This window comes from Hydrocarboniphaga sp. (genome assembly GCF_965279055.1).
Classification (GTDB): Bacteria; Pseudomonadota; Gammaproteobacteria; order Nevskiales; family Nevskiaceae; genus Hydrocarboniphaga.
In genome coordinates this window covers 1,589,843-1,820,528 of record NZ_OZ257125.1, presented here as the reverse complement: position 1 = coordinate 1,820,528, position 230,686 = coordinate 1,589,843, and the positions used below count along the sequence as shown (strand labels likewise).

Annotated in this window: 179 protein-coding genes, 1 tRNA gene and 2 pseudogenes (1 of these 182 only partly in view); 65 read left to right on the top strand and 117 right to left on the bottom strand. The window is 66.3% G+C overall.

Going from position 1 to position 230,686, the window contains the following annotated elements; translation table 11 throughout:
* Nucleotides 1–174: 174 nt before the first annotated feature.
* Complete coding sequence (locus ACQZF9_RS08225) at nt 175–2,226, bottom strand: phosphocholine-specific phospholipase C (RefSeq protein WP_428313394.1); 2,052 nt, start codon at nt 2,224–2,226, stop codon at nt 175–177.
* Nucleotides 2,227–2,228: 2 nt separating this feature from the next.
* On the bottom strand, nt 2,229–2,447 hold the full coding sequence (locus ACQZF9_RS08220) for a hypothetical protein (protein WP_428312753.1): 219 nt from the start codon (nt 2,445–2,447) through the stop codon (nt 2,229–2,231).
* Between the two features lie 170 nt (nt 2,448–2,617).
* On the opposite strand from ACQZF9_RS08220, the gene ACQZF9_RS08215 reads away from it, so the two are divergent.
* Together ACQZF9_RS08215 and ACQZF9_RS08210 are read left to right on the top strand one after the other, a co-directional pair.
* Nucleotides 2,618–4,084, top strand: a complete 1,467-nt coding sequence (locus tag ACQZF9_RS08215) for a metallophosphoesterase (RefSeq protein ID WP_428312752.1) — start codon at nt 2,618–2,620, stop codon at nt 4,082–4,084.
* 122 nt (nt 4,085–4,206) lie between these two features.
* Complete coding sequence (locus ACQZF9_RS08210) at nt 4,207–5,343, top strand: hypothetical protein (RefSeq protein WP_428312751.1); 1,137 nt, start codon at nt 4,207–4,209, stop codon at nt 5,341–5,343.
* A gap of 48 nt (nt 5,344–5,391) precedes the next feature.
* Here ACQZF9_RS08210 and ahpF read toward each other — a convergent pair whose 3' ends face one another.
* The 4 genes from ahpF to ACQZF9_RS08190 all read right to left on the bottom strand — a co-directional run bounded on the left by ahpF (nt 5,392) and on the right by ACQZF9_RS08190 (nt 8,834).
* Entirely contained in the window at nt 5,392–6,975 is a 1,584-nt protein-coding gene (ahpF, locus tag ACQZF9_RS08205) for an alkyl hydroperoxide reductase subunit F (protein ID WP_428312750.1), read from the bottom strand.
* Between the two features lie 193 nt (nt 6,976–7,168).
* The gene (gene ahpC, locus ACQZF9_RS08200) at nt 7,169–7,732 is read right to left on the bottom strand and encodes an alkyl hydroperoxide reductase subunit C (RefSeq protein WP_428312749.1); all 564 of its coding nucleotides are present in this window, start codon (nt 7,730–7,732) and stop codon (nt 7,169–7,171) included.
* Between the two features lie 216 nt (nt 7,733–7,948).
* Nucleotides 7,949–8,353, bottom strand: coding sequence for a response regulator (locus ACQZF9_RS08195; protein ID WP_428312748.1), 405 nt, complete (start codon nt 8,351–8,353; stop codon nt 7,949–7,951).
* Nucleotides 8,354–8,579: 226 nt separating this feature from the next.
* Nucleotides 8,580–8,834: a DUF1272 domain-containing protein gene (locus ACQZF9_RS08190; protein ID WP_428312747.1), complete on the bottom strand. Its 255-nt coding sequence runs from the start codon at nt 8,832–8,834 to the stop codon at nt 8,580–8,582.
* A gap of 70 nt (nt 8,835–8,904) precedes the next feature.
* Between ACQZF9_RS08190 and ACQZF9_RS08185 the strand changes: the two genes are divergently transcribed.
* The 10 genes and pseudogenes from ACQZF9_RS08185 (at nt 8,905) to arsH (ending at nt 15,973) form a co-directional block, all read left to right on the top strand.
* Entirely contained in the window at nt 8,905–9,825 is a 921-nt protein-coding gene (locus ACQZF9_RS08185) for a M14 family metallopeptidase (protein ID WP_428312746.1), read from the top strand.
* A 75-nt stretch (nt 9,826–9,900) separates the two neighbouring features.
* Nucleotides 9,901–11,688, top strand: coding sequence for a tetratricopeptide repeat protein (locus tag ACQZF9_RS08180; protein ID WP_428312745.1), 1,788 nt, complete (start codon nt 9,901–9,903; stop codon nt 11,686–11,688).
* Between the two features lie 177 nt (nt 11,689–11,865).
* Nucleotides 11,866–12,198, top strand: coding sequence for an ArsR/SmtB family transcription factor (locus tag ACQZF9_RS08175; protein WP_428312744.1), 333 nt, complete (start codon nt 11,866–11,868; stop codon nt 12,196–12,198).
* A gap of 1 nt (nt 12,199) precedes the next feature.
* Nucleotides 12,200–12,715 (top strand): ArsI/CadI family heavy metal resistance metalloenzyme, encoded by a 516-nt coding sequence (locus ACQZF9_RS08170; RefSeq protein WP_428312743.1) that lies wholly within the window; start codon nt 12,200–12,202, stop codon nt 12,713–12,715.
* A gap of 1 nt (nt 12,716) precedes the next feature.
* Nucleotides 12,717–13,079, top strand: a pseudogene (locus ACQZF9_RS08165) (GNAT family N-acetyltransferase); the annotation flags it as partial.
* Between the two features lie 63 nt (nt 13,080–13,142).
* Nucleotides 13,143–13,643 (top strand): arsenate reductase ArsC, encoded by a 501-nt coding sequence (locus tag ACQZF9_RS08160; RefSeq protein WP_428313393.1) that lies wholly within the window; start codon nt 13,143–13,145, stop codon nt 13,641–13,643.
* Nucleotides 13,640–14,353 carry an MIP/aquaporin family protein gene (locus ACQZF9_RS08155; protein ID WP_428312742.1) on the top strand — a complete coding sequence of 238 codons (714 nt, stop codon included), beginning with the start codon at nt 13,640–13,642 and terminating at the stop codon, nt 14,351–14,353. Before ACQZF9_RS08160 ends, ACQZF9_RS08155 begins: the two co-directional genes overlap by 4 nt.
* On the top strand, nt 14,350–14,799 hold the full coding sequence (locus tag ACQZF9_RS08150) for an arsenate reductase ArsC (RefSeq protein WP_428312741.1): 450 nt from the start codon (nt 14,350–14,352) through the stop codon (nt 14,797–14,799). The genes ACQZF9_RS08155 and ACQZF9_RS08150 overlap by 4 nt, the downstream gene beginning before the upstream one ends.
* Nucleotides 14,787–15,224, top strand: a complete 438-nt coding sequence (gene arsC, locus ACQZF9_RS08145) for an arsenate reductase (glutaredoxin) (RefSeq protein WP_428312740.1) — start codon at nt 14,787–14,789, stop codon at nt 15,222–15,224. The genes ACQZF9_RS08150 and arsC overlap by 13 nt, the downstream gene beginning before the upstream one ends.
* Complete coding sequence (gene arsH / locus ACQZF9_RS08140; protein WP_428312739.1) at nt 15,221–15,973, top strand: arsenical resistance protein ArsH; 753 nt, start codon at nt 15,221–15,223, stop codon at nt 15,971–15,973. The genes arsC and arsH overlap by 4 nt, the downstream gene beginning before the upstream one ends.
* Nucleotides 15,974–16,734: 761 nt before the next feature.
* Here the strand turns inward: arsH and ACQZF9_RS08135 are convergent.
* From ACQZF9_RS08135 to ACQZF9_RS08095, 9 genes are all read right to left on the bottom strand, one after another.
* Nucleotides 16,735–16,893: a hypothetical protein gene (locus ACQZF9_RS08135; RefSeq protein ID WP_428312738.1), complete on the bottom strand. Its 159-nt coding sequence runs from the start codon at nt 16,891–16,893 to the stop codon at nt 16,735–16,737.
* 38 nt (nt 16,894–16,931) lie between these two features.
* Nucleotides 16,932–17,405 carry a YbjN domain-containing protein gene (locus tag ACQZF9_RS08130; protein ID WP_428312737.1) on the bottom strand — a complete coding sequence of 158 codons (474 nt, stop codon included), beginning with the start codon at nt 17,403–17,405 and terminating at the stop codon, nt 16,932–16,934.
* Nucleotides 17,402–18,037, bottom strand: coding sequence for a hypothetical protein (locus tag ACQZF9_RS08125; RefSeq protein ID WP_428312736.1), 636 nt, complete (start codon nt 18,035–18,037; stop codon nt 17,402–17,404). The genes ACQZF9_RS08130 and ACQZF9_RS08125 overlap by 4 nt, the downstream gene beginning before the upstream one ends.
* A 157-nt stretch (nt 18,038–18,194) precedes the next feature.
* A complete protein-coding gene (locus tag ACQZF9_RS08120) occupies nt 18,195–19,943 on the bottom strand; it encodes a putative porin (RefSeq protein WP_428312735.1) in 1,749 nt (582 codons plus the stop codon).
* A 53-nt stretch (nt 19,944–19,996) separates the two neighbouring features.
* Complete coding sequence (locus tag ACQZF9_RS08115; protein WP_428312734.1) at nt 19,997–20,683, bottom strand: energy transducer TonB family protein; 687 nt, start codon at nt 20,681–20,683, stop codon at nt 19,997–19,999.
* Nucleotides 20,684–20,693: 10 nt separating this feature from the next.
* Entirely contained in the window at nt 20,694–21,095 is a 402-nt protein-coding gene (locus ACQZF9_RS08110) for an ExbD/TolR family protein (protein ID WP_428312733.1), read from the bottom strand.
* A 182-nt stretch (nt 21,096–21,277) separates the two neighbouring features.
* Nucleotides 21,278–23,134, bottom strand: a complete 1,857-nt coding sequence (locus ACQZF9_RS08105; protein ID WP_428312732.1) for a DUF2341 domain-containing protein — start codon at nt 23,132–23,134, stop codon at nt 21,278–21,280.
* A gap of 20 nt (nt 23,135–23,154) precedes the next feature.
* Entirely contained in the window at nt 23,155–24,750 is a 1,596-nt protein-coding gene (locus ACQZF9_RS08100) for a ShlB/FhaC/HecB family hemolysin secretion/activation protein (RefSeq protein ID WP_428312731.1), read from the bottom strand.
* 159 nt (nt 24,751–24,909) lie between these two features.
* A complete protein-coding gene (locus ACQZF9_RS08095; protein WP_428312730.1) occupies nt 24,910–25,065 on the bottom strand; it encodes a hypothetical protein in 156 nt (51 codons plus the stop codon).
* On the opposite strand from ACQZF9_RS08095, the gene ACQZF9_RS08090 reads away from it, so the two are divergent.
* On the top strand, nt 25,055–27,106 hold the full coding sequence (locus ACQZF9_RS08090; RefSeq protein ID WP_428312729.1) for a tetratricopeptide repeat protein: 2,052 nt from the start codon (nt 25,055–25,057) through the stop codon (nt 27,104–27,106). The genes ACQZF9_RS08095 and ACQZF9_RS08090 overlap by 11 nt on opposite strands.
* A gap of 149 nt (nt 27,107–27,255) precedes the next feature.
* The gene (locus tag ACQZF9_RS08085; protein WP_428312728.1) at nt 27,256–28,716 is read left to right on the top strand and encodes a substrate-binding domain-containing protein; all 1,461 of its coding nucleotides are present in this window, start codon (nt 27,256–27,258) and stop codon (nt 28,714–28,716) included.
* A 485-nt stretch (nt 28,717–29,201) separates the two neighbouring features.
* On the opposite strand, the gene ACQZF9_RS08080 is transcribed toward ACQZF9_RS08085, so the two are convergent.
* Nucleotides 29,202–33,980 carry a Calx-beta domain-containing protein gene (locus tag ACQZF9_RS08080; RefSeq protein WP_428312727.1) on the bottom strand — a complete coding sequence of 1,593 codons (4,779 nt, stop codon included), beginning with the start codon at nt 33,978–33,980 and terminating at the stop codon, nt 29,202–29,204.
* Between the two features lie 445 nt (nt 33,981–34,425).
* Nucleotides 34,426–34,593, bottom strand: a complete 168-nt coding sequence (locus ACQZF9_RS08075) for a hypothetical protein (RefSeq protein ID WP_428312726.1) — start codon at nt 34,591–34,593, stop codon at nt 34,426–34,428.
* A gap of 109 nt (nt 34,594–34,702) precedes the next feature.
* On the opposite strand from ACQZF9_RS08075, the gene ACQZF9_RS08070 reads away from it, so the two are divergent.
* The gene (locus ACQZF9_RS08070; RefSeq protein ID WP_428312725.1) at nt 34,703–36,217 is read left to right on the top strand and encodes a substrate-binding domain-containing protein; all 1,515 of its coding nucleotides are present in this window, start codon (nt 34,703–34,705) and stop codon (nt 36,215–36,217) included.
* Between the two features lie 283 nt (nt 36,218–36,500).
* Here ACQZF9_RS08070 and ACQZF9_RS08065 read toward each other — a convergent pair whose 3' ends face one another.
* From ACQZF9_RS08065 to ACQZF9_RS08055, 3 genes are all read right to left on the bottom strand, one after another.
* The gene (locus tag ACQZF9_RS08065; protein ID WP_428312724.1) at nt 36,501–37,946 is read right to left on the bottom strand and encodes a substrate-binding domain-containing protein; all 1,446 of its coding nucleotides are present in this window, start codon (nt 37,944–37,946) and stop codon (nt 36,501–36,503) included.
* Nucleotides 37,947–38,169: 223 nt separating this feature from the next.
* Nucleotides 38,170–42,957, bottom strand: a complete 4,788-nt coding sequence (locus ACQZF9_RS08060; RefSeq protein WP_428312723.1) for a Calx-beta domain-containing protein — start codon at nt 42,955–42,957, stop codon at nt 38,170–38,172.
* 44 nt (nt 42,958–43,001) lie between these two features.
* On the bottom strand, nt 43,002–54,899 hold the full coding sequence (locus ACQZF9_RS08055; RefSeq protein ID WP_428312722.1) for a filamentous haemagglutinin family protein: 11,898 nt from the start codon (nt 54,897–54,899) through the stop codon (nt 43,002–43,004).
* A gap of 375 nt (nt 54,900–55,274) precedes the next feature.
* Here ACQZF9_RS08055 and ACQZF9_RS08050 point away from each other — a divergent pair, with 375 nt between their 5' ends.
* From ACQZF9_RS08050 to ACQZF9_RS08040, 3 genes are all read left to right on the top strand, one after another.
* Complete coding sequence (locus ACQZF9_RS08050; protein ID WP_428312721.1) at nt 55,275–55,538, top strand: hypothetical protein; 264 nt, start codon at nt 55,275–55,277, stop codon at nt 55,536–55,538.
* 145 nt (nt 55,539–55,683) lie between these two features.
* Entirely contained in the window at nt 55,684–57,627 is a 1,944-nt protein-coding gene (locus ACQZF9_RS08045; protein WP_428312720.1) for a pyrroloquinoline quinone-dependent dehydrogenase, read from the top strand.
* Between the two features lie 71 nt (nt 57,628–57,698).
* Nucleotides 57,699–58,247 (top strand): glutathione peroxidase, encoded by a 549-nt coding sequence (locus tag ACQZF9_RS08040; RefSeq protein WP_428312719.1) that lies wholly within the window; start codon nt 57,699–57,701, stop codon nt 58,245–58,247.
* A 143-nt stretch (nt 58,248–58,390) separates the two neighbouring features.
* On the opposite strand, the gene ACQZF9_RS08035 is transcribed toward ACQZF9_RS08040, so the two are convergent.
* Nucleotides 58,391–59,299 (bottom strand): LysR family transcriptional regulator, encoded by a 909-nt coding sequence (locus ACQZF9_RS08035; protein ID WP_428312718.1) that lies wholly within the window; start codon nt 59,297–59,299, stop codon nt 58,391–58,393.
* A 109-nt stretch (nt 59,300–59,408) separates the two neighbouring features.
* Here ACQZF9_RS08035 and ilvD point away from each other — a divergent pair, with 109 nt between their 5' ends.
* Nucleotides 59,409–61,265 (top strand): dihydroxy-acid dehydratase, encoded by a 1,857-nt coding sequence (ilvD, locus tag ACQZF9_RS08030; RefSeq protein WP_428312717.1) that lies wholly within the window; start codon nt 59,409–59,411, stop codon nt 61,263–61,265.
* Nucleotides 61,266–61,283: 18 nt separating this feature from the next.
* On the opposite strand, the gene ACQZF9_RS08025 is transcribed toward ilvD, so the two are convergent.
* The 6 genes from ACQZF9_RS08025 to ACQZF9_RS08000 all read right to left on the bottom strand — a co-directional run bounded on the left by ACQZF9_RS08025 (nt 61,284) and on the right by ACQZF9_RS08000 (nt 66,250).
* Nucleotides 61,284–62,003, bottom strand: coding sequence for a dienelactone hydrolase family protein (locus ACQZF9_RS08025; protein ID WP_428312716.1), 720 nt, complete (start codon nt 62,001–62,003; stop codon nt 61,284–61,286).
* 14 nt (nt 62,004–62,017) lie between these two features.
* Nucleotides 62,018–62,143 (bottom strand): hypothetical protein, encoded by a 126-nt coding sequence (locus tag ACQZF9_RS08020; protein ID WP_428312715.1) that lies wholly within the window; start codon nt 62,141–62,143, stop codon nt 62,018–62,020.
* A 63-nt stretch (nt 62,144–62,206) separates the two neighbouring features.
* A complete protein-coding gene (locus ACQZF9_RS08015) occupies nt 62,207–62,881 on the bottom strand; it encodes an START domain-containing protein (protein WP_428312714.1) in 675 nt (224 codons plus the stop codon).
* Nucleotides 62,882–63,014: 133 nt separating this feature from the next.
* Nucleotides 63,015–63,635 carry a TetR/AcrR family transcriptional regulator gene (locus tag ACQZF9_RS08010; protein WP_428312713.1) on the bottom strand — a complete coding sequence of 207 codons (621 nt, stop codon included), beginning with the start codon at nt 63,633–63,635 and terminating at the stop codon, nt 63,015–63,017.
* A 7-nt stretch (nt 63,636–63,642) separates the two neighbouring features.
* Nucleotides 63,643–64,557: an SDR family NAD(P)-dependent oxidoreductase gene (locus tag ACQZF9_RS08005; protein ID WP_428312712.1), complete on the bottom strand. Its 915-nt coding sequence runs from the start codon at nt 64,555–64,557 to the stop codon at nt 63,643–63,645.
* A gap of 31 nt (nt 64,558–64,588) precedes the next feature.
* Nucleotides 64,589–66,250 (bottom strand): 3-(methylthio)propionyl-CoA ligase, encoded by a 1,662-nt coding sequence (locus ACQZF9_RS08000; protein ID WP_428313392.1) that lies wholly within the window; start codon nt 66,248–66,250, stop codon nt 64,589–64,591.
* Nucleotides 66,251–66,370: 120 nt separating this feature from the next.
* Here ACQZF9_RS08000 and ACQZF9_RS07995 point away from each other — a divergent pair, with 120 nt between their 5' ends.
* The 4 genes from ACQZF9_RS07995 (at nt 66,371) to ACQZF9_RS07980 (ending at nt 70,794) form a co-directional block, all read left to right on the top strand.
* Nucleotides 66,371–67,060 carry a DUF6134 family protein gene (locus ACQZF9_RS07995; RefSeq protein ID WP_428312711.1) on the top strand — a complete coding sequence of 230 codons (690 nt, stop codon included), beginning with the start codon at nt 66,371–66,373 and terminating at the stop codon, nt 67,058–67,060.
* 13 nt (nt 67,061–67,073) lie between these two features.
* Complete coding sequence (locus ACQZF9_RS07990; protein WP_428312710.1) at nt 67,074–67,829, top strand: Crp/Fnr family transcriptional regulator; 756 nt, start codon at nt 67,074–67,076, stop codon at nt 67,827–67,829.
* Nucleotides 67,830–68,043: 214 nt separating this feature from the next.
* Nucleotides 68,044–69,612 (top strand): carboxylesterase/lipase family protein, encoded by a 1,569-nt coding sequence (locus tag ACQZF9_RS07985; RefSeq protein WP_428312709.1) that lies wholly within the window; start codon nt 68,044–68,046, stop codon nt 69,610–69,612.
* Nucleotides 69,613–69,618: 6 nt separating this feature from the next.
* The gene (locus ACQZF9_RS07980) at nt 69,619–70,794 is read left to right on the top strand and encodes a family 1 glycosylhydrolase (protein ID WP_428312708.1); all 1,176 of its coding nucleotides are present in this window, start codon (nt 69,619–69,621) and stop codon (nt 70,792–70,794) included.
* Here the strand turns inward: ACQZF9_RS07980 and ACQZF9_RS07975 are convergent.
* Nucleotides 70,776–72,182 (bottom strand): MFS transporter, encoded by a 1,407-nt coding sequence (locus tag ACQZF9_RS07975; RefSeq protein WP_428312707.1) that lies wholly within the window; start codon nt 72,180–72,182, stop codon nt 70,776–70,778. The genes ACQZF9_RS07980 and ACQZF9_RS07975 overlap by 19 nt on opposite strands.
* 278 nt (nt 72,183–72,460) lie before the next feature.
* Between ACQZF9_RS07975 and ACQZF9_RS07970 the strand changes: the two genes are divergently transcribed.
* Together ACQZF9_RS07970 and ACQZF9_RS07965 are read left to right on the top strand one after the other, a co-directional pair.
* Nucleotides 72,461–74,893, top strand: coding sequence for a TonB-dependent receptor (locus ACQZF9_RS07970; protein ID WP_428312706.1), 2,433 nt, complete (start codon nt 72,461–72,463; stop codon nt 74,891–74,893).
* Nucleotides 74,894–74,905: 12 nt separating this feature from the next.
* Nucleotides 74,906–75,694: an alpha/beta fold hydrolase gene (locus ACQZF9_RS07965; RefSeq protein WP_428312705.1), complete on the top strand. Its 789-nt coding sequence runs from the start codon at nt 74,906–74,908 to the stop codon at nt 75,692–75,694.
* Nucleotides 75,695–75,698: 4 nt separating this feature from the next.
* Here the strand turns inward: ACQZF9_RS07965 and ACQZF9_RS07960 are convergent, their stop codons facing one another.
* From ACQZF9_RS07960 to ACQZF9_RS07925, 8 genes are all read right to left on the bottom strand, one after another.
* Complete coding sequence (locus tag ACQZF9_RS07960) at nt 75,699–76,382, bottom strand: SDR family oxidoreductase (RefSeq protein ID WP_428312704.1); 684 nt, start codon at nt 76,380–76,382, stop codon at nt 75,699–75,701.
* A gap of 117 nt (nt 76,383–76,499) precedes the next feature.
* Nucleotides 76,500–76,733, bottom strand: coding sequence for a hypothetical protein (locus ACQZF9_RS07955; protein WP_428312703.1), 234 nt, complete (start codon nt 76,731–76,733; stop codon nt 76,500–76,502).
* Between the two features lie 168 nt (nt 76,734–76,901).
* A complete protein-coding gene (locus tag ACQZF9_RS07950; RefSeq protein WP_428312702.1) occupies nt 76,902–78,131 on the bottom strand; it encodes a hypothetical protein in 1,230 nt (409 codons plus the stop codon).
* Nucleotides 78,132–78,148: 17 nt separating this feature from the next.
* A complete protein-coding gene (locus tag ACQZF9_RS07945) occupies nt 78,149–78,583 on the bottom strand; it encodes an ExbD/TolR family protein (RefSeq protein ID WP_428310398.1) in 435 nt (144 codons plus the stop codon).
* 127 nt (nt 78,584–78,710) lie between these two features.
* Nucleotides 78,711–79,142 (bottom strand): ExbD/TolR family protein, encoded by a 432-nt coding sequence (locus tag ACQZF9_RS07940; RefSeq protein ID WP_428310399.1) that lies wholly within the window; start codon nt 79,140–79,142, stop codon nt 78,711–78,713.
* A gap of 4 nt (nt 79,143–79,146) precedes the next feature.
* Nucleotides 79,147–79,989 carry a MotA/TolQ/ExbB proton channel family protein gene (locus tag ACQZF9_RS07935; protein ID WP_428313391.1) on the bottom strand — a complete coding sequence of 281 codons (843 nt, stop codon included), beginning with the start codon at nt 79,987–79,989 and terminating at the stop codon, nt 79,147–79,149.
* A 60-nt stretch (nt 79,990–80,049) separates the two neighbouring features.
* A complete protein-coding gene (locus ACQZF9_RS07930; protein WP_428312701.1) occupies nt 80,050–80,670 on the bottom strand; it encodes an energy transducer TonB in 621 nt (206 codons plus the stop codon).
* 561 nt (nt 80,671–81,231) lie between these two features.
* Nucleotides 81,232–81,930: an SDR family NAD(P)-dependent oxidoreductase gene (locus tag ACQZF9_RS07925; protein ID WP_428312700.1), complete on the bottom strand. Its 699-nt coding sequence runs from the start codon at nt 81,928–81,930 to the stop codon at nt 81,232–81,234.
* Between the two features lie 239 nt (nt 81,931–82,169).
* Between ACQZF9_RS07925 and ACQZF9_RS07920 the strand changes: the two genes are divergently transcribed.
* Nucleotides 82,170–83,084: a dialkylrecorsinol condensing enzyme gene (locus ACQZF9_RS07920; RefSeq protein WP_428312699.1), complete on the top strand. Its 915-nt coding sequence runs from the start codon at nt 82,170–82,172 to the stop codon at nt 83,082–83,084.
* A 106-nt stretch (nt 83,085–83,190) separates the two neighbouring features.
* Here ACQZF9_RS07920 and ACQZF9_RS07915 read toward each other — a convergent pair whose 3' ends face one another.
* Entirely contained in the window at nt 83,191–84,600 is a 1,410-nt protein-coding gene (locus ACQZF9_RS07915) for an FAD-binding oxidoreductase (protein WP_428312698.1), read from the bottom strand.
* On the bottom strand, nt 84,597–86,216 hold the full coding sequence (locus ACQZF9_RS07910) for a hypothetical protein (protein WP_428312697.1): 1,620 nt from the start codon (nt 86,214–86,216) through the stop codon (nt 84,597–84,599). The genes ACQZF9_RS07915 and ACQZF9_RS07910 overlap by 4 nt, the downstream gene beginning before the upstream one ends.
* A gap of 206 nt (nt 86,217–86,422) precedes the next feature.
* Here ACQZF9_RS07910 and ACQZF9_RS07905 point away from each other — a divergent pair, with 206 nt between their 5' ends.
* Nucleotides 86,423–87,064: a TetR/AcrR family transcriptional regulator gene (locus tag ACQZF9_RS07905; protein ID WP_428312696.1), complete on the top strand. Its 642-nt coding sequence runs from the start codon at nt 86,423–86,425 to the stop codon at nt 87,062–87,064.
* 4 nt (nt 87,065–87,068) lie between these two features.
* Here the strand turns inward: ACQZF9_RS07905 and ACQZF9_RS07900 are convergent, their stop codons facing one another.
* From ACQZF9_RS07900 to ACQZF9_RS07840, 13 genes are all read right to left on the bottom strand, one after another.
* A complete protein-coding gene (locus ACQZF9_RS07900; protein ID WP_428312695.1) occupies nt 87,069–87,932 on the bottom strand; it encodes a dihydrodipicolinate synthase family protein in 864 nt (287 codons plus the stop codon).
* 314 nt (nt 87,933–88,246) lie between these two features.
* Nucleotides 88,247–89,539, bottom strand: coding sequence for an adenylosuccinate synthase (locus ACQZF9_RS07895; protein WP_428312694.1), 1,293 nt, complete (start codon nt 89,537–89,539; stop codon nt 88,247–88,249).
* Between the two features lie 272 nt (nt 89,540–89,811).
* The gene (locus tag ACQZF9_RS07890; protein ID WP_428312693.1) at nt 89,812–90,789 is read right to left on the bottom strand and encodes an ATP phosphoribosyltransferase regulatory subunit; all 978 of its coding nucleotides are present in this window, start codon (nt 90,787–90,789) and stop codon (nt 89,812–89,814) included.
* Nucleotides 90,790–90,932: 143 nt separating this feature from the next.
* Nucleotides 90,933–91,127: a DUF2065 domain-containing protein gene (locus ACQZF9_RS07885; RefSeq protein ID WP_428312692.1), complete on the bottom strand. Its 195-nt coding sequence runs from the start codon at nt 91,125–91,127 to the stop codon at nt 90,933–90,935.
* Between the two features lie 26 nt (nt 91,128–91,153).
* Nucleotides 91,154–92,023, bottom strand: coding sequence for a protease modulator HflC (gene hflC, locus ACQZF9_RS07880; protein ID WP_428312691.1), 870 nt, complete (start codon nt 92,021–92,023; stop codon nt 91,154–91,156).
* Nucleotides 92,024–92,026: 3 nt separating this feature from the next.
* A complete protein-coding gene (gene hflK / locus ACQZF9_RS07875; RefSeq protein ID WP_428312690.1) occupies nt 92,027–93,178 on the bottom strand; it encodes an FtsH protease activity modulator HflK in 1,152 nt (383 codons plus the stop codon).
* 123 nt (nt 93,179–93,301) lie between these two features.
* On the bottom strand, nt 93,302–94,675 hold the full coding sequence (gene hflX, locus ACQZF9_RS07870) for a ribosome rescue GTPase HflX (RefSeq protein ID WP_428312689.1): 1,374 nt from the start codon (nt 94,673–94,675) through the stop codon (nt 93,302–93,304).
* 20 nt (nt 94,676–94,695) lie between these two features.
* Nucleotides 94,696–94,962, bottom strand: coding sequence for an RNA chaperone Hfq (gene hfq / locus ACQZF9_RS07865; RefSeq protein ID WP_428312688.1), 267 nt, complete (start codon nt 94,960–94,962; stop codon nt 94,696–94,698).
* Between the two features lie 104 nt (nt 94,963–95,066).
* Nucleotides 95,067–95,984 (bottom strand): tRNA (adenosine(37)-N6)-dimethylallyltransferase MiaA, encoded by a 918-nt coding sequence (gene miaA, locus ACQZF9_RS07860; RefSeq protein WP_428313390.1) that lies wholly within the window; start codon nt 95,982–95,984, stop codon nt 95,067–95,069.
* Nucleotides 95,985–96,141: 157 nt separating this feature from the next.
* Nucleotides 96,142–98,004, bottom strand: a complete 1,863-nt coding sequence (gene mutL / locus ACQZF9_RS07855) for a DNA mismatch repair endonuclease MutL (protein ID WP_428312687.1) — start codon at nt 98,002–98,004, stop codon at nt 96,142–96,144.
* Between the two features lie 84 nt (nt 98,005–98,088).
* Nucleotides 98,089–99,489 carry an N-acetylmuramoyl-L-alanine amidase gene (locus tag ACQZF9_RS07850; protein ID WP_428312686.1) on the bottom strand — a complete coding sequence of 467 codons (1,401 nt, stop codon included), beginning with the start codon at nt 99,487–99,489 and terminating at the stop codon, nt 98,089–98,091.
* A gap of 129 nt (nt 99,490–99,618) precedes the next feature.
* The gene (tsaE, locus tag ACQZF9_RS07845) at nt 99,619–100,062 is read right to left on the bottom strand and encodes a tRNA (adenosine(37)-N6)-threonylcarbamoyltransferase complex ATPase subunit type 1 TsaE (RefSeq protein WP_428312685.1); all 444 of its coding nucleotides are present in this window, start codon (nt 100,060–100,062) and stop codon (nt 99,619–99,621) included.
* Nucleotides 100,059–101,558, bottom strand: a complete 1,500-nt coding sequence (locus tag ACQZF9_RS07840; protein WP_428312684.1) for an NAD(P)H-hydrate dehydratase — start codon at nt 101,556–101,558, stop codon at nt 100,059–100,061. The genes tsaE and ACQZF9_RS07840 overlap by 4 nt, the downstream gene beginning before the upstream one ends.
* Before the next feature lie 43 nt (nt 101,559–101,601).
* Here ACQZF9_RS07840 and queG point away from each other — a divergent pair, with 43 nt between their 5' ends.
* Nucleotides 101,602–102,666 carry a tRNA epoxyqueuosine(34) reductase QueG gene (gene queG, locus ACQZF9_RS07835; protein WP_428312683.1) on the top strand — a complete coding sequence of 355 codons (1,065 nt, stop codon included), beginning with the start codon at nt 101,602–101,604 and terminating at the stop codon, nt 102,664–102,666.
* A gap of 79 nt (nt 102,667–102,745) precedes the next feature.
* Here queG and ACQZF9_RS07830 read toward each other — a convergent pair whose 3' ends face one another.
* The 10 genes from ACQZF9_RS07830 to pcnB all read right to left on the bottom strand — a co-directional run bounded on the left by ACQZF9_RS07830 (nt 102,746) and on the right by pcnB (nt 111,576).
* A complete protein-coding gene (locus tag ACQZF9_RS07830; protein ID WP_428312682.1) occupies nt 102,746–103,633 on the bottom strand; it encodes a PA2778 family cysteine peptidase in 888 nt (295 codons plus the stop codon).
* 101 nt (nt 103,634–103,734) lie between these two features.
* Nucleotides 103,735–104,130 (bottom strand): PA2779 family protein, encoded by a 396-nt coding sequence (locus tag ACQZF9_RS07825; RefSeq protein WP_428312681.1) that lies wholly within the window; start codon nt 104,128–104,130, stop codon nt 103,735–103,737.
* An 85-nt stretch (nt 104,131–104,215) separates the two neighbouring features.
* On the bottom strand, nt 104,216–105,838 hold the full coding sequence (gene pgi / locus ACQZF9_RS07820; protein WP_428312680.1) for a glucose-6-phosphate isomerase: 1,623 nt from the start codon (nt 105,836–105,838) through the stop codon (nt 104,216–104,218).
* Between the two features lie 133 nt (nt 105,839–105,971).
* Nucleotides 105,972–106,619 carry a TIGR02466 family protein gene (locus ACQZF9_RS07815; RefSeq protein ID WP_428312679.1) on the bottom strand — a complete coding sequence of 216 codons (648 nt, stop codon included), beginning with the start codon at nt 106,617–106,619 and terminating at the stop codon, nt 105,972–105,974.
* The gene (panD, locus tag ACQZF9_RS07810; RefSeq protein WP_299691201.1) at nt 106,616–106,996 is read right to left on the bottom strand and encodes an aspartate 1-decarboxylase; all 381 of its coding nucleotides are present in this window, start codon (nt 106,994–106,996) and stop codon (nt 106,616–106,618) included. The genes ACQZF9_RS07815 and panD overlap by 4 nt, the downstream gene beginning before the upstream one ends.
* 269 nt (nt 106,997–107,265) lie before the next feature.
* Nucleotides 107,266–108,114 carry a pantoate--beta-alanine ligase gene (gene panC / locus ACQZF9_RS07805; RefSeq protein WP_428312678.1) on the bottom strand — a complete coding sequence of 283 codons (849 nt, stop codon included), beginning with the start codon at nt 108,112–108,114 and terminating at the stop codon, nt 107,266–107,268.
* A gap of 31 nt (nt 108,115–108,145) precedes the next feature.
* On the bottom strand, nt 108,146–108,976 hold the full coding sequence (panB, locus tag ACQZF9_RS07800; protein WP_428312677.1) for a 3-methyl-2-oxobutanoate hydroxymethyltransferase: 831 nt from the start codon (nt 108,974–108,976) through the stop codon (nt 108,146–108,148).
* Nucleotides 108,977–109,019: 43 nt separating this feature from the next.
* On the bottom strand, nt 109,020–109,688 hold the full coding sequence (locus tag ACQZF9_RS07795) for a deoxynucleoside kinase (protein ID WP_428312676.1): 669 nt from the start codon (nt 109,686–109,688) through the stop codon (nt 109,020–109,022).
* Nucleotides 109,689–109,697: 9 nt separating this feature from the next.
* Complete coding sequence (folK, locus tag ACQZF9_RS07790; protein WP_428312675.1) at nt 109,698–110,201, bottom strand: 2-amino-4-hydroxy-6-hydroxymethyldihydropteridine diphosphokinase; 504 nt, start codon at nt 110,199–110,201, stop codon at nt 109,698–109,700.
* A gap of 40 nt (nt 110,202–110,241) precedes the next feature.
* Entirely contained in the window at nt 110,242–111,576 is a 1,335-nt protein-coding gene (pcnB, locus tag ACQZF9_RS07785; RefSeq protein WP_428312674.1) for a polynucleotide adenylyltransferase PcnB, read from the bottom strand.
* Between the two features lie 163 nt (nt 111,577–111,739).
* Between pcnB and ACQZF9_RS07780 the strand changes: the two genes are divergently transcribed.
* Nucleotides 111,740–111,815: transfer RNA gene (locus tag ACQZF9_RS07780), tRNA-Glu, on the top strand.
* Nucleotides 111,816–112,009: 194 nt separating this feature from the next.
* Here ACQZF9_RS07780 and ACQZF9_RS07775 read toward each other — a convergent pair.
* Together ACQZF9_RS07775 and ACQZF9_RS07770 are read right to left on the bottom strand one after the other, a co-directional pair.
* Complete coding sequence (locus ACQZF9_RS07775) at nt 112,010–112,792, bottom strand: alpha/beta hydrolase (protein ID WP_428312673.1); 783 nt, start codon at nt 112,790–112,792, stop codon at nt 112,010–112,012.
* Nucleotides 112,792–114,144, bottom strand: a complete 1,353-nt coding sequence (locus tag ACQZF9_RS07770; RefSeq protein WP_428312672.1) for a flavin-containing monooxygenase — start codon at nt 114,142–114,144, stop codon at nt 112,792–112,794. Before ACQZF9_RS07770 ends, ACQZF9_RS07775 begins: the two co-directional genes overlap by 1 nt.
* Before the next feature lie 83 nt (nt 114,145–114,227).
* On the opposite strand from ACQZF9_RS07770, the gene ACQZF9_RS07765 reads away from it, so the two are divergent.
* A complete protein-coding gene (locus tag ACQZF9_RS07765; protein WP_428312671.1) occupies nt 114,228–114,854 on the top strand; it encodes a TetR family transcriptional regulator in 627 nt (208 codons plus the stop codon).
* A 38-nt stretch (nt 114,855–114,892) separates the two neighbouring features.
* On the opposite strand, the gene recD is transcribed toward ACQZF9_RS07765, so the two are convergent.
* Genes recD through ACQZF9_RS07745 form a run of 4 tightly spaced genes read right to left on the bottom strand, consistent with a single transcriptional unit; the run spans nt 114,893 to nt 127,925 of the window.
* Complete coding sequence (gene recD, locus ACQZF9_RS07760) at nt 114,893–116,689, bottom strand: exodeoxyribonuclease V subunit alpha (protein WP_428312670.1); 1,797 nt, start codon at nt 116,687–116,689, stop codon at nt 114,893–114,895.
* On the bottom strand, nt 116,686–120,213 hold the full coding sequence (gene recB / locus ACQZF9_RS07755) for an exodeoxyribonuclease V subunit beta (protein ID WP_428312669.1): 3,528 nt from the start codon (nt 120,211–120,213) through the stop codon (nt 116,686–116,688). The genes recD and recB overlap by 4 nt, the downstream gene beginning before the upstream one ends.
* Nucleotides 120,210–123,449: an exodeoxyribonuclease V subunit gamma gene (gene recC / locus ACQZF9_RS07750; RefSeq protein WP_428312668.1), complete on the bottom strand. Its 3,240-nt coding sequence runs from the start codon at nt 123,447–123,449 to the stop codon at nt 120,210–120,212. Before recC ends, recB begins: the two co-directional genes overlap by 4 nt.
* Nucleotides 123,450–123,452: 3 nt before the next feature.
* Nucleotides 123,453–127,925 carry a DEAD/DEAH box helicase gene (locus ACQZF9_RS07745; RefSeq protein ID WP_428312667.1) on the bottom strand — a complete coding sequence of 1,491 codons (4,473 nt, stop codon included), beginning with the start codon at nt 127,923–127,925 and terminating at the stop codon, nt 123,453–123,455.
* Nucleotides 127,926–127,999: 74 nt separating this feature from the next.
* On the opposite strand from ACQZF9_RS07745, the gene ACQZF9_RS07740 reads away from it, so the two are divergent.
* The gene (locus ACQZF9_RS07740) at nt 128,000–128,491 is read left to right on the top strand and encodes a methylated-DNA--[protein]-cysteine S-methyltransferase (RefSeq protein ID WP_428312666.1); all 492 of its coding nucleotides are present in this window, start codon (nt 128,000–128,002) and stop codon (nt 128,489–128,491) included.
* A gap of 51 nt (nt 128,492–128,542) precedes the next feature.
* On the opposite strand, the gene prpR is transcribed toward ACQZF9_RS07740, so the two are convergent.
* The gene (gene prpR, locus ACQZF9_RS07735) at nt 128,543–130,156 is read right to left on the bottom strand and encodes a propionate catabolism operon regulatory protein PrpR (RefSeq protein ID WP_428312665.1); all 1,614 of its coding nucleotides are present in this window, start codon (nt 130,154–130,156) and stop codon (nt 128,543–128,545) included.
* A gap of 162 nt (nt 130,157–130,318) precedes the next feature.
* Here prpR and prpB point away from each other — a divergent pair, with 162 nt between their 5' ends.
* From prpB to prpF, 5 genes are all read left to right on the top strand, one after another.
* A complete protein-coding gene (prpB, locus tag ACQZF9_RS07730) occupies nt 130,319–131,203 on the top strand; it encodes a methylisocitrate lyase (RefSeq protein ID WP_428312664.1) in 885 nt (294 codons plus the stop codon).
* A 187-nt stretch (nt 131,204–131,390) separates the two neighbouring features.
* Entirely contained in the window at nt 131,391–132,554 is a 1,164-nt protein-coding gene (gene prpC / locus ACQZF9_RS07725; RefSeq protein ID WP_428312663.1) for a bifunctional 2-methylcitrate synthase/citrate synthase, read from the top strand.
* Between the two features lie 116 nt (nt 132,555–132,670).
* Nucleotides 132,671–135,280, top strand: coding sequence for a Fe/S-dependent 2-methylisocitrate dehydratase AcnD (gene acnD / locus ACQZF9_RS07720; RefSeq protein ID WP_428312662.1), 2,610 nt, complete (start codon nt 132,671–132,673; stop codon nt 135,278–135,280).
* A gap of 114 nt (nt 135,281–135,394) precedes the next feature.
* Nucleotides 135,395–135,682 carry a GIY-YIG nuclease family protein gene (locus ACQZF9_RS07715; RefSeq protein WP_428312661.1) on the top strand — a complete coding sequence of 96 codons (288 nt, stop codon included), beginning with the start codon at nt 135,395–135,397 and terminating at the stop codon, nt 135,680–135,682.
* A gap of 136 nt (nt 135,683–135,818) precedes the next feature.
* A complete protein-coding gene (gene prpF / locus ACQZF9_RS07710) occupies nt 135,819–137,006 on the top strand; it encodes a 2-methylaconitate cis-trans isomerase PrpF (RefSeq protein WP_428312660.1) in 1,188 nt (395 codons plus the stop codon).
* Between the two features lie 6 nt (nt 137,007–137,012).
* Here prpF and ACQZF9_RS07705 read toward each other — a convergent pair whose 3' ends face one another.
* From ACQZF9_RS07705 to ACQZF9_RS07655, 11 genes are all read right to left on the bottom strand, one after another.
* Entirely contained in the window at nt 137,013–139,088 is a 2,076-nt protein-coding gene (locus tag ACQZF9_RS07705) for a GEVED domain-containing protein (protein ID WP_428312659.1), read from the bottom strand.
* Between the two features lie 238 nt (nt 139,089–139,326).
* Nucleotides 139,327–142,215, bottom strand: a complete 2,889-nt coding sequence (locus ACQZF9_RS07700) for a M36 family metallopeptidase (RefSeq protein WP_428312658.1) — start codon at nt 142,213–142,215, stop codon at nt 139,327–139,329.
* Nucleotides 142,216–142,417: 202 nt separating this feature from the next.
* On the bottom strand, nt 142,418–142,819 hold the full coding sequence (vapC, locus tag ACQZF9_RS07695) for a type II toxin-antitoxin system tRNA(fMet)-specific endonuclease VapC (protein WP_428312657.1): 402 nt from the start codon (nt 142,817–142,819) through the stop codon (nt 142,418–142,420).
* Entirely contained in the window at nt 142,816–143,079 is a 264-nt protein-coding gene (locus ACQZF9_RS07690; RefSeq protein WP_428312656.1) for an antitoxin, read from the bottom strand. The genes vapC and ACQZF9_RS07690 overlap by 4 nt, the downstream gene beginning before the upstream one ends.
* A gap of 54 nt (nt 143,080–143,133) precedes the next feature.
* The gene (locus ACQZF9_RS07685) at nt 143,134–145,725 is read right to left on the bottom strand and encodes a neutral/alkaline non-lysosomal ceramidase N-terminal domain-containing protein (protein WP_428312655.1); all 2,592 of its coding nucleotides are present in this window, start codon (nt 145,723–145,725) and stop codon (nt 143,134–143,136) included.
* A 172-nt stretch (nt 145,726–145,897) separates the two neighbouring features.
* Nucleotides 145,898–147,043 carry a DUF1501 domain-containing protein gene (locus ACQZF9_RS07680; protein ID WP_428312654.1) on the bottom strand — a complete coding sequence of 382 codons (1,146 nt, stop codon included), beginning with the start codon at nt 147,041–147,043 and terminating at the stop codon, nt 145,898–145,900.
* Nucleotides 147,044–147,083: 40 nt separating this feature from the next.
* On the bottom strand, nt 147,084–148,496 hold the full coding sequence (locus ACQZF9_RS07675) for a DUF1800 domain-containing protein (RefSeq protein ID WP_428312653.1): 1,413 nt from the start codon (nt 148,494–148,496) through the stop codon (nt 147,084–147,086).
* A gap of 92 nt (nt 148,497–148,588) precedes the next feature.
* Nucleotides 148,589–149,233: a DsbA family oxidoreductase gene (locus tag ACQZF9_RS07670; RefSeq protein ID WP_428312652.1), complete on the bottom strand. Its 645-nt coding sequence runs from the start codon at nt 149,231–149,233 to the stop codon at nt 148,589–148,591.
* Between the two features lie 54 nt (nt 149,234–149,287).
* Complete coding sequence (locus tag ACQZF9_RS07665) at nt 149,288–150,532, bottom strand: DEAD/DEAH box helicase (RefSeq protein WP_428312651.1); 1,245 nt, start codon at nt 150,530–150,532, stop codon at nt 149,288–149,290.
* Between the two features lie 70 nt (nt 150,533–150,602).
* A complete protein-coding gene (locus tag ACQZF9_RS07660; protein ID WP_428312650.1) occupies nt 150,603–151,223 on the bottom strand; it encodes a class I SAM-dependent methyltransferase in 621 nt (206 codons plus the stop codon).
* 30 nt (nt 151,224–151,253) lie between these two features.
* Nucleotides 151,254–152,255, bottom strand: a complete 1,002-nt coding sequence (locus tag ACQZF9_RS07655) for a DedA family protein/thiosulfate sulfurtransferase GlpE (protein WP_428312649.1) — start codon at nt 152,253–152,255, stop codon at nt 151,254–151,256.
* 165 nt (nt 152,256–152,420) lie between these two features.
* On the opposite strand from ACQZF9_RS07655, the gene ACQZF9_RS07650 reads away from it, so the two are divergent.
* Complete coding sequence (locus ACQZF9_RS07650) at nt 152,421–153,227, top strand: SDR family NAD(P)-dependent oxidoreductase (protein ID WP_428312648.1); 807 nt, start codon at nt 152,421–152,423, stop codon at nt 153,225–153,227.
* 14 nt (nt 153,228–153,241) lie between these two features.
* Here ACQZF9_RS07650 and ACQZF9_RS07645 read toward each other — a convergent pair whose 3' ends face one another.
* The 3 genes from ACQZF9_RS07645 to ACQZF9_RS07635 form a co-directional block, all read right to left on the bottom strand.
* A complete protein-coding gene (locus ACQZF9_RS07645) occupies nt 153,242–154,540 on the bottom strand; it encodes an acetyl-CoA C-acetyltransferase (protein WP_428312647.1) in 1,299 nt (432 codons plus the stop codon).
* 158 nt (nt 154,541–154,698) lie between these two features.
* On the bottom strand, nt 154,699–156,474 hold the full coding sequence (locus ACQZF9_RS07640) for a DUF885 domain-containing protein (RefSeq protein ID WP_428312646.1): 1,776 nt from the start codon (nt 156,472–156,474) through the stop codon (nt 154,699–154,701).
* 65 nt (nt 156,475–156,539) lie between these two features.
* On the bottom strand, nt 156,540–156,731 hold the full coding sequence (locus ACQZF9_RS07635) for a hypothetical protein (protein WP_428312645.1): 192 nt from the start codon (nt 156,729–156,731) through the stop codon (nt 156,540–156,542).
* A 241-nt stretch (nt 156,732–156,972) separates the two neighbouring features.
* On the opposite strand from ACQZF9_RS07635, the gene ACQZF9_RS07630 reads away from it, so the two are divergent.
* Both ACQZF9_RS07630 and ACQZF9_RS07625 read left to right on the top strand, forming a co-directional pair.
* Nucleotides 156,973–157,932: a beta-ketoacyl-ACP synthase III gene (locus ACQZF9_RS07630; protein ID WP_428312644.1), complete on the top strand. Its 960-nt coding sequence runs from the start codon at nt 156,973–156,975 to the stop codon at nt 157,930–157,932.
* Nucleotides 157,933–158,155: 223 nt separating this feature from the next.
* Nucleotides 158,156–158,695 (top strand): RDD family protein, encoded by a 540-nt coding sequence (locus tag ACQZF9_RS07625; protein ID WP_428312643.1) that lies wholly within the window; start codon nt 158,156–158,158, stop codon nt 158,693–158,695.
* Between the two features lie 101 nt (nt 158,696–158,796).
* Here the strand turns inward: ACQZF9_RS07625 and lptG are convergent, their stop codons facing one another.
* Both lptG and lptF read right to left on the bottom strand, forming a co-directional pair.
* Complete coding sequence (gene lptG, locus ACQZF9_RS07620) at nt 158,797–159,858, bottom strand: LPS export ABC transporter permease LptG (protein WP_428312642.1); 1,062 nt, start codon at nt 159,856–159,858, stop codon at nt 158,797–158,799.
* On the bottom strand, nt 159,855–160,964 hold the full coding sequence (gene lptF / locus ACQZF9_RS07615; RefSeq protein ID WP_428312641.1) for an LPS export ABC transporter permease LptF: 1,110 nt from the start codon (nt 160,962–160,964) through the stop codon (nt 159,855–159,857). Before lptF ends, lptG begins: the two co-directional genes overlap by 4 nt.
* Before the next feature lie 278 nt (nt 160,965–161,242).
* Here lptF and ACQZF9_RS07610 point away from each other — a divergent pair, with 278 nt between their 5' ends.
* On the top strand, nt 161,243–162,751 hold the full coding sequence (locus tag ACQZF9_RS07610) for a leucyl aminopeptidase (RefSeq protein WP_428312640.1): 1,509 nt from the start codon (nt 161,243–161,245) through the stop codon (nt 162,749–162,751).
* A gap of 63 nt (nt 162,752–162,814) precedes the next feature.
* Nucleotides 162,815–163,252: a DNA polymerase III subunit chi gene (locus ACQZF9_RS07605; RefSeq protein ID WP_428312639.1), complete on the top strand. Its 438-nt coding sequence runs from the start codon at nt 162,815–162,817 to the stop codon at nt 163,250–163,252.
* Nucleotides 163,253–163,793: 541 nt separating this feature from the next.
* Here the strand turns inward: ACQZF9_RS07605 and ACQZF9_RS07600 are convergent.
* Nucleotides 163,794–164,543 (bottom strand): SDR family oxidoreductase, encoded by a 750-nt coding sequence (locus ACQZF9_RS07600; protein ID WP_428313389.1) that lies wholly within the window; start codon nt 164,541–164,543, stop codon nt 163,794–163,796.
* 114 nt (nt 164,544–164,657) lie between these two features.
* On the opposite strand from ACQZF9_RS07600, the gene ACQZF9_RS07595 reads away from it, so the two are divergent.
* A complete protein-coding gene (locus ACQZF9_RS07595) occupies nt 164,658–166,772 on the top strand; it encodes a putative bifunctional diguanylate cyclase/phosphodiesterase (RefSeq protein WP_428312638.1) in 2,115 nt (704 codons plus the stop codon).
* Nucleotides 166,773–166,799: 27 nt separating this feature from the next.
* On the opposite strand, the gene ACQZF9_RS07590 is transcribed toward ACQZF9_RS07595, so the two are convergent.
* From ACQZF9_RS07590 to ACQZF9_RS07580, 3 genes are all read right to left on the bottom strand, one after another.
* Nucleotides 166,800–167,684: a hypothetical protein gene (locus ACQZF9_RS07590; RefSeq protein WP_428312637.1), complete on the bottom strand. Its 885-nt coding sequence runs from the start codon at nt 167,682–167,684 to the stop codon at nt 166,800–166,802.
* 68 nt (nt 167,685–167,752) lie between these two features.
* Nucleotides 167,753–168,571, bottom strand: coding sequence for a HEAT repeat domain-containing protein (locus ACQZF9_RS07585; protein ID WP_428312636.1), 819 nt, complete (start codon nt 168,569–168,571; stop codon nt 167,753–167,755).
* A 90-nt stretch (nt 168,572–168,661) separates the two neighbouring features.
* Complete coding sequence (locus ACQZF9_RS07580) at nt 168,662–168,841, bottom strand: hypothetical protein (protein WP_428312635.1); 180 nt, start codon at nt 168,839–168,841, stop codon at nt 168,662–168,664.
* A gap of 218 nt (nt 168,842–169,059) precedes the next feature.
* On the opposite strand from ACQZF9_RS07580, the gene ACQZF9_RS07575 reads away from it, so the two are divergent.
* Nucleotides 169,060–171,984 carry a valine--tRNA ligase gene (locus ACQZF9_RS07575; protein ID WP_428312634.1) on the top strand — a complete coding sequence of 975 codons (2,925 nt, stop codon included), beginning with the start codon at nt 169,060–169,062 and terminating at the stop codon, nt 171,982–171,984.
* A gap of 255 nt (nt 171,985–172,239) precedes the next feature.
* Nucleotides 172,240–172,689, top strand: coding sequence for an FxsA family protein (locus ACQZF9_RS07570; RefSeq protein ID WP_428312633.1), 450 nt, complete (start codon nt 172,240–172,242; stop codon nt 172,687–172,689).
* Here ACQZF9_RS07570 and ACQZF9_RS07565 read toward each other — a convergent pair.
* Together ACQZF9_RS07565 and ACQZF9_RS07560 are read right to left on the bottom strand one after the other, a co-directional pair.
* A complete protein-coding gene (locus ACQZF9_RS07565; protein WP_428312632.1) occupies nt 172,666–173,895 on the bottom strand; it encodes a diguanylate cyclase in 1,230 nt (409 codons plus the stop codon). The genes ACQZF9_RS07570 and ACQZF9_RS07565 overlap by 24 nt on opposite strands.
* Nucleotides 173,896–174,013: 118 nt before the next feature.
* Nucleotides 174,014–175,525 (bottom strand): DUF3336 domain-containing protein, encoded by a 1,512-nt coding sequence (locus ACQZF9_RS07560; protein ID WP_428312631.1) that lies wholly within the window; start codon nt 175,523–175,525, stop codon nt 174,014–174,016.
* A 241-nt stretch (nt 175,526–175,766) separates the two neighbouring features.
* On the opposite strand from ACQZF9_RS07560, the gene ACQZF9_RS07555 reads away from it, so the two are divergent.
* The 3 genes from ACQZF9_RS07555 to ACQZF9_RS07545 are packed head-to-tail and all read left to right on the top strand — an operon-like array spanning nt 175,767 to nt 179,663.
* Nucleotides 175,767–176,678, top strand: coding sequence for an AAA family ATPase (locus ACQZF9_RS07555; RefSeq protein ID WP_428312630.1), 912 nt, complete (start codon nt 175,767–175,769; stop codon nt 176,676–176,678).
* Nucleotides 176,659–177,678: a DUF58 domain-containing protein gene (locus tag ACQZF9_RS07550; protein ID WP_428312629.1), complete on the top strand. Its 1,020-nt coding sequence runs from the start codon at nt 176,659–176,661 to the stop codon at nt 177,676–177,678. Before ACQZF9_RS07555 ends, ACQZF9_RS07550 begins: the two co-directional genes overlap by 20 nt.
* The gene (locus ACQZF9_RS07545) at nt 177,675–179,663 is read left to right on the top strand and encodes a transglutaminase TgpA family protein (RefSeq protein ID WP_428312628.1); all 1,989 of its coding nucleotides are present in this window, start codon (nt 177,675–177,677) and stop codon (nt 179,661–179,663) included. The genes ACQZF9_RS07550 and ACQZF9_RS07545 overlap by 4 nt, the downstream gene beginning before the upstream one ends.
* 86 nt (nt 179,664–179,749) lie before the next feature.
* Here ACQZF9_RS07545 and ACQZF9_RS07540 read toward each other — a convergent pair.
* The 7 genes and pseudogenes from ACQZF9_RS07540 to ilvN all read right to left on the bottom strand — a co-directional run.
* A pseudogene (locus ACQZF9_RS07540) lies at nt 179,750–181,048 on the bottom strand (MFS transporter); the annotation flags it as partial.
* A complete protein-coding gene (gene rimI, locus ACQZF9_RS07535; protein ID WP_428312627.1) occupies nt 180,994–181,503 on the bottom strand; it encodes a ribosomal protein S18-alanine N-acetyltransferase in 510 nt (169 codons plus the stop codon). The gene rimI and the pseudogene ACQZF9_RS07540, both read right to left, overlap by 55 nt.
* Before the next feature lie 7 nt (nt 181,504–181,510).
* Nucleotides 181,511–182,326, bottom strand: coding sequence for a uracil-DNA glycosylase family protein (locus ACQZF9_RS07530; protein ID WP_428312626.1), 816 nt, complete (start codon nt 182,324–182,326; stop codon nt 181,511–181,513).
* Nucleotides 182,327–182,432: 106 nt separating this feature from the next.
* Entirely contained in the window at nt 182,433–184,136 is a 1,704-nt protein-coding gene (gene leuA, locus ACQZF9_RS07525; RefSeq protein ID WP_428313388.1) for a 2-isopropylmalate synthase, read from the bottom strand.
* Between the two features lie 426 nt (nt 184,137–184,562).
* Entirely contained in the window at nt 184,563–185,375 is an 813-nt protein-coding gene (gene pssA / locus ACQZF9_RS07520) for a CDP-diacylglycerol--serine O-phosphatidyltransferase (protein WP_428312625.1), read from the bottom strand.
* 209 nt (nt 185,376–185,584) lie between these two features.
* The gene (ilvC, locus tag ACQZF9_RS07515; protein ID WP_428313387.1) at nt 185,585–186,601 is read right to left on the bottom strand and encodes a ketol-acid reductoisomerase; all 1,017 of its coding nucleotides are present in this window, start codon (nt 186,599–186,601) and stop codon (nt 185,585–185,587) included.
* 72 nt (nt 186,602–186,673) lie between these two features.
* Nucleotides 186,674–187,174, bottom strand: coding sequence for an acetolactate synthase small subunit (ilvN, locus tag ACQZF9_RS07510; protein WP_428312624.1), 501 nt, complete (start codon nt 187,172–187,174; stop codon nt 186,674–186,676).
* A gap of 140 nt (nt 187,175–187,314) precedes the next feature.
* Between ilvN and ilvB the strand changes: the two genes are divergently transcribed.
* Together ilvB and ACQZF9_RS07500 are read left to right on the top strand one after the other, a co-directional pair.
* Entirely contained in the window at nt 187,315–189,168 is a 1,854-nt protein-coding gene (gene ilvB / locus ACQZF9_RS07505; protein WP_428312623.1) for a biosynthetic-type acetolactate synthase large subunit, read from the top strand.
* Nucleotides 189,169–189,335: 167 nt separating this feature from the next.
* Nucleotides 189,336–190,115, top strand: coding sequence for an enoyl-CoA hydratase (locus ACQZF9_RS07500; protein WP_428312622.1), 780 nt, complete (start codon nt 189,336–189,338; stop codon nt 190,113–190,115).
* Between the two features lie 89 nt (nt 190,116–190,204).
* Here the strand turns inward: ACQZF9_RS07500 and ACQZF9_RS07495 are convergent, their stop codons facing one another.
* The 10 genes from ACQZF9_RS07495 to ACQZF9_RS07450 all read right to left on the bottom strand — a co-directional run bounded on the left by ACQZF9_RS07495 (nt 190,205) and on the right by ACQZF9_RS07450 (nt 201,926).
* Entirely contained in the window at nt 190,205–191,353 is a 1,149-nt protein-coding gene (locus ACQZF9_RS07495; protein ID WP_428312621.1) for an acyl-CoA dehydrogenase family protein, read from the bottom strand.
* A complete protein-coding gene (locus ACQZF9_RS07490; RefSeq protein WP_428312620.1) occupies nt 191,350–192,084 on the bottom strand; it encodes a methyltransferase family protein in 735 nt (244 codons plus the stop codon). Before ACQZF9_RS07490 ends, ACQZF9_RS07495 begins: the two co-directional genes overlap by 4 nt.
* Nucleotides 192,081–192,968 (bottom strand): SDR family oxidoreductase, encoded by an 888-nt coding sequence (locus ACQZF9_RS07485; RefSeq protein WP_428312619.1) that lies wholly within the window; start codon nt 192,966–192,968, stop codon nt 192,081–192,083. Before ACQZF9_RS07485 ends, ACQZF9_RS07490 begins: the two co-directional genes overlap by 4 nt.
* A gap of 8 nt (nt 192,969–192,976) precedes the next feature.
* Nucleotides 192,977–193,291 (bottom strand): SCP2 sterol-binding domain-containing protein, encoded by a 315-nt coding sequence (locus tag ACQZF9_RS07480; protein WP_428312618.1) that lies wholly within the window; start codon nt 193,289–193,291, stop codon nt 192,977–192,979.
* Nucleotides 193,292–193,453: 162 nt separating this feature from the next.
* Nucleotides 193,454–195,457 (bottom strand): acetyl/propionyl/methylcrotonyl-CoA carboxylase subunit alpha, encoded by a 2,004-nt coding sequence (locus tag ACQZF9_RS07475; protein WP_428312617.1) that lies wholly within the window; start codon nt 195,455–195,457, stop codon nt 193,454–193,456.
* A complete protein-coding gene (locus tag ACQZF9_RS07470) occupies nt 195,457–196,287 on the bottom strand; it encodes an enoyl-CoA hydratase/isomerase family protein (RefSeq protein ID WP_428312616.1) in 831 nt (276 codons plus the stop codon). The genes ACQZF9_RS07475 and ACQZF9_RS07470 overlap by 1 nt, the downstream gene beginning before the upstream one ends.
* Complete coding sequence (locus ACQZF9_RS07465) at nt 196,287–197,468, bottom strand: acyl-CoA dehydrogenase family protein (protein WP_428312615.1); 1,182 nt, start codon at nt 197,466–197,468, stop codon at nt 196,287–196,289. Before ACQZF9_RS07465 ends, ACQZF9_RS07470 begins: the two co-directional genes overlap by 1 nt.
* 174 nt (nt 197,469–197,642) lie before the next feature.
* Nucleotides 197,643–199,268, bottom strand: coding sequence for an acyl-CoA carboxylase subunit beta (locus tag ACQZF9_RS07460; RefSeq protein ID WP_428312614.1), 1,626 nt, complete (start codon nt 199,266–199,268; stop codon nt 197,643–197,645).
* A gap of 20 nt (nt 199,269–199,288) precedes the next feature.
* Entirely contained in the window at nt 199,289–201,121 is a 1,833-nt protein-coding gene (locus ACQZF9_RS07455; RefSeq protein WP_428312613.1) for an acyclic terpene utilization AtuA family protein, read from the bottom strand.
* Nucleotides 201,122–201,293: 172 nt separating this feature from the next.
* The gene (locus tag ACQZF9_RS07450) at nt 201,294–201,926 is read right to left on the bottom strand and encodes a TetR/AcrR family transcriptional regulator (RefSeq protein ID WP_428312612.1); all 633 of its coding nucleotides are present in this window, start codon (nt 201,924–201,926) and stop codon (nt 201,294–201,296) included.
* A 220-nt stretch (nt 201,927–202,146) separates the two neighbouring features.
* Between ACQZF9_RS07450 and ACQZF9_RS07445 the strand changes: the two genes are divergently transcribed.
* Complete coding sequence (locus ACQZF9_RS07445; protein WP_428312611.1) at nt 202,147–203,850, top strand: AMP-binding protein; 1,704 nt, start codon at nt 202,147–202,149, stop codon at nt 203,848–203,850.
* A 69-nt stretch (nt 203,851–203,919) separates the two neighbouring features.
* On the top strand, nt 203,920–206,442 hold the full coding sequence (locus ACQZF9_RS07440) for a DUF1302 family protein (protein WP_428312610.1): 2,523 nt from the start codon (nt 203,920–203,922) through the stop codon (nt 206,440–206,442).
* Here ACQZF9_RS07440 and ACQZF9_RS07435 read toward each other — a convergent pair.
* The 6 genes from ACQZF9_RS07435 to fadB form a co-directional block, all read right to left on the bottom strand.
* A complete protein-coding gene (locus ACQZF9_RS07435) occupies nt 206,439–207,392 on the bottom strand; it encodes a hypothetical protein (protein ID WP_428312609.1) in 954 nt (317 codons plus the stop codon). The genes ACQZF9_RS07440 and ACQZF9_RS07435 overlap by 4 nt on opposite strands.
* Nucleotides 207,313–208,509, bottom strand: a complete 1,197-nt coding sequence (locus tag ACQZF9_RS07430; RefSeq protein WP_428312608.1) for a hypothetical protein — start codon at nt 208,507–208,509, stop codon at nt 207,313–207,315. Before ACQZF9_RS07430 ends, ACQZF9_RS07435 begins: the two co-directional genes overlap by 80 nt.
* Nucleotides 208,506–209,690: a hypothetical protein gene (locus tag ACQZF9_RS07425; protein ID WP_428312607.1), complete on the bottom strand. Its 1,185-nt coding sequence runs from the start codon at nt 209,688–209,690 to the stop codon at nt 208,506–208,508. The genes ACQZF9_RS07430 and ACQZF9_RS07425 overlap by 4 nt, the downstream gene beginning before the upstream one ends.
* Nucleotides 209,691–209,763: 73 nt before the next feature.
* Nucleotides 209,764–210,447 carry a hypothetical protein gene (locus ACQZF9_RS07420; protein ID WP_428312606.1) on the bottom strand — a complete coding sequence of 228 codons (684 nt, stop codon included), beginning with the start codon at nt 210,445–210,447 and terminating at the stop codon, nt 209,764–209,766.
* Nucleotides 210,448–210,690: 243 nt separating this feature from the next.
* On the bottom strand, nt 210,691–211,851 hold the full coding sequence (gene fadA / locus ACQZF9_RS07415) for an acetyl-CoA C-acyltransferase FadA (RefSeq protein ID WP_428312605.1): 1,161 nt from the start codon (nt 211,849–211,851) through the stop codon (nt 210,691–210,693).
* Between the two features lie 70 nt (nt 211,852–211,921).
* A complete protein-coding gene (gene fadB, locus ACQZF9_RS07410) occupies nt 211,922–214,075 on the bottom strand; it encodes a fatty acid oxidation complex subunit alpha FadB (RefSeq protein WP_428312604.1) in 2,154 nt (717 codons plus the stop codon).
* A gap of 233 nt (nt 214,076–214,308) precedes the next feature.
* On the opposite strand from fadB, the gene ACQZF9_RS07405 reads away from it, so the two are divergent.
* Nucleotides 214,309–214,773, top strand: a complete 465-nt coding sequence (locus tag ACQZF9_RS07405; RefSeq protein ID WP_428312603.1) for a phasin family protein — start codon at nt 214,309–214,311, stop codon at nt 214,771–214,773.
* A gap of 103 nt (nt 214,774–214,876) precedes the next feature.
* Nucleotides 214,877–215,797 carry a metalloregulator ArsR/SmtB family transcription factor gene (locus ACQZF9_RS07400; RefSeq protein WP_428313386.1) on the top strand — a complete coding sequence of 307 codons (921 nt, stop codon included), beginning with the start codon at nt 214,877–214,879 and terminating at the stop codon, nt 215,795–215,797.
* A 91-nt stretch (nt 215,798–215,888) separates the two neighbouring features.
* Here the strand turns inward: ACQZF9_RS07400 and dnaQ are convergent, their stop codons facing one another.
* Nucleotides 215,889–216,608 carry a DNA polymerase III subunit epsilon gene (gene dnaQ, locus ACQZF9_RS07395; protein WP_428312602.1) on the bottom strand — a complete coding sequence of 240 codons (720 nt, stop codon included), beginning with the start codon at nt 216,606–216,608 and terminating at the stop codon, nt 215,889–215,891.
* A 10-nt stretch (nt 216,609–216,618) separates the two neighbouring features.
* On the bottom strand, nt 216,619–217,530 hold the full coding sequence (locus ACQZF9_RS07390; protein WP_428312601.1) for a LysR family transcriptional regulator: 912 nt from the start codon (nt 217,528–217,530) through the stop codon (nt 216,619–216,621).
* A gap of 95 nt (nt 217,531–217,625) precedes the next feature.
* On the opposite strand from ACQZF9_RS07390, the gene ACQZF9_RS07385 reads away from it, so the two are divergent.
* Nucleotides 217,626–218,801 carry an MFS transporter gene (locus tag ACQZF9_RS07385; protein ID WP_428312600.1) on the top strand — a complete coding sequence of 392 codons (1,176 nt, stop codon included), beginning with the start codon at nt 217,626–217,628 and terminating at the stop codon, nt 218,799–218,801.
* The gene (locus ACQZF9_RS07380) at nt 218,798–219,847 is read left to right on the top strand and encodes an SDR family oxidoreductase (RefSeq protein ID WP_428312599.1); all 1,050 of its coding nucleotides are present in this window, start codon (nt 218,798–218,800) and stop codon (nt 219,845–219,847) included. The genes ACQZF9_RS07385 and ACQZF9_RS07380 overlap by 4 nt, the downstream gene beginning before the upstream one ends.
* A 122-nt stretch (nt 219,848–219,969) precedes the next feature.
* Here ACQZF9_RS07380 and rnhA read toward each other — a convergent pair whose 3' ends face one another.
* Complete coding sequence (gene rnhA, locus ACQZF9_RS07375) at nt 219,970–220,407, bottom strand: ribonuclease HI (RefSeq protein WP_428312598.1); 438 nt, start codon at nt 220,405–220,407, stop codon at nt 219,970–219,972.
* A gap of 11 nt (nt 220,408–220,418) precedes the next feature.
* Nucleotides 220,419–221,222, bottom strand: a complete 804-nt coding sequence (locus ACQZF9_RS07370; RefSeq protein WP_428312597.1) for a class I SAM-dependent methyltransferase — start codon at nt 221,220–221,222, stop codon at nt 220,419–220,421.
* A 38-nt stretch (nt 221,223–221,260) separates the two neighbouring features.
* Here ACQZF9_RS07370 and gloB point away from each other — a divergent pair, with 38 nt between their 5' ends.
* The 10 genes from gloB to ACQZF9_RS07320 all read left to right on the top strand — a co-directional run.
* The gene (gloB, locus tag ACQZF9_RS07365; protein WP_428312596.1) at nt 221,261–222,085 is read left to right on the top strand and encodes a hydroxyacylglutathione hydrolase; all 825 of its coding nucleotides are present in this window, start codon (nt 221,261–221,263) and stop codon (nt 222,083–222,085) included.
* A 115-nt stretch (nt 222,086–222,200) separates the two neighbouring features.
* Nucleotides 222,201–222,752 (top strand): hypothetical protein, encoded by a 552-nt coding sequence (locus ACQZF9_RS07360; RefSeq protein ID WP_428312595.1) that lies wholly within the window; start codon nt 222,201–222,203, stop codon nt 222,750–222,752.
* Nucleotides 222,749–224,590: a tetratricopeptide repeat protein gene (locus ACQZF9_RS07355; RefSeq protein ID WP_428312594.1), complete on the top strand. Its 1,842-nt coding sequence runs from the start codon at nt 222,749–222,751 to the stop codon at nt 224,588–224,590. The genes ACQZF9_RS07360 and ACQZF9_RS07355 overlap by 4 nt, the downstream gene beginning before the upstream one ends.
* Nucleotides 224,587–227,454: a tetratricopeptide repeat protein gene (locus ACQZF9_RS07350; RefSeq protein WP_428312593.1), complete on the top strand. Its 2,868-nt coding sequence runs from the start codon at nt 224,587–224,589 to the stop codon at nt 227,452–227,454. The genes ACQZF9_RS07355 and ACQZF9_RS07350 overlap by 4 nt, the downstream gene beginning before the upstream one ends.
* The gene (locus tag ACQZF9_RS07345; RefSeq protein WP_428312592.1) at nt 227,438–228,151 is read left to right on the top strand and encodes a tetratricopeptide repeat protein; all 714 of its coding nucleotides are present in this window, start codon (nt 227,438–227,440) and stop codon (nt 228,149–228,151) included. The genes ACQZF9_RS07350 and ACQZF9_RS07345 overlap by 17 nt, the downstream gene beginning before the upstream one ends.
* On the top strand, nt 228,148–228,591 hold the full coding sequence (locus ACQZF9_RS07340) for a hypothetical protein (RefSeq protein WP_428312591.1): 444 nt from the start codon (nt 228,148–228,150) through the stop codon (nt 228,589–228,591). Before ACQZF9_RS07345 ends, ACQZF9_RS07340 begins: the two co-directional genes overlap by 4 nt.
* Before the next feature lie 134 nt (nt 228,592–228,725).
* Nucleotides 228,726–229,370, top strand: a complete 645-nt coding sequence (locus ACQZF9_RS07335) for a MotA/TolQ/ExbB proton channel family protein (protein WP_428309359.1) — start codon at nt 228,726–228,728, stop codon at nt 229,368–229,370.
* 1 nt (nt 229,371) lies between these two features.
* Nucleotides 229,372–229,941, top strand: coding sequence for an ExbD/TolR family protein (locus ACQZF9_RS07330; RefSeq protein WP_428312590.1), 570 nt, complete (start codon nt 229,372–229,374; stop codon nt 229,939–229,941).
* Complete coding sequence (locus ACQZF9_RS07325; RefSeq protein WP_428309361.1) at nt 229,938–230,438, top strand: ExbD/TolR family protein; 501 nt, start codon at nt 229,938–229,940, stop codon at nt 230,436–230,438. The genes ACQZF9_RS07330 and ACQZF9_RS07325 overlap by 4 nt, the downstream gene beginning before the upstream one ends.
* A gap of 190 nt (nt 230,439–230,628) precedes the next feature.
* Nucleotides 230,629–230,686, top strand: the 5' end (the start) of a protein-coding gene (locus ACQZF9_RS07320) for an AgmX/PglI C-terminal domain-containing protein (protein ID WP_428312589.1). It continues 962 nt past the right edge of the window; only the first 58 of its 1,020 coding nucleotides appear in the window; it begins with the start codon at nt 230,629–230,631; the stop codon falls past the right edge of the window.

Below are 230,686 nucleotides of genomic sequence, written 5' to 3'. Positions count from 1 at the left end.
CGCGGACGGCGCTCGGGAGCAAGGGTGATGCCAGTTGTCGATTCCAGCTGAAAACAGGCGGCTGGCGCGCTTTTACGGCGCTGGTATGCGCCAAATCCGGCAGCCGCAAAAAGAGGTCGTGTCAGATGCGCAACAGCCTGTATCGGCGGCCGCGCCGCAGTGGCGCAGCCTGGCTCAGCCGGTTGCCATCGCCGGATCGCTGACGCCGTGCCGGCCGGTTTCGATGCGGCCGGCAAAACGCCGCGTGAAAGCGGCGGCGTCCGCGGCGCTCACGCTGAAGTCGTACCAGCAGCCGGAATCCTGCAGCGCCCAGCTCTTTTCGAGCTGCTGCCCGGCCGGTACGTCGACGGTCCACGGGCCGTCGCTGCGATAGGCCAGCGCGGTGATCGTCATGCGCTGCGTCGTGCTGCCGCTGTTCTTCAATGTCAGTTGCAGCTCGCCCTGGCCGACTTCGTAGCAGGCCGCGACTTCGCTCGTGGCGCCCTGCGCGTTGCCGACGAAATGCCGATGGAAACCGTTCGGACCCAGCACCCACAGGTCGTAGGCGCCGTCGAGCAGATTGCCGCTCCAGTCGTCGGCCAGCATCTTGCCGGCCTCGACGGTGTAACGCCGCGGCAGTTGCGACAGTGCGCGGCGATCATAGACATGGAATACCGCGCCGGCCGCGCCGCTGTTGGCGAAGACCAGGCGCACGCGCCGCGTCGCCGCGTCGACCTTGCTGCCGACATGCAGCTCGTAAGGCAGGGCACGCGACGGCCGCGTGCCGCTTGCCTGCTGCGGCAGGCTGCCGGCGTCGCCGGTCGGCGCGACGATCTGCGCCAGCGCTTCCTGCGAGGCACGCAGCGCATCGGCCTGTTCGCGCGTCTGTGCGGGTAGTGCCGGCAGCGCTTCGTCGTTCGGACTATCGAAGTTGAAAGCCGAGGTCAGATCGCCACAGACCGCGCGACGCCAGGCGCTGATGTTGGGCTCGGCGACGCCGAAGCGGCGTTCCAGGAAACGAATGATCGAGGTGTGATCGAAAGCCTGCGAATTCACCCAGCCGCCGCGACTCCACGGCGAAATCACCAGCATCGGCACGCGCGGGCCAGGCCCGTAGACCAGGCCGCTGCCGTGACGCTCGCTGCTGTCGTCGACGGTGCTGGCGCCGGCCTTGCGGCCGAGCAGATCGACTGAAGGCGCACAGGGTGGCGGCAGATGATCGAAGAAGCCGTCGTTCTCGTCGAACATCAGCAGCAGCACGGTTTTCGAAAACACCTCCGGGCTCGCGGTCAGCGCCTCGATCACCTGCTGCGTGTACCAGGCGCCCTGCACCGGCGACGACGGCCCGGTGTGCTCGGAATACGCGGCCGGTGCGACCACATAGCTGACCTGCGGCAGCAGGCCGGCGAGCACGTCGTCGCGCAGGCCCTGCAGATCGTTGTTGCTCAAGCTGCTGCTCAAGCCGCGCGTGACCAGCGGCGAAGCCGGATCGCTCTCGTACGCGGCGCGGAAGGTCTTGAAGCCCTCCAGCGAGTTGTCGGTGAAATTGTCGGCCATGTCCTGATATACATTCCAGCTGATGCCGGCGGCCTGCAGGCGCTCGGCATAGGTGGTCCAGGTGTAGCCGTCGGCGGAAGGGCCGAGATCGTCGTTGGTATTGTCGATCGCCGGGCCACCGCCGTCGCCGCCCGGCCCATTGGTGCCGGTGAACATGAAAAGCCGGTTCGGATTGGTGCTGCTGTGGATCGCGCAGTGGTAGGCGTCGCAGATCGTGAACGCGTTCGCCAGCGCGAACTGGAACGGCAGCTCGGCCTCGCGGTAATAGCCCATGGACTGGCGCTCCTTGTACTGCGGCCAGTACCCGGTGCGGCCCTGGTTCCAGGCGCCGTGCGCGTCGAGCCAGCCGTGCGGCGTGCCGTCGACGCGCTGCGCGTTGCCGGCGCTGCCGTCGAGGTGATACGGCAGCACTTCGACGCCGAAGCTGTCGTGCTGCTGCCACACCGTGCGGTCTTCCGGCAACGGAATCGTGAAGCGATCGCCAAAGCCGCGCACGCCGCGCAGCGTGCCGAAGTAATGATCGAAAGCACGGTTCTCCTGCATCAGGATCACCACGTGCTGCACGTCGGCTATCGATTTGGTTTCAGAGCTCGCCGGGATCGCCAGCGCCTCACGTATGCAGGCCGGAATCATCGCGCCGGCAACGCTGCCGCCGGCGATGCCGAGAAAACCGCGACGATCGATACGCAGGCTCATGAGCGCTCGCCCGGCTGCTCGTTGCAGGCGACGTTCGCGATCACCGTCTGCGCATTGCTGGCGACGACGCTGGCGTCCGGCGCGCAATGCACTTCGCGCGCGGCCGGCGGCACGGATATGCCTTCGGGATGGCCCATGCTGTCGCTGCAGGCGCACAGCAGCAGGCTCGCGGCGAACGCGGCGAGATGGATCATCGATGGCGGCTTGGTCTTCATGTGCGGCTCCCCTGGCGAACCGGCGAGATTAGTAAGCGCATTTGAAGGCCTGATGAAATGCCGCCGCGTTCTCGCATGAGCTGATTTTTCCATCGCGGGCGACGCGCCCGGTAACGGCGCCGTCACGACATCGGCCAACACTGTGCGTTTGCCGACGCCGATCCGACCCGATGACTCAGCTTCATGACGCACAGCGCCGCCAGCTATTGCTGACCGGCATATCGCTGCTCGGCCTGCCCCTGCTCGATGCCTGCGGCGGTTCGGGTGGCAACGATGCGCCGATCGACGAACCCGGCGGCCCGGTCGATCCCACACCGGCAACGCATCCGCCGCGCGCTCTGCATGCGAGCTTCACCGACGACCCGACGACGACGCGTACCGTGTCCTGGTTCACCGACGGCCTCGACGATCCCGGCAGCGTGATTGAATACGGGCCGGTCGACGCGGGCATGAGCGCGGAGGAAATCGCCAACGCGCCCTTCCCTGCGCGCGCCGAAGGCGTCAGCAAGTCGGTCTACGGCGTCGACGCGCTGACCCACAGCGCGGTCGCCACCGCGGTGCCGGCGGACAGGGCGATGCGCTATCGCGTCGGCTCGACTAAGGGCTGGTCGGCGGTGCAGTTGCTGCAGCCGGCGCCAGCCAGCGGTTTTCGCTTCGTGCACTTCGGCGATCATGCGACCAATGCCGCGAGTCGTGCGGTGGTGCAAGCCGTTGCCGCACGCCAGCCGGATTTCGTGCTGATCGCGGGCGACCTGTCTTATGCCAACGGCGACCAGGCCGTCTGGGACCAGTATTTCGCGATGCTCGAACCACTGGCTTCCGGGTATCCGGTGATGACCGCGCCCGGCAATCACGAGGCCAAGGACGGCGGCGGCGAAGGCTATCGCAGCCGTCTCGCGCAGCCCGGCAACATTACCTGGTACGCCTTCGACTACCAGAACGTGCACTACTTTTTCAGCACCGGCGGCTCGCTGGTCGACGGCCTCGCCGGCGCCGGTGATCTGGCCGCGGAACTGCTGGCGATCGAGCTCGATCTGGCGCAGGCCGCGCTGCGCCGCGCGCGCGGCGAAATCGACTTCATCATCTTCGTACAGCACTATCCGATCTGGACCGACGAGGACGGGCGCGATCCTGCGGATTTCACGCTGGTATTGCTCGAAGAACAGTTTCTGCTGCGCTACGGCGTCGATCTGCTGCTGGTCGGTCACGACCACATCTACGAGCGCTCCAAGCCCATGGCCTACGGCCGGCCGCTGGACGGTGGCTATGTGCAGGTGACGCAGGGCGGCGGCGGTCAGGACCTTTATACGATCCTGCCGCAACTGGCGAGCTGGTCGGCGTTCGCGACCGTGCGCTATGGCTTCAGCGAGTATCAGGTACAGGGCCAGACCATCAGCATCAACAGCCATGCAATCGACGATGAAAAGAATCAGCTTCTCGCCGGCGGCGCGACGCAGATCATCGACCGCTTCGAAGTAGCTTCGCGCAACAGCGCCGCAAGGCTGGCCTATGCCAGACCGGCGCGTGCGAAGAACGAGTTGCTGAAAAATCTGGACGCGATCATCAGGCACACGCAGCGGCGCAATGCATTTCACGATGCGGTCGAAAGCGGCGCGGTGGTGGTGCCGGCGATTTGAGTGCGTCGACCGGCGCCGCGGTTCCGCGGCGGCAGGGATGACGGGCGACAGGCTCGCTTTCCGTTCCCGGACTCGCTACGTTGCAACCCGCTGACAGCGCCGATGCTCTAGCATGCCGCTCGATGACTCAACATCTGCCCGACGCACTCACTGTCGAAGCCGGCGCGATCGTCGCGCTGCGGCTGTTCGACATCGCCTACGCGATCGATCTCGCCGCCGCGCAAGCGGCCTGGGCGCGACACACCCAGGGCGCCAGCAGCGGCCGCCGCAGCCAGCTCAGCGGCACGCCGGCCAAGGCGATTGCCTTCGACGTGCCGCCGGTGCTGCTGCCGCTGGACAGCGTGACGCTGACGCTGCCCGGCGGCGACGTGCTGGCGCAGGCCAGCGCGCGACTCTACGACTTCGGCGTCGTCGCCCTGGCGGTTCGCATCACCATCGAGCAGCGCAGCTGGGCCGAGTTCAACGAACTCATCGAAGCCGTCAACCTGGCCATCGGTGGCGTCGCCACGACGTCGATCTGGGACGATCTGCTGGCCGGGCTCAAGCCCTTGATCGCCGGGGCGCTGACGCGGCCGACCACGTCGACGATCCAGGAAGATTATCTGCTGGGCATCGTCCATCGCTGGAACGAGACGCTGACGGCGGCCGAGCTGCAGGATCGCGTCGATCTGGTGCCGATGCTGTCCGGCGAGCGGCGCCCACTGTCGGAGGGCGCGCGCCGCGAACTGCTGCGGCAGCGGTATTCGTACTACGAGGACGACCTGGTCGTGCTGACCTGGGATCGCGCCTTCATCTACGAGCCGCGTGGCGACTCCGACGTCGCCGACGTGCTCGAAGTCGCCAACGCGCAGCTGCTGGAGCTGCGCTATTACGACGAGCTGCTCGACGACGAACTGCCGCGCATGAACGACCTGGTCGACGAGACGCGCGGCTCGATCGGCGTGCTGGCGCCGCGGCGTTTCGCCCACCTGGCGCGGCGGCTGTACACGCTGGTCGCCGACGTCACCGAAATCACCGAGAAAGTCGACAACGCGCTACAGGTGACCGAGGACGTGTATCTGGCGCGCATCTACAGCGCCGCGCTTGAGCTGTTCCGCGTGCCCAACGTCAGCTCCGCGGTGGATCGCAAGCTGTCGATCATCCGCGACACCTATACCGCGCTGTACGACGAAGCCTCCGGCGCGCGCGGCGAGCTGATGGAGCTGGCGATCGTGGTGCTGATCGTCGCGGAAATCGTGCTCGCCCTGCTGCGGCACTAAGAACCAAAGCGGCGGGGCCTGACCCGCCGCTTTCGTCCGCCCCGACGATTACGCCGCCTGCTTCTCGCTCTGCGGCGCGGAGTGGCGGATCAGGTGATCGAAGGCCGACAGCGCCGCCTTGGAGCCCTCGCCCATCGCGATGATGATCTGCTTGTACGGCACCGTGGTGACGTCGCCGGCAGCGAACACGCCGGGCAGCGAGGTCTGGCCGCGTTCGTCGACGACCACTTCGCCGCGCGGGCTCAGCTCCAGTGTGCCCTTGAGCCAGTCGCTGTTCGGCAGCAGGCCGATCTGCACGAAGATGCCTTCGAGCTCGACGTGGTGCAGCTCGTCGGTGCCACGATCCTTGTAGTTCAGGCCGTTGACGCGGGTACCGTCGCCGGTGACTTCGGTGCTCAGCGCCGAGACGATGATGCGCACGTTCGGCAGGCTGCGCAGCTTGCGCTGCAGCACTTCATCGGCACGCAGCCTGGAGTCGAACTCGATCAGCGTGACATGGCTGACGATACCGGCCAGATCGATCGCCGCCTCGACGCCGGAGTTGCCACCGCCGATCACCGCGACGCGCTTGCCCTTGAACAGCGGGCCGTCACAATGCGGGCAGTAGGCCACGCCCTTGTTGCGGTACTCGTTTTCGCCGGGCACGTTCATCTGCCTCCAGCGCGCGCCGGTGGACAGGATCACAGTCTTGGCCTTCAGCGCCGCGCCGTTGGCGAGCGTCACTTCGACCAAGCCATCGGCGCCGGCCGGGGTCAGCTTCTCGGCGCGCTGCAGGTTCATGATGTCGACGTCGTAGTGGCGCACGTGCTGTTCCAGCGCGGCGACCATCTTAGGGCCCTCGGTCTCGGTCACCGAAATGAAGTTCTCGATGCCCATCGTGTCCAGCACCTGGCCGCCGAAGCGCTCGGCCGCGATGCCGGTGCGAATGCCCTTGCGCGCCGAATAGATCGCCGCCGCCGCGCCGGCCGGGCCGCCGCCGACGATCAGCACGTCGTAAGGCGCCTTGGCGCTCAGCTTGCCGGCTTCGCGCGCGCCGGCACCGGTGTCGATCTTGGCCAGGATTTCCTCGGCGCCCATGCGGCCGGCACCGAAGTTCTCGCCGTTGAGGAACACCATCGGCACCGACATCACCTGACGCTTCTCGACCTCGGCCTGGAACAAGGCGCCGTCGATCGCGGTGTGGCGGATGCGCGGGTTCAGCACCGCCATCAGGTTCAGCGCCTGCACCACGTCCGGGCAGTTCTGGCAGGACAGCGAGAAATAGGTTTCGAAGTGGAACTCGCCTTCCAGATTTTTGATCTGCTCGATCACGTCGCTGGCGAGCTTGGATGGATAACCGCCGACCTGCAGCAGCGCCAGTACCAGCGAGGTGAACTCGTGGCCCAGCGGAATTCCGGCGAAACGCAGGCTGATGTCCTGGCCCGGCGAACTCAGCGCGAAGGACGGCGTGCGCTCGACGCCGCCGCGATGCTCGGTGACGGTGATCTTGTCGCTGACCGACACCAGGTCGGCGAGCAGGCCCATCATCTCGGTGGACGCGGCGCTGTCGTCGACCGCAGCCGCGATCGTGATCGGCCGCGTGGCACGTTCCAGATAGGTCTTGAGCTGGTCTTTCAGATCGGCGTCCAACATGGCGAGGCTCCAGGAATCGGTGAATCGAAAAGTCAGGTAAGGAATTGGGGGTGAATCAACCGCAAATCAACCAGAGATCGCGGGCAAAACAATCCCGTCATGCCCGCGCCAGCGGGCATCCAGTTGCGGCCGCGGTTGGCGCGGCGCCGGTGACTGGATTCCCGCTTGCGCGGGAATGACGGGAGCGTGCTGGCTAGATCTTGCCGACCAGATCCAGCGACGGCTTCAGCGTCTTTTCGCCTTCCTTCCACTTGGCCGGGCAGACCTGGCCCGGGTTGGCGGCGGTGAACTGCGCGGCCTTGAGCTTGCGCAGCGTCTCGGAGACGTCACGCGCGATTTCGTTGGAGTGGATTTCCAGCGTCTTGATCACGCCTTCCGGGTTGATGACGAAGGTGCCGCGCAGCGCCAGGCCTTCCTCTTCGATGTGCACGTCGAACGCGCGGGTCAGCTGGTGGGTCGGATCGCCGACCAGCGGGAACTGCGCCTTGCCGACGGCCGGCGAGGTCTCGTGCCAGACCTTGTGCGAGAAATGCGTGTCGGTGGTGACGATGTAGACCTCGGCGTTGGCCTTCTGGAACTCGGCGTAGTTCGCGGCCGCGTCCTCGACTTCGGTCGGGCAATTGAACGTGAAAGCTGCCGGCATGAAGATCACGACCGACCACTTGCCCTTGAGCGAGGCCTCGGTCAGTTCGATGAATTTGCCGTTGTGGAAGGCGTTGACCTTGAACGGCTTGACGGGGGTATTGATCAGAGACATGTCGTGTCCGCTTGTGTTGTAGGAGCCGCCATCCTAGTAGGCATGCCGCAATAGGTACAATGACTTTGTCTTTTGCTGTTGTTAGTTTTTCACAATGACCAACCGCGACGCCGCCCCGCCTCGGTACCGCGCCCCAAACAACGCCGGCCCATCGGGGCGAGCGGGACTCGGTGGTGGCCGCGTTCGTCTACCGCGTAGGCGCCGCGAGATCCGGGGTTACGTCGCCCGCCGCATCGCCGGATCGCTGATCGCGTCCCCGCCGTTGTCGACGCGGTCGAGCAGCGTCCTGGCGCGCGCCAGCAGCTCCTCGTACTGGAACGGCTTGGTCAGATAGTCGTCGGCGCCGGCTTCCAGGCCTTCGATCTTCGACGCCAGGTCATCGCGGCCGGTCAGGATCAGGATCGGGAAGCGATGCCCTGCCGCTCGCATCCGTCGGATGGTTTCGGTGCCGCTGATGCCGGGCAGGCCCAGATCGATGATGGTGATATCGAAAGGCAGCTCGCTGGCCATGCGCAATCCGGTCTCGCCATCGTGGGCGACCAGCGCGAAGCCATCGTCCTTGAAAGCTTCACCGACCATCGAGCGGAACCCGGAGTCGTCTTCTATAACCAGCGCTCGCATACGGTACCCGGCGTCAGGGAGTGGATGTCGGCGGTGCCGGTTTTTACCGGCCGCACGCGCAGCGCATCAGTCCCGCCGCGATACGAGCTAGCCTTGAGTACGCGCCCCGACCGCCGGCTGAATCGGCGCGCCCGCTCGGACCGCCATGCCGCGCTAGCCTGCGGCAATGGACACCGGCAAAACGGTCAACGAAGCAGACCGTGTCTCGTCGAATTCGGATCGCGTCTCAGAAAGCCGCTGGAGTACCGCAGCCCTGCGGCTTGAACACGCGCTCGGTCGAAGCGGGATACTTCGCCAGCGCCGCGGCGGGCCGGCGCGGACGCGTCACCAGCTCACCGCCGCAGTTCGGGCAGCGGCCCTGCAGCGCGCCTTCGGCGCAAGCGGTGCAGAAGGTGCACTCGAACGAGCAGATGAGCGCCTCGGCAGAATCCGCCGGCAAGTCGCGGTCGCAGCATTCGCAGCCCGGTCGCATCTGCAGCATCGTCCACTCCATTTTCGTTGAGGCGCGGTGATAGCTTATGCCGTCCTTCGCAGCCAGACGAGCCTACTTCATGAGCGTTTCACAACCCTATCCGATCGGCACTCCGGGCCAGCCCTGGGGCGCGACCGAAATACAGGCCTGGCGCTCCAGCCACGCGATCCGGCGCCGCTACAAGGACGACGTGCTGGCCGTCATCGACAGGCTGCGCGCGCGCTTCGACGTGCAGCAGTACGGCAGTCTGGACTTCGACCCCGAGCGTTTCCCGCTGTACTGCATTCGCAGCCGCGACTGGCACGACGAGCTGCCTTGCGTGCTGATCACCGGCGGTGTGCACGGCTACGAGACCAGCGGCGTGCACGGCGCGCTGCGCTTCGTCGAGCGCCACGCGGCGGACTACGCCGGACGCATCAACCTGCTGGTCGCGCCCTGCATCAGCCCCTGGGCTTACGAGACGATACAACGCTGGAATCCTTACGCGATCGACCCGAACCGCTCGTTCCGCGACGACAGCCCGGCGCAGGAATCGGCGGCGCTGCTGCGTCTGGTCGCGCCGCTGCGCGAGCGCCTGCTGCTGCATGTGGACCTGCATGAAACCACCGACACCGACGAGTCCGAATTCCGTCCGGCGCTGGCGGCGCGCGACGGCAAGGTCTACGAGCCGGGCGAGATTCCCGACGGCTTCTATCTGGTCGACGACAGCGAGCAGCCGCAGACCGCGTTCCAGCAGGCGGTGATCGCGGCGGTGGCCAGAGTCACGCACATCGCGCCGGCCGACGGTCGCGGCGAGATCATCGGCTCGCCGGTGATCGCACCGGGCGTCATCGAATACGCGCTGCGACCGCTGGGCCTTTGCGCCGGCATGACCAGCGCACGCTACCGCACCACCACCGAGGTCTACCCGGACAGCCCGCGTGCCAGCGACGAGCAGTGCATCCTTGCCCAGGTGACCGCGGTCTGTGCGGCGATCGATTACGCGCTGGCGCGGGCTTGACTGGGTCTGCTGCCCTGCCGTCTGCAACGATCGGCCAGGGAGACTCGGGGCACCATCTTTGAACGCAGCACCCACGTGATCAGTTTCCAGGAACTGCGGCGCCGCAACGTGCACCGCGCCGCGGTGTTCTATGCCGGCGCGGCCTGGCTGCTGGTGCAGGTCGCCACACAGGTGTTCCCGTTCTTCCATATCGAAGAATGGGTGGTGCGCTGGATCGTCGTTGCCGCCGTGATCGGCTTCCCGTTCGCGCTGCTGCTGTCATGGTTCTACGAGTGGACGCCGCAGGGCATCAAGCTGGAAAGCGAGATCGACCGCGACGACCGCGCCGCGCTGCAGACCGGCAACCGTGGTTTCGACCGCATCATCGTCGTCGTGCTGAGCCTGGCCGTGGTCGCGCTGCTGGCCGACCGGCTGGTGCTGCACCGGGACGGCGCGTCTTCGTCGAATGCAACGGCCACGGAGAAGTCCATCGCGGTGCTGCCGCTGGCCAATTCCACCGGCGACCCGGCCAACGATTATTTCTCCGACGGCGTGTCCGAGGAGCTGATCTCGTCGCTGTCGCGACTCAGCAGCCTCAAGGTCATCGGCCGCACCTCCTCGTTCCAGTTCCGCAACAGCGACGCCGACAGCAAGGCCATCGGCGAGAAGCTCGGCGTTGTGTATCTGCTGGAAGGCAGCGTGCGCCGGTCGTCGGACCGGGTGCGCATCGCGGTCGCGCTGATCAAGTCGGCCGACGGCGCCAACGTCTGGTCGCAGACCTACGATCGCGAGCTGAAAGACATCTTCGCGGTGCAGAGCGAGATCGCCGCCTCGGTCGCCGGGCAGCTGAAGATCGCGCTGCTCGGCAACAACGCGCAGGCGGTGCAGGCGCCGAGCGCGGCAACGCCGTCCAACGGCAATGTGGAGGCCTACAACGCGCTGCTGCAGGGCAATTACTACTTCGCGCGGCGCACGCGAGAGGATTTCGCCAAGGCCATCAGTTCTTTCCGCGACGCGATCCGGCTCGACCCGGACTACGCGCTGGCCTGGGCGCGGCTGTCGAGCACGTTGACCATCAGGGCGACGACCCTGGGCGGCGACGGCGGCGAAGTTCGCCGCGATCTGCTGCAGGCACGCGAGGCCGCCGACACCGCGCTACGGCTGGCACCCGGTCTGGGCCAGGCGCACTTCGCGCGCGGCATGCTGCTGCAGAACGACGATCTGGACTGGGCCGCGTCCGGCGCCGAATTCGAGCGCGCTGGCGCGCTGCTGCCGCAGGACGCGCTGATGCTGAATAACCAGGGCTTCCGTCAGGCCGGCGAAGGCCGCTTCGACGAAGCCATCGCGTCCGGACGCAAGGCGATCGCGGTCGATCCGCTATTCGGCTCCGCGCTGTACTACCTGTCGCGCGCGCAGACCGGCAAGGGCGCGTATGACGAAGCGGAAGCCTCGCTGCACAAGGCGATCGATCTGCAGCCCGAGGGCAGCCAGAGCTATATGCAGCTCGCAGTGCTGCAGATTCTGCGCGGCGATGCGGCGCAGGCCGTCGACCTGGCGAAGAGAGAGACCAATAATTTCTGGCGCAATTACGCGCTGTCGCTGGCCTACTTCGCGAACGGCGAACTCAAGCAAGCCGATGCGCAGCTCGAGCAGCTGATCGCCGAAAACGCCGACACCAGCGGTGCGCAGATCGCGATGGTCTACGCGCTGCGCAAGCAGCCGGGCGCGATGTTCGAATGGCTGGAACGGGCGCGACAGACGCACGATCCCGGCGTGTTCCTGATGCGCGCCGACCCGTTCCTGGCCGCATACAAGGACGACCCGCGCTACACCGCGTTCGTGCGCAAGATCGCGCTGCCCGGCCCGGATGGAGCGGTTCCTTAAACAGCGAGCAGCTACTGTTTAAATCGTCGTTTCAGGACGTTGCTCTAATTTCAACTTGGTTTGAAACAGCGATTTTGATCGACACGTCTATTCAATAGTTCAATAGTTCAATAGTTCAATAGTTCAATAGTTCAATAGTTATTGACACTTTTGAAATGCTTCAATAATCTTTGAATCATGAAGATCGAGACGGCCGTCACCCGCCTGTCCGCGCTGGCGCAGTATTCGCGCCTGTCTGTGTTCCGCCTGCTGGTCCAGAAAGGACCGGACGGAATGCCGGCCGGCGAGATTGCCGAGCGCCTGGGCGTGGCGCCGAATGCCCTGTCGTTCCATCTGAAAGAGCTGAGCAACGCCGGACTGCTGAAGTCCCGGCAGGATGGCCGGTTCATCTACTACGCGCCCGACTTCAAGGCGATGAATGCCCTGTTGGGCTACCTCACCGAAAGCTGCTGCGCCGGCGCCCCGGCCGCCGCCGAATGTGCCGCCCCCAGCACCTGCCAGGAATGCTGAGATGAAGCGGTTTCATGTCCATGTGTCCGTGAAGAACCTGTCCGACAGTGTCGGGTTCTATTCGAAGCTGTTCGGTGCCGAGCCAATCGTCACCAAGGGCGACTACGCCAAGTGGATGCTCGACGATCCGCGGATCAATTTCGCGATCTCAGACCGCGACGGGAAGCCGGGAATCAATCATCTGGGCTTCCAGGTTGAATCCGAAGCCGAGTTGATGGAGCTGCGCCACCAGGCCGAGCGCGCCGACGTCGCCACCGTCACCGAAGACGGCGCGGCCTGCTGCCACGCCAATTCCGACAAGCACTGGATTCAAGACCCGCAGGGCATCGCTTGGGAGATATTCCGAACGCTCGGCAGCATTCCTGTTTTCGGAATGCCGGCGATCCAAGCCAGGCCGACTGCCAGCGCCTGCTGCGCGCCGGCGGCGAAGCCCGTCGACGTCAAAGTCGCCGCTCCCTGCTGTGGCCCCAAGATCGCCACCGGCGCTCTCGCGAAAGCGAAGACCGGCCGCCGCTGATATGCCGATCGCCGCCGCCAGTTCCGACGATGCCCTGGCGCTCAAGACTCTGCTGACCTCAGCCGGCCTGACGACCGACGACCTTCGCGACAACAGCTTGGCGGATTTTCTGGTGCTGCGGGAAGGCGATGCGATCGTGGGGGCTGTCGGGCTCGACCGGGTTCGGGACGTGGCGCTGCTGCGTTCGCTGGTCGTCGCCGACTCTCACCGGGGTGGCGGGCGGGCCATCGCACTGGTAGCTGCCGCCGAACATCTGGCCCTGCAACTCGGCGTCAGAACGCTATATCTGCTGACGACGACGGCCAGGCCGTTCTTCGTCAAACAAGGCTATCGAGACACGCCTCGCAGCGAAGCGCCGGGGGCCGTCGTCGCGATGCCGCAGTTCAGCTCGCTGTGTCCTTCCACCGCTGCTTTCATGAGCAAACCGATGACCGACAAACCCTTCAACGTCCTGTTTCTCTGCACAGGCAACTCCGCCCGGTCGATCATGGCCGAGGTGGCGATGAACAACCTCGGCGTCAGCGCGGGCAAGTTCAAGGCTTACAGCGCCGGCAGCCACCCCAAGGGCGAGGTCAATCCTTTCACGCTCGATCTGCTCAAGCGCAGCCACTTATCTGTCGAAGGCCTGCGCAGCAAGAGCTGGGACGAGTTCGCGCAGCCTGGCGCGCCGCCGCTGGATTTCGTGTTTACGGTATGCGATGACGCCGCCGGCGAGCAGTGTCCGTACTGGCCGGGCCAACCGATGACCGCCCATTGGGGCACGCCGGACCCGGCGGCCGTCGACGGCACGGATGAGCAGAAGCGTAAAGCCTTCTCGGATAGCTTCCTGGTATTGCGGCGGCGCATCGAGCTGTTCGCCAGCCTGCCCGTGGCCAAGCTCGACCGGATCGCGCTTCAGAAGCACATCTCCGAGATCGGCAAACAATGACGCTGATCCGTCGTGCGGTGGCCGAATGCCTTGGAACTGCGCTGCTGCTGGCGGCCGTGGTGGGTTCCGGAATCATGGGCGAGCGACTGGCGGGCGGGAATGTCGCCATCGCGTTGCTGGCCAACTCTATCGCCACCGGCGGTGTATTGATGGCGCTGATCCTGAGCTTTGGACCGATTTCCGGCGCGCACTTCAATCCGGCGGTGACGCTCGCCGACGCCTCGCAAGGTGGTCTGCCGTGGCGCGAGGTGCCGGCCTACGTGGCCGCGCAGATCATTGGCGCGTTTGTCGGCGTTGCCGCCGCGCATGCGATGTTCACCGAGCCGACGTTCGCGGTCTCGCTGCATGAACGCTCCGGGCCTGCACAAGCCTTCAGCGAGTTCGTTGCGACCTTCGGCCTGCTGTCCGTCATCTGGGGCTGCGCGCGGCTGCGATCGTCGGCCGTGCCCTTTGCTGTATCGGGCTACATCGTCGGCGCGTACTGGTTCACCGCGTCGACCTCGTTCGCCAATCCGGCCGTGACCCTGGCCCGAGCGGCGACCAACACGTTCGCCGGCATCCGGCCGATCGATGCGCCGCTGTTCGTCGTGGCGCAGTTGGCGGGTGCCGCGGCGGCGACGCTGGTTTTCCGCTGGCTCGTCCCGACGCTACCGCAGGCTGCGGCGAACGTCGTCATCCCGCATGCCGGCGACGCCGGAGATTCCCCATGAAAACCGCAATTTTCGCCTGCGTTCACAACGCCGGCCGCTCACAGATGTCGGCGGCCTTCTTCAACCAGCTCGCCGATCGGTCGAAGGCGTCGGCCATCTCCGCCGGCACCAAGCCCGGCCCACGGGTGCATCCCGAAGTCGCCGTGGCGATGCTGGAGGTTGGCATCGACCTGTCGGATGCCAAGCCCCAGCTACTGACCGCGGAGCTGGCCCAGGGCGCGGAACTGCTGGTGACGATGGGCTGCGACGATGAATGCCCCTATGTTCCAGAGCTGCGGCGCGCCGACTGGCCGCTGCAGGACCCCAAGGGACAATCGATGGAGCGGGTGCGTGAGATCCGCGACAACATCCGCCATCGGTCAGCGTACTTCTCGCCGCTGAAGGCTGGATCACCCCGCCTATACCGGGAACTTGAAGGGAGTCGGTCGTGCCAGTGGATATCGTGATTTATCACAACCCCGACTGCGGAACCTCGCGCAACACGCTGGCGATGATTCGCAATGCCGGCATCGAGCCTCATGTCGTCGAGTACCTGAAATCACCGCCGTCGCGGGCGATGCTGGTAGCGCTGCTCGCGCGCATGGGCATCAGCGCTCGCGAACTGTTACGCGAGAAGGGCACGCCTTACGCCGACCTCGGCCTCGCCGATCCGGCCGTGACCGAAGATATCTTGCTCGATGCGATGCTGGCTCACCCGATCCTGATCAATCGGCCGATCGTGGTGACGCCGCTGGGCGTGCGCCTGTGCCGTCCTTCTGAACTCGTACTTGATCTGCTACCCGAGCCCCAACAACAGGCATTCACCAAAGAAGACGGCGAGCGCGTTATCGATGATCAGGGGCGGCGAGTCGCAATGGGCGGCCCGGCATGAGCCGAGTCCGACCGGTCGCCGATTTCGACCATCTTCCCGCTCTGGCTTCGCAATATGTCCACGCTCGACCGGCGACAGGGCTGGGGGCGGATGAGCCCAGGCCCCGCATCCTGCTGTTGTATGGATCTCTACGGGCCCGATCGTTCTCCCGATTCGCCACGGAAGAAGCAGCGAGGCTATTGAACTACTTCGGCGCCGATACCCGAATCTTCGACCCCTCCGATTTACCCTTGCCCGACCAGGTCGCGGGCGACCAGCATCCGGCCGTCCAGGAACTGCGAGCGCTGTCGATGTGGTCCGAGGGACAGGTGTGGTGCAGCCCCGAACGGCATGGCCAGGTCACCGGCGTGATGAAAGCTCAGATCGATCATCTGCCGCTCAACATGGGCGGCATGCGGCCAACGCAGGGGCGGACGCTGGCGGTGATGCAGGTATCTGGCGGATCGCAGTCGTTCAATGCGGTGAACACCCTGCGACTGCTGGGCCGATGGATGCGGATGTTTACGATCCCGAACCAATCCAGCGTGGCCAAAGCTTTCGAGGAATTCGACGGGGACGGCCGCATGAAACCTTCGGCGTACTACGATCGGATCGTCGACGTCATGGAGGAACTCGTACGCTTCACCGTACTGCTGAGGCCTCATGCCGATCAACTCGTCGATCGCTATTCCGAGCGCAAAGACAGCGGTGTCCCGATCAATCCGGATCGCGATCTTTCGGCCATCGCCATCGCGGCACCATCGAGCTGATCGACCGGCGATGCCGTCGCCAGAATCCGTGAGGCCCGCCAGGGCCGAGGACCTCGCTGCCATGGCGGCGATCTATGCGCCGATCGTGACCACCACGGCCATGTCGTTCGAGCTGGAACCGCCGAGCATCGGCAGCATGCGCGATCGGATCGAGGCCACGATGAAGCTAGCTGCTGCCGTGGCTGGCTCATGTCGAGGTCGCCGGCCTCGTCAACGGCTACACCTACGCATCGAAACATCGGCAGCGCGCAGCCTATCGACAGTCGCTCGACGTGGACGGTTGACGTAGGCGACGACTACCGTGGCCAAGGGTCGGCAGAACCCTGTACGCCGTGCTCTTCGACCGTCTCACGCGACAGAGATTTTTCCGGCCTCTGCTGGCATCGCGTTGCCGAATCGGGCCAGCGTCGCGCTGCACGAGTCAGTTGGATTTTCCCCGATCGGCGTCTATCGAAAGGTCGGCTTCAAACTCGGGCTGTGGCGTGATGTCGGCTCGTGGCAAAAAGAGCTAGAGGCTCCCGCAGCATTGCACTTGAGGCAGCCGACTGGCATTTGATGGGCGCTACCGTCGGCAGCTTGTTGCAAATCTTGCTTGCCAAGCTGTTTCAAACCCTGTCGGCAGACGCATTGAAGCCTGGCCCGTATCGCTTCGATCTCATGACCACCAACGGCGATGGCGGTCAGCGAACCGGCCGGAGCGATCGAGTTCGAACTGCTGCCGGCGTCCTATCAGACCGGTCGGTTCACAGCGCTGTGCCCGCTCATGATGGCTGGCGCAGGATCAGCCGCTGCTGCGCCCGCTGCAGCGGCTGATCCTGCGCTGCCGTGGCTTCGAATTCCGCTGTCGCCTGGTCGGCGGGCCGGCGCGGCTCGACGGGATGCGTGCTGAGCGTCGAACTCGAACTCGCGGTCGCGTACACGCGTGGTCGGCTGCAGCTGCCGGCGTTTCGCGACGCCGCTAGACCGGGGCCGGCGCCGCTTCCTGCTTCAGATGGCGGATGAAATCCTGGATCACGCGGTCCCAGAGCTCGCACTGCGCGCACAGATGGTTTTCATCGACGCCGCCGGCAACCAGCACGTCCATCGTCAGGATCATCAGCGAGCCCTGGCGGAACAGCCGCGCGAAACGCCGCGTCTGGTTCCAGCTGTCGATCAGCCCGGCGCGCAACTCGCCTTCGATGTTGATCCAGCAGTGAAACGCGAAATCGGAATAGCGCGTCGCGGCCAGGGTTTCGGCGCCACCGAAAGCAACGAAGAAGCCGATGCCCTGCGCGGCGCTGCGCACCTGCATGCGGCCCTGGTGCTCCGACAAGGTGGCGCGATAGCCGGTCTTGCGCAGCGCGCCGGCGATCAGGTCCGGTGTCACCGTGTTGTGCAGGCTCGGGCTCTGAGCGTCGGTGGCATTTTCGCTGGATGGTGCAGCTTGGGTCACGGCTTGCTGGCCTCGGTCGTGGTGGCGGCGGGAACGGTGGCGTCGACAATGCGCGCGTGATAGTCCTGCGCCAGTTTTTCGAACTTGATGCTGGAGATGCCGACCAGCGGCTCGCGATCGCGCACCGTCGACCAGACGCCCTTGTCGCGATACTGCCGGATCAGCTCGTTGCCGATCTGTACCAGGCTGGTGTTGTCGGCGATGCAGGCCTGCTGCGCCGCATGGCTCTGCTGATAGTCGGCCTCATGGCGCTTGGCGTCGGCATCGCGCGTCTTGGCCATCGTCGCCACCTGCTCGTAGGACTGCTTCCAGCGCGCCAGGATGGGCTCGACCGTGCCCAGCTTCTGCTCGAGTTCGGCGGTGCGCGCTTTCTGCTGTTGCAGCTGTGCGCGCAGCTTGCGCAGCTCGGCATCATCGATCGGCTTGGCCGCCGCGGCCGGCGCTTCGGGACGCTGAGCGAGTTGCTGCGTCAGCGCGTCAGTGCGCGCTTTCAGGCTCGCGTTTTCATCTTCGAGCGCACGCAGCTGCGTCGTGGTCTGGCGCAGCTGATCGCGCAGGCGGGCGTCGGGAGCGGCTTGGGCGAAAGCGGGCAAGCTCAGGCCGAAGAACGACAGCGCGAGCAGGATTCTCAAGGGCGTTTTGAGCAGAACCCCGTTCCTCCCGAGTAGCCGCTTGCGGCGTATCGAGGGACTTGGGCGAGCGTCGTCGAGTCCCTCGATACGCCAGGCAAGCCTGGCTACTCGGGACCAACGGAGAGTGGATGGGCTATTCATCAAAAAACTCCGCGCTTTAAAACCGCGCATTCAAATCCAGCTGCAGCACGTCGATGGCCAGCGGCGGACCGCTGACTTCGGTGGCGCTGAAGTAGCGGCCGGTGATCCAGGCGTTCTTGCTGACACCGAGGCTGCCGCCGAGCACGAAGCCCTTGGCGTTGCTGCCGCCGAGATGGAAGTCGGAGTCGTTGAACGCATCGACCACGGCGTCGGATTCGATGCGGCGATAACCGCCGCCGACGCTCCATTCGCCGCGCATGCGGATCACCGGATAGCCGACGCGCAGCTGCGCCAGGTAACCGGTATCGCCGCCCTTGTACGCGCCGGCGATGTCCTCGACGCCATCGCCATCGGTGTCCAGACCGGCGCCGTAATTGTTGACCGGCACTTTGCCGAGCACGTCGTTCTTGTCATACGCCAGGTTGCGCACGTAGTCGGCGTCGAACATCAGGTGAATCGGGCCGGCCACGGCCCAGTCGAACTTGATATTGGCGTCGAGCAGCCGGTACGGCGTGGCCAGGCCGAAGTACTGGTACTCGGGATCGCCGGCCGCGGCGAGCTGCAGGTTGCGGATCGCATACAGCGTGTTGCCCTTCTGCAGGAAGGCCGGGCGGCTGTCGTCGGTATCGCAGGAGAACGAGGTGGTCGGCGCCAGGCATTCGCTGGAGGTCTTGCCTTCCAGATCGATGTAGTCGTAGTACGCAACCGCGCCGCTGAGCACCATCTCCGGCTGTATCGTCCAGTCGGCGCCGAGCTGTGCGGCGAGCAGCCAGCGATCACGCGACGCGGATTTGTCCGCCGCGGTAGCCGGGAAATCGAAGGCGGTGTTCTGAACTGAGAAGCCGCCCAGCGTCAGGAACGGCCAGACGCCGCCGCCGGCGCGCGCCTTGTAGGTCGCAGCGAGACCGTCGAAGTTGAGGTCTTCGTCCCAGGTCAGCTCGGTGCCCTGGAACGGGCTCGGCATGCGCCCGCCCCACATCACCAGGCCGGCCAGCGGCAGGTCCTCGGGCTTGTAGGTCAGGTAGGCGCGGTCGATGACGAAGCTGAGCTTGTTGAAGCTGTTGCCCAAGGTCTGATTGGTCGACACCGGGTTGGTGTTGTTGCCGGTGGTGAAACGGAACACCGACTTCACCTCGTCGCTGATCGTGCCGCTGACGTCCAGCCGCGCCCGCACGCGGAAAGCCTCGCGATCTTCGGTGGTGTTGATCAGCGGCGGCGACACCTGGTTGGCCAGCGGTGTGCCGACGTTGTAAGGCGAGCCGCTGTTGATGCTCTGGAAGTTGATCAGGAAAGGATCGTTGGACGAATCCAGAAAATCGAATTCCTCGCGCAGCCGGATGTCGCCGCCGATCTTCACGCGCTTGACCCAGTCCGGAAACGTATTCGGCTGCGCCCAGTTCTCGATCTTGGCGGTCGCGATCATGCCGTCGCGGATTTCGTCGCGGATCTTCTGCTTCTCGGATTCCGGGATATACGGCACGCGGACGCGGCCCTTGGGTTCGGCCGGCGCCGCGGCGGTGGCCGGCGCCTGCTCGGAACGCAGGCGGCCGATCAGGCGCTCGGCGTCTTCCGGCGCCAGCACCTTGCTCATTTGCAGCATGCGGATCAGCTCTTCGGTCACGGTTTCTTTCGGCGCCGGCGCTTCCGGCTGTGGCGGCGGCTCGGGCAGATCCTGCGCGACGGCGGCGCGGCCGTAAGCAGCGGCGGCGGCCGCGAGCAGGGTCAGCGGCATGGCGCGACGCGCGTGGCGCGAGAACGAAGTCATCGATGCGATCTCCACAACGGATATACCTTTCAAAAAGCCACTACAAAAAAACATCACTGCGAAGCCACGCGAACCAGCGCCGGCTGCGGCAGATCTTTCGGCGGCAGCTCCGGCGGCCGCGACATCTGGCTCACAGCCTCGCGCAGCGCCTGGTCGATCTCCGGCTTGCCGGTGGACTTGATCAGCTCGACACGCGTCGGCGTGCCATCGGCGCCGAGCCAGACCTGCAAGGTCGCGGTGAAGCGCTGGCCCTTGAAACGCCGCTGCTTCTGCACCGCTTCCTGCACGCGCTGCTGCAACAGCGTCGCGTACCAGCCCCAGGCGGTGCCGCCACCACCACCGCCGCCGCCGCCACCAAAGTCACTGCCACCGGGCCGGCCCTGCAGGCCGAAGGCATCGCCGGGGCCGTCGCCCTGGGCGTCCAGCGCCGGCGGTCCGGGCGGCGCTTCGGCCTTGGGCTCCGGCGGCCGGTTGTCCGGCGTCACCGTCTTGAATTCCGGCTGCGGCTTTTCCTGCTCCTCGATTTTCTGTTTCGGCGGCGGCGGCGGAGGCGGCGGAGGTGGTGGCGGCTTGATCAGCTGCAACTGCGTCACCTGGGCGACGGTCTTGCGCGGCGGCTCCTTCTTGCCGTTGGCGAGTTTCCACACGCCCCAGCCGAGCAGGGCCAGTACCAGCAGCGAGCCGATCACCCAGGCGATCTGCTTGGCCCTGCTGCTGCCTTGTGGCTCGCGATCGATCATTGCGGCGGCGTCACTTCACCAGCCGCTGCGTAACCAGGCCGATCTGGGTGATGTCCAGCGCCGACAGCAGCGCGAGCACGTCGACGACATTGCTGTACTGGGTCTGAGCGTCACCGCGCACCACCACCGGCAGATCCGGCACCTGCGACTTTTTCACCTGCAGCCGGTCCGACAGCTCGGCCATCGTTACCGGCACCGCGTCGAGAAAAATCTTGCCGTCGTTGGCGATCGTGATCGCCACGGTTTTGGGTTTGGCCAGACTCGGTTGGTTGCTCGCCTTGGGCAGGTTGACCTTGACGCCCTGCACCGCCGCCGTGGTCATGATGATGAAGATCACCAACAAAACGTACGCGAGATCCAACATCGGCGTGATGTTGATTTCGTCGTAGGCCTTGTCTTCCTGAATTTGCATGGGGCTTTCCTAAACCGGGGTGACACACGGGCAGAACGAAACAATCCCCGTTCCTCCCGAGTAGCGCCGCAGGCGCGTATCGAGGGACGCGGGCCCGTTGCGTCCCTCGATACGCTCACTGCGTGAGCTACTCGGGATGAACGGAATTGGGTTGATGCCGCGTAGTGCCATTGTGGTTCTGCTTAGTCGGCCATCGCGTGCAGCGAAGCCGGCCTGTGATAGTTCTCGGCCATGCGCGTGATGTAGGCGTCGACGAACACGTGCATCTCCGCCGTGACTTCCTTGATGCGCGTGATCAGGTAGTTGTAGCCAAACAGCGCCGGGATCGCGACCGCCATGCCGGCGACCGTGGCGGCGAGCGCCGCCGAAATACCCGGCGCGATCGCGTTGACGTTGACCTCGCCCGCTGCGGCGACGCCGGCAAACGTGATCATCACGCCGACCACGGTGCCGAGCAGACCGATGAAGGGGCCGCCGGAAATCGCGATCGTCAGCAGCACCATCTGCGCGCTCAGCGCCTGCTGCTCGCGCACCAGGCTGGAGTCGATGGTCGCGCGTATCGCGTGGATCGACTGCGAGGACAGCACGCCTTTCTGCAAACCGACGCGGCTCTCGTCGTTGAGGCGCGAATGCAGCTCGTCGACGCCGACCTTGAACATGTGCACCAGCGGACTCTGCTTGAGCAGCGTGCGCTGCTTCGTGCTGATTTCCGTGCCTGCCAGTGCGGCACCACCGTCGAGTACCTGATGCAATGCGGCGAAGTCGTTGCCGGTTGCGCGATACAGGCCCAGGAACTCGCGATTGGCACGGCCGACGCCGTTGATCTGCGCGCCCTTGCGGTACATCACCACCCAGCTGACCAGCATCATCAGCATCAGGATGATGATCACCACCCAGCCGTCGAAGGTCACCGAGCCCATGATGATGCCGACGTAGCCGGTGCTCCACGACGAGGCGACTTCGTCGGTACCGAAGCCGACCAGCTTGTCTTCGGTGCCCTGGTTCAGCGCGGCCAGCTTGATCAGCGCCGGCGCACGCGCGACCTTGGAAATCTGCAGCTCGTCGATCTGGCCGTTGAACGCCGAGGCCGGCGAGGTATTCAGATCGCCGCCGAGCACCGCGGCGGTGTTCAGCGCCGGAATCGCCGCGTCGCCGCTGCCTTCTTCCTTGCCGTCGACATAGATCTTCGCCTTGCCGCGTACGGCGGTGACCGCGATGTGATGCCAGTGCTCGCTGTCGATGGCGGTGGTCGCGTCGATGTGTGCGGCCTCACCGGCGGCGCCGGTGATCGCCACGTAGGGCACGCCGCGCGCCAGCGCCAGCCGCACTGCGGCTTCGCCGTCGCGCTGCGAATAAATCACGCCGTCGGCTTCGGCAACGCCGGCCTTGACCCACATCGACCAGGTCGCTTCCGAGTTCGCCGCCAGTGCCAGCGACGGCGTCGCCGGCAGCGCGATCGACGCGAGGTCGACACGCGCGGCACCACCGATCAGGCCGCTGTCGACCGAGGCGAAATCGGCGACGCCACTGTTGCCGTTGCCGCTGGCGTCACCCGCCGGCTTGCCGCGCTCGGACAGATGCCAGACCAGCGTCTGGTAGGCGTCGTAAGTGCCGCGCGCATCGCCTTCGTTGGCTGCTTTGGGATTGCCGTAATACATCCAGATCGCGGCCGGCTCGCCCGGCTTCAGATGCGGGATCTGTACCCAGACGAAGGCCAGGTTGAAGACATCGTCGTAGCGCTCGATGTGGTACTTCAGCGGCGTCTTGTCGTCACCGGCGATGAAGCGCAGGTCGGCGCCTTCGGGCGCCGCGTCGGCGAAGCGGAACACGCCTTCGTGCAGGCGGATCAGCACCGGCACGCTGCTGGCCTCGGCACCGACAGCGGCGGTATCCAACGTGATCTGCTTGCGATACGCCCAGTCGTGGCTCCACCACGCGAACGCCGAGGTCGGCGCCAGCGTGAAGGCGGCGAACAGCATGATCAGCGCGCGCAGACCACGGCGGCGGGACGAGAATTTAGTGGCAAGATTGCGATTCATGGTCATGCTCATATGCAAGCTCAAAAGGAACCCTGGACACGGAACAGCACGCGGCTGTCGCCGTTTTGCGTAGACGGCCCGCCGTCGAGCGCGATCGCCCAGTCGACGCTGCCACTGAGGCTGGAAAGCAGCCGGAAATTGACGCCGGCGCCGCTGCTCAGCAGCGCGCTGGTGACCGGCGTGCCCGGCGTCGCGCGACGTAGTTTCAGCAGCGCGTCGTCGAAGAACACGAAGACCTGCAACTGGTCGAGCCAGCCATTGGCCAGTGAAGGGCTGCGCAGTTCCACGGTCTGCGACAGACCGTAGTCGCCGAGTGATTCCGCTTCGAAATAACCGCGCACGCTGTCGGCGCCGCCGGCCGAAAACTGCTCGTTGGTGACTAGCGGCTGATCGGTCCACTGGCCGTCGGTGCGCAGATAAGTTTCCATGCCCAGCGGCAGGCTCGCGGTATACGAGACACCGCCGCGCAGCGAGAACTGCTGGCCGCGCGTGAACGTGCGGCTGTTCTCCAGGTCGGCGGAACCGCTGCCGAGTTCCATCGACGCGAACGTCATCGTCAGATCGCTGGCCAGCAGCACACCGGGCTGATGCCAGATGTTGTTGTAGGCCAGGCTGAAGGGGAAATACTCCAGCGGCGTTTCGAAGCCGCTTTCGGCAAGTAGCACGCTGGTGCGGTAGTGCTTGTAGTCGACGCCGGCCGAGAACGACTGGTACAGCTCCTCGTCGCCAGGCAGCGTCCACAGGCCGCGCACGCCGATGGTGCGGCCCTTGCCGAGCACGTTGACGCCGCCGACGGTGGCGACGTCGCTGTCCGACTTCAGCGCGTTGATCAGCAGGCTGAAATTGCTGTCGTGAAAGCGCGCCAGATACGACCCGAAGAACACCTTGGCGTCGTCGGTGTGCTGCGGCGCGGTCTGATACGACAGCGACAGGCTGTGACCCTGCTGCCAAAGATTGTCGTAGGACAGCGAGGCGACGCTGCGCAGCGCGCTGGTGCCCTGGCTGCGACGGTTGTTGAGTTCAAGCGAGCCGTGCAGCGGCAGGTCGTCGCTGACGGCAAGATCGATGTCGACCGTGCCCGGCTTGCTGCCTGCTTTCAGTGCCGGCGTCACGCGCCGGTCCGGCAGCTGGTTCAGCGCGACGATGTCGTGCTTCACCTCGTCGAAGTCCGGCACCGTGCCTTCGGCCATCGCCGGCGCCTGCTCGCGGATCACATCCAGCGAGTGATAGCGGCTGCCGACGACGTTCAGATGCCCGACCTTGCTTTCGCTGACCAGCAGTTGCACCGAGCCGTCGCGGACGGTCTGCTTGGGGATCGACACCGACACGGTCTTGTAGCCCTGCTCGCGATAGACCGTCTCAAGCGCCTCGCGCGCGCGGTCGACGTCCTGCGGCGAACGGCCGGGGCCGACGAAGGGGTTCAAGGTGTCGACGATCAAGGCGTCGTCGAGCACCGAATTACCGTCGACGACGAACTCCATGATGTCGAGCTGCGCCGGCGCCGCGCTGGCGGCCGCCGACGGCGCGGCAGCCGGCGTCGGCTCCTCGGCACAGGCAAGGCCGCAGGCGCCGGCCAGCAGCACCGCACCCGCTAAAGAGAAAAATTCCCCGCTCAACGGCATTTCCCGAAAGACAATGACGGGCCGCCACGGCCGCGATCACGATCCGTGTCATGCGGACTGCGTTCGCCGGCTCCCGGCACGACCCCTGATTTTTTTTACGCATTTCCGAATGCAGCCGCGCGGACCACGGCACGGCCTTGTGCGCGCAGCGCATCAATCGCGGTGATTCCCCCTGCGATCGGATGACAGCATGGCGGCCGCAGATGACAGCTTGATGTAAGCGGCACGGCGCACGTCACGGATCTGCAATACAAGGCAGGCCCAATAGGCGGCTTCGGGGAGCACGACGGGCATCGCGGTGAGCAGCATCAAAAGCAGAAAGAGCAGCAGGCCGCCGGCCTTCGAGCTGCTCGACCAGGCGCTCGCCCGCTTCGGCGAGCAAAACTACGCCGCGGCCGGCGACATCGCCGCCAGAGGTCTCAAGCTGGCACCGCGCAACGGTGCGTTGTGGAACCTGGCCGCCGCCGCCGCGCTGCGGCTCGGCGACGCCGTGCGCGCCGAACAGGCCTGGCGCCAGGCGCTGATCGCCGAGCCGCGCAATCCGCTGTTCCACTCCAATCTGGCGATGCTGCTGGCCGAGCTGTCGCAACTGGAAGAAGCCGAGGCACTGTGCCGCCGCGCGCTGACGATCGAGCCGGGGCTGGCGATCGCGTATTTCAATCTGGGCGTGGTGCTGGCCAAGGCCGGGCGTCCGAAGGACGCCGAGCAGGCCTATACGAAGGTACTGGAGCTGGAGCCGCGCCACGAACAGGCCGGCTACAACCTCGGCGTGCTGCTGGCCCAACAGCGCCGCTATGCGGAAGCGGAATCGGCCTATCGCCAGGCGCTGGCGGTAGACCCGCGGCGCGTCGATGCGCGCGTCAACCTGGGCGTGGTGCTCGGCAGCCTGCAGCGCAGCGACGAAGCCGAGGCCTGCTTTCGCGAGGCCCTCGATCGCCAGCCCGACAACAGCGAGGCGATGCGCAATCTCGGCGGCGTGCTGATGCGCCAGAATCGGCGCGAGGAAGCCGATCGCTATTTTCACCAGTCCGGCAACATCCGCAGCTCGGTGGCGCAGGTGAACCTGGCGCTGATGATGAAGGCCAGGGGCCGTTACGATGAAGCCGAAGCCTGCTTGCAGGCGGCGCTGTCCGCCGATGGCGACAGTCTCAGCGCGCATATCTCGATGGGCGAGCTGCTAGACGATCAGGGCCGCCACGCAGCGGCGCTCGTCTGGTTCGAAAAGGCCATGCGGCTGCACCCGGACAGTGCCTTGCCGGTCGGTGCGATGGCGCATTCGCTGGCGCGCAGCGGCGAGCCCGATCAGGCCGAGCACTGGTTCCGTCTGGCGATCGCCAAGCCGCGCGACGCGGTGCTGAGCCGCATGGTCTTCGGCGCTTTCCTGCTGACGCAGGGCCGCTACGAGGAAGGCTTTGAACTTTACGAGGAGCGCTATTCGGCGCAGCGCAGCGATCCCTTTCAGCGTCCGCCGGATACCGACACACCGCGCTGGACCGGGCAGGATCTGCAGGGACGCTCGATCGTGATCTGGCCCGAGCAGGGCTACGGCGACCAGATCCAGTTCTGCCGCTATGCCGCACTGCTGAAAGCGCGCGGCGCGTCGCATGTGGCACTGGTCACGCACGATGCGCTGATCGAGCTGTTCAGCAGCCTGGAAGCCGTCGACGAGGTGCTGAGCTTCCTGCAGTTCAAGCAGCGTCGCGACGCCTACGATTACTGGAGCTACGTGATGAGTCTGCCGCTGCACTGCGGCACGCGCATCGACGATGTGCCGGCGCGGCTGCCGTATCTGGCGGCGCCGGCGCAGCGGCTGCAGCACTGGCGCGAGTGTCTGCCGCAGCAAGGGATTCGCGTCGGCCTGGTGTGGAAAGGCAGCGCCGGCCACAGCAACGACATCAACCGCTCGTTGCCCGGCCTGACCGCGCTGGCACCGCTGTGGACGGTTCCGGGCATCGCCTTCGTCAGCCTGCAAAAAGGCCAGGGGGAAGACGAAGCCGCGGCACCGCCACCGTCGCAGCCGCTGCTCGACCTGGGCTCGCAGATCCGCGACTTCGCCGACACCGCGGCGATCGTGCAGCAGCTCGATCTGGTGATCTGCGTGGACACCGCGGTCGCGCATCTGGCCGGCGCGCTGAACAAACCATGCTGGGTCCTGCTGCCGATGCAGATCGACTGGCGCTGGCAACAGCAGCGGCCCGACTCACCCTGGTATCCGCAGGTGCTGCGCCTGTTCCGCCAGAGCCGGGCCGGCGACTGGAGCGAGCCGCTGCGGGCGCTGAGCGCCGAACTCGTTGATTGGGCTGCGGACGCATTTGAAAAAAATATTAGCTCATCGCCAACCGTCATTTGACTGCAACCAGACGCTGTTAGCTTCCCCGCGCTTGGCGCTTTATGCGTTGCGCCTTGCTGGCGCCCGCTGCCCGGTTTCCGTCGGAATTCTTCTATCAGTATGGAGTTACCCTAGTGCTCAATATCACTTTTAAACGCAGCGCCCTGGCCATGATGGCCGCGGCTTTCCTTTCACCGGTTGCGATGGCCGACATCGGCGGCGGCGGCGCAACCCTGCCGGCGAAGGCCTATCACGGCGACAACGCCTCGAGCACCGCCAGCGGCCCGCGTCTGTCGTCGCCGGCCCCGGGCTCGCTGTTCGGCGAAGCCCTGCCGCTGACCACTCAGTCGTACTGCCAGACCGGTTCCGGTGGCGGCCGCAGCGTGCTGACCGGCAGCAGCGGCAACACCAATGCCAGCCGCCCCTGCCCGACCACGTTCACCGATGCGTTCGTCAACGGCACCAGCGGCTTCTCCGCGCCGAGCACCGACGCCGACTTCGCCGGCTCCGATGCCCCCGCCGGCACCGGCGACTTCAACTCCTTCATCACCAACAAGGCCTCGCACGAGCAGATGACGCAGTTCCCGTCGATCGCCGGCCTGATTTCGGTGATCGCCAACACGCCGGGCGCCGGCAGCAAGGGCGTGTATCTGACCGAAGCCGAAGTCTGCAACGTGTTCGCCGGCAAGATCACCAACTGGAGCCAGCTCTCCAAGCAGAACGGCCTGGCCTTCCCGAGCGCGCCGATCAAGCTGGTCTACCGCTCCGACAGCAGCGGCACCTCGTTCGCTTTCAGCAACCACTTGAACTGGGTCTGCCAGGACGCCGCGCTGGCGCAGACGTTGGCCCCGGGCGCCGCCTCGCTGCCGTTCGCGGTCGCCAACAACTTCAGCGTGCAGAGCGTCTTCGCCAGCGCCTTCCCGGGCGCCGTGGTGCCGACCGGTGCGATCGGCGCCAGCGGCAATCCGGGCGTGGCCTCGGCCGTTGACGCCAACGACGGCGCGATCGGCTACGCCGAAGCCGCCAACGCTGCGGCTCTGGGCTCGGCGAACGTCACGGCAGCCCTGATTGCCGCGGTGGACACCGCTGCCGAATTGAACCCGCAGGACGGCACCGCTACGCCGCGCAACACGGCGCTCTACACCAGCGCGGTGAAGAACAGCAAGCTGTTCACGATCCCGGCCAGCTTCGTCGACAAGGATGGTCAGACCTACAACAGCGCCTATGGTGACCGCGCACTGCAGTCCAACAATGTCAGCTTCGGCCGTCCGGTCGGTCTGGGCACCGCACTGACCTCGACCCAGGCTCCGCATGCCAATTGCGTGGTTCTGGTTCAGCCGGGCGCCTATGCAACCTCGGTTTACAAGACCTCGGGTGTTCCGACCAGCGGCTACGCCAGCTACCCGATCGCCGCGGTGACCTACCTGATGGGCAACTACGCGCTCAATGGCAGCACCGACGACGTGCGCGCGCTGCTGGGTTCGCCGTACAACACCGCCCTGCGCGGCTCGATCACGACGGTCGGCAAGAACACCGGCTACTCGTACCTGTCCGACGTCAAGGTCAAGCCGCTCAGCGGCGTCGGTGCGTACTTCGTGAATCAGGACCTGATCAACTCCTGCACCAACTAAGCCACGACGAACGGGCCGCCGCCAGGCGGCCCGCTTCGCAGGCTGTCGTTATTGACCCCCGCCGTGGCGACACGGCGGGGGTTTTTTTGTTGGGGCCTGGTTGACCACCGTCGATCGACGAGACCCGGCACGGCTATTCGAGCGATTTTCGCCCTATTGGACAGGCCGGATGGCGCAACCCCGGCTCTTGATGATCCACCACAAAAGACGGCGGGTCGCGACCCGCCCTATGCAAGCCGTTGCGCCAGGATTCTGCGCGGCGCGCGCTATCCGCTGGCGGCGACTCAAACGATCGTCGCTCTATTCGACCGGTGTCGTGGCGCGGGTGTCGGCGCAAGCGCATTCGCGGCGAAGACGGCGGGTCATGATCCGCCCTGCAAAAGAATGGCGCTGTTGTAGCGCGGGTCGCGACCCGCCATTTTGTTCCATACACGGGCAACAAAAAGGCGGGCCGAGGCCCGCCTTTTTTTAAACGCCGCGACGTATCAGCTGCCGCGCCTGTGCATTGCGGCTCGCATCATCGCGGCTGCGAGCAGCACCGCCAGCCAACGCGGATCCACCGCACCGCCGCCGCCCTTGCCCGATGATCCCGAGCCCTCATCGTCGGCGTTGGCATCGGTGATCACGATCGAGGCGCTGCTGGGGTTGTCGAGCGTGACGCCGCCGGTGGGACTGCTCAGTACCACGCTGAAGTTCTCGGCCCCTTCAACGCTGGAATCACGCAGGATCTGCACGGCGATGGTCTTGGGCTCCATGTCACCGTCGGCCCAGGTCAGGCGGCCGCTACTGGCGATGTAGTCCGCACCGGAAACCGCCTGGCCGTTGACGGTGCTGTAGGCCACCGACACGGTGCCTTCGCTGCTGCCGCCGCGCACCACGGCGATGGCGATGCTGCCAGCCGCCTCGTCGACTTCGTAGGCCGATGCGCCGAAGCGCAGGCCGCCGGAGAACGCGACCTCGTCGTCGGCAATGGTGATCGTGGTGCTTGCCGGGCCGCCGAGCGTGGCGCCACCGGTGGGCTCGCTCAGCGCGACGCTGAAGGTTTCGTCGCCTTCAAAGGCCGCGTCGTCGATGATCTGGATCGTCAGCACACGCGGCGTCGCATCGCCGGCCGCCCAGCTCAGCGTACCGCTGTTGGCGTTGTAGTCGCTGCCGCTGACTGCGGTGCCCTGGTTGGTGGAATAGCGCGCCGTCACCGCGTTGTCGGTGCCGCCGACGCGAATCACCGTGAGCTTGACCACGCCGGTGTTCTCGGCAGCGCGGTACGCGGCGGCCTCGAACTGCAGCGCACCGGGGCGCACCTCGTTGTCGAGGATCGTCACCGTCGCGGCGGCGGGCGTGCCCTGCGTTGCACCGCCGGAGACGCTGCCGAGCTGCACCGTGAAGGTTTCCGGCGTGCTTTCGTAGTCGCTGTCGTCGACGATCGGGACGACGATGCGCTTGGGCTCGGCGTCGCCGTCGGCCCAGTTCAGCGTGCCACTGACCGCGGTGTAGTCGCCCGGGCTGAGCGCGCTTGCGTCGCTGCTGGCGTAGTCGACCGATACCGCGCCATCGCTGCCGCCGCTGCGCAGCACGCTGATGCTGACGCTGCCGCCGTCTTCGGCGACCGAGAATGCCGAGTCGCTGAGCTGCAGGCTGCCGCGCATCACCTCGTCGTCGACCAGCGTGATCGTCGCGCTGGACGGCGTGCCCAGGCGCGCACCACCGCTCGGCGAACTCAATGCGAAGCCGAACGCCTCGCGGCCTTCATACAGGCTGTCCTGCAGGATCGCGATGTCGACGGTCTTCGGCGCGCTGTCGCCGGCCGCCCAACTGAGCGTGCCGCCGGCCGCGGTAAAGTCGACGTTGCTGGTCGCCGTGCCGGCGCTGGTGGCGTAGCGCACCGTCACCGCGCCGTCGCTGCCGTTGGCGCGCGTCACGGTGACGCGCAGCGCACCGCCGTCCTCGCGCACTTCGTAGCTGGACACGTCGAGCTGCAGGCTGCCGCTGGCGGCGACGTCGTTGTCGGTGATGGTCACCGTGGCGCTGGCCGGGCTTCCGAGCAGCGCGCCGCCGGTGGCCGATCCCAGCGAGACGCCGAAAGTTTCCGCGCCTTCGAACAGGCTGTCGTCGATGATCGGAACGCTGATGGTCCTGGCCGACACGTCGCCGTCGGCCCAGCTCAGCGTGCCGCTCGCCAGGGTGTAGTCGCCGCCCGCAGTCGCCGTGCCGTTATTGGTCGTGTACTGCACGCTCACGGCGCCGTCGCTGCCGATGTCGCGCAGCACGGTGACACTGAGAGTGCCGGCATTTTCGGCCACCGTGTAGCTGGAGGCGCCGAGTTTGATCACGCCCGGCTGCGCTGCCTCGTCGTCGACGATGGTCGCGGTCGCCGCCTTGATTTCACCCAGGCTCGCGCCGCTGGCGCCACTCAGCACCAGATTGAAGGTTTCGTTGCCTTCGACCGCAGCGTCATTGCCGATCGTGACCGTGAAGCTCTTGCTGGCCGCGTCGCCGTCGGCCCAGCTCAGCGTGCCGCTGCTGGTCTGGTAGTCGCTGCCGGCGGTGGCGCTGCCGGGGCTGGTCGCATAATTCACCGAGGCCGCACCGTCGCTGCCGCCGGCACGCGTGACATTCACCACCAGGCTGCCGGCGGACTCGTCGACGAAGTAGGTTGCGGCATCGAACTGCAGCGTGCCCGGACGTGCGGCGTCGTCGTTGGTGATCGTGATCGTTGCGCTCGCGGGCGTTCCCAGCGCAGCGCCGCTGGCGTTGCCCAGATTCAGCGTGAAGTTCTCGTCCGGCTCGAGCTGCTCGTCATTCATGATCGTCAGCTCAATGGTCTTGTCGGCGCTGTCACCATCGGCCCAGTTCAGCGTGCCGCTGACCGCGGTGTAATCGCTACCGGCCGTGGCGCTGCCGTTGCCGGTCGCGTAGTCGACCGCGGCTGCGCCGCTGCTACCACCGCTGCGACTGACCGTGATGCTGACGCTGCCTGCGCTTTCCACTACGTTGTAAGCCGCCGCACTCAACGCCAGGCTGCCGGGCGCGATCACGACCGGCGTGCCGATCTTGGCGACGAAGGCGTCGAGTCCGCCGCCGCTGGCAGCCTGGAACGGCGCCTGTGTATGGAAGTTGGTCAACGACTGGGTGACGCCGGCGATGTAGATATTGCCGAGCGTATCAACCGCGATGCCGAGGCCCTGCTCGGTGCTGCTGCCACCCAGCAAGGTGCCGAATACCAAGCTGCTGACATCGGCAGCGAACTGCGACACGAAAGCCTCGCTGCCCCCGGCAGAGGCGGCCTGTACCGGATCCTTGACCGGAAAATCAGCGGAGCTGCTATAGCCGACCACGTCGATCAGGCCGCTGCCGTCGATCGCAATGCCATGGCCGACATCGCTACTGGCGCCGCCGAGAAAGCTGCTGTAGTCCAGCGTGCCGTCGGCGGCAATGATGCTGACGAAGGCATCGCTGCTGCCGCCGATCGTGGCATCCAATGCCGACTTGGTCGGGAAGTTCGCGGAGCCAGTGCTGCCGGTGAGGTAGGCGCGGCCCGCGCCGCTGACCGCGATCGCGTATGCCGTGTCGGTGCCGCTGCCGCCCAGATACGTGCTGTAGCGCAGTGCCTGGCCGTTTGCGGCAAGCGACGCGACGAAGGCATCGGTGCCGCCGCCACTGCTGCCCTGTAGCGCCGACTGCAGCGGAAAGTCGGTCGACTGCGTAATGCCGGTCACATAGGCCTGCTGCGAGGCGCCCACCGCAATCGCATAGGCCAGTTCGTTGCCGCTGCCGCCGAGCAACGTGCTGTACGCCAGACTCTGGCCGTCGGCCGCGAACTTGGTTACGAAGGCGTCCGCGGCGCTGCCCGAGCCGGGCGTGGTCTGCACCGCGCCCGGCGTGGTCGGGAACAGCACCGCCGTGGTCGGGTTATCCGGATCGCTGTTGCTGGTGTGAACCGAACTGGTACGGCCGGCGACATAAAACGCGCCGCCGGAGTCGAGCGCGATCGAATAGCCGACGTCCGATCCATACTGCGCGTTGTCGTCGTCGCTGCCGCCGAGATAGCTGCTGTAGACCAGGGTCTGGCCGTCGGCGCTGATGCGGCTGACGAAGGCGTCGCTGGCCGTGACTTCGGGATCGGTGTTGCCGGAGCGGTTCGGATACAGCGCCGCACTGACAGGAAAATCGACCGAGTTGGTGGAACCGGTGATGTAGGCCTCTCCCGCGGTATTCAAGGCGATGCCGAAGCCCTGATCGCTACCGCTGCCGCCCAGATACGTGCTGTACACCAGGCTCTGGCCATCGGCGGCGAACTTGCTGACGAACACATCGAAGGTGCCACCATCGGCCGCATGCGCCGGCTGGCGCGGCGACTGCGTCGGGAAGTTGGCCGATTGTGTACTGCCGATGACGTAGAGCTCGCCCTTGGCGTTGACGGCGATGCCGTAGGTGCCACCGCTGGCGAAGTCGTTGCCGCTGCCGCCCAGATAACTGCTGTAGATCAGCACCGGATCGATCACCAGCGCGCGATTGCGATCGTAGTCGCCGAGCTCAAACGCGACATCGACCGCGTCGGCATGCCGTCGATAGGTATAGCGGCCGGCGACCGCGCTGCGCTGGCCGCCGATATTCTGGTAGACCTCGGGCTTCTTCAACGTGACATCGCCGCCTGCGGTATGCAGCAGCAACTCACCCCGCGCCGACAGCGTGGCGCCGCTGACACCGGAATAACGCATCCGGATCTGGCGTGGATCGGCCTGCGGCGCGAGTTCGAAATCGTATTCGAGTTGACCCTGCGTGCCGTAGTAGACCAGGTCCACGCCCGGGTAGACCTGCTGGTAGCGCACGCGGCCGAAATGCTCGACGCCGTGTACCCAGCGCGCGGCATCCTTGCCGTGGAAGTAGTGGCTGCGACCCGGCTGCAGCTGTTCGGCCAGCACCCGCGACTGCGACTGCGCCCCGAGCAAACGCGAACGAACCACGGCGGTCGTGTCGGCGGACGAGGCATGGCGTGCGCGCAGGCTCAGCACGGTTTCATCGTCGGTCAGGAACAGGCGGTAGCCCTGCCCCTGCGCCAGGTAGCGCACCGGCGCATCGAACTGGCCGCGATTGGCTTCGAAACCCAGCGGCAGCTGGCCGTAGTTTGCGGCGAGCTGCGCCTTGTGATCGACCGCTGCACCGGCCGTCGCCAGGGCCGTCGGCGCGATCAGCAGCGCCGGCGCACACAGCAGCAGACGCTTGACGACAGCGCTCATCAGCATCGGGAACACGGACTTCGACATGGCGTTTTTCACGTGGGGCTCGTTGCAGTGACGGCAGTGCGCGCCGCTGCGGGTTTCATTGATTCACCGACACTGCTGTTGGGTACGCAGGCGTCGTTTTATTTCTTGATCGACCGCGGCTCGCTGGCCAAGGCCAAGCGCCGAGCTCGGCCCCGCCGATTGCCGGCGACGTCGTGTCGTCAAAGGCATAGCGGCAAGCGCCGGCCCTGAGCACGGAGCCCGCATAACAATTTCAAGAGTTCCCCTCTCACGGCTATACCCGAAAGACCGAATGCTGGTTGGCGCAGCTGGAATCACCAAACTGCAAGCAGAAGGCGCGCCGACACGATGACGGACGCGGTCGCCGATGAGCATGACCCAAACCAGGCGCCGTATCCGCACGGTCCGCAGTTGCGCAGCACAGGCCGCCGCGAATTCCGAACGGTCCACCTCAATCATGGCGCGATCAGATGACAGCTTGATGTAGGCGCGCCGATCCATCAACCGCCTTGCTCGGTGAAACGCTCGCATCGGCGGTGGTGGCGCGCCGACGCACGTCGAGTGCGCGCGGGTCGTCGTCGAGATCGGCCGCGGCAGGCGGCGAAGAAAGCCGGAGCCGTCTCGAAAACTTCATTGGAGCGCAATGCTGCGCTGCTAGTTTGCCGGCGCTCGGTGACCGCTCGGGACGACGGCAACACCGACGGCTTGTTCTTCGATAACGCTGCATCACTCAGGGAGTTGTAATGACCAAGATCAATTTCAAACGCTGCGCGCTGGCCGTTGTGGCCGCTGCATCCTTCAGCCCCATCGCAATGGCCGATATCGGCGGCGGCGGCGCCACCCTGCCGGCCAAGGGCTATCAGGGCGCGAGCGCGTCCAGCACCGCGACCGGCCCCCGTCTGTCGTCCCCGGTTCCGGGTTCGCTGTTCTACGAAGCGCTGCCGCTGGTCACGCAGTCCTATTGCCAGACCGGCTCCGGCGGCGGCCGCAGCGTGCTGATCGGCAGCAACGGCAACACCAATGCCAGCCGCCCCTGCCCGGCCACGTTCACCGATGCCTTCGTCAACGGCACCAGCGGCTTCTCCGCGCCGAGCACCGACGCCGACTTCGCCGCCTCCGATGCGCCGGCCAGCCCGGGCGATTTCGATGCCTTCGTCACCAACAAGGCTGCGCACGAGCAGCTGGTGCAGTTCCCGGCCGTGGCCGGCACGGTTGCGGTCATCGCCAACCCGCCGGGCACCAGCGTCGATACGCCCTACTTCACCGAAGCCGAGCTGTGCAACATCTTCGCTGGCAAGATCACCAACTGGAACCAGCTCGCCAACAAGAGCGGCTCGCCGTACTCGAGCACGCTGATCACCATCGTCTACCGCTCCGACAGCAGCGGCACGACGTTCGGTTTCAGCAACCACTTGAACAAAGTCTGCCAGGACGCTTCGCTGGCGCAGACCCTGTCGCCGCTGGCCACCGCGCTGCCGTTCACCCCGGCCAGTGCCAACTTCAGCGTGCAGAGCGTGTTCGCCTCGGCCTTCCCGGGCGGCGTCGTTCCGGCTCATGTCATCGCCGCCAGCGGCAACCCGGGCGTCACCTCGGCCGTCGAAGCCACCAATGGCGCGATCGGCTATGCGGAAATGGCCAACGTGCTCTCCCTGGCGAAGCCGAACAACGTCATCCCGGTCCGCGTCGCCGCGGTCGACACCGTTGCCGAACTCAATCCCCGCGATTCCGCACCTAAGGCGCGCACGCAGTCGCTGTACCGCAGCGCGGCCAACCCGACCAACTCGTTCACGATTCCGACCACGTTCACCGACGTGGACGGCAGCGTGCTGAGCGGCACCTACACCGGCCGCGCTCTGCAGGGCAACAATGCCACCTACGGCCGCCCCACTGGCGTGCCGACGGCGCTGAACACTACCCAGGCCCCGCATCCGAACTGCGTCGCCCTGGTCCACCCGGGCGCTTATGCCACCTCGGCGTACAACACGGCCGGCACCCCGAGCAGCGGCTACAAGAGCTACCCGATCGTTGCCGTCAGCTACCTGCTGGGTAACTTCGCGCTCAACGGCGATGCCAACGACATGGCCACGCTGCTCGGCTCGCCGTACAACGTCGCGCTGCGCGTCGCCAACGGCGGCCCCGTGACCACGATCGGCAGCAACACCGGCTACTACTACCTGACCTCGCCGGTCGTTGCGACCACGCTGACTAACTCGTCGGTGACGATCAACCAGGCCCGCGTCGACGCCTGCATCAACTAAGAAACTAAGAAACTAAGAAACGGAAAGAGCCGCCGAAAGGCGGCTCCTTTTCCAAACTCTGTACCGCTTTTGGTGGTTGCTCTGCCCCTTCCGAGGAAACTCGGAAGGGGCTTTTTTTGTCCTGCAGCCGCGCGGAGACAGGTAGTTGCTGAGCGCAGATCAGCGTCAGTGCGGCCGGTGAGTGCAGGCGATTTCAACGGCGCGACCTGGGACTTTGCCGGGTTTCACAAGGCTTCATGGCAGCGACCCGCACAAGAGCCGCTCCCGTATCGAATCGTTCCTGCTAGTTGACGCAGGCGTCGACGCGCGCCTGATTCAACGTCAGCGCGGAGCCGGTCAGCGTAGCCGCGACCACTGGTGCCGTCAGGTAGTAGTAGCCCGTGTTATCCCAGATCGAGGTCACGGGACCGCCATTACCCACGCGCAGCGCGACGTTGTAAGGCGAGCCGATCAAGCTGGCCATGTCGTTGGCGTTGCCGTTCAGAGCGAAGTTACCCAACAGGTAGCTGATGGCAATGATCGGGTAGCTCTTGTAGCCACTGCTCGGCGAACCGGCGGTGTTGTAGGCCGAAGTGGCGTAGGCGCCGGGATGCACGAGGAAGACGCAATTCGGGTGCGGAGCCTGGGTGGCGGTCAGTGCCGTCGGCACGCCGACAGGCCGCCCATAGCGGCTATCGTTGGCCGACAGCGCGCGACCGGTGTAGGTGCCACTCAGCACGCTACCGTCCACGTCAGTGAATGTGCTCGGAATCTGGAACTGGTGAGAGGCGGTGTACGACTTGATATACCACCCGCGACGCGACCTAACGACCCCATCTGTGGGATCGAGTTCGGAGGCCGGATCGAATGGGCTGATACGGATCAAAGTGACGGGCACGGGATCACGAAGGTAGGCCGTCTCCGCATAACCGATCGTGCCGTCGGTGGCCGAGACGGTAGCGAGCATGCCGGCGTTTCCGCTGGCTGCCAGCGCATGAGCGGGGACAACGCCACCCGGAAAGGCATTGGCGAACAGGCTCTGAACAGTAAAATTGCTGCCACTCGGAAACGGGAGAGGCGACGCGACCGGGGATAACTTCTGCGCCAACGAGGCGTCCTGGCAAACCTTGTTCAGGTGATTGCTGAAACTGAAGGAGGTGCCGCTATTGTCGGAGCGATAGACGATCGTGATCGGCATATCGTGGAACGGCCGTCCGTTTATATCAACGAGTTGGTTCCAGTTGGTGATCTTGCCGGAAAAGATATTGCAGAGTTCCGCTTCGGTTAAATGGGTTGGCCACCCCTTAGTCTGAGAGCGAGCGATCACCGTAATCGAACCCGCCAGCGCCGGGAACTGGACCAGTTGCTCATGCACGCCCTTGTTGCGGATGAACGCGTCGAAATCCACGAGGCTGGCGGGTGCGTCCGAGGCAGCAAAATCCGCATCGCTGCTCGGTGCCGAGAAGCCGCTGATCCCATTGAAAAAGTCATCACTGAAACTCGCGGGACAAGATCGGCTGGCGTCGGTGTTGCCGCTGCTACCCACCATTATGCTGCGGCCGGCGCCGGAACCGGTCTGACAGTAGCTTTGCGTAACCGCCGGCAGCGCTTCATAGAACAGCGAGCCCGGCAGCGGAGTCGATAGACGGGGACCCGACACGGGCACGACAGCACTAGAGCCTTGATAAGCCTTTGCCGGCAACGTCGAGCCGCCTCCACCGATGTCCGCCATTGCAACCGGCGAAAGCAAGATGGCAGTCGTTGCGGATACGCTGAGCAAATTCAAGCGGCATGAGTGCATGGCATTCCCCAGTAGCGCCGGCCCGTGGATTCGACGGGCCGGGCTCCTCGCCAGCCGAATGACACTGAGCCTGCAGTCTAGAGAACAAACGCAACCGCATCGACCTTGCGCCCAGGCGATAGCTTGGGGGAATCGCCGGAGAATGGTACTTACATCTCGTCGGGCTACCGTTTCAGTCCCGAGTAGCTGCCAATGAAGTCCGGATATGGCAACGTCTGCGACCCAGGCCCGCAATCATCAGCAGCGCCAGCAGCCGAGGATCGAAAGCGCCGCCGCCCTTGCCCGACGAACCCGATTTTCCGTCGCCGGAACTGGCGTCGGTGATCGTGACCGAGGCGCTGCTGGGATCGTCGAGCGTGACGCCGCCGCTGGGATTGCTCAGCACCACACTGAAGTTTTCCGCCCCCTCGATGCTCGAGTCCTTTAGTACCTGCACCGCGATCGTCTTGGGCTCCATGTCGCCGGCGGCCCAGACCAGCGTGCCCTGCTTGGCGATGTAATCCGCGCCGGATACCGCCTGGCCGTTGACGGTGCCGTAGGCCACCGTGACCGAGCCCTCGGTGCTGCCGCCGCGTACCACGGCGATGGCGATGCTGCCGGCCGCCTCATCGACCTGGTAGGCCGAGGCGCCGAAGTGGATGCCGCCGGAGAAGGCGACCTCGTCGTCGACGATGGTGACGGTCGCGGTCGCGGGCCCACCGAGGGAGGCGCCACCGGTTGCATCGGTCAGCACGATGCCAAAGGTCTCATCGCCCTCGAACGCGCCATCGTCGATCAGCTGGACCGTCAGCAGCCGAGACGTGGCATCACCGGCGGCCCACTGCAACGTGCCGCTGCTCGATCGGTAGTCACTGCCGCTGATCGCGGTGCCCTGCTCGGTTGCGTAATGCACGCTGATGGCGTTGTCGGTACCACCGACGCGGTTGACCGTGATTTGCAGCGCACCGCTGTTCTCGGCGGCGCGGTACGCGGCGGCGTCGAACTGTAGGCTGCCGGGCCGGACCTCGTTGTCCCGGATCGTCACCGTCGCGGTGTCGGGCGCGCCCAGGGTCGCGCCGCCGGATACCTTGGCGAGCGTCACGGTCAAGGTTTCGGGTGTCGTTTCGTAGTCGCTGTCGTCGACGATTGGCACATCGATGATCTTCGGCGTGCTGTCGCCGTCGGCCCAGGTCAGCGTACCGCCGACCGCGGTGTAGTCGCCGGGGCTGACGGCGGCGCCGTCGGCGCTCGAATAGTCGACCGAGACGGCACCGTCGCTGCCGTCGCTGCGCAACACGTTGATGCTGAGCACACCGGCCGCTTCGTCGACGGTAAATGCCGAGTCGCTGAGTTTCAGCGTGCCCTGGCGAACCTCGTCGTCGAGCAGCGTGATCGTCGCGGCCGAGGGGCTGCCGAGCTTGGCGCCGCCGGTGGGCGAACTCAATGTAAACCCGAACGTCTCCCTGGGATCGTAGCTGCTGTCCTGCAGGATCGCGATGTCGACGGTCTTGGGCGCGCTGTCGCCGGATGCCCAGCTCAGCGTGCCGCTGGCCGCGGTGAAATCGACGTTGCTGCTTGCCGTGCCCGGCGTGGTGGCGTAGCGCACCGACACCGCGCCGTCGCCGCCGTCGACCCGATTCACGGTGATCCGCAGCGATCCGCCGTCCTCGCGGGTCTGATAGCTGGCAGCGTCCAGCTGCAAGCTGCCGTTGGCGGCGACATCGTTGTCGTTGATGGTCGCGAACACCGAGTTGGGGCTGCCCATCACTGCGCCGCCGGTAGGCGTGCCCAGGAAGATTCTGAAAGTTTCCGGATCCTCGAACAGGCTGTCGTTGCCGATCGCGATGACGATGTACTTGGGCGTGCTGTCGCCGTCCGCCCAGTTGAGCTTGCCGCTTTTGGCGGTGTAATCGCTGCCCGCGGTCGCCGAGCCGGGGCTGGTGGCGAAGTTGACCGATACCGCGCCATCGCTGCCGATGTCGCGCAGCACGGCGACGGTGAGCGTACCGGCCGCCTCGCCCACCGAATAGCTCGCGGCATCGAACTTGAAAACGCCCGGCTGCACGCTTTCGTCGTCGGCGATCGTCGCGGTCGCCGACGCGGGTGTGCCGAGGCTGGCGCCGGTGGCGGCGCTCAGCGCCAGGCTGAAGGTCTCGTTGCTTTCGGCGACCGCGTCGTCGGTGATGGTCACCAAGAAGCTCTTGGTCGAGGCGTCGCCGTCGGCCCAGTCCAGCCTGCCGCTGGCGCTGCCGTAGTCGCTGCCGGCAGTCGCCGTGCCAGTGCTGGTGGCATAGCTCACCGAGGCCGCGCCGTCCTGGCCGCCGGTACGGCTGACATTGACCTTGAGGCTGCCGCCGGCCTCGTCGACGAAATAGGTTGCCGCATCGAACTGCAGCGTACCGGGCAGCGATGCGTCGTCGTTCTCGATCGTGACCGTCGCGCTGGCCGGGCTGCCCAGTGCCGCGACGCTGGCGCCGCTCAGGCTCAGACTGAAGGTTTCGTCCGGCTCCAGCTGGCTGTCGTCGCCGATATCCAGCGTGATGGTCCTGTCACTACTGTCGCCGTCGGCCCAGGTCAGTGTGCCGTTCTGCGCGGTGTAGTCGCTGTCGGCGGTGGCGCTGCCATTGGCGGTGGCGTAGTCGACCGCGGCCGCACCGGAGCTGCCGCCGGTGCGCTTCACCGTCAGGCTGACCGTGCCCGCGTTCTCGGCGACGCTGTAGGCAGCGGCGTCCAAGCTCAGCTGGCCAGGCTGCACCACGGTAAGCGTGCCGATGCGGGCGACGAAGGCGTCGATTCCTCCGCCATTGCTGGCCTGCAGCGGCGCCTCGGTCTTCAGATTCGTGGATTGGGTGATGCCGGCGATATAGATCTGATCCGCCGCATCTACGGTGATCGCATAGCTCTGCTCGGCGGCGCTGCCTCCGAGAAAACTGCTGAAAAGCACGCTGCTGCCATCGGCGGCGAGCTCAGTCACGAACGCATCCGTGTTGCCTGCAAGCGTCGACTGGAATTCACCTGCCAGCGGAAATCCGGTCGAGCTGGTGTAACCGGTCACGTAGATATGACCGCCGCCATCCAGCGCGATGCCGCGGCCGATGTCGGTGCTGGTACCACCCAAGTAGCTGCTGTACTGCAGACTACTGCCGTCCGCCGCAAGAACACTGACAAAAGCGTCAGTGCCGCCGATCGTGGAATCCAACGCAGATTGTTTGGGAAAGTCGGCTGACGAAGTGCTGCCCGTCAAGTACAGCTTGCCATCCGCACCGAGCGCTGCGGAGAACGAAGCATCGGTGCCCGCGCCCCCGAGGTAAGTGCTGTAGCGGAAGCTCCGCCCGTCCGCCGCCAGCGAAGTGACGAAAGCATCGGTGCCGCCACCGTTGGCAGGCTGAAACGCCGATTGCACAGGAAAGTCCGTCGATGTGGTCTGCCCTGCAACGGTGACCTGTTGCGCCGCATCGACCACAATCGAATAAATCAGCTCGGCCTGCGCACCGCCGAGAAACGTGCTGTACACAAACGACTGGCCGTCGGCGGCGAATTTGGTGATGAACCCTTCCGCGCTATCGGATGCCGGAGTCGTCTGCACGGCCGACTGCGTCGGAAACAGTGTCGACAGAGCTTCGCCGGTATCTTCGTCGACGACAGTTCTTACCGATGTCGTCTGACCTCCGACATAAATCTGGCCGACCGAATCGACCGCAATGGCGAAGCCGGTCTCGTTGCCATGACTGACGTTATCCGTGTCGTCGCTGCCGCCCAGGTAAGTGCTGTAAAGCAGGCTGCTGCCATCGGCGCTGAGCCGCGCCACGAATGCATCTTTGGCGTTCTGGAATTCTTCGCCCTGCCCACCAGAACGCTGGGCGTACAGCGGGTTTTTCGTTGGAAAATCTTCCGATGTGGTCGTGCCGGTGATGTAGGCCTCGCCGGCGCCGTTGAGGGCAATCGCGGTACCCTGCTCAAGACCGCTGCCTCCGATATAGGTGCTGTATATCAGCCTGCTGCCGTCCGACGAAAATTTGGCGACGAAAGCCTGTTGGCCAGGCGCCTCCACTGACGACGGGCTGGCCATAGGGAAATCGGTAGACAGAGTACTTCCGATAACGTAAGCCTCGCCGCTGCGGTTCACCGCAATGCCGAACGGCGTGCTGCTGCCGAACTCATTGGCGGTGCCGCCCAGATAAGTGCTGTAGACCAGCACTGGGTCGATCACCAGCGCCTGCGCGCGGTCATAGGCACCGAGCTTGAATGCGACATCGACGCCTTTACCGCGCCGCGTATAGGCGTAGCGGCCCTGCACCGGCACGCGGCGGCCGTCGATGTCCTGATAGACGATCGGTTTTTTCAGCACGACTTCGCCGTCGCCGGCCTGTAGCTTCAGCTCGCCCGACGGCGTCAGCCGCGCCCGTTCGACGCCGCTGTAATGCAGGCGGATGCGCTTGGCGTCCGCGTTCGGCGCAACGACGAAATCGTACTCGAGCTCACCCTGGTTGCCGTAGTACACCAGGTCCACGCCGGGGTAGACGCCCTGGTAGCGCACGCGGCCGTAGCGCTCGACCTTGCTGACCCAGCGATCGGGCTGGTTGCCGGTGAAATAGTTGCTGTGGCCGGGCAGCCGCTGCTCGGCCTGCAGCGGCGGCGCGGCAGCGGCGCCGAGCAGCCGCGCGCGGATGACGCTGCGTTGCGACAGGTCGCCGCCGTCCTTGCCGGCCTTTTGCAGGCTCAGCACCGCCTCGTCGGCGGTCAGGAACAGGCTGTAGCCCTGTCCCCGGGCGAGATAGCGCACCGAGGCGTCGAACTGGCCGCGATTGGCTTCAAAGCCGAGCGGCAGCTGGCCGTAAGCCGCGGCGAGCTGCGCCTTGCTGTGAGCGCCGTTTGCGTCGGCCGTGGCCGATGCCACTGGCATGACCAGCAACGCCGGCACGCACAGCAGCAGGCGTTTCGCCACCGCGCTGATCAACATCGGAAACACGGACTTCTGCATGATGTCTTTTTAGTTAAGTTCAACGCGGCCACGGCCGCAGCGGTTCATTGGCCACCCTGCGGCTGCTGCTGCGAACGCAAGCGTCGCCTTTCTTCTTCGTCGACCGCGCCGAAGCCGAGCACGTCGACGGTGATCATCGTCGCGGCCTCGTCGGGAGCGCGGCTCTTGGCGAGATCCTGCGCGGCGTCGTTGGCGGCCGCGGCCGCAGCGCTCGCCGCGCCCAGTGCCGCGGTATTGACGACGCCGCTGGGCACGCCGACCGAATTGCCCTGCACCTGGATGTTGTCGGCGTTGGCCACCTGCAGCGCGGCGATGTTGAGGTTGCCGGCGCGAATGCCGGCGTCACCGGCGTCGACGGTGCCGGCCGGCGCGACCAGGTTGGCGTCGCCCGCGTCGAGGCCGGCGACGGTCTGCAAGGTCGCGATGCCGGCACCGCTGACCTGGCCGGACGCATCGATCAGGCAGAAGCGGTCGTTGTCGCACAGATACGTCGTCGTCGGCAGCTCGCTGCTGGTCTTGGCACCCTTGCCGGCGTTGATGTCGCCGTTGGAACTCCAGATCAGGATGTCGCCGCCCTGCTCGGTAAAGATACGGCTCTGCGCGAGCAGGGTGCTCTGATCGGTGAAGACGTTGATCGATCCGGTCTGCAGCGCCAGCAGGCCCTGGCGGCTCGGCGCCGTGTTCGCGGCCGCGGAAGTGCTGCCGACCAGCACGCCGCCACCCGGTGCGATCAGTGAAATGTCGCCGCCCTGCTGCGTCTGCACGGTGGCGCCCCGCATGTCGAACGAACCGGTCGCAACCGTATACAGCGCGCCGTTGTAGTCCTTGTCCAGCGAACTGAAATCCGCCGGCAGATCGCCGAGCAGCGCCGCCAGACGATCCGCCGGCAGCTGGTTCAGAAAATCGCGAATCGCAGCCGATGCCTCGTTGTCGAGGTTGTTGACGGTGTAGCCCGGCTTGGTGACCGTGAACAACGGCAGGCTGGCGTCGGTGAGCGCCTCCGGATTCGGCGCCAGCTCGGCCGGCGGGAACAGGGCGGCGATCGCGGCGTAGCCGCGTGAATATTCGCGGTAGTGATCGCTGGAGGGCTGGTTGTAGTCCAGGCCAACCTGGTCAAGCACGTCGTAGAGCACCGCGTAAGCCAGACGCTTCTGCTGGTCGACCGGCAATTGCTGGAACAGCGCCCAAGCCTGCTCGGCACTCGGCGGATTCTGCGGCGGCGCAACGCCGGCGGCGCTGGCCTGATCGAGCTGGATCTGGCGCACGAAGGCGATCAGCTGGTCGGTGTAGCTCGGCACGTCGTCGACGGTGCGATCCGGCGCGATGTAGGCCGCAGCGAAAGCCTGCACCGCGACACCCGGCGCGACGCCGAATTCGATCAGCAGATCGGCACCGCTGGCGCGCTGCTGATAGGGGTTGTAGCGATTGCCGACGCTGCGGAAGCCGCTGATCGGCAGAGAGACGTTGGTATCCGAAGGCGGCACCGGGCCGATGTCACGGCCGGCCGACAACAGCAGCGTACCGGGTCCGCCGATCTCGATGCGGGCGCTGTAGCTCGCGACACGCTCGAAATACAGATCGCGCCCGGCGGCGATCACCGTCATATCGGAGTCGTAGAGATTCTGGCCGACGAAGTTCAGATTGACGATGTCGCGGCCGGCGCGAATCTGCGCCGGCTTGTTCGGCAGCAGCACGGTATTGTTGATCGACAACAGCGTGTCGATGATGTCGCCGTCGAGACTGTAGATCAGCACCGGCTGGGTGTCGGCGGCATGCAGAGCCTGCGCTTCGTGGTTCAGCATGGCGGTCGCATTGGCACCGATCGCCAACTGGAGTGCGCTGCCGCCGCCCGGCGACGCCATTCGCGACGGCTCGATGTCGAACAGGCCGAATACCGCGTTCGGCGCGCTGCTGATGGTCACGGTGTCGGTGGCGAGCAGGCTCAGCTGGCCGGTCGGCGAAGCCGACAGGCCAACGCCAACGGCGGAGCGGCCCAGATCGAGTGTCAGCGCGCCGTTGAAGGCGGTGGCTTCGAGCGTCGCCGGCCACACCGTCGTCGATTGCAGGAAGGCGTCGGAGATGCCGTAGCCGTAGTTCGCCGATGGCCGCGCCAGTAGCAGGTCGCCGGTCAGCGTCTCGATGCGCAACGACGAACTGCTGCCATAAGGCTGCACGTCGAACAGGTTGCTCATGTAAGAGGGATTGAGCACGTCGCCGATCTCGACGCCGAGGCGCGCGCGCACGGTCATCTGCGCGTTCTGCAGCGCCAGCAGCGTCGAGACCGAGGCTTGCGTGTCCAGGTCGATCGCGCCCTTGCCGCTGGCCGCGATGCGGCCACCGGCGCTGATCAGCGCCGTGCCATTTGAGACGAAGAAATCGCCGCCGAGAATGTCGTTGCCGGCCTGCACGCTGAGCGAGCCGCCGCCGAGTACGCTGTAGCCGCTGGCCGCATTCGCATCGAGCACGTAAGTCGTCGGCAACGACACCGAGAAGTCGGTGATGCTGCCGCCGGCGGCGACGCTGACCTTGCCGCCGGCGCTGAGCACGCCCTGGTCGAAGTTGGCGAAGTTGATCAGGCCGTACTGCTGCGCGCTGGTGTCGCCTGAGCAGAGACCGTCGATGCCGCCGCTGAGTGTGTTGCACAGGCCCTGCATCCACGGCCACCAGTACTGGTCGATGACCACGCCGGCGACGCCGGTGCGCGAGCCGTCGGTATCGGTGACGCCGCGCGTGCCGACGATGTCGCCGCCAGCGAGCAGCGTCAGATCACCGGCGCCGATCGCATGGCTTTCGCCGGTGTCGACCAGCCAGGGATGTGCGCCGGCGGTGTACAGCACGTCGGCGGTCTGGCTCAGCTTGGTACCTGCCGCGGCCTGACCGGCGGTGTAGATCACGCCCGGTGCGCTGTCGTCGCGCAGCTCGATGTCGTCGGCCGCCGCGACGCTGATGCTGCCGGCACCGCTGCGGATCATTGTCGGCGCGACCATCGTCCGCGAGCTGCCGTCGATCGTGCTGTAAACCTTGGCCGAGCGGTGACCGTCGACGATGACATCGCCGCGGCCGGCTTCGAGCGCAGCCGCCGACAGCGCCAGCGGATCGCTGCCGCCGAAGTCGGCGCCGGCGACGATGCGATACGAACTGGAGTCGTAGCTGTCGATCACTTTGCCACTGGCGTCGACCTGCGCCGCCAGGCTCATCGCCAGCAGCGGCAGGGCGAGGCCGTCGGAAGCCTGCGGCGAAATGCCGTTGGCATCGGCGGCCAGCGGCGCGATCACACCGTCGGACCCGGCGAACGGATTGTTGTACTGGAAGAAGCCGTCGCTGAGGCTGGCCATGAACAGCGCATCGCCGGCCGCACGCAGGCTCAACACCGGCGCCATGTCCTGATAGCGGTACAGCAGGTCCAGCGAACCATCGGGGTTCTGCGTGCCGGCGCCGAGATTCCAGTTGCTGAGCACGCGGATGTCGCCGCCGTTGATCGCGACGTCCGGGTTGATCAGATCGATGCCGGGCCGCGCATGGAAGTTGGCGATGCCGCCGAACACCGCCTCAAGCGCCGTCCCGAATGCGAACTGCGGATCGCGCACGAAGTTCAGCAGCGTGTCGGCGTAGAAACCGCTGTGCGCCGCATTGCCGCCGGAAGCGAGCAGCACGCCGTCGGCGTCGTACAGGCCGGCCGGATCGACGATGCCGTCGAAGTGCTGCGCGCCGGTGGTGGCGTCCAGCGTGCTCCAGGTCGCGTAGGCCTCGAGCGACACGTCGCGTGCACCCTTGATATTGCCGCGCGCCGCCGGATCGATCGCGACCTTGACGCTACCGTCGGACAGCAGCGGCGCGCGGATATGCACGCTGCCACCGGACAGCGCGTTGGCGCTGTCGGTGCCGCCGACATCGATCACAGCACCGGCGCCGATGACGATGCTGCCGGACTGCGCCGCATCCACCAGCTGATAACCGTACTGCGCGTCGTACTCGCCCGAGGCCGTGCCGGTGGTGCCGATCGTGACGTCGCCGCCACGCTGGTCGCTGCCGGTGGCATGCGCGTCGAGCAGGCCCTGAAGTTCGACACCGTCGCGGCCGTAGAGAGCGATCGAGCCGCCGGCGGCGCCGGAGGCATCGATGACGCCACTGCCGGCGATCGTCACGCTGCCACCGTCGGCGGTTAGCGCAACCGCGTCGCCCTTCAGGTCGCTGGCCAGCGACAGATCGCCGCTGCGCGTGCGGATGCTGATCGTCTGATCGACGCCGGCCGCCGCCAGGTTCGCGGCCAGCGAATCGAGCGCGGTCAAGCCGCTATCCACGTCTAGGCTCAGCGAACCGCCCTGCCCCTTTACCGCGCCGCCGGCCAGCGTACCGGCGAGTTGCAGCTCGCCCCCGGTCGCGACAATCTTCAGCGCGCCGGCATCACCGCCGGCATCCTGCGCGGCGAAGTCGAAGCGCGATCCGCTGGCGGCGACGATGTCGCCATGCGCGGATTCCAGTGTGATGCTGCCGGCAGAGGCGTACTGGTCGACGTCGAAATAGGTCTTGGTCGCGCCATGCACCGACAGCAGCGCGTCGCTGCCGATCGCGACGTCGCCGCTGCTCGCCTGCAGCGCAATGCGGCCGGCCAGCGCCTGGATCGTGGTGTCGACGCTGACCGACGCTCCCTGCAGGCTCAGGCTGCCGCCCAGCGGCGCGAGCTTCAGTGCGTCGGCGCCGCCGCTGCTGTTGAGAACCAGCTCGCCGCTGCCGGCCAGCACGGTGCTGCTGCCGGCGTCGGCGATGACAATCGGTGTGTCGATGCCGACATCGGCCGCGCCGAAGTCGACGCGGCCCTTGGCCTGCGTCAGCACGCCCTTGGCAGCGAGCGCCTCGATTTGCGAGAAGCCCGAGAACGCGGTGCTGCTGCCGGAGAAACTCAGCTGCTCGCTGTTGAGTTGCAACGAGCCCTCACCGCCGCTCGCGGTGCCGGCCGACGCGGTCAGCAGATTGCCCAGCGTCAGGCTCTGCGCGGTGATCGCGACGTCGCCGCCGTCGCTGTTGAACACCGCGGCGCCGAGACTCAGCTCGCCATCGAAATCCAGATTGACGTCGCCGATGAAGTTGGCGGCGCCGCGGCTGTTGAGCGTGACCTTCGCGGCCGAGGACAGCTGCGCCAGCGTCTGCGCGCTGACGACGATGCCATTGGCGTCGGCGTCGGCGACCACGCCTTCGCCAAGGAAGCTGATCAGGCTGCTGTTGGCCGCGATCTCATGCGCCGACAGGCCGGCGCTGGCGTCGAGCTGGGTGCGGCCGCTGGAATCCAGCGTGATCGAGCCCTGATCGGCGCTCGCCAACAGCGAACTGCCGGCGCCGATCACCAGCACGCCGCTGCTGTCGTCACCGCTGGTGTTGGCGCGAGTGATGACGACTTCACCACCGTTGGAAATCCGTAACAGTGCTCCATCGCCGCTGACCGCGCTCTGGCTGCCGCTGGCGACACGGCCGACTGTGATCGGCGCCGCCGCGCTGGCGCTGCCGCGCGCTTCGATCTGACTGCCGGCACCGACCACGACGGAGTCCTGGCCGGCGATGCCCTGCGCGACCAGCAACACCTCGGGTGCATAAAGCGTTTCAGTGCCGTTGCCGACGACGACGCTGCTCGCGATCGGCGTGATGAGATCGCCGTTGGTGTCGCGCGTGCGCGTGCCGCCGATCAGCAGGCTGCCGGCGTTGAGCGCGCTCAGGTCGGCCGCGGCGATGCCGACATAGCCTTCGGCCGCGCTCTCGCCGCTGGCGATGATCTGGATTTGCGCGGACGCAATATCGACTTGCGCGCTGGCGCCGCCGACACCCGCAGCGGAGTCCAGCGTCGCATCGAGCGCGGACAAGGTCTGCGTCGGCGCGATCACCAGGCGACCGGCGTCGCGCGGCAGCTGCGGCACCACCGTCGCGGCGCGCGCCGCCTGCGCGGCGAAGAAGGCATCCGCGCTGGTCAGCGTGTACTCGGAGTACTGCTGCCAGACCTTGGCGTCGGTGGATTGCACGAAGAACCCGGTGCTGCGCGAATCGCGCGCGCCGCTGAAACGATCGGTGAAATAGCCGGCGACGAACTGCGTGCCGTCGGCGAGCTGCACGTTCTGCGTTGCCAGGCTGTCGGTCGCGCCGCTGGCCTGCACCACGCGATACGCGCCGGGCAAGGTCGCGTAACGCGCCGGCAGCAAGGTGTAATCGCCTTCCGGCAGGCCGGGCACGCCGGACAGGTGCACGGCCTGCCCGATCAGCGGATCGGCCGCGAGTTCGGGATCGTAGGCGGCGAGCTTGGACACGTCGCCGGGCAGGATCGCGTAGACGCCACTGCCGGCGAGCACGTCCTTGGAGCCGCCGGTGCCGGCGACGAATTCCTGGGCCTGCAGATCGCCACCGCCGGACAGATCGACCAGCGCGCCGTCGTCGAGCGCGACATCGAGCCCGGCCAGTCCGACCGACTTCGACGGCGGTGCTTTCAGATAGGCGCTGGCGCCGCTGGCCAGGTCGTACAGCAGATCGGCGCCGTCGACGGTCGAGCCATAAGGCACGACGGCGCCGTCCAGCGATATCGACGTCAGGCTGCCGGCGGCCAGCTGCACCGACGCAGTCTGCGCCAGCGCGACACTGATGGTGCTGCTGGCGAACAGCGCCTGCGCGCTGCTGTCGTTGGGGTCGGACACGCCGAGCACGATCTGGCCCTGGGGCGCACGAATCACGCCGGCCTGGATGATGTGCGTCGCATCGACCAGCAGGCTGCCGCCTGCCGAGAGCGGCGTCGCGGTGTTGGCGGCGACGCCTTCGGGCAGGCCGAAGCTGATCGTGGTTTCGCGGTCCTGGTTGCCGACCGCGGCGACGATGTAGCGGTTGCCGGTCGCCGGATAGATCCGCGCGGCGTCGAAATGCAGGTCGCCGCCGGACAGCAGCGCGCCGCTGTTGTCGCCACTGGTGTAGGCCGACGGCGTCGAGAAGCGGAGATCGCCCTGGCTGATGAAGCGCGTATCGCTGAAGCCGTCGATGGTGAACACGCCGCCGAGATCGATCGCGCTGGCGGCGACCGTCAGGCGCATGTTGTCGCGCGCCAGCGGCGCGGTCGGCTGCGTATAGGCGCCGCCTTCGACATAGCCATGCAGCGCGACGTATGGCGCGGACAGCAGCACCTGCAGGCCGTCGGCGGCGGCGTCGGTACCGATCGTGGCCGCATTGGCGACGATGCTGCGGCCTGCCAGCAGGCGGATGTTGCCGTCGCCGCTGACCAGGTCCTGCGCGAACACGATCGGCAACGAGTTGAGGCCCTCGGTCTTCAGCGGATCCTGGCCCAGATAGAGATCGTCGATGCCCGAACCATCCAGCAGATCGGCCGCCAGATGGAGGTCGCCGCTAGGCGCGGCCGAGGCCTCGACTGTAGCGCCGGGGCTGAGACCGCCGACCGGCATGTCGACGCCGTGCTGGCTGATCACCAGGCGCTGCGCGCCGCCGAACGGGACGGTCGAGCCATCGGCTGCAACCAGCACAGCGCCATTCACCGATTCCGGCGCGATCGTCAGGGAGCCGCCGCGACCGTGGCCGCTACCGTCGGCGGCAAAACCGGCCTGCGCGGACAAGCTGCCGTCGAAATACAGGCCGGCACCGGCGCCGAGCACGATGCTGCCGGCGTCGCTCCACACGGCCTGAGGCTTCACCGCGGTCGATCCGCCGGCGGTGCGCAGATCGAACACGTCGGTGGCACCGGAAACGTCGATGCGCGACCCCGCGCGCGCCAGCACATAGCCAGTATCGTTGGTCAGCGTGACACTGCCGCCGTCCAGCACCAGTCCGGTATGCGGCAGGCTGTAGCGGCCATTGATCAGCTGCGGCGCCGCCAGGCGGTTGACCAGCGACAGGCCGGAGACGTCGAGGACGCTCGACGAGCCCAGCCACACCGACTTGCTGTCGGATGCGTACGGAGTGGCCGCAGCGAACGCGGCCGGCACCTGGGCGTAGCCGTCGGAGCTGTTGTCGCCGGTCAGGGTGATGTGGCCGGCGTGCGCGACGATGCTGCCCAGCACCGTGACCTGGTTGAGCGAGCCCAGCGTTACGCTGGCGCCGTTCTCGGCCTGGATGCTCGCGCCGGCGCCGAGATACGTCGTGCCGGTGATGCATTCCTCGCCGCTGTCGCACAGCGCCGAGTAGTCCTCGAAACCCGGGTTGTTGTTACTGGTCCAGCTCAGATAGCCGCCGGAATACACCGCCAGCGAGGTCGGCTTCAGGCCGAGGTAGCGACCGTAGTCGTCGGCGAGACCGTCGCTGGCCACGTACGGTCCCAGCGTGGTCAGCTGGTAGACGTCGCTGCCGGTGGAAGCGCCGAGCAGCCGCGAATAGTTGGCCGCCTGGCTGGAATCCAGCACGTACTGCGCCGGCCTGACCAGGCTGCCGTCGCTGATCGTCGTGTTGTACAGCGCCACCAGTTCGTAGGACGAAAAACCCTGGGCGCCGAAGAAGTCCGACGACAATTGCATGGTGCCTTCGGGCGCGCTCGTCGCGGTGTCGTCGCCGATGCGAAAGCCCAGCGCCTGCAAGCGCAACTCGCCGCCGCCAGCAAAGCCATAGCCGAGCAGGCTGCCGTCGACTTGCAGACGGCCCTGCGACGGCGCGTGCACGGCGCCGGTCTCGATATCGACAAACGTCTTCGGCTGCTGGTAGTTGCCGACTTGAGGCTGCGTGTAGACCGCCAGCTCGATGTCGCCGCCGTGGCCCAAGGCGATGCCCTTGCTGGTCGCCAGGCGGCCGTTCTGCAATACGCGGCCGCCGCTGGATACGTCCAGCGTACTGCCGGCCGCCAGCAACACCGAGCCGGTCAGATCCAGCTGCGGGCCGAATACCGGGGCGATGCCGTTGGGATCGTTGCGGTCGCCGCTGACCCGCTGGAAGCCGACCGACGCTGCGGTTACCAGGCTGATTCTGCCGCCGTTGATGAAGGCGGCGCCGCCGATATGGTCGGCGTCGAGATCGGTGTCATTGATCCAGAAGCCGCGCGTGCTCAGCGTGACGCCGCGCAGGACTTCTATATTGCCCGGCAGCGCCGCGCCGACCGAATCGCCGGCCGGCACGAAGATCGACGGACCGAGCGCGCTCGACAGCGCCGACTTGTCCGCGGTCTGGCCGAGCGCGGTGACGCTGATCGAGCCGGAGCGCGCGATCAGATCGCCACCGACACGCACGACGGACGCGGTCAGATCGATGTGGCCGCCCGGCTGCACCTGCAAACCGGAATCCTGCACGCGGATCGCGCCGCTGGTGATCAGCGACACGTTGGAGAAGCCGGCATCGGCAAGCTGCGAGCTGGAAACTTCGCTCCAGTAGACCGCGAGTTCCGGATGATTCCACGGATCCTCGACGCTGCTGTCGGCCTCCGGCATCGCGGTGTCGTAGCCGAACGGCTCGGCGAGCGGCGTCGCCTGGTCGACGATCAGATAGCTCAGCGCGCCGCCGCTGAGCGTAGCGCCGCCGGCCGCGCTGCCACCGCTGATTTTGCCGATGCTGAAGCTACCGCCGGAAGGAATGCGGCCGTCGGCGACTTGGTGGCGGCCGGCGTAGGCGCGCGCCGAAATGCTGCCGTCGAGCACCTGGGTGAAACCCACCGGCTGGTAGTCGTCGGCGTAGTAGCCGCTCAGCGAAATGCTCAGGGTTCCGGCGTTGCCGCCTTCGATGTAGTCCGACTCGTAAGCCTGACCCGCCAGCGGCGAGTTGTGGAAGATTTCGGTCAGATTGGCGCGTGTATGCTCGACTTCGTTGGTGCCGGCGAAGCTTTGGTAAATCTGATCCGGATCGGCGTCGGCGATGTCGATGATCGCGCCGTTGGCGGCGAGCAGGCGCGTGGTCTGGATCGAGCCGCCGAGATAATGCTTGTAGCCGCCGTCGAGATTCAGTTGCGATCCGCTCTGCGCGATCACCTCCTGGCCCTTCAGCTCGATCGAGCCGCCGTCGAGCAGCAGCTCGGCGATGCCGCGCGACACCAGCTCGACGTAGCCGTTGACGTTGGCCACCGGCGTGCCGTACCAGATGCTGCCGTCTTCGCGCGTGCCGTGCTCGCGCGCATCGACGGTGACCGGGGAGCCGAACAGGATGCCGTCGCGCTGCAGCGGCGAATCGGCGAGTTCGTTCTGGCCAAGACGCGGCACGACGACGAGGTTCGCCGCCATCGCCAGCTCGATGTTGGCCAGGCCGCTGACGTCGATCACTGCGCCGTCGTCGAGATAGATGCGGCCGGAGATCGCGCCGCCCTTGCCGGTGGCAGGCGGCGCGGTGTTGGCCGAGTTACCGGCCAATACCGCGTTCAGGCTGACGTTCTGCCCCGGCGCCTCGATCAGCGCCGTGCCCATCATCCGGATCGAGCCACCGGTGATCGAGATCGAGCCCGCCTTGAACGCCGCGTCGGCGGCCGCTGACGACGTCGTGGTTTCGCCGTTGTAGTCCGGCAGCAGCGCCAGCGTGCTACCGGACTGCATGTCGACCACGCCGGTATAGCCCGGCACGCTGCCCTGGGCGGCGTAGTTGTCGGCCTTGATCACGATGTTGCCGGGGCGCGTCAGGCTGGTAGTCGCGACGATGGTGCTGTACTGGGTCTGGCCGGTGCCTTCGATAGCCGCACTGCCCAGGGTAACGTCGCTGCCGACCAGCTGGATGCTGCCGCGACGCGCCTGGATCAGGCCGGTGTTGAGCACTTCTCCCGGCGGCAGGATCGCACCCGCATCCAGGCCCTGGCCGCCGGCACTGACGCTGAAACTCAGGCTGCTCGACGACGGTGTGTTGATCGTCATGCCGCTGCCGGCGGCCAGTACCGCCTGGCCGTCGTCCGCAACGATCTGGCCGGCGTTGCGCACGTTCGGCGCGGCGATCAGGGCGTAGCCGTTGGCCTCGGTCTTGAGGCTCGCGCCGGCCTGGATCTCGATATCGCCCATCGCGATCGGCACCGGCGTCTGGCCGTTGTCGACCACCAGCCCCGAGGGCGAATCGACATGGATCAGCGGCTCCACCGGCTGCAGCAGGACCGCGCCGTTGAAGACGCCGGAGGTCAAATAGGTGTAGTTGCTGCCGATGTAGTCGGCGCCGACGTCGCCGCCGAGCGTCGGATTCAACGTGGTCACCAGCAACGAATGCACGTTGACCGTGCTCGCGCCGCCGAAAATGAACCCGCTGGGGTTGATCAGGTAGACCGAGCCCTCGGCCTTGATCTCGCCGAGGATGCGGCTCGGCGAGGCGCTGGCGCTGATCCGGTTCAGCGCGATCCAGTTATTGCTGCCGTCGGCCTGGGTGCCGGCGCTCTGGTCGAAGTGCAGCGTCGTGTCGCGACCGACATTGAACTGCTGCCAGCTGAGGATCGCTTTCTGCGCCGTCTGCTCGACAGTGACGGTGTGATGGCCCTTGTCGTCGACGGTCTCGCCGGGCAGCTGCGCATTAAGCCAGCTGCAGTTGTACGTGGCGCAGCCGGCCGGATCGGCCAGGTCTTTCGCGGCATTGGTATCGACGACCAGGCCGCCGGGCACGTTGAGGCCATCGGCGACGCCGGCCGGATTCGCCTGGCCCAGGCTGAGCTGGCGCGCGGCGAGCTGTGCCGACTGCGCAGCGGTGATCGCCGCTGCCGCTCGCGACAGGTTGGCCATCGAGCGCGCGCTGTTTTGCAGGGCCTGCTGCGGCGTGGTCACCGCGGTCGGCGAATTCACGGCAGGCGCCGACGCGCCGCCCTTGACCGGCGACGCCAGCGCCGCCGCGGCGCGCTGCTGCGCGACCCAGGCGCTGCTGCCGAACGGCGGCGTCGCGGCCAGCGCGCCGGGGCTGAGCGAAGCGCCGGCGACCACACTGAGGCCCATGCCGCTGATGCGCGCATACAGGCACAGCAGGCCGCGCGGCGACAGACGCGCGCGCAACGGCCCGGGAATCGTCGTCGCCTGCCGGCGTCGTGCTTGCTTGACCAACTCTGCCCCTGCTCTCAAATAAGCCGCGCACGAAAAAGGCGGCGCCGCGTCTGCGGTCGCCGCACGCATCCGTTTGCCGCGGAACATCCCCGATGAATCGCGCAGGCTAGGGCCGTAAAACGAGAGCCCTTCGACGATCCCTGCCGCTGCGTTCTGCCGGCGCCGAGTCATGCGCGCAGACGGCCGCTGCCGTCGCTAGCGAGCAGGATGGGCAAGCAATGTTGCGGGCTGATGGCGGATTGATGACGCAGGTCGGCAATTGCGGAGCTGTCACGGCGGTGTCACATTGCAGGCCTAGCCTGATCGTTGCACGGCGTTTCCAACTGCGGCCGCATACAGACGTACGCGTTCCAGACACGACCGAGGAGTGTTGCCATGTCCGCATCCAGGGAGCCGGTCTCGCCCGAGACCATACAGCGCGCCATTCGCGCCCGGCTGGCCGCCACCTTCGGCGCGCAGAGCCCCTACGTCGTATTGCCGCTGACCATCCAGCAGATTCCGGCCGGCGACAACGGCCTGAACTGGGAGCTGGCGGTCCCGTCCACCGAAAGCGCCTCAGAAGACGGCATCCACGCCGCACTCGAAGCGGCCAGTGACGTCGCCGGCAGCTTCAACCTCGGCCAAGCCGGGCTGCACTGAAACACCCGGCTCGTGGCGGCGCCAGGGCCGCTTCGGGCAAAACAGACAACGCTGTTGGATAAGCCAGGTTCCGTACTTGACTGGGGTCGGCTTTGCCCGCGAATATTAGCGTCATAACTATGACGTTAATATGCGAGGGGACATCATGAGCCGCCATCTGATCGCCAGGCTGCTGCGCTGTGCGTCGTCGATGTTGTTGATGGCCGGCACGATGTGCGCCGTGGCTGCCGACCCGGACGTGCATCAGCTCGGCACCAAGTATTCGCCGCTGAACCAGATCAACGCCGGCAACGTCGGCCAGCTGGAACGTGCCTGGGAATTCCACACCGGCGAAGTGCCGCCCAAGGACACCCAGAACGCGCTGATCGCCTTCGAAGACCAGCCCAGCCTGATCGAAGGCAATCTGGTGATCTGCACCACCTCGCGCCGCGTCATCGCGCTGGATCCGCAGACCGGCAAGCAGCGCTGGGTGTTCGACCCCAAGGATCCGAAAGTCGGCACGCAAAAATGCCGCGGCATCAGTCACTGGATCGACGAGCAGGCCGCCGAAGGCAGCCACTGCAAATCACGGATCTTTCTCGGCACCAGCAACTACCGGCTGATGGCATTCGACGCGCGCGACGGCAAGCGCTGCGAAGCCTTCGGTGACAATGGCCAGGTGCAGATGCAGCCGAGCAAGCCGGAGTTGTTTGCCGGCGAAGTCGTCGCCGGCTCCAAACCGGCGATCGTCAACGGTGTCGTCGTCGTCGGTTCGGCGGTCGCCGACAACCAGCGCGTCGATGCGCCGAGTGGCCGCGTGCTGGCCTTCGATGCGCGCAGCGGCAAGGCGCTGTGGCAGTTCGACCCGCTGCCGCGCGATCCGGCCGACCCGGCCGCCAAGACCTGGGCGCGCGGCACCGCGGCCGGCTTCGGCGCCGGCAACGTCTGGGCCAACATGGCGGTGGATCAGGGTCTGGACCTGGTGTACCTGCCGACCACCAGCCCGTCCGGCGACTTCTTCGGCGGCGACCGTGCCGGCGACAACCGCTACTCCTCGTCGATCGTCGCGCTGAAGGGCTCGACCGGCCAGGTGGTCTGGCATTTCCAGTTCGTGCATCACAACGTGTTCGACTACGACACCCCGTCGGAGCCGCTGCTGATCGACTGGAAGAAGCCGGATGGCTCGACCGTGCCGGCGCTGGTGCAGAACAACAAGACCGGCCTGATCTTCGCGTTCAATCGCGCCAACGGCGAGCCGCTGGTGCCGATCGTGGAGCGCGCGGTGCCGCAGAGCGGCGTCGCAGGCGAGCATCTGTCCAAGACCCAGCCGTTCCCGCAAGGCATGCCGGTGCTGGCGCCGCAGAGCTTCTCGCCCGACGACGCCTGGGGCTTCACTTTCATCGACAAATGGCTGTGCAGCCGCAAGGTCGAGGAGCACAGCTACGGCCCGATCTTCACGCCGCCGAGCAAGCAGGGCACGGTATTTTCGCCGTCGGTCGGCGGCGGTCCGAACTGGGGCGGCGGCGCCTACGATCCGGCAACCGGCATCATGGTGGTCCCGTCGAATCGGGTGCCGACCATCGTCAAGCTGATCCCGGTCGCCGATATCAAGATCGACAAGGCGCAGAAGATCGAAATGGGCGGGCCGATGAACTTCGCCGCTGCCGGTTCGCCGTTCGTGTACCAGATCCAGCCGCTGCTGTCGCCGCTGGGCTCGCCGTGCTCGGCGCCGCCCTGGGCCGCGCTGACCGCGGTGGATCTGGCGAACCGGAAAATCGTCTGGGAAGTGCCGCTGGGCAGCATCGAAAAACTGGTGCCGTTCAAGCCGCCCGGCATGGACCTGGAGTTGGGCACGCCCGGCGCCGGCGGCCCGCTGGTCACCGCCGGTGGCCTGGTGTTCATCGGCTACACCCTCGACGACTCGATGCGCGCCTTCGACCTGAAAACCGGCAAGGTGCTGTGGAAGACCGATCTGCCTGCCGCCGGCACCGCGGTGCCGGTCAGCTACGAGGCCGGCGGCAATCAGTACGTGGTGATCGCCGCCGGCGGTCACAGCATGTACGGCTCGACGTTGGGCGATTCGGTGGTTGCGTACAAGCTCAAGCGCTGAGGCGAGCCGCGGCCGCCGGCCGGCGTTATGCTGGCGGCCCGCGCAACATCGACCACGACAAGGACCTCGCCATGGCCGCATCGCTCTACGACATTCCGCTGAAGAAAATCGACGGCACCGACAGCAGCCTCGCCGCGTTCAAGGGCAAGGTGCTGCTGCTGGTCAACGTCGCCTCCAAATGCGGCCTGACGCCGCAATACACCGGGCTAGAGAGCCTGTATCAGCACAAGCAGGCGAAAGGCCTGGAAGTGCTCGGCTTCCCCGCCAACAACTTCGGCGGCCAGGAGCCCGGCACCGAGGCCGAGATCAGCGAATTCTGCTCACTGAACTACGACGTGCACTTCCCGCTGTTTTCGAAGATCTCGGTGGTCGGTGCCGACCAGCATCCGCTGTACGCGCAGCTGGTGAAAGCGCAGCCGACGGCGATCGGCGACGGCCCGTTCCGCGAGCGCCTCGCCGGCTACGGCCGCAAGGCCGAGAACCCGTCCGACGTGCTGTGGAACTTCGAGAAGTTCCTGGTCAACCGCAAGGGCGAAGTCGTCGCGCGCTTCGCGCCCGACACCACCGCCGACAACCCGGCCTTGCTCGCGGCGATCGACGCGGAGCTGGCGAAGGGCTGAGCAACGGCGGCGGCTCATGACCCGCTGTTTTTGCCGACACCACCCATGCCCGTTCGTCCCGAGTAGCGGGCTTGCCCGCGTATCGAGGGAGCCGACCGCCCTCGCCGGGCGATCCTTCGATACCTGGGACGAACGGAGCGTCGTTATCGTTTCACCGGGTTCCCGCTTTCGCGGAAATGACGCCCCAGTGCCGCGACGAAGTTGTCCTGCAACGGATTCTCCAGTTCGCGAAACCGCAGAATGCCGAGCTCGATGCCGGTGCTCGCGCCGCGCAGCGGCCAGTACTGTACGCCGGCGCGGCGCAGGTTCTGCAGCGACGCCGGCACCAGCGCCACGCCCATGCCGCTGGCGACCAGACTGACCACGGTCTGCATCTGTCGCGCGTGCTGAGAAATGCGCGGCACGAACCCGCTGACGTGGCAACGGCTGATGATCGCATCGTAAAGCCCTGGCCCGACGTCGCGCGGCGGCACGATGAAAGCCTCGTTGGCAAAGCGGCGCAGATCGAGCGCGCCCTTGGCCCTTGCCAGGCGATGGCCCGTCGGCACCGCCAGTATCAGCTCCTCGCGCTGCAAGCTCTTAAACGCGAGGTCCGATTCCTGTATCGGCCCGAGCGCGATGCCCAGATCGAGCCGCCCGGCGCGCAGCTCGCGTATCTGCGCGTCCGTGGTCAGCTCGTGCAGCTGCACTTCGACACCCGGAAACCTCGCGCGAAAATCCTTCAGCGCCGGCGGCAGCACGCCGTAGTCGGCGATCGAGACGAAGCCCACCGACAGGCGGCCGACGTCGCCGCGGCCGGCCTGCTTGGTGCGTGTCTTGCCGTGCTCCAGCCGCGCTAGCACCGCGCGCATTTCTTCGAGAAAGATCGCGCCGGCCGCGGTCAGCGACACACCGCGGTTGCTGCGCTCCAGCAGCCGCGTGCCCAGCTCCTGCTCCAGGCTCATGATCTGCGTCGACAGCGGCGGCTGCGACACATGCAGGCGCTGCGCCGCGCGCGAGAAGCTGCGCTCCTCGGCGACCGCGATGAAATAGCGTAGCTGTCTGAGTTCCACTATTGGGTTTCCGTATACCGGCCTACTGCATTTTGTATTGGCCGGTATAGCAGGCGCCACCGACAATGCGCGCTTTCACCGGCATCGCCACCTGAAGAGGAAGCTTCTCATGCCCGTTCTACGCTCGCGCACCAGCACCCACGGCCGCAATATGGCCGGCGCCCGCGCGCTGTGGCGCGCCACCGGCATGCGCGACGGCGACTTCGAAAAGCCGATCATCGCGGTGGCCAACTCCTTCACCCAGTTCGTGCCCGGCCACGTGCATCTGAAAGACCTCGGCCAGATGGTGATCGAGGAGATCGCCAAGGCCGGCGGCGTCGGCAAGGAGTTCAACACCATCGCCGTCGACGATGGCATCGCGATGGGCCACGACGGCATGCTCTACAGCCTGCCGTCGCGCGACCTGATCGCCGACAGCATCGAGTACATGTGCAACGCGCACACCGCCGACGCGCTGGTGTGCATTTCCAATTGCGACAAGATCACGCCGGGCATGCTGATGGCCGCGCTGCGGCTGAACATTCCGGTGGTGTTCGTCTCCGGCGGGCCGATGGAAGCCGGCAAGACGCAGCTGTCGACGTCCGACGAGGTGATTCCGCTGGACCTGGTCGACGCGATGGTCGCCGCCGCCGACAGCCGCGTCTCCGACGCCGACGTACAGGCAATCGAGCGCTCCGCCTGCCCGACCTGCGGCTCCTGCTCCGGCATGTTCACCGCCAATTCGATGAACTGCCTGACCGAGGCACTGGGTCTGTCGCTGCCCGGCAACGGCTCGCTGCTGGCGACGCATGCGGATCGCGAACAGCTGTTCCGCAAGGCCGGACGGCTGATCGTCGAGCTGGCGCGGCGTTACTACTTCGAGGACGACGCGCGCGTGCTGCCGCGCCATATCGCCAGCGCTGCGGCATTCGAGAACGCGATGTCGCTGGATATCGCGATGGGCGGCTCGACCAATACCGTGCTGCATCTGCTCGCCGCCGCGCAGGAAGGCGGCATCGACTTCACGATGCGCGACATCGATCGCCTGTCGCGCCAGGTGCCGACCCTGTGCAAGGTCGCGCCGTCGAGTTCGTATCATCTGGAAGACGTGCATCGCGCCGGCGGCGTGATGGCGATTCTCGGCGAAATGGATCGCGCGCAATTGCTCGACACCTCGGTGCCGACGGTGCACGCCGACACCTTGGCCGAGGCGCTGCAACGCTGGGACGTGACGCAAACCGACGATCCCGCGGTGCACGCGTTCTACCGCGCCGCGCCCGGCGGCGTGCGCACGCAGCAGGCGTTCTCGCAAAGCCGGCGCTATCCGGATCTGGACACCGATCGCCTGAAGGGCTGCATCCGCAGGCGCGACGCCGCCTACAGCCAGGACGGCGGACTCGCCGTGCTCTATGGCAACCTCGCGGAGCGCGGCTGCATCGTCAAGACCGCCGGTGTCGACAGCAGGATGCTGCGCTTCCGCGGACCGGCCGTGGTGTTCGAAGACCAGGACGATGCGGTCAAGGGCATCCTCGGCGGCAAGGTGCGCAAGGGCGATGTCGTCGTGATCCGCTACGAGGGTCCGCGCGGCGGCCCCGGCATGCAGGAGATGCTGTATCCGACCAGCTACCTCAAATCAAAGGGCCTGGCGCAGCACTGCGCGCTGGTCACCGACGGCCGCTTCTCCGGCGGCAGCGCCGGGCTGTCACTCGGCCATGTGTCGCCGGAAGCGGCGCAGGGCGGCAACCTGGCGTTGGTCCGCGACGGCGACGAGATTCTGATCGACATTCCGAATCGCGCGATCGCCTTGCAGATCGGCGATGACGAGCTGGCGCAGCGGCGCGTCGAACAGAACGCGCGCGGCTGGCGGCCGGCCGTGAAGCGTCCGCGCAAAGTCAGCGCGGCGCTGCGCGCCTACGCGAGCCTGGCGACCAGTGCCGACCAGGGCGCGGTGCGCAACCTGGATCTGCTGCCGGACGAAACGCGCTGATGTCTTGAGCCTTCGCTACTACCGCTGGAACGCATCTTCGAACAGAGCGCGCATCGTCGCCCACGATCGCGCCTCGGCCAGCGCGTTGTAGCCGAAGCCCGGCATGCCGCGCTGATCGGCAGTCGGATCGGTGAAGCTGTGCGAAGCACTACCGTACTGGATCAGCTGCCAGTCGAGACGATCGCGCCGCAGTTCGGCGGTCACCGCTTCCAGCGCGTCTTTCTTCACCACCGGATCGTCGGCGCCATTGCAGATCAGCACCCTCGCCTGCATGCGACCGGCGTCGCCGGCCTGCTCGGGGAGAATGCCCGCATGAAACGTCGCGATCGCCGCCAACGGCGCGCCGATGCGCGCGAGTTCGAAGCAGGTGGCGCCGCCGAAGCAGAAGCCGATCGCGGCGGTGCGCTGCGCATCGACTTCGGGCTGTGCGATCAGCGTGTCGAACGCGGAGCGTGCTCGTTGACGCCATTGCTCGCGATCGCCGTACAGCGCCTTGATCGCCGGCATCACGCTGGGCAGATCGGGGTAGACCTTGCCTTGGCCATGCAGATCGGCGGCGAACGCGACGTAGCCGAGTTGCGCAAGCCGGTCGGCGCGCAGGCGCGCGTGCTCGTTGAGGCCGAAAGCCTCGGGAAAGACCAGCACGCCGGGACGCGGGCCGCTGCGCGCGTCATCCCAGGCGAGATAGCCGACCAGCACCGTGTCGCCGACGCGGTATTCGATCTTGCGACTTTTCATACGCGGGTTCGCACTCAGTAGTCGTCGACGAAGCCGACTCTCGGATCGTAGCGCACGGCATGCGAACCGAGGGTCGGGAAAATGCCGGCGGGCAGAAAGCGCGCGATGGCGACCGCCTGCAGGTTTCTGGCGGCGAGCACCGGGACAACACGATCACTGCCGCGCGGCAACGGATCGATGCCGCGAAGGACCAGCCCTCCAGCTCAGGATTTGGCCGGCGGCTCCTTGATGAAGGCCAGGCTGGCCTGCGCATACGACGGCCGCTGCGCCATTTCCTTGAGCTTGCTCAAAGTCTTGAATGGCGTGCTCACCGCCATGCTGTTGATCAGCGACGCCGGGATAGGGCCGTTGGGGTCGGACAAGGTGCGCGTCTCCACGGCGACGCCGCCGCCGGGCTGCGGCGTCAAGGTCCAGGTCTGGCGCGATTTGAGGATGCGCACATAGTCCTGCTTCAGCGCCAGCTGATCCTCGGTCGCGGTGTCGGTGATGGTCACCGCCAGCGTCGCCGGATCCTGCGTGATCGTGCGCTGGTTGAGGATGTCGCGGTTGCTGACCGGCCACGGCATCTTCATCTGCGAATACACCTGGTAGCGCGTATCGCTTTCATGCTTCTGCACCTCGGCGCGCGCGACCACGTCGCTGAGTTCGTGCAAGGCCGTGACGTCGTTGATCACCGCGACCACGCTCGACAGGCGCGCGTCGATGCGCACGACACCGCGCATTTCGCGAATGCTCCAGCCGTCGACCGGGCGCGTGTAGACCTGCACGCCGGCCGTGTCTTTCTCCAGCTTCCATTCGGCTTCGGCGGCGCCGGCCAAAGGGCTCGCCAACAGCAAAGCCATCAGCAGCAGCCGGGCAACATCGGGGACTAGGCGCATATCGGTTTCTCTTTCCTGCTCGCGTTCTGGCATCGCGGCGCGTTGACGCGCTCTATTCTCGGTGCAGATGCTGAGCGCTTGCTTAGCATCGTCGGCGCCAGCTTAGCATCGGCATTTGGCGCCGGCAAAAACGCTAATTTTGACGCGATTCAGGCGGTTTTCGGTCTGACACGCGACCCGCTTCGAGCTGGCCCAGATGGCGTTCGACCAGCGCCAGGGTCTCGGCGTGGCCGGAGCGCATGCCGAGCGCGCTTTCCATCACCAGCACCCGCGACAGGCCGGAGATCAGCAGCGCCAGGCTCACCGGCGGCAGTTCGCCAGCGGCCAGGCCCTGACGCGACAGCAGGCCGGCGATCATTGCGGTCTCGAGTTGCCGCAGCTGCTCGGCATGGCGCGCCATTTCCGCACCGATGGCCTTGCGGTGATTCGCCAGCGCGACGTATTCGATCGCCAGCCGCGCGGCCTCGGGCCGGCTGCTGAATTCCCACAGCGCGCGCAGCGGCTGCTTTGAGCCGACGATGCGCGACATCTGTTCGACCGAGCGCTCGGCGCCGCGGCGGATCAGCGCCAGGAACAGATCGTCCATCGCGCGGAAGTAGTAATGCACCAGCTGCGGCTTGAGTCCGGCGCGGCTGGCGACACGCCGCGAACTCACCGCGGCGTAACCCTCTTCCATCATGATCTGCTCGGCGGCGTCCAGCAGCGCGCTGCGCGTGGCCGAGCTTTCGACGCCGATTCTGCGGGGCGAGGCCATGACGCCGTCAGAACGGCTTCTTGCCCAGCGCCTTGTTGATGAACTTGGTCGACTGTTCCATGCCCTGCTGGAAAATCTTCTGGCCTTCGGCCGAAGACAGGGCGTCGAAATTCGCCGCGATGTTTTCCGGCGTGCGCTGATCCGGCGGCAGGAAGATGCCGTCGGTCTCGTAAATCACGCTGCGCGCAAAGCCGCCGCCGCCGGCGCACAGGATCACCCTCGACGGCGCCGCGTCGCTGACCAGGAACAGCAGGCCCGGCGTGACGTGCTCGGGGCCGAGCTGTGCCAGCGCTTCGGCGTCGATGCCGATGTCGCCGGTCATGCGGGTGAACGCGGTCGGCGCCAGGGCATTGACGCGGATGTTGTACTTCTCGCCTTCCAGATGCAGCGTGTTCATCAGGCCGACCACGGCCATCTTCGCGGCGCCGTAATTGGCCTGGCCGAAGTTGCCGTACAGGCCCGACGACGACGTGGTCATGACGATGCGGCCGTAGCCCTGCTCGCGCATCAGGCCCCACACCGCCTGCGTGCAGTTGACCGTGCCCATCAGGTGCACGTCGACCACCAGCTTGAAATCCTCCAGCGAGGATTTGGCGAAGGACTTGTCGCGCAGGATGCCGGCATTGTTGACCAGGATGTCGACGCGGCCCCACTTCGCCACCGCCTCGTCGACCATCGCCTGCACCTGGGCGGCGTTGGTGACGTTGGCGGCGTTGGCAATGGCTTCGCCACCGGCGGCGCGGATTTCCGCGACGACGTTTTCAGCGGCGCTGGCCGAGGCGCCGCTGCCGTCGCGCGCGCCGCCCAGATCATTGACCACCACCTTGGCGCCGCGTTCGGCCAGGCCCAGCGCGTGCGCGCGGCCCAGGCCGTTGCCGGCGCCGGTGACGATCGCGACTTTTCCATCGAAACGAATGCTCATCGGCGTCCTCTGTTCCTCGCTTGTCTGCGGTTCAAGCCGGGTATTCGACACCGGGAAGCCGGTGCGCTGCAAACTGCTCGCGCAGTTTCAGCTTCTGCAGCTTGCCGGTTGCGGTATGCGGCAGCTCGGCGACGAAGGCGACGTCGTCCGGCACCCACCACTTGGCGATGCGCCCCGCGTAATGCGCCAGCAGCTGCTCGCGGCGGGTCTGCGCACCGGGGCGCAGCACCACCACCAGCAAGGGCCGCTCGTCCCACTTGGGGTGCGCGACCGCGATCACCGCGGCCTCGGCGACCGCCGGGTGGCTCATCGCGATGTTCTCCAGCTCGATCGAGCTGATCCACTCGCCGCCGGACTTGATCAGGTCCTTGGCGCGGTCGGTGATGTCGATGAAGCCGTCTTCGTCAAGCGTGGCGATGTCACCGGTCGGCAGCCAGCCGTCGACCAGCGGGCTGGTTTCGCCTTTGAAATAACGGTCGATGATCCACGGCCCCTGCACCATCAGCGCGCCGGTGGTGACGCCGTCGCGCGGCAGCTCCTGGCCGTCGTCGTCGATGATCTTGGCAGCGACGCCGAAGGGCGTGCGTCCGGCTTTCAGCTCGACGCGCTGGCGCTGTGCGGGCGGCAGCGCATCGTGCTTGGGCTTGAGGCTGTTGACCGCTCCCAGCGGCGACATTTCGGTCATGCCCCAGCTCGGCTGCAGGCGCACGCCGAGTTCGGCCTCGAAGGCTTCCATCAGCGAACGCGGCAGCGCCGAGCCGCCGACCAGACAGCGGCGCAGCGCCGGGAATTTCAGCGCGTGCTCGCGCGCGTGCTTGAGCAGCGCCAGCCACACCGTCGGCACGCCGGCCGAGAACGTCACCGCCTCGCGCGTGAACAGTTCGCTGAGCGAGGCGCCGTCCATCTGCGCACCCGGCAACACCAGCCTGAAGCCGACCAGCGCCGCGGTATACGGCAGGTTCCAGGCGTTGACATGGAACATCGGCACGATCGGCAAGGCCACGTCGCGCGACGACAGGCCGAGCACGTCCGGCATCGCGGTGGCATAGGACTGCAGCACGATCGAACGATGCGAATACAGCGCGCCTTTCGGGTGACCGGTGGTGCCCGAGGTGTAGCACAGGCTCGCTGCCTGGTCCTCGTCTAGCGCCGGCCAGTCGTATTGCGCGCGCTCGGCCTGCAGCAGCGTTTCATAGCGCAGCAGATGCGGGATGTCGACGGACGGCTGCGTCTGCTCGTCACTCATCAGCACCCAGTGCCGCACGCCGCCGCACAGCGGCAGCAGCTGGCTCACCAGCGGCGCCAGATCCAGGTCGAAGAAGATCACGCGATCTTCGGCGTGGTTGATGATCCACGCGATATGTTCGAGGAACAGCCGCGGATTGATCGTGTGCACGATGCTGCCGCTGCCTGCTACCGCGTAGTACAGCTCCACGTGACGATAGCCGTTCCAGGCCAGGGTGCCGACGCGATCGTCGCGCTGCACGCCGAGCCCTGCCAGCGCGTTGGTCAGCTGGCGCGTGCGCGCGGCCAGTGCGCGCCAGTCATAGCGATGAAAGCGCGCGTCACCGCTCGCCGGTTCGACTCGCCGCGACACGATCGCGACATCGCCGTGGCAGCGCTCGGCATGTTTCAGCAGGCTGCTGATCAGCAGTGGCTGCTGCATGATGTTGCCGCGCATGGGGTCTCCGATGAGGTCGCGATCGGCGCGCAGTCTGCAACGCCGGCCGCCGGTCGGCTGTCAAATCAGTGACAGCCGCGCCGAAATCGCGCAGCCTGTGCGCCGCACGCCGCCCGACGAGACACCAAGCCGATGCGAAACACCGAAGCCCTGCTGCTGTTGTGCGCCGCGATGGCGCCGCTTGCCGCCGACGGCGCCGCCGACAGCTGGACGCCGGCCGACGGCGAGCATCAGCATTTCAGGATCATCGACGGCGACAAGCCGGTCGGCGAACTGATGCTGCGATTCTCGCGCAGCGGTGAAACGCTCAGCGTCGAGCGCCAGCAGACCATGAGCGTCAGCCGGATGATGATCAAGGCGACGCTGACCCAGACCAGCAAGGAGCAATGGTCGCAGGACCGCTTGCTCGGCATCAGCACCCGCACCGAACTGAAGTCGACGATCAAGGACGAGTCCAAGAGCCTGCAGCTGAGCCGCGCCGCCGACGGCAAGCTCAGCGGCAACTCGGGCAAGGACGCCGTGAGCCTGCCGGCGGATGCACTGCCGCTGAGCCTGTGGAACGAGGCGATGACCCGCGACGGCCGCTACTTCGATCCTGCCGACGGCAAGCTCGGCACGCTGCAGCGCAAAACCGGCGCGATCGAGGATGCGGCGCCTGCCGGCACCGACACCGCCGCCTGCAAGCCGGTGGAACTGGCGATCACCAATGCGGAGAAGAAGACCTCGCGCGTACTGGTATGGCGCTCCGGCAGCGGCAAGGTCTGCACGATGCGTTTCTTCAGCCCGATGGGCACGCTGGATTACGTCGCGGCCGGCGACTGAGAAAGCGATCGACATGCCCAACACCAGCATCGACGAGCTGATCCGCGGCTGGCGCTGGTTCGACCACGTGCCCGCCGAGGCGCAGCAATGGCTGGCGGCGCAGGCGAGCCTGCGCGAGTTCGCCAAGGGCCGGATGGTGTATGTCTCCGGCGACGCGGTCAGCAGCATTTACGCCGTCGTCAGCGGCGTGTTCCGGATCTACCTGGCGTCGCCGCGCGGCGACGAAATCACGCTAGAGGAAGTGGTGCGCGGCGGCTGGTTCCCACACGTGATCACGCGCCAGCCGCTGACCTATATCGCCAATTGCGTATGCCAGCAGGATGCGCGCGTCTACGCGATCCCGCAGAGCGCGGTCGCCGAATTCGCGCAGCGCTGGCCGGGTTTCTATCGTGGGCTGTACGAGGAGTTCACTGCACGCGGCGTGGTCACCGCCGGCCGCATCGAGCTGCTGACCTCGCACAACCTGAATGTGCGCCTGGCGGTGTACCTGCTGCGCATGGCGCGGCTGCGCGGCCAGAGCGAGGCCGGCGGATCGGTCTGGGTACCGGCGGACGACAACCAGGCGGAGGTCGGCGCACGAGTCGGCGGCACGCGCCAGCGGGTCAACAGCATTCTCAAGGCCTGGCAGCAGAAGGGCCTGATCGAATCGCACAAGGACGGTACGCGCATTCTCGATCTCGAAAAGCTGACCGCCGAAGCAGGCAAGACCGGCTTCGATGTCGCCGAGTATCTGTCGGGCTGGCACGGCGGCTGGCAGGGCAAGTCTTAAGCTTTGCGCGGTCCCTCGATACGCGGGCGAGCCCGCTACTCGGGAGGAACGGGATTTGGTGGTGCCATCGCTGCAAGAACACGTTCCTTCCGAGCAGGCCCGTGGCAAGAAGCACGTCGCCTTCTCTTGCCGCACTGTCAAACCCGTGACAGCGAGCCGCAACCGCAGTGTCTAGGATGCAGCTACTCCATCCCGGCGCTCGCAGCCACCATCGATGACCACGATCCGCATCAACAACGGCGCCATCGCCGGCGATACCGAAGACGGCATCCATGTGTTCCGCGGCATTCCCTATGCCGAGCCGGTCGGCGGACTCGCGCGCTGGCTGCCTCCGCAGCCGCGCAAGCCCTGGAGCGGCACGCTGGACGCGCGCCACTACGGCGATGCCTGCCTGCAGTTCGCCGGTGCCACCGGCGGCCTGCGCTGGCCGATTCCGTCGGCGCGCGCACGCTACTTGGACGCGATCGGTGGCTCGCTGGAAATCAAGCAGGGCGACGACAGCCTGCTGCTCAACGTATGGACACCGAGCCTGGATGCCGGGGCGAAACTGCCGGTGATGCTGTGGATACACGGCGGCGGCTTCACCGCGGGCGCCGCCAACAGCTTGTACGACGGCACGCCGTTCGCACGCCGCAACGTCGTCATCGTCGTCATTCAATACCGCCTCGGCCCTCCGGGTTTCCTGCATGGCTCGGGATTGTTCGACGGCGAATTCTGCGCCGACAACCGCGGCCTGCTCGACCAGGTCGAGGCGCTGCGCTGGGTGCAGCAGAACATCGCGGCCTTCGGCGGCGACGCCTCCAACGTCACCGTATTCGGTGAGTCAGCCGGCGCCTTCGCGCTGTATCAACTCGCGGCGAGCCCGCAGGCCAAGGGCCTGTTCCACCGTGGCATCGCGATGGGCGGCATGCCCGACACCTGTGCTCCGGCCGACGACTATCACGCGCTGGCGCGCGACGTGCTCGCCGATGTCGGCGTCAAGGCCGGCGACGCGCAGGCGCTGGCCGCGCTCGATCAGGCGCAGCTGATGAAGCTGCAGTCCGCGATGTCCAAACGCACGATGCGCGGCCCCGATCCGGATCGCTACGGCTCGCTGAGCCGGCGCAAGATCGCGTACATGGGCGCAGCCACCGGCGGCGCCTTCCTGCCGCAGTCGCCGATGACGGTGTATCCACAGGGCACGCCGAACGACATCGACCTGATGCTCGGCACCTGCCGCGACGACGGCCAGCTGTTCTCGCTGGTGTTTCCGCTGTGGCAGTCGCTGTCGGCGCGGCTGTTCTCCACGGTGCTCGACGGCCTGGTGCCGAACCGCGATTTGCGCGCCGCGCGCGAGCACTACGGCCGGCTGACCCTGCAGGGCGGCCGCAGCGTCGCTCAGGAAATCAATCACGACGCGTTCTACCGCATGCCGACGATACGCGCGGCCGAAGCGCATGCGGCCGGCCATCCGGGCCGGACCTATCTGTATCAGCTCGACTACGAGTCGGCGATCGAAGGCCTCGGCGCGGTGCACGGCATCGACGTGGCGCTGAGCTTCCGCTGCACGCCGGCACGGCGGCTGCTGCGCGACGACGAGCCGACGCGATTGCTGTGCGAGCAGATGCTCGACGCCTGGACCTCGTTCGCGCGCAACGGCAAGCCGCAGGTCCGCGGCCTGGCGCCGTGGACGCCGTACGACACGCAGACGCGCACGACGATGGTCTTCGACACGCCCGCGCGCCTGGCGCCGGACTGGGGCGGCGAACGACGGCCGTTCTGGGCCGACGTGTCACTGGCCTGACCGCGCATGGCCAGCAAGAACAAGCTGTCGCCTCTGCCGGCGGATTTCATCTGGGGCGTGTCCACCTCCGGCTATCAGAGCGAAGGCGGCCATGTCGATTCCAACTGGGATCGCTACAACGCCGCCACGCCAAGCCAGGATCGCTACGGCAAGGCGGTGGACTTTCGCCATCGCTATCGCGAGGACATCGCGCTGGCACGCGACCTGGGCTGCAACACCTTCCGCATCGGCATCAACTGGGCGCGAGTCGAGCCACGTCGCGGCGAATTCGACGAGACGGAACTCGCCTACTACGACGACGTGCTTCTCGCGATGAAGCAGGCCGGCATCGCAACGCTGATCACGCTCGATCACTTCGTCTACCCGGGCTGGGTCGGCGACCAGGGCGCCTGGACCAGTGCACAGACCTGCGCCGATTTCGTGCGCTATTCGCAGATGATCGCGCAGCGCTACCACGCCGACGTGAAGCTGTGGCTGACGTTCAACGAGGCCGCTTTTTTCACCCTGATCGAGTGGAAGTACCGCAAGATGAAATGGGCGCAGGTGCGGCTGATGCGCCAGCACCTGATCAGCGCGCATCGCCAGGTCTACGACCTGATCCACTCGCTCGATACAAGCGCGATGGTCAGCTCGAACATCGTCTGGTGCGGCCGAGGCTGGCGCTCGGTGCTGTTGCAGCGCTTTACCGACTGGCTGTTCCTCGACGGCATCGCCGACAAGATGGACTGCAGCGCGTTCGACTACTACTACCACGGCGTCACCAAGGAACTGCTCGCGGGCCGCATCTGGGAAGTCGATCCGGACCCTTCTGGCATCGCCCACGCAATACGCAAGCTCGCGCGCCGCTATCCGAAAATCCCGGTGCTGATCGCGGAGAACGGCATGCCGACCGACAACGCGCAGCCGCGTGCCGACGGCATTCGTCGCGAAGACGTGCTGCGCGACAGCGTTTACTGGATGCAGCGCGCGCGCGACGAAGGCAACCAGGTGATCGGCTACCTCTACTGGAGCCTGACCGACAACTTCGAGTGGGGCAAATACGGTCCGCGCTTCGGGCTGTACAGCGTCGATGTGCTCGGCGATCCGGAGCTGAGGCGCGTGCCGACGGCGGCGGTCGCCGCGTATCGCGAGGTGATTCTCGCGAACGGTGTGGCTGGGGATTATCAGCCGGTGATCACCTGATCCTTGTCCGCCTGCAACGCGGCATCCCGCAGCAACAGTTCCTCGCGAATCTGCTGATGCCGGGCGCGACTGATCGGAAAGGTCCACAGTAGCGGCGCGGCGATCAGCGCGCCTATCGTCGACAGCCAGACATAGGTCAGCTTGATACCGAACACGCCGCGCGCGGTTTGCTCGGTGGCGGTCGCGTCGAAACCGAACCAGCCGAGCGCAGCCAGGCTGATGCCGGCGCCGACGCCGGTCAGCGACTTGGTCGCGAACGACAGAAACGAGGCGTACATGCCCGACTGGTCCTGGCCGTAACGCAGCCGGCCGTAGTCGGCGATATCACCGAGCACCGCCAGCGGTATCACGAAATTGGAGCCGATGCAGAACACCACGGCGGTCGACAGCAGCGCCACCGGAATCAGACCGGCTTCACCGGGCGGAATGAAGGCCATGCCGGCATGCAGCAGGCCATAGAGCCCGACTGCAACGGCGAGCACGCGATGACGCTCGTAGCGAATCGCCAACCAGCCCCAGAACGGAATCGACAGCAGGGTGCTCGGCCCCATCAGCAGCAGCAGGCCGGCGAGCTGCTTGCTCATGCCCAGATACGTGTCGATGAACAGGTACTGCGCGCCGGTGGAGATGCCCATCAGGAACATCAGCGGCGCATAGGCGCCGAGAAAATGCAGCAGCGGCCGGTTGCCGGCGATCGCCGCCCACAGCAGCGCGGCCTGTACGCGCATCGTCGGCCGCGGCCCGGTGGTTGGCGGCGGAATTTCACCCTTGGGCACGCGATACAGCGACCAGCCGTTGAGCAGCGGCACGCCGATGACGATGACCACCGCCATCAAGCCCAGGTTGTGCAGGCTCAACTCGGTATCGTCGGTGTAGCCCGCCGCCTTGGCGATGTACAGCGCGACGTAGAACATCAGCAGGCCGAGCAGCGTCCACAGCCCCCGCCACAGCTGGATGCGCGAGCGCTGCACGTAATCGCCGCTGAGCATCACGCCCCAGGCGCTGTACGGGATTTCGGTGAGCTTCCAGCCCAGGTAGGTGACCATGAACCAGGTGGTGAAGTAAGCGACGCTGACATCCGCCGGCGGCCGGTACAGAAACCACAGGCCGATCGCGGTGACGCCGCTGCCCAATACGATCCAGCCCTTGCGGCTGCCGCTGCGGCGCGCGGTCATGTCCGACAGCCAGCCGATCAGCGGATACGTGACCGCGTCGAACAGCCGCGTCAGCAGCATCGCCGTCGCCAGCGCCGCCAGCGACAGGCCGGCGTGTTTGGCATAGATGCCCTGCAGCAGATTTTCCGGCGCGTGCATGAAGCCCTGCATCGCCGCCGGCAATGAAAACGCCAGCAGCAGGCCGCGACTCAGAGTCGGATCGTTCGACTTCATTTTTATGGTCCCCTCGCTTTTGCCGACTCTAGTCGGACACGGCGGGCGCGACTGTCAAAAGCGGGACACGATCGGCGCTGCGACGGTGGGAGCGCACCCTGTCCGCGACTGTACCGTTGCAGCCTCGGTCGCGGACAGGGTCCGCTCCTACAGCAGAGGGAATTCGATGCGAGTACGCACCCTGCATTTTTACTAGGCGTGAATCCACTCCCCTGTCCCGGTTTTGACAGCACGGCACAGCGCGATGCTGCACATTGGCGGCATAACGAGGAGACAACATGCCAAAGAGCATCGCTGCACATAACGGTCGGCTTGCGCGCGCCGGAACCCTGGCCTGCCTGCTGGCGACGACCAATAGCGTTGCAGCGCAGCAAAGCGCTGCCGACGCGCCGAACCCAGCCACGCCTTCTGACGAAACCAGCGCAACGCCGCTTGCAGGCGAAGCCACCGCCGAACTCGGCACGATCCCGGTCGCCGGCTCCGAAGCGCCCGCCGCCGAGCCGCTGAAGCGCAGCTCCGTCGACGAGCCTGTGCAGCTCGAGGAAGTGATCGTCACCGCAACCAAGCGCCAGAAATCGCTGCGCGACATTCCGGCCTCGATCACCGCGTTCGACGGCAACAAGCTCGAAGAACAGGGCAAGCTCGGCCTCAACGACTACCTGCAGCAGTCGCCCGGCGTGACCATGACCCAGATCGCGCCGATGTTTCCGCGCATCTCGATCCGCGGCATCAGCACCGACACCGCCGGCCTGTCGGCGCTGCCCTCGCCGACCGGCATTTTGATCGGCGACGTCGCGTTCTCCGATCCTTACATCTCCAACGTGCAGCCCGACCTCGCTGCTTTCGACCTGGCCAGCGTCGAAGTGCTGAAAGGCCCGCAGGGCACCCTGTTCGGCGGCGCCGCACTGGCCGGCGCGATCCGCTACGTGCTGACCGACCCGGTGATGGGCGAATGGCATGCGCGCGGTTTCAGCCAGGTGGTCAGCCCGGACAGTGGCAGCACCGCTTTCAGCGAAGGCGCGGTCGCCAATATTCCGCTGTATTCCGACGCTCTGGCGCTGCGCGTCGGCTACGTGCATCGCCAGTATTCCGGCGTCACCGATCTGCCGGACAAGAATCCGCCGGAGAAGAACGTCGACCACGGCAACAGCGACCAGATCCGCGCGATCCTCGCCTGGCAACCGCTGGATGATCTGAAGTTCAAGCTGACGCATCTGCAGCAGGACTACAGCGCGCCGAACTCGACCAACACCGCCGACACGCCCGACAAGCGCGAGCGCAATCATCAGGTGCTGCCGGCACCGGTGCACACCGAGTTCCAGCTCGACAGTCTCGAAGCGGCCTACGACTTCGCCGGCATGCGCGCGATCTCGTTGAGTTCGTATTCGACCAAGAGTGCCGCGATCACCGCCGATGCGACCTCGGCCTTGATCGGCCCGGCTCCAGCCGGCTATCCGCGCGCGCTCGCCGCGTTCCAGACGATCAACGACGACTCGCATGCCTTCGCCCAGGAAATACGCCTGCAATCCACCGGCAGCGACGGCTTCCAGTGGCTGGTCGGTGCCTATCTGTACGACTACAAGGTGCGCTTCGAGATTTTCGCCGACACGCTGGCGCAGCAGGCGCTGCTGGGCAACGGCAGCCTGATCGACCAGTTGCTCAACGGCGTGCGTCTGGACAGCAGCACGCTGTACAACAAGAGCTCGGTGATCTACGCGCTGAGCACGCCCAAGGCCAGCGAACGCGCGCTGTTCTTCGACCTCAGCGACAAGTTCTGGGACCGCCTCGAAATCTCCGCCGGCGCGCGTCTGTACACCACCGAAGTCAAGGGCGGCTTCTTCGGCACCGGCGTGCTGGCGCTGGCCGCGAACAACGGCCAGGACGTGGACTACTCGAACAATTCGATCAAGGAAAACGGCATCAGCCCGAAGCTCGCCGCGACTTTCCATTTCACTCGCGATCTGTCGCTGTATGCGCAGGCCGCTCGCGGCTTCCGCTTCGGCGGCCTGCAGAGCGTACCGTCGTCGCCGACCAACAATGTGCCGCCAACCTACAAGTCGGACTCGTTGTGGAATTACGAGACCGGCCTTCGCACCGCCTGGCTCGACAACACACTGCACGCCGACGTCACCGTGTTCGACATCGAATACAAGAACCCGCAGATTGGCCAGACCACCACCGGTGTGCCGCTGAATTACACCGACAACGTCGGCGCGGCGCGCAGCCGCGGTCTGGAAGCGAGCATGCGCTGGCTGACGCCGCTGCCGGGCTTCAGCATCGCGCTGGACGCGGCACTGACCGATTCCAAGACCACCGAAGCCTTCAGCGCATCCAACGGCGACGATGTGCCGGCGGGCACGCAGATGCCGGGCGCCGCGAAGTCGCAGTACACGGTAGAAGGCGCCTACCTGCTGCCGCTGGGCGCGGCACTGGTCGGCACCAACCTCAACTACAGCTATATCGGCAAGGGCTACGCCGACATCACCCACAGCGTGCCGATCAACGACTACGGCACGCTCAACGCCGGCCTGACTTTGACCACCGACGCCTGGGCGATCAAGCCGGTGCTGGCGTTCAACGTTTCCAACATCCTCAACGCGACCGAGGCCGTCGGCGGCAGCACGATCACCTCGGTCACGCAGATCACTTACACCGCCTACCAGCTCAATGCGCCGCGTACCTACTCGGTCCGCCTGAGTCTGGATTTCTAGCGCGCCGCCGCGATGGCTTACGCGATCAATGACGGCGTGCGCCTGCATTGGCAGGAAAGCGGCAGCGGCACGCCGCTGCTGCTGATCATGGGCCACTGCTATAGCGCGCGGATGTGGTATCCGCTGATCGACCGGCTCGCCGCACACCATCGCGTCATCTGCTTCGACAATCGCGGCACCGGCGGCAGCGACACCACGTGGCGCGTCACCGTGCAGCAGCTGGCGCGCGACGCGCTGGCGGTGATGGATGCGGCCGGAATCGACAGCGCGCATGTGCATGGCGTGTCGATGGGCGGCGTCATCGCGCTGGAGCTGGCGATGCAGCAGCCACAGCGCGTGCGCACGCTGATCCTGGGCTGCACCGGCATTCTGTCAGCGGAAAAACGGCGCATGCCGGCGGCGGTGCGCGCGCTGTATTACCTGCCGCGGCCACTGCTGCGCTGGCTGCTGTCGAGCCGTGGCGGCTACGGCAGCCGCGCGACGACGGAGGCGGCCGCGCGCGATCGGGCGGTGCTGCTCAGCGATACCTCGACCAAGCGCGGACTCGCGGCACAGGCCGCCGCGCTGGCCCGCTACTGCACCAGCGCACAGGCCGTCGCCGCGCTGCGCATGCCGGCCCTGGTGTTGCACGGCGACGAGGATCGCACCGTGGCGCTCGACGCCGGAGTGGAGCTGGCGCGCACGCTGCACGACAGCCGTCTGCACATCGTCAACGGTGCAGCGCACAACTATCTGGTGGCCGCGGTCGACGAGGTCGTGCCGCTGATGCTGTCGTTCATCGCCGAACGCGACGCGGACTGAAGCGCTAGCGCGGCACCCAGCCGCCGCACACCGGAAACACCTGACCGACGAAACAGTTGGCGCTGGCGCTGCACAGATAGGCCGCGAACTCGGCGTCCTCGCGCGCGCCGACCAGGCGTCCCAGCGGCACTTCGCGCCGGAGTCGCTCCTTGAAGCGTGGGTCGGCCTGCACTTCCGCCGGAAAATAAGTCGGGTTGTCGACGAAGTTCTGCGCGATCGCGTTGATCTGGATGTTGTGCGCCGCCATTTCGACGCCGACGGCCTGCACATAGGCCAGCTGGGCGCCACGCGCCGCACTATAGGTGGACGCGCGTTTCATGCCGCGCAGCGCCGAGGCGCTGCCCATCAGCAGGATTTTGCCGGATCGGCGCGCGATCATCGCCGGGAGCACCGCCTTGAACAGCCGCGGCAGCGGATCGACCAGCGCGGCGAAAGCGTGTCGCCATTCCTCGTCGCTGGTTTCGGCAGCCGGTGTCGTCGGCGCCGGGTAGGACAGATTGGCGATCAGCACGTCGATTTCGCCGGCGGCCGCGACGACGGCGGCCGGCGCCTGCGCATCGATCAAGGCGTCGCTGCTGGCGATCACCTGAGCGCCATGCTCGCGCAGCACCTCGCACAGCACCGGGCCCATGAACACGTCGGCATGCGTTAGCAGAATTCGTTTACCACTCAGGCTGGAGCTGCTCATGCGTCCTCTCGCGTCGCGGGGACACAACAGTGCCAGCCGCCGCTGGCGAACGCCAGCCAACGCAGAAAAGGCGCGAGGAGCATCGCGCCTGTACAGCTGTTTTGAAGAACGGCGCGCCTAGTCGGCCGCGTGCCCGAGCGTATTCACCGCTGCCGCGCGTCGTGTGGCGGCCGGGTTGCGGGATCTGATATCGAAGTAGTACAGAGCCGCGGCACCGATCAGCATGATGCCGATCGTCAGAAAAGCCCTGCCGATGCTGTCGTAGCCGACTTCGACGCCGTGCGCGCCGCCGACCGCCAGGGCGATACCGATCAGCAGGGGTTCCAGAGCACCGCGACCTAGCGTTTGCATGAGCGAGCTTCCGTATGACCATCCGTGGCGTCACCGAGGCAGCAGGTGACGAGACCAGCTTAGAGGGCGCTACTGAATCCGCCGTGACTGCTCTACGGCCGTGTAAAACGAAAAAGGACGACGGCGCGAGCCGTCGTCCTTTTGGCGCAAGACCACTTCAGCCGGCGATTACTTGCTGCGAGCCTTCAGCTGCCATAGCCGCGCCAGATCCTTGGAGCCGTCGGTGCCACCGACTGCCGCATAGGCTTTCAGCGCGCGGTCCTGGCTGCCGGCGACCTGGTAGGCATAGCCGAGCAGCAGCTTGGACTGGTCCGGGCGCTTCAGGCCACCCTTGGCGATGCCCTGCTCCATCAGCTTCAGGCCCTTGTCCGCCTGGCCATTGGTCAGCAGGTTGTAGCCGGTGCTGACCAGCGCGTCGCCGGTGGCCTGAGCGGCCGCAGCCTTCTCGCCATCTGCCAGCGTCGCCTTGTCTTCGGCCAGCTTCTTGGTGACCAGATCCTTCAGGCGCTGATGGCGCGGCGCGTCGGCGCCTTCGCCGAGCAGCTTCTTCTTGTAGCCCTCGTCGAGCAGCTGCTGCGCTTCGGCCGGATAGCCCGCCTGCAGCGCCAGCTGCACCGCGTCCATGTAGTCGCCGGTCTTCTCCAGCGTATCGGTCGCGCGGCGCAGGCGGTATACGTCCAGCGCCAGGTTCGGCGAAAAGCCCGGGCGGTTGCTGGTGCGCACGATCAGGTCGAGCCAGTACTCTTTCTTCGGCGTGTAGGCGACGATCTTCTCGAGCGCGCGCGTGTACGCGACCATGTCGTTCTGCTTCAGCGCGCAAGACGCCAGCAGCTGCAGCTGAGTGTCGCTGGGCTTCTGCCCAGCTTTCTCGGCGGCGTCGATGTCGGTGGTCAGCGTCTGCGCCGCTTCCTTGTACTGGCCCGCCAGATACTGCGACTGCGCCAGCAGGCCGATGGTCTCCTTGCTATTGCCGCCGGCGGCCTTGTACTGCGTGATCGCGCTGGCGGTCTTGGCGTAGTCCTTCGAGGCGTAGGCGATCTTCACGTAGGCGTCGAGCGTCGGCAGCTTTTCCGCCGCCGGCAGTTCCGGTGACGCCAGCACCTGCTCGTAGGCGCCCAGCGCGCTCTTGTAGTCGCCGGTGCCGATCGCCGCCGAGGACTTCAGTCGCTGCACGATGTAGTTCTCGTACGGCGTCAGCTTGCCGATCGCTTCGGCCTGGTCGATCTTGGCCTTGGCATCCTTGTAGTTCTTCGCCTGCAGCGCCTTCTGCGCTTCCTGCAGCGGCGCGCCGACTTCCGGACGCACGGTCGGCTTGTCGGCTGCAAAGCTCTGCGCGCCGATCAGCATCAGCAAGGCGCCGGAGGCGAGACGGAAGGTTTTCGAGGTCTGGTTGTGCATGGAGTCCTGCTGCTTGCCTACTGCATGAATTGTTCGTTACCGACGAGACCGATCTTGGTCACGCCGTGACGCTGCGCCGAGGCCAGGACCGCGGCGACGTACTTGTACTCGACCAGCTTGTTCGGGCGGATATGAAACTCGCTCTGGTTTTCTCCCGCTTCGCCTTCGCGGCGGAAGTTCGCGTCCAGCGTGCCGCGATCCATCGGCGTGCCGTTCCACAGCACCGTGCCGTCGAAGTCGATCTCCAGGTCCACCGCCGGCGGCGGCGGGGCGTCGCTCGCCGGCGGGTTGGCCGATGGCATATCCAGCTTCACCGCGTGCGTCTGGATCGGGATCGTGATGATCAGCATCACCAGCAGCACCAGCATCACGTCGATCAGCGGCGTGGTGTTGACGTCGACCACGACTTCCGGGTCGCCCGAGCCGCTGCCGCTTCCTAGGTTCATTCCCATCGTTGCCGCTCCATTTGTTGGCTTCAACCTGTCATTCCCGCGAAGGCGGGAATCCAGTGGGCAGAGAGCCGCGCCTTATCGTCTCTGGATTCCCGCCTTCGCGGGAATGACGGGGGTTCGTTTTGCTTCAGCCTCGCGGCGGCGGTTCGGTGATGAAGCCGATCTTGGCGATGCCCGCTCGCTGGCAGGTGACCATCACCGTGCCGATCGCCTGGTAGCGTGCGGTCTGGTCGCCGCGGATGTGCACTTCCGGCTGCGGCACTTTCACCGCCTCGACCTTGAGCTTTTCAAGGAGGGTGTTCACGTCCGGGATCGCCTGCGTGTTCCAGTACATGTTCCCTTCCTTGTCCACCACGATCGTGATGTTCTCGGGCTTGGTCTGCAGCGCCTGGTTGCGCTCGTTCGGCAGCTTCACCGGGATCGTCTGCGTCACCACCGGGATCGTGATCAGGAAGATGATCAGCAGCACCAGCATCACGTCCACCAGCGGCGTGGTGTTGATCGCGGAGACGACTTCGTCTTCGTCTCCCGATCCTTCACTGCCGATGTTCATGCCCATCGGATCAGGCCTTGTCGCCGACGCGCGAGCCCGACAGCAGCACGCTGTGCAGGTCGGCCGAGAAAGCGCGGACCGCTTCCATGCCGGCCTTGTTGCGACGTACCAGCCAGTTGTAGCCCATGACCGCGGGCACCGCGACGGCCAGACCGATGGCGGTCATGATCAGCGCTTCGCCCACCGGACCGGCGACCTTGTCGATCGAGGCCTGGCCGCTGATGCCGATCGCGGTCAAGGCGTGGTAGATGCCCCAGACCGTGCCGAACAGGCCGACGAAGGGCGCGGTGGAACCGACCGTGGCGAGCACCGCGAGGCCACCCTGCAGGCGCGACTGGATTTCATCCACCGCGCGATTGATGCTCATCGTCACCCAGCTGCTCAGGTCGATCTGTTCGACCAGCGTGCCTTCGTGGTGATTCTGTGCGGAGACGCCGCGGTCGGCGATGTACCAGAACGGGCTGCCGGCGGCGAGCGAATTGACACCGTCGGGCACCGAGCGGGCTTTCCAGAACGTCGCGTTGGCGGCTTTCGCCTGGCCCATCAGCTTGGTCTGGTCGATGAACTTGACGATCATGATGTACCAGGTCGCACCCGACATGATCAGCATCGAGATCAGCACGAAGCGCGCGACGAAGTCGCCCTGCTTCCACAACGCGCCGATGCCGTAGGGGTTCTCGACACTCTCGGTTTTCGCTTCGGCCAGCGGCGCTTCGGCCGGCGCGGCTTCCGTTGTCGGCGCGGCAGGCGCCGGATCCTGCGCGTAGGCCGGGCTGCTGCTCAGGACGCCGCCGCCAACAGCGCAGACCAGCGCCAGCATCGCAGCCATGACGGCGGACTTCAGGTTTTGCATCGACATCGACAATCTCCTCGGAATCGGGTGCTGGGCTTTATACGTTAGACAACGAATGCATCAACGCGCGGGACGGAACGTGTACTTCAACGGCGCCCAGGCCGGCTGCGGAACACCGTCCACGGTGCCGGGCTCGAACTTGCAACGCGACAGCGCCTGCTGCGCCGCCTTGTCCAGACGATCGAATCCGCTCGACGTCTGGATCTTGCTCTCGGTCACCTTGCCGTCAACACCGACCAGCAGCATCAAGGTCACCGAGCCGGCTTCGCCGAGGCGCTCCGATACCGCCGGATAATCCGGCTCCTTGCAGGCCTTGGCCTTGACCACCGGTGCCTTGGTGTTGTTCGCCGGCCGCGGTGCCGGTGCCACGTTCGGCGGCGGCGCCACCGTCGTCGTGGTGATCGTGCTCGCCCGCGGCGGCGGCGTCGCGATGTTGATCTCCGGCGGCGGAATGAACGGCGGCGGCGGAATGTCCAGCTTCGGCGGCGGCGGAGGCGGCGGCGGCGGCTCCTCGTTCTTCACTTCGTCCAGAATCTTGGTCTCGATCGGCGCCGGCAGCAGCTCGATCGCCTTGCGCGCCAGACCATTCACCAGCCCCCAGACCAGCAGCACGTGAAACAACACCACACCGATGAGGCCGACGAGGCGACGACTAGAATCCTGCCGCTTTCCGAACTCCACAAAACCTCCAACTCAGATAAGGACTGCGGGCGTGCAGCAGGCGCGAATGATCGGCGCGCAATGGCTGCGACACGACATGGCAACAGGGAGACGAGGCATGGCCCGGCAATAAGCCCAGTGGATCGCACCTGGAGCATCAGCCGGCCATAGGGTCATCGCAGCTTTGACTCTCCTCGAGTCCACGGAACGGCAAGTTCCATGGTGGTCATTTTGGATCAGTGGCGCGGCGCAACGCGGTTCTCGAAGCTGCGTCCGACTTGCCACATTTTTCTGAATCGCACCTGAATCACTCGCCGTTCGTTTTAATCGAAACTGGTGGACGGCGTCGTTGTATCGTACCTATAAACCACTAAACGTCAACATCGTTGCCTATTACCAGCACAACCAGCCCAAAACGTTAGCTACACAACTGTCCCTGTTGCGTGCCGGGGCCGGCAGGATACTCGAACTTCGACCACCGCACTTTACGGACGTTCGATTTACTACCGCATTTACCAAGTTTGCGATCGATACCGCCTGAGGGCAGCATCGAAAGGAATAACACCGCTGACCGCGAACCGCTCAAACCCCGCCGGTAACCGGGATCAGCGCGCCGGTGATGGCCTGAGATTGGGCCGACAGCAGGAACACGATGATCGCGGCCAGCTCTGCCGGCTGCACCCACTTGGAGTAGTCCGCATCGGGCATCGCCTGTCGGTTCGGCGGCGTATCGATAATGCTGGGCAGCAGCGCGTTGACGGTAATGCGGTGATTTTTCAGCTCTTCCGCGAGCGCCTCGGTGAGCTTGGCGACGCCGGCCTTGGATGCCGCATAAGCGCCCATGCCGGCCGCGGCCTTGATCGCCCCGGCTGCGCCGATGTTGACGATGCGGCCGCCGGCGCCGCTTTTGATCAGGTGCGGCAAGGCTGCCTGCGCTGCGGTTGCGGCCGTGCGTACGTTCAGCCGGTACAGCAGATCCCAGCTGTCCAGCGAACCCTGCTCCAGGGTTTCCCAGCGAAATCCACCGGCAATATTGACCAGCGCGTCGAGACGGCCGAGATCGGACACCAGCTTGCCCAGCGAGGCTTTGGCCGATACCGCATCAGTCAAGTCGACACCGCCATAGATCGCGGCTTCGCGCAGCGAACCCGGTTCAGCCGGCGCGGCCGCCTGATCGATCGCCGCGACACGCGCGCCGGCCGCGATCGCCGCTTTGACCACTTCGCGGCCGAGACTGCCGAAGGCACCGGTGACGGCAACTACTTTTCCGCTCAAAAGCATGGGGGCTCCATCTGGATTCGGCTGGACCGGGAGAAGAATACAATATCAACACTCCTGTTGATTTGTGACTCGACCGGTCGACGCCCGCTGCCGGCGCCGCGCCGGCATACGGCGACCCTGGATTGTCGGCCGAGGGGAGGCCGACCCGCACCCTGTCTTTTCGTGGGGGCGGGGCAGCCATGGCGCACTAATTGCGCTCTAATGGCATCTCTTGTGTACGCCCGACGCCCGCCCCCGCCATGAAAAAAGTATTGGCCCTGTATTACAGCCAGACCGGCCAGCTCGAAAGGATCGTTCGCTCGACCTTGTCGCCTTTCCTCGAGCGTGACGACGTCGAGGTGCATTTCCAGCCGATACAGCCGGTCAAGCCCTACCCGTTCCCGTGGCCGGTGATCCGCTTCTTCGATCAGTTTCCGGAATGCGTGATGCTCGACCCGCCGGAGATCGAGCTGCCCGGCTTCGACCCCAGCGTGAAATACGACCTGGTCGTGTTCGGCTACCAGACCTGGTACCTGTCGCCATCGTCGCCTGCCACTGGCTTCCTGAAGTCTGGATACGCCAGCGTACTGCGCGATACGCCGGTGGTCACGGTGATCGGCTGCCGCAACATGTGGTTCAAGGGCCAGGAAGTCACCCGCCAGCTGATCGAACAGGCCGGCGGCCGCTTCGCCGGCAATATCGTCCGCGAAGACCAGGGCACGCGTGCCGAAACCTTCATCACGGTCACGGTCTGGCTGCTGACCGGCAAGCGCGAAGTCTGGAAGGGCGTGCTGTCGCCGGCCGGTGTCTCCGAGGCTGACATCGCCGACTCCAGCCGCTACGGCCGCCAGCTGCTGGCCGGCCTGCTCGACGGCCGGCTGGCGCGCGGCGAGCCGGTGCTCGACGGTCGCGAAAGCGCCTTCGTGCTGCAGAAATACCTGTTGGTCGAGGAGGTCGCGATCCGCGGCTTCCGCTTCGGCGCGCGGCTGATCCGGCTGGCCGGCAAGCAGGGCTCGCCCTTGCGCGTGCCGCTGCTCGGCGTGTTCGCGCTGATGCTCGGCATCGGCATCTGCACGGTGATCCCGGTGACCTTGCTGGTACTGGTCGGCGTGCGCATGTCGGCCGCCTATAAACGCTGGCTGCCGAAGCAGACGCGCTACCTCGAAGGCAGCTGAGCAGCCGCTCAGCGCGGGCACGACCGACATCCGGTCCGAGGCGCTCGCAGCGGGACCGGCGCCCCGGCCTCGCGCTGACATCGACCCAATGACGGGGCCGCCGCGATCACGCCGCGTCGGCCGCCTGCAACGCGACGACCTTGCCGCGATTGAGGATGCCGCCCGGGTCGAGCGTGCGCTTGAGCGTGCGCATCAGCTCGATCTCGATGGCCGAGCGCGAGATCGGCAGGCGCGCGCATTTTTCGGTGCCGATGCCGTGCTCGGCGGAGATCGAGCCGCCGATCGCCTGCAGCGGCAGGTAGACGTCATCGTCGGCCAGCTTGTGCAGGCCCTCGCCTTCGGTGCCCGGGTGCACGAACAGATGCAGGTTGCCGTCGCCGATGTGGCCGATGACGTTGCAGATGCTGTCGGGCCAGCGCGCTTTCAACCGCTGCTGCACCTCGCGAATGTAGGCGTCCATGTCGCGGATCGGCAGGCTGACGTCGTACAGGAAGATCGGCTTGTGCTCGTACAGCGCCTGGAAGTTTTCGCGGATTTCCCACAGGGCGCGGCGCTCGGTCTCCGAGCCGGGGATCACGACGTCGGCGGCGATCTGCTGTTCCAGCGCCTGCTCCATCGTCGCCAGAAAGCCTTCCTGATCGGCCTCGGGCTGTGCGCCTTCGGCTTCGAGCATCACGTAGAAGGCGTGATCACGGCCCATCGGCGCGCGGTGAAAACCGGGCGCGGTGACAGTGTGGAAATACTGCCCCCACATCACCTCGAACGCGCACAGCTTGCCGCCAAGAGATTTCTGCACATGCCTCAACAACGAAGTGACCTGGGCGAAACTGTCGAGCGCGAGCATGGCGCTGTTGCGGCTGCTCGGTGCCTCTTCGAGTTGCACGATGACCCGCGTGACGATGCCCAGGGTGCCTTCGCTGCCGATGAACAAATGCTTCAGGTCGTACCCGGCATTGTTCTTCAGCATGCGGTTCATCGACGACACGATGCGGCCGTCGGCCAGCACCGCCTCCAGGCCGAGCACCCGCTGCCGCATCATGCCGTAGCGGATCACGTTGATGCCGCCGGCATTGGTCGCGACATTGCCGCCGATCGTGCAGGAACCGCGCGCGCCCAGATCCAGCGGAAAATACAGGCCCTGCTCGCGCACCGTCTCCTGCAGCTTCTGCAGCGCCACGCCGGCCTGGACCGTCGCCGTGCGGCCGATGCTGTCGATCTCCTCGATCGCGTTCATCCGCTCCAGCGACACGATCACGTCGCGCGAATCGCTGATCGCGCCTTCGACGCAGCCGGTCAGGCCGCCGTGCGTGACCACGCTCTGTCCGCGTTCGTTGCACAGCTTCAGCACCGCGCTGAGTTCGGCCGTCGTGCGCGGCCGCACCAGCGCTGCGGCCTGCATCGGCGCCGGGTTCCAGTAACTGGTCGCGCGATCGGCGACGCGGCCCGGGTCCAGCACCGCGTCACTGCCCAGCGCGGCGCTCAGTGCGTCGAAGATCGATTGATGTGGCGTCGTCATCTGCCGGCTCCGGCTTCGGGATAAAGGGTCGCGAGCGCGTACACCAGCGCGCGCGGGAAAATCGTGCTGTGGGTTTCGCCGTCGAAGCAACGGAACGCGACGTCCATGTTGCCCGGCGCGCGCAGTCGTTGCGAATAGGCCTCGGTATCCTGAATGCCGGCGACGTTGTTGAAGCCGTTGAGCAGTTCCTCGCTGCCCAGGCTCAGCACCGCACTGCGTCCGGCGACCGCCGCCGACGGCGGCTGTTTCATCAACCACCAGCCGCTGATGCCGATGCCCGGGCTGATCGCGACATAGTGTTTGAACGGCGACGTCGGCTGCGACAGCGCGTAGGCGACAAACGCCCCGCCGGCGGAATGGCCGAGCAGGCCCATGCGCGTTGTGTCGATCGGCAGCGCGGCGAGATGCGGCAACAACTCGTCGACGATGAACGCCAGCAGGTCCGGCGCACGCCCCAGGCGCTGACGCGCGTCCTGGCCGCGCATCGAGAACAGCGAACGGAAGATGCGGCCCAGATCGTCGCCGTAGTCGTAGCCATCGATCGGCGGCGACAATTCCTCGAAGCGGCGAAAACCGAACGCGACCATGCCTTCCGCGCGCGGCGTACCGATGCCGATCACGATCAGCTCCTCGGTCTGCGCTTGCGCCGCCATGCGCGACGCGGTTTCGGCGACGATGCTGAATTCGATATTCGCGTCGAGCACTACCAGCGCCGGATAACGCCGGCTCGGATCGAGCACCGCTGACCGCGGCATCGCGACGAAGATCTCGAAGTCGCGCGACAGCTTCGCCGAATGCAGCCGATAGCGCGTGTCGTCGACGACGGCCTGCGGCGGCTTCGCTGTGAGGCGGCCGAGCAAGGGTGACAAGGCGCGCATCGCGTACATCATCAGCGGCCTGCGCATCGCCAGCACTTCATCACCGTAGTTGAGCCCGGTTGCGATCAGCTGGCGCAGGCCGCAGGCCAGTGATCCGACCAGCACGTCGAGGTCGTCGAGTTCGAAGCGGGTGATCTGCAAACCGGCGCAGGCGTCGGCGATTTCGGCGGCGACCACATTCAGCGGCTTGCCGTCGACACCCTGCGGCGACGTGCACAAAACCAAGCGACGCGCGCCTGCCGAAGCGCGGCCCGCGCCCTTGGCCATCGCCGGCAACGAATCCGGACCGGCGACGATGAAGCGCTGCGCCTGCACCGCCGCTGCCGCCAACCACTGCAGCAGGCAACGGCCCGCTGCCGCATGGCCGAACACGATCGCCGCGCCGCGCTCGCTGCGATAGCGCGCGTCGCAGGCCGCGATCACGGCGTCGACGCGCTGCGCCATCGCCCCGCTATCGATCAGCTCCGACGCCGAGACCGTGATACCGACGACGATCGTCGGCCGCACCTCGCGCGTCTGCGCCATCAGCCGGCTCATTTCGATCACCGAGCCGAGCTGGTCGCCGCCGTCCAGCACCAGCAGCAAGGGATAGCGCTTCCTTTTGTTCTTTTGATAATCCGCCGGCAACGCCACCGTCACCGATCGCGTGCCGACCTGCAGACTCTCGACATCGCTCAGCCGGCACGTCGCCGCCTCTTGCAGCGACAGTTGATAACGCGAAGCCGGTTCGGATTTCATTGAGGCCTGTCAAAAGTCTTAGCTGGCGTGCATGCCGATGACGCCCGCGCGCTGGTGTCGGCATTCCATCTGACCGGCATCATGAGCCTTCTCCTCTTGCCCGCGATACGCCGCTTAATAGTAAATTCGGTGTTTATTAATACATTGTGTATTGCAATATATGGTATCTTTTTTTGCATCGCAAGCCGCCGTGAGCCCGCCCCCAGATGAGCACGAGCAGCAGCATCAAGAAAGTCCGCCTGACGCGCGTCGAGCAGAACGCCGAGCGTTCACGCGAACTGCTGGCATCGGCCTGGGCGGTGTTCTGCGAGAAAGGCTACGAGGCCGTCACCATCGACGACGTCGCCGCGCATGCCGGCTATTCGCGCATGCCGATCTATTCGCTGTTCGGCGACAAGCAGACGCTGTTTTTTGAGCTGTGGACGGTCACGCTGGAAGAAATCAGCAAGCTGCTGCTATCTCAGCTCAAAGCCGGCGGCCCGCTACGCGCCAACATCAAACGGCTCGCCGCCGCCGTCGCCGTTTCGCGGCCCAAGGATCAGTCCAATGCCGGCGAAAGCCTGTTCTTCGTCGTGCAGACCATCGCGCTGAGCCGGCCGGAAATCGAGAAGCGGCTGATATTGCTGTCGCGCAAGATCCTGACGGATTTCGCCGGCATGATCAGCAGCTCGACGCTGGCCAGGGGCGAGAAACTGCGCGCCAGCGCCGACAACATCGCCGCCCACCTGATCGCCCACATCAACGGCCTGTCGACGGTGCGCTTCCAGACCGGCATGGACTACGTGCAGGCACGCGACCTGGAGACGATCTTCCTGGCGATCACGTTCGCGGCGAGCAAGAGCGAGTAGCCGGCTACTGCAGCTGCTGCAGCAGGCCGGCGAGCTTTTGATCGAGCGCGGGCGAGGCGCTGGCCATCGGCGCTCGACAGTGCGCTTGCATCAGCCCGCTGTTTGCCAGCGCGGCCTTGATGCCGGCGGGATTGGGCTCGTCGAACAAGGCCTGGATCAGCGGCCAGAGTCCATGAAACAGTGTGCGCGCCTCGCTGATCCGATCGCCGAGGATCAGCCGATGGATCGCGGTGAATCGCTGCGGGAACAGATGCGCGGACGCGGCGATCGCGCCGACGCCGCCGGCACACAGCGTCGTCAGGATATTGGCGTCCTCGCCCGCAAGAACCTGCAGCGGCGTACGCGTGATCAGGTCCATCGTCAGCGCTGGATTGCCGCCGCAATCCTTGACCGCCTGGATGTTGCGGTGACGCGCGATCTGCTCGAACGTCGCAAAGTCCATCGATACGCCCGTGCGATACGGAATGTTGTACGCGATGATCGGGTCGCTCGCGCGATCGGCCAGGTCCAGAAAGTAGTCGACGATCGCCGCCTGCGACGGCCGCACGTAGTAAGGCGGCGCAATCAGCAGACCGGCGAGGCGCCGGCTGCTCAGCGTCGACAACTGCTGGTGCAGATGCGCTCGATGCGGCCCGCCCAGGCCCATCACGACGGGTGTATCGCCTGCTGCCGCGAGCACCGTGTCGAGCACCGCCAACTGCTCGGACTCGTCCAGCGCGTGCGCCTCGCCGGTCGAACCGCAGACGACGAATCCCGCGATGTCGGGCCGCAGCCTCGCGGTCAGCGAAGACAGCGCCGCGTGATCGACGGCGCCATCGCGTTGGAATGGTGTAACCAGTGGAATCCAGATACCGGCAAAAGAACGCATTTCAAATCCCTTCCATACAAGTGAAGACCGGTCAGACGGTCAGGCTTGCGGATGAGGATTCAGAAACGGTCGATGCAGTTCTCCCCGTCAGCTTGCCTGACGGGGCCACACGCCCCGGTCAGGAGGACGTGAGTTTTTTGTAGTCCGCGCACGGCAGGCGGCTCAGCATCGGCTGGGCGGCTGCGGGGCGATGTGCGGAGCTAGCGACGGACATGCGGCGATTCTACCCAGCCGGATGCCGGCGACACAATCCCGGCCCAACGCAAAAGCCCCCGGAATCCAGGGGCTTTCGTTACCGACGACGAGGCACCAACTCAGTCGAACGGATTGTGCATCACGATGGTGTGCTCGCGATCCGGGCCGGTGGAGATGATCGCGATTTCGGTTTCGGTGACTTCGCGCACGCGCTCCAGGTACTTGCGCGCGGTCTCCGGCAGATCCGCGTATTGGGTGATGCCGTAGGTGCTGGTTTTCCAGCCCGGCAGCTCCTCGTAGATCGGCTCGATCTTGGAGAAGCCCTCGGCACCGATCGGCGGCACTTCCACCGGCTTGCCGTCGAGCTGGTAGCCGACGCAGATGCGGATCACGTCGAGCTCGTCGAGCACGTCGAGCTTGGTCACGCACAGGCCGGTGACGCTGTTGTTGAAGATCGAGCGACGCGCGGCGACCGCGTCGAACCAGCCGCAGCGGCGCGGGCGCTTGGTGACGGTGCCGTATTCCTGGCCCTTGTCGCGGATGTGCTGACCGATGTCGTTTTCCTGCTCGGTCGGGAACGGGCCGCTGCCGACGCGCGTCGCATAGGCCTTGACGATGCCGAGCACGTAGTCGAGGTTGCGCGGGCCGACGCCGCTGCCGGTGGCGGCGCCGCCGGCGGTGGTGTTGCTCGAAGTCACGTACGGATAGGTACCGTGATCGACGTCGAGCAGCGCGCCCTGCGCGCCTTCGAACAGCACGTTGTCACCGCGCTTGATGTGCAGGCGCAGCAGCTCGGTGACGTCCGCCACCATCGGCCGTATCACTTCGGCGTAGCGCAGCAGATCGTCGAGCGTGGTCTGAAAGTCGACCGGCTCTTCCTTGTAGTAATTGACCAGCACGAAGTTGTGGTAGGCCAGCAGCTCGCCGAGCTTGGCGGCGAGCTGGTCGCGATGGAACAGGTCGCCGACGCGCACCGCGCGGCGCGCCACCTTGTCCTCGTAGGCCGGGCCGATGCCCTTGCCGGTGGTGCCGATCTTGTTTTCGCCGCGGGCGATCTCGCGTGCCTTGTCGAGCTTGGCGTGCACCGGCAGCACCAGCGGCGTCGCTTCGGAGATTTTCAGGCGGCCGCGCACCGACGCGCCGGTGGCCTCGACCTTCTCAATCTCCTTGATCAGGTCGGGCAGCGACAGCACCACGCCGTTGCCGATCAGGCAGGCGACGTCGGGCCGCATGATGCCGCTGGGGATCAGGTTCAGCGCGGTCTTGATGCCGTTGATGACCAGCGTGTGGCCGGCGTTGTGACCGCCCTGGAAACGCACGACGGCCTGCGCGCGATCGGTTAAGAGATCGACGACCTTGCCCTTGCCCTCGTCGCCCCACTGGGCGCCGATGATGACCACTGACTTACCCATGGTTCAGCTCCTGGCGCCCAGCGGGGCGAAGCCCGCGTTGTTTTGCGGCCGCGTCGAGACGCGGCCTCATGGCGCCGATGATGACCACTGACTTACCCATGGTTCAGCTCCTGGCGCCCAGCGGGGCGAAGCCCGCGTTGTTTCGCGGCCGCGTCGAGACGCGGCCTCATGGCGCCGATGATCACTACTGATTTACCCATGTGCGTTCTCTACCATCGTTGTGTTACAGCCACACGCGCCACAGCGGCGCAAGGATTCGACGCCTGAAACGCTCAGGCACCGAGTCGGATCAACTCGTTCATGTCGGCGGAAAAGCCGGTCGCCGGACGCGGCCTGCCGAACTCGTGGCCGACGCCATCGTAGCGCCCACCGCGGGCGATTTCGCGGCCGTGGCCGGGCACGAAAGCCGCGAATACCAGGCCGGTGTGGTACTTCAGGCCGCGCAGCTCGGCCAGGTCGACGTGGATCGGCACGTCCGGGAAGCGCCGCTGCAGTTCGGCCGCAGCCTGCTCCAGCGTCGCCAGCGCCTCGGCCATGCCCTCGCCCGCCAGCGTCTGGCGCGCGCGCTCGAGCACGGCGACGTCGCCGTTCAGATCGATCAGCGCCGAGAAGGTCTGCGCCAGGCCGTTGAGGCGCTTGCTGCTGGCGGCGAACTCGGCCAGATCCGGGTGCGACTTGCGCTGCAGGATGTCGAACAGCGCGGCTTCCTCGTCCTCGTCCAGCGCCAGCTTGGCGGCCAGCGAGCGGTAGATGCCGACGTGGCCCAGATCCAGATGCACGCCGCCGACGCCGGCCAGCTGGATCGTCTCCAGCATCAGCTTGAGGATTTCGAAATCCGCCTCGATGCCGGGCTCACCGAACAGCTCGCAGCCGACCTGGCGCGGCGAGCGCGCGCCGCCCTGGCTGTCCGGCGATACGCGCAGCACGGTGCCCAGGTAGCAGAGGCGCACGGAGTCTTCGTCGGCATAGCGGCGCGCCGCGATGCGCGCGGCCTGCGGCGTCATGTCCGCGCGCAGGCCGAGCAGCCGGCCGCTGCTCGGATCGGTGAACTTGAAGATCTGCTGCTCGAGGTCGCTGCCGGCGCCGGTCAGCAGCGCGTCCAGGTGCTCGATCATCGGCGGGAAGATCAGCTCGTAGCGTGCCGCGCGATAGTGGTCGAGCAGCTTGCGGCGCAGGTCCTCGAGTTGCCAGGACACCGGCGGCAGCGCTTCTTCCATGCCATCGGGCAGCATCCAGCGTTTGATGGCCATGATCGGATTGGGTTGCGGTAAAAGTTGGGAATCGGGCGGAGCGCGGGCGGCGTGCCCGGCCTTCGGCGGGCGCTATTGTCCTCGTCCCGGACTGTCATTGCCAGTTACGGCGGCATGACGGCCCGGCGGCGTGAACGCCCGGCTCAGTTGGACTGCAGCACCAGCTGCAGGAAAAGCAGCCCGGCGACCATGCTGACCAGGCCCATCAGGCGCATCCAGCGGTCTTCCAGACTGGCGAAGTTCAGCAGCGACTTGCGAAAGCGCCGCGGTGACAGAAAAGGCATCACGCCCTCGATCACCAACAGCAGCGCCACCGCCCGAACGATCTCTTCCCACACGAGCTGTCGATTCCGCGCTCGATTGCTTAAGGCGCGGAATCTTTCTTGAAGTACTTGAACAGCTCGCCCTCGGGCTGCAGCACCATGATGTCCTTGCCCTTGCCGAAGGCGTCGCGATACACGCCGAGCGAGCGGTAAAAGTTGTAGAACTCCTGGTCCTGGCCGTAGGCCGCGGCGTAGATTTCCGAGGCCTTGGCATCGCCTTCACCGCGCAGTTTTTCGGCGTCGCGATAGGCATTGGCCAGCGAGGTCTGCGCCTCGCGGTCGGCTTCGGCACGGATCTTTTCGGCCTCTTCGGCACCGCGCGCGCGCAGGTCGGATGCGACGCGGGTACGTTCGGCGCGCATGCGCTCGTAGACCGAATCGCTGACGTCCTTGGGCAGATCGACGCGCTTGACGCGCACGTCGACCAGCTTGATACCGAGGTCCTTGACCGCGTCCGCCGCGTTCTTCTGCAGCGACTGCAGGATCTCGTCACGCTCGCCGGACACCACCTGCTGCACCGTGCGCGAGCCGAACTGGTCGCGCAGGCCGCGGTTGATGATGGCCGACAGGCGATCCATCGCCACGATGTCCTGGCCGCCGGTGGAACGGTAGTACGCGGTGGTGTCGGCGATGCGCCACTTCACGTAGTAGTCGACCTCGACGTTCTTCTTCTCGACGGTCAGAAAATTCTCGGTCTGATTGTCGAGCGTCAGAATGCGGCCGTCGAAACGCAGCACGTTCTGGATGAACGGCAGTTTGAAATGCAGGCCGGCCGGATAGTCGGTGCCCTGGATTTCGCCGAACTGGAACAGCACCACACGCTCGCGCTGGTCGACGACAAAGAACGAGCTGACCAGGCCGAGCAGCACCAGCGCCGCGACCGCGATACCCAACATCTGTGAATTCTTCATGTGTTAGCGCCCCCGGTCGCGCGTGCGCGACGGATCGGTCGGCACCGCGGTGCCGTTGCGGCCAGCCAGGCCCTGCGGCATCGAATAGTCCGGCGCCTCGTCGGTCTTGGGCACGGCCTTGAGCAGTTGTTCCAGCGGCAGATACAGCATCTGGTTATTGCCCGGCTTGCTGTCGACCAGCACCTTGCTGCTGCCCGACAGCACCTGGGTCATCGTGTCCAGGTACATGCGGTCACGCGTGACTTTCGGCGCCTTGCGGTATTCGGTCACCAACTGGCTGAAACGCGAGGCATCGCCTTCGGCGCGCGCGACCACCTGGTCGCGGTAGGCCTGGGCTTCTTCCAGCTGACGAGCCGCCGCGCCGCGCGCGCGCGGCAGACGGTCGTTGGCGTAAGCCTCGGCCTCGTTCTTGACGCGCTGCTGATCCTCGCGCGCCTTGATCGCATCGGCGAACGCGGACTGAACCGCTTCCGGCGGCTGCGCCTGCTGCAGGTTCACCTCGGTGACGATCAGGCCGCACTTGTAGGCGTCGAGCCGGTCCTGCAGCAGCTGCTTGGTGCGGTCGGCGACGGCCTGGCGGCCCTCGGTCAGGATGAAGTCCATTTCGCTGCGGCCGACGGTTTCGCGCACCGCGGACTTGGTCGCCTGGCGCAGCGTCATGTCGGGATCGTCCACCGAAAACAGGTACTGCTCGGCGGAGGACACGCGGTACTGCACGGTCAGCTCGACGTCGACGATGTTCTCGTCCTTGGTCAGCATCGTCGCGCGATCGTTGACCTGGCGAACCTGGGTCACGTTGACCAGCTCCTTGGTCTCGATCGGCCACGGCGCATGCCAGCCCCAGCCCGGCGGCGTGGTCTTGCTGTACTCGCCGAAACGCAGCACGACGCCGCGCTCCTGCTCGTCGACCACGTAGAAGCCGGTGAACAGCCACAGCGCCGCGATCACCGCGACGCCCAGGCCGATGGCGCCCTTGGGCAGGCCGGAACCGGAGCCGCCGCCGGAAGCCGGACGCGGACCCTTCTTGCCGCCGAGACGCGCCTTGAGCCGACGCAGCAGCTCGTCGAGATCCGGAGGGCCGTCGCCACCGCGCTTACCGCCGCCAGGCCCCTGATTCCAGGGGTCGCGATTCGGCCCAGGCTCATTCCAAGCCATTGATACTCCAGTGTGGTGTTACGCAGTGATACAAATTAGTAATGCCGTAGATGGGGCCGGCTCTCGGGGTCGCAAGACCCGGGCAGCTCTATAAATGGCTCAAGCGCTATAGGGACCGCGATTCTAGGTTGCGGTTTCCCATTCCTCAAACACGCGTGGCTCGGGAGGCGGTGTCACGCCGGCCGCCACGCACAGACCGCGCAGCCGCTCGTAGGGCAGGCTGACTTTCAGGTGCGCCGCGCCCTCGTCGTCGACGCTCTCGCCGCGCACCGCGCGCAGCTCGAACAGCTGGGCGCGCAGCCGCGCCGCCTGCGGCGGCACCACGATCTCGAAATCCGGCACGCCCGGACGCAGGCGCTCGCCGATCGCGGTCTTCAGCAGGTCCAGGCCGAGGCGATCGCGCGCCGAGACGTAGACGCGCACCGCGACGCCGTCGTCGTCACGCTCGATGCGCGCCGGCTCGTCCTCGCGCAGGTCGATCTTGTTGAACACCTGCAGCCGCGGCACGCCGTCGGCCTCGATCTCGGTCAGCACCTGGTTGACCTGCTCGATGCGCGCCATGCGCTCGCCGTCGCCGGCGTCGATCACGTGCAGCAGCAGGCTGGCCTCGCGCGATTCCTCGAGCGTCGCGCGGAACGCGGCGATCAGGTCGTGCGGCAGGTCGCGGATGAAGCCGACCGTGTCGGCCAGCACCGCCGGCTCGCCTTCGGGCAGGTCGATGCGGCGCACCGTGGTGTCGAGCGTGGCGAACAACTGATTCGAAGCGAAGCTGTCGTCGCCGGTCAAGGCATTGAACAGGCTGGACTTGCCGGCGTTGGTGTAGCCGACCAGCGACACCGTCGGGATTTCGCTGCGACGGCGGCCGGCGCGGTTCTGCGCACGGCGGCTGCGCACTTCCTCGATGCGGCGCTTGAGCGTGTCGATGCGCTCGCTGACCAGTCGTCTGTCGGTTTCGAGCTGGGATTCACCCGGGCCGCGCATGCCGATGCCGCCCTTCTGCCGCTCGAGGTGGGTCCAGCCGCGGACCAGGCGTGTGCGCAGATGATGCAGCTGCGCCAGCTCGACCTGCAGCTTGCCTTCATGCGAGCGCGCACGCGAGGCGAAGATGTCCAGGATCAGGCCGGCGCGATCGAGCACGCGGCACTTCAGGATTTTCTCGAGATTGCGTTCCTGGCTGGGCGACAGGTCGTGATTGAAGATCGCCAGATCCGCCTCGTCGGCCGCGACCGCCGCGGCCACTTCGTCGGCCTTGCCGCTGCCGACGTAGAGGCCGGCGTCGGGCCGCTGGCGCGAGCCGCCGATGATGGCGCGCACGTCGGCTCCGGCCGAGCGGGCCAGGTCTTCGAATTCGCGTTGATCACTGTCGTAGTCGGACGCACCGGCATGGCCGGTGGCCGACTGACTACCCGAACTGCCACCCGAACTGTGGATGTCGAGATGAACCAGGATCGCCTTCTGACGCTGCGGCGATCGGTCAAAAGTGGTGGTTGAAGCCAATGTGCTCGCTACTTATCAAATTACTTCGTGGTATTGCCCGGCATTTCTTCGGCCGGCTCACCCTCGCTGGGGTCATAGACCCGCACCGGGCGTGCCGGCACGATGGTCGAAATCGCATGCTTGTAGACCATCTGGCTGACGCTGTTCTTCAACAGCACCACGAACGAGTCGAAGGATTCGATCTGGCCCTGCAGCTTGATGCCGTTGACCAGATAGATCGAAACCGGGATGCGCTCCTTGCGAAGGGCGTTGAGAAACGGTTCTTGTAACGTATGACCTTTGGACATCGTTGCTTCCTTTATTTTGTTATCCATCCCGACAGCGCCCGAATACCGAGCCCAGCAGCGAGACTTGACAAAAGTCTATCACGCGTTCACGGCATGAAAGCAATCTAGATTGCCTGGATCTGCTGAACCACTTTATCGAGCATCCCGGAATCGTCCGGGTCGAAGCGCAAAGCGGTCTCGTTGCGCAGCCAGGTCAGCTGGCGTTTGGCGAACTGGCGCGTGGCCGCGATGCCCTGCTCCACTGCTTCGCTATATGTGGACTGTCCAAGCAAATGCAACCACAGCTGGCGATAGCCGACCGCACGCAACGACGGCAGCTCCAGATGCAGATCGCTGCGCTCGTACAGCCGCCGCACTTCATCCAGAAAACCCTGCTCCATCATTTGGTGAAAGCGCTGCTCGATGCGCGCATGCAGCCGCGCGCGATCCGGCGATTCCAGTACCACGCTCAGATAAGGCGGCGCGAGTATCGCGGTGCGCGTATCGAAATGCTCGCCCATCGTGCGGCCGCTGAGCTCCACGACTTCGAGCGCGCGCTGGATGCGCTGCTGGTCGTTCGGATGCAGGCGCGCCGCGGTCAGCGGATCGAGCGCGCGCAGGCGCTCGTGCATCGCCGGCCAGCCGATGCGCGCGGCCTCGGCTTCGAGGTGCGCGCGCACTTGCGGATCGGCCGTCGGCAGATCGGACAGGCCGCGGGTCAGCGCGCCGAAATACAGCATGGTGCCGCCGACCAGCAGCGGCATGCGGCCACGCGACTGGATGTCGGCAATCAGCCTTAGCGCGTCGGTTGCAAAGCGCGCGGCGGAATAGGCCTCAAGCGGATCGAGGATGTCGACCAGGTGATGCGGCACTTTGGCCAGCGTCGCCGCGTCGGGCTTGGCCGAGCCGATGTCCATGCCGCGATACACCTGCGCCGAGTCGACGCTGACGATCTCGCAGTCGTAGCGTTCGGCCAGCGCCAGCGACAGCCCGGTCTTGCCCGACGCGGTCGCGCCCATGATCAGTAGCGGCGGCCGCTTCATGTCTGCGAGATCTGACTGCACCCCGCTCCTCCCGAGTAGCCCATGCAATGGGCGTATCGAGGGATCGCGCACAGTGCGCCGGTCCCTCGATACGCCGCGCGGAGCGCGTCTACTCGGGAGGAACGGAGTTCAGTTGAAGATCGCAGAAGCAAGACACTCAACGCCCGCGCAGAAACAGCCGATCCAGCTCGTGCATCTCAAGCTGCACCCAGGTCGGACGGCCGTGGTTGCACTGGTTGGCGAACTCGGTTCGCTCCATGTCGCGCAGCAATGCGTTCATCTCGTGCAGGTTCAAGACGCGATGCGCCTTGATGGCGGCCTTGCAGGCCATCTCGGCGAGCACGCGTTCCTGGGCGTTCAGCACTTCGTCGACATGCGCCTCGCTTTCATCATCGAGCAGGCTGCGCAGCAGCGCTTCCAGGTCGCCACCGGCGAGCAGCGGCGGCACCGCGCGCAATGCGATCGAGGTCGGGCCGACGCGATCGAACTCCAGGCCGAACTGGCGCAGCGCGGCGCGGCGCGCTTCCAGCGTTTCGACCTGATCCTCGGCGAGCCTAAGCATCGTCGGCACCAGCAGCTGCTGCGACGGAATGCTGCCCTCGGCGAGCTGGCGCTTGAGCCGCTCGTAGAGCACGCGCTCGTGCGCGGCATGGGCGTCGACCAGGATCATGCCGCGCTCGTTCTGCGCGAGGATGAAGATGCCATGCAGTTGCGCGATCGCCTGGCCCAGCGGACCTTCGCCGCGCGCCGCCTCGCCCGGCACGCCGAACTTCGGCAGCACCGGCAGCACCGGCAGCGGCGCCGCGCCGTCGTCGCTGGCCGATGGCGTATGCAGCAGCGGCCAGCCGGTGCCGGCGATGCCATTCGAAGGCGATGACTCGGAGATGCCCCAATGCCGCGTCGACGGCGACATCGTTGGCGACATTGTGTAAGCCAGGCGTGACTGGGTGCCAAAAGTCACCGGCGCCGCGGCGGCGCCGAAGTCACTGCCGCCGATGCGGTGATGCTGATCCGGATCGGGCCGCAGGTCTTTCAGCGCACGATGGACGACGCCGAACAGCATTTCGTGCACACGCGCCGAATCGCGAAAACGCACTTCGGTTTTCTGCGGATGCACGTTGACATCGACGCCGCGCGGATCGATTTCCAGATACAGCACGAACGCCGGATAGCGCGTCGAATGCAGCACGTCGGCAAACGCACGGCGCAATGCGGCGCCGAGCAGGCGGTCGCGCACCGCACGGCCATTCACATACAGATACTGCAGATCGGCCTGCGAACGCGAAAAACTCGGCAGCCCGACCCAGCCGTGCAGGCGCATGCCGCCGCGCTCTTCATCGATATGCAAAGCGTTGGCGATGAAGTCCGCGCCGCAGACCTCGCGCACACGCTCTTCGCCATTGGACTGCACGCTCAGCGCGCGCAGATCGAGCACGCGCTTGCCGTTGTTCTTCCAGGCGAACGCCACATCGCGGCGCGCCAGTGCCAGGCGCCGCAGCGCCAGGTCGATATGCCGGAACTCGGTGCTCTCGCTCTTGAGGAACTTGCGCCGCGCCGGTGTGTTGAAGAACAAGTCCAGCACTTCGACGACAGTGCCGCCGGCGAGCGCGGCCGGTTGCGGTTCGCGCTCACGCAGCAGGCCGTCGCCACCGACGCTCCAGGCATGTGCGTCATCGGCGCGGCGCGACGTCAGGCTCATACGCGACACCGACAGGATGCTCGGCAGCGCTTCGCCGCGAAAGCCGAGGCTGGCGACGCCCTCGAGATCGTCGAGGCTCTGGATCTTGCTGGTCGCATGACGTTCCAGTGCCAGTGCGAGTTCTTCACGGGCGATGCCGTGGCCGTCGTCGCGCACCCGGATCAGGCCGAGGCCACCCTGCTCGGCTTCGACCTCGATGCGCGTGGCACCGGCGTCGAGTGCGTTTTCGACCAGTTCCTTGATCACCGCCGCCGGGCGCTCGACGACTTCGCCAGCCTTGATCTGGTTGACCAGGGAATCGGGGAGCAGTCGGATGGGCACGGCGCGGCTCTGCAAGGGGGCAGCGCAAGGATACAGCAGACATAAAAAAGCCCCGGATCGCCGGGGCGTTTTCATCGTCGGTGATCAGTCGACCTGAGGCTTGCTGCGCGCGCTGCGCTTGTTGCTGGCGACCTTCTGCAGGCGCGGCTTTTCTTCGGCGATCTGCGGCTGCTGCTGATGCGGACGATAGCTCTTGAAATAGCCTTGGATACCTTCCAGCACCGAGCGCGCGATCTGGTCGTGATACGCCGGGCTGCCGAGCAGTTTCTCGTCCTGGTCGTTGGTGATGAACGCGGTCTCGACCAGCAGCGAGGGGATGTCCGGCGACTTCAGCACCATGAAGCCGGCCTGCTGCACCACCGGCTTCTGCAGCGGATTGACCTTGGCCAGCGATTGCAGCACGCGGCCACCGACATCGAAGCTGGCTTCCATCGACGAGGCCTGCGACAGATCGATCAGCACCGCGGCGAGTTCGTTGTCCTTGGCGCCGAGATCGAGACCGCCGACCAGATCCGCAGAGTTTTCCTTGTGCGCGAGCCAGCGTGCCTGCTCGTTGGTGGCGCCGCGATCCGACAGCACGTAGACCGCGCTGCCGCGCAGGTTGCGATCCTTGTAGGCATTGCAGTGGATCGACACGAACATGTCGGCCTGCGCCTTGCGCGCACGCACCGTGCGCTCGCGCAGATCGATGAAGTAGTCACCGTCGCGCGTCAGCACCGCCTTCATGCCGGGCTGCTGGTTGATCAGGTTGGCCAGGCGCCGCGCCATGGCCAGCGAGGCATTCTTTTCCTGCAGGCCGCCGCGCCCGATCGCGCCCGGATCTTCGCCGCCATGGCCGGCGTCGACCGCGATCACGATCGGCTTTTCGACGAAGTTGATGCTGGGCGCGAGCTGGATGTCGCCGGCCGGCGGCAGTTTGGAGCGCACCGGCAGGCCCGGCGGCGCCTTGGTCACCGCGACCGCGGCCTGCTCGACCTTGGCCGTCGCAGCCGGCGTCGTCGACATGGAAGCAGGGTTGGAGAAGGCCGCAACGGCCGCGCTGCTTTCGGCACTCGCCGACTCGTTGATTTTGGCGCCGCCGCTGATTTCCTCCAGCGTCGGCGTGCGGCCGTAGAGCTCGACGATCAGGCGGTTGCCGTACTGCTCGTTCGGCGTCATGTCGAAGCTCTTCGGCGTCACGCCGCTGCCGACGTCGAGCACCACGCGCATCGAGCCGTCGTCGCGCGGGCCGGCGCGCAGCTTGCGCACCAGTCCCTTGGCTTGTGCGCGCGCGACGATCGCGGCGCTGGCCTTGCTCAGACCGGCGATGTCGATGACGACGCGGTCCGGATTGGCCAGCGTGAACATCTTGTGCTCGGCGGCCGCGCTCAGATCGAACACCACGCGGGTGCTTTCGGGGCCGTCCCAGACGCGCAGCTCGCGCAGCTCCGCCGCCATCGCCGATGGCAGCAGCAACATCAACAAAAGGAAAACCAACGAGCGCATGACCGCTCCCACAGTCGGGACGCGGCAAAGATAGCCTGATGATTTATCTAAGGCAAGATATTTTTCTTAACCGACACATCTAGATAGCGCCACTACCTCATGTGAAGTCTGGCGACGCCCGCATTTCGTTCAGGCGGCGGTCGAAATCTGCAGTTTGCGCCCCTCGCCCATCGGGATCAGCTGCAGATCCAGGTCAGCTTTCGGCATGCCGGCGCCACCTTTCTCCGGCCATTCGACCAGCCACAGCGTCTCCGACGGCGGATAGTCGTCGAGGCCGAGCTGCTCGATATCGGCGGCGTCGAGCCGGTACAGATCCATGTGCAGCACGCGCCGCTCGGGCAGCTCGTAAGGCTCCATCAGCGTGTAAGTCGGGCTGCGGATCGTGCCGGTGACGCCGAGCGCGCGCAGCAGCTCGCGGGCGAGTGTGGTCTTGCCGGCACCGAGCGTGCCGCGCAGATGGATCACCGCGCCGCGCTGGTCGCGCAGTGCCTCGGCGAGTTCGCGGCCGAAGGCCGCCGTGGCATCCGCGTCCGCCAGATAACGCTCGCCGCTTTTGATCGCCGCCAGGCTCATGGATTGACCACCGCGCGCAGGCTGTCGATCAGATCACCCGGCAGCAGGCCGCGCTCGCCCTGCTGCGCGGCCAGATCGCCGGCGCGCGCATGCGCTAGCACGCCGATGCGCGCCGCGGTTTCCGGCGGCAGTTGCTGCGCGATCAGCGCGCCGACGATGCCGGTCAGGGTGTCACCCATGCCGCCGGTGGCCATGCCCGGATTGCCATACGGGCAGACGGCAACGCCGCTGGCGCCGGCGATCAAGGTGCCGGCGCCTTTGAGCACGGCGCTGCCGCCGTAGCGATCGGCCAGCGCGCGCGCCGCCTTGAGCCGATCGGCTTCGATCGTCTTCACATCGCGACCGAGCAGCCGAGCCGCCTCGCCGGGATGCGGCGTCAGCACCCAGTTGTCGCGGCGGGTCGGCGTCTGTGCCAGCAGGTTCAGCGCATCGGCGTCGACCACCAGCGGCAGCCTGGTTTCGAGCGCAGCTCTCCACATCGCGCGGCCCCAGTCGTGCTGGCCCAGGCCGGGACCAATCGCGATCACGCTGGCTTTTTTCAGCAGCGGCTGCAGCGCGCCCGCATCGTCGACGCCACGGAACATCGCCTCGGGCTGCGCGGCGGCGAGCACGCCGGCGTGTTCGCCACGCGTCGCCACCGCGACCAGGCCGGCACCGCTGCGCAGCGCCGCGCGCGCCGCCAGCAAGATCGCGCCGGCAAAACCGCTGTCGCCACCGATCAACAGCACGTAGCCATTGCCGCCCTTGTGCGCGCCGCGTGCGCGCTTCGGCAACGCGCTGCGCAGTTCGCTGGCGTCGAGCAGATGCGCCAATGATTCGATGTCCGCATCCGCGTCGATGCCGAGCGAGTCGAACACGCGCTCGCCGGCGTGATCCGGCCCTTGTGCGGTGTACAGGCCGAATTTGCGGCCGATGAAACTCACCGTCAGATCGGCGCGCACCGCCTGCGCCAGCGGCTGGCCGGTGTCGGCATGCAGGCCGCTGGGCAAGTCGACCGCGAGCACCCAGGCGCGGCTGCTGCGTATTTCGGCGATCGCCACCGCGGCCGCATGCACCGGCGCCCGCGACAGGCCGGTGCCGTAGAGCGCGTCGACGATCAGGCCGGCGCCGTCGAGCACGCCGGGCGCATAGGGATGCACCGTGCCGAGCTGCCGCCACGCGGCGCAGGCCAGCGCCGCCTCGCTTCCCGGCCTGGGCTCGCCGACCGCCCAGACGCGCACTTCAACGCCATCGTTCTTCGCCAGCGAGGCGATCGCGTAGCCGTCGCCGCCGTTGTTGCCGGGACCGCAGACGATGTCGATGCGCGCGGCGTCGGGTTTGCGTTCACGCAGTTCGCGCCAGGCCGCTACGGCGGCACGCTGCATCAGCGCATAGCCGGCGCTGGTCTGGCCGGCTACCGCACGGCGGTCGATCTCGCGCACCTGCGCCGCGCCGTACAATGGACGCAAATGTGGGCGCGCGTTCTGGCTCCTTTGTTCGATGGCAGCTTCGCTCACGGCAGCGACCTCACGATTCCATGCCTCAACACTCTCGCCGCACATGATAGCCGCGGATTCCCTGCCCACCCTGATCTTGGCGATTCGCGACTGGGCGCGTGAACTCGGCTTCGCCGATGCCGGTGTCGCGCATCTGGATCTGGGCGCGGATCTGGCGCATCTGCAGGGCTGGCTGGCGCGCGGCGAACACGGCGGCATGGAGTACATGGCGCGCGATCCGGCGCAGCGCGCCGACCCGAGCCTGCTGCGGCCCGGCACCTTGAGCGTGATCAGCCTGCGCATGGATTACCGGGTGGATTCACTCGATGAAGCGCGCGCACACCTCGCCGATGGCGATGCCGCTTACATCGCGCGCTACGCACTCGGTCGTGACTACCACCGCACGATGCGCGGCCGCCTGCTCAAGCTCGGCAGAAAACTCGATGACGTGATCGGCCAGCACGGCTATCGCGTGCTCACCGACAGCGCGCCGGCGCTGGAAAAAGCATTGGCGCGCAACGCGCGGCTCGGCTGGATCGGCAAGAACACGCTGCTGCTGAATCGCCAGGCCGGATCGCTGTTTTTTCTCGGTGAAATCTATACCGACCTGCTGCTGCCGCCGTCGGTGCTCGAGCCCGTCACCGATCTCTGCGGCAGTTGCAGCGCCTGCCTGACCATCTGCCCGACACAGGCTTTCACCGCGCCGTATCGGCTGGATGCGCGACGCTGCATTTCCTACCTGACCATCGAGCATCACGGCGCGATTCCGCTGGAACTGCGGCCGCTGATCGGCAATCGCATTTTCGGCTGCGACGACTGCCAGCTGGTGTGCCCCTGGAACCGCTATGCGCGGCTCAGCAGCGAGCCGGATTTCGCGCCCCGCAATGGACTCGACTCGGCCAAGCTGATCGAGCTGTTCGCGTGGAGCGAGGCGCAGTGGCTTGCGAAGACCGAAGGCATGGCGCTGCGCCGCGCCGGCTATCCGCGCTGGCTGCGCAATATCGCGGTGGCGCTGGGCAATGCGCCGCGCAGCGCGGCGACGGTGGCGGCGCTGAATGCGCGGCGGGCTTTCGACGATGAGGTGGTGCGCGAGCATGTGCTCTGGGCTTTGGAGCGGCAGTTGAGTTGAGCGGTCGCGGGCAAGCCCGCTCCTACAACAGCGCTTTTGTTGTAGGAGCGGGCTTGCCCGCGACGAATACCGCGCTGCACTACCTGCAAACCGCGTCGCCAGCCGCCGCCAGCTCCATCGCGGACTTGCGGGTGTCGGCAATCGTCGCCGCCAGCGCCGGCGGCAGCTCCGCGATCTGGTCCAGCGCCGCGAGCGCATCCGCGCGACAGCCGCGCTCAATGCGCACCTGCGCCAGATTGTTCAGCGCCGTCGCACTCGGATCGATCGCGACCGCCGCATCCAGCGCTTTTTCCGCGCCGGACAAATCCTTCTGTCCGTAACGCGCATTCGCCAGCGCCTGCCAGACCAGCGCGTCACCGGGCCAGCGTGTCGCGGCGGATTCGTAGGCGGCCAGAGCGCGCTCGTTCTGCTTCAGCGCTTCCAGCGGTGCGACCGCGGCGATCCAGTCGCGCGCGGTCACCGCGGCCGGCGGCGGCGCCAGCGGATCGGCAATCACCACGGCCCAGCGGCCGCCCAGATCCCAGGTCTGCAGAAAGCGTGCGAGCGACAGGCGCTCGCGCTTTTTCGGCCCGGAACGCAGGATGATTTCGTTGTCGTCTGCATTCCAGCCGACGACCACCGCGTAGTGCCAGGCCGGCAGGCTCTTCAGCCCGAGATTCTGCAGCAGCAGCACCGGCTTGTTTTCGCTCAAGGGCGACAGCAGCGCCTCGAGCCGCGGCTCCAGTGCGACAGCAATGCGCTGATGAGTGCGCACGGCGGCGACGATTTCGGATTGCAAACTGCCTTCGCGGCCCGGGATATAGATCTCGTCGGCGAGCGCTTCGGGAGTCACTTCCACCTGATCGGCATTCAACACGGTTGCCAGCGCTGCCGGCCCGCATTGATGGATTTCCTGCGGAAAAAACGGGGTTTGCGTGAGTTCCAGCCGCGGCTGTGCAGTGACTGGCGCCAGCGGTAGCTTGTTCAATCGCGGTGTCATCGCGCAGCCGCTGGCGAGCAGCACGCAGCCAAACAAAACGGCGAGCCCGAAGGCTCGCCGTGCTGGCATCAACCGCGATGACTCACTCTTCAAAAGCTCGAAAACACGTGGGTGACGCCGACCAGCTCGAGCACGATCAGGATCAGGAACACCACGCCCAGCACGATCAGGAAATCGCCGCCGGCCGGCTGCTGGTCGATCTTCATCGACAGCTGTTCGAGTTCGGCATCGCTGAGTTGGGCGACACGCGCGTCGGCCATCTCGGATGCGACGCCCCACTTCACCAGCTGATCCTTGACGTCGGCACGGGCCAGAAAGCCCTGCACCTGCGCGACGCGGGCTTCACGCATCTGGCCGGCATCGGTCGCCACCATCTGCTCGGTGGTGATCATCGCCGCGTTCGCCGGCACCCACGACGACACGGCGAGCATCGCCGTAACGACGACACCGCTGACCAAACTTCCAAGTTTCGTTCTGTTGCCCATTGAACACTCCCTTGTAAATCGCTGGCTGGAAACCTCAACAAATCCTAGCTCGCCGTGTTCGGTAAGTACAACTATTTCTTGTAGATCAGTAGGTTAAGCTCTTGTTCAGTAATTGCCGCGTGGATGCATCAAGCAAAACTTCCTCGCCGTTCATGGCCTTGAGCACGGTTTGCGCGAGGCTCTTGCCGAGTTCGACGCCCCATTGATCAAAAGCATTGATGTCCCACATCAACGACAGCACGAACGTGCGGTGCTCGTACAGCGCCATCAGCGCGCCGAGGTGATAAGGGTCGAGCTGTTGCACCAGCAGGGTGCTGCTCGGCCGGTTGCCCGGAAACACGCGATGCGGAATCGCCGCCTCCAGCGCCTCACCCGAGAGCTTGCCTGCAAGCTCGGCGCGTACCTCGTCCGCGCTCTTGCCACGCATCAGCGCCGCGCTCTGCGCCAGGCAATTGGCAATCAGCATCTGCTGCTGCTCGGGCCAGGGATGCGTCGCGCGCACCGGCAGAATGAAATCCACCGGATGCACGTCGCTGCCCTGATGCAGCATTTGAAAGAACGCGTGCTGGCCATTGGTACCGACATCACCCCACAAGGCCGGCGTCGTCGTCACCGTCACCGGCGAGCCGTCGCGATGCACGCGCTTGCCGTTGGATTCCATTTCCAGCTGCTGCAGCCAGTGCACGAAATGCTCGAGCTTCTGCGCATACGCCGCGACGACCTGCGTAGGAGCCTTCAGGAAGTTGCGGTTCCACAAGGCGATCAGTGCCATCAGCAGCGGCAGGTTCGAAGCAGGTGATGCGTCGCGAAAATGCCGGTCCATCGCATGCGCGCCGTCCAGCCATTCGCGAAAACGCTGCGGGCCGAGGCTGATCATCAGGGACAGGCCAACCGCCGACCACACCGAATAGCGGCCACCGACCCAGTCCCAGAATTCGAACATGCGCGCGGGGTCGATGCCGAAGCGTTTGACCTCGGCGGCATTGGTCGACACCGCGATGAAATGCTTCTCGACCGCGTGCTCGCCGAGCGCGCGTACCAGCCAGCGCCGCGCCGCATTGGCATTGGCCATCGTCTCCAGCGTGGTGAAGGTCTTGGAGGTGACGATGATCAGGGTGCTGGCCGGCTCCAGCGGCGCCAGCACCGAGTTCAGCTGCGCGCCGTCGACGTTGGCGACGTAGTGCGTGCGCGGGCCGTCGCAGAAATCCACCAGCGCCTCGTTGACCATGCGCGGCCCCAGATCCGAGCCGCCGATGCCGATGTTGACGATGTCGGTGAAGCGCTCGCCTGTGGCACTGCGATGGCGGCCGTCGCGGACCTTGCTCGCAAAGTCGGCCATGTGGTCGAGCACGCGATGCACGTCGGCGTCGATGTCCTGGCCGTCGACGATCGCCGTACGGTAGCCCCGGGGCGCACGCAGCGCGGTGTGCAGCACGGCGCGATTCTCGGTGTGATTGATGTGCTCGCCGGCGAGCATCGCGGCCAGGCGACCGCCGACGTCTTGCTGCACCGCGAGTTGCTGCAGCGCCGCCATCACCGCGGCGTCGATGCTCTGCTTGGAAAAGTCCAGATAGATGCCGCAGGCGTCGGCAGCAAAAGTCGACGCACGCTCGGCGTCGGCGTCGAACAGGGCCGTCAGGGTTTGGCTGTTGAAGGCGTCGGCGAGGGCGGCCAGTTTCTGCCAGGCGGGCGTCTGAGTCAGCGGCATGGGATGGGCTTGGATGGAGTCAGCCAAGCTTAGCCGGGTTTTCTGGATTATCGAGGCCCATCCGAAAAAAACCCTGGCCCCGGTCCGTGCCTGCTGGCTGCCGTCGGAAACGAAGCCCCGGGTTTCACCCGGGCTACAACCAGTGGTAATTGAAGCTGATGCTGATGCGTTCGGCGGAGACCGGGTTCGGCGGCACTTCGTGGCGCAGCCAGCTTTCGAACAGGATCAGCTCGCCGGCCCTGGCCGCATACGTGATGTGGGCGCGCTGCTCGGGCGCAACCTCGGCGCTGCGCGGCGGCGCCGCCATCATCATCGCAAGACGCGGGTCCTCGAACTTCAGGCCTGGCGTGCCGCGCGGTGTCTTCAGGTAATAGGTGCCGCTGACCGCCGCCTGCGGGTGCAGGTGAAACGAGTGCGCGGTGCCGCGCGGCATGATATTGAGCCAGCAGTCGGTCATTTCCAGGCTGCGGCCACCGAGTTCCCAGTGCTGGGTCTGGGCGAAGCGCTGGACATGCCGGTCGAGCCGGCGACGCAGCTGATCGAAAGTCGACGAGAACTGTTGCAGCCGGTCCATCGAACCGTAGCTGGTGTAGCCGCCGTGGTAGTGCTTCAGCGACCAGCTGAGGCCGGCGCGATCGAACTCGCGCAGCTGCGCGGCCTCTTTCAGCAGCTCGCGGTTCAATGCCAGAGCGCCGCTGCCCGAGGACAGCGGCGCCCGGTAGATCAGCGTCGGGAACCAGGCCTGGACGCGGCTGGCGCCGCGCCCGGCGGCGCGCTTCAAGCCGCCTGGACCGGGATCGTGTTGGTCGTGCGCACGACGCGGTTGGTCTCGTCGCAATAGACCAGACGCGGCTTGAACACGCGGGCGGCGCCTTCTTCCATCTCGCCGTAGGCGCAGATGATCACGCGGTCGCCGACGCGAGCCTTGTGGGCCGCAGCGCCGTTGACCGAGATGATGCCGGAGCCGGCCTCGGCGCGGATCGCGTAGGTCGTGAAGCGCTCGCCGTTGTTGATGTTATAGATCTGGATCTGCTCGAACTCGAGCAACCCCGCCAGGTCCAGCAGGCGGGAATCAATCGCACAGGATCCGTCGTAGTCGAGCTCGGCGTGCGTGACACGTGCACGATGGAGCTTGCACTTGAGCATCGTCAGTTGCATGGTTTTTAGTCCAACTGGCTTGCGATTCCGAGGTGGCCCACCAAGACATGCACCTGGAGATCAAGTTTGCGGCGGAAGCGGGCGGCCCAAAAAGACATGCACCCGGGCGACGGTCAATTGACTAAGAAGTCAGGTGCCGGAACCGGCCGCGAGTGTAGCCGCACGTAACCGGGCCGGCAACCATTTTGTAATATGCAAATACGGGTGGCGGACGACCGGTCGCAAACCCCCGATCGGCCCCGCTTTCGGGACCCGGATCGGGCATTGATTCAGAGGCTGATTTCGAGGTTGTCGATCAGCCGCGTCCGCCCCAGGTGGGCGGCAACCAGGAGTACCCAGGCGCTGGCGTCGGCGCGTGGCGCGCCGAGGTCGTCGGCGTCGCGGATCACCAGGTACTGCGGCTTGAAGCCCTGATGCTCCAGTACCCGCCTGGCTTCTTCTTCCAGCCCCTGGAAATCCCGCGAGCCGCTGCGCAGACGCTGCGCGACCGCCGACAGCGCGCGGTACAGACCCGGCGCCAGCGAGCGCTCGTGCGGGTCCAGGTACTGGTTGCGCGAGGACATCGCCAGGCCGTCGGGCTCGCGCCGTGTCGGCACCCCGACGATCTGCAGCGGCATGTGCAGTTCGGCGACCATGCGCCGCACCACCAGAAATTGCTGGTAGTCCTTGCGGCCGAACAGCGCGAAATCCGGCTGCACGATATGGAAAAGGATGCTGACGACGGTCGCCACGCCCTCGAAGAAACCGGGCCGGAACTCGCCTTCCAGCAGCTTCGAAATGCCCGGCACCGACACCTGCGCGATATTGTTGCGACCGCGCGGATACATCTCGTCGACGCTGGGCGCGAACACCAGGTCGCAGCCGGCCGGATCGAGCTTGGCGCAGTCGTCCGGCAAGGTGCGCGGATAACGGTCGAAGTCCTCGTTGGGCCCGAACTGCAGCGGGTTGACGAAGATGCTGGCGACAACGCGGTCGGCCTTGGCGCGCGCCTCGGCCACCAGGTCCAGATGGCCCGAGTGAAGATTACCCATGGTCGCGACGAAGGCGACGCTCTCGCCCTTGGCGCGCCAGGCGGCGACTTCGCGGCGGACTTCGGCAACCGTGTGGACCAGGCGCATGCGCTGTGTTCTCGTCCTTATTCCGTCGCGATCAGGAGCCGAAGCTGTGCTCGGGCGCCGGATAGGCGCCCGACTTCACTTCCGCGACATAGGCGCGGAACGCCGACTCGATGTCCGGCGCGCCCTGCATGAAATTCTTGACGAAGCGCGGCGTGCGGCCGAGCGTGACCATCGGCGAGATGTGCAGGATGTCGTGCATCACCAGGATCTGGCCGTCGACCGCCGGACCGGCGCCGATGCCGATCACCGGCACCGGACTGGCCTGGGTGATGCGCCGCGCCAGTTCCGACGGAATGCATTCCAGCAGCAGCATGTCGGCGCCGGCCTCGGCCAGCACGTGCGCGTCGTGAATCATCGCCTCGGCAGCGGCCTCGTCGCGGCCCTGCACCTTGAATGCGCCCATCTTGTGCACGAACTGCGGCTGCAGGCCCAGATGCGCGCACACCGGCACGCCGCGCACCGCCAGATATTCGACGATGCTCGCCTGCTCCCTGCCGCCTTCGAGCTTGACCATCTTGGCGCCGCCTTCCTGCATCAGCCGCTGCGAGGAATCGAGCGCGCGATCCAGCGTCGCATAGGAGAGGAACGGCAGATCGGCGACCAGGAAGGCGCGCTTGAGGTGCGGCGCGACGCAGCGCGCGTGATAGACAATGTCGGACACCGTCACCGGCGTCGTCGTGTTGCCGCCGTGCAGCACCATGCCCAGCGAGTCGCCGATCAGCATGAAGTCGACGCCGGCGCGGTCCTGGACCATCGCGAAGCTGGCGTCGTAGCAGGTCAGGCTGGCGATCTTCTCGCCGCGCGCGCGCATCGCCCGCAACTCGGCGATGTTCACCGGCTTCAGAGTTTTTTCGGAATCCATGGGCTTACTCCAGGCCGGGGTTGTCAAAGCGCGCGGACTATACCTATACCCAAGAGCCAGCCGCCAGCCGCTGGCGCGGCGCCTCCCCGGCCAGCGCGTCGAGCAACAGCTCGTAGTGGCTCTCGTCACCGAGCAGATCCAGGCTTTCGGTGTCGACCTCGATCAGCCTGGCGCCGCGAGGCGCGACGAACAGACGGCCGTAGGCATCGCTCAGGCTCGCCAGATATTCCGGGTCGATACCGCGCTCGTAGTCGCGGCCACGCTGCTCGATTCTGTGCAGCAGCACCGGCAGCGGCGCCTGCAGGTGGATCACGCAATCAGGCTGCGGCACGTCCATCGCCAGGCGCTCGAAAACCCGCAGATACAGCTCGAAATCGACGCGCGACAAGGTCAGCTCGGCAAACAGCCGGTCCTTGTCGAACAGGAAATCCGCGACCCAGTTCTGCTCGAACAGATCGCCCTGCTGCAACTCCTCGACCTGCCCGGCGCGCTGCATCAGAAACGTCAGCTGCGTCGGCAGCGCGACCCGCGCCGGGTCGCGATAAAAGCGCGGCAGAAAGGGATTGGCCTCAGGCTTTTCCAGCAAAAGACGCGCATTCAGGCTCTGCGACAGCCGCTGCGCCAGCGTGGTCTTGCCGACGCCGATCGTGCCTTCTATGGCGATGTACATTGCCTGCTGGGTCGCCCCGCCCTGCGTATTCGCCAGACCCACGCGCTGAGCTCAGATCGGCCACATCGACAGATCGTCGCGCGGGATGCGGGCTGCCAGTTCGGCAACGGCGCCGACCCCGGGAATCCGCAGCTGCGGCGCGATTTCCGCCAGCGGCGCCAGCACGAAGTTGCGCTGCGCGATGCCCGGATGCGGCAGCCGCAAGCCGGCCGTGGCCGAACTCACGCCTTCCACATGCAGCAGGTCCAGATCGATGCGCCGCGGCCCCCAGTGCTCGCCGCCGCGCACGCGGCCGGCCTGGCGCTCGATCTCCAGCAGCTGGCTCATCAGCATCGAAGGCGCGATGCCGCACTCGACCACGCAGACCGCGTTGCAGTATTCCGGCTGCTCCGGCGGGCCCATCGGCGGCGAGCGGTACAGGCTGGACACCGCGAGCACGCGAATGCCGGCAATGCGCCCGATCGCATCCAGCGCCGCGCGTATCTGCGCCGCGGGATCGTCGAGATTGCTGCCGAGCCCGACATAGGCAAACGGCTTCGCAGCCGGCTGGGCCATCGTCATCGCGCCACCTGATGCCACCTGGGCCGGCAGCTTATTACGAGGGATCGCTCGCGGTCGCGGGACTGTCGTCGGCTTCGGCATCCTCGTCACCGCCGGCGGCGTCGCCGGCGCCCGGCCCGCGACGATTGCGCCCGCCACGACGACGACGGCGCTTGCGCGGCGGCGCGGTTTCGGAGGCGGTGCCTTCGACCAGCAGATCCTCCGACGACAGGTCCGGCGGCTGCGGCAGATCGCCGCCCTTCTGCGCCTCGGTCCACCAGGCGGCCAGCTCGGCCAGCGCCGGGTTGCCGGAGCTTTCGCCGCGCACCAGCAGGAAGTCGTAGGCGGCGCGGAACTTGGGGTGCGTCATCAGGCGGCGCGCGCGTGTCGACGCGGTCTGCTCGAAGCGCGGCTGCAGATCCCAGATGTCGCGCATCGGCAGCGAAAAGCGTTTCGGAATCGCGACGCAGGCGATGGTCCGCGCGATCACTTCTTCGCCGGCCTGCTGGATCGCCGGGAACGGCTCGCAGCCCTGCTCGGTGCGCAGCTGAGCGGCGCGTGCTTCCACCGCCGGCCACAGCAGCGAGGCATACAGGAAAGCGGGGCTGACCGGCAGGCCGGCCTGCATGCGCTGCGCGGTGCTGCGCAGCGCGGCGTTGACGAACTTCAGCGCATCCGGCCGCGCCAGGTGCGGGTCCAGCACCGGGAACAGCTGGCGGAACAGGCCGTAGACGCGCATGCCGTAAAGATTGTCTTCGGCTTCCTTCGACAGCAGCAGCTTCAGCACCTCGTCGAACAGGCGCGCGGCCGGAATCTCGCGCAGCAGCGGCGCCAACCGCGCGATCGGCGCGGCGGTGGCTTCGTCGATGCGAAAGTGCAGCTTGTTGGCGATACGGATCGCGCGCAGCATGCGCACCGGGTCTTCGCGATAGCGCAGCTCGGGGTCGCCGATCAGACGGATCACGCCGGACTTCATGTCCTCGACGCCGGTGGTGAAGTCGACGATCGAGTAGTCGCGGATGTCGTAATACAGCGCGTTGACGGTGAAGTCGCGCCGGATCGCGTCCTCCTCCAGCGTGCCGTAGACGTTGTCGGACAGGATGCGCCCGGTCTCGTCGCGCTTGTGCAGATCGGTGATTGCGCCGCGGAACGTCGTGGTCTCGACGATCTCCTCGCCGAAGCGCACATGGCAGATCACGAAGCGCCGCCCGACCAGCCGGCACGAGCGGAACAGCGGCTTGACCTGCTCCGGATGCGCGTTGGTGGCGACGTCGAAATCCTTGGGCTCGATCCCGGCCAGCAGGTCGCGTACGCCGCCGCCGACCATGTAGGCCTCGTAGCCGGCGTCTTTCAGGGTATAGAGCGTCTTCAGCGTGCCGCTCGAAATCATCGAACGGGAAACATTGTGCTCGGCGCGGGGAATGCGTCTGGGTGAGATCAAAAAAAACTTCCGTCTGGTACAGCGCGGGTTGGTCGTGGCGTTTACTTGATTATTGGCGTGGACCGCATTGCCGGGCGGCGACGCATCCGTATAATACGCGACTCGCAGCTGTGCTCCTATCGTCTAGAGGCCTAGGACGGGGCCCTCTCAAGGCCTAAACCCCGGTTCGAATCCGGGTAGGAGCGCCAATTATCGATTCATTGGCGTGCAATACAGTCCAGTGGATGCGGCATGAGCCCGGTCAATCCGGGCTTTTTTGTGCGCGCCGGTCCAGCGGGTCCCTTTACAGCCAGGGCTTCCGGGAAGTGTGAAGGGGAGCGGCTACTCCCTCGCTGATTTTTTCACCAGCGCCCCCCGATGCGCCGCCGGCCAAGACCCGAAATCAAGCCGCCAGCCACTGCAACACCTCGTCGACTCGCCGCTCCCAGCCCGGCTCGGCCAGCATCCAGTGCGCATGCCCGGCATATTCGCGGAACTCCAGCCGCTGCGGACCATACCAGCGCGCCATCGCCCGGCTGACGCCGATCGGGATGATGTGGTCGCGCGCGCCGCTCAGCGCCAGCATCGGCGCGGTGATGCGCTCGCGATCCACCCGATTGCTACGCGCCAGATTCAGCGAGCCGAAGCCGAGCTGATACAGCGCGCGGCCGGACTCCGGTATCAGGCGCTCATACATTGCATCCCGCTGCGACGGCTGCAGGCCGTTGAGGAACAGGTGGCCGGCCTCCCGGCGCGACGGCAGGAACGAGCGCGCATAAAGATTCGGCCGCAGAAAGTGCCGGATCACACCCGGCAGCATCACCGGCCGCAGCGGGAACACCGGCGCCGGCGTGGCGCTGCAGATCAGCACCGCGGCCGCGACCGGCAGGCGCGCCGCGAGCAGCTGCGTGATCAGGCCGCCCATCGAGTGGCCGATGACCACCGCCGGCTCCGGCAAGCCGCGCAGCAGCGGCTCGACGGACGCGACGTATTCACCGATGCCCAGGCCATCCGCGGCGCCTCGCGGTGCGCCGGGCTCGTGACCCGGCAGCGTTACCGCGTGGCAGACATAACCGGCCCGTTCAAAGCAGGCAATCCAGTCCTGCCAGACCCAGGGCTGGCTCCACATGCCGTGGACGAACACCGCCTGGCGTGACGCCCGGCGTGGAACAGGGCGCGCGTCCATCAGCTCGCCAGCTTGTAGATCGCCTTGCGCGTGGTCGCGCCGGGTGCTTCGCCGATGTCGATGCCGGCTTTTTTCAGCTCGCCGCGCAGATCCTTGCGCAGGCCGTGATAGTCGACCTCGGTGGAATGGCGCGCGCCACCCTCGAACTGGAAATGCGGATGCTCGATCTCGTACTGGATCGCCGCGCGCAGATCGGCCGGGCGCTGGTAGCGGCCGACGATTTCGGCACAGGCCAGCCGCGCTTGCATGTCCGCCATCGGCCAGATGCAACCCAGCGGCTGGAACAGGCCGATAAAGTACAGATCCTGATAGTCCGGGTGCAGCATCTTGCGATACAGCGGCACTTTCTCGGCGTGCTTGAACGACACCAGCTTTTCGTCGAAGAACGGGAAGCTGATCCAGAACCCGGTGCAGGCGCAGACGATGTCGAAAGCTTCGCGCGTGCCGTCGACGAATTCGACTTCATCTCCGGCGAGCCGCTTGATCGCCGGCCGCGGCTTGATGCGGCCGTGGCGGATGAAGTCCAGCAAATCCGAATTCAAGGTCGGATGCTGGCTGAAAGCCGGCTTGGTGTTGACCGGCAGACCGTAGCGCTTGTACGAACCCTGGAGCATCTTCAGCAGGCTGGTCAGCGCGAACTGCTTGATCCCGGTCGGCAACCACGAGGTGCGCGACGCGAACACGTCCACCGGCAGGCCGAACATGAACTTGGGCATGAACCACTGCGGGCTGCGCATCGACAGGCACACCTTGCCGGCGATGCGCGCCGATTCCACCGCGACGTCGCAGGCCGAATTGCCGCCGCCGATCACCAGCACGTTCTTGCCGCGCCAGTCCTCGTTGACGCCCTTGAAGTCGTGGCTGTGCATCAGCCGGCCGTTGAACCGGCCTTCGTACTCCGGATATTTCGGATCCCAGTGATGGCCGTTGCAGACCATCAGCACGTCGAAATGATCCCGATGTTCGGTGCCGCTTTCGTCGTGCCAGCGCACGTCCCAGCCGCCGCCTGCGCCACGCGTGACCTCGTCGACCACGGTGTTGAAGCGGATCTTGTCGTAGACCTTGAAATGCTTGGAGTAGCTTTCGAAATAGGCCTGCAGCTGCCGGTGGTTCGGATAATCCGGATAGTGATCCGGCATCGGGAAGTCTTCGTACTCCGACCAGATCTTCGAGCTGATGATGTGCGTGTTTTCGTAAACGCTGGAGTGGCCGGTCTTGGAATTGAACACCCAGTTGCCGCCGACCTTGTCGTTCTTCTCGAACACGACGAAGTCCAGCCCCGACGCCGCGCAGTTCTTGGCCGCTGCGATGCCGCTGGGGCCGGCGCCGATCACACAGACACGCTTGCTCATGCCGCTCTCCTGCTACTTCGTCCTCTCTGTCCGGGACGGTGGTACGATTCCGACATATGTCGGCTCTCGGTGAAAACTAACTTATGTCGGATTCAGCGGTCAAGGCGCCGCCGGCGCGTTCGCGCAGCCCGATGCAGGAGCGCTCCCAGCAGCGCGTCGCCGCGGCGATCGAAGCCGCCGAGCGGATGATCGAGGCGCGTGGCCCGGAAGAAACCTCGATCCCGGAAATCGCCAAGGAATCCGGCGTGCCGCGCGCCAGCCTGTACCAGTTCTTCCCGACCAAGTACGTGCTGTTCGCGCATCTGGCCGAGCGCCATCTCCAGCAGGTGACATTGCGCGTGCAGGCCGCCGCGCAAAAAAGCGGGCCACAGCCGTGGCGCAAGCTGATCGTGCTGCTGGTCGACGCCGCGGCCGACTACTACGACGCGACGCCGGTCGCCAGCCAGCTGATCCTCGGCGGCCCGATGAGCCGCAGCGCCTACCTGGCGCAGGAGGTGACGATCGAACACATCGGCCACGCGGTGCGGGCACTGATGAAGAGCGCGCCCGACGCCCTCGTGCTACCCAAGCAGCCCGATGTGGCGACCTTGTGCGTGGAGATCGCGTTCACCTGCATGAAGTACGGCTACTACCGCGAAGGCCGGCTGAGCAAGGCCACGCGCCGGGAAGCGGTGCGTGCGACGACGGCGTATCTGGCAACCTTCGTATAGCAGGCCGGAAAAGCGGCGGCTCATGCCCTGCCGGCTTTTCAGACGATGATCGACGAACGCCGGCTCAAGCGCGTGCCCACCATCGCCGTCAGCGCTTCATCGTCGCACCACAGTCGCACGCTGGAACGCGCACGCGTCACGGCGGTGTAGAGCAACTGGCGATTCAGGCCACGCGGCAGCGAGCCGTCGACGACGACATCCACCGCGTCGAATTCCGACCCTTGAGATTTGTGCACGGTCAGTGCGAACGCGGTATCGACCGCGCTGAGCCGACCGGGTGCGAAAGCGCGCAGCCCGGCATCGCCGGCGAAATGCACCAGCAAGCGGCCGGATTCGTCCGGCAGCGCGACGCCGATGTCGCCGTTGTACAACTGCAGCGCGTAATCGTTGCCGGTGATCATCACCGCGCGGCCCGCGTACCAGTGCGCCGACGCACCGGCCGCCGGCAATGCGCGGCGCAACTGCAAGGCGATATGCCGCGCGAGTGCCTCGCTGCCGTAGCTGCCGGACCGCGTCGCGCACAGCACGCGGTAGCGATCGAAAGCGCGCAGCACGTCGGACGGCGACGCGCCGCCGTTCACCGCGTCCAGATAGTTCTCGTAGCCCTGCGCGAGGCTCGCGGCGAGTGCGGCCGGCGACGGCAGCGCGGCCTGCCAGCGCGGCCCGGCTTCGGCCGACAGGCTGCCGCGAACCTGCGCGATGTCGCCCGCATTGATCGCCGTCGCCAGCGCCGCGATCCCGCTACCGGCATCGAAGCGATATGCGTGGGTCAGCCATACCACGGCGTCGGTGAGCGAAGAAGACCTTGCGACCATGCTCGCCGCAACCTGCTCGCCGCTGAGCGCGGCCAGTGTCGCGCACCACGCGGCGTCGCGTTCGCTGCGCGCCGACAATTCTGCGTAGACCGCGCCGGCTTCCACCGAGGCGAGCTGATCCTTGTCGCCGAGCAGGATCAGCCGCGCCGTCGGCAGCAGCGCATCGACCAGTTTCGCCGCCAGCGCCAGATCGATCATCGAGGCCTCGTCGACGACGATCAGGTCGTAAGGCAGCGGATGCGCGGCGTCGTGACGGAAGCCGACGCGGCCCGGCCGCACGCCGAGCAGACGGTGCAAGGTATAGGCCTGCGCCGGCAGCCGCGCGACGATGTCGTCGGCGAGCTGCATGCGCGACAGCTGTGCCTGGATCGAGGATTTCAGCCTAGCGGCGGCCTTGCCGGTCGGCGCGGCGATCGCGATGCGCAGCGGCTGCACCGCATCGCCGTGCAGGCTCAAAGCCGCCGCGAGGATGCGCACCACCGTCGTGGTCTTGCCGGTGCCGGGGCCGCCGGAAATCACGCACAGATGCCGCGTCAGCGCGGTCGCGGCCGCGACCTTCTGCCAGTTCGGCGTCACCGCCGCATCGCCGGCAAACAGCGCATCGAGCTGCGCACGCACCGCGTCGGACTGCTGGCCTTCGACCGGCCGGTTCAGCGCAAGCAGGCGCGTCGCCAGCAGGCGCTCATAGCGCCAGTAGCGATACAGATAAAGAAGCCGGCCCTGCAGCACCAGCGGCGTCGGCTGGCTGCCGTCACCGACCACCGGGCTGCGCTGCAGCGCGCCGAGATCGATCCCGATGCCGTCGTCGGCGAGCAAGGCCAGATCGGCGCCGGCATGGCCTTCCTGCACCGCGATACTCGCCTGGCGCGCCGCCAGATAGATGTCGTCGCGATCGCCCGCCGCCCCGCCCTGCTCTTCGTGCACCGACGCGACTGCCGCGGCGAAGCTCGCCGCGAATGCGGCGGCCGCATCGTCGATGCCCGGCGGCGGCAGCGGCAGGCGCAGATCGGCCAGGCTCATGCCGCCACCGCGGTATTGCCTGCGATCAGGCCGTCGATCGCCTCGATCAGCTCCAGCGACGGTCGCGTCGCGTAAACACCACGGCCCTGCGCATCCATGCCGCGCAAGAACAGATAGAACACGCCGCCGAAATGGCGCTGGTAGTCGTAGCCGGCGACGCGCCATTTCAGCCAGCGGTGCAGCGCGACCACGTACAGCATGTACTGCAGATGGTAGTCGCCCTCGTCCATGCCGCTGGCCAGCGCCGCCGCGTCGTAGTCCTCGATGCGCCCGCCCAGCCAGTTCGATTTGTAGTCGGCGACGTACCAGCGGCCACGATGCTCGAATACCAGGTCGACGAAGCCGCGCAGATAGCCTTCGACGCGCTGCGCCGCCAGCGGTGTCACCACCAGCGAGTGCTGCGCGGCGATGCCGCTGATCCGCGACGGATCGAGCCCGCGCAGCGGCAGATGGAAGGCCAGCTCGATCAGCGAGCGTTTCGGATCGACCGCGGCCAGGCTCAAGATTTCGCCGCTGGCCGGACATTGCAGCGGCGTCGCGACGACCTCGGCGAACCATTCGCCGAGCTGCGGCGCCCACTCCGCCGGCTGGCCGTTGGCGCGCAGCTGCGTCTCGATCGCCGGCGTCCAGCTTGCCGATGGCGCGGACGCGTCGATGTTTTCCAGCACCGCATGCAGACAGGTGCCGGGCGCCGCGCCGCGTGGAAACGCAAAGCGGCCGCCGCCCGGCACAAGCGGTGCCGATGGCAGGCTTTCGATGTGCTGATCGTGATCCGGCAGCGCTTCGGCGGCGGATTCATCGATCTGCCGCGACAGCGCGGTGTAGCTGGTCACGCTCAGGCCGGGTGGCAGCGGCCGACGCAGTTCGCGCGCGGCCAGCTTCAGCCCGGTGTCGGCAGCTGCCGCGACGGCTTGCGGCTCCACCGCATTCTCGACGCGGATCGTGCCCTGCGAGGCGGCCTGCAGCGAGGCCAGCGCCTCCATCAGCGGCTCGCCGCCGCCGTTCAGCAGCGTGCCGACCGCGGACAGCGCCAGACCGGTGAAGTCGCCGGTGAACAGATAGCAACGGTTCTTCGCACGCGTCAGTGCAACGTAAGCAAGGCGCAGGTCTTCGGCCTGGGACTCGTCGTTCGCCGCCTGGATCACCGCCTGCGGATCGATTGGATCACCGGCGACACGCAGCTCGTGCGGCGGCTCGGGGTCGTGATGCGCGATCAGGTCGCTGCCGGCAAAACGATCCTTGCCGGACCACTGGAACGGCAGAAACACCACCGGATATTCCAGGCCCTTGCTCGCATGCACAGTCAGCAACTGCACCAGCGCGGCATCGCTTTCCAGGCGCAGCTGCGATTCCTCGGCCCTGGATTCGGCCGCGTCGCGGCGGCTCTGGCCGAGCCAGCGCAGCTGCGCGTCGGCGCCATGCAGCCGATGCTGCTGGTTCTGCAGCAGCTCGGCGAGATGGAACAGATTGGTCAGCCGGCGCTCGCCGTCGCTGTGCGCGGCGAGCCGCGCGATCACGTCGCGGCGGCGCAACAGCTCGCGCAACATGCGCATGAAACCGCGGTCGCGCCACAACAGCCGGTAGTGATCGAACTCGGCCAGCAGCTGGTCCCAGGCACCTTCCTGCTGCTCCAGCTCCAGCACCTTGGGCAGGCTCCAGCCGAGAAAGCGGCCCAGCAGCGCGGCTTTCAGGCCGCCACTGCGATGCGGCGCGGCGACGGCGGCCAGCAGGCGCTCGAGTTCCTCGGCCTCGTCGCTGGCGAACACGTTGTCGCTGGCCTGCTCGGCGCTGCCGACGCCGAGCCGCGCGAGTTCGCGGCGCAGCCTGCGCGCCTGATAGTGACCGCGCACCAGCACCGCGATATCGCCGGCGCGCAACGGCCGGCCGTCATAAGTGATCTCGCCCAGCGCGGCACCGCGCAGCAGCCGTGCGATCTCGGCGGCGGTGGTCGCAGCTGCCCAGGTTTCGCCCTTGCCCTTGGCCAGCGGCACGCCCGGCGACGACATCGCCAACAGCCGCAGCGGCGCGTCTTCGGCAACGCCGTTCTCGATCAGCGCCGGCTTGCGGCGCGGCGACGCGACCACCGGCTGATAGCGGATCGACGCATGCCGGAACGGATCGGCGACGCGGCCGTACAGGCAGTTCAAAGCCTCGACATAGGGCGCGACCGAGCGCTGGTTCTCCACCAGGTCATGGCGCTCGCTGCACGCGGCCTGCGCGGCAAGATAGGCATAGATGTCGGCACCGCGAAAGCTGTAGATCGCCTGCTTCGGATCGCCGACCAGGAACGCGCAGAGCGGCTCGCCGGCACCGATACCGACCGCCCAGATGCGCCGCACGATGTCCCATTGCAGCGGATCGGTGTCCTGGAATTCGTCGATCATCGCGGCCGGATAACGCTGGCGCAGCTCCGCCGCCAGCAGCTCGCCGTCGCTGCCGCTCAGCGCCTGCTGCAAGCGCGACAGCAGATCATCGTAGGACTGCTCGCCGCGCGCCTGCATGCGCAGCGGCAGCTCGCTGCGCAGCCAGGCCAGCAGCTCCAGCCGCAACCCGCGCCAGGTTCGGGCAAATACCTCCAGCAGCGCATCGCCGCCGGCGCGCAGCGCCTCGAGCGTATCGAAGAACGCATGTGTCGGCGGATCGCCGCTGCAGCGTTCGATCAGGCCGGCGCGCAGGAACGACTCGGCTTTTTTCGGCAGCACGATTTCCAGCTCGGTCGCGAAATATTCCTCGAGCGCATCGAGGCGCTTGGCCACATCGCCTGCCTTGTAGCTGGCGCGCTTCAGCGCGGGATGTTTGGCCAGCAGCTCGACGATCGCCTGGCGCTCGTCGCGCAGTACCGTCGCGGCCTGCTCGCGCAGACCGAAGAACGCCTGCGCCGCCTGCTGCAGATCGGCAACCTCGTCGATCGGCAGGATGTTCAGCCGCGGCTTCGACGCCAGGCTAGCGGCCCAGCGCGACAGGCTGTCGACCGACACGTCGCGCGAGTCCAGCCAGCCGAGGAACAGGCGCTCGCCGAGCGCGCGTTCCGCATGGGCCGGCGCGATACGCCGGCGCCAGAAATCGAGCACGATCTCGCGGCGCAGCTCACCGATGTCCGGCACGATTTCGCTGTCGAAGCTGACGCCGCTGGAGAACGCCCGGTCCGACAGCACGCGCTGGCAGAAGCCGTGAATCGTGTAGATCGCGGCCTCGTCGACGCCGCGCAGTGCCGTCACCAGGCGACGCCGCGCGAGTGCTGCGTCCGGCAACTGCGCCTGCAGCGCGCGACAGAAATCGTCGCCGTCGCCGCGGCCTTCGAGCAGATCGAGCATCTGCTGCAGGCGCGCGCGAATGCGGTCACGCAGCTCGGCGGTCGCCGCCTTGGTGAAGGTCACGGTCAGGATGCCGTCGCTGGCCAGGCCGCGCTCGATCACCAGGCGCAGATACAGGCCGGACAAGGTCCAGGTCTTGCCGGTGCCCGCGCTGGCCTCGATCAGGCGCAGTCCCTGCAGCGGCGCAGTCAGTGCGACCGGCGCGCTCATGCGTCGATCACTGCAGCCAGTATCGGCGCGAACACGCGCAATGCCAGCGCCGGCAGCGCATCCGGCAGCGGCTCGCGCAGGCCGCGGTAGTACATGCGGCAGTATTCGTTCTCGGCTTCGCCGCGGCCGCTGAAGCTGTCGCCCTGCCAGACCTTGAGGATCCTGTCCGGCTTCTGCGGCTCGAGCACTGCGGCCAGCGCGGTCTTCGGCATGAATTCCAGCGGCGCCTGCAGGCCCTGCCAGTACAGCTCCAGCAGATCGAGCAAGCGCGCGCCCGCATCGTCGACCGTGCCGAGCACGGCGACACTCCTCTTGCCATCGTCACCGGTGCGCAGCCGCGTGACCGGCGCGACGCCGGCGGGCCGCAGCAGGCACAGCAGCAGATGCCGCGGCCAGGCTTCGATCCAGTCGTGCGCGCTGATCTGCGAGCCGTAGCGCGGCCGGTATAGCCCGTCGGCGGACAGGCCATCGAGCACGCCGCTCAGGGTGTAGGCACCGATGCGACATTCGAACGGCAGCGGCGCGACGGCCGGGCCGCGCTCGGCAAGCACGACGCGCGCGAAGCCCAGTGCCGGCGTCACCGCCTGGTTCAGCAGGTGCTCGCCCCAGCGACCGTGCGGCACGTCGGTGCCGGCGCGCATCTTGGCGACGATGGCGCCGGCGTCGTGACCGGCCAGCGCCAGGTCGAGCAGGCGCCGTTCGAAATCCCAGCGCGGCTCCGGCAGTGTCAGCGGCTCTTCGCTGGACAGCTCCTCTTCGCCTTCGTCGATGCGGATGCCGAGACGGTCGCGCAGAAAAAACCGATAAGGATTGCGCAGGCAGCCGATCAGCTGATCCAGCCGCAGTACTCTGGCCTCATCGCCCGGCGGCGGCAGCGTCGTGCCGGCGAGCAGGTCACCGCGCGCATCCTCGCGCCGCGAGCCGCGCGCGATCTGCAAAGCCGCTTCACGATAGTCGCGCGCATAGCTCTGCGAAGCGCCCGGCACGAAATGCCGCGGCGCGAACGGCTGCAGCGGATGCTCGATCAGCAGCGCCTTGCGCACGGCGTCGGGGCCGCCCTGCGTGTAGCGGCCCAGATAATCGAGCAGCTCAGAGATCAGCACCGACGGCGGCAGCTCGGCGTTGTCGCGAATGCTGCGGCCGGTGTAGCTCAGATAGAACACCTCGCGCGCCGCCAGCAGCGCGTCGAGAAATGCACCGCGATCGTCCTGGCCGCGCGAGCGGTCGCCGCGACGCGGATGACGCGCGACCAGATCGAATTCGCTGGTCGAGGGATTGCGCGGAAATACGCCGCCGTCGAGGCCGATCACGCAGACCACGCGATACGGCAGGCCGCGCAGTGGACCGATGCCGGTGAAGGTCACGCCACCGCCCGGCACGCCGCCCGGGCTGCTGCCGGCGAGCCGCGTCTTCAGCAGGCTTTGCATCACGTCCAGCGACACCGCCTCGCGCTGCCCGGCGAGCGCGGCATCGTCGCGCAGATCCGACAGCAGGCTGCGCAGGCGCTGCGCGTCGGACTCGTCTTCGTCCAGCGGCGACAGCTGCTCCTCCAGCATGCGCGCGAGCCGATCGCACCAGGACGCGACGCTGCGCGGCGCGCTGAAATCGCGGCGCAGTCCGACCAGATCAGCGAGCGCGCGCAGCAGCTTGCCGGCGACCACGGCCTGCGAGCCTTCGATCTCCTCGTAGACCTCGATGCCGGCGATCAGCTGCTCGCCGCCGCTGGGTGCGGCGTAGCCGAGCAGCAGGCGCATCAGCCCGTCGAGCCAGCTGTGCCGCGCTTCGGCCGACAGACCCAGCGACACGCGATGCGCCGCGTCCAGGCCCCAGCGAATGCCGGCTTCGCCCAGCCACTGGCGGATCAGATCCAGATCGGCGGATTCGAGCGCATAGCGCTCGCGCACTGCCGGAATCTGCAGATGGTCGAACACTTCGGCCGCCTCGAAACGCGAGGCCGGCAGATGCAGCAGGGTGTCGAAAGCGCGCAGCAGCGGCGTCGCATCCGGCGCGGCGCGGCCGGTGATGCTGTAAGCCAGCCGATGCTCCTGCGACGCGGCGCCGAACACCGCGTCGATCAGCGGCGCCGCGTCGTCGACGCCAGGCAGCATCACCAGCACCTCCTGCGGTTTCAGGTCCGGAAGCGTGTCGAACAGCCGCAGCAGCTGGTCGTGCAGCACTTCGAGCTGCCGCGTCAGGCTATGGCAGGCGTGAATCTGCAGGCTGGGCTGCGATTGGATGCCCGCATCGAGCTGACTCGGATCGAGCGGCGCATCCGACAACGGCGCGAGTTCCAGCAGGCAGCGCTGCAATTTCGCCAGCAGGCTGCTGCTGCCCGGATCGACGAACATCGGCTGCTCGACGACGCCGGCCGCGTCCGACCGCGCCAGCACTTCGGCCAGATGATCGCGTGCTTCCAGTCCCCAGGACGCGAGCAGCGGATGCGCGACGTCGGCCGGCGGCGCTTCGTCACCGGCGAGCCTGGCCGCGGTGCGCTCCGACACCAGATCGCCCCAGTACTGACGGCAGGGATTGACCACGTACCATTCGACATCGGTATAGCGCGCCAGCTCGGTGATCGCCTGCACGTACTGCGGCGGCAGCGTCGGCAGCGCGAACAGCCGGATTTTTTTCGGCAGGCGCGTGCGCGCCATCATGTCGCCCTGCAACTTGGCGAACACCGCTTCGGCCGGATGCTGCAGCTCACGCAGCCCCGCATCTTCGACCAACCGCCGCCAAAGGCCGAGCTGCCAGCGTTCGGTCGCAATCGGCTGCAGGCCCAGCGTGCGGCCCGCGGCCCAGGATTGCAGCCATTCCGGGCGATACACCAGGTAGCGATCGAACACCTGCGCGAGCCGCTGCGCCAGTTCGATGCGGCCGCGCTCGCCGGCGCGTTCGATATAGGAACGCAGCGGCGCATACACCTCGCTCGCCGGCAGGCGGCCGAGCTGACCGTGCAGGCGCAGGCTCATCACCTTGGCGTCGAACGGCGAACGCCGCGGCACGCCTTCGAGCACGTCGGCAAACGTCTGCCAGACGAACTGCGCCGCGAACGAAAATTCCATCTGCGCGCACACCGTGAACACATCGGCGATGCGGTACTGCAGCCAGCGCGCGACGCCGAGGCTGGGCACGACGATGGACTCGCGCTCGAACGGCGACGCCGGCACCTCGAGCAGGCTGCGCATCAGCTCGCCCGCGAGCGGCTCCAGCCGGTTGCCGTGAACGATTTTCAGCATGCGCTACTGCGGCCGCGACGGCGGCTGCAGATAGCCGATCGCATTCTGCTTGCGAGTGATCAGGTTGCGCAGCTCCCACTGGTCGTGCAGATCGGTTTCGCGCAGATAACGTGTCTCGCCGCCGCTCTGCACCGCCACCGGCACGCCGTCCTCGAACACGATGCGGTTGCCCGGCAGCCGCGCGACCTTGTCGCCCGGCACCAGGATGCCGACCAGGTTCAGCGGATCGCCGGCGCCGATGCAGACGCGCTCGATCGTGCCGCTCTTCGGCTGTGCGTCGGCGTAGCGCTTCAGCGCGCCGGCGGCTTCGATCAGCGCGAACTGCTCGCCTGAAAATCCGCTGACGAAACGGCCACCGCGGATTTCGCCGCGCGCTTCCAGGCGGCGATACACATAGTGCAGTTCGCGCCACGGCGGCAGATCAGCCTCGCGCTCTAGCAGCTTGCGGAACACCACGCCGTAGCGGCGCAGCAGCACGCGCGCGATGTGCTCGACGCGCGGATCGGCCAGCGAGGACGCCGACTCCTCCGCAACCGGGCGCCGCGGCCGCGTCAGCGACCAGCGCCCGGCGTCGTCGAAAGCGACATCGTTGCGGCCGAAGCGGCGACGCAGGCGATCGCGCTTGTCCGAGCTCAGGGTCAAGGCGCGCAGGCCGGCGAAGGAATCGCAGGTCGCCAGGCCGGCGCTGACCAGCTCGCCCAGCGCGTCGCCGACTTCGGCATTGAGCAGGCCACTGTCCTGCGCGAGTTCGTCGTAGAAGCTGGCGCCGTTGGCTTTCAGCGCGTCGAGCAGGCGGTCGGCGCGCGAAGACAGCGGACGTTCGGCGTCTTCGCCGTCAGGGCTGGTTTCCACGGCTCGACGCTGCGACCAGTAACCCAGGAATTCACGCTCGCACAGCAGGATCGGCGTGCTGCGCACCGGGCCGCCGCGACGGCGCGGGACGTCGGCATTTTCGACGATCGGCCTTTGCCAGACGACGCGCCCGCTGCTGCAGACGCGGTCGAGCATCGCCGGCGCATAGGCCTCGATGCGCGACGGCAGCAAATCGTCTTCCCAGGCGCCGGCCGGCGCGGCGAAACCTTCGAGCTGCTGCAGCGCCGCGATCAGGCCGCCATCGCCCTGATGGCGCGCCTCGACATTGCTGCCTTGCAAGCGGTGCCAGCCGAACAGAAAGCGCATGAACTGCGACGGCGCGACCGGCTGCGCTTCGGCGCGCTGGCGATCGCGGGTGTAGCGATGGATACGGGCGAGGAGCCGGCGGTCGCACCACTCCAAGGCGCCGGGCGCGGTGAAGCTGCCGCTCATCACCGCGCCTTCGGCTTCGAGCTGCAGCAGCGCGGCTTGCGTGGCTTGCAAATCGTGCAGCGGTGCAGCGAGTGCTGCGGCGGTTACCGGGCCCAGCAGTTCGAGGCGGCTGCGCAGGATTTCGCGCAAGGCGTCTTCTGCCGCGGGTTGATCGCGGCTGACGGCGCGGATCGCGGGCTCTGCTTTGGCATGCGGCAGCGCCGCGCGGAATTCGTGCAGCCGTTCGGCAGCAACCCACAGGCCCTGACTTTCCGCCTCTGTAGGAGCGGACCCTGTCCGCGACCGATCCAGCGCGGCGCCATCATCGTCGCGGACAGGGTCCGCTCCTACAGGAACAAGCCTCAGGCGCGTTACGCGAGCTTGCACGACCAGCTCGTCCAGCCATTGACGCGCCACCGCCGGCAGCTCGGCGCCAGTCAGAAACGCATGCACGCACAGCGCGTCGTGCAGCTCGTCGGCGCTGCGGAATTCCGGCCAGGCTTCGGCGCGCACGCGATCGACCGCGGCCAGATCGAGGCGACCGAGATCGGCGGCGGTCTGCACGTCGAGCAGCGGCTGCATCGCCAGCGCACGGGTGCGGCGTTCTTCGGCGGCGCCATCATCGAGGAAGGCATAGGGCCGCGCATTCAGCACGGCCTGCGACAACGGCGAAGGCGCCGCAAGATCACAACACACCACCTGGATTTCGCCCGCCTCCATGCGCGCCAGCACGCGCTCGAAACCTTCGACGTCCATGGTGTCGTGCAGGCAATCGTCGAGCGTCTGCTGCACCAGCGGATGATTCGGGATTTCGCGCTCGCCCACCAGGTTCTCGGCGCAGGCGACCTGGTCGGGGAACACCAAGGTCAACAAATCTTCCGAGTCCGAACGCTGGAACTGCGGCGGCACGCGCTTGCCGCCGTTCATGCGGCGGATGCCGAGCGCGACGGTGGCGTTCCAGCGCCAGCGCGTGCCGAACATCGGCGCGTCCAGCAGCGCCTGGATCAGCACTTCGCGCGCGGTCGCGGACTTCAGGTAATGCTGGACCGTGTCCAGCGGAAAGCTGTGCGTGGGTCCCAGTGACAGCACGATGCTGTCTTCCAGCGCGCTGGCCTGCAGCTCGAAGTTGAAGGTGCGGCAGAAGCGCTTGCGCAGCGCCAGCCCCCAGGCCCGATTGACGCGCGAACCGAACGGCGAATGGATCACCAGATGGGTGTCGCCGACTTCGTCGAAGAAGCGCTCGAACACCACGGTATTCGCATTCGGCAGCACGCCGAGCATCGCCAGCGCCGCGCCCCAGTATTCGCTGAGCTGTTGGGCGGCCGATGCCGGCAGGCCGAGTTCGTCGATCAGCCAGCGCGTGCAGACTTCGGCGCTGATCGCGAGCTTCTGCTGCGCCTGTTCGCTCAGGTCGGACACCGCGACGCTGAGCTCGTCGCTGCGCCCCGGGACTTCGCCGAACCAGAACGGAATCGTCGGCGGCTGGCCTTTCGCATCCTCGACCAGCACGCGCGAGGTCTCGATTTTCAGCATGCGATACGAAGTGTTGCCGAGCTGGAAGATGTCGCCCGGGAGGCTCTCGAACGCGAAATCCTCGTTGAGCGTGCCGACCCGATGACCGTCGGGCTGCAGCACCACTTCGTAGTCGAACTGGTCCGGAATCGTGCCGGCGTTGAGCACCGCGGCGAGCTTCGCTCCAGGCCGCGCGCGCAGCCGGCGATTCACCGCATCCAGATGCAGGTAGGCGCCGCGACGGCCGCGCCGCGTGGTGTAGCCGTCGCTCAGCATCTGTACGACCTGCTCGAACGTCTCCAGCGTCAGTTCGCGATAGGGATCGGCGCGGCGATAACGCGCATACAGCTCGTCGATGCCCCATTCGCCGCAGCCGATCTCGGCGACGATCTGCTGCGCGAGCACGTCGAGCGGGCGTCGCGGCAGGCGGATCCTGTCCAGTTCGCCGCGCTGCACCGCATGAAGCAGCGCGGTGCATTCGAGCAGGTCGTCGGTGGTCAGCGGAAACAGCCGGCCTTTCGGAATCGCGCCGATGGCGTGGCCGGCACGACCGACACGCTGCAAAAACGCGTTGATCGCGCGCGGCGAACCGAGCTGGCAGACCAGGTCGATGTCGCCGATGTCGATGCCGAGTTCCAGCGAGCTGGTCGCGACCAGCACTTTCAGATTGCCGCTCTTGAGTCGCTGCTCGGCGTTCAGGCGATGTTCGCGCGACAGGCTGCCGTGATGCGAGGTCACGTGCGCCTCGCCGATACGCTCGGCCAGATGACGCGCGGTGCGCTCGGCGATGCGGCGCTGGTTGACGAAGATCAGGGTCGTGCTGTGCGCTTGCACCAGCTCGGCGAGGCGATCATAAGTCTCGCCCCAGACTTCGCCGGCCATCACCGGCGTCAGCGGCGAGCGCGGCACTTCCATCGCGATGTCGCGCTGGCGCACGTGGCCGGTGTCGACGATGTGCACCGGCTCGTCGCGATTGCCGATCAGATACTGCGCCATCGCGGCCAGCGGCTTCACCGTCGCCGACAGGCCGATGCGCGTCGGCAGCCCGGCGCCTTCGCTGGCGCACAGGGCATCCAGCCTTTCCAGCGTCAGCATCAGATGCGCGCCGCGTTTGCCGCCGGCAACCGCATGAAGCTCGTCGACGATCACGCTGCGCACGGCGCCGAGCATGTTGCGGCCGGCCTGCGAGGTCATCAGGATGAACAGCGACTCCGGCGTCGTCACCAGGATGTGCGGCGGCACTTTTTTCATGCGCTCGCGCTCGAACACCGGCGTGTCGCCGGTGCGCACCGCGTCGCGGATGCCGACATCCGGCAGGCCCAGCGCCGCGAGTTGTTCGCGTATGCCGGCCAGCGGTTCCTGCAGGTTTTTCTGGATGTCGTTGCTGAGCGCTTTCAGCGGCGACACGTAAAGCACGTAGACGCGATCGGCCAGCGGCGCTTCGAGACCGTCGACGACCAGATCGTTGATCGCCGACAGGAACGCGGCCAGCGTCTTGCCCGAGCCGGTGGGCGCGGCGATCAGCGCGTGCTGCCGTTGCGAGGTCACCGCCCAGGCGCGCTGCTGGATTTCGGTCGCCTGGCCGAAGCGACTCTTTAGCCAGCCGGACACCGCCGGGTGGAACGGCCCTTCCCTGTCCTGCCGCGCTTGCTGGCCGGAGAGATCGAGACGGATTTGCATGGCCTTATTATCGCACCGCCCGCCCGGCACCGGAGGCGCCGACGATGCCTGCTTCGAAGTCTGCTGACAGTTCCATGTTCCCCGCCCTGTTCCGCTCGACGATGCCCAGTCCGATCGGCGAGCTGATGCTGCTCGCCGACGAAACCGGGCTGACCGGCCTGCATATGGAATATCGACGGCATCCGCCGGCCGAGCAGACCTGGCGCGCTGACGAGCCCCGCTTCGTTGAAGCCAAGGCACAGCTGAGTGCTTTTTTTGCCGGCGAATTGCGCGAATTCAAGCTGCCGCTGGCCGCGGTCGGCACGCCGTTCCAGCGCAAGGTCTGGGACGCGCTGATGCAGATTCCCTACGGCGAGACGATCAGCTACGGCGAGCTGGCGCGGCGCCTGGGCGACGTCAAGGCGTCACGCGCGGTAGGGCTCGCCAACGGCAGGAACCCGATCTCGATCATCGTGCCCTGCCATCGCGTGATCGGCGCCAGCGGCGACCTCACCGGCTATGGCGGCGGCATCGAGCGCAAGCGCTGGTTGCTGGATCACGAGGCCAAGCCGTTCCGGCTTCTGTAGCCCGGGTGAAACCCGGGATGGGCACGCGACCGCTCCCGGCTTTCACCCGGGCTACGTCATGTCCTTGAACCAGCGCCATAGCGTGGTGCGCGATACGCCGAGGTGCGTGGCGAGTGCTTCGCGCTGGCCGCCGGCCGCGGCAAGACCGGCAATCAGCTCGGCGTCGCTGGGGCGCGAAATGCGCAGCGGCTTGGGGGCTGACGAAATAGCTGCAGAAGACGCAGTTTGCGCCAGCGCCGGAATCGCCTGCACCACCGGCGCCAGTTCCGGCGCGCAGCGCAGCAGCAGCGGACGGGTCAGCGCCGACAGCGGCGACTGCGCATGCGCCAGCACGGCGATGCGGTCGGCCAGGTTGCGCAGCTCGCGGATATTGCCGGGCCAGGTGTGGGCCTGGAGCAGCGCCAGGCCGGGCGCGTCGACGATCATCGCGCCGGCGCCGGCTGCGCGCAGGAAACTCATCAGCAGCAGCGGAATGTCCTCGGCGCGCTCACGCAACGGCATCAGCGCGATGCGCAGTACGTTGAGGCGGTAGTACAGGTCGCGCCGGAAGCGGCCGTCGGAGGCAAGCCGATCCAGCTCGACATGCGTCGCCGCGACCACGCGCACGTCGACCGGCGTGACGCGGCTCGCGCCGACGCGCGTGATCTCGCGCTCCTCGAGCACGCGCAGCAGGCGCGTCTGCAAGGCCAGTGGCATTTCGCCGATTTCGTCGAGGAACAGCGTGCCGCCGTTGGCGGCTTCGATCAGTCCGGTGCGGCCGCCGCGGCGGCTGCCGGTGAACGCGCCTTCGTCATAGCCGAACAACTCGGATTCCAGCAGCGACTCGGCGATGGCGCCGCAGTTGACCGCAACGAAGGGCTTGCCGCGACGCGGGCTGGCGCCGTGCAGCGCCTGCGCCACCAGCTCCTTGCCGGTGCCGGTTTCGCCGGTGATCAGCACGGTGCGCTCGCTGGCGCCGTAAAGCGCCACCTGCTCGCGCAGCGCTATTGCCGATTCACTGTTGCCAAGCAGGCGACGCAGGCTGAACTTGGCGTCCGCCGCCAGCGCCGGCGGCGCGCTGCGCGCCGGACCGCCGCGCGCGCTGCCGAGCATCCGCGCCAGGTCGATCGCCTGCTCGAAGGACTTGCGCACCGAATCCGCCGAATACATCAGGATGCCGGCGACGCCGGCTTTCTCGGCGAGCTCGACGACGAAGCCGGTGCCGACGATCGCGCCGCAGCCGAGCGCGACCAGCTCGGTGACGATGTCGCGCGCCTCTTCGGTATTGCTGTAGCGGCGGTGTTCGATGTCCAGCCCGAACTGCTGCTTGAACGCGGCGAAGGCCGGCAGATCGGCGCCGTAACTGATGAAGCCGATGCGCCCCGAATAGCGTCGCGCGCGCGCCAGGGCCTGCATCAGGTCGAAGCCGTCGGGCTGGATCAGCACCACCGGCTTGTCGATGCGATGGCGCAGATATTCGCCGTTGGAACCAGCCGACAGCAGCACGTCGCAGTCTTCGGTACGCAGGCGCTCGCGGATCACCGTCACCGCTTCCTCGAAGCCGAGGTTGAGCGTGTCGATATGCGCGCGGCCATCGAATTCCGGGGTCAGGTCGCGCAGCAGGCCGGACAGCCGGGTCACGCTGACGGTCCAGATGCTCGGCAGGTTGCTGTCGGCGTTTCGCATGTTGCAGATTATGTTTCATTGAACGTTGCGATGCATCCATGAAACATCCGCAATCCGAACCTCAAAACTAAATACGATTTACTTCAATTACTTACGCCGTCGCACCGGCTGGCACGACCCTTGATCGCCTGGACGCGTCCGCATCCCACCAGGAGCAAAGCCATGACCCAGTCCGCCGGCGCCCGATTCCGCGCTGCCCTCGCCGCCGAAAAACCGCTGCAGGTGATCGGCGCGATCAACGCCAATCACGCGCTGCTGGCCAAGCGCGCCGGCTTCAAGGCGATCTACCTGTCCGGCGGCGGCGTCGCGGCCGGCTCGCTGGGCCTGCCGGACCTGGGCATCAACACGATGGACGACGTGCTCACCGACACGCGCCGCATCACCGACGTCTGCGACCTGCCGCTGATGGTCGACATCGACACCGGCTTCGGCGCCAGCGCGTTCAACATCGAGCGCACCGTCAAGGCGCTGATCAAGGCCGGCGCCGCCGCCTGCCATATCGAGGATCAGGTTGGCGCCAAGCGCTGCGGCCATCGTCCGGGCAAGGAGATCGTGTCCAAGGACGAAATGGTCGACCGCGTGAAGGCCGCCGCCAATGCCAAGACCGATCCGGATTTCTTCCTGATCGCGCGCACCGACGCGATCCAGGTCGAGGGCGTCGATCTGGCGATCGAACGCGCCATCGCCTGCGTCGAAGCCGGCGCCGACGGCATCTTCGCCGAGGCCGCCTACGACCTGCCGACCTACAAGCGCTTCGTCGACGCGGTGAAGGTGCCGGTGCTCGCCAACATCACCGAATTCGGTGCGACGCCGCTGTTCACGCGCGAGGAACTGGCTTCGGTCGGCGTCGGCATCCAGCTGTATCCGCTGTCGGCATTCCGCGCGGCCAACAAGGCCGCCGAGGCGGTCTACACCTCGATCCGCAACAACGGCCATCAGAAAGACGTGATCGAACTGATGCAGACGCGCAACGAGCTCTACGACCGCATCGGCTATCACGCCTTCGAGAGCAAGCTCGATGCGCTGTTTGCGGCCAAGAAGAAATAGCTTTTGTTGTGAACCCTTCTCCCTCCGGGAGAAGGTGGCGCGAAGCGCCGGATGAGGGACTTGCAGAATGCAAACTGGCTTCTAACTCAGACGCCCTCACCCTAACCCTCTCCCGGAGGGAGAGGGGATTTTCGAAGTGCCGTTGGAATCGACACCAAAACGCGAATTCAAGACTTAGGAGATTCAAATGAGCGATACCCCTGCACCCGCCGCTGGCGCCTTCAAGCCGAAAAAATCCGTCGCGCTGTCCGGCACCGCCGCCGGCAACACCGCGCTGTGCACCGTCGGCCGTAGCGGCAACGATCTGCACTATCGCGGCTACGACATCCTCGATGTCGCCGCGCAGTGCGAGTTCGAAGAAATCGCCCACCTGCTGGTTCACGGAAAGCTGCCGACCGCGGCCGAACTGAAGGCCTACAAGACCAAGCTGAAATCGCTGCGCGGCATTCCGGCCGCGGTGAAAACCGCGCTGGAACAGCTGCCGCCGTCGTCGCACCCGATGGACGTGATGCGCACCGGCGTGTCGGTGCTCGGCTGCGTCAAGCCGGAGAAGGACGACCACAACCATGCCGGCGCGCGCGACATCGCCGACAAGCTGATGGCCAGCCTCGGCTCGATGCTGCTGTACTGGTACCACTTCGCCTACAACGGCAACATGATCGACGTCGAAACCGACGACGATTCCATCGGCGGACACTTCCTGCACCTGCTGCATCAGGAAAAGCCGAAAGAAAGCTGGGTCAAGGCGATGCACACCTCGCTGGTGCTGTACGCCGAGCACGAGTTCAATGCGAGCACGTTCACCTCGCGCGTGATCGCCGGCACCGGCTCGGACATGTACAGCTGCATCGCCGGCGGCATTGGCGCGCTGCGCGGCCCCAAGCACGGTGGCGCCAACGAAGTCGCCTTTGAAATCCAGAAGCGCTACGACACGCCCGATGAAGCCGAGGCCGACATCAAGGCGCGCGTCGAGAAGAAGGAAGTCGTGATCGGCTTCGGTCACCCGGTCTACACGATCAGCGATCCGCGCAACAAGGTGATCAAGGAAGTGGCCAAGGATCTGTCGGTCGAAGCCGGCAGCACCAAGATGTACGACATTGCCGAGCGCCTGGAAACGGTGATGTGGGACATCAAGAAAATGTTCCCGAACCTCGACTGGTTCAGCGCCGTCAGCTACCACGTGATGGGTGTGCCCACCGACATGTTCACGCCGCTGTTCGTGATCGCGCGCACATCCGGCTGGAGCGCGCATGTGATCGAACAGCGCATCGACGGCAAGATCATCCGCCCGAGCGCGAACTACGTCGGGCCGGAAGATCTCAAGTTTGTGCCCCTAAAGGACCGCAAATAATACGCATCCGACTGTAGGAGCGGACCCTGTCCGCGATTGTGTCAATGACGGCCCAGTCGCGGACAGGGTCCGCTCCTACAACAGCAGCAAGATCATCATTTTCTGCCGTGAGACAAATGAACACAGCCAACCGCAAACCCCTGCCAGGCACCACGCTCGAGTACTACGACGCGCGTGCCGCCGTCGACGCGATCAAGCCCGGCGCCTACGACAAGCTGCCCTACACCTCGCGCGTCAAGGCCGAAAACCTGGTGCGCAAGGCCGACCCGAAGATGCTCGATGCCTATCTGGGCCAGCTGATCGAGCGCAAGCGCGATCTGGATTTCCCCTGGTTTCCGGTACGCGTGGTCTGCCACGACATTCTCGGCCAGACCGCGCTGGTGGATCTCGCCGGCCTGCGTGACGCGATCGCCGACATGGGCGGTGATCCGGCGAAAGTGAATCCGGTGGTGCCGGTGCAGCTGATCGTCGACCACTCGCTGGCGGTGGAATACGGCGGCTTCGACAAGGATGCGTTCGCGAAGAACCGCGCGGTGGAGGACCGCCGCAACGAAGACCGCTTCCACTTCATCGACTGGACCAAGAAAGCGTTCAAGAACATGGAAGTGATTCCGTCCGGCAACGGCATCATGCATCAGATCAATCTGGAGCGGATGTCGCCGGTCATTTACACCAAGGATGGCGTCGCGTTTCCGGATACCTGCGTGGGCACCGACAGCCATACGCCGCACGTCGATGCGCTCGGCGTGATCGCGATCGGCGTCGGCGGCCTGGAAGCCGAGAACGTGATGCTCGGCCGCGCCTCGTGGATGCGTCTGCCGGAAATCACCGGCGTCGAACTCAGCGGCAAACCGCAGCCCGGCATTACCGCCACCGACGTGGTGCTCGCCCTGACCGAATTCCTGCGCAAGGAAAAAGTCGTCGGCGCCTATCTTGAATTCTACGGCGAAGGCGCGAGCGCGCTGACGCTCGGCGATCGCGCGACCATCTCCAACATGGCGCCGGAATATGGCGCCACCGCGGCGATGTTCTTCATCGACCAGAACACGCTGGACTATCTGCGTCTGACCGGCCGCGAAGAGTCGCAGATCAAGCTGGTCGAAACCTACGCCAAGCACACCGGCCTGTGGGCCGACGCGCTGAAAACTGCTGAATACGAGCGCGTTTTGAAGTTCGATCTGAGCAGCGTCGTGCGCAACATGGCCGGCCCGAGCAACCCGCACAAGCGACTGCCGACCTCGGCTCTGGCCGAACGCGGCATCGCCGCGCCGTGGGAGCTGCCGGCCGACGGCAAGATGCCGGACGGTGCGGTGATCATCGCCGCGATTACCAGCTGCACCAACACCAGCAACCCGCGCAACGTCATCGCCGCCGGCCTGCTCGCACGCAATGCGAATGCGAAAGGCCTGACGCGCAAGCCCTGGGTGAAGTCTTCGCTGGCGCCCGGCTCCAAGGCCGTGCAGCTGTATCTGGAAGAAGCCAAGCTGCTGCCGGAGCTGGAGTCGCTGGGCTTTGGCATCGTCGCGTTCGCCTGCACCACCTGTAACGGCATGAGCGGTGCTCTCGATCCCGTGATCCAGCAGGAGATCATCGACCGGGATCTATATGCCACCGCCGTGCTCAGCGGCAATCGCAACTTCGACGGCCGCATTCATCCGTATGCGAAGCAGGCCTTCCTCGCCTCGCCGCCGCTGGTGGTCGCCTACGCCATCGCCGGAACGGTGCGCTTCGACATCGAGAAGGACGTGCTGGGCCTCGACCAGAACGGCAAGGAAGTACGCCTGATCGATATCTGGCCGGACGACGCGGAAATCGACGCGGTGATCGCCAAGAGCGTGAAGCCGGAATTTTTCCGCCAGATCTACGATCCGATGTTTACCTTCAAGGTCATCGAGGACAAGGTCAGCCCGCTGTACGACTGGCGCCCGATGAGCACCTACATCCGCCGCCCGCCGTACTGGGACAAGGAAGGCCAGGGCGCGCTGGCCGCGCGGCCGCGCACGCTCAAGGGCATGCGCCCGCTGGCGGTGCTGCCGGACAACATCACCACCGATCACCTGTCGCCGTCGAACGCGATCATGATGGACAGCGCGGCCGGCGCCTACCTGCACAAGATGGGACTGCCGGAAGAGGACTTCAACTCCTACGCCACGCATCGCGGCGATCACCTCACCGCGCAGCGCGCGACCTTCGCCAATCCGCAGCTGATCAACGAAATGGCGATCGTCGACGGCAAGGTGAAGAAGGGTTCGCTGGCGCGCGTCGAGCCGGAAGGCAAGCTCATGCGCATGTGGGAAGGCATCGAAACCTACATGGACCGCGGCCAGCCGCTGATCATCATCGCCGGCGCCGACTACGGCCAGGGCAGCTCGCGTGACTGGGCCGCCAAGGGCGTGCGACTGGCCGGCGTGGAAGCGATCGTCGCCGAAGGCTTCGAGCGCATCCATCGCACCAACCTGATCGGCATGGGCGTGCTGCCGCTGGAATTCAAACCCGGCCAGAACCGCAACACCTTCGGCATCGACGGCACCGAAACCTACGACGTCGTCGGCAAGCTGACGCCGCGCGCCAGCCTGACCGTGGTGTTCACGCGCAAGAACGGCGAGAAGGTCGAGATCCCGGTGACCTGCCGCCTGGATTCGGACGAAGAGGTTTCGGTGTACGAGGCCGGCGGCGTGCTGCAGCGGTTTGCGGTGGATTTTCTGGCGCAGACGAAGGCGGCTTGATTTAGCTGTCATTCCCGCGAAGGCGGGAATCCAGTGGAGTATGAACTGCTGCTCGGTTCTGGAGCACTGGATTCCTGCCTACCCGGGAATGACGACTTTGTAGCTACGACGTGAATGAGCTACTACGTCTACATACTGGCCAGTCGTCGCAACGGAACACTGTATGTTGGTGTCACCAACGATCTCATTCGTCGCGTCTGGGAACACAGGAACAACGTTGTTGAAGGCTTCACAAAAAAGTACGTCGTCCATGACCTCGTATGGTTCGAGCCGGCCGAAGATCCCATTGCCGCGATTGCCCGCGAGAAACAGATCAAGAAATGGAACCGTGCCTGGAAACTGAAGCTGATAGAAGCCTCGAACCCGGACTGGAACGATCTGTACGACGAGCTGATCCGATGACCGATCCCTGCAGCACGATGTCACGTCCGTGCAGTCGGACATCCAGGGAAATCGCAAAGGCCGCTCAAGCATCAAGAACTGGATTCCCGCCTTCGCGGGAATGACTGCAACAACACGCAACTCGGAGAGCATCACCATGCCTCACGTCCCCCAAATCAAAATCCCCGCCACCTACATGCGCGGCGGCACCAGCAAGGGCGTTTTCTTCAAGCTCGGCGATTTGCCCGAAGCGGCACAGAAGGCCGGCCAGGCGCGCGACAAGCTGCTGCTGCGCGTGATCGGCTCGCCCGATCCCTATGGCGCGCAGATCGACGGCATGGGCGGTGCGACCTCGTCGACCTCCAAGACCGTGATCCTGGCCAAAAGCAGCAAGGCCGATCACGACGTCGACTACATGTTCGGCCAGGTGTCGATCGACAAGGCCTTCGTCGACTGGTCCGGCAACTGCGGCAACCTGACCGCCGCCGTCGGCTCGTTCGCGATCAGCAACGGCATGGTCGACGCATCGCGCATTCCGCAGAACGGCCATTGCGTGGTGCGCATCTGGCAGACGCAGATCAACAAGACCATCATCGCGCACGTGCCGATTACAAACGGCCAGGTGCAGGAAACCGGCGACTTCGAACTCGACGGCGTCACCTTCCCGGCCGCCGAAGTGCAGATCGAGTTCCTCGATCCGGCCGAGGAAGGCGACGAAGGCGGCTCGATGTTTCCTACCGGCAACCTGGTCGACGATCTCGACGTGCCCGGCGTCGGCACGCTGAAGGCGACGATGATCAACGCCGGCATCCCGACCGTGTTCATCAATGCCGAGGAAGTCGGCTATACCGGCACCGAGCTGCGCGAGGCGATCAACAGCGATCCGAAAGCGCTGGCGAAGTTCGAGACGATCCGTGCCTACGGCGCGCTGCGCATGGGCCTGATCAAGGACGTCTCCGAGGCGGCCAAGCGCCAGCACACGCCGAAAGTCGCGTTCGTCGCCAAACCCGCGCCCTACACGTCTTCCAGCGGCAAATCGGTGAGTGCAGACGAGATCGACCTCAACGTGCGAGCGCTGTCGATGGGCAAGCTGCATCACGCGATGATGGGCACCGCGGCAGTGGCGATCGGCACGGCCGCCGCGATCCCCGGCACGCTGGTCAACCTCGCGGCCGGCGGCGGCGAGCGCCAGGCGGTGCGCTTCGGCCATCCGTCCGGCAGCTTGCGCGTCGGCGCACAGGCAGTGCTGGAAAACGGCGCCTGGGTGGTGAAGAAGGCGATCATGTCGCGCAGCGCACGCGTGCTGATGGAAGGCTGGGTGCGCGTGCCGGGCGATTCGTTCTGAGCCGGTTCAGTAATCCAGGTTGATCACGCTGATCACCTGGGTGCTGTCGCCCAGGGTCACGCCCACCGGATTCGAAATCTTGAGTTTGAACGTCTCGGTACTTTCGGACTTCTTCTTGTCGTAGGGCACGGTGATCTGAATGGCGTACCAGAGCCAGCCGGCCTCAAGCACGGCAGTTCCGCTACTGGCGATGTAGTCGCCGGACGCGGCGGTCGCAGTGCCGTCCGCCGTGCTCCAGTCCACCGACACCGAATGATTCAACGGCCCATTGAGGTTGATGAAAAAGGTACGGCCAGTGCTCTCGTCCATTGACGTGTCCGCTTCGAGCGATGCAGTCGGCAGCTCGATTTTCACCAGCAGATCCTCGACTTCGCCATCGACGGCCGGACCTGCCGGCGATGCCGTACCGGCGCTGCTCAGACGAAACCGCGCGTAGCTATTGCCCGGCAGCGCGTCGGCAGGCACCGGCAAGCTGAAGTCGTTGAGGCCTTCGTGCACACCCAGCGCCGTCAAGACGCGCTCGCCCGAATCGTTCCAGTCGCCGTCGCGGTTCCAGTCGATCCAGGCATCGAGCCTTGCCGCGCTGCCGTGAACTTCGGCCGTGACGGCAACACTCTCGCCGGTGATCAGCGGCCCGTTGAGCACCACGCCGTCATCGTCGTCGACATCGTTGACATCGTCGCCCGAGGCGGATTTCTGCAATTGTGCGTCAGCCTCGGTGTCCTTCAGCGCACCCAGCATCAACGCCGATGCCGCGTGGCGCGCGCCGTCACTGGACAGCGTGCTCGGATAGGACTTCGGCGCATCACCGAAGTCGATACCGTCCTCAACCAGCCCGAACATATAGCCCGGCGCTGGCGTCTCGGCGTAGCCGCCCGCATGTGAAATACCGACCAGCACCCGCCGATTGCGCATCGCGGTGCTGCGCCCGAGACCGTAGTACTCGCTGCTACGCTGTCCCTGCGACAGCTGCGTGCTGCGCCTCCAACCAGCCGCTGCTGCGTCGTATTGGAACACGTAGACCACCGGCCCCGCATACGGGCTCGAAGAGTCTCGTTTGTCAGCGCTGACCAGTAGCACACCGTCGTCGACCGTCAGCGCATCGCCGAAACGGTAGCCGGCGCCATCGGCGTTGCCGACGTAGAGTTCCTCATTCAGCGTCCATGCGCTGGCATCGGCGCTGGCGTCGTAAACATAGACAGCGCCGCCCGGGTAATTGGTCGACCAGGGCGTCAGCGCCTGCGGCGCACCGATGAACAGCTGGCGGCCGTCGAAAGCCAACGCAGAGCCAAACAGCGACGGCACGGTCGCATTGGGCGTCACCACATGCGCGATCTTTTTGTACTGCCCGGAGCCCTGTCGGCGATAGACCCAGACACCGGTTTTTTTCTCGGGATATCCCGCAGTGCCGGGCTCGCCGATCATCAGCAGATCGTCGCGCATCATGATCGAATAGCCGAACTGGGCGCGCCTGGACGGCGTCGGCGACACCAACTTCTGCAGCAGGCTCCATGCACCCGAGGCGGTGTCGCGCTTGAACAGGTAGACCGCGCCCGCGCCTTCCTGAACCGCGGAATCTTCCAGCGGTGCGCCGACCACGGCGATATCGCCGGACAAGGCGACACTGAAGCCGAAACCGTTGGCCAGGCTGGCATCGGGCGATGTCAGCAAGGCGCTCTGCGCCCATTGATACGGTGCCGTCTGCCTGTCAAAAAGATAGGCCGTGCCACTGCCGTACTGGCCCGCGCCCACCAGCAGCCGATCGCCCTCCACCTCGAGCGAGGTGCCGAAGCAGGCCTTGGCGAGCGGCACCGCGGCCGACAGCGCGGGACCGGCGACCCACTGCTGGCTGTCGGCGTCCAGCGCAAAAAAATGCAGCGTGCCAGCGCCGTCGATCTCGCCGACTTTCTGGCTCGGCGCGGCGACGATCGCCGTGTCGCCATCCCAGGCCACTCCGGCCGGCACGCATTCTCCGTCCGGCGGGCCCAGCGGCAACTCGACGTAGTCGTTGACCTGCAGCGTGCCCGGCATGGGTTCGGCATCTGCGGCGGCCATCGTCAGCAGCAACAGCGATGAGAGCAAGAACTTGGCGCCTGAGCTTACGGCAGGATTCATCGGGGCGACCGCGGGCTGGATTGCGAATACCGATCGGCAGCGAAAGCCGTGCCATGGCCGCGCCGGCGCGTGCACCGGTTCGCGATCAGCCGACCAAGGGCAGCGCGTTGCCAGGATTACCGGTCCAGCGAATTCCCGATACGCCACCCCCGGCAAAGAAAAGCCCGGACGCCGTAGGACGTCCGGGCTTGTTTTGCTCTAGCGGCTAGGCGCTACGACGCCGCCGCAGCCAGGCCATCGCGGCCAGCGGCAACAGCAGCGCGCCACCGAGCGCACCGCCGCCACCACCACCATTGCCGCCGCCGTCACCACCACCGCTGCCGCCGTCGCCACCGGTTGCCGGCGCCGGTTCGAACAGCGTGAAGTCTTCGGTGACGCCGGTCAGGTCGGTACTGTCGCGCGCCGGCGAAACCGCGGCCGGGCCGGCACCGATCGCCGAGAAGCCGTTGGCACAGGCGGCGTAGTCGATCGCGTTGCCGCTGGCCTTGGCGACACCAATGACCGCGTCACGCGCTTCGGTATACGTGGCGTCGGCCGGCGTCATCTTCAGGCCGCCGATGATGTAGTCCTTCATGCGCGTCTGCTTCTCGGTGAACGTGCCGTTGTTGGCCGTGTAGAGAATGCCGGCGTAGCAGTTCCACATCATGTTTGCCCAGAGTTCACCGGCGTTGTGCACTTCCGAGTTGCTGGCACCGGCGCCGCCGTCGGGCGTCGCCACGCCATCGGAAATATGCTTGAACGTGAACGCATTCTTGTTCTTGTCGGTGGAGTACGGCGCGCGACGGATGCCGTTGTAGAAGTTGTCGACGACGTAGCCGGCCAGGCCGTAAGCGCCCTGCCAGTGGTCGTTGCCGACGGCCTTGGTGTCGTCCTCGCGCACCGAGATCATCAGCGCGTCGATGTCACCCCAGCCTTCGCTCATCGCGCCGGACTGCTGGTTGCTCGAGTCGGTCAGACGGTGGTGCACGTAGTGGAAGAACTCGTGGCCGACGATCTGGTTGTCGAGCGTGCCGTCGCGGTCGGTCGATTCGCTGCGCAGCATGTGCATCGTCACCGCCGTGCCGGCGGCCAGCTGCGCCTTGAGCAGATCGCCGGCGTCCTTGCGGATCATCACCGACGGAATCTGGTAGGCCATGTCGGTCGGGCTTTCCGGGACCGGCACGACCGGGATGTCGGCGTTGCCCATCGTGATCGGATCGGCGTCGACGTTGTTGACGACGATCATGCCGGCGGCGCCGGAAATCGTGGCGAACTGCGCCTTGGTGGTGAAGTTGCAGCTGCCGCGGTCGATCAGGATGATCTTGCCGGCAGCGGCGAGCTGCGGCGTGCCCGGCAGCGACGGAATCACGCCCAGGCCGGTCGGATCGGGGATCGTCAGACCGCAGCCGTCGGTATCGGAATCACCGCCGCCATCGGAAGCCAGCACCGCCTCGGCGGTCACGTCGAAAGCGCCGGGGCCGAAGCTGGCGCCGGTGAACTTCAGCGGCGCGCCGGGGGTCGGCAGCGTCTGACGGATTTCGCCGTTCAGCGGGCCATCGAACAGGTACTGCTGCATCGTCGGCGAACTGCCGTCGGCCGGCGTCGACATGTTGGCGTTGTTGCGGCCGGAACCGTCCTGGCCCTGCGCCGTGATGGCGTCGCCTTCTTCACCACCGCGACCATAGTTGCTGGTCTGGGCGTTGCCGGAGGCTTCGTCGAAGCCGTGGTCGTACCACCAGTCGTGCAGCCAGTTGTTCAGATAGAACAGGCTGATGACGGCGCCGCCCTTGGCCGCGTCGGTGGTCGGATCACCATCCGGCTCGGCGGTGTAGTCGAACATGTGATCGGACGACGGAGCGGCGCGATAGTCACCGAGCGCGTCCGGATCGCAGGTGTTCAGCGGCGTCGACAGGATGCCGTCGATGAAGGTGTCGTTGAGATCCAGGCAGGCGTCGACGTTGTTGCCGGTGGTGGCGGTGGCGTCGTCGGTCAGCCAGGCGTCCTTGGTACTGATCGGGCCATAGGACAGCGTGACCAGGTTCGGGCCGGACGGGTTGGCCACGCGCGGCAGCGTCGCCGATTTGTTGGTCGACGGGAACGGCGTGTAGCCATTGCCCAGCGGCATGTCGAACAGCTGGTACGGCGGCGTGGTGTCCGCATACATGCGATAGGTGAACGGCTTGGAGGTCGCGCCCGGCGCGACTTCGTTGGCCTTCAGGTTGTAGCGGTGCAGGATGCTGCCGTCGACCGCCGACACCATCAGCGCGTAGGCGCCGAGGCTGCGATCGACACGCGCCTTGGAAAACAGCTCGACGTAGTAGGCCGGCAGCAGCTTGCCGTTGGCGGCGTAGTACATCTTGCGCACGCGCGGCTCGCGCTCGAACACGTGGCTGCCGACCAGCGGCTGCAGCAGCGAGAACAGCTGATACTCGCCCCTGGTTTCCTTCAGCGTCAGCGCCAGCGGGCTGAGCACGCCGCCGAGGCCGCCCCAGGCCTTGGAGATTGCCTGCTGGGCGCTCAGCGTGAAGCTGGTCGACGGCGTGGTGTAGTCGGTGGCGAAATAACCCGACACGGCGACCGGCCTGTTGTCCTTGTCGAGCAGCACGTTGAGGTAGCGGTGGAACACTTCGATGCCGTTGACGCGCTGGCGCAGGCGTACGACCGCCGGGCCCTTGCCGTTGTACTGCGCGTTGGCGACGCTGGCGTCGTCGATCATCGCATCGGTGAGCTTCAGCAGGCTGGCTTCGCTGCGCAGGTAGCTGCGCGCGCGGGCAACCAGCAGCTCCTTGGTGCTGCTCAGCGCACCGACCGCGATCGGCGCCGCATCGGTCTTGGCCCACAGGAAGGTCGGCACGCCGAGCGTGCGATCGAACTGCGCCGACTGGATGCGGCCTTCAAAGCCGGCGGTCGGAATCGGCAGGCTTCTGGACGCCGTCTGCTTGAGGAACGTATCGAAGTTCAGCAGATAGCTGCTGCGCTCCGGATCGGCGGCGCGGACCGGCGCCTTGTAAGCCGCATGCGCGATGACCGAACTGGCCGTGGAATCGGCCGCGGCAACCGCCGTCGACGCCGCTATCAATACCGAAGACAACAACACCCCTGCGTGAATCCGCATACCCGCTCCCGATTGGGTCATCGACCCGTAAATAGAATGGCACCCGAACGGCCGCCGGCTAGTAACCGGTGGACCTTTGTAGGATTTAACCTACCGCATCCTGACGACCGCGTCGCATGGGATTTTTTACCTACGAAATCGGATTTCCACTCAGCTACAAGCCATCCCCACGCCCACCCTTAGCCTTGCGCCAGGGTGACACCTACACGGCCCAGTTTTCGATCCTAAGTCCGGGCACGCGGGAAAACTCACGTTCATTGTTGGTCACCAACACGGCGTTTTCGGCCAGTGCGTGTGCCGCGATCAGCAAGTCCATGTTTCCGATCGGCGTGCCCTGCTTCTCCAGCTGCGCACGCAGACTGGCGTATTCGCGGCTCGCTGCGTCGGTCCAGCTGCGCAGGCTGAAACCGGCCAGCCACCGCTCCAGCCATTGCGACAGCCGCTCCGAACCGCGCTTTTCGACGCCATAGCGCAGTTCTGCCGCGACGACTACCGAAATGAAGACCGACTCCGGCTTGAGTCTCGACAGGGGTGCCAGCACCGACTGCGGCTGGCGCCGCAGGATGTAACTGCAGATGTTGGTGTCGAGCGTCGTGGCCGTCACGATTCGGACTCGTCGAACCAGTCGCGATGTTGAGGCGGCGCATCGCCGCGGTCGCGCAGATAGTCGTCCGGAAAGGGCTCGGCGACGTCGTAATAGGCCTTGAGCGACTCCGCCAGATTGCCGGGCTTGGGCCGCAGGATCACCGCGTCGCCCCGCCGCTCGATCAACACTTCGTGGCCGTCGAAGCGGAACTCGGCCGGCAATCGGACCGCCTGGCTACGGCCATTCTTGAACAGCTTCGCGGTCTTCATCGCGGTCATGAGTCCTCCTGCGAGACAGGACTATACCAACGATATATATCACGAACTCGCCCGCTAGGGACACGCCGCTGGCGTACCGGCGATCTCGAACGCGCTGCTGCTGCCTTGGTACGGCGTCGGCGGCGCGTCCTCCGACAGACGATACACGCCGTCGTGGCGCAGTCGATAGGTACCGGGCGACGCGTTCGCCGGAATCTTCCACAGCAGCTGCGCGGTTGAGGCGCCGGAGCGATGCGCGAGCGTATTGAACAGATTGGAGTCGACGTTCCAGACGAAGCTCAGCTCGGGATCGCGATCGGCCGCGACCACGTCCCAGCCGCCGCTCGCATTGAGCTTTTCGGCATAGGCGTACGAGCCCATCGGCTTCAGGTCGTTGCCCGGATAACCGGCGACGAAGCTGACGTCGACGCTCTGGCCCTGCACGTAACGTGGCAGCGCGTCGGTGACGGTCTTGCCGAACTCGGCTTGCGCATCGGTGGTGATCGGTGACGGCACACCAGTGCTCAGCACCGGCGCGGCGATGCCGGCAGGCGCCTCGACACCCTGCGCCAGGGTCAAGGCGAGCCGGCGCGACTCCTGCTGCGCGGCGGCGAGCTGCCACGGCCCGGCGATGGTCGAGGCGCCCTCGTACATCTGCGCGGTGTATTCCTCGCGCGTCGCCATGTATTCGAGGTATTCGTTGGACAGGCCGGCGATGACCACGGTGTCGACGCCGACCGGGGCGAGCGCGTCGAGCACGGTCTTGCGCAGCCGCCGGCCGGCCATCGTCGTCGCCTCCCAGGGAATGCCGAGGATCGCCAGGTTGCCGATGCGGAAGATCTGGAACGGCACCGGGTTGTTGCTGGCGCCGACCGTCACCGGCTTCTCCAGCTGGCAGCCGTACTGCGGCTGCAGCTGCGTGGCCAGGCACAGCGCCGGCGCGGCGACGGTGTAGGCGGCGACGCCGTTGAAAGGCACGGAAACCGGCATGTTGTTCTGCTGCACGACCAGCGCGTTGGTGCCGTTGTAATAGCCGTTGTACTGCGTGCGCACGTCGTTGAAATACGCCACCGGCGCGTCGGCTATGCAGGCATAGCCGGCGGCGCCGAAGTCGATGCCGTTGACGCCGCCGGCAAACTGGCTGACGCCGAACGCCGAGGAGCAGGTGCTCTTGGTGCCCGCGTAGAGCGAGGCCGGCAGATCCGGATAGCTCAGGCCGGTGGCGATCACCGGGTCGGTGATTTCATTCGCGGTGAAATCGGCATAGAAGAAGCGGTAGTCGACCGGCCCGCTGAGTGCCGTGCCCTGCGCGAATTGCCTGAGCGCCTGCGCCAGCTGCTTGGTGCCGGAGCCCGCGGTCGCCTCCTGCATGCCGTGCCGGTAGCCGGCGTCGGCGAATTCGTAAGGATCGTTGGTGCCGGCGCGATACCGGTAAGGCACGCCCTGCCCCGGCCCGTTGCCGCCGTTCATGTCCTTATCGAAGATGAAGTTGTCGGCGATCGCGTCGCCCTCGTCGGTCTGCGCGAACGCGGCGACGAAGTTGTCGGTGCCGCTGGCCACACCACCGGCGTCGGCGAGGTATTGGGTCTTCATCAGCTTCTCGAAACCCAGCGAGGCATAGCCCTTGTTGTCGCTGGAAATCAGCAGATCGTGATTGCCCATCGACGTCGGATGCACCGCGAACCAGTTGATCACGCCGGCGACGCTGCCGTTGTCGCGCACCAGGTTGAGCTGCACGAAACGCTTGTCCGTGTTCACTTCACGGCGCTGCTGGTCCTTGTACTGCGCGCGTTCGCCCGGCGAATTCTGCACGTAGGCCGGCGGATCGCGATTGATGTTGGCATTCAGCAGCTGGCCGACCGACAGCCTGATGCGCGCGGTCTCCGGATGCGCTTCGAGGTTCGCGTGCGCGCGGCGGATCGCCTGAACGATGCCGTCGACGATGGCGGTGAAGTTGTCGTCGTCGTAGTTGGGATTGCTGATCAGCAGGCTTTCGACATAGACCAGCGCCTCGTTCAGCGGCCCCGGCAAGGTCGAGGACAGATCCGGCAGCACTTCGAGGCCGAAGCCGCCGCCGGCGGAATGCGTATGCGTCGCCGACAGCATCACGTTGTGGCCGTCGTAGTGCGGGCCGAGCACCGGATCGGCGGCGATCTTCTTCAGCACTTCCTGGCGGGTCAGCGCCGACGTCGCCTGCAGGTCCTGCGACACGAACACCACGCGCTTGCCATTGCACGGCGACTCGATCGCGAACGCGCGCGCGAACAGCCGCGTGTGGATGCCGATCGGCACCTGCGTCGGCAGCACATTGCCGAACAGGTCGGCGTGGCCGGTGGGATTGCCGCCGATCGGACCGGTGGTGTCGTAGAGCCCGCTGCCGAAACGGTAGCGGTCGTTGCCCTTGCAGCTGCCCGCCGGCTGCGGGCCGGCGTCGGCGATCGGCATCTCGATCGCGCTGGCCGCGTCGGGCTGGTGGGTCTTGGTGTATTGAACACCATCGACGACCAGATCCGGCGTCGTGCCGACCTGCAACCGCGGGCTGTCGATCACGCAGGCCGCGCCTTCGGGGAGCTTGGCGGTTCCGCCGTCGGCGCCGGATTGCGGCGCATTGGCACCGCCGCAAGCGGCCAGCAACAGCATCATCACGACCGACATCGACCAGCGCATGTCTCATTCCCCCGAACGAACCGAGGTCGATGCTAAGCATCGAAGCGATCAGCGTCGCCGGGAAAAACAGCTCAGCGTTTGATCAACCCGGCACCTGTAGGAGCGGATCCTATCCGCGACTGTGCCGTCGCAGCCTCAGTCGCGGATAGGATCCGCTCCTACAGGCTCAGGCTCAAACGATCGCCAGCGCCTTGAACCGCCCCGGCTCGATCTGCGCGTCGCCCGCGCCCCACCAGCGGCCGAGCACCGCGTTGTAGACGCAGCGATAGTCCGTCGTCGCCGGCACGTCGCCGTCGTCGAGCTTCGCCAGCTGCGGCGCGGCGCCGTACAGCCCGCCCTTGACCGCGCCGCCGAGCACGAAGTGCGGTGCCGCCTTGCCGTGGTCGGTGCCGCCGCTGGCGTTCTGCTGCGCGCGTCGGCCGAACTCCGAGTAGGTGACGATCAGGGTGTCGTTCCAGATGCCGGCCGCGGTGAACGCGCGGCGCAGCGCCGCCATCGTGTCGCCGAACTGCTGCAGCAATCCGTCCTGGCGCGCGCGCTGCTGCACGTGCGTGTCGAAGCCGGTCAGCGCGATCTTGACGATCGGCGTCGCCGGATTGCCGATCAGCAAGCCGGCGGCCTCTTTCGCATCGCGGCCGAAAGCGCCCTTGGGGAAATCGCCGAGCGGCGCCGGCCGGTTCAGACTCAGCTCGTGACCGGCGGTCTGGATGTCGCGCTGCACCGCCAGAATATGTTTCAGCGCCGGGTTCTGCGATGCCGACTGCAGCGCCTCGACACCCTGCGCCTCGTTGACGAAGCTGCCGGTGTCGCCCATGACCACCGGCTCCATGTCGGCGCCGCTGGCGGGCTTGGGATTGCGCCCGATCACCACCGCGTCGGCGCCGAAGCGGCGCCTAAAACGGCGCTCGACGTCGAGCCGCGACAGCCAGCCGTCGTTGCCGATCTTGTCGGAATCGGTCGCGGTGTCCCAGATTTCGATCGAGCGAAAATGCGAGCGGTTGGCCTGCGCGTAGCCCAGGCCCTGCACCACCGCGAGTTCCTTCGCGGCGAACATCGGCATCAGCGACGCCAGCGCCGGGTTGAAGCCGACCTGCCCGTCGAGCTGCAGCACCTGATCGCGCGCAATCGCCAGCTGCGGCCGCAGCTGCGCGTACAGCGGGTCGGCATAGGGAATCACCGTGTTCAGGCCGTCGTTGCCGCCGTTGAGCTCGATCAGCAGCAGCCGGCGCACCGGCGCCGCGTCTTCGGCATGGCCTCGCGGCACGCCCAGCGCCAGTGGCGTCATCGCGGCGGCCTGCAGCAGCGTGCGTCGTTTCATCGTGCCGGGTCTCCGTTCGCAGCGACGGTATTCGTCATCTTCATTTGAGGTTGTATACCGGATCGAGCAGCAAGGTTTCGAGCCGGTCAGGCGGCTTGGCACCGTCCACCGCCGGCATCACCGGCGGCAGGCTCAACAGCTGCCGCGTCATATCCGACGGTGGCAGCGATTCGGCGACTTCGCCGAAGCGTCGCTGCAGGTCGGCGCTTTGCTGGCGCAACTCCGCCGCCGCGACTTTCTGCAGCCGCGTGCGGCCGCTCATCGCGGCGTCGCCGGACGGCAGGTCTCCGGCCAGCTGCTGCACGAAGCGGCGCCGCGCCAGCAGCCATTCGCTGGTGATCCAGGCGTCGCCGCCGGGCCAGCCGCGCACGTTCGGCGGCGCGAACAGGGTCTGACCCATGTCGGCGGTGCTGACCGCGGCATTCAGCGACGACAGCGGCAGATCGAGACCGCGCAAAGTACCGACGACGAACTCCACCGGCGACTTGACCAGCACGCCCTGGTTGTCGGCGGCGCTGAACGCCGGCTCGCGGAACAGCGCTTTGAGCAGCGGTGCGATCTCCCAGTTCTTGCGAAAACCCGCGGCCAGGCGCTGCACCGCGGCCGCCTCCGGCTGCGGCGACACGAACTCGCGCCACAGCTGCTCGACGATGAACTCGGCGGCGCGCGGCTGCTTCAGGATCTGCTCGATGACATCATCGCCGTCGAGCCTGCCGCTGCGGCCGAGGAAGCGCTTGTCGCCATCGTCGTGCTGCTTGGCGACGACGGTGAACGTGCCGTCCGGCGTCTGCATCTTCCAGCCGGTGAACGCGCGCGCGGCTTCCTTCACGTCGTTTTCGGTGTAATGACCCTCACCGAGCGTGAACAGCTCGAGCAGCTCGCGCGCGAAGTTTTCGTTGGGCTCGCTTTTCTTGTTCTGCTGGTTGTTCAGATACAGCAGCATCGCCGGATCGCGCGCGATCGCGTGCAGCAGCTCGCGATAATTGCCCAGCGCGTAGCGCCGCAGCAGCAGGTTCTGCCGGTACAGCAGCTGCCCGGCCTTGACGCTCTTGAACGAGGTGGCGAAGTGGCCGTGCCAGAACAGCGTCATGCGTTCGGCCAGCGGCGCCGGCGTCGTGCGCATTTCCTGCAGCCACCAGCTTTGCAGATCGACGTAGCGCTGCTGCCACATCAGCGAGCGAGCGCGGCGCTCGTCCGGCGGCAGGTCTTTCGGGGTCAGCGGGAACTGCAGCGGCTCGGCCACCCAGTCCGGCGGCGGCGTGGCCGCGGTGCGTCTTGCCGCGGCGGCATCGACGAGATGATCGATCGTGGACTCGAAAGAACCCGCCGGCGCCGACTGGCCGATCTGCGGACCGAAGCCGGTGCGCGAGGCCAGCAGTTCGGCCTGGTCGGCGCTGATCGCGAACGCGTCGCCGCTGAAAGCGATCAGTGCCGCAACGATCAGCATGCGCATACGCCGCTCCTTTGGCCAGGGCTGCCGATGATGCCGCATCCGGCGCCCGACGACGCCGCTGTTTACGCGGCGTTACATTGGCAGCGCCGCGTTCAGCCGCCGGCCGCGATCTGCCGCAGTGCCTGCTCGAACACCTCGGCGGGCTGACCGCCCGAGATCAGGTGGCGCTGGTTGATGATGACCGCCGGCACCGAGCGGATGCCCTTGTCGGTGTAGAAGCGCTCGCGCTGGCGCACGTCGAGCGCGTATTCGTCGCTGGCCAGGATCGCCTGCGCGCGCGTCGTATCCAGGCCGGCCTGGCCTGCGAGCCGGACCAGCACCGCGTGATCGCTGGGGTTTTCGCCATCGGTGAAATAGGCCTGGAGCAGCGCCTGTTTCAGCGCTTTCTGCCGGCCTTCCAGCTCGGCCCAGTGCAGCAGCCGGTGCGCGTCGAAGGTGTTGTAGATGCGGGCGCGCTTGTCCATGCGGAAGTCGAAGCCGACCTCGGCGCCGCGGGCGCGCAGCGCCTGGCGACTCTGCTCGTTCTGCTCGGCGGTGGTGCCGTATTTCTGGCTGATGTGCTCGTCGATATCCTGGCCGGCGGCCGGCATCTGCGGATTCAGCTCGAAAGGCTGAAAATGCAGGTCGACCGTGATTTCGTCACCGATCTTCGCCAGCGCCTGTTCCAGCGACTTGAGCCCGACCGCGCACCAGGGGCAGGACACGTCGGAGACGAAATCGATTTTGATCGCGGTCATGGTCGGCAGGCTCTTGTCAGGCAAACCCGAAACATGAGGGCGCGGCCGGCGCGATCAAGATTCGCCGCGCGCCGCGGCTTCGCGCAGCTTGTCCTTCTTGCTCTTGCGCTTGCCCTTGACGCCGCCACCAGGCGCGCCCGGCGGCGTCACTGCCGGCTGCTGCCGCGGCTCGAAGCCGGCGATGCGCTCGCGCGGCAGACGCAGGTTGTTGCGCTTTTCGATCAGCCGGAAATGCGCCTCGGTGTCGGCGCTGACGAAACTGATCGCCAGGCCGCTTTCACCGGCGCGGCCGGTGCGGCCGATGCGATGCGTGTAATCGTCGGCCGAGCGCGGCAGATCGTAGTTCACCACCACCGGCAGCTGCGGAATGTCGAGGCCGCGTGCGGCGACATCGGTGGCGATCACCACCTGCAGCGCATGCGAGTTCAGATCGGCCAGCGCGGTCGTGCGCTTGCGCTGGCTCAGTTCGCCGTGAAACGGCGCAGCCCGGATGCCGACGTGGCACAGCTGATAGGCCAGCTGCTCGGCCTCGCGCTGCGTGGCGACGAACACCAGGGCGCGCGTCCAGCCGTTGTCGTGGATCAGCCGCGTCAGCAGCTCGCCGCGGCGATGGCGGTCGACTTCGATCGAGCGCTGCACGATGGTCGCTGCGGTCGTCGTCTGCGGCTCGACGTCGATGCGCGTCGGGTTCATCAGCATCTTGTCGGCGAGCGCCTCGACGCTCTGCGGAAACGTCGCCGAAAACAGCAGACTCTGCCGGAACGCCGGCAGCAGCGCGATGATGCGGTTGATCTCGTCGGCAAAGCCCAGGTCGAGCAGGCGGTCGGCCTCGTCCAGCACCAGGGTCTGCACATCGCCGATCTTCAGCGCGTTGCGATCGATCAGATCGAGCAGGCGCCCCGGCGTGGCGACGACGATGTCGGCGCCGCCACGCAGATCCATCATCTGCGGATTGATCGAAATGCCGCCGAACGCGACCACCGTTTTCAGCGGCTGCGCAAAGCCCTGCGCCAGCGCCAGGATGACATCGCCGATCTGCACCGCCAGCTCGCGCGTCGGCGCCAGGATCAGCGCGCGCAGCCGTCGCGGTGTCTCCGAGCGGCCGGCGATCAGCCGCTGCAGCAGCGGCAGCGCGAACGCGGCGGTCTTGCCCGAGCCGGTCTGTGCGCGGCCGAGCACGTCCTGACCGCGCAGGATCGCCGGAATCGCGGCCTGCTGGATCGCGGTCGGCACGACGAAGCCCTGCATGCCGGCGGCGCGCGTCAGCGCGGGGGTGAGTCCTAGTGCGGCGAAGGGCATCGGCTGGAATTTCTCAACATGACCCGTGCATTGTCGCATCTGCATCGCAGCGACGGCGACGGCGACGCGATCAGCCCGCCGCGGTGGCGCCGCCGCGATACACGTACATCATCGGCTTCGGGCCGGGCAGATAGCGCTGCTCCATGTCCGCGAGCCTGAAGCCGCCATCGCGCAGCATCGCCGGCACGTCGCGGTTCAGATGGCAGCCACCGGCGAGCGGCTTCCACAGCGGCGTCAGGCGCTGCTGCCAGCGCCGCACCGAGGCATCGGGCGCGCTGCCATGCTCGCAGAACAGCAGCTCGCCGCCGGGCCTGAGCACGCGGCGCATTTCTTTCAATGCCGAAACCGCATCGGGAATCGTGCACAGCGTGAACGTGCTGACCACGGTGTCGAAGCTGGCGTCGTCGGCCTGGATGGTTTCCGCGCCCAGCGCCAGGGTCTGCACCGGGATGCCGATGCCGGCAGCGCGCTTGCGCGCCAGAGTGTTCATGCCCTCGGACGGATCGAGTGCGTGAATGCTGTCGACGCGACTCGCATCGTAGTAGCGGAAGTTGAGGCCGCTGCCGGCACCGATTTCCAGCACTTTTCCCCGCGCCCTTGGAATCAGCGCGGCGCGCTGTTCCATCACCGGGCCGATGCCGCAGACGCAGTCGATCAGGTGTGGCAGCACAAAACGGTCATAGAGATTCATCAGCACGAGCCTGTTCCGGGCGCACCCGGCTTACGTTTGGATGGCCAGCGCAATCACGCTGGGTTCGCCGCTGCCCTCGCCCGGCATCGTCGCGACGATGGGCTGCAGCTCCCAACCCTGGTCGCGCCAGGCGTCGAGGCCGCCGAGCAGCGGCCGCACGTCGTTGAAACCGAGCTTGCGCAGACGCTGCGCGACCAGCGCGGCCGAGATCTCGTTCGGGCATGAGCAGTACAGGATCACCTGCTCCTTGCGCGTCAGATCGGGCAGCCCGCTTTCGAGCTGTGCCAGATCCAGCGTGCGCGCGCCCGGGATCAGGTAGGGATCGTGTTTGCGATGCTCCGGCGTGCGCACGTCGATGATCACCGGCACCGCGCCGGCTGCCATCATCGAGTACAGCTCGGCCACCGAAATCCGGCTCATTTCCAGCTGCACCAGCAGCCGACGCCGACGCAGCCAGCGAAAGCCGATGAAGATCGCCAGTGTCGTCACGGTCGCCGCGCCGAGCCCCAGGCCGAAGTCGTGCAGCAGCTGCATCAGCAGATCGATCTGGCCGGCGAACAGGTAACCCAGCGCCAGGCCGGTACCGATCCACAGCGCCGCGCCGCTGGCATCAAACAGCGCGAAGCGCGAGAAAGGCACCTGCGCGCTGCCCGACATCGGCACCGACACCACCGACAGCCCCGGCACGAAGCGCGCGATCAGCAGGATGCGCACGCCGCGGCGCTCGAAGAAACTTTCGGTACGGCGCACGCAGGTATCGCGCGACAGCGACATGCGGCACAACAGCCGCAGCACCGCGAAGCCATATCGGCGGCCCGCCGCATACCACAGGCTGTCGCCGGCGAAAGCGCCCAGCCAGGCACCGCCGAAAGCCAGCGTCGCCACCATCAGCGGATCGCCGCTGCCGGCGATCACGCTGCCGGCGAAGATCAGTGCCGGCATCGTCGGCACCGGCAGGCCGATCGCCGCGGCGAACACGCACAGGCTCGCCAATGCGGGGCCTAACAGTTCCGGGGCGAGTGAATTAAGCATGGCGATCCCCCGAATTCTATGCCGAACGCGGCATCTTCACCTGCACGGCTGCAGCGATGGAATCGCGGCGGCCGGTGTCTGCGCTGACGATATGGACAAAGCCTTATATTACGAGCATCATTTTATAAATCGGGCCGCAGGGCCCAGTGAACAGGAGCTGCAACCATGGCAAACCCGGTCCCGAAACCCGCCGTCCAAGGCACCGCGCTGATCACCGGCGCTTCCACCGGCATCGGCGCGGTCTACGCCAACCGGCTCGCCCACCGCGGCTACGATCTGATCCTGGTCGCGCGCGACCTGAATCGGCTCGACGAACTGGCCGCGCGCCTGCGCGCGGACAGCGGCGTGCAGGTCGAAACGCTGAAAGCCGATCTGAACGATCGCAGCGATCTGCTCAAGGTCGAGCAGCGCCTGCGCCGCGACGAGGCGATCACGATGCTGGTCAACAACGCCGGCATGTCGGTCAGCGGCCCGCTGATCGGCGGCGACGCCGACCGGCTGGAGTCGATGATCGGCCTCAACGTACAGGCGGTGTCGCGGCTCGCGGTCGCCGCGGCCACCGCGTTTGTGGCGCGCCGCCGCGGCACGCTGATCAACATGGCCTCGGTGCTGGCACTGGCGCCGGAACTGTTCAACGGCGTCTACAGCGGCACCAAGGCCTTCGTGCTGAACCTGAGCCTGGCGCTGCATCAGGAGCTGAAGGACAGCGGCGTGCGCGTGCATGCGGTGCTGCCGGGCGCGACGCGCACCGAAATCTGGGACCGCTCCGGCGGCAGCGTTGACCAGCTGCCGAAGGAAATGCTGATGGAAGTGGACGAGATGGTCGACGCCGCGCTGGCCGGCCTGGACAGCGGCGAGCTGGTGACGATCCCGTCGCTGCCCGATGCCGGCGACTACGACGCGATGACGCAGGCGCGGCTGACGCTCGGGCCGAACCTGTCGCGCAATACCGCGGCGGCGCGCTACAAGTAGCGAAAACGACAGCGCTAAGCTTCGAGTATCGCCGCGACTCCCAGGCCACCGGCCGCACAAATCGAAATCAGCGTACGCCCGGATTTGCCGCTGCTCGCCCTGTGCGCCGCCAGCTGCTTGGCTGCCGCCGCGACGATGCGCGCACCGGTCGCCGCAAACGGGTGGCCATAACCCAGCGAGCCGCCGTTGACGTTGAGCCTGGCGCGGTCGATCGAGCCGAACACGCCGGGCAGGCCGAGCATGTCGCGGCAATAGGCCGCGTCTTCCCAGGCCTTCAGGGTGCATAGCACCTGGCCGGCGAAAGCCTCGTGAATTTCGTAGTAGTCGAAGTCCTGTAAGCCGAGTCCATTGCGTGCCAGCAAACGCGGCACGGCATAAGTCGGCGCCATCAGCAGGCCTTCGGCGCGCGGGCCGTAGTAGTCGACCGCGGCGGCTTCGGCGTCGACCAGAAAGGCCTGCGGAGCAAGGCCGTTCGCACTCGCCCACTCTTCCGACGACAGCAGCAATGCCGACGCGCCATCGGTCAGCGGCGTCGAGTTACCGGCGGTCAAAGTGCCGCGACCCGAGGTCTTGTCGAAAGCCGGCTTGAGCTTGGCGAGTTTCTCCAGCGTGGTATCGGCGCGCAGGTTGTTGTCGCGCTGCAGTCCCTTGTACGGCACCAGCAGATCGTCGAGAAACCCGCGCTCGTAGGCGGCCGCGGCGCGCAGGTGGCTGGCCAGCGCCAGCTCGTCCTGCGCCTCGCGCGTGATGCCCCACTGCTTGACCATCAGCTCGGTGTGCTCGCCCATCGACAGGCCGGTGCGCGATTCGGTGATGCTCGGAATCGATGGCGCCAGCATGTGCGGACGCAGCTGCGCCAGCAGCTTGAGCCGGTCGCCGCTGCTCTTGACGCGCTGCGATTTCAGCACGATCTGGCGCAGCTCCTCGTTCAGCGCGATCGGCGCGTCGGAGGCGCTGTCGACGCCGCCGGCGATGCCGACCTCGATCTGCCCGACGGCGATCTTGTTGCCCACCAGCATCGCGGTTTCCAGCGACGTCGCGCAGGCCTGCTGCACGTCGTAGGCCGGCGTGCGCGGCGACAGTCCGCTGGACAGCGCCGCCTCGCGCGCGAGGTTGGTGTCGCGCGAATGCTTCAGCACCGCGCCGGCGGCGACTTCACCGATGCGCTGGTCTTTGAGCCCATAGGCGTCGACGACGGCCTTGACCGCCGCGGTCAGCATGTCGGTATTGCTGCTGTCGACATAGGCGGTGTTGTTGCGCGCGAACGGAATGCGCCGGCCGCCGACGATGGCGATGCGCCTGATGGTTCTCATGCGGGCTCCCTGTGGTTCGCGCGTTGTTATCGGATGGATGTTACGCGCGTACGGCAGCGGTTTTGAGGCCCGGCCGCGGGGATAGCACTCAGGTACCAGGGCGCGGGACCGCTCCTACAGGCAATGCGCCATGCAGGAGCGGTCCTTGACCGCGACGACTAGAACAACGACCCCTTGTCGTCCGCGCCCAGCATCTGCTGACGCACCAGCGGAATCGGCGGGCCGCCGTAGGACAGGAACTGGTCGTGGAAGGCATGCCAGGCCTCGCGGCCGCCGTGCGTCTTGACCCAGTCTTCGCGCAGCTTGACGATCATCAGCTTGCCCATCGTGTAGTTCAGATAGGCCGCGTCGTAGGTGCCGCGCGCGGCCTGCTGGCGCGCGTTGCCGGCGTCCTGGAAGCCTTCTTCCTTGAACATGGTTTCGCAGGTCTGCACGCTCATGCCCTGGGTGTGCAGCCCGATCGCGCACAGGAAGCGAACGTTGCGCAGCAGCGCTTCGGACAGCTGGCCGATCTTGTATTCGGGCCGATGATCGCCGAGGCCGGCGTCGTACATCATCTCCTCGGTGTAATGCGCCCAGCCTTCGGCGAACGCATAGCCGACGAACAGCTGGCCGAACTTGAACGGCGAGCGGTTCGAGTGCAGAAACTGCAGGAAATGCCCGGGCCAGACTTCATGCGCCGAGGTGAACAGCAGCACCGCCGCGCCCGGCACGTAGTCGAGCTGCTCCTTCTTCGGCCAACTCGGGTCCGGCGGCGCGATGTAGTAGGTCGACGGCATGCCCTTGTCGTAAGGGCCGGGGATGTCGATGTACGCGAAGTTCCAGCGCTGATACGGCGGCGCTTCGCCGACCAGGGCTTTCTCGTCGCTCGGTATCGTCACCAGCTTTTTGTCGATGATGAACTGGCGCAGGCTGTCGAGCTGCGCCCGCGCGCCTTCCACCGCGCCGCCCTTGGGCTTGTCGGCGTTGACCTGGTCCATGCAGGCATGCAGGCTGGCTTTCGGCGCATATGCGGCGCAGGCGGTTTTCAGCGCGTCCAGATTGCGCTGCAGATCGGCGCGGCCGACGGCTTCCAGGTCCTTCAGCGGTGTCGATACACGCTCGGTCGCATAGAGCATTTTGCTGAAGCGTTCGGCGCCGAGCGCGAAGTCGTCGTTGGCCTTGGGCTGCTCGCTCTTGAGCCAGGCGCTGAGCTCTTCCAGCGATTTAGCGGCCGGCTCCAGCGCGGCCTTGAACTCGGCCTGCAATGCCTCGTCCTTGACCTCGGCGAAAATCGGCGGCACGTCCTTGCGGAAGAAAGCCGGAAAGCCGCCGAAGCCGTTGAGGCCGAGCGCGACGAAAGTCTTGGGCAGCGGCGAGCGCAGGTTGGCGCGAATTTGCGTGACCGCGTTCGGCACCGCCTTCAGATACGCCGTGAACGCCTTCAGCCGCACGTCCAGCGGCGCATACGGCCGCGTCAGGTAGGTGCTCGGGTCGAGGCCGTCGGTGCTCAGATAGAAACCGGGATTGTGGAACGGCGTTTCGACATCGCGCAGCCAGAACAGCCGGCCATCGACGGTGGCCAGCAGATAGTCACGCTCGAAGCGCTCCTCGGGCTGCAGCTGGGCATCGGTGAACGTGGCCGCGGCGCTGCGTGCCGCGTCGAGACGCGCGATCTCGCTGGCGATGCCCGCCGCACTCCAGTCCGGCAACCGGCCGTCGAACTCGTGGCGGCCCTGACTGACCGCGAAGCCCGGGTTGGCCGCGAAGGTTTCTTCCTGAAAACGGTCGCGGAACGCGGCCCAGTCGGCCTTGGCCGGCTCGACGGCGGCCGGCGTGGAGGCCTCGACTGGCGCTGGCGGATTCGGCGATTTCTGGCCACAGGCGGCGAGGCTCAACAGCGCGGCAGCCGCCAGACAGCAGCGGCCGCGACTAGACGATTTGGCAAACAGCATGGAGGAAGGTCCCCTATCGAGAGGCGGCAGGGCCGCATGCCTCCATGCTAAACCTTGCGCGGCGCCTATTGCCGGCGCGCGCCACGCAGCAATTGCTCGATCAGGTCGCCGGCATGGGCCGGCTGAGGCGACTCGTCGTGATGCCGCGGCTTCAGCACCGCGTCGTGCAGATCGGCGGCGCGGACCGGGCCGCCGAGCGCGGCGCCGAGCAGCGTCGACAGGTCCTGAATCGAGATCTTGGGAATCGGCTCATCCATCGCAGCGCTCCAGCAGCAGGCCGGAAGACCCGGCCGGCCTATCATCGCGGCGTTGCGTCACTGAGGGATAACCACCAGATTGCAGCGCGTGACGCCGTGTAACGCCGCCCGGCCTCCATACGCTGGGAAGTTGTATGGAACCGGCGGAAGCTCCAAACTGTATCCGATCAAAGCGTACCTTTAGCGCAGCGCCCGGTGCACCGGACTCGCCGGAGCACAACGACACATCTCAATTCTCTCAATGGCTTATTCGCGCATCTCCGGCACGGGCAGTTATCTGCCGGAAAAAGTCGTCAGCAACCAGGATCTGGCGCAGACCGTCGACACGACCGACGAGTGGATCTTCGAGCGCACCGGTATCCGCCGCCGCCATATCGCCGCCGACGGCGAACAGACCAGCGACCTGGCGCAGCGCGCCGCCGAGCGCGCGATGGCCGCCGCCGGCGTCAGCGCCGCCGACATCGACCTGATCATCGTCGCCACCTCGACGCCGGACATGATCTTTCCGTCCACCGCCTGCCTGCTGCAGGCCAAGCTCGGCGTCACCGGCGGCGCGGCTTTCGACGTGCAGGCGGTCTGCAGCGGCTTCATCTACGCGCTGGCGACGGCCGACAAGTTCGTCTCCACCGGCGCCGCCAAATGCGCGCTGGTGATCGGCGCCGAAACCTTCTCGCGCATCCTCGACTGGACCGACAGACGCACCTGCGTGCTGTTCGGCGACGGCGCCGGCGCGGTGGTGCTGCAGGCCTCCGAAACGCCCGGCGTGTTGTCGACGCACCTGCATTCCGACGGCCGCCACAGCGGCATCCTGCGCGTGCCGGGCGGCGTGCAGAACGGCAGGATCGTCGGCAATCCCTTCGTCGAAATGAACGGCCAGGCGGTGTACAAGCAGGCCGTGCGCGTGCTCGGCGAAGTGACCCAGGAAGCGCTGAAAGCCAACGGCCTGACCGGCGCCGACCTGCACTGGATGGTGCCGCACCAGGCCAACATCCGCATCATCATGTCCACCGCCGAAAAGCTCGGCCTGAAGCCCGAGCAGGTGGTGACCACGGTGCACGACCACGGCAACACCTCGGCCGCATCGATCCCGCTGGCGCTGGATGTCGCGGTGCGCGACGGCCGCATCCAGCGCGGGCAGAACGTGATTTTCGAGGCCGTCGGTGGCGGGCTGACCTGGGGCGCGGTGCTGGTTCGCTGGTAAGGCTTGTCGCCTTCGCACGCACAAAACCCCGTTCGTCCCGAGTAGGCTCGCTCGCGAGCCGTATCGAGGGACCCGAACCTCGCTCGACGGTCCCTCGATACGCCGGGCAAGCCCGGCTACTCGGGACGAACGGAGTTTTGCTTTCGCCGCATCAAAATCAACAGCGGCGGGTCATGGCCCGCCCCACGATTTAAACTGGCGGACCCTGGTCACCGTCACGCCCATGCCCCTGGTCCTTCCCGCTCCGATCTGGCGGCGTTTCGCTGCGTCGATTTACGACGGCCTGTTGCTGCTGGCGCTGTGGATGGTCGCGGCGCTGATCGATACCTGGGTGCGCGATGCGCTCGGCGGCGCGGCGCGCACGCGACTCGCGTTCCAGATTCTGCTGTTCCTGGTCGGCCTGGGTTTCTTCGGCTATTCGTGGACGCATGGCGGCCAGACCCTGGGCATGCGCGTCTGGCGCATGCGCGTGCGCCGCGTCGACGGCGCGGCGCTGCGCTGGCCGATCGCCAGCCTGCGCTACGCGGTGATGCTGCTGACCTGGTTCGCGCTGCTGATTCCGGCGCTGCTGCAGTTTCCCAAGCTGGCAGAGCATGTGCACGCGGCTACGGTGATGATCGCCGGCGTCGCGTTTTCGATCGTCGCGCTGCTGGTGATGCTGCTGGACAAGCGCCGACGCGCGCTGTGCGATCTGGCGGCTATGACCGAAGTCGTGGTCGAGCCGAAAGAAACAACCGACACGAATTCCGTTCCTCCCGAGTAGCCCGCGCTTTTGCGGGCGTATCGAGGGACCGCGCGATGTCTCGATACGCGGGCAAGCCCGCTACTCGACACGAACGGGGAGTGCTTATTTCGGCAGAAAAACTAGCCGGCTTTTTTCAACCGCCACCAGCCCCAGGCCGCCAGCACCACGGTCGGCGCGCAGGCCGAGATCGAAGGCGGCCAGCCGTAGAGCTGGCCGGAATCGGCAGTGACCTGGTTGATCACGTAGAACGCGACCCCGACCAGCACGCCGATCATCAGCCGCAGGCCGGCGCCGCTGTTGCGCAGGGATCCGAACACGAACGGCACCGCGAACATCATCATCGCCATCACCGTCAGCGGCTCGACGATCTTCTGCCACAACTCGAGACGCTGCTCGCTGGAATCGAGCTGGTTTTCGTCTAGGTAGTTGATCAGCTCGAGCAGGCCTTCGGTGGACAGGCTCTTGGCCTGCAGCACGAACAGCCGCAGCACGCTCGGCGACAGCCCCCCCTGCAGTTGGTACTGCGGCAGCTTCTCGACCTTGGCGCTGTCGTCGCCGAATTCGGTGCGCACCACATCGGTCAGCATCCATTGGCCGTCGGCGAAGACGCCGTCCCTGGCCGAGGTGATCGCATGCAGGCGCAGGTCGTCGCCGATGGAATAGATCACCGCGTCGCCGATGTGGCTTTCGCTGTCGAGCTTCTTGATGTTGAAGATGTCGTTGCCGTTCTTCAGCCACACGGGCTTTGAGTTGGCGCCGTCGATGCCGTAGCGGGCGTTGCTCTTGTAGCGTTCGGCGGACTGCTGGCTCACCGGCGCGACCCATTCGCCGATCGCCCAGCCGAGCAGGCCGAGCATCGCGCCGGCGATCAGCGCCGCCATGCCGATGCGCACATTGCTGACGCCGGCGGCGCGGATCGCGGTGATCTCGCCCTGCCCGGCCATGTTGCCCAGGCCCATCAGGGTTCCGAGCATCGCGATGATCGGCATCAGCACGTGCAGGCCGGCCGGCATGTTCAGCAAGGTGTAGACCGCGAGTTCGGTCAGGCCGTAGTCGCCCTTGCCGGTATTGCCCAGGTCGGCGACGAAGCTGGTGAAGGTGTAGATCGCAACCAGCGCCAGGCCGACGACGAAGGTCAGCGACAAAATCGAACGCACGATGTAGCGGTCGAGACGATTCATGCGGCCACCGCCGCGGCCGGCGCGCGCGGCCGGCGCTGCCACCAGTTCATGCGCGCACCGATCAGATAGATCGCCGCGACCAGCACGATCGCATGCACCCACCACAGGCCGATGCTCTCCGGAATCTTGCCCTTGCCGATCCAGCTCTGGCCGATGCCGAGCAGGTTGGAATAGAACAGGTAGATGATCATGCCGAACACGATCTTGCCGTAGCGGCCCTGGCGCGGGCCGACATACGACAGCGGCACCGCGAGCAGGGTCAGCAGGAACACCGACAGCGGCGCGGCGATGCGCCAGTGCAGCTCGGCTCGATCCTGAGGATCGGTGGAGCGCCACAGGTCGCCGGTGGCCATCAGCTTGCGCTTGCCGCCGGTGTAGATGAACTGCGGCGGCGTCACCCGCGTGGTGAATTCGTCGAAACGCAAAATATCGTAGAGCTGCGCGCCGGGCTGGCCTTCGTAACGCCAGCCGCCGTAGAGGCTGATCTCGCGATCGCCGGTTTCCTCGTTGAGCCGCTGCCGGCCCTCGTTGGCGACGACGATCGACACGCCCTTGTCGGTTTCGATCTGAGCGAACACCGAGGTCAGCTTCTCCTTGCCCTTGTCGGTCTCGGCCGTATAGAAAACGCCGCGGCCGTCGGCCACGGTGGTGAAGCGGCCGGATTCGAAAGGCAGATACTGGATCAGCCGTCGCGCGTCCTTGACCACGTAGTCCGCGGTGCGGCCGGCCCACGGCCCGATCTCGAAGGCGAGCAGCGCCGTGAACAGCGCCAGCAGCAGGCCCAGCGCCAGAAACGGCCGGTACAACCGGAACAGGCTGACGCCGCAGCCGGTCATCGCGGCGATTTCGTTGTCCTTGTACAGCCGGCCCAGCGACAGCATCGTGCCCAGCAGCAGCGACACCGGCACCAGGATCACCAGGTACTGCAGGCTCGACAGGCCGACGATCTTGAACAGCAGATCGCGCGGCAGGCCGCCGGACGCGGCCTCGCCGAGCAGGCTGGCGAAACGCGTCGACAGCATGATCAGCAACAGCACGAGCGTCACCGCGGCCCAGGAGGTCGCGGCCTCTCGCAACAGGTAGCGGTCGAGTGTGGCGCCGTTCATAGGGCCGCGATTATGCGGCCTGACGCCGCGCTTTGCGTCGCCGCCGCGCCCACGGCGCGGGCTCCGCGGCGCCGCCGGTTGCTTGGGTCGTTGTGGATAAATCGCTACACTTGGCGACGCCGGAATCGCCGACATCATGCAATCGCTCGGCGGCGGCTGGCCGGTATCCGGCAGCCCGGCTCGCCAAGTTCAAGCTTGGGCAAGACCGCCCTCTGTAGCTGGTCGTAACAAAATTCAGGATTCAGGCCCTTGCAGCCTGAACACACCCGAGGAAAACGATGGAATATTTCGTCAAGAGCGGCAATCCCGAAAAACAGCGCGTGTCCTGCGTGATCGTCGGCATTTACGACCGCCGCACGATGAGCGAATCCGCGGCCGTGATCGACGGCGTCAGCGACGGCGCGATCGCGGCGGTGATGCGCCGCGGCGACATGGACGGCAAGCTTGGCCAGAGCCTGGTGCTGCACAACCTGCCCGGCACCTTCGCCGACCGCGTGATGCTGGTCGGCCTCGGCCGTGAACGCAGCTTCGACGACAATGCCTTCCGCAAGGTCAATGCGGCCGCAGCGCGCGCGCTGCGCCAGACCGGCTCGATCGACGCGGTCAGCTATCTGACGCATTTGCCGCTGAAGGGCCGCGACTTCCACTGGAACGTCAGCCAGGCCGCGATCACCATCGAAGAAGCCTTCTACAGCTTCGACGACTGCCGCGGCGAAAAGGCCAAGGAAGAACTGCCGAGCTACAAGCTCGAGCGCCTGACCTTCGATGTGCCGCGTCGCAGCGACCTGCCCGCCGGCGAGCGCGGCCTGGTCGAGGCCCTGGCGATCGCCAAGGGCATGAACGTCGCCAAGACCCTGGGCAACCTGCCCGGCAACATCTGCACGCCGACGTATCTGGCGACCAGTGCCGAGCAGCTCGGCGCGGCGCACGGCTTCAAGGTCAAGATTCTGGAAGAGCCGGAGCTGCGCAAGCTCGGCATGGGCTCGTTCCTGTCGGTGGCGCGCGGCAGCGTGCAGCCGCCGAAACTGATCGTCATGGAATACCTGAAAGGGCCCAAGGGCGAAAAGCCGATCGCGCTGGTCGGCAAGGGCCTGACCTTCGACGCCGGCGGCATCAGCATCAAGCCGGCCGCGAATATGGACGAAATGAAGTTCGACATGTGCGGCGGCGCCGCGGTGATCGGCGCGTTCCGCGCGCTGGCCGAGCTGGCGCTGCCGATCAACGTGGTCGGCGTGGTCGCGGCCAGCGAAAACCTGCTCGACGGCGCCGCCAACAAGCCCGGCGACGTCGTCACCAGCATGGCCGGCATCACCATCGAAATCCTCAACACCGATGCCGAAGGCCGCCTGATCCTGTGCGACGCGCTGACCTACGTCGAGCAGACCTACGATCCCAGCGTGTGCATCGACATGGCGACGCTGACCGGCGCCATCGTCGTCGCGCTCGGCGCCTATCCGACCGGCCTGTTCTCGAACACCGCGGGCCTGACGCGCTCGCTGACCGCGGCCGGTGAGCAGATCGGCGACCGCGTCTGGGAAATGCCGCTGTGGCCGGAGTACGAGGAGCACCTGAAGAGCGAATGCGCGGACATCGCCAACATCGCCACCTCCGGCGGCAACGGCGGCGGCGCGATCATCGGCGCGACTTTCCTGCACAAGTTCGCCAAGAAAATGAAATGGGCGCACCTGGACATCGCCGCCACCGCCTGGAAGGGCAAGCGCTCCACCGGCCGCCCGGTGCCGCTGCTGGTGCAGTACCTGCTCAACGCCGCGGCGAAGCGGGATTGACGATTTGAACCTGCGCAGCCTGGCGTCGGTACCGAGTCACTCACGCAGCGGGCGTAGCGGGGAATGACGCGCATCGATTTCTACATCCTGCCGGAGCCGACGCAGGCCAACGGCGACACCGTCAATACGGTGTGCCGGCTGTGCGAAAAAGCCGCGGCCAGCGGCGCGCGCGTGTACCTGCGCGTGCCGCAGTCCGAGCTCGCCGAGCAGATCGACGGCGCGCTGTGGAGCTACAAGGAAGGCGGCTTCCTGTCACACGAGATCGACACCGGCAAGCCCAGCGCCGATCCGCAGCCGCTGATCCTGATCGGCAACGGCGAGCCGCCGCCGACGCACCACGGCATACTGTTCAACCTCGGCGCCGACGTGCCGACCTACTTCAGCCGCTTCGAGCGCGTGCTGGAAATCGTGCCGGCGACGGTCGCGGACCGCAGCAGCTCGCGCGAGCGCTACAAGTTCTACCGCGATCGCGGGTATGAGCTGAAGACCCACAATCTGTGAGCTCGATCCGCTCCCTCGATACGCCGGGCAGGCCCGGCTACTCCGGACGAACGTAGGGTGCTGGTGACATCGGGGCCTCAAGCAAACCCCGTTCGTGCCGCGATCGCGGGTATGAGCTGAAGACCCACAAGCTGTGAGTTCGATCCGCTCCCTCGATACGCCGGGCAGGCCCGGCTACTCCGGACGAACGTAGGGTGCTGGTGACATCGAGGCCTCAACCAAACTCCGTTCGTACCGAGATCGCGGGTATGAGCTTATGAGCTGAAGACACAATCCATGAGATACGCCCGGCAAGCCCGGCTACTCGGGAGTAACGGAGCGTGCTGGGTGACATCAAGGCCTCAACCAAACTCCGTTCGTACCGAGATCGCGGGTATGAGCTTACGAGCTGAAGACACAATCCATGAGATACGCCCGGCAAGCCCGGCTACTCGGGAGTAACGGAGCGTGCTGGGTGACATCGAGGCCTCAACCAAACTCCGTTCGTCCCGAGTAGGCTCGCCTGCGAGCCGTATCGAGGGAGCGGATCGCCGTCGAAGCCTCAGGCGGTAAGCCCACCGTCGATCGTCAGACTCGCACCGGTCACGAACGCCGCTTCGACGCCGACCAGATACGCGACCATCGCCGCGACTTCATCGACGCTGCCCATGCGCCCGACCGGCATCATCGCGTTGATCGCATCGAGCTGCGCGCCGGACGCGGCGTTGGCTTCGGTCGCGATCGGGCCGGGCTGCAGGTTGTTGACGGTGATGCCGCGCGCTGACAGGTCCAGTGCCAGGCCGCGCACCATCGCCGCGACCGCGCCCTTGCTCGCCGCGTAGACGCTGTTGCCGGCAAACGCAGCGCGATCCGCGGCGGCGCTGCCGATGACGATGATGCGGCCGCCGCGCCGCATGTGGCGCGCGGCGCCTTGCGCGGCGAAGAACGGCGCGCGCACGTTGACCGCCATCATGCGGTCGAAGTCGCCGGGCGAGTAATCATCGACCAGGCCCATCAGGCCGATGCCGGCGCTGTTGACCAGGATGTCGAGGCGGCCATGATCGGCGGCAACGCGGTCGATGCAGCTGCGCAGCGCGTCGATGTCGGCGCTGTCGGCGCGTTGCGCCACCGCCTTGCCGCCGGCGGCGACGATCTCGTTGGCAAGCGCCTGCGCGCGCGCCGCCGAGTTCAGGTAGGTGAACGCCACGGTCGCGCCGTCGCGCGCCAGCCGGCGCACGATCGCCGCGCCGATGCCACGCGAGCCGCCGGTGACGAGGGCGACCTGCTCCACTAGCGGCGGCGAGAAAGTCATCATGAGGATTTGTCCGGATCTGCGCCCATTCTAAAGTCTGGTAGACGTTTAATCGCTGCCGCTCGCCCGAAACGACAATCGCTTACAACGCGCTTGTCTTATCATCGGCTTGCAATGAGCACCGACCTCTGGAACCGCGACCGTAGGAAGCCCTGGCGCTTCTTCAGCGTGCGTTCGCGCCTGCTGTTGCTGTGCGTGGCGCTGGTGCTGGCATTTACTACGGGCAGCCTGGTGCTGGCCTCGCTGTTCGCGCAGAACCAGCGCGACCAGGCCGCCGCGCAGGAGCAGTACCGGCGTTTCGAAACCATCGTCGCCACCGAGCAGGCGGTGACGCTGTTCCGCCACCGCGGCGGCCAGCTCAATTCGGCGCTGCTGCTGCACAAGGCCGACGAGCAGAAAGCCGCCGAAATCGCACATCAGCAGGCACTGGACGCGGTCAGGTCCCAGCTCGCCGAAGTCGGCGTGTTCGATCCGGACAGCCGCGACGTGGTGCTGAGCGCGGTCGAGGAGGTGCCGCGGCTGTCGCTGATCGCGATCACCGCGATCGGCGAAGGCAAGCAGGAATCGGCAGCGCCGGTAATGGCGCAGATGCAGCAACGCCTCGACACCATCGAAACCACCCTGGCAGACGCGCGGCACCGTGAGTTCGCGCAGGCGCAGCGCATCGAGGAGCGCGGCCGTCAGCGCACCGGCCGCGCCACGCTCACCGGTGCACTGATCACCGCGGCCATCATGCTCAGCGGCCTGCTGCTGATCTGGACCATCGAGCGCTCGATTCTGCGTCCCTTGCGCGTCATCACCGAGGCGATCCGCCAAGTCAATGCCGGCGAACTGGCGATCGATCTGCCGCCGCTGCGACCCGACGAGTTCGGCGAAATGGCGCAGTCGATCCGCCATTTCCGCGACCGCTCCGAGCTGCTCGGGCGGCTCGCCTATCACGATCCGCTGACCGGCCTGGGCAATCGCGCCAAGCTCGAAGAAAGCCTGCACCGCCGCCTGGCCGACGGACAGGACGGTATCGCGCTGCTGTACCTGGACCTGGACCATTTCCGCTCGATCAATCAGCGCTTCGGCCACGGCGTCGGCGACCGCTACCTGTGCGAGGCGGTCAACCGCATCCAGCGCTTCATTCCCGAAGACGCCAGCCTGTTCCGTTACCACGGCGACAAGTTCGTGGTGATGTTCGAACTCGGCCGCGGCTATGCCGAAACCGAAATCAAGGAGGTCGCCGGCTGCGTGCTGCGCGGCGTCGCCGAGCCCTACCCGATTCCCAACGACGTGCTGACGATGTCGACGTCGATCGGCATGGCGATGTCGCCCGACGACGGCAGCAGCGCCGAACAGCTGATCAGCAGCGCCGAGGCGGCGGTGATCGCGGCGAAGAAAAGCGGCCGCAATACCGCGCGCTTCGCCGGCGGCAAGCTCGCCGGCCAGCTGCGCTCGCAGAAAGCGCTGGCCAACGAGATCCGCGAATCGCTGAAGGAAAACCGCTTCGAGGTCCACTACCAGCCGATCGTCGACTACGGTCTTCGTCAGGTGGTCGGCGCCGAAGCGCTGCTGCGCTGGCGCCATCGCGAACGCGGCCTGCTCCCCGCCGCCGAGTTCATCACCGTCGCCGAGGAAGAAGGCCTGATCGGCCTGCTGTCACAGCATTGCCTGGAACTTGCTCACCGGCAGGCCCGCAGCTGGACCGCCGCCGGTCACCTGTGGCGCATCGCGGTGAACCTGTCGGCCCACCAGTTCCAGGACGGCCGCATGCTCGACGTGCTCGGCGCGTTCCAGCACGGTGGCGACGCCGCCGCCAATGCGATGGATCTGGAGCTGACCGAAACCGTGCTGTTCGACACCTCCAACGAGGCACGCCTGCTGCTCGAGGCGATACGCGCGCTGGGCTATCGCATCGGCATGGACGACTTCGGTACCGGTTATTCCTCGTTCAAATACCTGCAGCACCTGCCGATCGACAAGATCAAGATCGACCGCCAGTTCGTCGGCACGATGGAAATCTCGCGCCAGGCCATGGGCATCATCTCGGCGACGATCGCGCTGGCGCAGAACCTGAATCTGGACGTGATCGCCGAGGGCGTGGAAACGCCGTCGCAGGCGCGCACGCTGTACCGGCTCGGCTGCCGTCTGCACCAGGGCTACCACTATTCGCCGGCGATCGCCGCGGACGATTTCCCCGCCTGGGCCGCGCAGTTCTCTCGCAGCCAGCTGCCGGCGGTTTAGGGAACCTCTGCCTCCGGGAGAGGGGTTCTAAAGCAGCGCCGCCAACCTCGCCCGCGCCGCCTCGCTGACCAGCGCTTCCGGATCGGCGGCCGCTTTCGTCCACACGCTCTCCGCGTCCTGCGGTGCCAGCCGCGCCAGGCCTTCGTAGGCGGCCAGCCGCGTGCGCCTGCAGGGATGCGACGCGGCCAGATCGCCGAGCAGCTGCCGGGTGTCGGCGTCACCGACATCGGCCGCCATGCGGATCATCGACACGCGCCGTGAGCCATCGGTCTCGATCGGGTAATCGAGCAGGCTGCCGCGCTGCAGTTCGAAGAAATACTGGTCGCGCAGCCGCACTTCCGGGGTCGCGATCATCAGGTTCAGGGTAATGCTCATTTCGTCGGGCGGCAGCTGCGTGTGCACGTCGCGGCCGGCCTCGTACAGCATCACCATGCCGCCGCGGAACTGCACGCGCTGCACGAAACGCAGCTCGACCTGCTCGCCGATGCGCCCCGTGACCCCGCTGTTGTCGTATTCGTACAGATCGGTGATGTAGCCCGGCCCGTGATAGCCGACGGTCATGAAGCTGTAGTTGTGATCGTGCGCCAGGTTGTAGGCGAACTGGTCCTGGTAGACCCGGCCGCTGGACAGGTCCGCCATCGACGGCCAGATGTTCGCGCGCAGGTAGAAGTCGCGGCCCTCGCCGAGGAAAATCACCTGCGCCGACGGAATCGACTCGCTGCGGAACAGGTTCTGCACCTGCTGGTTCAGCCGCGACACCACCAGCTGGCGGTCGTTGGCCAGTCCGCGCAGCAGCGGCGCCGCGCTCGAAATACTGTCGAGATCGTGCAGGTCGACGCTGGCATGGACGAAGTCGGTCAGCTCGTCCAGCGACACGACGCGATCGACTCGGGGCTCGAAGATGCGCGCCACGGCATCAGCGCCCGGCAACCACGGGACCACTGCAACACACCGCGTTGACCGCGTCGTCAAGCATCGCGTCAGGAGTCCTTCAACTGCGCCAGCGTCTTGGCCGCCGCCCGCCGGATGTGCGGATGCGGATCGTCGACCGAAGCCTGCAAGCGTTCCACCGCAGCGGAGCGGTTGATCCGGCCCAGGCTCTGGACCGCGGCCCAGCGCACCGCGTGGTGCGGATGTTCGCTCAGCTGCTTCAGCGGCTCCACCGAGGACGGGTCGGCGAGCTTGCCGAGGATGTAGGCGGCAACGCGTAGCTGGGTCGCGGTGATCTCGCTGTCGTTGGCCTGCCAGGCGTAGCCGGTTTCGCGATTGAACAGCCATTCCAGGCTGTGAAACGGCGCGGTGCTGAGCCTGAGCATCGGCACCGGCGCCTCGATATGAAAGTCGTACAGGTAACGGTCGCTGTGCAGGCACAGCAGCTCGCCGACGGCGACTTCGCCGATCTGCGGCGTGTGGATGCGCAGCGCCGGGTTGAATACGTCGTTGCGATACTCCGCCGGCAGCTCGTAGCGCGCATACGCCAGCGGCGCCCCGGCCAGCGGCGCGACCATCGCCAGGAATGGCTGCGAATGCACGTAGCGACGCGAGGCTTCGTAAAGGTGGATCGACAGCGCGAAGCCGCGGCCGCGGTGCAGCATCAGCTGGTTCGGCCGCCAGGCTCCGGTGTACGCCGGATTGGCAACCAGTTCGCGCAGCTGCTGGTTCAGCGCCTGCGTCGCGAACGGCCCGGCCAGCAGTTTGCGCAGCGCCGATTCGAGTGGCCAGAACGTGGACACGCGTTCGCGATCGAACGCCTGATCGACATGCTGGACGAATGCTTCGAGTTCGCTGGAGAAAACCATCGCGGCTGTATGTTAGCTCAGACCGCCGTCGGTGGACGGAGCGCCGAGGCTCCGCCCACCTTTTTGCGGCGAGTGATTCAACCGGCCGGCTTACTTGTTCTCGGGCAGGCGGTAGTGCACGAGAAAGTAAGCAGCCTGGTTTTCTTCGGCAAGCGCCGGCTCGTCGGCGCCGACACCGGCGACGTCGTATTCCAGGTCGCAGATGATCAGTTCATCGGCAGCTGACTGGGTGGTGGTGGCGGCGAGCGGCGAGTTGTTGAGGTTTTCCACTTTGATGTTCCTTACTTGGCGACCCCGAAATGGGGCACCAGGAACATACAAGACGGGCGCCGTCGCTCCTGCAGGAAAGTGCCGCGACAGTGTGTTGCAGGATGTGGATGCGGCCAGCCTCTATAATGCCCGCCCGCGCGTGGCCCCGGCTCACGCGCGCCCCGCCCCAGAGCCTTATCCCGATGACCGCACCTTCAGCGCCGCCCCGCCTCTCGACCATGGACAAGACCTTCGAATCCGGCGCCAGCGAATCGCACTGGGCCGCGTACTGGGAACGAAAAGGCTGCTATGCGCCGCGCGGCGCCGGCGAGCCCTACTCGATCATGATTCCGCCGCCGAACGTGACCGGCACGCTGCACATGGGCCATGCGTTCCAGCACACGGTAATGGACGCGCTGACGCGCTATCACCGCATGCGCGGCTTCGACACCCTGTGGCAGCCCGGCACCGATCACGCCGGCATCGCCACGCAGATGGTGGTCGAGCGTAATCTGAAGCTGGCCGGCGAGCCGGCGCGCCTGGACCTGGGCCGAGAAAAATTCCTGGAAAAAGTCTGGGAATGGAAGCGCTACTCCGGCGGCACCATCGAAGCCCAGATCAAGCGCATGGGCAGCTCGGTGGACTGGAGCCGCAACGCGTTCACGATGGACGCTAGCTACTCCAAGGCGGTGGTCGAGCACTTCGTCAAGCTGCACGAACAGGGCCTGATCTACCGCGGCAAGCGACTGGTGAACTGGGACCCGGTGCTGCAGACCGCGATCAGCGATCTGGAAGTCGTCAGCGAGGAAGAAAACGGCAAGCTCTGGCATTTCCGCTACCCGCTGGCCGACGGCAGCGGCACACTGACGGTGGCGACGACGCGCCCGGAAACCATGCTCGGCGACACCGCGGTCGCGGTGCATCCCGAGGATGAGCGCTATGCGTCGCTGATCGGCAAGATGATCCGGCTGCCGCTGACGGACCGCCACATTCCGATCGTCGCCGACGACTACGTCGATCGCGAGTTCGGCTCCGGCGCGGTCAAGATCACGCCGGCTCACGACTTCAACGACTATGCGCTCGGCCAGCGCCACAAGCTGCCGCTGATCAACGTGCTGACGCCGACCGCGACCATCGGCGACGACATGCCCGAGGCCTATCGCGGCCTGGACCGCTTCGTCGCGCGCAAGAAAATCGTCGCCGATTTCGAGGCGCTCGGCCTGCTCGAGAAGATCGACGATCACAAGCTGAAAGTGCCGCGCGGTGATCGCAGCGGCGCCGTGGTCGAGCCCTACCTGACCGATCAGTGGTTCGTCGATCTGACGCGCAAGAAGCTCGATGACGGCCGCGACGGCGGCTGGACCGCGATCACCAAGCCGGCGCTCGATGCCTTCAGCGAAGGCAAGATCAAGTTCGTGCCGGAAAACTGGATCAACACCTACAACCAGTGGCTGGACAACATCCAGGACTGGTGCATCAGCCGCCAGCTGTGGTGGGGCCATCGCATCCCCGCCTGGTACGACGCCGCCGGCAAAGTCTTCGTCGGCCGCAGCGCCTACGACGCCTTCGTGCAGGCGACCGGCGCGCAGGGCGAGTTCCAGCTGCTGAGCATGCTCAAAGTCGCCAGCACCGACAGCACCGAGGAAATCAACGCCAAGCTGCGCGAGGCCGATTCGGATCGCTTCTGCCTGACCCAGGACAACGACGTGTTCGACACCTGGTTCTCGTCGGACATCTGGCCGATGGCGACGCTGGGCTGGCCCGAGAAGAATGAAGCGCTGGCCAAGTGGTATCCGAGCAGCGTGCTGGTCACCGGCTTCGACATCATTTTCTTCTGGGTCGCGCGCATGGTGATGATGGGCCGCTACTTCATGAACGGCGAAGTGCCGTTCCGCGAGGTCTACATCACCGGCCTGGTGCGTGACCCCGAAGGCAACAAGATGAGCAAGTCCAAGGGCAACGTGCTCGATCCGCTCGACGTGATCGACGGCATCACGCTGGACGCGCTGATCGCCAAGCGCACCACCGGCCTGATGAAGCCCGAGACCGCGCCGAAGATCGAGGCGAAGACGCGCAAGGATTATCCGAAAGGCATCGAAGCCGTGGGCGTCGATGCGCTGCGCTTCACCTTTGCCGCGCTCGCGACGCAGGGTCGCGACGTGCGCTTCGACGCGGCGCGTGCCGCGGGTTATCGCAACTTCTGCAACAAGATCTGGAACGCGGCGCGCTACGTGCTGATCAGCTGCGGACATGGCTCAGACGGCGTCGCAAGCGACGCCTTGCAGGACACCGGCCTCGACGCCAGCCTGCCGGTGGAGCTGTCAACGGCCGACCTGTGGATCGCGTCGAAGCTGCAGCGCCTCGAAGCAGAAGCCGCCGAGCACTTCAAGAATTACCGCTTCGACCTGCTGTCGACCGCGCTGTACCAGTTCATCTGGAACGAGTACTGCGACTGGTATCTGGAGCTGTCGAAGCCGGCGCTGCTCAACGGTAGCGACGCCGAAAAGCGCGGCACGCGCCGCACCCTGGTGCGCGTGCTCGAAGCCTGGCTGCGGCTGCTGCATCCGATCATGCCGTTCATTACCGAAGAAATCTGGCAGCGCTGCGCGCCGTTGGCGGGCGCCGGCGGCGACAGCATCATGACCCAGGCCTACCCGCAGCCGAACCCGGCCAAGATCGATGCCGCCGCCGAAGCCGATATCGAATGGCTCAAGGCGCTGATTCTCGGCGTTCGCCAGATCCGGGGCGAAATGGATATCGCACCGGGCAAGCTGCTGCCGCTGCTGATCCAGAATCCGGGCGCCGATGACGCGGCACGCCTGCAGCGCCTCGGCGGCAGCATCGAGTTCCTGGCGCGCGTCGAAGCGCCGCGCGTGCTGGCGGCAAGTGAAGACGCGCCGCAATCGGCCACCGCCTTGCTCGGCGCGATGAAGCTGCTGGTGCCGATGGCCGGCCTGATCGACAAGCAAGCCGAGCTGTCGCGGCTGCAGCGACGCATCGCCACGCTGGAGTCCGATCTGGTCAAGACCCAGGCCCGTATCGACAACCCGAACTTCGCCAAGGCGCCGCCCAACGTGCAGCAGCAGGCACGCGATCTGAACACCAGGCAGCAGCAGGATCTGGCCGCGCTGCGCGAGCAGTGCGAGCGGATCGCGGCGCTTTGACACCATGGCGTTCGCGCACACCAAACCCCGTTCCTCCCGAGTAGGCCGCGCAGCGGGCGTATCGCGGAACGTATCGAGGGACACACCGGGCGCGGTCCGCTCCCTCGATACGCCGGGCAAGCCCGGCTACTCGGGACGAACGGGGGTTTGGTTCAGGCATCGCGAAAAACCCGCTCCGTTCGTCCCGAGTAGGCTCGCTGGCGAGCCGTATCGAGGGACCGGATCGCTAACGACTGATACCGGAAGCCACTGACCATGCCCATCATCATCCTGCTGTTCGGCTGGATCGCGCTCGAAGCCTGGCTGATCAGCCGGCTGACCGAGTGGATCGGCGGTGGCTGGGTGCTGGCCTGGTTGCTGGCGGCGGCGATCGGCGGCGTGACCATGATCCAGCGCCAGGGCATCCGTACGATCCGCGAACTGCAGATGGCGACCGCGCGCGGCGAGTTGCCGGCACCGATCCTGCTCGAAGGCCTGGTGGTGCTGATGTCGGGCCTGCTGCTGATCGTGCCCGGCGTGCTGTCCGACGGCGTCGCGCTGAGCCTGCTGCTGTTCGGGCTGCGCAAGCGCATGGCGCAGCGGCTGGGCGAAGGCCTGGCCAAGGCGCGCCCGGACCTGAAGCAGCCGGTCACGCTGGAAGGCGAATTTCGCCGCAAGAGCGGCAAAAGCGCCGGTGACCGCTCAGGCGTGACCAAATCTCGCTAGCTCACGCTCGTAGGCTTCGTCGCTGCTCGCTCTTTCGGTGTCGTCGATATCGTCGTAGTAAGGCTGGACGACGACGCGATCGCGGCCCTTGCGCTTGGCCTGATAGAGCAGCTCGTCGGCTTTTTTCAGCACCGCGACCGGGGTGATTCCGTCGCGCGGCTGCAGCCAGGTGAGGCCGATGCTGGCAGTGACAGGCACGGCCTTGCCGGTGGTCGGATCGACCAGCACCAGCGCGCGGATCGACTCCAGCAGGCGCTCGGCGAGCACGTGGACCAGGCGCTCGTCGATGTCGTACCACAGGATCGCGACCTCCTCGCCGCCGAAGCGCACGCGCAGGTCCAGCGGCCGCCGCGCGAAGTCCTGCCGGATCAATTTGCCGACGTCGTGCAGCACCACGTCGCCGAACAGATGGCCGTAGCTGTCGTTGACGATCTTGAAGTGGTCGATGTCCAGCAGCAGCACGGCGACGCGGCGACGATCGCGACGCGCCTGCGCCAGGCGGCTGTTGAACACGCGGTTGAACTCGGCGCGCGTCGACAGCCCGGTCAGCGGATCGGTGCGTGCCAGCGCGTCGGCGTAGCGCAGATTGACCCAGGCGACGCGCGACAGCATCTCGTGCACGTAAACCGCGAACGCCGCGATCAGCCCCATGAAGGACAGGCTGAACACGGTCAGCGCGCTGGCCTGGTTGACGCCGTTGAAATACAGCTCCATCGCCGACGCCAGGCCGAAGCTGAAGATCGCGCCAACGGCCATGCGGATCCAGCTGAATCCGCCGAAAACGACGGTCGACAGGATCAGCACGCTGATGATTTCGGGTGGCCAGTCGAGCAGACCGTGGAACGACAGGTAGCGCAGGAACAGCGCGCCCCAGGCGACGGCGATCACCGAGGTGGCCTGGAAGATCTGCGTCTGCCGGACATCGTGACGGCGGTAGGTGGCAAACGCGGTCACCAGCAGCAGCAGCGCCAGCGCACTGTCGCCGAGCATCAGCCACGGCCGCAGCCAGGCTTGCGGAGCGAACAGCTGGCTGCCGTACCAGGGCGCACCGCCGATGCACAACGCCTGAATCACGAACGTGACGACCCGGCCGAGTCGGTGACGGCGGCGCTGCGTGTCGCGAAAATCGGCCTCCAGCGACGGAGAAAAACGTTTGCCATACGCGCGCTGCTTGCGTATGTCCTCGAGCTGGCTCAGCTCGCTCATTTTGGATCCTTACATCCGATCCTGGATTCATGCCCCGCGTCCATTACGGGCTCAGACTAGGAACTTGCCTGCTCGATTTTTATACGACGGCCCAGAAGCGCCGGATGCAGCACGCCGATCAGCGGCGCGGCACCGCCACGCCACCGGAGCGGTCGCGCACCACTTTCAGCGCCACGCCCTGCAGCTTGCGCCGGGTGCTGCTGGCACCGGCGGTCTCCACCGCCTCCAGGCAACGCTCCAGGGTCATGCTGATCGCGGTCTGCGTGCGGATCATCTCGACCCGCGCCCAGGCCGCGCGCTCGCCTTCGAGCAGGAAGCGGCGCACGTTGTCGAGCGTCGGATTGCTCGTCACCTGGATGTAGCGCCACAGGCTGGCTTCCGGGTAGATATTGATGTTGCCGCGATAGTCCTGGTCGAGGATGCTGGTCGCGGCATCGAGCGGCCGGTGCAGGCGCTTGATCGGCAGATTGGCGCGCGCAAAGTTCAGCACGCTGGTGGTCTGCGAACGCACCGTGGAATAAGCATAGTCGCGCGCCGAATTGCGCAGGCCCCTGGTGCCCGGCTCGCGCTCGGACACGAACGGCAGCACGTGCGGATTGGTCTGGCTGACGATGAAGTGGTTGACGTTGTGCAGCCGGCGCAGGCGCAGCATCGGCAGATCGGATTTCAGCGAGCCGTCGTTCCAGCGCAGCAGCGGCATGTACGGTGTGCGGTTGCCGACTTCGTCGCTGCTCATCAGCATCACCGGCGGGAACAGCACCGGTACGGCGCAACTCGCCAGCACCGCTTCGCGCAGATACAGGTAAGGGAAGGTCAGGTAGTTCAGCAGCTTCGGCTGCTGGTTGCTGCCGGCCGGCGACACGGTGATGTTGATCGCGCGGCCGCTGAGCTTGTAGGCCTCCTCGAAAGTCAGATCGCGGATGTTCTTGGCGATCGCGCGGCGCAGCTGCGTCTGGTCCATCATCGAGCCGCGCTTGAGCATCTGCCGCAGCGGCAACACTCGCCAGAAGTGGTAGTAGGCGTTCTGCGGATCGAGCAGCTCTTCCAGATCGTCGGCGCGGCGGCTGCCGACGGTGGCCGCGACGATCGAGCCGGCGCTGGAACCCGACATCACTTCCGGCAGCACGCCTTCGCGATACAGCGCACGCACCACGCCGACATGAAACAGGCCGAGCGTCGCGCCGCCGGACAGCATCAGCGCCGAGCGGCCGTAGCTCAGCGCGACATCGTGAAAGAACTTGTGCTTGTCGGCCTGCGGAAATTCCGGCAGATCGGAGGCCGCCAGTTCTTCGAGCGCGTCGCAGACTTCGTGTACGTATTCGGCGATCAGCGTCTTGGTGCCGATGCGCGCGCAACGATACAGCGAGGGATTGCCGATGTTGCCGAGGTTCCAGTGCAGGCCCTGGCGCAGGTGGTGCACCAGCTTCAGCGTCTGCTTGTCTGCGCGGAAGTTGCGGATCTGGCGCAGCCGGCTGCGGATCAGGCGCCAGTCGTAGTGATCGGAGGCTTCGTCGGCTTTCCAGTCGTCGAGGCCGTCGAACTTGTCGAGTTCGCTCGCCGCCTCGCTCCAGGTTTTGTAATCCGAGGCGCGGTGCATTGCTTCATGCACGGCGCGTACATCGTGGTCCACGGTGCGTCCTCTTTATCAGTCGGCTGAATGGTTACCCATTTACCCAGGTGCCGCAATGATCGATTGGCTACTCGTCAGGCCGCTGCTACCGCCTGGGGCTGATTTCACTATTGACGCTTAAAGTCACGATGAACGGCAGCGATACCGGCATGACCGGTCGTCTGTAATAGTCTGCATCGCAGGCCGGGCTGCGACACTTCCGCAGTCCCCATCCAAGTTCTGTTGGACCATCACTACCGCCATGCAAGCCGTCATCAGAGACACGCTCCAATCACTGTCCGGCATCGTGCTCGGCAAGGACACGCAGCTGCGGCTGGCGCTGTCCTGCCTGCTGGCGCGCGGCCATCTGCTGGTCGAGGACATTCCCGGCGTCGGCAAGACCACACTCGCGCTGGCGCTGGCAAGAGTGCTCGGCCTGCAGTTCCAGCGGCTGCAGTTCACCAGCGATCTGCTGCCGGCGGACATCATCGGCGTGTCGATCTTCGACGCCTCCAGCACCTCGTTCCGCTTTCACGCCGGCCCGGTGTTCACGCAGCTGCTGCTCGCCGATGAAATCAATCGCGCCAGTCCGAAGACGCAGTCGGCGCTGCTGGAGGCGATGGAAGAACGCCAGGTCAGCGCCGAAGGTGAAACGCGCGCGCTGCCGCAGCCGTTCTTCGTCGTCGCCACGCAGAACCCGCATTCGCAGATCGGCGTGTTTCCGCTGCCGGAATCGCAGCTCGACCGGTTTCTGATGCGCATCTCGATGGGCTATCCCTCACCCGCCGCGGAACGCGCGCTGCTGATCGAGCCGGAACGTCGCGACCTGTTGCAGGATCTGGCGCCGACACTCGCGCCGGAGTCGCTGATCGAATTGCAGAACCAGGTGCGCCGCGTACACACCGCGCCGGCGCTGATCGATTACCTGCTGGCGCTGCTGCGCTACACGCGCGAGCATCCGGCGCTGCGCCACGGCCTGTCACCGCGTGCGGGACTGGCGCTGGCTCACGCGGCGCAAGCCTGGGCGCTGGTCGACGGGCGCCGCGCCACGCTGCCGGAAGACGTGCAGGCGGTGTTCGTCGCGGTCGCGGGGCATCGGCTGATCGCGGCGCCCGAGCGCGCCGGCAGCGCGCCGAACGCAGAAGAAGTGCTGCGTGCCGTCGCCATCCCGTAGCCCGGGTGCAACCCGGGTTTCACCCGGGCTACGCAGACGCTGGATCGGCTCGCGCATCGACGCCTGGATCCTGCGCCGCGTGAAGAAACAGCGCGTCGCCGTCGTGCCGCGCACGCGCATCTACATCCTGCCGACGCGCTTCGGTTACGGCTTCGCGTTGATGACGTTCGTGATGCTGCTGGGCGCGACCAACTACTCCAACAGCATGGCCTTCGCGCTGACGTTTCTGCTGGCCGCGCTGGGCCTGGTATGCATGCACCACACGCACGCCAACCTGGTCGATCTGCGCTTGCAAGGCGGCCACGTCGAGCCGGTTTATGCCGGCGAAACCCTGCAGTTCGAAGTGCTGATCGCCAATCCGTCGAAGCGTCGGCGCTACGACCTGCAGCTCGGCTGGCCGCGACGGCCGGCGAGCAGCAGCGGCGATGCCGATGCACAGTCGCAGATCGGCCTGAGGCTGGAAGCACCGGCGCTGCGACGCGGCTGGCAGGACTGCGGAATGCTCAATCTGTCCACCGAATTTCCACTCGGCCTTTTTCGCGCCTGGACCTGGATCGAGCTGGAGCTGCAGGGCCTGGTCTATCCGCTGCCGGTGGATGCGGGCATCAAGCCCGATCGCAGCGGCGGCACCGGCTTCGATGCCAGCGGCGGCGGTGACGGACAGGAAGAATTCGCCGGCCTGCGCGCGTATCGCGCCGGCGATTCGCTGCGCCTGGTGCACTGGAAGAGCCTGGGCAAGGCGCAGCCGCCGATGGTCAAGCAGTTCAGCGACAGCGCTTCGCCGGAACTGTGGCTGGACTTCGACGCGCTGCCGCAACTCGGGGTCGAAGCGCGGCTGTCGCAACTGGCGCGCTGGGTGCTCGACGCCGACGCTGAGTCTGTCGTTTTCGGTCTGCGTCTGCCCGGGGTCGAGATCGCACCGGCGACCGGCCGCAACCACGTGCATGCCTGCCTCGGCGCGATGGCGCTGTTCGGCTCGCCGACGGCGACGACGCGATGAGCAAGAGCCGGCGCAGCGCCCGCACCGTCGAACATCTGCCGCAGCGCAGCCTGCTGCGGCTGCTGGCGGTGATGCTGCTGGTGATCGCTCCGCATCTGTTTCGCCTGCCGCTCTGGGAGGCGACGCTGGTGCTGGCGATCGCGCTGTGGCGCGGCACCGCGGCGCTGCGTCACTGGCGCATGCCGCATCCGCTGATCAAGGTGGCGCTGACGCTGGGCGTGTTCGCCGCGGTGTTCGCCACTTATGGTCGTGTCTGGGGCCAGAACGCCGGCGTCGCGCTGCTGGTGGTGATGCTGTCGCTGAAACTGACCGAGCTGCGCGAGCGCCGCGACGTCATGGTCACGGTGTTCCTGCTGTATTTCCTGCTGGTCACGCACTTTCTGTACTCGCAGGAGCTGTGGACCGTCGCCTATTTGCTGATCTCGACGATCAGCATCACCGCGCTGCTGATCGACGTGCATCACGAGGGCGAATCGCGGCCCTTGAAAATGGCGCTGCGGCTGGCATCGACGCTGGTGCTGCAGTCGCTGCCGCTGATGCTGCTGATGTTCGTGCTGTTCCCGCGCCTGCCCGGCCCGCTGTGGACCTTGCCGGACGACGCCGGCAGTTCGCGCTCGGGCCTGAGCGACACGATGTCGCCCGGCGACATCAGCCAGCTGGCGCTGTCCGAGGACATCGCGTTCCGCGTGCGCTTCGTCGATGCGGCGCCGCCGGAAAGCCAGCGCTACTGGCGCGGCCCCTTGCTGACCGATTTCGACGGCATCACCTGGCGCGCCTCGCAACGGCTGGCGCGCGCGCCGCTGCCGGACGCGCAGCTCGACGGCACGCCGCTACGCTACGAAATCACGCTGGAGCCGACCCGTCAGAACTGGCTGTTCGCACTCGATCTGCCGGCGGCGACGCAGCTGCCCGAGCGCACGCGACTGACCGCGGAATATCAGCTGGTGTCGAACGAGCCGGTGCGCGAACTGCGCCGCTACGCGCTGGTGTCGCAGCCGCGTTACCGGCTGCAGACACGGCTCCCGGACAGCTTGCGCGACGCCACGCTGGCGCTGCCGCCGCGCGGCAATCCGCGTGCGTCGGCACTGGCCAGGCAATGGCGCGGCAACGCGCACAGCGACATGGACGTCGTCCGCGCCGCGCTGGCCCTGTTTCACCAGGCACCGTTTGCGTACACGCTGTCACCGCCCTCGCTCGGCAACCAGAACGGCGATCGCATCGACGCCTTCCTGTTCGGCACGCGCGCCGGTTACTGCGAGCACTACGCCGGCGCTTTCACCTACCTGATGCGCGCCGCCGGCATTCCGGCAAGAGTCGTCACCGGCTACGCCGGCGGCGACCGCAATCCGTTCGGCGACTGGTACGTGATCCGTCAGGCCAATGCGCACGCCTGGAGCGAGGTGTGGATCGCGGATCAGGGCTGGGTGCGCGTCGATCCGACCTCGGCGGTGTCGCCGGAGCGAGTCGATCGCAGCGTCAGCGAGTCGCGCAACTTCCGCGCCGGCAGCAGCGCCGCGTTGGGCGAACTCGACTGGTCGGCACTGCGCTACCGGCTGGAGTCGAGCTGGGACTGGATCGACGCGCGCTGGAACGGCTTGGTGCTCGGCTACGGTACCGACCAGCAGCGCGACTTCCTCAGCCGCATCGGCCTCGGCGACTGGCAATCGATGCTGCTGGCGCTGACCGGCACGGTGACGACGCTGCTGGCGGTGCTCGGCATCGCGCTGATGCGCCGCAACGCGCCGGCACCGCTGGACCCGGCACTGCAGCTATGGCAGCGCGGCCTGCGGCCGCTGCAGAAACTCGGCTTTCAGCAGCGGCCGGATGAAGGCGCGCGCGACTTCGTGCAGCGCGTGCTGATCACGCGGCCGGATCTGCGTGAGCCTTTGCAGCGCCTGCTCGCGGCGTATCTGCGTGTGCGTTACGAAGGCGATGCGGCTTCGATGAAGGCGTTGGAACACGCAGCGCGCTCACCGCTGTCGTAGGGCGGGTCGTGAAAGGGCGGTCCGCTCCCTCGATACGCCGGGCGAGCCCGGCTACTCGGGACGAACGGGTTTGGGTCGGGTAGTCGTTACGCGGCTTTCGGATCCGGCACGCGCGACAGCAGGATCATGCCGACGACGAAGAACAGCACCAGGATCAGGATCGACAGGCGCGCATCGCCGGTCAGCAGCTTGGTGACGCCGACCGCGATCGGCCCCAGCACCGCGGCGAACTTGCCGAGCATGTTGTAGAAACCGAAGAATTCGCCGGATTTTTCCGCCGGGATCAGTCTCGCGTAATAAGACCGCGACAGCGCCTGCACGCCGCCCTGCACCAGGCCGATCGCCGCCGCCATGATGTAGAACTGGGTGACGGTCTGCATCAGGTAGGCATAGGTGGTGACGCCGATGTAGACCGTCAGCGACAGGTATAACGCGCGCTTGGTGCCGATCTTGCCGGCGATGAAACCAAAGGCGATCGCCGCCGGAAAGCCGATGAACTGCACCATCAGCAACGCGGTGATCAGGCTGGACGAGGGGAAGCCCAGCGCGAGGCCGTAATCCACCGCCATCCGCACGATGGTGTCGACGCCGTCGATGTACAGCCAGTACGCGAACAGGAACATCCACACCGGTTTGAGCTTGCGCAGCTCGCGTATTGTCGCCGCCAGCTGGCCGAAGCCGGCGCGAAAATCCGCCAGCATGCTGGCGTGGCCGACGCGCTGCTCCGGCACCGCGCGAAACAGCGGGATCGAGAACAGCGCCCACCAGATCGCCACCAGCAGGAACGACAGCTGCGTCGCCGCCGCCGGCCCGGACAGTCCGAACAGCGCCGGCTTCAGCACCATGACGACGTTCAGCGCGAACAGCGCGCCGCCGCCGAGATAGCCCAGGCCGTAGCCGAGCGAGGACACGTGATCCATTTCCTCGTCGCGGGCGACGTTGACGATCAGCGAATCGTAAAAACTGGTGCCGGCCTGAAAGCCGATCGAGCCGAGCGTGAACAGCACCGTGGCGATCATCCACTCGCCCTGCCCGACCCAGTAGAACGCCGCCGTGCTGAGCACGCCCAGCGCGGTGAACACCGCGAGAAAACGCTTCTTCAGCCCGCCGCGATCGGCGACGCTGCCGAGCAGCGGCGCCAGGATCACCACCGCCAGGCTCGATGCCGAGCTGGCGACGCCGAGCCAGAAGGTGCGCGTGCCCGAGTCCAGCGTGCTGGCCCAGTACTGCTCGAAGAAAATCGGAAACAGGCCGGCGACGACCGTGGTCGCGAACGCGCTGTTGCCCCAGTCGTACATTGCCCAGGCGTATTGACGGCGTCGTTCTGGCGTCACGCGGAGTCTCCGGCGCGATGGCCGCGATCGGTATGCGGTGAATGATTGATGTCGCCGATGTCGCGCGCCAGCACCAGCGCGTCTTCGGTGCCCTTGTCGGCGGCGCGGTAATAGTGCTTGCGGCGCCCGACCAGGTCGAAACCATAGGCCGCGTAGAGCTTCAGCGCGCCGCTGTTCGACGGCCGCACTTCGAGGAACATGCGCTCCATCTGCGCGGCGCGCGCAATCAGCAGCAGATGCTCGATCAGCTGGCGGCCGAGGCCTTCGCGACGCCGTGACGGTGACACGCAGATATTCAGGATCTGCGCCTCGCCGACCGCCATGCTCATCAGCGCGTAGCCCTGCACGACATCGCCGTCGAGCAGCACCCAGCTCGAATAGCCGGCGTGCAGCGAATCGCGGAAATTGGCCTCGGTCCACGGGAATTCGTAGGCGCGGCGCTCGATCGCCAGTACCGCCGGCAGGTGCCCGGTGCCCATCGGCAGCAACCGCAGCGGCGGGCTCATCCGCCGCTCATCCGTCGGTGTTCGACAGCAGCTGGTGAATGCGCTTCAGGTCCTGCCAGCTCTTGGCTTTTTCACGCGGGCTGCGCAGCAGGTAAGCCGGGTGATAAGTGATGAACACCGGCGTCTTCGTCGGCCCGTATTCGTGCAGCGGGCCGCGCAGCTTCGACAGCGGCTCGCTGGTCTGCAGCAGGCGTTGCGCCGCGACGCGACCCAGGCCGACGATCAGCTTGGGCTTGATCAGCTCGATCTGGCGATCCAGGTACGGACGGCAGGCTTCGACCTCGTCGGCTTCCGGGTCGCGATTGCCCGGCGGCCGGCACTTCACCACGTTGGCGATGTAGGTGTTGTCGGCGCGCGAGCGGCCGATGGCTTTCAGCATCTGGTCGAGCAGCTGGCCGGCGCGGCCGACGAAGGGCTCGCCCCGGCGGTCCTCGTCGGCACCCGGGCCTTCGCCGACGACCATCAGCGGCGCGTTCTCGACGCCGACGCCGAACACCGTCTGCGTGCGCGTCGCGCAGAGCTTGCAGCGCGGGCAGTCACGCACCATCTCGCGCAGGCCGGCCCAGTCTTTGGGCACGTCGACGGCCGGCGTCGACGCGATCACCGGGCTGGCGACCGGCTGTGGCGGCGGGACGGCCTTGGGACGACTGAAGTCGCGCGGCGCCGGCTCGACTGCGCGATCGGCGACGCGCGGCGGCGCAGCGCGCGGCGCTTCAATGACCTCGACCGACACCGGCTCCGCGACCTCGTCGGCCAGCGAACGCCGCACGAAGGTCTCGATGCCCAGGGCTTTCAGGTACTGGCGGCGACGTGCGGGGTCCATCTGCGGATTGTATCGCCGTCGCCGCCACTACCGCCTGTAGGAGCGGGCTTGCCCGCGACTGTGCCCTGCAAAGGGGCGAGTCGCGGGCAAGCCCGCTCCTACAGGATCACGCGACCGCCTTGATCTTCGCGCGCTGCGACAGCACGCGATTGACGCCGGACAGGATCGCCTTCAGCGAGGCAGTGACGATGTTCGCATCGCGAGCGACGCCGAACACGGTCTTCTGACCGGACAGCGGCTCACCGATTTTCAGCTCGATGTAGGTCACCGCGGCCGCATCGGCGCCGGCGCCGATCGCGTGCTCGGCGTAATCGACGATGCCGATCGGCTGGCCGATGATCTGCGCAAGGCCGGCAACGAAAGCGTCGATCGGGCCGTTGCCCTTGCCCTGCAGCTTGCTGCGGCGGCCATCGATGCTGATCTCGGTGGAGAGGTCCACCTGGTTGCGCGACGAGTCCTCGACCAGGTGATGCGCGACATAGCCGTAGGGCTGCTGCGCCTGCAAATAAGCCTTGTCGAAGATCGCCCAGATGTCGGCGGCGCTGACTTCCTTGCCGGATTCGTCCATCGCCTCCTGCACGATCTGGCTGAACTCGATCTGCAGGCGGCGCGGCAGCTTCAGCCCGTACTCCTGCTCGAGCAGATAGGTGATGCCGCCCTTGCCGCTCTGCGAATTGACGCGAATCACCGCCTCGTAGCTGCGGCCCAGATCCTTGGGGTCGATCGGCAGGTACGGCATGTCCCAGATGTCGCCGTCCTTGCGCGCGGCGAAGGCCTTCTTGATCGCGTCCTGGTGGCTGCCCGAGAACGAGGTGTAGACCAGGTCGCCGACATAGGGATGGCGCGGATGCACCGGCAGCTGGTTGCAGTACTCGACGGTCTCGCGCACCGCGTCGATGTCGGAGAAATCCAGGCCGGGATCGACGCCCTGCGAATACAGGTTCAGCGCCAGGTTGACGATGTCGACGTTGCCGGTGCGCTCGCCGTTGCCGAACAGGCAGCCTTCGACGCGATCGATGCCGGCCATCATCGCCAGCTCGGCGGTGGCGATGCCGGTACCGCGGTCGTTGTGCGGATGCGCCGACAGCACGATGCCGTCGCGGCGCTGCAGGTTGCGATGCATCCACTCGATCATGTCGGCGTAGATGTTCGGCGTGGAATGCTCGATCGTCGTCGGCAGGTTGATGATGCAGCGGTTCGTCGGTGACGACCGCCAGATGTCGGTGACCGCATCGACGCAGGCCTTGGAGAATTCCAGCTCGGCGTCGGAGAACATCTCCGGCGAATACTGGAAGGTCCATTTCGTCTCCGGCTGCGCCGCCGCCAGCTCTTTCACCAGGATCGCGTGCGGCACCGTCAGCTCGGCGATCACCTGCTCCTTGCTCAGGTTGAACACGACGTTGCGCATCACCGGCGCGACCGCGTGGTAGTAATGCAGGATCACGTTCCTGGCGCCCTTCATCGCCTCGAACGTGCGGCGGATCAGCGCCTCGCGCGCCGGCGTCAGCACCTGGATCGTGACGTCGTCCGGAATATGGCCGCCCTCGATCAGCTGGCGCATGAAGTCGAACTCGATCTGCGAGGCCGACGGGAAGCCAATCTCGATCTCCTTGAAGCCCAGCTTCACCAGCATCTTGAACATGCGCAGCTTGCGCTCGGCGTTCATCGGCTCGATCAGCGCCTGGTTGCCGTCGCGAAGATCGACGCTGCACCAGATCGGCGGGCGCGTCACGACGACGTCGGGCCAGGTGCGGTCGCGCAGACCGATCGGCGGGAAGCTGCGATATTTCGTGGCAGGGTTTTTCAGCATGGCCATGGCGTGTATTCCGGTGAGGCTCGGGCTAAGCGCCCGATCGGGCAGCCGCAAGGAGACAGCATCGTGCCTGCGGCGGCCGGTGGTTTTGAGTTTCGAGGTTTTGCACGGTTTATTGGCCCCGTGCGGCCGTATGCGTTCTGGTCTGCCTTACGGCAGAAGCAGAAGCGAAAGACGAAGCGCAAGCGCCAGCTGCGGCTGGGAGCCGAGCTTGGAGGCAACAGGGTTGCGGGCGCTGATCATGACTGGGAGTTTAAGAGATTTTGGGTCGCGCGCAAAGCTTTAGGGCTTTCCGTCCACACCATTGGTCTCTCCGTTCCTCCCGAGTAGCGGGCTTGCCCGCGTATCGAGGGATCGGACCGCGCTTCGATGCGGTCCCTCGATACACCCGCTACGCGGGCACTCGGGACGAACGGGCTTAGCTTATGCCGCTGACGCCGGCTTCTTGCGCGTGCGCCGCCACACCACCGCCGCCGGCCCCGACAACGCATACGCCAGGAACGCCAGGAACAGCACGCGCGGCGGGTCGATCGCGACCAGCGCGAGCACGCCGACGACGCCGGCAAACGTGGCGAAGCGCACGCTGCCGTGCAGGTTGAGCTTCTTGAAGCTGTTGTAGCGGATGCTCGACACCATCGACAGCGCGGTCAGCAGCGTCAGCGGCGCGGCGATGGCCAGGACGTCGTGGCCGTCGAAAGGCACGCGGCCGGTGATCCAGGCGAACAGCGAGCGGCTGTCGTCGGTGCAGCTCCAGACGAAGAACGTCACCACCGCGGCCGCCGAGGGGCTGGGCACGCCGAAGAAATCCTTGTTGCTGCTGGCGATCGCCGCGAGCACGTTGAAGCGCGCCAGTCGCATCGCCGCGCAGGCCGCGTAGGCGAACGAAATCACCCAGCCGAGCTTGCCGCCGAGCCAGGGGTAATCCGCCAGGTATTGCAGGCTGTAGGCGTAGACCAGGATCGCCGGCGCGACGCCGAACGCGACCATGTCGCACAGCGAGTCGTATTCCTTGCCGAAGTCGCTGGCGGTACCGGTCATGCGCGCGATGCGGCCGTCGAGACCGTCGGCGACCATCGCCACCAGGATGCCGATGCAGGCCGCCTCGAAGCGCCCGTCGGTGGCCATCAGGATCGCGTAGAAGCCGCCGAACAAGGTCATCGTCGTGAACAAATTGGGCAGGATGTAGATGCCCTTGCGGCGCTTGCGCGGTACGACGGTTTCCGGGTTCTCGCTCATGCTCGCGCCTCGTGCAACAGGATGGTCATCGGATCATCTTAGCCGTGGCCGGCTGAATGCCGCCACGATCGCCACAAACGAAAAACCCCTCTCCCACCGGGAGAGGGGCTGGGGTGAGGGCGTTGATATCGCAACCGACGTTGCGACGTCACCGCCCTCACCCGGCGCTTTGCGCCACCCTCTCCCGATGGGAGAGGGCAAAGACAAGCCTAGTTCTTGGTCTTGTCGACCAGCTTGTTCTTGCCGATCCAGGGCATCATCGCGCGCAGCTGGCCGCCGACGACTTCGATCGGGTGCGCGGCGTTGAGGCGGCGCATCGCGGTCATTTCCGGGTAGCCGAGCTTGCCTTCGGAAACGAAGGCCTTGGCGTACTTGCCGGTCTGGATGTCGAGCAGGCACTGCTTCATGGCCTTGCGCGATTCGGCGTTGATGACCTTGGGGCCGGTCACATACTCGCCGTATTCGGCATTGTTCGAGATCGAGTAGTTCATCGTCGCAATGCCGCCTTCGTACATCAGGTCGACGATCAGCTTGAGCTCGTGCAGGCACTCGAAGTAGGCCATTTCCGGCTCGTAACCGGCCTCGACCAGGGTTTCGAAGCCGGCCTTGACCAGCTCCACGGCGCCGCCGCACAGCACGGCCTGCTCACCGAACAGGTCGGTTTCGCACTCGTTCTTGAAGGACGTCTCGATGATGCCCGAGCGGCCGCCGCCGATGGCCGACGCGTACGACAGCGCAACCTGCTTGGCGTTGCCGCTGGTGTCCTGGTAGACGGCGATCAGGTCGGGGATGCCGCCGCCCTTGGTGTACTCGTTGCGAACCGTGTGGCCCGGCGCTTTCGGCGCGATCATGATCACGTCGAGGTCGGCGCGCGGCACCACCTGGTTGTAGTGGATCGCAAAGCCGTGGGCAAAGGCCAGCGTCGCGCCCTTCTTGATGTTCGGCTCGATTTCGTTCTTGTACAGCTCGGACTGGAACTCGTCCGGCGTCAGAATCATGATCAGATCGGCCCAGGCGCAGGCGTCGGTGACGCTCTTGACCTTCAGGCCGCCGGCCTCGACCTTGGCGGCGGTGGCCGAACCCGGGCGCAGCGCCACGACGACATCGACACCGCTGTCCTTCAGGTTCAGCGCATGGGCGTGGCCTTGCGAGCCGTAACCGACGATGGCGACCTTCTTGTTCTGGATGATCGACAGGTCGGCGTCTTTGTCGTAGTAAACCTTGATGGTCATGTCTTCGCTTCGCTCTTTGATGTGTGACGCGAGGCCGCAGCCCCGTCCTTGAAAATCAGCTCGGTGTCAGTTCGGCAGCGCCAGTACCTGATGCCCGCGCGCCATCGCGGCGACGCCGCTGCGCACCAGCTCGAGAATCCTGGCGATGCCGGCGATCTCGCCGATGAAGGCGTCGATCTCGGCGCCGGTGCCGGACAGCTGCAGCATGCGCGTGTTTTCGGTTTCGTCGAGGATCTGGCCGCGATGGCGGCGCACGCATTCGACGACCTCGCGCGCGGCGCCGTTGCCGACCTCGACCTTGAGCATCAGCAGCTCGCACTCCAGGTGATCCAGGCTCGACAGGTTGACGATTTCGACCACGTCGACCAGCTTGCGGGTCTGCTGGATGATCTGGTGGATCACCTGGTCCGAGCCGGCGGTGACCAGCGACAGACGCGACACGGTCGGGTCATGGGTGGCGGCCACCGACAGCGAGTCGATGTTGTAGCCGCGCGACGAGAACATGCCGGCGACGCGCGCGAGCGCACCGGCCTCGTTCTGGAGCAGGATCGAAATGATATGGCGCATAAGGGGCGCGAAGAATAATGGCGGGTACCCCCCGACGCAACCGCTAGCGCATCGCCGGCCCTGTCGGCATGAGGGAATCCCCCCTATAATTCGCCCCCATTTTCCGTAACCGGGGCCGTCACAGCCCCCCGCCGCCCGCCATGAACGCCGCGCATCCCGTGTCACGCCATCCCCTGTCCGGTACCAAGCTGTCGGGCGCGGACATCGTCGTACAGGTGCTGGCCGACGAGGGCGTGGACGTGATTTTCGGCTATTCCGGCGGCGCGATCCTGCCGACCTACGACGCGGTGTTCCGCTACAACCAGACGCATCGCCCGGCCGACGGTATCGACCCCATGCCGCTGATCGTGCCGGCCAACGAGCAGGCCGCCGGCTTCATGGCCGCCGGCTATGCGCGCGCCTCGGGCAAGGTCGGCGTCGCGCTGGTCACCTCCGGCCCCGGCGCGACCAATACCGTGACGCCGGTGCGCGACTGCATGGCGGATTCGGTGCCGATCGTCGTCATCTGCGGCCAGGTGCCGACCGCGGCGATCGGTTCGGACGGCTTCCAGGAGGCGCCGATCGCCTCGATCATGGGCTCCTGCGCCAAGCACGTGTTCCTGGTCACCGATCCGGCCAAACTCGAGGCCACGCTGCGCACCGCGTTCGAGATCGCGCGCAGCGGCCGCCCGGGCCCGGTGGTGGTCGACATCCCCAAGGACGTGCAGAACTGGAGCGGCACCTTCACCGGTGAGGGCACGCTGCCGCTGCCGGGCTTCCGCGCGCGCCTGCGCGAGGTCTACGGCAACCAGCTCAAAGCGGCCGAGGCGCAGCGCTTCTGCGCGCTGCTGGCCGCGTCGAAAAAGCCGCTGATCTACGCCGGCGGCGGCGTCATCAACGGTGAAGCCTCGGCGGCGCTGCGCGCCTTCGCCGGCGAGTTCGGCATTCCGGTGACGACGACCCTGATGGGCATCGGCGCGGTCGACACGCGCGCCGAGCTGTCGCTGCAGATGCTCGGCATGCACGGCACCGCGTTCGCCAACTACGCCACCGACGACTGCGACTTTCTGATCGCGATCGGCGCGCGCTTCGACGACCGTGTCGCCGGCGTGCCGGGCAAGTTCGCGCCGAACGCGAAAGCGATCGCGCATCTGGACGTGGACGCTAGCGAAATCGGCAAGGTCAAGCGTGTCGACTGGCATCACGTCGGCGAGCTGAACCAAGCCTTGTCGACGCTGCAGCTGGCCGCGAAAAGCGCCGGAATTCAGCGCGAAAACGCCGCCTGGACGCCGTGGCGCGCGCACATCGCCGATCTGAAAAAGACCTACGCGATGAACTACGAGCGCGACACCGGCGTGATCCAGCCACATGCGGTGATCGAGGAGATCAACAAGATCACGCAGGGTACCGCAGTGGTCGCGACCGGCGTCGGCCAGCACCAGATGTGGGCCGCGCAGTATTTCGACTTCGCCGAGCCGCGGCTGTGGTTGACCTCCGGCTCGATGGGCACGATGGGCTTCGGCCTGCCCGCCGCGATCGGCGCCGCGTTCGCGCGCAAGGATCGCGTGGTCATCGACATCGACGGCGACGCCAGCATCCGCATGAACTTCGGCGAGCTGGAAACCGTGACCACGTACAACCTGCCGGTCAAGGTCGTGGTGCTGAACAACTTCGGCGACGGCATGGTCAAGCAGTGGCAGCGGCTGTTCTTCGAAAGCCGCTACGCCGGCTCCGACAAGGGCCTGCACCGCAAGGACTTCATCAAGGCCGCCGAAGCCGACGGCTTCGCCTTCGCGCGCCGCGTCAAGCTCAAGTCCGAGCTGGCGGAAGCGGTGAAAGCCTTCATCGAGTTCGACGGCCCGGCGTTCCTGGAAGTCGAAATCGACCAGATGGCCAGCGTCTACCCGATGGTCGGCCCCGGCATGAGCTACGCGCAGATGATCACCGGTGACTGGATCCCGTCGCGCAGCGCGCCGGCCGCCGGCGCCAAGACCGACAAGGCCGATCTGTTTTAAGCACGCAGGCTGCAAGGGCTGTAGGAGCGGCCTCGCCCGCGACCGAGGCCCGAACCGTGCCGTCGCCGGCACGGTCGCCCCTTCATTCGGAGGGTATGTCGCCGCCCCGCTCTCGCTAGAATGGCTGGGAAAACTTTCCCTTTGTCATTCCTGGAACGGAGCACGCCATGAGCGAGCAGCACATCGTCACCGAGATCAACGACGCGGTGATGACCATCCGCATGAACCGCGCGGACAAGAAGAACGCGCTGACCAGTGCGATGTACGAAGGCCTCGCTGCCGGCTTTCGCGCCGCGGCCGCCGATCCGGCGGTGCGCGTGGTGTTGCTGACCGGCAGCGGCGACAGCTTCAGCGCCGGCAACGATCTGGTCGACTTTCTGAAGAACACGCCGACCGACGCCGCCAGCAGCCCGGTGATGATTTTCATGGCGACGATGGCCGCGTTCCCGAAGCCGGTCGTCGCGTCCGTCAACGGCCTGGCGATCGGCGTCGGCGTGACCATGCTGCTGCACAGCGATCTGGTTTATGCGACCGCCGGCGCGCGCTTCCAGCTGCCGTTCACCAACATCGGCATCTGCCCGGAATTCGCCTCCAGCCTGCTGATGCCGACGATGATCGGCCACCAGCGCGCCGCCGAACTGCTGATGCTCGGTGAGGTTTTCGATGCGAACAAGGCCAGGGAAGCGCTGATCGTCAACGAGGTGCTGGCCGATGTCGAGCAGCTCAATGCGCGCGCACGGGCGGTCGCGTCCCAGCTCGCGCAGCAGCCGCCGAACGCGCTGCGCACCACCAAGGCGCTGCTGAAGCGCTGGCCGCAGGCCGCGGTCGCCGAGGCGATCAAGTTCGAGGCCGAGCACTTCATGCCGATGCTGAAAATGCCGGAAGCGCTGGAAGCGATCGGCGCCTTCATGCAGAAGCGCAAGCCGGATTTCAGCAAGTTCAGCTAAGCAAGTACCTCAGCTGTAGGAGCGGGCTTGCCCGCGACTGAGGCCTAACCGGCACTGTCGCGGGCAGGCCCGCTCCTACTAGGGCCGCGTCAGTAACCCAGCTGCTTCGCCGCCAGATCCTTCATCACTTCGGACGCGCCGCCGCCGATCGACAGCACCTTGGTCTCGCGAAACACGCGCTCGACCTTGGCGCCGCGCAGAAAGCCGGCGCCGCCGAAGATCTGCACCGCCTCGCCCGCCACCGCCTCCAGCGTGCTCGTCGCCAGATTCTTCAACAGGCACAGATCGGCGACTGGCGTCTGCTTCTGCGACACGCGCCAGCACAGCAGATCGAGCTGCGCTTTCACCGCGTCGATACGCGACTTCATGTCGACCAGCTTGTGGCGTATCACCTGGCGCGTGATCAGCGGCTTGCCGAAAGTCTGGCGCTCGCGCGCATAGGCCAGCGACTCGTCGTAGCACAGCTGCGCGCTGGCCCAGGCCTGCGCCGCCAGCATCAGCCGCTCGTAATTGAAGTTCATCATGATCGCCATGAAGCCGGCGTTCTCCGGCCCGATGCGATTCGCCACCGGTACGCGGCAAGCGTCGAAATAAAGCGTCGCGGTATCCGAACACCACCAACCCATTTTTTCCAGCTTGCTGCGGGTAAAGCCGGGCGTGCCGGCCTCGACGACCAGCAATGAAATGCCGGCAAGTCCCGGCTCACCGGTGCGCACCGCGAGCGTGACGAAATCCGCGCGCATGCCGGATGTGATGAAGGTCTTCTGCCCGTCGACGACGTAATGATCGCCCTCGCGCCGCGCCCGCGTGCGCAGATTGGCGACATCCGATCCGCCGCCGGGCTCGGTGATCGCCAGCGCCGCGATGCGCTCGCCGCTGAGCACCGGCGCCAGGAACTTCTGCTGCTGTTCCGGCGTGCCGGCATGCACCAGCGGCGGACTGGCGATGCCATGCGACAGCAGGCTCGCGATCAAGCCACCGGCGCCGGTGCGCGCCAGCTCCTCCAAGACGATCAGCTGGTAGAACGCATCCGGCACCTCGATGCCGCCGGCGCTGGCGGGAAAGCCGACGCCGATCAGCCCCGCTTCGGCGGCCTTGCGATGCAGCTCTCGCGGCAGCTCGCCGGCGGCTTCCCAGGCGTCGATATTCGGGGTGCATTCGCGCTCGACGAAACGCCGTACCTGCTGGCGAAAGGATTCGTGCTCCTGATTCAGGAACGGCGATAACGCGGCTTTCATAACAACCCCGGGAACAGCCACCAGCTGCGCTTTTTGTAAGCGGCCCACTGCGGATAGCGCGCCATGCTGGCCTCCTTCAACGCCATGTTCGGCGCGAACAGGCCGAGCCAGAACAGCGCCAGAATCGCCACAGGCAACCAGTGCCAGACCAGCAGCGCGAAGCTCGCGTAGACCATCATTTCGCCCAGATAATTCGGGTGGCGCACATGGCGGAACATGCCATCGCTGATCAGGCCCCGCTGCAGGCGCAAGGTATAAAACTTCTGCGCATCGGCCGCGATCATGATCACGCTGCCGAGCAGGCCCAGCGAAACGCAGACGCAGAACCAGGCGCCATCGGCCAAGGGATAGCGCGGCGATGCCGTGCCGGAAATCAGCAGCCAGCCGAAGCTCCAGTACAGCGCAAGACCGAAAGCGGCGACGACACTGCTGGGCAAGGTGATGCGCCGCTGCCAGTTCGCATCGGGAAAACACAGGTCCTTCAGCAGCCAGCACAGACCGTAGCTACCGTGCAATGCGAGATAAATCCAGGCCGCTACGCTCGTTGCCGAGGCAACGCCGTGAGACGAGTACCACCACATCAGCGCCGCGTAGAACGCGAACGAGCCGCCTTTCTGCGCGTTGATGATCCACGAGAATTTCAGAGGCCGAGGGCCGCCGCCGAGATCGTACAGCAGCCGCTCGCTGGCGCGACGCAGCGCCAATGCCCAGGCCGGCGCGTGCGTGCTCACGTTTTCTTCTTCAGCACGTCGAGAGCGGCCGGCGGCTTTTCGCGGTGAAAACCGCTGAACGCCGCGTTCGCCGGCTTGCCGCTCAACGGAAACAGCTTGGTGTTGAGACTGGCGCCGCCGTCGATGCACAAGGTCGCGCCGGTGACGAACGAGGCCGCGTCCGACAGCAGGAACACGATCGCCGCGCTGATTTCGGCTTCGCTACTCAGGCGCCCCAGCGGGATCGCCGCCGCCATCTGCGGCAGCACGACACTGGAGAAAGAAGGATCGTAGGCATCGAGCCCGGACGAGGCGACGAAGCCCGGCGCAACCGCATTGACGCGCGTGCCGCTGGCACTCCATTCCACGGCCAGCGTCTGCGTCAGATTCATCATGCCGGCGCGCGCCGCGCCGGAGTGCGCCATCGCCGGCATGCCGCCCCACATGTCCGCGATCATGTTGACGATGGCGCCGCCATGTTTCATGAAGCGCCGCAGATACAGCTCGCGCGCCATCAGGAAACCGCCGGTCAGATTGGCGCCGAGCACCGCCTCGAAGCCTTTCTTGCTGATCGCCTGCGCCGGCGACGGGAACTGTCCGCCGGCATTGTTGACCAGGCCGTGGATCGCGCCGTGCTGTTCGAGCATCGTCGCGACGGCCTGCTTGACCGCGTCTTCGTCGCGAATGTCGAAGGCCATCACCGTGGCGGCGCCACCGTCATCACGGATCTCGGCGGCGACGCGCTCGAGCTTGTCGAGCTTGCGTCCGGTGATGATGACGGTCGCACCGAGCGCCGCCAGTTCGTGCGCGGTGCAACGGCCGATGCCCGAGCCGCCGCCGGTGACGACGTAACAGCGTCCGGCAAACAGCCCGGGCGCGAACACGCTGCGATAGCGCTGGCTCATCGCCGCGATCAGAGCTTGCTGGCGTCGAACAGCGTCGCGATGCGCTGCGCCAGCATCATGTCACCGTCGAGCTGCAGCTTGCCGCTCATGAACGCGCTCATGCCGCTGAGTTCGCCCTTGAGCATCTGCACCAGATCATCGTCGGCCATGGTCAAGGCGACGTCGGACGAGGCGGCAGTGCCGTCCCTGACTTCGCAGGTCCCGTTCCTGATCACCACGTAGGCCGGCTTGGCGATGTTGAACTGGATCGTGCAGTCGGTACCGGCCGCGGCGCCGGAGTCGAGGGCGGCGGGCAATTTGGCGAGGAAGTCGTTGGCGCTCATGAAATGCTCCTGGTTACGAAAAGAAGAGAAGACAAAACCCGTTCATCCCGAGTAGCCCGCTTCAGCGGGCGTATCGAGGGACGCATCGAGCGACGATCCGATCCCTCGATACGCCGGGCAAGCCCGGCTACTCGGGACGAACGGAAAGCCGTGGTGAACTTGCTATGCATCCGGCCGTATCTGCACCAGCAACTGCCGCGTCTTGACCTGCTGCCCGGCCTGCACGCCGATGCTCTCGACGACGCCGGCGATCGGCAGCACCAACTGGAATTCCATCTTCATCGCCTCCAGCGCGGCCAGTGGCGTGTTGCGCTCGACGCGCTGCCCGATTTCGACATGCACGGCGACGATCCTGCCGTCGGAGTGCGCGAGCAGTCGGCCGTCGGAACCGGCCGCGGCCGCCGCGGCCGGCGCCAGCGTCTGGTCGATGTAGCAAGCCGTCATGTCGCCGTCGTCGATCCAGATCGCCGCACCGTCGCGCGCGACGCGCAGGCTGCGGTGCACACCGTCCAGCACATAGGTACAGCCGGCGGCACTGCTGGCGACGACTTCGATCGCCAGACTCCGCTCGCCGATGGCGACGCTGAAAAAGCGGCCATCGCGCACGCGCAGCTGCGGACGCAGCTGCTGGTCGCCGCATTTCAGCAGACAGGGCGCGGCGGTTTCATGCGAGCTGTGCCAGCCGACGAATTCGTCGGCGAGCTGGTGCTGCCCGGCCAGCGCGCGCGCGTCGTCCAGATACAGCGCGATCGCGGCGAGCGCGCCATGCAGGTCGGCAGCCGGTGCGGCGATGCGCTGCGCGAAATGCTCGGCGATGAAGCCGGTCGAGAATTTGCCGTCTGCAAATGCCGGATGCGCGATGATCGCGCGCAAAAAATCCTTGTTGCTGGTAACGCCGAGCAGCACCGTCTGTTGCAGCGCCTGCAGCAGACGCGTGCGCGCGGTTTCGCGATCCGCGCCCCAGGCGATGATCTTGGCCTGCATCGAGTCGTAGAACGCTCCGATCTCCAGGCCGCTGTAAAGTCCACTGTCGACACGGATGCCCTCGCCTGCCGGCGGCTGCCAATGCAGCACGCGGCCGGTCTGCGGAAGATAGTCGCGTGCCGGATCTTCCGCGCACAGGCGCACTTCGATCGCCGCGCCGCGACGCCGCGCGTTGATTTCGGCTTGCGACATCGGCAGTTTTTCGCCGCGCGCGATGCGCAACTGCCACTCGACCAGATCGACGCCGTAGACCCGTTCCGTCACCGGATGCTCGACCTGCAGGCGCGTGTTCATTTCCAGAAAGTAGAACGCGCCATCGGCGGCGAGCATGAACTCGACGGTGCCGGCGCCGACATAAGTTACCGCGCGGGCAGCGGCCACCGCCGCATCGCCCATGCGCGCACGCAGCGTCTCGTCGACCGCCGGCGATGGCGCCTCCTCGACGACTTTCTGGTTGCGCCGCTGCACCGAACAATCGCGCTCGCCCAGATGCACGATCTGCCCGTGGCGATCGCCGAATACCTGGATTTCGACGTGGCGCGCATCGACGACGGCTTTCTCGACCAGCAGCTCGCCGCTGCCGAAAGCACCGTCGGCTTCCGAGCGCGCCGAGGCGATGGCGGCGGCGAGCTGTGCGTCGTCGTGCACCAGGCGCATGCCGCGGCCGCCGCCGCCGGCCGCGGCCTTGATCATCACCGGCAGGCCGATACGCCTGGCCTCGCGCAGCAAGGTCTCGTCGCTCGGCGCTTCGCCGGCCGCGCCCTGATAGCCCGGCACACACGGCACGCCGGCATCGAGCATCAGCCGCTTCGACGCCGACTTGTTGCCCATCGCGGCTATCGATTCCGGATCGGGGCCGATGAACACCAGCCCGGCCTGCCGCACCGCCAGCGCGAACTCGGCGCGCTCGGACAGGAAGCCGTAGCCCGGATGAATCGCGTCGGCGCCGACGCTTTTTGCCGCGGCGATCAGCTTGTCGATGACCAGATAGGATTCGCCGACCGGCGCCGCGCCGATGCGCACTGCCTCGTCGGCGCACTTCACGTGCAGCGCCTCGCGATCGGCGTCGGAGTACACCGCGACCGTGCGGTAGCCGAGCCGGCGCGCACCCTCGATCACGCGCACCGCGATTTCGCCGCGATTGGCGACGAGTACCTTGCTGAAATCCGTTGCGGCGCTCATCAGCCGGCCTCGTGAGGCGATGCCCATCGGGCGGCGCGCTTCTGCATGAAAGCGGAGATACCTTCGGCGGCCTCGGCGCCACGCGTGCATTCGGAGAATTGCACGGCCGCGGCGTCGAGCCGCGCGTCCAGATCGTGACGCCCGGCATTCATCAGGATCGCCTTGGTGATCGCGTTGGCCTGCGGTGCGCAGCGCAACACCGCCGCGATCGTAGCCGCCACGCCGGCATCCAGCGCTGCGCTGTCGTCGTAGCATTCGTGGGCCAGGCCGAGCCGCCGCGCCTCGATGCCGTCGAACTGCGCGCCGCTCAAACACAGCCTCCGCGCCTGCGACAGGCCGATGCGCGCCGCGACGAAAGGCGCGATCTGCGCCGGCGGCAGGCCGCGCGTGGTCTCGGGCAGACCAAAGCGTGCCTGCGCCTGCGCCAGCGTGATGTCGGCGACGCAGGCCAGGCCAAAGCCGCCGCCGAGCACCGCGCCTTCGCAAACGGCGATGACGACCTGCGACGCCGCCTCGACCTGTTGCAGCATCGTGCCGAAGCGGCGATTCAGCGTCGCCACCGGATCGCGGTCGCCGGGGGTCTTCGCGCCGGAGCCCAGGCTCTTTAGATCGGCGCCCGCGCAGAAATGGCCGCCGGCACCGCGCAGCACGACGACGCGCACGTCGAGGCGATCGCGGACCGCATCGAACACGGCGCCGATTTCGGCGAGCATCTGCGGGTTCATCGCGTTGCGCGCTTCAGGGCGATTCAAGCGCAGATGCAAAACACCGTCATCGAGCGACAGCGCGATACTCTCGGTCTCCGGCAACCGCAGTTCAGCGGACGACATCAGGCGGCCTTCGCGTCGATCGGTTTTTTCTTCTTGCCCGGCAGGATGTTCATCATCTTGCAGATGATGCCGAGCATGATTTCGTCGGCACCGCCGCCGATCGAAATCAGCCGTGAATCGCGGAACGAGCGCGCCACGCTGCTCTCCCACATGTAACCCTGGCCACCCCAGAACTGCAGGCAGCCGTCGCTGACTTCGCGGCTGACGCGGCCGACCTTGAGCTTGGCCATGCTCGCCAGCATCGAGGCATCACGGCCGGCGACGTATTCCTCGGTCGCCTGATACACCAGCGCCTTCAGGCATTCGACTTCGGTGCGCAGCTCGGCGAGGCGGAAGTGGATGTACTGGTTGTCGACCAATGGCGCTCCGAAAGCCTGGCGCTGGCGCGTGTACTCGATGGTCTCGTTGATGATGTTGAACAGGCTGTCGATGCCGCTGGCGGCGCCGAACAACCGCTCCTCCTGAAACTGGAACATCTGGTACATGAAGCCCATGCCTTCCTTGCCGATCAGGTAGCGCTGCGGCACACGCACCTCGTCGAGAAAGATCATCGCGGTGTCGGAGGCGCGCATGCCGAGCTTGTCGAGCCTGGTCTTGCGGTCCACGCCTTTTGCATCCATCGGCACCACGATCAGCGACTTGTTCTGATGCGCCTTGCCTTCGCCGGTGTTGACCAGCATGCAGGCCCAGTCCGACTGGCAGCCGTTGGTGATCCACATCTTCGAGCCGTTGATCACGTAGTCGCCGCCGTCCTTGCGCGCGGTGGTCTTGATGCTGGCGACATCCGAACCCGATCCTGCTTCGCTGACCGCGACCGAGCAGACACGCTCGCCGGCGATCGTCGGCGTCAGGAATTCCTGGCGCAGTTCGTCGGAGCCGAAGCGCGCCAGCGCCGGCGTCGCCATGCTGGTCTGCACGCCGATCGCCATCGGCAGGCTGCCACCGATGCAATTACCCAGCGCCTGCGCGAACACCACTTCGTAGCTGTAATCGAGCCCCAAACCGCCATAGGCTTCGGGCCGGGTGATGCCGAGCAGGCCGAGCTTGCCCATTTTCGCGAACACCTCGCGTGCCGGGAACTGGCCTTCGCGCTCCCATTCGGCAATATGCGGATTCAGCTCGTTCTGCACGAACTTCTTGGTGGTGTCGTACAGCGCACGGTGTTCGGCGGTCAGCAGCATGGATGTCTCCTCAAGGCGGTTCTAATTTTCATCAACACACCCCGTTCGTCCCGAGTAGCGGGGCTTGCCCCGCGTATCGAGGGATCGGATCGCGGTCGGATCCCTCGATACGACCACTGCGTGGTCTACTCGGGAGGAACGCAGGGTGGTTGGGAGTTCTGATTTCACAAAGCATCAAAACCGCGCGACGCCGAAGCTGCTGCCCAGCAACTCGCGCGCCGCGCTCTCGCGGCACACCGACAGGCACAGGCCCAGCACCTTGCGCGTGTCGCGCGGATCGATCAGGCCGTCGTCGAACAGCCGCGCGGTCGCAGCAAAGGCATGCGATTCCTTGTCGAACTGGCCGACGATATTGCCGCGGATCGCGGCCAGCATCTTTTCGTCGGTTTCGCTCATCTGCTTGCCCTGCTTCAGCCATTTGTCGCGCGTGATGATCTCCATCACGCTGGCCGCCTGTTCGCCGCCCATCACCGCGGTGCGCGCGGTCGGCCAGGCAAAAATGAAATGGGGGCCGAAGCCGCGGCCGCACATGCCGTAGTTGCCGGCGCCGAAAGACGCGCCGATGACGATGGTCAGCTGCGGCACGGTCGCGTTGGCAACGGCCTGAATCATTTTCGAGCCGTGCTTGACGATGCCGCCCTGCTCGCTCTCGGTGCCGACCATGTAGCCGGTGGTGTTCATCAGATACACGATCGGCACGCCGGCCTGGCAGCACAGTTGAATGAACTGCGCCGCCTTGGTCGCGCCGCGCGCGGTGATCGGGCCGTTGTTGGAAATGATGCCGATGCGATGGCCGTGCAAGGTCGCGCGTCCACAGACGGTCTGGCTGTCGTAGTCAGTCTTGAAGTCGAGAAACTCCGAGCCGTCGACCAGCCGCGCGATCACTTCACGGCAGTCGAACGGCTTTCGGTAATCCGGAGGCACCACGCCGCAGAGTTCCTCGACGTCGTACAGCGGCGAGCGCAAGGGCAGCAGATCGAGCTTGGGACGACGCGCATTCCAGTTCAGATTGGCGACGATCTCGCGAGCGATGCGAATGCCGTCGGCATCGTTCTCGGCGAGGAACTCGGTCGTGCCCGCCGTCTGCGCGTGCATCTCGGCACCGCCAAGTTCCTCCTCGTTGGCGATCTCGCCGGTCGCGGCTTTCAACAGCGGCGGCCCGGCCAGAAACACCTTGGCGCGCTTGCGCACCATCACCACGTAGTCGGAAAGTCCCGGCATGTAGGCGCCACCGGCCGTCGATGATCCATGCACGACGGTGACCTGCGGAATACCGGCGGCGGACAGACGCGCCTGGTTGGCGAAGGTGCGGCCGCCGGGAATGAACACCTCGGCCTGGTACATCAGATTGGCGCCACCGCTTTCGATCATCGACACGATCGGCAACTTCTGCTGTAGCGCGATCTCCTGAATGCGCAGGCCTTTCTGCACGCCCCAGGGTGTCATCGTGCCGCCCTTGATCGCCGAGTTCGACGCGGTGACGATGCAGCGCACGCCGCTGACGTAGCCGATGCCGGCGATGGTATTGCCACCGGCCAGCGCGCCGTCCTTGTCGTCGTGCATGCGATAGCCGGCCAGCGTCGACAGCTCCAGCCAAGGCGAGCCGCGATCCAGCATCAGGTGCACGCGCTCGCGCGGCAGCAACTGCTTGCGCTGATGAAAGCGCTCGCGCTTGCTCTCTTCTTCGGCGCGGCCTTTGGCCTCGACCGCGCGCCAGTCGGCGATCGCCCTGAGCATGCCTTCGCGATTCTGCCGGTAGCTGTCGCTATTGCTGTCAATGCGGCTTTCGAGTGTCGGCATGTCCGTTACTTTCGGGCTACTTATTGGGGCGCTGGTTTGTACGCGAGCGTGGCTGCGATGTCGTCGCTGACCGCCACCGGCAGGTCGAGCAGCATCTGGGCGAAGGCCTTGCCCTGCGGATCGGTGCGCAGGCTGCAGGCGCCGCCGCCGCCCAGCGCGTGATGCAGCAGGAAGTTGAAGCTGTTCGTGCCGGGCAGTTCCCAGCGCTCGACCTTGCCCTGCGCGCCGCCGGCCAGCACGTGCGCGAAATAGTCGCGTACCGCGTCGGCGCTCAGCGCGGCGCGCAGATACGGCAGGAATTCGGCACGGCGCGCGATCACGCCGATGTTGGCGTGGTTGCCCTTGTCGCCGGACCGCGCCAGCGCGAGTGCGCGCAAAGGCAGCTGCCTGCCTGCATCGTCGATCACCGGCGTCTCCGGCCGCGACGGCGATGCGACGGCCTGCCGGTATTCATCGGCCGTCGACACTTGTATCGCCTTGCGCTGCCCGCCGACGACAATCTCAACCGGCACGCCGCTCTTCGGCACGTAGGTGGAATACAGCCGCGGAATCATGCTCGGCTCGGGACGACCGGCGCTGAAATAGCCGGTGAAGCCCGGCGCCATGCCGGTCGCGGCCTGCGCGATTTCGCGTGCGAACAGCTTCAGCGCTTTCGGGTTGCGATGCTGCACGACGATCTTGACGACGACTTCGCGCGTCGCTGCCGCAGCTGGCCGCGCATGCGGGCCGTAGCTTTCCTCGGCACCGATGCAATGGATGTCGACGCCACTGAAATCGCCGAGCTGCGCTTCGAGCAACTGGCGCCGGACCTTGTCGACGATGCCGTTGGCCGACGCGCGTCCCTTCTTGGCCGCCTGTTCGCCGCCAATCATGTACATCGCCGCGCAGCGCAGGCCGTCGGGATAGGTCGCCGAGACTTTGTAGGACCCGGTCGGCGCATGGCCGCGCGCGCCGCTGACACTGACCTGGTCCGCGCCGGCCTGCTCCAGCTTCACCTGCGTGAAATCGCAGACCACGTCCGGCAGGAAATACGCCGACGGATCGCCGATTTCATAGAGCATCTGCTCGCAGACGGTGTGCGGCGTCACTGCGCCGCCGCTGCCCTCGGGCTTGGTGATGAAGAACTCGCCGCTGCTTTGAACCTGCGCGATCGGAAAGCCCATGTCGGCGTAACCGCTGGCGACGCTTTCCCAGTCGGTGAAATTGCCGCCGGTGACCTGCGCGCCGCATTCCAGCAGGTGGCCGGCGAGCGAGCCGGCGGCGAGCTTGTCGTATTCGCGATCGGTCCAGCCGAATTCGCGGATCAGCGGGCCGAGCACCAGCGCCGAATCGACGCAGCGGCCGGTGATGACGATGTCCGCTCCGGCGGCCAGGGCGGCGGCGATCGGGAACGCGCCGAGATAGGCGTTCATCGACACCAGGTTGCCGGGCTGCGGCTTGCCGGTTTCGATTTCAACGCAGTCGGAGAACTCGCGACGGCGCGGCAGCAGGTCGTCGCCGAGCACGACGCCGACGGTGATCGCGACGCCGGCTTTCGCGGCCGCCTCTTCCAGCGCTTTCTTGCAGGCCAGCGGATTGACGCCGCCGGCATTGGCAACGACCTTGATGCCGCGCTCGCGCAGCGCCGGCAGCAGCGGCGCCATCACGTGCTCGACGAAGTCGGTGGCGTAGCCGTCGTCGGTGCTCTTCATGCGCTTGGCCGCCATGATCGACATCGTGATTTCCGACAGATAGTCGAACACCAGATAGTCGATCGCGCCGCGCTCCGCCAGCTGCGCCGCCGCGGTATTGGTGTCGCCCCAGAACGCCGAGGCGCAGCCGATACGCACCGATTGTGTTGCCGCTTGCCGCATGCCGGGTTTCTCCTCCGGTGCATGTCGTTCTTGTATGGCGGCATGATTTGCCAGCCGTTACACAATGTCAAGACACTGTGTCCGATTTTGTGCAGACCGGGTGTAGCCCGGGGGCCATCGACAACGCTTTGGGGGCAACACAACCCGGATTGCACCCGGGCTACTTTCGGGATTACTTCTTTTTCTCGGGCTCGTACATCGCGTGCCAGACCACGTGCGCCAGCGCCTGTGCCAGGGAGCGGCGACGTTGCGGCGTGGCGCCGCGTCCGAGCTGGTAGCAGACCGCGTCGACCATCAGCGTCAGCGCCTCGGCGACTTCGCGGGCGACGCCTTCACGCAGGCGGCCAGCGTCGAGAATGCGATCGTGCGCAACGCGGCTGCCCTTGAGCACGCCGCCTAGCAGTTCCTTGAAGGCTTTCTCCGAGTCCGCGTCGTAGGACGAGGTCTCCACCAGGGCGCGCATGACGCTGCGGTGGCGGTCGTAAACGTCGAGGACGTCGAGCATCGCGTCGGCCAGGTCGTCGGGCCGCGCGGTGTCGGCGATGCGCCACCAGCCGTTGCAGGCGGCCATCAGTTCTTCGGTGACGCGCGCCGCCAGGCGCTGCACCAGCGCACCCTTGTCGGCGAAGTAGATATAGAACGTCGAGCGCGCGATGCCGGCCTGGCGCGACAGCTGCTCGACGCTGAGTTCGGTGAAGCTCAGGCCGCTGTCGAGCAGTTGCTCGGTGGCACGCAGCAGCGAACGCTCGACCTGTAATTGCTTGTCGACACGCTGGGCACGCGATGCACGGGTGATGGAGGCCACGGGTCTCACGGTTGGGTTCAGTCGCTGCAGCTTGCCGCATCCGGACACTGCAATGCCAGCCCGCACCGGGGCGTGGCATTTTGTCGGACACTGTGTCCAGTCTTTATGTTTGATTATTGCCCGGCGACTTGTTAGGTTTCGCTTCGACGCGTTCCGCGAGCGATCCGGAACGACGATAACGACCGCCGTCACGAACGGACGGGAGCTGGAGGAGAAAGCCTTGCTCGACAACGGTGGTTCTGCGCCCGCGATATCGATGCTGCCCTTGCAGCGCCTGTACCAGCACGAGCGGCAGCGGCCGCGGGCGATCTTCATGACCCAGCCGTTCGCCGACGGCCATGTCCGCGATTTCAGCTGGGCCGAGACCATGAACCAGAGCCGGCGCCTGGCCGCGCATCTGCTGGCTCAGAACTGGCCGGCCGGCTCGCATATCGCGCTGCTCGGCAAGAACAGCGCCTGGTGGTTCATCGCCGACTTCGCGATCTGGATGGCCGGCCACGTCAGCGTGCCGCTGTATCACACGCTGACGGCGCCCTCGATCCTCCAGATCGTCGAGCACAGCGAGTGCGTCGCCTGCTTCGTCGGCCGGCTCGACGACGATGCGGTCGTCGACGAGGGACTGCCGCCATCGATGTATCGCATGCGCATGCCGGACTCGCGCGGCGACGGCGGCGCCGCCTGGGACCAGATCCAGAAGCACACGCGGCCGCTCGAAACCCAGCCGCTGCGCGACGGCGACGACATCGCGACCATCGTCTACACCTCGGGCACCACCGGCGCGCCGAAAGGCGTGATGCACAGCTTCGCGACGCTGGCGCTGGTCAGCTCGATGTCGGTGCGCATGTTCGGCGCCAGCGCGTCCGACCGGCTGATCTCCTATCTGCCGCTGGCCCATATCGCCGATCGCGGCTTCTGCCAGCTGGCCTCGGTACAGACCGGCTGCCGCGTGTTTTTCGCGTTCGGCATCGATACCTTCGTCGCCGACATGCGCCGCGCCCGGCCGACCTTGTTCCTGTCGGTGCCGCGGCTGTGGACCAAGTTCCAGCAGGGCGTCAACGCGCAACTGCCGCAGGCCAAGCTGCAGCGGCTGCTGAAACTGCCGATCGTGAGCCGCATCGTCAGGAAGAAAATCCGGCGCGGCCTTGGCCTGGACGCGGTGCGCGTCGCATTTTCCGGCGCGGCGCCGACACCACCGGACCTGTTCCTCTGGTATCGCGCGCTCGGCATCGAGTTGCTCGAGGTCTACGGCATGAGCGAGAACTTCGGCATCTCCCACGTCGGCCGGCTCGGCCGCTATCGCCCCGACTTCATCGGCCCGGGCTGGGACGGCGTCGTCGCCCGCATCGCCGCCGACAGCGGCGAGCTGCAGATGAAATCGCCGGGCGCGATGCGCGGCTACTACAAGGCGCCGCAGGCCACTGCCGAGGCTTTCACCGCCGACGGCTACCTGAAAACCGGCGACCGCGGCGAGTTGTCCGCCGACGGCTTCCTGAAGATCACCGGCCGCATCAAGGAACAGTTCAAAACGGCCAAGGGCAAGTACGTGGTGCCGGCGCCGATCGAAAACCGGCTTTGCACGGCCGGCCGGATCGAAGCCTGCTGCGTCACCGGCGGCGACGCTTTGCCCGCGCCGCTGGCGATGGTGATGCTCGGCGCCGATGAACACGAGCGCTGCCTGCAGGACGAGACCACGCGCCGCACGACGACGGCCTGGCTCGAACAGCTGCTGGCCGAGGTCAACGCCGAACTCGAACGCCACGAGCGTCTCGCCTGCCTGGTGGTGACGCCGGAAGCCTGGACCGTGGCCAACGGCCTGGTCACGCCGACGATGAAAGTGCGGCGCAACCAAATCGACGAGCGTTACCGAAGCCGCATGCCGGACTGGTGCACGCAATCCGGCGCGGTGATCTGGGCGACACGGTAGTCCGAAACAAGCGTTGCTTTGTGCCAGTGAACGGCGCCGGCAGAGCGCCCGCTGCAAGGGAGAGTGGTGATGACCCGCAGGCCCGCGTTCGCGTATCCACTGCTGTGCGCCTTGCTGCTGACGATGGTCAGCATCGCGGCCTCGGCCAACGAATTCACTTTGCCCGGCTTCGACGACGAGCGCATCGACGGCGTGCTCAACACCACCTTCACCGCCGGCGTCGGCGTGCGCATGGAGAAGCCCGCCGACGACCTGATCGGCAAAGGCAATCTGCAGCCCGACGTCTGCGCCGGGCCGTATCAGGGCTGCCAGGGCCTGTTCCGCGATCAGAGCGCGCCGGCCAGCCGGCTGTCGCAGGTCAAAGGCGCGGCCGGCATGAACGGCGACAACGGCGATCTGAACTACCGGCAATACGACCTGTTCCAGGCGCCTTTCAAACTCGATTCCGACCTGACGCTGCGCTACGGCGATTTCGGTTTTTTCGGCCGCTTGCTGGCGTTTTACGACGTGGTCAACAACGACTTCACCGAGCACCATCCCGATCGCATCACCGCGCAGAACGCAGACTCGGTGGCGCGCTACGGCACGTTCCTGCCGGTGCCGCTGCTGCAGAACACCATCGGCAGCCTGCCGCCGGCGCTGCAACAGATCGTCGGCAATGTGCCGATCGCCGGCGGACGTTATTTCAGTGGCGGCGCGCAGGTGAACCGCCATCGCCGTGATGGCGAAGAGCTGCGCCAGGTGGGCACCGACCTGCAGGCGCTTGAAAGCTACTTGTTCGGCAACGTCGATGTCATGGATCGCACGGTGACGATGAAACTCGGCCGGCAGATCGTCAACTGGGGCGAGAGCACCTTGCTGGCACTGAACAGCGTCAACAACGCGAACCCGGTGAACGCGAACAACGTGTTCCGCGTCGGCACGCTGACGGAAGAAGCGTTCACGCCGATCAACATGGCCTACCTCAGCTTTCCGGTATTCGACAGCATCGTCGTCGAGGCCTACTACCAGCTCGAATGGAAGAACCTGGAGGCACCGACGCCGGGCAGCTATTTCTCGACGCAGGACATCGGCACCAATGGCACCGGCAAGACCATCAACCTGAGCTTCGGCGGATCGGCGGAAGACCCGGACTGCCTGTCCAAGCTGCTCGACAATCCGCTATCGCAGATCACGCCGACCTGCGTGACGATCAACCGCGTGCACGACATCGAGCCGCGCAGCAGCGGCCAGTTCGGCCTGAGCTTCCAGTACTACGCCGAAGGCATCAACAACGGCACGCAGTTCGCGGTCTACTACCAGCGCTATCACTCGCGAATACCGTATCTGAGCGTGTTTTCCTCGTATCCGAGCTGCGCGCGCGCCGGCGGCAACCCGCGCGGCAACGACGCCACCGACCTCGCCTCGTTCCTGCTCGACTGCCCCAACCTGCCGCTCCTCGCCAGCGAGCCGACCGAGGCGACCTCCGACGCGGTGCCGTTCCAGAGCGCCAAATTCGCGCTGGAATATCCGGAAGACATCGACATGTTCGGCTTCAGCTTCAACACCAACTTCGGCGATTACGCGGTGCAGGGCGAAGTCGCCTACCGACCGAACAAGCCGATGCAGGTCGACGCACACGACCTGGTGTTCGCGGCGTACGGCCCGACGCTGACCAACTGCAACAGCGCCGACGCCGGCTGCGCCGGCTCGCTGCTCGGCATCGGTTATCCGGAAGGCGCCGCGCCGCTCGGTGTTTACGGCAGCAGCGACTTCATTCCGGCCGCCGGCAACAGCGCCTACAACGACACCGTCGACCTGCGCATCGGCCACGTGCCCGGCTCGGCGCGTGCGTTTCCGAACTTCGTGATTCCGTACCGTGGCGGTATCGCCGGCCAGAATGCGGCCTGCTATCCCGAGCCCGGCAGTGCCGAGGACGCGGCCTACGGCTTCGATCGCTTCGACCATCCCTACTACGCCTACGACACCCGCAGTCCCTGCTACATCCGCGGCTACGAGCGCTTTCAGGATCTGAACTTCAATCTGGGTGCGACGCGCGTGTATGCGGCCACCGAAAATTTCCTGCACGCCGACCAGGTGATCCTGCTGTACGAAGCCGGCGCCGAATGGGTGCCGGACCTGCCCCGCCACGATCAGCTGGTACTGCAGGGACCGGCGACCGATACCTACGGCCCGACCGCGGGCGCCGATGGTTCCGGCGCCGACGGCTCGCAGCGCGCCTGTGCCGGCGCCAGCAACTGCTCGCTCGGCCCCGACGGCCTGCGCTTCAATCCGCATCAGCAGAGTTCGCGTGGTTTTCCTACCGCGTTTTCGTACGGCTACCGGATCATTTCGCAGACCAGCTACGAGAGCGTGTGGCCGAGCATCAGCCTGCGGCCGACGGTGATCTGGCGTCACGACGTCGGCGGCATTTCGCCGGGACCGGCGGGCAACTTCGTCCGCGGCCGCAAGGAGATCGACAGCATTCTGGAGATCCGCTATCGCGCCTCGCTGTCTTTGAATCTCGGCTACACCTGGTTCTGGGGCGGCGGCGCCTACAACACTTTGCGCGACCGCGATTTCGCGCAGGCTTTCGTCAAATACCAGTTCTAGGCACTGAGTTCGATCAGGCCCTGCGCGGCCTCGGACCGCTGCGCCGCGCAGGCCAGCGCCGCCTGCAGCGCCATCAGCGACAGCGCGGTCGACATCAGGCCGGCGCCGTCCTCGAACAGCGGTTCGCTGGCGCTCGCGGCCTGCTGATCCGGTACTTTCAGGCAGCGTGACGGCGGCCAGCCGCCGTCGCCGCGCTGGGCCTGCAGCAGCCGCTTCAGCAGGGCGGCATGCGGCGCGCCGGCGCGCAGCGCCATCAGCAGCAGGCTGGCGCGCTCCATCGCCGTCGCAGCTTCGCCCATGCTGCGCAGCTCGCGTTGCGCGGCCTCGATCACGTCGCGCGGAATGCCGCCGCTGGCCGCCAGGAACTCCAGCATCAGCGCGGCGGCGTAGCCGTCGAAGCTCCACCAGAACGAGGTCCACAGGCCGTCACGGTTGCGATGCGACAGCGCCCATTGCCGCAGCCGCGCAATCAGCGCCGCGTCGGCGCCGGACTCGATCAGCGCCAGGCCCAGCGCTGCGGTGACGTCGGCATGTTCCTGTATCCAGCGGCCATAACGCGGTGCGCTGGCGAAGGTGCGTGCGCCACCTTCGGCGCCGAGATAGGCCGCAAGACAATCGACAGCGTCGATCGGCATCGGCATGCCGATACGCGCGTACCAGCGGGTTGCCCAGGCGCTGGAATCGGCGTCGGTGGCGACCTTGTCGTTGTAACCCCAGCCGCTGACGCGACAGCTCGCCTCCAGCGCCGAAAGTCCGAGCGCGATCGGCTCGGCATGGCCGCAAGCAGCGCCGGAGAGCGCATGGCCGACGAAAGCCGTGACCCAGTCGCTGCCCGCGCCGGGCAGCAGCGCGTAGTCACGCCAGTAACCGTCAGGCTGCTGCCGGTCGACGAGATACTGCGCGCCACGCGTCATCGCCCGACGGATCGGGATCATGTGCATTTCGTTCATGGTCGAACTCGCTGATCTGCGGCCGTAGCGGCGCACCGAGATGCTCGGTGTCCAGACCGATGGGCCGGTAGTAAACCGTCATGCGCGGGCCGCCGTCGGCAGGCAGTTCCACGCCCAGGTACTGATGGATGCGGCGCGTACGCTGCGCCGGCAGTCCGCCGCTGACGATGCGGAACGCCGCATCGTCATAGGCCGGAAAATCGCGGCCGCGAAAACGCTGCAGCGCATCGAGCGCGGCGAGATCGTCGTCGTAGAGCCGCGCGATGCAGACGTCGAGCTTGATCGCGCGCTGGCCGCCGGTCGAGCAGATCGACACCATCACCGTCGACAGGCCCTCACCGACCGCCTCGACTTCGCGCCGCAACCGCTGCAGCGTCGGCAGATGACGCTCGCCTGAAATGTCCTGCGAAGCCGCGACGATCGCATCCCAGCCGAGGCTGCGAGCGCCCCAGTAGAACTTGCTGCGCACGACACCGCCGGCGCCGAAGTCGACGCCGATCACGCGCATCGCATCGATGCCGCTGGCCGGACAGGCGCGCTTCCAGTCTGCAAGCGCGCCTTCATCGCGCAGCAGCGCGGCGACTTCGTCGAGGCGCGCGCCGCGTTGCTCAGTCGGCGTCGCATGCAGATCGAAATAGGTCTTCACCACCGGCGAGGCGCAGCCGAATTCGGTGGCGATGCCAAAGCGCAAAGCCGGCTGCGATGCCATTGCAGCATCGTCGTAGAAAGCATCGAACAGCGACTCGAACAGCGCGCCGCCATACGGCGCGCCGGCCGCATCCGAAGCACGCTGCAGTTGCTGCAGGCCCCAGCCGCGCAGCGCCGCCAGGCTCGCTGCGTCGGCCGGCCGCTTACGGATCACCTCGGCCAGCGCGCGCACCGTCGGCGCCCGATTCTGCCGATACGACATCGATAGCTCGCTGATGCCGGCGAGCCATTCGCCGGCATCGCTGCCACGCAGAAAAAGCCCGTCGATCAGCGCCTGGTCGCGCGCGCCGCGACCGCAGCGCGCGTGCGCGAGCAAGGCAGCCAGCCTTGCCTGCGCACGCGTCTGACGGTCGCCGGGATCGCGATCGAAGACCGGCTTCGAACGGGGGTTCCCGGCGCGCGATTTCACTGGAATTCCTTCCAGGTGCCGATCTCGATCTTCACCGAGTTGACCGGCTTGAGGCTGCCGGTCTTGTGGATGCGCAGCTCGTCGCAGCTGAACACCGCCGAGCCGTTGCCGACTTCCAGCGTGGCGCCGGCATTGATCGTGACCACGCGGTAGAAATACAGCGGCACGCGCACGGCCTTGATCAGCTGGCTCAGCAGCGGCACGTACTTGGAAACCGACGTCGAGTTGCCGTGCAGGTACTCGCGCGCCAGGGCCTTGACCGCCGTCCACTCGCGCGGCTTGAGCCGCTCGACCTGCAGCTTGTCGCGCAACAGCGCTTCGAGCACTTCGGCGTCCGGGAGCGTGCCGTAGATCGGGCGATCGTGGCCGAAGCGGCCGTCGTCGCTGCCGGTCCAACGCTTGAGCTGCGCGATCGATTCGGCGCTGAGCACGACCAGGCCGGGCTGCTCGCGATCGCGCTCGGCATTGAGCGCACGCGTCTGGCCGCGCGGCACGTCCAGATCGACGATGCGCTGCTGTCTGGCGTCGATGCCGTAGACCGCGAGGCGCTCTTCGAAGCTGCGCGGCTTGCTCTGGCTCGGCTTCAGCGTCGCCTCGATCACAGCGGGCTTGCTGGCGTCGACAACGGCGAGGCCGCGATACGTCTCGAAGCCGCGCGCGCGGATCTGCATCGAGTATTCGCCCGAGGGCAGATCGACGCTCAGATCCTTTTCGCTGCGCACCTTGATCACGTGCTGGCGGCGCGCCTCGCTGCGATGCTCGGTGAAGTACAGGCTCAGGCTTTCGGGATGGGCGCCGCCCGACAGGCGCAGCTGCAGCTTGCCGCGACGCGGGCCGTAAGGCGGGCGCGGCAGGCCGGCGGCGATGTCGAGCACGCTGCGCGGCAGCACCGCGTCGATCACTTCGTTGTGGCCGGCGCGGCAGCGCAGCGCCTGCTCGCTGGAATAGACGATGCGCTGGTTGTCGACGTCGCGAATGACGATGTAGAGCTCGGGCGAGCGCTCGAACAGCTCGGCGAAATCCTTGCGCTCATAGGTGATTTCATAGCGGCCGTCGGCGCCGGTGATGGAGGTGCCGAGCACGTCGTCGAAGAACAGGTCCTTGTCGACCGCCTTGACGTGCAGTCCGCGCACGCCTTCGCCGGTCTCCTGCACGGAAACGGTTCCGGTAATTTTCAACATGATGTTTCTCCCACTGGTGTGATGCGATGGATGCGGAGGGGTTTGGATCGGATGCGTCTGCGGCGACTGGCGCTCAGACGTAGATCTGCAGCGAGCCGGCGGAGCCGTCGTTGCCGGACACCGAGCCGGCCGCACCTTCGGGGCCTTCGCTGCCGCCGGTGGAGCGCTCGCCGCTGGCGCCGCGACGGCCGCCGAGACCGCCCGGACCACCGCGGCCGCCCGGCCCCTTGCCGCCCTTGAAGCCCTGGGAAAACGCGATGTTGACGTTGTTCAGATCGATGTTGTCCGGGTTCTCGACGTAAAGATTGATGTCGCTGGCGTTGCCGCCGTTGCCACCGCTGCCGCCGACACCGCCGGCGCCACCGCGCCCGCCCTTGCCACCGTTGCCCGGCGACACATCGCCGTCACCGTTGCCGCCGTCCTGGCCTTCGCCGCCGCCGCCGCCGATGCCGCCTTTCTGGCCGCGCGCGCCATTGCCGCCACGCACCGTGACGCCGAAGAAGCCGTCGATGAACGTGGTGATATGGATGTCGATGCTCGGCGGCGTATTGCCGCCGTTGAGGCCGTCCTGGCCGCTGAAACCGGCGTCGCCGGTGATGCCATCCTGGCCGTTGGCGGCGCCGTCGTCGCCGCTCGGCCAGCCGTTGTCATGGCCGTCGCTGGCGCGCGGCGTGATCTTCGGTTTGGCCTCCGGATGCTGATCGCTGCCGAAATCGGCCAACGCCGGCGCGTCGATTCCCTTGACTGTGATTCCCATCGTGTTTCTCCTGTGTACGAACGGCACAAGTCGCCGTTCAACAAGCAGGACGTGATCGGTGGGAAAAGCAGCTCATCGATGCGTGAAGCAGCGCACATTGGCCGGCGCCACGGGCAGAGCGCAGGAGCAGGCCTGCCCACGACCGCGGCTTAGCGGACCCTGTCGCGGACAGGGTCCGCTCCTACCGGTGCAGCAAATGAAAAGGCCGGGCAAAGCCCGGCCTTTGTGTACCGCGATACCGCTTTAGCCGACCCGCTCCAGCACCGTCGCCACGCCCATGCCCATGCCGATGCACATCGTCGCGACGCCGTAGCGCGCGTTCTTCTCGGCCAGCACATGCGCCAGCGCGCCGGTGATGCGCGCGCCCGAGCAACCCAGCGGATGGCCCAGTGAAATGGCGCCGCCCTTGATGTTGATGCGGTCCATGCGGTCGCCGAGCTTGAGGTCCTTGATCACCGCCAGCGACTGCGCCGCAAAGGCCTCGTTGAGCTCGAAGTAGTCGACGTCCTTGATGTCGACGCCGGCGGCCTTCAGTGCCTTCTGCGTCGCCGGCACCGGGCCGATGCCCATGATCGACGGATTGCAGCCGGCGGCGGCCATGCCGATGATGCGCGCCAGCGGCTTCAGGCCCAGCGCCTTGGCCTTGTCCTCGCTCATGATCAGCGTCGCCGACGCACCGTCGGAAATCGCAGAGCTGTTGCCGGCGGTGACGCTGCCCCTGGGATTGAACACCGGCTTCAGCGCCAGCAGGCTTTCCAGGTTGGCGTCGGGGCGCACCACTTCGTCGAAGTCGACGATGATCGGCGCGCCGTCGGCATCGTGGCCCGGGGTGCCGACCATCTGGTTCTTGAACTCGCCGTTCTTCCAGGCGGCGTAAGCCTTCTGGTGCGAGGCCAGCGCGAATTCGTCCTGGCTCTTGCGGTCGATCTGATGCGTCTGCGTCAGCATCTCGGCGGTCAGGCCCATGCTGCCGGCGGCCTTGGCGGTCAGCACCGACAGCTCCGGCGCGCCGTCGAAGCCGAAGGCCATCGGCAGATGGCCCATGTGCTCGACGCCGCCGGCGATAAAGGTGTCGGCGATGCCGGCCTGGATCTGAGCGGCGGCGATGTGGATCGCGGACATGCTCGAGCCGCACAGGCGGTTCACGGTCTGGCCCGGCACGCTCTGCGGCAGGCCGGCCAGCAGCAGCGCATTGCGCGAGATGTTGTAGCCCTGTTCCAGCGTCTGGATCACGCAACCCCAGATCACGTCTTCGATGTCGGCGGGCTTCAGCGCCGGGTTGCGCTTGAGAAGTTCGGCGATCAGATGCGCCGACAGCGCCTCTGCACGCACGTTGCGAAACACACCGGCCTTGGAGCGGCCCATCGGCGTGCGGATCGCATCGACGATAACTGCATGAGTCATTTTGTTACTCCAGCGTGAGCGCGGGGCTCACTACAGAAATACAGAAAATATTGAGGAGCAAGCCGAGGGCTTACTTGGAATAGAAAGTCTTGCCTTCGGCGGCCATCTTCTTCATCGATTCCGTGGGCTGATACAGCTTGCCCAGGTGCGCGTACTTCTCGCACTTCTCGATGAGGGTCTTCAGGCCGACGGTGTCGGCGTACTTCAGCGCGCCGCCACGGAACGGCGGGAAGCCGACGCCGTAGACCAGGCCCATGTCGGCCTCGGCCGGCGTCTCGACGATGCCGTCGTCGAGGCAGCGCACCGTCTCGATGATCATCGGCAGCATGTGGCGGTCGATGATGTCTTCATCCGTCATGTCGGTCTGGCCGTTCGGCTGCGCCGCTTTCAGCAGCTCGTACGATGCCGGATCGGCGGTCTTCTTCGGCTTGCCCTTGGGATCGGTTTCGTACTTGTAGAAGCCGACGCCGTTCTTCTGGCCATAGCGCTTGGCCTCATACATCACGTCGAGCGCGGTCTTGCCTTCGGCATGGCCCATGCGGTCCGGATAGCCTTCGGCGAGCACGTCGCCAACGTGGTGGCTGGTGTCCATGCCGACCACGTCCTGCAGGTAGGCGGGGCCCATCGGCCAGCCGAACTTCTCCATCACCTTGTCGACCTTGACGAAGTCGGCACCGTCGCGGATCGCGCCGAAGAAGCCGAAGAAGTAAGGGAACAGGATGCGGTTGACCAGGAAGCCCGGGCAGTTCTTCACCACGATCGGCGTCTTGCCCATCGTCGCGGCGTAGGCAACCGTGGTCGCGATCGCTTCCTTGCTGGTCTTGCTGGCGTAGATCACTTCGACCAGCGGCATCTTGTGCACCGGATTGAAGAAGTGCATGCCGAGGAAGTTTTCCGGGCGCTTCAGCGCGCCGGCCAGTTCTTCGATCGAGATCGACGAGGTGTTGGACGCGATGATCGTGGTGTCGCTTACCGCGGCTTCGGCTTCGGCGAGCACCGCCTTCTTGATCTTCGGGTTCTCGGTGACCGCCTCGACGATGATGTCGATGTCCTTGAACTCGCTATAGCTCAGCACCGGGCGGATCGACGACAGCATCTTGCCGGCTTTTTCCGGAGTCAGGCGCTTGCGCTCCACTTCCTTGGACAGCAGCTTGTTGGCTTCGCCCATGCCTAAGTCCAGCGCCTTTTCGGCGATGTCCTTCATCGTGATCGGCACGCCCTTGGACGCGCTGGTGTAGGCGATGCCGCCGCCCATGATGCCGGCGCCGAGCACCGCCGCATGCTTGACCGGCCTGGCGATCTTGGTCGCGCTCTTGGCCTTCTTCTTCAGCAGCTGGTCGTTGAGGAAGATGCCGATCAGCGCGTTGCTGACCGTGGTCTTGGCGAGCTTGGCGAAGGCCGCGCCTTCGATCTTCAACGCGTCGTCACGGCCCTTGGAAGCGGCCTTCTGGATCGCGGTGACCGAGGCCAGCGGCGCCGGCATGTTCGGGCCGGCCTGGCCGGCGATGAAACCCTTGGAGGTTTCGAACACCATCATCGATTCGATCTGGTTGAGCTTCAGCGGGCCCTTCTTCTGCTCGCGCCGCGCCTTCCAGTCGAGCGCACCGATGATTGCCAGATTCAGCGTCCGCAGCGCCGCCTCGCGCAGCTTGTCACCGGCGACCACGCCGTCGACCGCGCGGACTTTCAGCGCCGCGTCGGCCTTCTGCTGCTTGCCTGACGCAATCCATTCGATTGCGTTATCGGCACCGGTCAAACGCGCCATACGCACCGTGCCGCCGAAGCCCGGGATCAGGCCGAGCTTCACTTCCGGGAAACCGATCTGCGCGTCGGCCGCGATCACGCGGTAGTCCGAGCACAGGCACATTTCGAAGCCGCCGCCGAGCGCGATGCCGTTGATCGCGGTGACGCTGGGCACCGGCAGATCTTCGATCGCGTTGAACGACTGGTTCGCGTTCAGCGCCCAGGCCGCGAGATCTTCCTCGGGCATCTGGAAGCTGGTACCGAACTCGGTGATGTCGGCGCCGACGATGAACACGCTCTTGGCGCTGGTCACCAGCAGACCCTTGATCGAGCTGTCGGCGCGGATGGCGGCGGCAGCGGCGGCGAGTTCTTCGACGGTGCGCTGGTCGAACTTGTTGATCACGTCTTGCTCGCGATCGAAACACAGTTCGGCGATGGCGCCGTCCAGCTTCGTCACGCGGATGGATTGGCCTTGGAACATGGCGGGAGCAGACTCCTGTGGTTTTTGAAATCGATCCGCTGCATCGGCGATGGCGCCAGACGCAGCCATACTCGACGGTATGGAGTGGGGCCGGCATCATAGCGCCGGCCCGCTACAGCCGTAAACAAAGCCGAAGCCAAGCCTGACGACGCGCGATGAGCGCAAGGTGACGCGAGCGCGTGCTTGCACCTACACTGCTCCTTCATCACCGTGTAACGAATGAGGAATGCGCCTTGAAAGCAAAACATCGCCTGGACCAGCTGAAGAAACAGTTCGATCGCATGCGCAAGGACTCTCTCGCCGCGCTGGGCACCAACAACGAGGCGGTCTACGCCGGCCTGCAGAAGTTCGCCGAAAAGGAGCTCAAGGCCTTGCATGAATACTGCGAAGGCGCGCTCGGCTCGCTGCGCGAGCAGAAGAAGAGCGGCATCCAGACCATCGTCCAGACTCAGCTCGACCTGCTGCAGGACACCGTAACGCGCTTGGTCGCGAACGCGCGTGAGTCGATGGATATCGTCACCGGCGCCGGCAAGAGCGCGCCGGCCGCCGCCGCACCGGTAACGCCGGCCAAGAAAGCCGCGCCGAAGAAAGCCGCTGCCAAGAAAGCAGTTCCGGCTAAGAAAGCGGCTCCGGCCAAGAAAGCACCGACGGTGAAGAAGACTGCCAAGCGCGCATCGGCAAAGAAGACGGCCGGCTGATCGCGGCGTCCCGCGTCGCCGCAAGGCCCGCCCGCGCCCCGCGCCGGCGGGCTTTCATTTGCCCCGTCGCCCACTTTGCATTTCAGCTGAAGCGTCCATGTCACTGTCGTTAGAACAAGGCACCGAACTCTGTCGCCTGCTGGCCGATCCCAGCCGCTGCCGGCTGCTGTTGCTGCTCGAGGCCTACGAGCTGTCGGTCGCCGAACTCACCGACATCACCGGGCTGGCGCAGAGCCGTGTCTCCACGCATTTGTCGCGCCTCAAGCGCGCAGCGCTGGTGCAGGACAAGCGTGTCGGCAGCGCCGCGCTGTATTCCGCCAGCGGCAATGGCGGCGCGGCCGGCGAGCTGTGGGCGCATCTGCGCGGCCAGATCGACGACCGGCAGACGCGCATCGATCGCGAGCGTGCCGAAGAAGTGGTGCTGGCACGCAAGCATGGCCAGACCTGGGCCGAATCGGTCGCCGGGCGCATGGAGCTGCACTACTCCCCGGGCCGGACCTGGGAGGCGACCGCACGCGCGCTGATCGGCTTGCTGGAACTCGGCGATGTGCTCGATCTCGGCTCCGGCGACGGCGTGCTCAGCGAACTGATCGCCAGCCATGCGCGCCACGTTACCTGCGTCGACGTCAGCGCCACCGTCGTCGCGGCGGCGCGCCGGCGTCTGGCCAACTTCGGCAATGTCAGCGTCGAGGAAGGCGACATGCACGCGCTGCCTTTCGCCGACGCGCGCTTCGACCACGTGTTCGCGATGCATGCACTGCCGTACAGCGTGCATCCGGACGCGATGCTGAAAGAAGTCGCGCGCGTGCTCAAACCCGGCGGCAGACTGATCGTCGCGACCTTGGGCGAGCATCATCACGAAGAGGCGATGCGTGCCTACGATCACGTGAATCTCGGCCTGTCGCCGACGGCCTTGCAGAGCTTGCTGGAAGGCGCGGGCCTGAGGGTGGAATCCTGCCGCGTGACCTCGCGCGAAACGCGGCCGCCGTATTTCGAGGTGGTCACGGCGCTGGCGTCGAAATAACCATCGACTGTAGGAGCGGGCTTGCCCGCGACTGTGCCGGTGGGGCCTCAGTCGCGGCCAAGGCCGCTCCTACAGGTGCAGCTAGAGCGAGCTAATGCAGCTCCTCACTCCAGATCAGCTTGCCGCCCGACTTCTTGTCGATGATCTTCAGGCGGTCCTGGTGCGCGGCCACTTCGTCGTCGGTCGCGATCACCACCAGCAGCGGCACATCGACCGGCGCGGCCAGCAGGTCGACGAAGCGCGAGCGGCGGGCGCTGCCGGCGCGCGAGCTGTCGTCGAGCATCAGCGCCGACTGGCCGCCGGTCATCGCCAGGTAAACGTCGGCGAGCAGACCGGCGTCGAGCAGCGCGCCGTGGTGTTCGCGATGCGAGGCATCCACCGCGTAGCGCCGGCACAGCGCGTCCAGATTCACTTTCTGGCCCGGGTGCAGGCGCCGCGCCATCGTCACGGTGTCGATCACCGTGCACACGTCGAGCAGCCTGCCGCCGATGCCGGCACGGCGGAATTCCTCGTCGAGAAAGCCGATGTCGAAACTGGCGTTGTGGATGATCAGCTCGCTGCCGGCCAGATAATCCCAAAGCTGTTGCGCCAGCTCCCTGAACTTGGGCTTGTCGGCGAGGAAGCGCATGCTGATGCCGTGCACCGCCTCGGCGCCCGGATCGATGTCCTTGTCCTCGGGATGCACGTAGTGATGAAAGTTTTCGCCGGTCGGCCTGCGGTTGCGCAGTTCGACGCAGCCGATCTCGATCACGCGATGGCCGAGGCTGACTTCCAGGCCGGTGGTTTCGGTATCGAGGACGATCTGGCGCATGCGCCGAAGTTTACCCGTTTAAGCGCACGCGCTCGACCAGAAAATCGAGGAACACCCGCACCCGCGCCGGCTGATGACCGCTGCGGCTGCGATACACCGCGTGCAGCGGTTCGATGTCGCCGGGGTTGCAGCCTTCGAGCAGCGCGACCAGACGCCCGGCCTGCAGATCGGCCTCGACATGGAAGCGCGACAGCCGCGCGATGCCGGCGCCGGCCAGCACCATCAGCTTCAGGCTTTCGCCATCGCCGGTGCGCGCATTGCCGCTGACCGGCAAGCCGACGACGCTGCCGTTGCTGTGCCGCAGCGGCCAGCTCTCGGTGCTGTGCGGAAAATTGAAACCGAGCCGGTTGTGCTTCTCCAGCTGCTTCAGGTTGCGCGGCGTGCCGACACGCTCCAGATACGCCGGCGCGGCGACGATGACCTTGCGGCTGTCGCCGAGATGGCGTGCGACCAGGGTCGACGACGGCAGCTCGCCATGACGGATGGCGACGTCGGCCGGCTCCTCGTGCAGATCGATCACCGCGTCGTTCAGCTGCAGGTCGATGCAGACCTGCGGATAGCGCTCCAGGAACAGCGGCAGCAGCGGCGCCAGGCAGTTGAGCCCGAACGGCACGCTGCAATTGACGCGCACCCGGCCGCGCGCATCGGCGCCGGCGGCCGCGCCGCGCTCGGCTTCATCGATGTCGCCGAGGATGCGCGCGCTACGCTCGTAGAAGGCCTGGCCTTCCGGCGTCAGCTGCAGCTTGCGTGTCGAGCGGTGGAACAGCCGCGCGCCGAGCCGCGTCTCCAGTCGAGACACCAGCTTGCTGATCGCCGACGGCGTCATCCTCAGTTCGCGCGCCGCCGCCGAAAAGCCGCCGCGCTCGACCACACGCACCAGCGCCTCCATTTCCCCGCTGCGATTCACTTCGATCCGTGGCATGTGACTTCAACTCATCAATGCTTTTACTTGTGGAATGCTAGTCAGATGCGTGTCGCGACCACAAGCTGGCGCCAGGTTTTCCCAGGAACAGCGCAATGCCCCTCGCCCTCTACGCCCTCACCGCCGGTGCCTTCGGCATCGGTGTCACCGAATTCGTCATCATGGGTCTGCTGCTCGATGTCGGCCGCGATCTCGGCGTCACGATTTCGGCGGCCGGCCTGCTGATTTCCGGCTACGCGCTCGGCGTCGTCGTCGGCGCGCCGCTGCTGACCGTGATCACCGGCAGCTGGCCGCGCAAGAGCGTGCTGCTGGCGCTGATGCTGGTGTTCACCATCGGCAACGCCGCCTGCGCGCTGGCGCCGACTTATCCGCTGCTGATGGCGGCGCGCGTGCTGACCGCGTTCGCACACGGCAGTTTCTTCGGCGTCGGCTCGGTGGTCGCCGCCGGCCTGGTCGCCAAAGACAAGCAGGCTTCGGCGATCGCGATCATGTTCACCGGCCTGACCGTCGCCAACGTGCTCGGCGTGCCTTTCGGTACCTGGCTGGGCCAGCACTACGGCTGGCGCGCGACGTTCTGGGCGGTGAGCCTGGTCGGACTGGTCGCGCTGGCGGTGATCGCGCTAGCCGTCCCGCGTGACCGCAGCCAGCCCGAACCCAGCCATCTGCGCGACGATCTGCGCGTGCTCGCCCGTGGCCCGGTCTTGCTCGGCTTTGCGACCACCGCGCTCGGCTTCGCCGGCCTGTTCGTCGTGTTCACTTACATCGCGCCTCTGCTGACGCAGATCAGCGGCTTTTCCGACGCCGCGGTGTCACCGATCCTGCTGATCTTCGGCGGCGGCCTGGTGATCGGCAACCTGATCGGCGGCAAGCTCGCGGACCGGCAGTTGCGGCGCGCGATCCTCGGCAGCCTGCTGAGCCTGAGTGTGGTGCTGGCGCTGATGACGCTCGCGCTGCACTCCAGGCTCGCCGCGATCGCCTTCGTCGGCCTGCTCGGCGCCAGCGCGTTCGCAACCGTGCCGCCACTGCAGATCTGGGTCCTGCAGCAGGCACAGGGCGCAGGCCAGAGCCTGGCGTCGAGCTTCAACATCGCCGCGTTCAATCTAGGCAACGCGCTCGGCGCCTGGCTGGGCGGCAGCGTGATCGCGCACGGCCCGGGGCTGAATGCTCTGCCGTGGATCGCGGCGCTGCTGCCGCTGGCCGCGGCGGCGATGTGTGCGCCGCTGTTGCTGCGCGGCTCGCGAGTGGCGCTGTCGCCGGCGGTGTCGCCGTGAACCGCGTAGCGCTGGTGGTCGGCGCGCGCGGCGTGATCGGCGGCAATCTGATCGCACATCTGCAAACGCTTGGCGACTGGGACGTGATCGGCCTGTCGCGGCGCGGCGGCGACAACGGCGAGCGGCTGCAGCATATCGCGGTCGATCTGCTCGATTCCGAAGACGCGCGCGCCAAGTTGAGCGAGCTGAAAGACGTCACGCACATTTTCTACGCCGCGTACCAGGACCGCGCCAGCTGGGCCGAGCTGGTGCCGCCGAACCTGGCAATGCTGAAAAATGTCGTCGGCGCGGTCGAGCCGATCGCGCGCGATCTGCAGCACATCAGCCTGATGCAGGGCTACAAGGTCTACGGCGCGCATCTGGGTCCGTTCAAGACGCCGGCACGCGAGGACGATGCGCCGCACATGCCGCCGGAATTCAACGTCGATCAGCAGCAGTTTCTCGAGCAACGCCAGATCGGCAAAGCCTGGAGCTGGTCGGCGATCCGCCCCGCCGTGGTCGGCGGCATCGCGCTGGGTAACCCGATGAATCTGGCGATGCTGATCGCGGTCTACGCGTCGATCTGCAGAGAGCTGGGTCTGCCGCTGCGTTTCCCCGGCAAGCCCGGCGCCTACGACAAGCTGCTGGAATTCACCGACGCCGGCCTGCTGGCGCGCGCCACGCTGTGGGCCGCGACCGAGCCGCGCTGCGCCAACCAGGCGTTCAACATCAACAACGGCGACCTGTTCCGCTGGAGCGAGCTGTGGCCGAAAATCGCGCGCTACTTCGAGATCGAAACCGCGCCGCCGCTGCCGATGCAGCTGAGCCTGGTGATGGCCGACAAGGCACCGCTGTGGGACGCGATGCGCGAACGTCATCAGCTCGCGCCGCATTCATATGAAACGGTGGCGAGCTGGGGCTTCGGCGATTTCGTGTTCGGCTGGGATTACGACCTGTTCGCCGACGGCAGCAAGGCGCGGCGGTTCGGGTTTCACGAGTTCGTCGAAACCGAGGCGATGCTGTTCGGGCTGTTCGATCAGATGCGCGAGCAGCGGATCATTCCGTAGGCGCAATTGCGTCCCTCGATACGCCGCAAGCGGCTACTCGGGAGAAACGGGTGCCGCTAGGACTGACTCCGTTCCTCCCGAGTAGCGGGGCTTGCCCCGCGTATCGAGGGACACAACCAAGCTCAACCGCCGCCGACTCTCGCCGTCGCCTGGATGCAGCCCTTGTTCGCCAGCTGATCCGCCAGCTCGTTGCCGGGATCGCCGGCGTGGCCCTTGACCCAGCGCCATTCGATCTTGTGCTGCAGGCAGGCGGCGTCGAGCTTTTGCCAGAGGTCCTGGTTCTTGACCGCCTTGCCGTCGGCGGTGCGCCAGCCGCGGCGCTTCCAGTTCGGCAGCCACTCGTTCAGGCCTTTCATCACGTAGGTGGAATCGGTGTGCAGCAGCACTTCGCAGGGCTCGCGCAGCGAGTCCAGCGCCTGGATCGCCGCGGTCAGCTCCATTCGATTATTGGTGGTGCCGGCTTCGCCGCCACACAGTTGTTTCTCGGTGCCGTTATAGCGCAACACCGCGCCCCAGCCACCCGGACCCGGATTGCCCTTGCAGGCTCCGTCCGTATACATCACGACCGACTTCACTGAACCGGTGTCTCCACGGAATTGACTGCATTGTTGATCGCCGAATTGGCCGCCGAACTGGCCGCGGTGCCGGCACCGACGGCGCCGATCAGCGGCTTGACCTGCGCGCGCTGCGCGCGGCCGACGAAGTTCACCGGCAGCACGCGCTTCTTCGCCACCAGCAGATAGGACTCGGCCAAAGGCGCCAGCAGGCTGCCCAGGCTCCAGGTCTGGTTCTGCGAGCGTGATGCCAGCCACGGGAAGCCGACGCCGAAACGCCGCACTTCGGCGACCTCGAAATCCAGCAGCTCCAGCCAGTCCTGCAGACGGCCGATGCCGTAATAGCTGGACGGCGGCGGGAACGCGCGATAGCCCAGGCCCAGACGCTGGCGCATGACCCAGCCGCCGAGCGGATTGAAGCCGACCACGAACAGGCGGCCGCGGTCGGTCAGCACGCGCGCCGCCTCGCGCAGCACGTTGTGCGGCGCATGGGTAAATTCCAGCGTATGCGGCAGCACCACGCCGTCGACGCTCTTGCTCGCCACCGGCAACTGCTCCGGCGTCGCCAGCGCCTGCGCACCGAAGTCGCTGACCGTGCCGATCACCGCGCGATGCAGGGTTTCGGTGGACTGCAGCAGCTCGTCGCCGCGGCCCCAGGAGCCGATCTGCAGCATGTGGCGGCCGAACACCTCGGGCAGCACGCGCTTGAGCTCCTGCCGCTCCAGCTCCAGCTGGCGCTTGCCGCGCGCCGAGCGCAGCCATAGCGACAAGGTATAGCGATTGAACGGGCGGCTGGCGGAACGACCGAAGGAGAGCGGCATCGTTGACTCGTGCTGCTGGGACGCCGACCATCTTAACCATGTCAAAGCCACTGCGTTCTGAACCCTCCGTCGCCGCGCTGCAGGTGCACGCGATCCCGACCTTCAGCGACAACTACGTCTGGCTGCTGCAGCGCGGCTCGCGCGCAGTGCTGGTCGATCCCGGCGAAGCGCCGCCGGTGCAGCGCGCGCTGGACCAGCGCGGACTGCAGCTGGAGATGATCCTGGTCACGCACCATCACGGCGACCATGTCGGCGGGATTGCCCAGCTGGTCGGCGGCCGCACCATTCCGGTGCCGGGTCCACAGGCCGAGGCGGCGAAGATTCCCACCCTGACCCGGCTGCTGAACGACGGCGACGTCGTCGACCTGCTCGGCACGCAGGCCGAAGTGATCGCCGTGCCCGGCCATACGCTCGGCCACATCGCGTTTCATTTCCCGGCCGAGAAGCTGCTGTTCTGCGGGGATACGCTGTTCTCGGGCGGCTGCGGCCGGCTGTTCGAGGGCACGCCGGCGCAGATGCTGGCCTCGCTCAGCCGGCTCGCCGCGCTGCCCGAGGACACCGCGGTCTACTGTGCACACGAGTACACCCAGTCCAACCTCGCGTTCGCGCGGGCGGTGGAAGGCGGCAACCGCGAACTCGCCGACTATCGGGCCAGGGTCGACGCCTGTCGTAGCGCCGGCGAGCCCAGTCTGCCCAGCCGCATCGGAACCGAGCGCGCGATCAACCCCTTCCTGCGCACCGCTCAGGCCGGCATACGTGACGCGGTCGTCGCCCACGCCGGTGAAAAGCTGAACGACCAGACCGCAATATTTGCGGCGCTGCGCGCATGGAAGGACGGTTTTCGTCCAGCGGCCACGCCCTAGCGCCGGCACGGCGCACATATCACCCGCGCGGGGCTTTGCAGTTCCGCCGACCGGCCCTGCTAAACTCCGGCAAACGACGACAGCCTATCCCCTGATGCCTTCATTTCGCGGTCAAATGACCCTGAGACGGACCTTCGCTGCGCTTCTTCTGGGCCTCGCCCCGGCCACCACCGTGTGGGCGGACGCCGAGTCCGATGCAGCCCTGCAACTCGACCAGAACATCCAGGTGCTCAAGGACGAGGCCCTGCAGTTCAACCGCGATGCCCAGCTTGCTGACGAGGACTTCAACTTCCCCGCCCACTCGCGCGTCGACGTATACGTCAGCGTCGAAACCGCGGCGCTGCTGATGCACACCATCAGCATCAGCATCGACGGCGGCGAGACGGTGCATTACGACTACAGCGAAATCGATGCCAAGGCGCTGCTGAAGAGCAAGGGCCTGCAGCGCCTCGGCCGCTTCAACGTGGTCAAGGGCAGCCACAAGCTGCATGCCGAATACGTCGGCAACTACGCCGACGCCAAGCCCACCGAAACCGCGTTCGCCGACCGCATCGACGTGGTCTTCGACAAGGGTCAGACGCCGGTCACACTGGAGCTGATCGTCGGCAAGGCCAACCGCGGCGGCAAGCCGATCCTGCGTCTCAAGGAATGGAGAGCGTCCAAGTGAGCGCTGCTTTTGTACGGCGGCTGGTCGCGACCGCGGCGCTGACGGCGTTCTGCGCCGGCACCGCCCGGGCCGCGGTCGAAACCTATACGCCCGGCGACCAGAACGACCCGCGAATCCGCGCGGCTCGCTTTCTCGGCGAGGACAAGCGCCACTTCTCGGCGCTGACCGAGCTGCTCAAGGTGCAGAACGACACGCAGGCGCCGGCCGCGCCGCAGTTTCCGTGGCTGCTGGCCGACAATTATCTGTCCTTCGGCCTGCGCGAGCGCGCCGACACGATCTACCAGGGCATGGGCTCGGCCACGGTCGACCCGCTGCAGTTCGACCGCGCGCAGCTGAAGCTGGCGCAGTTCGAATACACCCGCGGCTACCTGCCCGAGGCCCGCGCGACGCTGCTGAAGCTGCGCGAAAACCTGCCCAAGGAACTGCTGATCGACTGGCAGGATCTGACCGCACGCGTGCTGATGGCGATGGGCAAGGACGCCGAGGCGATCGAGGTGCTGACCGCGCCCAAGAACGGCAGCGACCAGACCGACTACACCCGCTACAACCTCGGCATCGCGCTGCTGCGCGACGGCCGCACCGAGCAGGGCCGCACCGTGCTCGAGAAAGTCGGCAAGCTGTCGCCGACCGACCGCGATTCGCTGGCGCTGATGGACCGCGCCAACATGACGCTGGGCTGGAACTTCCTGCAGAGCCAGCAGGGCGCCGCGGCCAAGCCGCTGCTGCGCAAGGTTCGCGTCGAAGGCCCGTATTCCAACCGCGCGCTGCTCGGCCTGGGCTGGGCCGAGCTGACCGCCGACGGCGGCCGCGCGCGGCGCGAGCAGATCAACGACGGCAGCGACAAGCCCGACGCCTTCTCCTCATTCTCGACACTCGGCGTGCTGCTGCGCCGCGGCCTGGTCGACGACCCGGTGCAGCAGCGCAGCTTCCGCCGCATCAGCGGCAGCTCGGACAAGGAAGAAGCCTTGAAAGCCGCGCTGCCGGCTTGGCTGGTCCTGATCGACCGCGATCCGCAGGACCCGGCGGTGCAGGAAGCCTGGCTGGCGCTGCCCTACTCGCTCGACCAGATCGGCGCGCACGAACAGGCGCGCACCTTCTACGAGCAGGCGGTCCAGCGGCTCGAAATCGCACGCAAGCGCACCGACCTCGCGGTCGAGGCGCTGAAGACCAACCGCATGGTCGAGACCATCGTCAAACGCGATCTCGACGCCGAATCCGGCTGGAACTGGGAACTGAAGGATCTGCCGGACGCGCCGGAGACCTATTACCTGCAGACGCTGCTGGCCGAGCATCGCTTCGCCGAGGCGCTGAAGAATTATCGCGACGTGCGCCTGCTGGCGCGCCAGCTCGACTCCTGGGACCGTCGCCTGTCCGACATGGAAAAGGCCTACAACACCGCCAACCGCGCCTCGGTCGACACGCGGGTACTGTTCAGCCGCGCAACCGAGGGCCGCGTCGTGGCACGCAGCGACATCAGCATCCCGCTGAGCCTGGACATGCACATGGCCGAGCCGGGCCGCTACAAGAAACCGCTGCCGGCGGCGGCACCGCTACGGCCGCAGCTGCGCCTGGCCGACGTGCCCAAGAGCAATACGTTTTTCGGCACCTTCGAGAGCATCGGCGACCTGCGCAAGCGTCTCGCCAGCCTGCGGCCGAACCTGGCCAGGGCCGGCGACCAGCAGGGCCGCTACCTGCAGCAGCTCGGCACCAAGGAACTCAAGGCGCAGAAAGACCAGATCGAGAAATATCTGGTCGAAGCCCGCTTCGCGCTGGCACGCCTGTATGACCGCCAGCCGATGGCCAACGACCCCGACGAATACGAGATCAAGAAGAAATGATCCGCCTGCGACGCGCATGGAAGCCGGAAGCGTCGGCTCATCAGTTCGGTCCCCTGCTCGGCGCCGCCTGCGCCGCCGTGATCCTCGCCGCCTGCAGCGGCATGCCGGCCGAGGTCAAGAACTCGGCGCCATCGATTCGCGAATCGATGAAGAAGGAACAGCCGGTCGAGAAACAGCTGAAGCTCGACGCCACCGACCCGGTCGCACCCGATCCGGACAAGGCGCTGGAGAACTACAAGCAGCTGCTGGCGCTGAACCCGGACGACAACACCAAGGCCGAGGCGCAGCGCCGCATCGCCGACCTGCAGGTGCAGACCGATGACCTGAAAGGCGGCGGCGAAGACAGCGCCGCGGTGCTGGACAAGTCGATCAAGACCTATAAGCAGTTGCTGGTCGAACGCCCCGGCGATCCGAACAACGACCGCGTGCTCTACCAGCTGGCGCGCGCCCACCAGAACGGCGGCAATACCGACGCCGCGATCGACACGCTGGCGCTGCTGAACAAGGATTTCCCGAACTCGAATCTGGGCGGCGACGCGCACTTCCGCCGCGCCGAGCTGCTGTTCGGCCGCGAGCGTTATGCCGAGGCCGAAGGCGAATACAAGATCGTCATGGACCTGAAGGACGGCACGCCGTTCTTCGAGCCGGCGCAGTACAAGTACGGCTGGTCGCTGTACAAGCAGAACAAGTACGACGCCGCGATCACCAGCTTCTTCCAGATCCTGGATCGCGAGCTGCCGGCCGGTGAAGTCACCAATGTCGACGCGGTCGCCGGCGTCAAGAAGGGCAAGGGCGACCTGGTCAAGGATTCGCTGCGCGTGGTGTCGCTGTCGCTGGCCGCGCAGGGCGGCGGCCAGGCGGCCAACGACTACTTCCGCAAGTTCGGCGATCCGCGCTTCTATCCGCTGATCTACGACGCGCTCGGCAAGCTGCTGATCGAGCGCGAGCGCTACACCGACGCGGCCGAGGCCTTCGCCGCGTTCCCGCAGCGCTACCCGACGCATCCGCTGTCGCCGACCTTCCAGTCGCAGGTGATCGGTGCGTATACCGACGGCGGCTTCAAGGACCTGGTGATCCGCGAGAAGGAACGCTACGCGGTCACCTACGATCCGCAGGCGGCGTACTGGGGCGGCAAGCCGGCAACGCCGGAAGTGCTGACCGAACTGCGCAAGCACATGGAAGACCTGGCGCGGCATCACCACGCGCTGGCGCAGGCGAACAAGGCCGACGTGGCCAAAGCGCGCCCGGAATTCATCGTCGCGGCCAACTGGTACAAGCGCATCCTCGAAGTCTTCCCGAAGGACCCGAAGGCGCCGGACATCAGCTTCCTCTACGGCGACGCGCTGCTCGACGGCGGCCAGACCAAGGCCGCCGCCGAACAGTACGCGCGCACCGCCTACGACTACCCGCAGAACCCGCGCACCACCGACGCTGCGCTGGCCTCGTTCCAGGCTTACGAGAAGTACGCCAAGGAAGTGCCGGCGGCGGAGCGCGGCAACGCGCTGCGCCTGGCCGTGGACAGCGGCGTCAAGCTCGCCGACAGCTTCCCGTATCACCCGGAGAAGCTGCCGGTGCTGACCCAGGCCGCGCAGGACCTGTTCGAGATGAAGTCGCTGGACGAGGCGATCAAGGTGTCGCAGCGCGTGCTGGCCAACACGCCGCCGGCCAAGCCCGAGCTGCAGCGCATCGCCTACAGCGTGATCGGCGATTCGCAGTTCGAGCAGAAGCATTATCCGGAGGCCGAAGCCGCGTTCCTGCAGGAACAGAAGCTGACGCCGGCCGGCGCCGCGCGTCACGAAGTCAGCGAGCAGCTCGCCGCCTCGATCTACAAGCAGGGCGAAGCCGCGCGTGATGGCGGCGACCAGCGCCGCGCGGTCAACGATTTCCTGCGCCTCGGCGAAGTGGTGCCGGACGCGAGCATCCGCCCGAACGCCGAGTACGACGCTTCGGCCGTGCTGATCCAGATGGAAGACTGGCCGACCGCGGCGCGCACGCTGGAAAACTTCCGCACGCGCTTCCCGACCAACAACCTGATTCCGGACGTCGACAAGAAGCTCGCGGTGTCCTACCAGAAGGACAACAAGCCGGCGCAGGCCGCGGCCGCTTACAACCGCATCGCGCAGCGCTCCAGCGAGGCGCCCGCGGTGCGCATGGAAGCCGCCTGGCTGGCCGCGACGCTGTACGACGACGCCAAGCTGCCGGCGCAGGCCGGGCCGGCCTACCAGTACTACGTCGGCGCGTTCCCGCGCCCGATCGACCGCTCGATGCAGGCGCGTTCGCGCCTGGTCGATTACGCCAAGGCCGGCAACAACACCGAGCAGCAGCTGTACTGGCTGCGCGAGATCGTCAACGCGGACGCATCCGCCGGTGCCGAACGTAGCGACGCGACCAAGGCCCTGGCGGCCAAGTCCAGCCTCGAAGTCGGCCGCATCACCGCGGCGCAGGCCAAGGCGCTGCGCATCACCCTGCCGATCGAGGCCTCGCTGCCGGCCAAGCAGAAGGCGGTCGAAGCCGCGATCCAGGCGTTCAATCGCGCCGGCGGCTACGGCTTCGCCGACGTCACCACGGCGGCGACCTACGAGCTCGGCCAGCTGCATCAGGACTTCGCCAAGTCGCTGAGCAACTCGGAGCGGCCGAAGAAACTATCGGATCTGGAACTGGAGCAGTACAACCTGCTGCTCGACGAACAGTCCTTCCCGTTCGAGGAGAAGGCGATCCAGGCCTACGAGACCAACCTGCGGCGCATTCCGCAGGGTATCTACGACGAGTGGGTGGCGAAGAGCTACCAGGCGCTGGTGCAGATCGCACCGGGCAAATATGGCAAGCGCGAAAAGAGCGAGGACACGTATGACTCGCTCAAGTAAGCAGGTCGAAACCGCGATGAATCGCTATTCCTTCAAGCCGCTGGTCGCGTTGACGCTGCTGGCGCTGGCCGCCTGCACCGGCGCGCCGAGCAAGCCCGACACCGGCCCCAAGCTGCCGTCCACGCCGAGCACGCCGGAAGCGCCGGCTGCCGCGGTGCCGGACAAGGGCGACCCGGAAGCGCGCTTCAAGCAGGCCTTGGAGCTGATGAAGGCGAAGAAGACCGCCGAGGCCGAAGCCGGTTTTCTGAAGCTCGCGCAGGACTTCCCGGACTACACCGGTCCGCAGATGAATCTCGGCATCCTCTACGACAAGAGCAACCGTCGCGAAGTCGCGATTTCGGCGTTCAGCCGCGCCGCCGCGATCAATCCGCAGAACGCCTCGGCATTCAACTGGCTGGGCATCGCCAACCGCGAGGCCGGCAACTATCCGCGAGCGCAGCAGGCCTACGAGAAGGCGATCGCGGTCAAGCCGGACTATGCCGCGGCGCAGCTCAACCTCGGCATCCTGCTCGACGAGTACCTGAAGCAGCCGGCCGCCGCAGTGCCGCATTACAAGGAATATCTGCGCCTGTACGGCAAGGAAGACCTGCGCGTGCTCGCCTGGATCGCCGAAATCGAGGCCGCGCAGAAAGCCGCCGCGCCGCCGGCCGCGACACCCGCCGCGACTGCGCCTGCCGCTGCCGGAGCCAAGAAATGATCCGCAACGGCATGCTGCTGATCGCGCTGCTGACGCCGATGCTGGCGCTGGCGCAGACCAAGCCGAAGAACCCGGCACCGAACGATGACCAGCCGGCGGTCTCGACCAGCATCGGCGCCGCACCGGTGCTGCAGGCCGAGCCGTCGCCGCGTCCCGCTTCTGCGGCCGGCAAGGCCGGCGGCACCGACGGCGGCACCAATATCATCGGCGAGCGCGAATCGCCGATCGGCCTGTACATCACGCCCTGGCGCAATGCGACGGCCGAAGTCGACATCGACCGCCCGGCGCGCCTGCTGTCGGTGCAGCTGGAGCCGCTGGATCGCCGGGTTTTCGCGCGCCAGGTGGAATACTACGAGGCGCTGACCGCCGCGCAGAAAGCCAAGACCGGACCCGGTCCCGCTGCCGGCGCCGCGCCGTCCGCGCCGCCGCCTCAACCTTAGGTCGCTGCGCGTTCCAAGCCAGCGCAGCAGCGCCTAAACTTCGCCGCATCGTTTGACCCGCAACACCGCAGCATTCCATCACCATCGTCCGTTTCATCATTTAGTTTCTAAAGACCCGCAGAGGAGCAGGCTCCATGGAGTTTTTCAATCACGTCATCCGTTTTTTCCAAGGTGGCGGTTATTTCATGTATCCGATCGCGCTGGTGCTGGCGATGGCGGTGGCGGTGGCGATCGAGCGCATGATTTTTCTGCGCAAGACCGAGTCGGAGAATCGCGCGCTGTGGGCCAAGGTGGCGCCGCTGCTGAAGTCCGGTGACCTGGCCCAGGCCGAGTCGCTGGCCGCGGGTTCGGAGAGCGCCGTCGGCAAGCTGCTGCAGACCGGCTTTGCCCAGGCCAAGATCGACAACCGCCGCTCGGAAGTGGAAATCGCCACCGAAGAAGGCCTGATGGAAGTGCTGCCGGCGATCGAACGCCGCACCCACTACCTCGGCACTTTCTCGAACATGTCGACCCTGCTCGGCCTGCTCGGCACGGTGCTGGGTCTGATCGGCGCCTTCGCGGCGCTGGGCAATGCCGATCCGGCCGAGAAGGCCGACCTGCTCTCCGCCGGCATTTCGGAGGCCATGAACTGCACCGCCTTCGGCCTGATGGTGGCGATTCCGTCGCTGCTGATCCACGCCTGGCTGCAGAGCCGCACGACGGAGCTGGTCGACACGCTCGAGTCGGTGTGCTCGCGCTTCGTGTCGGCCGTGTGCAACCGCAAGCAAGTGATTCGCTAGCATGACCGCGGTCGACCTGACCGAAGACACGGGCGAGGAGGCGCCGCGCAAGGCGCGGCGCAGCCGTCGCCTGGCGCGTCATCTCAAGCGCGGCGGCAGCGAGGAGCTGAACATCGTCTCGATGATCGACGTGTTCGCGGTGCTGGTGTTCTTCCTGCTGGTGAGTTCGTCGATTACCGCGGCCAAGCTCAACGTGCTGTCGCTGAACCTGCCGTCGAACGATGCCGCCGCGCCGCCGGACAAGCAGCCGCTGCAGCTGTCGGTGAGCCTGCTGCCGGATGCGCTGCTGATTTCGGATCGCAATGGCGCGGTGCGCCGTCTCGACAACACGCCGGCCGGTTACAACCTCCAGGCGCTGTCCGAGACCCTGGTCGAAACCAAGAAGGCGGCGCCGACCGAAAACACGATCACGCTGCTGATTTCGCCCGACGTGCCCTACGAGGACGTGGTCAAGGTGATGGACGCGGCGCGGCTGACGCCGGCCGAGGCGCGCAATCTCGGCCTGCCGCGCGAGCTGTATCCGCTGATCTCCATCGGCGACACGCCGGTGTCGGCCGGAGCCGCGCCATGAGCTCGCGTCGCAGGGAGCGGCGCGCCGAGCGCACGGTCAAGCGCAAGAACAGCGCGGTGGTGATCAACATCGTCTCGCTGATCGACATCTTCGCGATCCTGGTGTTCTACCTGCTGGTCAATGCGCTGGTGGTGGAAGTCATCCCCTCTCCGCGCTCGCTCAAGCTGCCGGAATCGGCGATCAAGGAACAGCCGCGGCAGACGGTGACGATCATCGTCACCGCCGAGGACGTGCTGGTCGACAACCGCGCGGTGATGTCGACGCAGCAGGCGCTCAAGGCCGACGTCAAGCTGCTGGCGCCGCTCAAGTCCGCGCTGCTGCTGGCGCCGCTGATGCAGGTCGAGGGCGATACGCAAAACCGGCTCACCCGCGGCGAAGTCAACATCGTCGCCGACAAGAGCATCCCGTATTCCCTGCTGAAGAAAGTCATGGCCACCTGCACCGATACGCGCTTCGCGCGCATCTCGCTGGCCGTGGTCGAGAAGAAGGGATCGTGAGCCACTCGCTGATGACATCGCACTCCGGTACCTCGATACGCCCGCGTTGCGGGCTACTCGGTACGAACGGGGTTTCGCCATCAGGTGAATCCCCACCGAATCCCCGTTCGTGCCGAGTAGCCTCGCTGGCGAGGCGTATCGAGGCAGCGGATCGCACCAGCCGAATCCATGCCGCACCAGGAGGAGGCGTATGAGCGCCACCGCAATGAATTACAACGCCATCATCGGCGTCGATGCCTGGGGCATCG

Excerpts from the sequence above, each read along its gene's own strand:
- ACQZF9_RS08220 (WP_428312753.1), bottom strand. The coding sequence starts at position 2,447 with ATGAAGACCAAGCCGCCATCGATGATCCATCTCGCCGCGTTCGCCGCG.
- ACQZF9_RS08215 (WP_428312752.1), top strand. The coding sequence starts at position 2,618 with ATGACTCAGCTTCATGACGCACAGCGCCGCCAGCTATTGCTGACCGGC.
- ACQZF9_RS08210 (WP_428312751.1), top strand. The coding sequence starts at position 4,207 with ATGACTCAACATCTGCCCGACGCACTCACTGTCGAAGCCGGCGCGATC.
- ahpF (WP_428312750.1), bottom strand. The coding sequence starts at position 6,975 with ATGTTGGACGCCGATCTGAAAGACCAGCTCAAGACCTATCTGGAACGT.
- ahpC (WP_428312749.1), bottom strand. The coding sequence starts at position 7,732 with ATGTCTCTGATCAATACCCCCGTCAAGCCGTTCAAGGTCAACGCCTTC.
- ACQZF9_RS08195 (WP_428312748.1), bottom strand. The coding sequence starts at position 8,353 with ATGCGAGCGCTGGTTATAGAAGACGACTCCGGGTTCCGCTCGATGGTC.
- ACQZF9_RS08190 (WP_428312747.1), bottom strand. The coding sequence starts at position 8,834 with ATGCTGCAGATGCGACCGGGCTGCGAATGCTGCGACCGCGACTTGCCG.
- ACQZF9_RS08185 (WP_428312746.1), top strand. The coding sequence starts at position 8,905 with ATGAGCGTTTCACAACCCTATCCGATCGGCACTCCGGGCCAGCCCTGG.
- ACQZF9_RS08175 (WP_428312744.1), top strand. The coding sequence starts at position 11,866 with ATGAAGATCGAGACGGCCGTCACCCGCCTGTCCGCGCTGGCGCAGTAT.
- ACQZF9_RS08170 (WP_428312743.1), top strand. The coding sequence starts at position 12,200 with ATGAAGCGGTTTCATGTCCATGTGTCCGTGAAGAACCTGTCCGACAGT.
- ACQZF9_RS08160 (WP_428313393.1), top strand. The coding sequence starts at position 13,143 with ATGACCGACAAACCCTTCAACGTCCTGTTTCTCTGCACAGGCAACTCC.
- ACQZF9_RS08155 (WP_428312742.1), top strand. The coding sequence starts at position 13,640 with ATGACGCTGATCCGTCGTGCGGTGGCCGAATGCCTTGGAACTGCGCTG.
- ACQZF9_RS08150 (WP_428312741.1), top strand. The coding sequence starts at position 14,350 with ATGAAAACCGCAATTTTCGCCTGCGTTCACAACGCCGGCCGCTCACAG.
- arsH (WP_428312739.1), top strand. The coding sequence starts at position 15,221 with ATGAGCCGAGTCCGACCGGTCGCCGATTTCGACCATCTTCCCGCTCTG.
- ACQZF9_RS08120 (WP_428312735.1), bottom strand. The coding sequence starts at position 19,943 with ATGACTTCGTTCTCGCGCCACGCGCGTCGCGCCATGCCGCTGACCCTG.
- ACQZF9_RS08115 (WP_428312734.1), bottom strand. The coding sequence starts at position 20,683 with ATGATCGATCGCGAGCCACAAGGCAGCAGCAGGGCCAAGCAGATCGCC.
- ACQZF9_RS08110 (WP_428312733.1), bottom strand. The coding sequence starts at position 21,095 with ATGCAAATTCAGGAAGACAAGGCCTACGACGAAATCAACATCACGCCG.
- ACQZF9_RS08105 (WP_428312732.1), bottom strand. The coding sequence starts at position 23,134 with ATGAATCGCAATCTTGCCACTAAATTCTCGTCCCGCCGCCGTGGTCTG.
- ACQZF9_RS08095 (WP_428312730.1), bottom strand. The coding sequence starts at position 25,065 with ATGCTGCTCACCGCGATGCCCGTCGTGCTCCCCGAAGCCGCCTATTGG.
- ACQZF9_RS08085 (WP_428312728.1), top strand. The coding sequence starts at position 27,256 with ATGATGGCCGCGGCTTTCCTTTCACCGGTTGCGATGGCCGACATCGGC.
- ACQZF9_RS08080 (WP_428312727.1), bottom strand. The coding sequence starts at position 33,980 with ATGTCGAAGTCCGTGTTCCCGATGCTGATGAGCGCTGTCGTCAAGCGT.
- ACQZF9_RS08075 (WP_428312726.1), bottom strand. The coding sequence starts at position 34,593 with ATGAAGTTTTCGAGACGGCTCCGGCTTTCTTCGCCGCCTGCCGCGGCC.
- ACQZF9_RS08070 (WP_428312725.1), top strand. The coding sequence starts at position 34,703 with ATGACCAAGATCAATTTCAAACGCTGCGCGCTGGCCGTTGTGGCCGCT.
- ACQZF9_RS08060 (WP_428312723.1), bottom strand. The coding sequence starts at position 42,957 with ATGCAGAAGTCCGTGTTTCCGATGTTGATCAGCGCGGTGGCGAAACGC.
- ACQZF9_RS08050 (WP_428312721.1), top strand. The coding sequence starts at position 55,275 with ATGTCCGCATCCAGGGAGCCGGTCTCGCCCGAGACCATACAGCGCGCC.
- ACQZF9_RS08045 (WP_428312720.1), top strand. The coding sequence starts at position 55,684 with ATGAGCCGCCATCTGATCGCCAGGCTGCTGCGCTGTGCGTCGTCGATG.
- ACQZF9_RS08040 (WP_428312719.1), top strand. The coding sequence starts at position 57,699 with ATGGCCGCATCGCTCTACGACATTCCGCTGAAGAAAATCGACGGCACC.
- ilvD (WP_428312717.1), top strand. The coding sequence starts at position 59,409 with ATGCCCGTTCTACGCTCGCGCACCAGCACCCACGGCCGCAATATGGCC.
- ACQZF9_RS08025 (WP_428312716.1), bottom strand. The coding sequence starts at position 62,003 with ATGAAAAGTCGCAAGATCGAATACCGCGTCGGCGACACGGTGCTGGTC.
- ACQZF9_RS08015 (WP_428312714.1), bottom strand. The coding sequence starts at position 62,881 with ATGCGCCTAGTCCCCGATGTTGCCCGGCTGCTGCTGATGGCTTTGCTG.
- ACQZF9_RS08010 (WP_428312713.1), bottom strand. The coding sequence starts at position 63,635 with ATGGCCTCGCCCCGCAGAATCGGCGTCGAAAGCTCGGCCACGCGCAGC.
- ACQZF9_RS08005 (WP_428312712.1), bottom strand. The coding sequence starts at position 64,557 with ATGAGCATTCGTTTCGATGGAAAAGTCGCGATCGTCACCGGCGCCGGC.
- ACQZF9_RS07995 (WP_428312711.1), top strand. The coding sequence starts at position 66,371 with ATGCGAAACACCGAAGCCCTGCTGCTGTTGTGCGCCGCGATGGCGCCG.
- ACQZF9_RS07990 (WP_428312710.1), top strand. The coding sequence starts at position 67,074 with ATGCCCAACACCAGCATCGACGAGCTGATCCGCGGCTGGCGCTGGTTC.
- ACQZF9_RS07985 (WP_428312709.1), top strand. The coding sequence starts at position 68,044 with ATGACCACGATCCGCATCAACAACGGCGCCATCGCCGGCGATACCGAA.
- ACQZF9_RS07980 (WP_428312708.1), top strand. The coding sequence starts at position 69,619 with ATGGCCAGCAAGAACAAGCTGTCGCCTCTGCCGGCGGATTTCATCTGG.
- ACQZF9_RS07975 (WP_428312707.1), bottom strand. The coding sequence starts at position 72,182 with ATGAAGTCGAACGATCCGACTCTGAGTCGCGGCCTGCTGCTGGCGTTT.
- ACQZF9_RS07970 (WP_428312706.1), top strand. The coding sequence starts at position 72,461 with ATGCCAAAGAGCATCGCTGCACATAACGGTCGGCTTGCGCGCGCCGGA.
- ACQZF9_RS07965 (WP_428312705.1), top strand. The coding sequence starts at position 74,906 with ATGGCTTACGCGATCAATGACGGCGTGCGCCTGCATTGGCAGGAAAGC.
- ACQZF9_RS07960 (WP_428312704.1), bottom strand. The coding sequence starts at position 76,382 with ATGAGCAGCTCCAGCCTGAGTGGTAAACGAATTCTGCTAACGCATGCC.
- ACQZF9_RS07955 (WP_428312703.1), bottom strand. The coding sequence starts at position 76,733 with ATGCAAACGCTAGGTCGCGGTGCTCTGGAACCCCTGCTGATCGGTATC.
- ACQZF9_RS07950 (WP_428312702.1), bottom strand. The coding sequence starts at position 78,131 with ATGCACAACCAGACCTCGAAAACCTTCCGTCTCGCCTCCGGCGCCTTG.
- ACQZF9_RS07945 (WP_428310398.1), bottom strand. The coding sequence starts at position 78,583 with ATGGGAATGAACCTAGGAAGCGGCAGCGGCTCGGGCGACCCGGAAGTC.
- ACQZF9_RS07940 (WP_428310399.1), bottom strand. The coding sequence starts at position 79,142 with ATGGGCATGAACATCGGCAGTGAAGGATCGGGAGACGAAGACGAAGTC.
- ACQZF9_RS07935 (WP_428313391.1), bottom strand. The coding sequence starts at position 79,989 with ATGCAAAACCTGAAGTCCGCCGTCATGGCTGCGATGCTGGCGCTGGTC.
- ACQZF9_RS07925 (WP_428312700.1), bottom strand. The coding sequence starts at position 81,930 with ATGCTTTTGAGCGGAAAAGTAGTTGCCGTCACCGGTGCCTTCGGCAGT.
- ACQZF9_RS07920 (WP_428312699.1), top strand. The coding sequence starts at position 82,170 with ATGAAAAAAGTATTGGCCCTGTATTACAGCCAGACCGGCCAGCTCGAA.
- ACQZF9_RS07915 (WP_428312698.1), bottom strand. The coding sequence starts at position 84,600 with ATGACGACGCCACATCAATCGATCTTCGACGCACTGAGCGCCGCGCTG.
- ACQZF9_RS07910 (WP_428312697.1), bottom strand. The coding sequence starts at position 86,216 with ATGAAATCCGAACCGGCTTCGCGTTATCAACTGTCGCTGCAAGAGGCG.
- ACQZF9_RS07905 (WP_428312696.1), top strand. The coding sequence starts at position 86,423 with ATGAGCACGAGCAGCAGCATCAAGAAAGTCCGCCTGACGCGCGTCGAG.
- ACQZF9_RS07900 (WP_428312695.1), bottom strand. The coding sequence starts at position 87,932 with ATGCGTTCTTTTGCCGGTATCTGGATTCCACTGGTTACACCATTCCAA.
- ACQZF9_RS07895 (WP_428312694.1), bottom strand. The coding sequence starts at position 89,539 with ATGGGTAAGTCAGTGGTCATCATCGGCGCCCAGTGGGGCGACGAGGGC.
- ACQZF9_RS07890 (WP_428312693.1), bottom strand. The coding sequence starts at position 90,789 with ATGGCCATCAAACGCTGGATGCTGCCCGATGGCATGGAAGAAGCGCTG.
- hflC (WP_428312691.1), bottom strand. The coding sequence starts at position 92,023 with ATGAAGAATTCACAGATGTTGGGTATCGCGGTCGCGGCGCTGGTGCTG.
- hflK (WP_428312690.1), bottom strand. The coding sequence starts at position 93,178 with ATGGCTTGGAATGAGCCTGGGCCGAATCGCGACCCCTGGAATCAGGGG.
- hfq (WP_428312688.1), bottom strand. The coding sequence starts at position 94,962 with ATGTCCAAAGGTCATACGTTACAAGAACCGTTTCTCAACGCCCTTCGC.
- miaA (WP_428313390.1), bottom strand. The coding sequence starts at position 95,984 with ATGAAGCGGCCGCCGCTACTGATCATGGGCGCGACCGCGTCGGGCAAG.
- ACQZF9_RS07850 (WP_428312686.1), bottom strand. The coding sequence starts at position 99,489 with ATGCGCTCGTTGGTTTTCCTTTTGTTGATGTTGCTGCTGCCATCGGCG.
- tsaE (WP_428312685.1), bottom strand. The coding sequence starts at position 100,062 with ATGAGCCTGGCGGCGATCAAAAGCGGCGAGCGTTATCTGGCGGACGCG.
- queG (WP_428312683.1), top strand. The coding sequence starts at position 101,602 with ATGATAGCCGCGGATTCCCTGCCCACCCTGATCTTGGCGATTCGCGAC.
- ACQZF9_RS07825 (WP_428312681.1), bottom strand. The coding sequence starts at position 104,130 with ATGGGCAACAGAACGAAACTTGGAAGTTTGGTCAGCGGTGTCGTCGTT.
- pgi (WP_428312680.1), bottom strand. The coding sequence starts at position 105,838 with ATGCCGCTGACTCAGACGCCCGCCTGGCAGAAACTGGCCGCCCTCGCC.
- panD (WP_299691201.1), bottom strand. The coding sequence starts at position 106,996 with ATGCAACTGACGATGCTCAAGTGCAAGCTCCATCGTGCACGTGTCACG.
- panC (WP_428312678.1), bottom strand. The coding sequence starts at position 108,114 with ATGCGCCTGGTCCACACGGTTGCCGAAGTCCGCCGCGAAGTCGCCGCC.
- panB (WP_428312677.1), bottom strand. The coding sequence starts at position 108,976 with ATGGATTCCGAAAAAACTCTGAAGCCGGTGAACATCGCCGAGTTGCGG.
- folK (WP_428312675.1), bottom strand. The coding sequence starts at position 110,201 with ATGGCCCAGCCGGCTGCGAAGCCGTTTGCCTATGTCGGGCTCGGCAGC.
- pcnB (WP_428312674.1), bottom strand. The coding sequence starts at position 111,576 with ATGATTTCGAGCGGCACGCTGAAGACGCTCTATACCCTGAAAGACGCC.
- ACQZF9_RS07775 (WP_428312673.1), bottom strand. The coding sequence starts at position 112,792 with ATGGACGCGCGCCCTGTTCCACGCCGGGCGTCACGCCAGGCGGTGTTC.
- ACQZF9_RS07770 (WP_428312672.1), bottom strand. The coding sequence starts at position 114,144 with ATGAGCAAGCGTGTCTGTGTGATCGGCGCCGGCCCCAGCGGCATCGCA.
- ACQZF9_RS07765 (WP_428312671.1), top strand. The coding sequence starts at position 114,228 with ATGTCGGATTCAGCGGTCAAGGCGCCGCCGGCGCGTTCGCGCAGCCCG.
- recD (WP_428312670.1), bottom strand. The coding sequence starts at position 116,689 with ATGAGCCTGGCCGATCTGCGCCTGCCGCTGCCGCCGCCGGGCATCGAC.
- recB (WP_428312669.1), bottom strand. The coding sequence starts at position 120,213 with ATGAGCGCGCCGGTCGCACTGACTGCGCCGCTGCAGGGACTGCGCCTG.
- recC (WP_428312668.1), bottom strand. The coding sequence starts at position 123,449 with ATGCTGAAAATCGTTCACGGCAACCGGCTGGAGCCGCTCGCGGGCGAG.
- ACQZF9_RS07745 (WP_428312667.1), bottom strand. The coding sequence starts at position 127,925 with ATGCAAATCCGTCTCGATCTCTCCGGCCAGCAAGCGCGGCAGGACAGG.
- ACQZF9_RS07740 (WP_428312666.1), top strand. The coding sequence starts at position 128,000 with ATGTTCCCCGCCCTGTTCCGCTCGACGATGCCCAGTCCGATCGGCGAG.
- prpR (WP_428312665.1), bottom strand. The coding sequence starts at position 130,156 with ATGCGAAACGCCGACAGCAACCTGCCGAGCATCTGGACCGTCAGCGTG.
- prpB (WP_428312664.1), top strand. The coding sequence starts at position 130,319 with ATGACCCAGTCCGCCGGCGCCCGATTCCGCGCTGCCCTCGCCGCCGAA.
- prpC (WP_428312663.1), top strand. The coding sequence starts at position 131,391 with ATGAGCGATACCCCTGCACCCGCCGCTGGCGCCTTCAAGCCGAAAAAA.
- acnD (WP_428312662.1), top strand. The coding sequence starts at position 132,671 with ATGAACACAGCCAACCGCAAACCCCTGCCAGGCACCACGCTCGAGTAC.
- ACQZF9_RS07715 (WP_428312661.1), top strand. The coding sequence starts at position 135,395 with ATGAGCTACTACGTCTACATACTGGCCAGTCGTCGCAACGGAACACTG.
- prpF (WP_428312660.1), top strand. The coding sequence starts at position 135,819 with ATGCCTCACGTCCCCCAAATCAAAATCCCCGCCACCTACATGCGCGGC.
- ACQZF9_RS07700 (WP_428312658.1), bottom strand. The coding sequence starts at position 142,215 with ATGCGGATTCACGCAGGGGTGTTGTTGTCTTCGGTATTGATAGCGGCG.
- ACQZF9_RS07690 (WP_428312656.1), bottom strand. The coding sequence starts at position 143,079 with ATGACCGCGATGAAGACCGCGAAGCTGTTCAAGAATGGCCGTAGCCAG.
- ACQZF9_RS07685 (WP_428312655.1), bottom strand. The coding sequence starts at position 145,725 with ATGCGCTGGTCGATGTCGGTCGTGATGATGCTGTTGCTGGCCGCTTGC.
- ACQZF9_RS07680 (WP_428312654.1), bottom strand. The coding sequence starts at position 147,043 with ATGAAACGACGCACGCTGCTGCAGGCCGCCGCGATGACGCCACTGGCG.
- ACQZF9_RS07675 (WP_428312653.1), bottom strand. The coding sequence starts at position 148,496 with ATGCGCATGCTGATCGTTGCGGCACTGATCGCTTTCAGCGGCGACGCG.
- ACQZF9_RS07670 (WP_428312652.1), bottom strand. The coding sequence starts at position 149,233 with ATGACCGCGATCAAAATCGATTTCGTCTCCGACGTGTCCTGCCCCTGG.
- ACQZF9_RS07665 (WP_428312651.1), bottom strand. The coding sequence starts at position 150,532 with ATGCCCTTCGCCGCACTAGGACTCACCCCCGCGCTGACGCGCGCCGCC.
- ACQZF9_RS07660 (WP_428312650.1), bottom strand. The coding sequence starts at position 151,223 with ATGAATCTCTATGACCGTTTTGTGCTGCCACACCTGATCGACTGCGTC.
- ACQZF9_RS07655 (WP_428312649.1), bottom strand. The coding sequence starts at position 152,255 with ATGCTTAATTCACTCGCCCCGGAACTGTTAGGCCCCGCATTGGCGAGC.
- ACQZF9_RS07650 (WP_428312648.1), top strand. The coding sequence starts at position 152,421 with ATGGCAAACCCGGTCCCGAAACCCGCCGTCCAAGGCACCGCGCTGATC.
- ACQZF9_RS07645 (WP_428312647.1), bottom strand. The coding sequence starts at position 154,540 with ATGAGAACCATCAGGCGCATCGCCATCGTCGGCGGCCGGCGCATTCCG.
- ACQZF9_RS07640 (WP_428312646.1), bottom strand. The coding sequence starts at position 156,474 with ATGCTGTTTGCCAAATCGTCTAGTCGCGGCCGCTGCTGTCTGGCGGCT.
- ACQZF9_RS07635 (WP_428312645.1), bottom strand. The coding sequence starts at position 156,731 with ATGGATGAGCCGATTCCCAAGATCTCGATTCAGGACCTGTCGACGCTG.
- ACQZF9_RS07630 (WP_428312644.1), top strand. The coding sequence starts at position 156,973 with ATGGCTTATTCGCGCATCTCCGGCACGGGCAGTTATCTGCCGGAAAAA.
- ACQZF9_RS07625 (WP_428312643.1), top strand. The coding sequence starts at position 158,156 with ATGCCCCTGGTCCTTCCCGCTCCGATCTGGCGGCGTTTCGCTGCGTCG.
- lptG (WP_428312642.1), bottom strand. The coding sequence starts at position 159,858 with ATGAATCGTCTCGACCGCTACATCGTGCGTTCGATTTTGTCGCTGACC.
- lptF (WP_428312641.1), bottom strand. The coding sequence starts at position 160,964 with ATGAACGGCGCCACACTCGACCGCTACCTGTTGCGAGAGGCCGCGACC.
- ACQZF9_RS07610 (WP_428312640.1), top strand. The coding sequence starts at position 161,243 with ATGGAATATTTCGTCAAGAGCGGCAATCCCGAAAAACAGCGCGTGTCC.
- ACQZF9_RS07605 (WP_428312639.1), top strand. The coding sequence starts at position 162,815 with ATGACGCGCATCGATTTCTACATCCTGCCGGAGCCGACGCAGGCCAAC.
- ACQZF9_RS07600 (WP_428313389.1), bottom strand. The coding sequence starts at position 164,543 with ATGACTTTCTCGCCGCCGCTAGTGGAGCAGGTCGCCCTCGTCACCGGC.
- ACQZF9_RS07595 (WP_428312638.1), top strand. The coding sequence starts at position 164,658 with ATGAGCACCGACCTCTGGAACCGCGACCGTAGGAAGCCCTGGCGCTTC.
- ACQZF9_RS07585 (WP_428312636.1), bottom strand. The coding sequence starts at position 168,571 with ATGGTTTTCTCCAGCGAACTCGAAGCATTCGTCCAGCATGTCGATCAG.
- ACQZF9_RS07575 (WP_428312634.1), top strand. The coding sequence starts at position 169,060 with ATGGACAAGACCTTCGAATCCGGCGCCAGCGAATCGCACTGGGCCGCG.
- ACQZF9_RS07570 (WP_428312633.1), top strand. The coding sequence starts at position 172,240 with ATGCCCATCATCATCCTGCTGTTCGGCTGGATCGCGCTCGAAGCCTGG.
- ACQZF9_RS07565 (WP_428312632.1), bottom strand. The coding sequence starts at position 173,895 with ATGAGCGAGCTGAGCCAGCTCGAGGACATACGCAAGCAGCGCGCGTAT.
- ACQZF9_RS07555 (WP_428312630.1), top strand. The coding sequence starts at position 175,767 with ATGCAAGCCGTCATCAGAGACACGCTCCAATCACTGTCCGGCATCGTG.
- ACQZF9_RS07545 (WP_428312628.1), top strand. The coding sequence starts at position 177,675 with ATGAGCAAGAGCCGGCGCAGCGCCCGCACCGTCGAACATCTGCCGCAG.
- rimI (WP_428312627.1), bottom strand. The coding sequence starts at position 181,503 with ATGAGCCCGCCGCTGCGGTTGCTGCCGATGGGCACCGGGCACCTGCCG.
- ACQZF9_RS07530 (WP_428312626.1), bottom strand. The coding sequence starts at position 182,326 with ATGGACCCCGCACGTCGCCGCCAGTACCTGAAAGCCCTGGGCATCGAG.
- leuA (WP_428313388.1), bottom strand. The coding sequence starts at position 184,136 with ATGCTGAAAAACCCTGCCACGAAATATCGCAGCTTCCCGCCGATCGGT.
- pssA (WP_428312625.1), bottom strand. The coding sequence starts at position 185,375 with ATGAGCGAGAACCCGGAAACCGTCGTACCGCGCAAGCGCCGCAAGGGC.
- ilvN (WP_428312624.1), bottom strand. The coding sequence starts at position 187,174 with ATGCGCCATATCATTTCGATCCTGCTCCAGAACGAGGCCGGTGCGCTC.
- ilvB (WP_428312623.1), top strand. The coding sequence starts at position 187,315 with ATGAACGCCGCGCATCCCGTGTCACGCCATCCCCTGTCCGGTACCAAG.
- ACQZF9_RS07500 (WP_428312622.1), top strand. The coding sequence starts at position 189,336 with ATGAGCGAGCAGCACATCGTCACCGAGATCAACGACGCGGTGATGACC.
- ACQZF9_RS07495 (WP_428312621.1), bottom strand. The coding sequence starts at position 191,353 with ATGAAAGCCGCGTTATCGCCGTTCCTGAATCAGGAGCACGAATCCTTT.
- ACQZF9_RS07485 (WP_428312619.1), bottom strand. The coding sequence starts at position 192,968 with ATGAGCCAGCGCTATCGCAGCGTGTTCGCGCCCGGGCTGTTTGCCGGA.
- ACQZF9_RS07480 (WP_428312618.1), bottom strand. The coding sequence starts at position 193,291 with ATGAGCGCCAACGACTTCCTCGCCAAATTGCCCGCCGCCCTCGACTCC.
- ACQZF9_RS07475 (WP_428312617.1), bottom strand. The coding sequence starts at position 195,457 with ATGAGCGCCGCAACGGATTTCAGCAAGGTACTCGTCGCCAATCGCGGC.
- ACQZF9_RS07470 (WP_428312616.1), bottom strand. The coding sequence starts at position 196,287 with ATGTCGTCCGCTGAACTGCGGTTGCCGGAGACCGAGAGTATCGCGCTG.
- ACQZF9_RS07465 (WP_428312615.1), bottom strand. The coding sequence starts at position 197,468 with ATGCTGCTGACCGCCGAACACCGTGCGCTGTACGACACCACCAAGAAG.
- ACQZF9_RS07460 (WP_428312614.1), bottom strand. The coding sequence starts at position 199,268 with ATGCCGACACTCGAAAGCCGCATTGACAGCAATAGCGACAGCTACCGG.
- ACQZF9_RS07455 (WP_428312613.1), bottom strand. The coding sequence starts at position 201,121 with ATGCGGCAAGCGGCAACACAATCGGTGCGTATCGGCTGCGCCTCGGCG.
- ACQZF9_RS07440 (WP_428312610.1), top strand. The coding sequence starts at position 203,920 with ATGACCCGCAGGCCCGCGTTCGCGTATCCACTGCTGTGCGCCTTGCTG.
- ACQZF9_RS07435 (WP_428312609.1), bottom strand. The coding sequence starts at position 207,392 with ATGAACGAAATGCACATGATCCCGATCCGTCGGGCGATGACGCGTGGC.
- ACQZF9_RS07425 (WP_428312607.1), bottom strand. The coding sequence starts at position 209,690 with ATGTTGAAAATTACCGGAACCGTTTCCGTGCAGGAGACCGGCGAAGGC.
- ACQZF9_RS07420 (WP_428312606.1), bottom strand. The coding sequence starts at position 210,447 with ATGGGAATCACAGTCAAGGGAATCGACGCGCCGGCGTTGGCCGATTTC.
- fadA (WP_428312605.1), bottom strand. The coding sequence starts at position 211,851 with ATGACTCATGCAGTTATCGTCGATGCGATCCGCACGCCGATGGGCCGC.
- fadB (WP_428312604.1), bottom strand. The coding sequence starts at position 214,075 with ATGTTCCAAGGCCAATCCATCCGCGTGACGAAGCTGGACGGCGCCATC.
- dnaQ (WP_428312602.1), bottom strand. The coding sequence starts at position 216,608 with ATGCGCCAGATCGTCCTCGATACCGAAACCACCGGCCTGGAAGTCAGC.
- ACQZF9_RS07390 (WP_428312601.1), bottom strand. The coding sequence starts at position 217,530 with ATGCCACGGATCGAAGTGAATCGCAGCGGGGAAATGGAGGCGCTGGTG.
- ACQZF9_RS07385 (WP_428312600.1), top strand. The coding sequence starts at position 217,626 with ATGCCCCTCGCCCTCTACGCCCTCACCGCCGGTGCCTTCGGCATCGGT.
- rnhA (WP_428312598.1), bottom strand. The coding sequence starts at position 220,407 with ATGTATACGGACGGAGCCTGCAAGGGCAATCCGGGTCCGGGTGGCTGG.
- ACQZF9_RS07370 (WP_428312597.1), bottom strand. The coding sequence starts at position 221,222 with ATGCCGCTCTCCTTCGGTCGTTCCGCCAGCCGCCCGTTCAATCGCTAT.
- gloB (WP_428312596.1), top strand. The coding sequence starts at position 221,261 with ATGTCAAAGCCACTGCGTTCTGAACCCTCCGTCGCCGCGCTGCAGGTG.
- ACQZF9_RS07360 (WP_428312595.1), top strand. The coding sequence starts at position 222,201 with ATGACCCTGAGACGGACCTTCGCTGCGCTTCTTCTGGGCCTCGCCCCG.
- ACQZF9_RS07350 (WP_428312593.1), top strand. The coding sequence starts at position 224,587 with ATGATCCGCCTGCGACGCGCATGGAAGCCGGAAGCGTCGGCTCATCAG.
- ACQZF9_RS07345 (WP_428312592.1), top strand. The coding sequence starts at position 227,438 with ATGACTCGCTCAAGTAAGCAGGTCGAAACCGCGATGAATCGCTATTCC.
- ACQZF9_RS07340 (WP_428312591.1), top strand. The coding sequence starts at position 228,148 with ATGATCCGCAACGGCATGCTGCTGATCGCGCTGCTGACGCCGATGCTG.
- ACQZF9_RS07335 (WP_428309359.1), top strand. The coding sequence starts at position 228,726 with ATGGAGTTTTTCAATCACGTCATCCGTTTTTTCCAAGGTGGCGGTTAT.
- ACQZF9_RS07330 (WP_428312590.1), top strand. The coding sequence starts at position 229,372 with ATGACCGCGGTCGACCTGACCGAAGACACGGGCGAGGAGGCGCCGCGC.
- ACQZF9_RS07325 (WP_428309361.1), top strand. The coding sequence starts at position 229,938 with ATGAGCTCGCGTCGCAGGGAGCGGCGCGCCGAGCGCACGGTCAAGCGC.